The sequence below is a fragment of the Streptomyces sp. NBC_01190 genome (genome assembly GCF_045039895.1).
Classification (GTDB): domain Bacteria; phylum Actinomycetota; class Actinomycetes; order Streptomycetales; family Streptomycetaceae; genus Actinacidiphila.
Genome location: NZ_CP108580.1, coordinates 5,704,437 through 5,935,122, shown reverse-complemented (window position 1 = coordinate 5,935,122; position 230,686 = coordinate 5,704,437). Strand labels below are relative to the sequence as shown.

Annotated in this window: 183 protein-coding genes, 1 tRNA gene, 12 pseudogenes and 2 CRISPR repeat arrays (2 of these 198 only partly in view); of the genes and pseudogenes, 87 read left to right on the top strand and 109 right to left on the bottom strand. The window is 70.1% G+C overall.

Features of this window, described 5'->3' with window-relative positions; all coding sequences use genetic code 11:
* Window positions 1–189, top strand: partial view of an MTH1187 family thiamine-binding protein gene (locus OG519_RS25045; RefSeq protein ID WP_405588102.1) — the 3' portion only. The gene continues 105 nt to the left of window position 1, outside the view; only the last 189 of its 294 coding nucleotides appear in the window; the start codon falls outside the window, past its left edge; it ends in the stop codon at window positions 187–189.
* 9 nt (window positions 190–198) lie between these two features.
* On the opposite strand, the gene OG519_RS25040 is transcribed toward OG519_RS25045, so the two are convergent.
* Window positions 199–1,173, bottom strand: coding sequence for a DUF5937 family protein (locus tag OG519_RS25040; RefSeq protein WP_405588101.1), 975 nt, complete (start codon window positions 1,171–1,173; stop codon window positions 199–201).
* An 82-nt stretch (window positions 1,174–1,255) separates the two neighbouring features.
* On the opposite strand from OG519_RS25040, the gene OG519_RS25035 reads away from it, so the two are divergent.
* Both OG519_RS25035 and OG519_RS25030 read left to right on the top strand, forming a co-directional pair.
* Window positions 1,256–2,596 (top strand): MFS transporter, encoded by a 1,341-nt coding sequence (locus OG519_RS25035; RefSeq protein ID WP_405588098.1) that lies wholly within the window; start codon window positions 1,256–1,258, stop codon window positions 2,594–2,596.
* Window positions 2,597–2,736: 140 nt separating this feature from the next.
* On the top strand, window positions 2,737–3,420 hold the full coding sequence (locus tag OG519_RS25030) for a Tat pathway signal sequence domain protein (protein WP_405588095.1): 684 nt from the start codon (window positions 2,737–2,739) through the stop codon (window positions 3,418–3,420).
* Window positions 3,421–3,525: 105 nt separating this feature from the next.
* On the opposite strand, the gene meaB is transcribed toward OG519_RS25030, so the two are convergent.
* On the bottom strand, window positions 3,526–4,482 hold the full coding sequence (meaB, locus tag OG519_RS25025) for a methylmalonyl Co-A mutase-associated GTPase MeaB (protein ID WP_405588092.1): 957 nt from the start codon (window positions 4,480–4,482) through the stop codon (window positions 3,526–3,528).
* Window positions 4,483–4,585: 103 nt separating this feature from the next.
* Window positions 4,586–5,788, bottom strand: a complete 1,203-nt coding sequence (locus OG519_RS25020; RefSeq protein WP_405588089.1) for an acetyl-CoA C-acetyltransferase — start codon at window positions 5,786–5,788, stop codon at window positions 4,586–4,588.
* Window positions 5,789–6,012: 224 nt separating this feature from the next.
* Here OG519_RS25020 and mce point away from each other — a divergent pair, with 224 nt between their 5' ends.
* From mce to OG519_RS24985, 7 genes are all read left to right on the top strand, one after another.
* Complete coding sequence (gene mce, locus OG519_RS25015) at window positions 6,013–6,462, top strand: methylmalonyl-CoA epimerase (RefSeq protein WP_405588087.1); 450 nt, start codon at window positions 6,013–6,015, stop codon at window positions 6,460–6,462.
* A 163-nt stretch (window positions 6,463–6,625) separates the two neighbouring features.
* Window positions 6,626–10,183, top strand: a complete 3,558-nt coding sequence (gene scy / locus OG519_RS25010) for a polarized growth protein Scy (protein WP_405588084.1) — start codon at window positions 6,626–6,628, stop codon at window positions 10,181–10,183.
* A 111-nt stretch (window positions 10,184–10,294) separates the two neighbouring features.
* Window positions 10,295–11,233, top strand: coding sequence for a cellulose-binding protein (locus OG519_RS25005; RefSeq protein WP_405588081.1), 939 nt, complete (start codon window positions 10,295–10,297; stop codon window positions 11,231–11,233).
* 119 nt (window positions 11,234–11,352) lie between these two features.
* Window positions 11,353–12,402 carry an ABC transporter ATP-binding protein gene (locus OG519_RS25000; RefSeq protein WP_405588078.1) on the top strand — a complete coding sequence of 350 codons (1,050 nt, stop codon included), beginning with the start codon at window positions 11,353–11,355 and terminating at the stop codon, window positions 12,400–12,402.
* Between the two features lies 1 nt (window position 12,403).
* Entirely contained in the window at window positions 12,404–13,177 is a 774-nt protein-coding gene (locus tag OG519_RS24995) for an ABC transporter permease (protein ID WP_405588075.1), read from the top strand.
* A gap of 93 nt (window positions 13,178–13,270) precedes the next feature.
* The gene (locus tag OG519_RS24990; RefSeq protein ID WP_405588072.1) at window positions 13,271–14,536 is read left to right on the top strand and encodes an ABC transporter ATP-binding protein; all 1,266 of its coding nucleotides are present in this window, start codon (window positions 13,271–13,273) and stop codon (window positions 14,534–14,536) included.
* Entirely contained in the window at window positions 14,533–15,435 is a 903-nt protein-coding gene (locus OG519_RS24985) for an ABC transporter permease (protein ID WP_405588069.1), read from the top strand. Before OG519_RS24990 ends, OG519_RS24985 begins: the two co-directional genes overlap by 4 nt.
* Before the next feature lie 80 nt (window positions 15,436–15,515).
* Here the strand turns inward: OG519_RS24985 and OG519_RS24980 are convergent, their stop codons facing one another.
* On the bottom strand, window positions 15,516–15,854 hold the full coding sequence (locus tag OG519_RS24980) for an ATP/GTP-binding protein (RefSeq protein ID WP_405588066.1): 339 nt from the start codon (window positions 15,852–15,854) through the stop codon (window positions 15,516–15,518).
* Window positions 15,855–16,062: 208 nt separating this feature from the next.
* Between OG519_RS24980 and OG519_RS24975 the strand changes: the two genes are divergently transcribed.
* Entirely contained in the window at window positions 16,063–17,085 is a 1,023-nt protein-coding gene (locus OG519_RS24975; protein WP_405588063.1) for an LLM class flavin-dependent oxidoreductase, read from the top strand.
* A 125-nt stretch (window positions 17,086–17,210) separates the two neighbouring features.
* On the opposite strand, the gene OG519_RS24970 is transcribed toward OG519_RS24975, so the two are convergent.
* On the bottom strand, window positions 17,211–17,603 hold the full coding sequence (locus OG519_RS24970; protein WP_405588060.1) for an SCO5389 family protein: 393 nt from the start codon (window positions 17,601–17,603) through the stop codon (window positions 17,211–17,213).
* Between the two features lie 293 nt (window positions 17,604–17,896).
* On the opposite strand from OG519_RS24970, the gene nucS reads away from it, so the two are divergent.
* A complete protein-coding gene (gene nucS, locus OG519_RS24965; RefSeq protein ID WP_405588057.1) occupies window positions 17,897–18,559 on the top strand; it encodes an endonuclease NucS in 663 nt (220 codons plus the stop codon).
* Between the two features lie 73 nt (window positions 18,560–18,632).
* On the opposite strand, the gene OG519_RS24960 is transcribed toward nucS, so the two are convergent.
* The 6 genes from OG519_RS24960 to OG519_RS24935 form a co-directional block, all read right to left on the bottom strand.
* Window positions 18,633–19,319 carry a hypothetical protein gene (locus tag OG519_RS24960; protein ID WP_405588055.1) on the bottom strand — a complete coding sequence of 229 codons (687 nt, stop codon included), beginning with the start codon at window positions 19,317–19,319 and terminating at the stop codon, window positions 18,633–18,635.
* A gap of 67 nt (window positions 19,320–19,386) precedes the next feature.
* Window positions 19,387–19,683, bottom strand: a complete 297-nt coding sequence (locus OG519_RS24955; protein ID WP_405588052.1) for a hypothetical protein — start codon at window positions 19,681–19,683, stop codon at window positions 19,387–19,389.
* Between the two features lie 155 nt (window positions 19,684–19,838).
* Window positions 19,839–21,038, bottom strand: coding sequence for a UDP-N-acetylglucosamine--N-acetylmuramyl-(pentapeptide) pyrophosphoryl-undecaprenol N-acetylglucosamine transferase (locus OG519_RS24950; RefSeq protein ID WP_405588049.1), 1,200 nt, complete (start codon window positions 21,036–21,038; stop codon window positions 19,839–19,841).
* Window positions 21,039–21,623: 585 nt separating this feature from the next.
* A complete protein-coding gene (locus OG519_RS24945; protein ID WP_405588047.1) occupies window positions 21,624–24,911 on the bottom strand; it encodes an ATP-binding protein in 3,288 nt (1,095 codons plus the stop codon).
* Between the two features lie 219 nt (window positions 24,912–25,130).
* Window positions 25,131–25,430 carry an STAS domain-containing protein gene (locus OG519_RS24940; protein WP_405588044.1) on the bottom strand — a complete coding sequence of 100 codons (300 nt, stop codon included), beginning with the start codon at window positions 25,428–25,430 and terminating at the stop codon, window positions 25,131–25,133.
* 225 nt (window positions 25,431–25,655) lie between these two features.
* The gene (locus OG519_RS24935) at window positions 25,656–26,504 is read right to left on the bottom strand and encodes a 3-hydroxyacyl-CoA dehydrogenase family protein (RefSeq protein WP_405588041.1); all 849 of its coding nucleotides are present in this window, start codon (window positions 26,502–26,504) and stop codon (window positions 25,656–25,658) included.
* 164 nt (window positions 26,505–26,668) lie between these two features.
* On the opposite strand from OG519_RS24935, the gene OG519_RS24930 reads away from it, so the two are divergent.
* Entirely contained in the window at window positions 26,669–27,241 is a 573-nt protein-coding gene (locus OG519_RS24930) for a cob(I)yrinic acid a,c-diamide adenosyltransferase (RefSeq protein ID WP_405588038.1), read from the top strand.
* Between the two features lie 230 nt (window positions 27,242–27,471).
* Here OG519_RS24930 and OG519_RS24925 read toward each other — a convergent pair whose 3' ends face one another.
* From OG519_RS24925 to OG519_RS24810, 24 genes are all read right to left on the bottom strand, one after another.
* The gene (locus tag OG519_RS24925; RefSeq protein ID WP_405588035.1) at window positions 27,472–27,939 is read right to left on the bottom strand and encodes a DUF2550 domain-containing protein; all 468 of its coding nucleotides are present in this window, start codon (window positions 27,937–27,939) and stop codon (window positions 27,472–27,474) included.
* A gap of 177 nt (window positions 27,940–28,116) precedes the next feature.
* Window positions 28,117–28,494 (bottom strand): F0F1 ATP synthase subunit epsilon, encoded by a 378-nt coding sequence (locus tag OG519_RS24920; protein ID WP_405588032.1) that lies wholly within the window; start codon window positions 28,492–28,494, stop codon window positions 28,117–28,119.
* Window positions 28,495–28,720: 226 nt separating this feature from the next.
* Window positions 28,721–30,160: a F0F1 ATP synthase subunit beta gene (gene atpD, locus OG519_RS24915; protein ID WP_405588030.1), complete on the bottom strand. Its 1,440-nt coding sequence runs from the start codon at window positions 30,158–30,160 to the stop codon at window positions 28,721–28,723.
* A gap of 5 nt (window positions 30,161–30,165) precedes the next feature.
* On the bottom strand, window positions 30,166–31,095 hold the full coding sequence (locus OG519_RS24910; RefSeq protein WP_405588027.1) for a F0F1 ATP synthase subunit gamma: 930 nt from the start codon (window positions 31,093–31,095) through the stop codon (window positions 30,166–30,168).
* Window positions 31,096–31,097: 2 nt separating this feature from the next.
* Window positions 31,098–32,669, bottom strand: a complete 1,572-nt coding sequence (atpA, locus tag OG519_RS24905; RefSeq protein ID WP_405588025.1) for a F0F1 ATP synthase subunit alpha — start codon at window positions 32,667–32,669, stop codon at window positions 31,098–31,100.
* 180 nt (window positions 32,670–32,849) lie between these two features.
* Complete coding sequence (locus OG519_RS24900) at window positions 32,850–33,665, bottom strand: F0F1 ATP synthase subunit delta (RefSeq protein ID WP_405588022.1); 816 nt, start codon at window positions 33,663–33,665, stop codon at window positions 32,850–32,852.
* Entirely contained in the window at window positions 33,662–34,207 is a 546-nt protein-coding gene (locus OG519_RS24895; RefSeq protein ID WP_405588019.1) for a F0F1 ATP synthase subunit B, read from the bottom strand. Before OG519_RS24895 ends, OG519_RS24900 begins: the two co-directional genes overlap by 4 nt.
* Before the next feature lie 50 nt (window positions 34,208–34,257).
* Window positions 34,258–34,506 carry a F0F1 ATP synthase subunit C gene (locus OG519_RS24890; protein ID WP_405588017.1) on the bottom strand — a complete coding sequence of 83 codons (249 nt, stop codon included), beginning with the start codon at window positions 34,504–34,506 and terminating at the stop codon, window positions 34,258–34,260.
* Between the two features lie 91 nt (window positions 34,507–34,597).
* A complete protein-coding gene (gene atpB, locus OG519_RS24885; RefSeq protein ID WP_405588014.1) occupies window positions 34,598–35,410 on the bottom strand; it encodes a F0F1 ATP synthase subunit A in 813 nt (270 codons plus the stop codon).
* 252 nt (window positions 35,411–35,662) lie between these two features.
* Window positions 35,663–36,076, bottom strand: a complete 414-nt coding sequence (locus OG519_RS24880; protein ID WP_405588011.1) for a hypothetical protein — start codon at window positions 36,074–36,076, stop codon at window positions 35,663–35,665.
* A gap of 314 nt (window positions 36,077–36,390) precedes the next feature.
* Window positions 36,391–37,698 (bottom strand): MraY family glycosyltransferase, encoded by a 1,308-nt coding sequence (locus OG519_RS24875; protein ID WP_405588008.1) that lies wholly within the window; start codon window positions 37,696–37,698, stop codon window positions 36,391–36,393.
* Between the two features lie 265 nt (window positions 37,699–37,963).
* Window positions 37,964–38,611 (bottom strand): protein-tyrosine-phosphatase, encoded by a 648-nt coding sequence (locus tag OG519_RS24870; protein WP_405592965.1) that lies wholly within the window; start codon window positions 38,609–38,611, stop codon window positions 37,964–37,966.
* A 101-nt stretch (window positions 38,612–38,712) separates the two neighbouring features.
* On the bottom strand, window positions 38,713–39,360 hold the full coding sequence (locus OG519_RS24865; RefSeq protein WP_405588006.1) for an L-threonylcarbamoyladenylate synthase: 648 nt from the start codon (window positions 39,358–39,360) through the stop codon (window positions 38,713–38,715).
* 22 nt (window positions 39,361–39,382) lie between these two features.
* Window positions 39,383–40,228 carry a peptide chain release factor N(5)-glutamine methyltransferase gene (prmC, locus tag OG519_RS24860; protein WP_405588003.1) on the bottom strand — a complete coding sequence of 282 codons (846 nt, stop codon included), beginning with the start codon at window positions 40,226–40,228 and terminating at the stop codon, window positions 39,383–39,385.
* Between the two features lie 14 nt (window positions 40,229–40,242).
* Window positions 40,243–41,322 (bottom strand): peptide chain release factor 1, encoded by a 1,080-nt coding sequence (gene prfA / locus OG519_RS24855; RefSeq protein WP_405592963.1) that lies wholly within the window; start codon window positions 41,320–41,322, stop codon window positions 40,243–40,245.
* A 177-nt stretch (window positions 41,323–41,499) separates the two neighbouring features.
* Window positions 41,500–41,727: a 50S ribosomal protein L31 gene (gene rpmE / locus OG519_RS24850; protein ID WP_405588001.1), complete on the bottom strand. Its 228-nt coding sequence runs from the start codon at window positions 41,725–41,727 to the stop codon at window positions 41,500–41,502.
* 175 nt (window positions 41,728–41,902) lie between these two features.
* A complete protein-coding gene (locus OG519_RS24845) occupies window positions 41,903–43,009 on the bottom strand; it encodes an LCP family protein (RefSeq protein ID WP_405587998.1) in 1,107 nt (368 codons plus the stop codon).
* A gap of 368 nt (window positions 43,010–43,377) precedes the next feature.
* The gene (gene rho / locus OG519_RS24840; protein ID WP_405587996.1) at window positions 43,378–45,489 is read right to left on the bottom strand and encodes a transcription termination factor Rho; all 2,112 of its coding nucleotides are present in this window, start codon (window positions 45,487–45,489) and stop codon (window positions 43,378–43,380) included.
* A gap of 382 nt (window positions 45,490–45,871) precedes the next feature.
* Window positions 45,872–46,795 carry a homoserine kinase gene (gene thrB, locus OG519_RS24835; RefSeq protein ID WP_405587994.1) on the bottom strand — a complete coding sequence of 308 codons (924 nt, stop codon included), beginning with the start codon at window positions 46,793–46,795 and terminating at the stop codon, window positions 45,872–45,874.
* Between the two features lie 427 nt (window positions 46,796–47,222).
* Window positions 47,223–48,314: a threonine synthase gene (thrC, locus tag OG519_RS24830; RefSeq protein WP_405587991.1), complete on the bottom strand. Its 1,092-nt coding sequence runs from the start codon at window positions 48,312–48,314 to the stop codon at window positions 47,223–47,225.
* Window positions 48,315–48,321: 7 nt separating this feature from the next.
* Window positions 48,322–49,614, bottom strand: coding sequence for a homoserine dehydrogenase (locus OG519_RS24825; protein ID WP_405587989.1), 1,293 nt, complete (start codon window positions 49,612–49,614; stop codon window positions 48,322–48,324).
* Between the two features lie 435 nt (window positions 49,615–50,049).
* Complete coding sequence (lysA, locus tag OG519_RS24820; RefSeq protein ID WP_405587986.1) at window positions 50,050–51,441, bottom strand: diaminopimelate decarboxylase; 1,392 nt, start codon at window positions 51,439–51,441, stop codon at window positions 50,050–50,052.
* Between the two features lie 237 nt (window positions 51,442–51,678).
* The gene (gene nrtL, locus OG519_RS24815; protein ID WP_405587984.1) at window positions 51,679–52,911 is read right to left on the bottom strand and encodes an ArgS-related anticodon-binding protein NrtL; all 1,233 of its coding nucleotides are present in this window, start codon (window positions 52,909–52,911) and stop codon (window positions 51,679–51,681) included.
* 348 nt (window positions 52,912–53,259) lie between these two features.
* The gene (locus tag OG519_RS24810) at window positions 53,260–53,736 is read right to left on the bottom strand and encodes a response regulator (protein WP_405587982.1); all 477 of its coding nucleotides are present in this window, start codon (window positions 53,734–53,736) and stop codon (window positions 53,260–53,262) included.
* A gap of 252 nt (window positions 53,737–53,988) precedes the next feature.
* Between OG519_RS24810 and OG519_RS24805 the strand changes: the two genes are divergently transcribed.
* The 7 genes from OG519_RS24805 to OG519_RS24775 all read left to right on the top strand — a co-directional run bounded on the left by OG519_RS24805 (window position 53,989) and on the right by OG519_RS24775 (window position 63,030).
* Window positions 53,989–54,060: transfer RNA gene (locus OG519_RS24805), tRNA-Arg, on the top strand.
* A gap of 560 nt (window positions 54,061–54,620) precedes the next feature.
* Window positions 54,621–55,076 (top strand): terpene synthase family protein, encoded by a 456-nt coding sequence (locus OG519_RS24800; RefSeq protein ID WP_405587979.1) that lies wholly within the window; start codon window positions 54,621–54,623, stop codon window positions 55,074–55,076.
* A gap of 53 nt (window positions 55,077–55,129) precedes the next feature.
* Entirely contained in the window at window positions 55,130–56,164 is a 1,035-nt protein-coding gene (locus tag OG519_RS24795; RefSeq protein ID WP_405587976.1) for a hypothetical protein, read from the top strand.
* Between the two features lie 224 nt (window positions 56,165–56,388).
* Window positions 56,389–57,042 carry a hypothetical protein gene (locus OG519_RS24790; protein ID WP_405587973.1) on the top strand — a complete coding sequence of 218 codons (654 nt, stop codon included), beginning with the start codon at window positions 56,389–56,391 and terminating at the stop codon, window positions 57,040–57,042.
* A 746-nt stretch (window positions 57,043–57,788) separates the two neighbouring features.
* Window positions 57,789–60,980 (top strand): hypothetical protein, encoded by a 3,192-nt coding sequence (locus OG519_RS24785; RefSeq protein ID WP_405587971.1) that lies wholly within the window; start codon window positions 57,789–57,791, stop codon window positions 60,978–60,980.
* Window positions 60,981–61,267: 287 nt separating this feature from the next.
* A complete protein-coding gene (locus OG519_RS24780) occupies window positions 61,268–61,816 on the top strand; it encodes a hypothetical protein (RefSeq protein WP_405587968.1) in 549 nt (182 codons plus the stop codon).
* Window positions 61,817–61,839: 23 nt separating this feature from the next.
* Window positions 61,840–63,030: a hypothetical protein gene (locus OG519_RS24775; RefSeq protein ID WP_405587965.1), complete on the top strand. Its 1,191-nt coding sequence runs from the start codon at window positions 61,840–61,842 to the stop codon at window positions 63,028–63,030.
* 286 nt (window positions 63,031–63,316) lie between these two features.
* Here OG519_RS24775 and OG519_RS24770 read toward each other — a convergent pair whose 3' ends face one another.
* Complete coding sequence (locus OG519_RS24770) at window positions 63,317–64,288, bottom strand: DUF6551 family protein (protein ID WP_405587963.1); 972 nt, start codon at window positions 64,286–64,288, stop codon at window positions 63,317–63,319.
* A gap of 380 nt (window positions 64,289–64,668) precedes the next feature.
* Between OG519_RS24770 and OG519_RS24765 the strand changes: the two genes are divergently transcribed.
* Complete coding sequence (locus OG519_RS24765; protein ID WP_405587960.1) at window positions 64,669–66,555, top strand: GIY-YIG nuclease family protein; 1,887 nt, start codon at window positions 64,669–64,671, stop codon at window positions 66,553–66,555.
* A 70-nt stretch (window positions 66,556–66,625) separates the two neighbouring features.
* Here the strand turns inward: OG519_RS24765 and OG519_RS24760 are convergent, their stop codons facing one another.
* The gene (locus tag OG519_RS24760) at window positions 66,626–67,279 is read right to left on the bottom strand and encodes a hypothetical protein (protein ID WP_405587957.1); all 654 of its coding nucleotides are present in this window, start codon (window positions 67,277–67,279) and stop codon (window positions 66,626–66,628) included.
* A 391-nt stretch (window positions 67,280–67,670) separates the two neighbouring features.
* On the opposite strand from OG519_RS24760, the pseudogene OG519_RS24755 reads away from it, so the two are divergent.
* Window positions 67,671–68,763 (top strand): annotated as a pseudogene (locus OG519_RS24755) (integrase core domain-containing protein).
* 65 nt (window positions 68,764–68,828) lie between these two features.
* Here the strand turns inward: OG519_RS24755 and OG519_RS24750 are convergent.
* On the bottom strand, window positions 68,829–69,032 hold the full coding sequence (locus tag OG519_RS24750) for a hypothetical protein (RefSeq protein ID WP_405587955.1): 204 nt from the start codon (window positions 69,030–69,032) through the stop codon (window positions 68,829–68,831).
* Window positions 69,033–69,527: 495 nt separating this feature from the next.
* Window positions 69,528–69,734, bottom strand: a pseudogene (locus OG519_RS24745) (phosphotyrosine protein phosphatase); the annotation flags it as partial.
* A gap of 155 nt (window positions 69,735–69,889) precedes the next feature.
* Here OG519_RS24745 and OG519_RS24740 point away from each other — a divergent pair.
* From OG519_RS24740 to OG519_RS24715, 6 genes are all read left to right on the top strand, one after another.
* On the top strand, window positions 69,890–70,723 hold the full coding sequence (locus tag OG519_RS24740) for a hypothetical protein (protein WP_405587952.1): 834 nt from the start codon (window positions 69,890–69,892) through the stop codon (window positions 70,721–70,723).
* Window positions 70,724–70,749: 26 nt separating this feature from the next.
* A complete protein-coding gene (locus tag OG519_RS24735; protein WP_405587950.1) occupies window positions 70,750–71,430 on the top strand; it encodes a hypothetical protein in 681 nt (226 codons plus the stop codon).
* A 372-nt stretch (window positions 71,431–71,802) separates the two neighbouring features.
* On the top strand, window positions 71,803–72,789 hold the full coding sequence (locus tag OG519_RS24730; RefSeq protein ID WP_405587947.1) for an AAA family ATPase: 987 nt from the start codon (window positions 71,803–71,805) through the stop codon (window positions 72,787–72,789).
* Window positions 72,782–75,430, top strand: coding sequence for a S8 family peptidase (locus OG519_RS24725; RefSeq protein WP_405587944.1), 2,649 nt, complete (start codon window positions 72,782–72,784; stop codon window positions 75,428–75,430). Before OG519_RS24730 ends, OG519_RS24725 begins: the two co-directional genes overlap by 8 nt.
* Window positions 75,427–76,398 (top strand): RimK family alpha-L-glutamate ligase, encoded by a 972-nt coding sequence (locus OG519_RS24720; protein WP_405587942.1) that lies wholly within the window; start codon window positions 75,427–75,429, stop codon window positions 76,396–76,398. Before OG519_RS24725 ends, OG519_RS24720 begins: the two co-directional genes overlap by 4 nt.
* 1 nt (window position 76,399) lies before the next feature.
* Window positions 76,400–77,053, top strand: coding sequence for a hypothetical protein (locus OG519_RS24715; protein ID WP_405587939.1), 654 nt, complete (start codon window positions 76,400–76,402; stop codon window positions 77,051–77,053).
* A 412-nt stretch (window positions 77,054–77,465) separates the two neighbouring features.
* On the opposite strand, the gene OG519_RS24710 is transcribed toward OG519_RS24715, so the two are convergent.
* The 8 genes and pseudogenes from OG519_RS24710 to OG519_RS24675 form a co-directional block, all read right to left on the bottom strand.
* The gene (locus OG519_RS24710) at window positions 77,466–78,857 is read right to left on the bottom strand and encodes a tyrosine-type recombinase/integrase (protein ID WP_405587937.1); all 1,392 of its coding nucleotides are present in this window, start codon (window positions 78,855–78,857) and stop codon (window positions 77,466–77,468) included.
* Window positions 78,803–81,025, bottom strand: coding sequence for a recombinase family protein (locus OG519_RS24705; protein WP_405587934.1), 2,223 nt, complete (start codon window positions 81,023–81,025; stop codon window positions 78,803–78,805). Before OG519_RS24705 ends, OG519_RS24710 begins: the two co-directional genes overlap by 55 nt.
* Before the next feature lie 258 nt (window positions 81,026–81,283).
* Window positions 81,284–81,739: a CRISPR direct-repeat array (repeat unit 29 nt; unit sequence CGGCTTACCTCCGCTCGCGCGGAGACCGG).
* Between the two features lie 90 nt (window positions 81,740–81,829).
* A CRISPR array of direct repeats spans window positions 81,830–82,347; the repeat unit is 29 nt; unit sequence CGGCTTACCTCCGCTCGCGCGGAGACCGG.
* 18 nt (window positions 82,348–82,365) lie between these two features.
* Window positions 82,366–82,533, bottom strand: a pseudogene (locus OG519_RS24700) (type I-E CRISPR-associated endoribonuclease Cas2); the annotation flags it as partial.
* A gap of 39 nt (window positions 82,534–82,572) precedes the next feature.
* The gene (locus tag OG519_RS24695) at window positions 82,573–83,457 is read right to left on the bottom strand and encodes an IS3 family transposase (RefSeq protein ID WP_405587931.1); all 885 of its coding nucleotides are present in this window, start codon (window positions 83,455–83,457) and stop codon (window positions 82,573–82,575) included.
* The gene (locus OG519_RS24690; protein WP_405585552.1) at window positions 83,454–83,759 is read right to left on the bottom strand and encodes a transposase; all 306 of its coding nucleotides are present in this window, start codon (window positions 83,757–83,759) and stop codon (window positions 83,454–83,456) included. The genes OG519_RS24695 and OG519_RS24690 overlap by 4 nt, the downstream gene beginning before the upstream one ends.
* A gap of 1,162 nt (window positions 83,760–84,921) precedes the next feature.
* Window positions 84,922–85,137, bottom strand: a pseudogene (locus tag OG519_RS24685) (helix-turn-helix domain-containing protein); the annotation flags it as partial.
* Between the two features lie 35 nt (window positions 85,138–85,172).
* Entirely contained in the window at window positions 85,173–85,511 is a 339-nt protein-coding gene (locus OG519_RS24680) for a helix-turn-helix transcriptional regulator (protein ID WP_329138616.1), read from the bottom strand.
* Complete coding sequence (locus OG519_RS24675; protein ID WP_405587926.1) at window positions 85,508–85,891, bottom strand: type II toxin-antitoxin system RelE/ParE family toxin; 384 nt, start codon at window positions 85,889–85,891, stop codon at window positions 85,508–85,510. Before OG519_RS24675 ends, OG519_RS24680 begins: the two co-directional genes overlap by 4 nt.
* A gap of 1,137 nt (window positions 85,892–87,028) precedes the next feature.
* Here OG519_RS24675 and ltrA point away from each other — a divergent pair.
* Complete coding sequence (ltrA, locus tag OG519_RS24670) at window positions 87,029–88,753, top strand: group II intron reverse transcriptase/maturase (protein ID WP_405587924.1); 1,725 nt, start codon at window positions 87,029–87,031, stop codon at window positions 88,751–88,753.
* A gap of 342 nt (window positions 88,754–89,095) precedes the next feature.
* On the opposite strand, the gene OG519_RS24665 is transcribed toward ltrA, so the two are convergent.
* Complete coding sequence (locus OG519_RS24665; protein WP_405587921.1) at window positions 89,096–89,524, bottom strand: winged helix-turn-helix domain-containing protein; 429 nt, start codon at window positions 89,522–89,524, stop codon at window positions 89,096–89,098.
* A 302-nt stretch (window positions 89,525–89,826) separates the two neighbouring features.
* On the opposite strand from OG519_RS24665, the gene OG519_RS24660 reads away from it, so the two are divergent.
* Genes OG519_RS24660 through OG519_RS24650 form a run of 3 tightly spaced genes read left to right on the top strand, consistent with a single transcriptional unit; the run spans window position 89,827 to window position 92,998 of the window.
* Window positions 89,827–91,497, top strand: a complete 1,671-nt coding sequence (locus OG519_RS24660; RefSeq protein WP_405587918.1) for a replication initiator — start codon at window positions 89,827–89,829, stop codon at window positions 91,495–91,497.
* Window positions 91,494–91,679, top strand: a complete 186-nt coding sequence (locus OG519_RS24655) for a helix-turn-helix domain-containing protein (protein ID WP_405587915.1) — start codon at window positions 91,494–91,496, stop codon at window positions 91,677–91,679. The genes OG519_RS24660 and OG519_RS24655 overlap by 4 nt, the downstream gene beginning before the upstream one ends.
* A complete protein-coding gene (locus OG519_RS24650) occupies window positions 91,679–92,998 on the top strand; it encodes a tyrosine-type recombinase/integrase (RefSeq protein WP_405587912.1) in 1,320 nt (439 codons plus the stop codon). The genes OG519_RS24655 and OG519_RS24650 overlap by 1 nt, the downstream gene beginning before the upstream one ends.
* 136 nt (window positions 92,999–93,134) lie before the next feature.
* Here OG519_RS24650 and OG519_RS24645 read toward each other — a convergent pair whose 3' ends face one another.
* The 9 genes from OG519_RS24645 to OG519_RS24605 form a co-directional block, all read right to left on the bottom strand.
* Window positions 93,135–93,416, bottom strand: coding sequence for a hypothetical protein (locus tag OG519_RS24645; RefSeq protein ID WP_405587909.1), 282 nt, complete (start codon window positions 93,414–93,416; stop codon window positions 93,135–93,137).
* Window positions 93,413–93,775 (bottom strand): hypothetical protein, encoded by a 363-nt coding sequence (locus OG519_RS24640; protein ID WP_405587906.1) that lies wholly within the window; start codon window positions 93,773–93,775, stop codon window positions 93,413–93,415. Before OG519_RS24640 ends, OG519_RS24645 begins: the two co-directional genes overlap by 4 nt.
* Before the next feature lie 171 nt (window positions 93,776–93,946).
* On the bottom strand, window positions 93,947–94,171 hold the full coding sequence (locus OG519_RS24635; RefSeq protein WP_405587903.1) for a type II toxin-antitoxin system HicA family toxin: 225 nt from the start codon (window positions 94,169–94,171) through the stop codon (window positions 93,947–93,949).
* On the bottom strand, window positions 94,168–94,380 hold the full coding sequence (locus tag OG519_RS24630) for a type II toxin-antitoxin system HicB family antitoxin (RefSeq protein ID WP_405587900.1): 213 nt from the start codon (window positions 94,378–94,380) through the stop codon (window positions 94,168–94,170). The genes OG519_RS24635 and OG519_RS24630 overlap by 4 nt, the downstream gene beginning before the upstream one ends.
* 952 nt (window positions 94,381–95,332) lie before the next feature.
* On the bottom strand, window positions 95,333–95,839 hold the full coding sequence (locus OG519_RS24625; RefSeq protein ID WP_405587897.1) for a hypothetical protein: 507 nt from the start codon (window positions 95,837–95,839) through the stop codon (window positions 95,333–95,335).
* A gap of 162 nt (window positions 95,840–96,001) precedes the next feature.
* Window positions 96,002–96,400, bottom strand: coding sequence for a polymorphic toxin-type HINT domain-containing protein (locus OG519_RS24620; RefSeq protein WP_405587894.1), 399 nt, complete (start codon window positions 96,398–96,400; stop codon window positions 96,002–96,004).
* Window positions 96,397–97,601, bottom strand: a protein-coding gene (locus OG519_RS24615) for an IS3 family transposase (protein WP_405587891.1) whose coding sequence is annotated in 2 segments (ribosomal slippage) — window positions 96,397–97,361 and window positions 97,361–97,601 — 1,206 coding nt in all. Because the reading frame shifts where the segments join, the coding sequence is not laid out codon by codon here. The genes OG519_RS24620 and OG519_RS24615 overlap by 4 nt, the downstream gene beginning before the upstream one ends.
* A 337-nt stretch (window positions 97,602–97,938) precedes the next feature.
* Complete coding sequence (locus tag OG519_RS24610) at window positions 97,939–99,099, bottom strand: IS701 family transposase (RefSeq protein WP_405583131.1); 1,161 nt, start codon at window positions 99,097–99,099, stop codon at window positions 97,939–97,941.
* A 30-nt stretch (window positions 99,100–99,129) separates the two neighbouring features.
* Entirely contained in the window at window positions 99,130–99,849 is a 720-nt protein-coding gene (locus tag OG519_RS24605) for a helix-turn-helix domain-containing protein (RefSeq protein ID WP_405587888.1), read from the bottom strand.
* Between the two features lie 485 nt (window positions 99,850–100,334).
* Here OG519_RS24605 and OG519_RS24600 point away from each other — a divergent pair, with 485 nt between their 5' ends.
* On the top strand, window positions 100,335–100,559 hold the full coding sequence (locus OG519_RS24600; protein ID WP_405587885.1) for a hypothetical protein: 225 nt from the start codon (window positions 100,335–100,337) through the stop codon (window positions 100,557–100,559).
* Between the two features lie 166 nt (window positions 100,560–100,725).
* Here the strand turns inward: OG519_RS24600 and OG519_RS24595 are convergent, their stop codons facing one another.
* On the bottom strand, window positions 100,726–101,145 hold the full coding sequence (locus OG519_RS24595) for a hypothetical protein (RefSeq protein WP_405587883.1): 420 nt from the start codon (window positions 101,143–101,145) through the stop codon (window positions 100,726–100,728).
* 722 nt (window positions 101,146–101,867) lie between these two features.
* Here OG519_RS24595 and OG519_RS24590 point away from each other — a divergent pair.
* A pseudogene (locus OG519_RS24590) lies at window positions 101,868–102,167 on the top strand (tyrosine-type recombinase/integrase); the annotation flags it as partial.
* Window positions 102,168–102,412: 245 nt separating this feature from the next.
* Here OG519_RS24590 and OG519_RS24585 read toward each other — a convergent pair.
* Together OG519_RS24585 and OG519_RS24580 are read right to left on the bottom strand one after the other, a co-directional pair.
* Complete coding sequence (locus tag OG519_RS24585) at window positions 102,413–102,799, bottom strand: hypothetical protein (protein WP_405587880.1); 387 nt, start codon at window positions 102,797–102,799, stop codon at window positions 102,413–102,415.
* 112 nt (window positions 102,800–102,911) lie between these two features.
* The gene (locus OG519_RS24580; protein ID WP_405587877.1) at window positions 102,912–109,535 is read right to left on the bottom strand and encodes a polymorphic toxin-type HINT domain-containing protein; all 6,624 of its coding nucleotides are present in this window, start codon (window positions 109,533–109,535) and stop codon (window positions 102,912–102,914) included.
* Between the two features lie 794 nt (window positions 109,536–110,329).
* Between OG519_RS24580 and OG519_RS24575 the strand changes: the two genes are divergently transcribed.
* Entirely contained in the window at window positions 110,330–114,388 is a 4,059-nt protein-coding gene (locus OG519_RS24575; RefSeq protein ID WP_405587875.1) for a LamG-like jellyroll fold domain-containing protein, read from the top strand.
* A gap of 36 nt (window positions 114,389–114,424) precedes the next feature.
* Here the strand turns inward: OG519_RS24575 and OG519_RS24570 are convergent, their stop codons facing one another.
* Both OG519_RS24570 and OG519_RS24565 read right to left on the bottom strand, forming a co-directional pair.
* Window positions 114,425–114,697 (bottom strand): hypothetical protein, encoded by a 273-nt coding sequence (locus tag OG519_RS24570; protein ID WP_405587872.1) that lies wholly within the window; start codon window positions 114,695–114,697, stop codon window positions 114,425–114,427.
* A gap of 636 nt (window positions 114,698–115,333) precedes the next feature.
* Window positions 115,334–116,038, bottom strand: coding sequence for a hypothetical protein (locus OG519_RS24565; RefSeq protein WP_405587869.1), 705 nt, complete (start codon window positions 116,036–116,038; stop codon window positions 115,334–115,336).
* 129 nt (window positions 116,039–116,167) lie between these two features.
* Here OG519_RS24565 and OG519_RS24560 point away from each other — a divergent pair, with 129 nt between their 5' ends.
* A complete protein-coding gene (locus tag OG519_RS24560) occupies window positions 116,168–117,265 on the top strand; it encodes an integrase core domain-containing protein (RefSeq protein ID WP_405587866.1) in 1,098 nt (365 codons plus the stop codon).
* On the opposite strand, the gene OG519_RS24555 is transcribed toward OG519_RS24560, so the two are convergent.
* The gene (locus OG519_RS24555) at window positions 117,177–117,434 is read right to left on the bottom strand and encodes a transposase (protein ID WP_405587863.1); all 258 of its coding nucleotides are present in this window, start codon (window positions 117,432–117,434) and stop codon (window positions 117,177–117,179) included. The two genes, OG519_RS24560 and OG519_RS24555, sit on opposite strands and share 89 nt — an antisense overlap.
* 413 nt (window positions 117,435–117,847) lie before the next feature.
* Between OG519_RS24555 and OG519_RS24550 the strand changes: the two are divergent.
* Window positions 117,848–118,753: pseudogene (locus tag OG519_RS24550) on the top strand (IS256 family transposase); the annotation flags it as partial.
* A 719-nt stretch (window positions 118,754–119,472) separates the two neighbouring features.
* Here the strand turns inward: OG519_RS24550 and OG519_RS24545 are convergent.
* Both OG519_RS24545 and OG519_RS24540 read right to left on the bottom strand, forming a co-directional pair.
* Window positions 119,473–119,781 (bottom strand): hypothetical protein, encoded by a 309-nt coding sequence (locus OG519_RS24545; RefSeq protein ID WP_405587861.1) that lies wholly within the window; start codon window positions 119,779–119,781, stop codon window positions 119,473–119,475.
* Window positions 119,782–120,099: 318 nt separating this feature from the next.
* The gene (locus OG519_RS24540) at window positions 120,100–120,318 is read right to left on the bottom strand and encodes an IS3 family transposase (protein ID WP_405592961.1); all 219 of its coding nucleotides are present in this window, start codon (window positions 120,316–120,318) and stop codon (window positions 120,100–120,102) included.
* A 1,195-nt stretch (window positions 120,319–121,513) separates the two neighbouring features.
* On the opposite strand from OG519_RS24540, the gene OG519_RS24535 reads away from it, so the two are divergent.
* The gene (locus OG519_RS24535; RefSeq protein WP_405587858.1) at window positions 121,514–123,706 is read left to right on the top strand and encodes a LuxR C-terminal-related transcriptional regulator; all 2,193 of its coding nucleotides are present in this window, start codon (window positions 121,514–121,516) and stop codon (window positions 123,704–123,706) included.
* A gap of 17 nt (window positions 123,707–123,723) precedes the next feature.
* Here the strand turns inward: OG519_RS24535 and OG519_RS24530 are convergent, their stop codons facing one another.
* The 4 genes from OG519_RS24530 to lxmK are packed head-to-tail and all read right to left on the bottom strand — an operon-like array spanning window position 123,724 to window position 128,715.
* Complete coding sequence (locus OG519_RS24530) at window positions 123,724–125,592, bottom strand: ABC transporter ATP-binding protein (RefSeq protein WP_405587855.1); 1,869 nt, start codon at window positions 125,590–125,592, stop codon at window positions 123,724–123,726.
* 3 nt (window positions 125,593–125,595) lie between these two features.
* Window positions 125,596–126,564 carry an LLM class flavin-dependent oxidoreductase gene (locus tag OG519_RS24525; RefSeq protein ID WP_405587852.1) on the bottom strand — a complete coding sequence of 323 codons (969 nt, stop codon included), beginning with the start codon at window positions 126,562–126,564 and terminating at the stop codon, window positions 125,596–125,598.
* A gap of 10 nt (window positions 126,565–126,574) precedes the next feature.
* Window positions 126,575–127,603, bottom strand: coding sequence for a T3SS effector HopA1 family protein (locus OG519_RS24520; protein WP_405587850.1), 1,029 nt, complete (start codon window positions 127,601–127,603; stop codon window positions 126,575–126,577).
* The gene (gene lxmK / locus OG519_RS24515; protein ID WP_405587847.1) at window positions 127,600–128,715 is read right to left on the bottom strand and encodes a class V lanthionine synthetase subunit LxmK; all 1,116 of its coding nucleotides are present in this window, start codon (window positions 128,713–128,715) and stop codon (window positions 127,600–127,602) included. The genes OG519_RS24520 and lxmK overlap by 4 nt, the downstream gene beginning before the upstream one ends.
* 238 nt (window positions 128,716–128,953) lie before the next feature.
* Here lxmK and OG519_RS24510 point away from each other — a divergent pair, with 238 nt between their 5' ends.
* From OG519_RS24510 to OG519_RS24500, 3 genes are all read left to right on the top strand, one after another.
* Window positions 128,954–129,100, top strand: a complete 147-nt coding sequence (locus OG519_RS24510; protein WP_405587844.1) for a hypothetical protein — start codon at window positions 128,954–128,956, stop codon at window positions 129,098–129,100.
* A gap of 13 nt (window positions 129,101–129,113) precedes the next feature.
* Window positions 129,114–129,260: a hypothetical protein gene (locus tag OG519_RS24505; RefSeq protein ID WP_405587841.1), complete on the top strand. Its 147-nt coding sequence runs from the start codon at window positions 129,114–129,116 to the stop codon at window positions 129,258–129,260.
* A 103-nt stretch (window positions 129,261–129,363) separates the two neighbouring features.
* Complete coding sequence (locus OG519_RS24500; RefSeq protein WP_405587838.1) at window positions 129,364–131,355, top strand: RiPP maturation radical SAM C-methyltransferase; 1,992 nt, start codon at window positions 129,364–129,366, stop codon at window positions 131,353–131,355.
* Between the two features lie 329 nt (window positions 131,356–131,684).
* Here the strand turns inward: OG519_RS24500 and OG519_RS24495 are convergent, their stop codons facing one another.
* A complete protein-coding gene (locus OG519_RS24495) occupies window positions 131,685–132,731 on the bottom strand; it encodes an aldo/keto reductase (protein WP_405587836.1) in 1,047 nt (348 codons plus the stop codon).
* A gap of 71 nt (window positions 132,732–132,802) precedes the next feature.
* Between OG519_RS24495 and OG519_RS24490 the strand changes: the two genes are divergently transcribed.
* The 3 genes and pseudogenes from OG519_RS24490 to OG519_RS24480 all read left to right on the top strand — a co-directional run.
* Window positions 132,803–133,339 carry a TetR/AcrR family transcriptional regulator gene (locus OG519_RS24490; protein ID WP_405587834.1) on the top strand — a complete coding sequence of 179 codons (537 nt, stop codon included), beginning with the start codon at window positions 132,803–132,805 and terminating at the stop codon, window positions 133,337–133,339.
* A gap of 279 nt (window positions 133,340–133,618) precedes the next feature.
* A pseudogene (locus tag OG519_RS24485) lies at window positions 133,619–134,077 on the top strand (transposase); the annotation flags it as partial.
* Window positions 134,078–134,294: 217 nt separating this feature from the next.
* Window positions 134,295–135,254 (top strand): annotated as a pseudogene (locus OG519_RS24480) (non-reducing end alpha-L-arabinofuranosidase family hydrolase); the annotation flags it as partial.
* Between the two features lie 930 nt (window positions 135,255–136,184).
* On the opposite strand, the gene OG519_RS24475 reads toward OG519_RS24480, so the two are convergent.
* Window positions 136,185–137,201 (bottom strand): LacI family DNA-binding transcriptional regulator, encoded by a 1,017-nt coding sequence (locus tag OG519_RS24475; RefSeq protein WP_405587832.1) that lies wholly within the window; start codon window positions 137,199–137,201, stop codon window positions 136,185–136,187.
* Between the two features lie 73 nt (window positions 137,202–137,274).
* On the opposite strand from OG519_RS24475, the gene OG519_RS24470 reads away from it, so the two are divergent.
* On the top strand, window positions 137,275–138,474 hold the full coding sequence (locus OG519_RS24470; protein ID WP_405587829.1) for an MFS transporter: 1,200 nt from the start codon (window positions 137,275–137,277) through the stop codon (window positions 138,472–138,474).
* Window positions 138,475–138,838: 364 nt separating this feature from the next.
* Here the strand turns inward: OG519_RS24470 and fumC are convergent, their stop codons facing one another.
* The 3 genes from fumC to OG519_RS24455 all read right to left on the bottom strand — a co-directional run bounded on the left by fumC (window position 138,839) and on the right by OG519_RS24455 (window position 143,710).
* The gene (gene fumC, locus OG519_RS24465; protein ID WP_405587825.1) at window positions 138,839–140,299 is read right to left on the bottom strand and encodes a class II fumarate hydratase; all 1,461 of its coding nucleotides are present in this window, start codon (window positions 140,297–140,299) and stop codon (window positions 138,839–138,841) included.
* Window positions 140,296–141,630, bottom strand: a complete 1,335-nt coding sequence (gene maeA, locus OG519_RS24460; protein WP_405587822.1) for an oxaloacetate-decarboxylating malate dehydrogenase — start codon at window positions 141,628–141,630, stop codon at window positions 140,296–140,298. The genes fumC and maeA overlap by 4 nt, the downstream gene beginning before the upstream one ends.
* Before the next feature lie 574 nt (window positions 141,631–142,204).
* Complete coding sequence (locus tag OG519_RS24455; RefSeq protein ID WP_405592959.1) at window positions 142,205–143,710, bottom strand: purine-cytosine permease family protein; 1,506 nt, start codon at window positions 143,708–143,710, stop codon at window positions 142,205–142,207.
* Between the two features lie 542 nt (window positions 143,711–144,252).
* Between OG519_RS24455 and OG519_RS24450 the strand changes: the two genes are divergently transcribed.
* Window positions 144,253–145,494: a PP2C family protein-serine/threonine phosphatase gene (locus OG519_RS24450; protein ID WP_405587820.1), complete on the top strand. Its 1,242-nt coding sequence runs from the start codon at window positions 144,253–144,255 to the stop codon at window positions 145,492–145,494.
* Between the two features lie 274 nt (window positions 145,495–145,768).
* Here the strand turns inward: OG519_RS24450 and OG519_RS24445 are convergent.
* The 4 genes and pseudogenes from OG519_RS24445 to OG519_RS24430 all read right to left on the bottom strand — a co-directional run.
* Window positions 145,769–146,011: pseudogene (locus OG519_RS24445) on the bottom strand (ATP-binding cassette domain-containing protein); the annotation flags it as partial.
* A 79-nt stretch (window positions 146,012–146,090) separates the two neighbouring features.
* A complete protein-coding gene (locus OG519_RS24440; RefSeq protein WP_405587817.1) occupies window positions 146,091–147,686 on the bottom strand; it encodes a phospholipase D family protein in 1,596 nt (531 codons plus the stop codon).
* A 673-nt stretch (window positions 147,687–148,359) separates the two neighbouring features.
* Window positions 148,360–149,220, bottom strand: coding sequence for an alpha/beta fold hydrolase (locus tag OG519_RS24435; RefSeq protein WP_405587815.1), 861 nt, complete (start codon window positions 149,218–149,220; stop codon window positions 148,360–148,362).
* Between the two features lie 545 nt (window positions 149,221–149,765).
* Complete coding sequence (locus tag OG519_RS24430; protein WP_405592957.1) at window positions 149,766–150,614, bottom strand: GH25 family lysozyme; 849 nt, start codon at window positions 150,612–150,614, stop codon at window positions 149,766–149,768.
* A gap of 560 nt (window positions 150,615–151,174) precedes the next feature.
* Here OG519_RS24430 and OG519_RS24425 point away from each other — a divergent pair.
* The 3 genes from OG519_RS24425 to OG519_RS24415 all read left to right on the top strand — a co-directional run bounded on the left by OG519_RS24425 (window position 151,175) and on the right by OG519_RS24415 (window position 153,681).
* Window positions 151,175–151,858, top strand: coding sequence for a GntR family transcriptional regulator (locus OG519_RS24425; protein ID WP_405587813.1), 684 nt, complete (start codon window positions 151,175–151,177; stop codon window positions 151,856–151,858).
* Window positions 151,859–151,965: 107 nt separating this feature from the next.
* A complete protein-coding gene (locus tag OG519_RS24420) occupies window positions 151,966–152,973 on the top strand; it encodes a 1-aminocyclopropane-1-carboxylate deaminase (RefSeq protein WP_405587810.1) in 1,008 nt (335 codons plus the stop codon).
* Between the two features lie 204 nt (window positions 152,974–153,177).
* Window positions 153,178–153,681, top strand: a complete 504-nt coding sequence (locus OG519_RS24415; protein WP_405587807.1) for a hypothetical protein — start codon at window positions 153,178–153,180, stop codon at window positions 153,679–153,681.
* Between the two features lie 123 nt (window positions 153,682–153,804).
* Here OG519_RS24415 and OG519_RS24410 read toward each other — a convergent pair whose 3' ends face one another.
* Together OG519_RS24410 and OG519_RS24405 are read right to left on the bottom strand one after the other, a co-directional pair.
* On the bottom strand, window positions 153,805–154,671 hold the full coding sequence (locus OG519_RS24410; RefSeq protein WP_405587804.1) for an alpha/beta fold hydrolase: 867 nt from the start codon (window positions 154,669–154,671) through the stop codon (window positions 153,805–153,807).
* Between the two features lie 162 nt (window positions 154,672–154,833).
* Complete coding sequence (locus OG519_RS24405) at window positions 154,834–155,655, bottom strand: alpha/beta hydrolase (protein WP_405587801.1); 822 nt, start codon at window positions 155,653–155,655, stop codon at window positions 154,834–154,836.
* Window positions 155,656–156,201: 546 nt separating this feature from the next.
* Here OG519_RS24405 and OG519_RS24400 point away from each other — a divergent pair.
* Window positions 156,202–157,011, top strand: coding sequence for an SDR family NAD(P)-dependent oxidoreductase (locus OG519_RS24400; protein WP_405587798.1), 810 nt, complete (start codon window positions 156,202–156,204; stop codon window positions 157,009–157,011).
* Window positions 157,012–157,112: 101 nt separating this feature from the next.
* Here the strand turns inward: OG519_RS24400 and OG519_RS24395 are convergent, their stop codons facing one another.
* Window positions 157,113–157,691: a TetR/AcrR family transcriptional regulator gene (locus OG519_RS24395; protein WP_405587795.1), complete on the bottom strand. Its 579-nt coding sequence runs from the start codon at window positions 157,689–157,691 to the stop codon at window positions 157,113–157,115.
* A 140-nt stretch (window positions 157,692–157,831) separates the two neighbouring features.
* Between OG519_RS24395 and OG519_RS24390 the strand changes: the two genes are divergently transcribed.
* Entirely contained in the window at window positions 157,832–158,680 is an 849-nt protein-coding gene (locus OG519_RS24390; protein WP_405587792.1) for an alpha/beta fold hydrolase, read from the top strand.
* A 234-nt stretch (window positions 158,681–158,914) separates the two neighbouring features.
* Here the strand turns inward: OG519_RS24390 and OG519_RS24385 are convergent, their stop codons facing one another.
* Window positions 158,915–159,604 carry a TMEM175 family protein gene (locus OG519_RS24385; RefSeq protein ID WP_405587790.1) on the bottom strand — a complete coding sequence of 230 codons (690 nt, stop codon included), beginning with the start codon at window positions 159,602–159,604 and terminating at the stop codon, window positions 158,915–158,917.
* Window positions 159,605–159,833: 229 nt separating this feature from the next.
* Between OG519_RS24385 and OG519_RS24380 the strand changes: the two genes are divergently transcribed.
* The 5 genes and pseudogenes from OG519_RS24380 (at window position 159,834) to OG519_RS24360 (ending at window position 168,120) form a co-directional block, all read left to right on the top strand.
* Window positions 159,834–160,523, top strand: coding sequence for an RNA polymerase sigma factor (locus tag OG519_RS24380; RefSeq protein WP_405587788.1), 690 nt, complete (start codon window positions 159,834–159,836; stop codon window positions 160,521–160,523).
* Window positions 160,520–160,735, top strand: coding sequence for a hypothetical protein (locus OG519_RS24375; RefSeq protein ID WP_405587786.1), 216 nt, complete (start codon window positions 160,520–160,522; stop codon window positions 160,733–160,735). Before OG519_RS24380 ends, OG519_RS24375 begins: the two co-directional genes overlap by 4 nt.
* Window positions 160,736–160,898: 163 nt before the next feature.
* Window positions 160,899–161,360: pseudogene (locus tag OG519_RS24370) on the top strand (cytochrome P450); the annotation flags it as partial.
* Between the two features lie 542 nt (window positions 161,361–161,902).
* The gene (locus OG519_RS24365) at window positions 161,903–165,145 is read left to right on the top strand and encodes an FtsX-like permease family protein (protein ID WP_405587783.1); all 3,243 of its coding nucleotides are present in this window, start codon (window positions 161,903–161,905) and stop codon (window positions 165,143–165,145) included.
* The gene (locus tag OG519_RS24360) at window positions 165,142–168,120 is read left to right on the top strand and encodes a hypothetical protein (protein ID WP_405587780.1); all 2,979 of its coding nucleotides are present in this window, start codon (window positions 165,142–165,144) and stop codon (window positions 168,118–168,120) included. The genes OG519_RS24365 and OG519_RS24360 overlap by 4 nt, the downstream gene beginning before the upstream one ends.
* 54 nt (window positions 168,121–168,174) lie before the next feature.
* Here the strand turns inward: OG519_RS24360 and OG519_RS24355 are convergent, their stop codons facing one another.
* The gene (locus OG519_RS24355) at window positions 168,175–169,254 is read right to left on the bottom strand and encodes an ABC transporter ATP-binding protein (protein WP_405592955.1); all 1,080 of its coding nucleotides are present in this window, start codon (window positions 169,252–169,254) and stop codon (window positions 168,175–168,177) included.
* 186 nt (window positions 169,255–169,440) lie between these two features.
* Here OG519_RS24355 and OG519_RS24350 point away from each other — a divergent pair, with 186 nt between their 5' ends.
* From OG519_RS24350 to OG519_RS24340, 3 genes are all read left to right on the top strand, one after another.
* On the top strand, window positions 169,441–170,388 hold the full coding sequence (locus OG519_RS24350) for an RNA polymerase sigma factor (protein WP_405587777.1): 948 nt from the start codon (window positions 169,441–169,443) through the stop codon (window positions 170,386–170,388).
* Window positions 170,389–170,493: 105 nt separating this feature from the next.
* Entirely contained in the window at window positions 170,494–171,417 is a 924-nt protein-coding gene (locus OG519_RS24345) for an alpha/beta fold hydrolase (RefSeq protein WP_405587774.1), read from the top strand.
* Window positions 171,414–172,250, top strand: coding sequence for a GNAT family N-acetyltransferase (locus OG519_RS24340; protein WP_405587772.1), 837 nt, complete (start codon window positions 171,414–171,416; stop codon window positions 172,248–172,250). The genes OG519_RS24345 and OG519_RS24340 overlap by 4 nt, the downstream gene beginning before the upstream one ends.
* A 125-nt stretch (window positions 172,251–172,375) precedes the next feature.
* Here OG519_RS24340 and OG519_RS24335 read toward each other — a convergent pair whose 3' ends face one another.
* Window positions 172,376–175,204, bottom strand: a complete 2,829-nt coding sequence (locus OG519_RS24335; protein WP_405587769.1) for an MFS transporter — start codon at window positions 175,202–175,204, stop codon at window positions 172,376–172,378.
* A gap of 51 nt (window positions 175,205–175,255) precedes the next feature.
* Window positions 175,256–176,080: a methyltransferase domain-containing protein gene (locus OG519_RS24330; protein ID WP_405587766.1), complete on the bottom strand. Its 825-nt coding sequence runs from the start codon at window positions 176,078–176,080 to the stop codon at window positions 175,256–175,258.
* 357 nt (window positions 176,081–176,437) lie between these two features.
* Between OG519_RS24330 and OG519_RS24325 the strand changes: the two genes are divergently transcribed.
* Genes OG519_RS24325 through OG519_RS24300 form a run of 6 tightly spaced genes read left to right on the top strand, consistent with a single transcriptional unit; the run spans window position 176,438 to window position 181,764 of the window.
* The gene (locus tag OG519_RS24325; RefSeq protein WP_405587763.1) at window positions 176,438–177,178 is read left to right on the top strand and encodes a TauD/TfdA family dioxygenase; all 741 of its coding nucleotides are present in this window, start codon (window positions 176,438–176,440) and stop codon (window positions 177,176–177,178) included.
* 56 nt (window positions 177,179–177,234) lie between these two features.
* Window positions 177,235–177,672, top strand: coding sequence for an aspartate 1-decarboxylase (panD, locus tag OG519_RS24320; RefSeq protein ID WP_405587760.1), 438 nt, complete (start codon window positions 177,235–177,237; stop codon window positions 177,670–177,672).
* Complete coding sequence (locus OG519_RS24315; protein ID WP_405587757.1) at window positions 177,669–179,042, top strand: DUF6002 family protein; 1,374 nt, start codon at window positions 177,669–177,671, stop codon at window positions 179,040–179,042. The genes panD and OG519_RS24315 overlap by 4 nt, the downstream gene beginning before the upstream one ends.
* An 8-nt stretch (window positions 179,043–179,050) precedes the next feature.
* Window positions 179,051–180,295, top strand: coding sequence for a GNAT family N-acetyltransferase (locus tag OG519_RS24310; RefSeq protein WP_405587754.1), 1,245 nt, complete (start codon window positions 179,051–179,053; stop codon window positions 180,293–180,295).
* Complete coding sequence (locus OG519_RS24305) at window positions 180,292–181,383, top strand: hypothetical protein (RefSeq protein ID WP_405587751.1); 1,092 nt, start codon at window positions 180,292–180,294, stop codon at window positions 181,381–181,383. Before OG519_RS24310 ends, OG519_RS24305 begins: the two co-directional genes overlap by 4 nt.
* A gap of 3 nt (window positions 181,384–181,386) precedes the next feature.
* Window positions 181,387–181,764, top strand: a complete 378-nt coding sequence (locus tag OG519_RS24300) for a hypothetical protein (protein WP_405587748.1) — start codon at window positions 181,387–181,389, stop codon at window positions 181,762–181,764.
* A 29-nt stretch (window positions 181,765–181,793) separates the two neighbouring features.
* On the opposite strand, the gene OG519_RS24295 is transcribed toward OG519_RS24300, so the two are convergent.
* Window positions 181,794–182,723, bottom strand: a complete 930-nt coding sequence (locus OG519_RS24295; protein ID WP_405587746.1) for an aminoglycoside phosphotransferase family protein — start codon at window positions 182,721–182,723, stop codon at window positions 181,794–181,796.
* A 291-nt stretch (window positions 182,724–183,014) separates the two neighbouring features.
* Between OG519_RS24295 and OG519_RS24290 the strand changes: the two genes are divergently transcribed.
* Window positions 183,015–183,176 carry a hypothetical protein gene (locus OG519_RS24290; RefSeq protein WP_405587743.1) on the top strand — a complete coding sequence of 54 codons (162 nt, stop codon included), beginning with the start codon at window positions 183,015–183,017 and terminating at the stop codon, window positions 183,174–183,176.
* 193 nt (window positions 183,177–183,369) lie between these two features.
* On the opposite strand, the gene OG519_RS24285 is transcribed toward OG519_RS24290, so the two are convergent.
* The gene (locus tag OG519_RS24285) at window positions 183,370–183,888 is read right to left on the bottom strand and encodes a hypothetical protein (protein WP_405587740.1); all 519 of its coding nucleotides are present in this window, start codon (window positions 183,886–183,888) and stop codon (window positions 183,370–183,372) included.
* Between the two features lie 281 nt (window positions 183,889–184,169).
* Window positions 184,170–184,937, bottom strand: a complete 768-nt coding sequence (locus tag OG519_RS24280; protein ID WP_405587737.1) for a glutaminyl-peptide cyclotransferase — start codon at window positions 184,935–184,937, stop codon at window positions 184,170–184,172.
* A 289-nt stretch (window positions 184,938–185,226) separates the two neighbouring features.
* On the opposite strand from OG519_RS24280, the gene OG519_RS24275 reads away from it, so the two are divergent.
* Both OG519_RS24275 and OG519_RS24270 read left to right on the top strand, forming a co-directional pair.
* Window positions 185,227–186,318, top strand: a complete 1,092-nt coding sequence (locus OG519_RS24275) for an inositol-3-phosphate synthase (RefSeq protein ID WP_405587734.1) — start codon at window positions 185,227–185,229, stop codon at window positions 186,316–186,318.
* 121 nt (window positions 186,319–186,439) lie between these two features.
* Window positions 186,440–187,246 (top strand): BTAD domain-containing putative transcriptional regulator, encoded by an 807-nt coding sequence (locus tag OG519_RS24270; protein WP_405587731.1) that lies wholly within the window; start codon window positions 186,440–186,442, stop codon window positions 187,244–187,246.
* 254 nt (window positions 187,247–187,500) lie between these two features.
* Here the strand turns inward: OG519_RS24270 and OG519_RS24265 are convergent, their stop codons facing one another.
* Window positions 187,501–188,475: a JmjC domain-containing protein gene (locus tag OG519_RS24265; RefSeq protein WP_405587728.1), complete on the bottom strand. Its 975-nt coding sequence runs from the start codon at window positions 188,473–188,475 to the stop codon at window positions 187,501–187,503.
* A gap of 362 nt (window positions 188,476–188,837) precedes the next feature.
* Between OG519_RS24265 and OG519_RS24260 the strand changes: the two genes are divergently transcribed.
* Window positions 188,838–189,080 carry a response regulator transcription factor gene (locus tag OG519_RS24260; RefSeq protein WP_405587725.1) on the top strand — a complete coding sequence of 81 codons (243 nt, stop codon included), beginning with the start codon at window positions 188,838–188,840 and terminating at the stop codon, window positions 189,078–189,080.
* Between the two features lie 141 nt (window positions 189,081–189,221).
* Here the strand turns inward: OG519_RS24260 and OG519_RS24255 are convergent, their stop codons facing one another.
* The 8 genes from OG519_RS24255 to OG519_RS24220 all read right to left on the bottom strand — a co-directional run bounded on the left by OG519_RS24255 (window position 189,222) and on the right by OG519_RS24220 (window position 198,775).
* On the bottom strand, window positions 189,222–190,433 hold the full coding sequence (locus OG519_RS24255) for a hypothetical protein (protein ID WP_405587722.1): 1,212 nt from the start codon (window positions 190,431–190,433) through the stop codon (window positions 189,222–189,224).
* A gap of 2 nt (window positions 190,434–190,435) precedes the next feature.
* On the bottom strand, window positions 190,436–191,707 hold the full coding sequence (serS, locus tag OG519_RS24250; protein WP_405587719.1) for a serine--tRNA ligase: 1,272 nt from the start codon (window positions 191,705–191,707) through the stop codon (window positions 190,436–190,438).
* Window positions 191,700–192,947: a glycosyltransferase family 4 protein gene (locus OG519_RS24245; protein ID WP_405587717.1), complete on the bottom strand. Its 1,248-nt coding sequence runs from the start codon at window positions 192,945–192,947 to the stop codon at window positions 191,700–191,702. The genes serS and OG519_RS24245 overlap by 8 nt, the downstream gene beginning before the upstream one ends.
* Window positions 192,944–194,482 (bottom strand): GMC oxidoreductase, encoded by a 1,539-nt coding sequence (locus tag OG519_RS24240; RefSeq protein WP_405587714.1) that lies wholly within the window; start codon window positions 194,480–194,482, stop codon window positions 192,944–192,946. Before OG519_RS24240 ends, OG519_RS24245 begins: the two co-directional genes overlap by 4 nt.
* The gene (locus OG519_RS24235) at window positions 194,479–195,084 is read right to left on the bottom strand and encodes a histidine phosphatase family protein (protein ID WP_405587711.1); all 606 of its coding nucleotides are present in this window, start codon (window positions 195,082–195,084) and stop codon (window positions 194,479–194,481) included. Before OG519_RS24235 ends, OG519_RS24240 begins: the two co-directional genes overlap by 4 nt.
* On the bottom strand, window positions 195,081–196,259 hold the full coding sequence (gene wecB, locus OG519_RS24230) for a non-hydrolyzing UDP-N-acetylglucosamine 2-epimerase (RefSeq protein ID WP_405587708.1): 1,179 nt from the start codon (window positions 196,257–196,259) through the stop codon (window positions 195,081–195,083). The genes OG519_RS24235 and wecB overlap by 4 nt, the downstream gene beginning before the upstream one ends.
* Before the next feature lie 162 nt (window positions 196,260–196,421).
* On the bottom strand, window positions 196,422–197,537 hold the full coding sequence (locus tag OG519_RS24225) for a hypothetical protein (RefSeq protein WP_405587705.1): 1,116 nt from the start codon (window positions 197,535–197,537) through the stop codon (window positions 196,422–196,424).
* Between the two features lie 26 nt (window positions 197,538–197,563).
* A complete protein-coding gene (locus OG519_RS24220) occupies window positions 197,564–198,775 on the bottom strand; it encodes a methionine adenosyltransferase (RefSeq protein WP_405587702.1) in 1,212 nt (403 codons plus the stop codon).
* Between the two features lie 185 nt (window positions 198,776–198,960).
* On the opposite strand from OG519_RS24220, the gene OG519_RS24215 reads away from it, so the two are divergent.
* From OG519_RS24215 to OG519_RS24190, 6 genes are all read left to right on the top strand, one after another.
* Window positions 198,961–200,010, top strand: coding sequence for a radical SAM/SPASM domain-containing protein (locus tag OG519_RS24215; protein WP_405587700.1), 1,050 nt, complete (start codon window positions 198,961–198,963; stop codon window positions 200,008–200,010).
* Window positions 200,007–201,314: a cytochrome P450 gene (locus tag OG519_RS24210; protein ID WP_405587697.1), complete on the top strand. Its 1,308-nt coding sequence runs from the start codon at window positions 200,007–200,009 to the stop codon at window positions 201,312–201,314. The genes OG519_RS24215 and OG519_RS24210 overlap by 4 nt, the downstream gene beginning before the upstream one ends.
* Window positions 201,315–201,893: 579 nt before the next feature.
* Window positions 201,894–203,306: a hypothetical protein gene (locus OG519_RS24205; protein WP_405587694.1), complete on the top strand. Its 1,413-nt coding sequence runs from the start codon at window positions 201,894–201,896 to the stop codon at window positions 203,304–203,306.
* Window positions 203,303–204,295, top strand: coding sequence for an ABC transporter ATP-binding protein (locus OG519_RS24200; RefSeq protein WP_405587691.1), 993 nt, complete (start codon window positions 203,303–203,305; stop codon window positions 204,293–204,295). The genes OG519_RS24205 and OG519_RS24200 overlap by 4 nt, the downstream gene beginning before the upstream one ends.
* Window positions 204,288–205,067: an ABC transporter permease gene (locus OG519_RS24195; protein WP_405587688.1), complete on the top strand. Its 780-nt coding sequence runs from the start codon at window positions 204,288–204,290 to the stop codon at window positions 205,065–205,067. The genes OG519_RS24200 and OG519_RS24195 overlap by 8 nt, the downstream gene beginning before the upstream one ends.
* Window positions 205,054–205,851, top strand: a complete 798-nt coding sequence (locus OG519_RS24190; RefSeq protein ID WP_405587685.1) for an ABC transporter permease — start codon at window positions 205,054–205,056, stop codon at window positions 205,849–205,851. Before OG519_RS24195 ends, OG519_RS24190 begins: the two co-directional genes overlap by 14 nt.
* A 130-nt stretch (window positions 205,852–205,981) precedes the next feature.
* Here the strand turns inward: OG519_RS24190 and OG519_RS24185 are convergent, their stop codons facing one another.
* Together OG519_RS24185 and OG519_RS24180 are read right to left on the bottom strand one after the other, a co-directional pair.
* Window positions 205,982–207,052, bottom strand: coding sequence for a LuxR C-terminal-related transcriptional regulator (locus OG519_RS24185; RefSeq protein WP_405587682.1), 1,071 nt, complete (start codon window positions 207,050–207,052; stop codon window positions 205,982–205,984).
* 332 nt (window positions 207,053–207,384) lie between these two features.
* Complete coding sequence (locus tag OG519_RS24180; protein ID WP_405587679.1) at window positions 207,385–207,987, bottom strand: TetR/AcrR family transcriptional regulator; 603 nt, start codon at window positions 207,985–207,987, stop codon at window positions 207,385–207,387.
* A 327-nt stretch (window positions 207,988–208,314) separates the two neighbouring features.
* Here OG519_RS24180 and OG519_RS24175 point away from each other — a divergent pair, with 327 nt between their 5' ends.
* The 3 genes from OG519_RS24175 (at window position 208,315) to OG519_RS24165 (ending at window position 209,513) form a co-directional block, all read left to right on the top strand.
* Window positions 208,315–208,776: a cupin domain-containing protein gene (locus OG519_RS24175; RefSeq protein ID WP_405587676.1), complete on the top strand. Its 462-nt coding sequence runs from the start codon at window positions 208,315–208,317 to the stop codon at window positions 208,774–208,776.
* A gap of 141 nt (window positions 208,777–208,917) precedes the next feature.
* Window positions 208,918–209,202, top strand: a complete 285-nt coding sequence (locus tag OG519_RS24170; protein WP_405587674.1) for a hypothetical protein — start codon at window positions 208,918–208,920, stop codon at window positions 209,200–209,202.
* A gap of 86 nt (window positions 209,203–209,288) precedes the next feature.
* The gene (locus tag OG519_RS24165) at window positions 209,289–209,513 is read left to right on the top strand and encodes a cold-shock protein (RefSeq protein ID WP_405587671.1); all 225 of its coding nucleotides are present in this window, start codon (window positions 209,289–209,291) and stop codon (window positions 209,511–209,513) included.
* A gap of 33 nt (window positions 209,514–209,546) precedes the next feature.
* On the opposite strand, the gene OG519_RS24160 is transcribed toward OG519_RS24165, so the two are convergent.
* Window positions 209,547–209,819: a phosphopantetheine-binding protein gene (locus tag OG519_RS24160; RefSeq protein ID WP_405587668.1), complete on the bottom strand. Its 273-nt coding sequence runs from the start codon at window positions 209,817–209,819 to the stop codon at window positions 209,547–209,549.
* A 14-nt stretch (window positions 209,820–209,833) separates the two neighbouring features.
* Here OG519_RS24160 and OG519_RS24155 point away from each other — a divergent pair.
* Window positions 209,834–210,157 (top strand): annotated as a pseudogene (locus tag OG519_RS24155) (carbamoyltransferase N-terminal domain-containing protein); the annotation flags it as partial.
* A 264-nt stretch (window positions 210,158–210,421) separates the two neighbouring features.
* Window positions 210,422–210,649, top strand: a pseudogene (locus tag OG519_RS24150) (IS30 family transposase); the annotation flags it as partial.
* Window positions 210,650–210,676: 27 nt separating this feature from the next.
* On the opposite strand, the gene OG519_RS24145 reads toward OG519_RS24150, so the two are convergent.
* The 3 genes from OG519_RS24145 to OG519_RS24135 form a co-directional block, all read right to left on the bottom strand.
* Complete coding sequence (locus OG519_RS24145) at window positions 210,677–211,231, bottom strand: hypothetical protein (RefSeq protein ID WP_405587665.1); 555 nt, start codon at window positions 211,229–211,231, stop codon at window positions 210,677–210,679.
* A 206-nt stretch (window positions 211,232–211,437) separates the two neighbouring features.
* Window positions 211,438–211,929, bottom strand: a complete 492-nt coding sequence (locus OG519_RS24140) for an SUKH-3 domain-containing protein (RefSeq protein WP_405587662.1) — start codon at window positions 211,927–211,929, stop codon at window positions 211,438–211,440.
* A gap of 394 nt (window positions 211,930–212,323) precedes the next feature.
* Complete coding sequence (locus OG519_RS24135) at window positions 212,324–213,862, bottom strand: ISL3 family transposase (protein WP_405587660.1); 1,539 nt, start codon at window positions 213,860–213,862, stop codon at window positions 212,324–212,326.
* Window positions 213,863–214,041: 179 nt separating this feature from the next.
* On the opposite strand from OG519_RS24135, the gene OG519_RS24130 reads away from it, so the two are divergent.
* The 3 genes from OG519_RS24130 (at window position 214,042) to OG519_RS24120 (ending at window position 217,925) form a co-directional block, all read left to right on the top strand.
* Window positions 214,042–215,445, top strand: a complete 1,404-nt coding sequence (locus OG519_RS24130; RefSeq protein WP_405587657.1) for an IS1380 family transposase — start codon at window positions 214,042–214,044, stop codon at window positions 215,443–215,445.
* A 454-nt stretch (window positions 215,446–215,899) separates the two neighbouring features.
* Window positions 215,900–216,799 carry a helix-turn-helix domain-containing protein gene (locus OG519_RS24125; RefSeq protein ID WP_405587654.1) on the top strand — a complete coding sequence of 300 codons (900 nt, stop codon included), beginning with the start codon at window positions 215,900–215,902 and terminating at the stop codon, window positions 216,797–216,799.
* 88 nt (window positions 216,800–216,887) lie between these two features.
* A complete protein-coding gene (locus OG519_RS24120) occupies window positions 216,888–217,925 on the top strand; it encodes a hypothetical protein (protein WP_405587651.1) in 1,038 nt (345 codons plus the stop codon).
* Window positions 217,926–218,026: 101 nt separating this feature from the next.
* Here the strand turns inward: OG519_RS24120 and OG519_RS24115 are convergent, their stop codons facing one another.
* Window positions 218,027–220,858, bottom strand: a complete 2,832-nt coding sequence (locus OG519_RS24115; RefSeq protein WP_405587648.1) for an AfsR/SARP family transcriptional regulator — start codon at window positions 220,856–220,858, stop codon at window positions 218,027–218,029.
* 451 nt (window positions 220,859–221,309) lie between these two features.
* On the opposite strand from OG519_RS24115, the gene OG519_RS24110 reads away from it, so the two are divergent.
* From OG519_RS24110 to OG519_RS24100, 3 genes are all read left to right on the top strand, one after another.
* The gene (locus tag OG519_RS24110) at window positions 221,310–221,852 is read left to right on the top strand and encodes a hypothetical protein (RefSeq protein WP_405587646.1); all 543 of its coding nucleotides are present in this window, start codon (window positions 221,310–221,312) and stop codon (window positions 221,850–221,852) included.
* Between the two features lie 139 nt (window positions 221,853–221,991).
* Window positions 221,992–223,230 carry a sensor histidine kinase gene (locus tag OG519_RS24105; RefSeq protein WP_405587643.1) on the top strand — a complete coding sequence of 413 codons (1,239 nt, stop codon included), beginning with the start codon at window positions 221,992–221,994 and terminating at the stop codon, window positions 223,228–223,230.
* Between the two features lie 49 nt (window positions 223,231–223,279).
* Window positions 223,280–223,972, top strand: a complete 693-nt coding sequence (locus OG519_RS24100) for a response regulator (protein ID WP_405587641.1) — start codon at window positions 223,280–223,282, stop codon at window positions 223,970–223,972.
* A gap of 55 nt (window positions 223,973–224,027) precedes the next feature.
* On the opposite strand, the gene OG519_RS24095 is transcribed toward OG519_RS24100, so the two are convergent.
* Window positions 224,028–224,633, bottom strand: a complete 606-nt coding sequence (locus OG519_RS24095; RefSeq protein WP_405587638.1) for a TetR/AcrR family transcriptional regulator — start codon at window positions 224,631–224,633, stop codon at window positions 224,028–224,030.
* 116 nt (window positions 224,634–224,749) lie between these two features.
* Window positions 224,750–227,560, bottom strand: coding sequence for an ATP-binding protein (locus tag OG519_RS24090; protein ID WP_405587635.1), 2,811 nt, complete (start codon window positions 227,558–227,560; stop codon window positions 224,750–224,752).
* A gap of 371 nt (window positions 227,561–227,931) precedes the next feature.
* Between OG519_RS24090 and OG519_RS24085 the strand changes: the two genes are divergently transcribed.
* On the top strand, window positions 227,932–228,627 hold the full coding sequence (locus tag OG519_RS24085) for a type 1 glutamine amidotransferase domain-containing protein (protein WP_405587632.1): 696 nt from the start codon (window positions 227,932–227,934) through the stop codon (window positions 228,625–228,627).
* A 111-nt stretch (window positions 228,628–228,738) separates the two neighbouring features.
* Here OG519_RS24085 and OG519_RS24080 read toward each other — a convergent pair whose 3' ends face one another.
* From OG519_RS24080 to OG519_RS24070, 3 genes are all read right to left on the bottom strand, one after another.
* Complete coding sequence (locus OG519_RS24080) at window positions 228,739–229,599, bottom strand: DUF427 domain-containing protein (RefSeq protein WP_405587629.1); 861 nt, start codon at window positions 229,597–229,599, stop codon at window positions 228,739–228,741.
* Between the two features lie 130 nt (window positions 229,600–229,729).
* Window positions 229,730–230,500 carry an SDR family oxidoreductase gene (locus tag OG519_RS24075; RefSeq protein ID WP_405587626.1) on the bottom strand — a complete coding sequence of 257 codons (771 nt, stop codon included), beginning with the start codon at window positions 230,498–230,500 and terminating at the stop codon, window positions 229,730–229,732.
* 63 nt (window positions 230,501–230,563) lie between these two features.
* Window positions 230,564–230,686, bottom strand: the 3' portion of a protein-coding gene (locus tag OG519_RS24070) for an alpha/beta fold hydrolase (RefSeq protein WP_405587623.1). 732 nt of this gene lie beyond the right edge of the window; only the last 123 of its 855 coding nucleotides appear in the window; its start codon lies beyond the right edge, outside the window; its stop codon occupies window positions 230,564–230,566.

Sequence of the window (230,686 nt, the reverse complement as noted above, 5' to 3'; positions counted from 1 at the left end):
ACGGACGCCATGTTCACCTCCGTCGAAGGCGAGTGGGACGAGGTGATGGACGTGGTCAAGCGGGCCGTCGCCGCCGTCGAGGCGCGTGCCGGACGGGTCTCGCTCGTCCTCAAGGCCGACATCCGCCCGGGCGTGACGGACGGCCTCACCTCGAAGGTGGAGACCGTCGAGCGCTATTTGGCGCAGTAGCGGCGGGTACTACAGCAGCCCGCCGGTCATCATCGCGACACCGAGCGGGGTGCGCTCGTAGAGCACCTGGTGTCCATAGCGCCGGGACGCCAGCAGCCCGGCGTCGCGCAGCACCACGAGATGCGCGGAGACCGACGACATCGCCAGCGCGTGCCGGTGGGCCAGCGCGGTGGTGGTGGTCGGTGAGTCGAGCCCGCTGAGGATCGCGGCGCGGTTGGCGCCCAGCAGCCGGATCAGCGCGGTCGAGGCGGCCGGTCCCGTCTCGGCCCACAGTCCGCCGATGCCGCGCGCCGGATAGACCACCGTCGGCTGCCACGGCGGGTCGAAGGCGCTGCCCGCCTCCGGCCAGAAGAAGACGCTGGGCACCAGCACGATGCCGTGCCCGGCCGGCTCGGGCAGCCGGGGCGCGTGTCCGGCCGCGGTCAGCGCGCCCTCCGACCAGCTCAGCTTCGGGTGCAGCCCGGTGAAGAGCCGCTGCATCCCGCCGTCCGCCAACCGCCGCGCGTGATAGGCCACATCGGCCTCGAGCACGGCGCGCAGCCGGGGCCAGTGCGGCAAGAGCAGCGCCGACCAGACCTGGTCGTAGACGGCGGCCAACTGCCGTACCGCGCCCGCCGGGTCGAGCAGCATCGCCCGGCCGCGCCGCATCCGGTCGGCGCCGGGGGTCTGGGCCAGCGCCGCCGCTATCTGGCGGCGGGCGACCTCGGGCTGGGTGGCCCGGATAGCGGATAGCTCGTCCTCCAAAGTGGCCAACGGGGCATCGGGCAGCGGATGGAGGAAGTCCGGGCCGTAGCCGCTTTCCGGCGAGAGCAGCCGAAGGAGCGTCAGGTCGAGACCGGCCGCCGCGGTCCGCACCTGGCGCAACCATGGCAGGTGGTAGCCGTGCCGGTCGGGCCGGGACAGGGTGCGGATGGCGCCCTGGGTCTCCCGCAGCGGGGAGATCGCGAAGCGGCATCGTAGTAGGTCCTCTGCCGCAAATCGCATACGAAACGACATCACGACCCCCAAGATTCGGCTGAGCACGAAAGACTACGACGGGTGGGGCCAATGCCACCAGTGTGATGTCATGACAACGGACAGCGAGCACTCTCCTCGCGATGGCAAGCACCTTTCGCCGCCCGCATCGCAGGACGCTCCCACCACCCCCGGGAGCGAGACCGGGAGGTCGGGCGGCAGCGGCACCGGGAGTGAGCAGGCCAACCGTGGCAAGTACGGCGCGGTGTTCGCGGTTCGTGAGTTCCGGCCCATTTTCGCCGCCCACGTGCTGTCCGTGCTGGGCAGTGTGTTCGCCGAGGTCTCCCTGGCGGTGCTGGTCTTCCGGGAGACCGGTTCCGCGCTGCTGACCGCGCTCATCTTCGCGCTCGGCTTTCTGCCGTACGCGCTCAGCGGCATCCTGCTCTCCGGCATCGCCGACCGTTATCCCACCCGCAAGGTGCTGGTCACCTGCGACCTGGTGTGCGCGGCCTGCGTCGCGGTGATGGCGGTGCCCGCCACCCCGCTGGCGCTGCTGTTCGTGCTGCGCACCTCGGTCTCGATGGTGACCCCGCTGTTCACCGGCGCCCGGGCGGCGAGCCTGGCGGACATCCTCAAGGGCGACCTGTTCGTGCTGGGCCGCTCGCTGGTGCGGATCGTCTCGCAGAGTTCGCAGATCATCGGCTACGGGGTCGGCGGCCTGGTGCTGGTCTGGCTGTCGCCGCGCGCCGCGCTCTGCGTCACCATCGGTACGTTTCTCAGCTCCGCCGTGCTGCTGCGGCTCGGCACCCGCGCCCACGCGCCCCGGGTGACCGGCGGGGGCGCCATGATGCGGGACTCGATCGCCTCGGCGGGACGGCTCTTCGGCAGCCCGCGGATCAGGGCGCTGCTGCTGATGTGGTGGCTGCCGGCGTCGTTCTGCGTGGTCGCCGAGGGGGTGGCCGCCCCGTTCGCCGACGCGGCCGGCGCCGGCTCGGCCGGATTCGGGGTGCTGCTCGCCGCGATGCCGACCGGCACCGTCATCGGCGAACTCGCGGCCGGCACCCTGCTCGGTCCCGACAGCCGGGAGCGGATCGCCATTCCGCTGGCCGCCGTCTCGATGGTGCCGTTCGTCTGCTTCGTGGTGCACCCGACGCTGCCCTTCGCCATCGCGCTGCTGCTCTGCACGGGGCTCTGCATGGCGTACTCGCTGGGCATCGACAAGTGGTTCGTGCTGGATGTGCCGGAGGACATGCGGGGCCGCGCCATGTCGCTGCTCGCCGCCGGGGCGATGACGCTCCAGGGCGTCGGCATGACGGCGGGCGGCGCGATCGCCGAGTGGGCGCCGCCGTACGGCGTCATCGCGGGCGCGGGCGCGCTCGGCACGCTCTCCATGCTGCCGGTGCTCAAATCGGTCCGGCACACCCGCCGGTTGGGAGCCGTCGGCGTGGTCTGATCGCCCCGGGTCCTCCCCCGGCCAGGCGTGGCATTCCGGCCAATACGTACACAGACCTGTCATGCGCAGGTAAATAGTCTGACACTGTGCTCCCGGACTGCCACGTACGGTCAACCTCTTGAAGCGGAGGAACCCGTCCCATGCGCAAAATCGTTCTCGCGTTAGCCGCGTCGCTCGCGGTGCTGTTCGCCCTCGCCTGGCCGGCGAACGCCGGCACCCCGGCGGCGGCCGCCTCGGCGGTGCTCACCCGTACCGCCCCCGGCGGACCGCCCGCCAACCCCGGCGACCTGCTGACCGCCTCGCTCACGCCCGGGACGCCGCTGAACTTCAGCACCGCGCCCGGTGGTTCCGTGGGGCTCTTCTGCAAGCAGTCGGTCTGGGGCGGTCAGCTCATCGCCAACCCGCCGGCGCCCGGGACCGCCGCGATCAAGCTGCTCAACCCGTTCACCATCTCCTCCTGCTACGACAACTCGCCCACCGTGACCGGCGTGGTCGGGGTCACCGTCGGCAACCTGCCGGCCACCCTCACGGTGAGCGACTCCACCGGCTTCCCGCTCCAGATCCTGCCGTCGTCGACCCCGCTCCAGATCACCGTCACCCTCACCACCACCGGGCCGACCGTCACCTGCGTCTTCCAGTCGCCCGGACCGGTCAACGGCAACACCGGCCCCGGCGGCGCGCCCTGGGTGTTCAACAACCAGCCGTTCAGGCTGCTGAGCGGCTCGCTGCCGGCCTGCGGCACCTCGCCGGTCGCCTATCTGACCGCGCGGTACAGCCCGGTGACCGACACCACGGCGGGCGGCAGCACGATCTTCGTCAACTGAGCCCGGCCCGCCGCCCGGCCTGATTACCGGCCTGATTACCGGCCTGGCACCCCCGACACCTTCCCGGCGCCCGGAGCACCCGTCCCGGGCGCCGGGGCCGGCCCGCTAACCGCCGGTCAGTCCCGCGACCAGTTCGTCCGCCGCGGCGTAGGGATCGAGGGCGCCGTCGGTGACCCGGGCGGCGAGCGCGGACAGCCGGGCGTCGCCGCGGAGGTCGGCGAGGCGGGAGCGGAGCGCGGTGAGCGCGATGGTCTCGATCTCGTGGGCGGCGCGGGAGCGGCGGCGCTCGGTGAGCGTGCCGCGCTCCTCCATCCAGGCGCGGTGCTTGTCCAGGGCTTCGAGGACCTCCTCGACCCCCTCACCCCGAGCCGCGACGGTCTTGACGATGGGGGGCCGCCAGTCGCCCGCGGCCCGGGACTCCCCCAGGCCGAGCATGTGGTTGAGCTCGCGGACGGTGGCGTCGGCGCCGTCCCGGTCGGCCTTGTTGACGACGTAGACATCGCCGATCTCCAGGATGCCGGCCTTGGCCGCCTGGATCCCGTCGCCCATGCCGGGGGCCAGCAGCACCACGGAGGTGTCGGCCTGCGCGGCGATCTCCACCTCGGACTGCCCGACGCCGACCGTCTCCACCAGGATGACCTCGCAGCCGGCCGCGTCCAGCACCCGGATCGCCTGGGGGGCCGCCCAGGCGAGGCCGCCGAGGTGGCCGCGGGTGGCCATGGAACGGATGTAGACGCCGGGATCCGAGGCGTGCTCGGACATCCGGACCCGGTCGCCGAGGAGCGCGCCGCCGGAGAACGGCGAGGAGGGGTCGACGGCGAGCACGCCGATCCGTTTTCCCGCCTTGCGGTAGGCGGTGACCATCGCCGAGGTGGAGGTGGACTTGCCGACACCGGGCGAGCCGGTCAGGCCCACCACATAGGCACCGCCGGTGAGCGGGGCGAGGGCCGCCATCACCTCGCGCAACTGCGGTGACGCCCCCTCGACGAGCGAGATCAGCCGGGCCACCGCCCGCGGTCTGCCCTCGCGCGCCTGCTCGACCAGCGTCGCCACATCGGCCATCAGCACTCCCTCGGTACTCCCTCGGTTCGGTCGGTTGCGTCGGTCAGCCGCCGGTCAGCCGCCGGTCCGGCCGGCGCGCCCGGATCTCCGCCGGCGCCCGTCGTCACCGGACGCCGGGCACCCGGATGATCAGCGCGTCGCCCTGACCCCCGCCGCCGCACAGCGCCGCCGCGCCGACCCCGCCGCCCCGGCGGCCCAGCTCCAGCGCCAGGTGCAGCACGATACGGGCGCCGGACATCCCGATGGGGTGGCCGAGCGCGATCGCGCCACCGTTCACATTCACCTTTTCAGGTGTGACACCCAGATCCTTCATCGACTGCACGGCGACCGCGGCGAACGCCTCGTTGATCTCGATGAGGTCGAGGTCGTCGACGGTCAGACCGGCCTTGCCCAAGGCGTGGTTGATCGCGTTGGACGGCTGGGACTGGAGCGAGTTGTCGGGCCCCGCCACATTGCCGTGGGCGCCGATCTCGGCGATCCACTCCAGGCCGAGCTCGACCGCCTTGGCCCTGCTCATCACGACCACGGCGGCGGCTCCGTCGGAGATCTGCGACGAGGTGCCCGCGGTGATGGTGCCGTCGGCGGCGAAGGCCGGGCGCAGCTTGCCGAGCGACTCCGCCGTGGTCTCCGGGCGGATGCCCTCGTCCTTGCTGACGACCACCGGCTCGCCCTTGCGCTGCGGAATCTCCACCGGGGCGATCTCGGCGTCGAAGAGGCCGTTCTTCTGCGCGGCGGCGGCCCGCTGGTGGGAGAGCGCGCCGAACTCGTCCTGCGGGGCGCGCTCCAGGCCGAGCCGGGTGTTGTGGCGCTCGGTGGACGCGCCCATCGCGATGTTGTCGAAGGAGTCGGTGAGGCCGTCGTACGCCATCGCGTCCAGCATCTCGATGGCGCCGTACTTGTGGCCCTCGCGTGACTTGGGCAGCAGGTGCGGCGCGTTGGTCATCGACTCCTGGCCGCCGGCCACCACGATGTCGAACTCCCCGGCCCTGATGAGCTGGTCGGCGAGCGCGATCGCGTCGAGCCCGGACAGACAGACCTTGTTGACGGTGAGGGCCGGCACGCTCATCGGGATGCCGGCCCTGACCGCCGCCTGGCGGGCCGGGATCTGGCCGGCGCCGGCCTGGAGCACCTGACCCATGATCACGTACTCGACCTGGTCACCGCTGATCCCGGCCCGCTCCAGCGCGGCCTTGATGGCGAACCCGCCGAGCTCCGCGCCGGAGAAGCCGCGCAGGCTGCCCAGCAGCCGGCCCATCGGGGTGCGCGCCCCGGCGACGATCACGGAGGTCTGTGCCTGGCTGTTCATGGTGCGGCCCCTTCGGCTGGTTCGGCTGGTTCGGCTGGTTCGGCTGGTTCGGCTGGTTCGGCTGGTTCGGCTGGCGGGAGTTCCGGCGCTCCAACGTTTCCCACGTGTCCAACGTTAACGGCGGTTATCGTCAATGTACTGACCGGTAGCCTCGGGGTCACCGGGCGGACCGTGTGAGTGCCCGCACGTTGCGTGACCGCGTGGTCATACGATGGACTGTGCGCATGCTCACGCGTATCGACCACATCGGGATCGCCTGCACCGACCTCGAAGCGACCGTCGAGTTCTACCGTGCCACCTACGGGTTCGAGGTCTTCCACACCGAGGTCAACGAGGAACAGGGCGTACGGGAGGCCATGCTCAAGATCAACGAGACCTCCGACGGCGGCGCCTCCTACCTCCAGCTCCTCGAACCGACCAGGGCGGACTCCGCGGTCGGCAAGTGGCTGGCGAAGAACGGCGAGGGGGTCCACCACATCGCCTTCGGCACCGCCGACGTCGACACCGACTCCGAGGCCATCAGGGACAAGGGCGTACGGGTGCTGTACGACGAGCCGCGGGTCGGTTCGATGGGCTCCCGGATCACCTTCCTCCATCCCAAGGACTGCCACGGGGTGCTGACCGAGATCGTGACCTCCGCCGGGGACCGGCGGGACCACCAGCCCGGACGGTAGCCGGGGCCCGCCGGGACGGCCCGCCGGCACCGGGCCGGGACCGGCGGGGCGGCCCGGACCACTGACCCAACCCCCGCGCTGCCCGGTAGAGTGACCGGCGGAAGTACCGAGAATCTCACCCGGTTGGCGGGTGAGGACGCCAGGAGACCGATGGGACCGCGGAGTGCGGGGCAACGACAGCTACCGGGCTGACGACCACCTCTCGCTGCTCGAAGCCGAGATGGAACGGCTTCGGACCGAGCGGGGCAAGGCCGTCGACCACGCCGACGACCTCGGATACCAGGTCGAGGTGCTGCGCGCCAAGCTGCACGAGGCGCGCCGCAATCTGGCGACACGTCCCGCCTACGACAACATCGGCCACCAGGCCGACCAGCTCCTGCGCAACGCCCAGATCCAGGCCGACCAGCTCCGCGCCGACGCCGAGCGCGAGCTGCGCGAGGCCAGGGCCCAGACCCAGCGGCTGCTCCAGGAGCAGGCCGAGCACCAGGCCCGCTTCGAGGCCGAGTGGCACGCCGAGGCGATCGCCCGCCGCCGCCAGCTCGACGAGGAGCTGGCCGAGCGCCGGGCCACCGTCGAGACGCATGTCAACGAGAACGTGGCGTGGGCCGAGCAGCTCAGGGCCCGCAGCGAGTCCCAGGCCCGCCGGCTGCTCGACGAGACCCGGGCCGAGTCCGAGGCGGCCCTCGCCGCCGCCCGCACCGAGGCGACCCGGGTCGCCGAGCAGACCAGCCAGCGGCTCACCGCGGACGCCGAGAGCGCCCGCGCCGACGCCGAGCAACTGCTGCGCCGGGCCCGCGCCGACGCCGAGCGGCTGCTGAACGCCGCCTCGGCCCAGGCCCAGGAGGCCACCAGCGAGGCCGAGCAGCTCAGGACCACCACCCGGAGCGAGTCCGACGAGGCCAGGGCCCGGGCGATCGAGCTGTCCCGGCTCGCCGAGGAGCGGCTGCGCGAGGCTGACGAGGCGCTGCGGACCGCCCGCGCCGAGGCCGAGCGGCTGCGCGACGAGGCGACCGCGGGAGCCGCCAAGCGACTGGCCGCCGCCGAGTCGGAGAACGAGCAGCGCACCCGTACCGCCCGCGCCGAGATCGCCCGGATGGTCAACGAGGCGACCCGGCAGGCCGAGACCGCCAAGGCCGAGGCCGAGCAGACCGTCGCCGACGCCCGCGCCGAGGCCGACCGGATCCGGGTGGAGGCCACCGAGGCGGCCCGCGCGGCCGCCTCCGAGGACGCGGCGGCGCAGCTCGCCCAGGCCGCGCGGTCCGCGGAGGAGATCCTCACCAAGGCGTCCGAGGACGCCCGCTCCACCACCAAGGCCGCCGCCGACGAGGCCGAGCGGATCCGCGGCGAGGCCGAGGCCGAGGGCCAGCGCCTGCGCGCCGAGGCGGAGGCGTCCGCCCAGGAGCTGCGCGGCGCCGCCCAGGACGACACCGAGGAGTACCGGGCCAGGACCGTCGAGCTCCAGGAGGAGGCCAGGCGGCTGCGCGGCGAGGCCGAGCAGCTGAGGGCCGACGCGGTCGCCGAGGGCGAGCGGCTGCGCGGCGAGGCCCGCCGCGAGGCGGTGCAGCAGATCGAGGAGGCCGCGAGCAAGGCCGAGGAGCTGCTCGCCAAGGCCACGGCGGACGGCGAGGAGGTGCGGCAGAGCGCCGCCACCGAGGCCGACCGGATGCGGACCGAGTCCGTCGAGCGGGCCTCCGCGCTGAACGGCAAGGCCGAGGAGGCGCTGCGCGCCGCCCGCGCCGAGGCCGAGGAGCTGCGGGCCGAGGCCGAGCGGCAGGCCGGCGCGGTGCGGGACGACGCCGAGCGGGCCGCCCAGGAGCAGCGCGCCGAGGCCGACACCCTGGTGGCCCGGATGCGGGACGAGGCCGAGGCCGACCTGGTCCGGCTGCGGGACGAGGCCGAGGCGCGGGTCGCCGCCGCCGAGCAGGGCCTGCGCGAGGCCAGCGCCGAGGCGGACCGGGTCCGCGGCGAGGCCGAGCAGGAGGCCGAGCGGCTGCGCGCCGAGACCGCCGAACGCGTCCGCGTCCTCCAGGAGCAGGCCGAGACCGAGGCCGTACGGCTGCGGGACGAGGCCGCGGCGGACGCCGCGCAGCGCCGCGCCGAGGGCGAGTCCATCGCCGTACGGCTCCAGGCGGAGGCCACCGCCGACGCCGAGCGGCTGCGGACCGAGGCACAGGAGACCGCGGACCGGGTGCGCGCGGAGGCCGCGACGGCCGCCGAGCGGATCGGCCTCGAAGCCGACGAGGCGCTGGCCGCCGCCCAGGAGGAGGCGGCCAGGCGCCGCCGCGAGGCCGAGGAGCTGCTCGCCGCCGCCCGCGGCGACGCCGAGCAGGAGCGGGCCCAAGCCGGCCGGGAGAGCGAGGAGTTGCTCGCCGCCGCCCGCCGCCGGGTGGAGGAGGCCGCCGCCGAGGCGGACCGGCTGGTCGTCGAGGCCGAGCAGCGGGCCGCGGAACTGGTGGCCGCCGCCGAGGCCACCGCGCAGCAGGTACGGGACACGGTCGCCCATCTCCACCAGGAGGCCGAGCAGGAGATCGCGGGACTGCGGTCGGCCGCCGAGCACGCCGCGCAGCAACTGCGGACCGACGCCAGGGGCGAGGCGGACCGGCTGCACGCCGACGCCAACTCCGAGCGGGAGCGCGCCTCCGAGGACGCCGCCCGGATCCGCCGGGAGAGCAAGGAGGAGGCGGAGGCGGCCCGTTCGCTCGCCGACCACCAGGTCACCGAGGCGATCGAGGAGTCCGACCGGCTGCGCGCCGAGGCCCGCGACGACGCCAACCGGATGCGTACCGACGCGGCCGGCCAGGCCGACCAGTTGGTCACCAAGGCCCGCGAGGAGGCCGAACGGCTGGGCATCCTCGCCAAGGACGCGCTGGAGAGCGCCGAGCGCGAGGCCGAGCAGGCCAGGGGCGAGTCGCAGCGCGTCCTGGACGAGGCCAGGGAGGCGGCCAACAAGCGCCGCAGCGAAGCCGCCGAGCAGGCCGACGAGTTGATCGGCCAGGCGCAGGCGGAGGCGCGGCGGACCGCGGCCGAGGCCGAGGAGCGGTCCGACGCCATGGTCGCCGCGGCCCGCGGCGAGTCCGAACGGATCGTCACCGACGCGTCGGCGCACGCCAACAGCCTGGTGGAGCACGCCCGTACGGATGCGGATACGCTGCTGCGGGAGGCCCGCCAGGACGCGACAGCCATTCGGGACCGCACCGAGGAACACCGCTCCCGTATCGAGTCGGAGGTCGAGGCACTGCACCAGCGGGCCCGCAAGGAGGCCGCGGAGGCGATGAAGTCGGTGGGCGAGCGGGTGGACAAGCTGGTGGCCGCGGCCACCGAGCAACTCGCCGAAGCGGAGGCGAAAGCCGCCGAGATCAAGTCCACGGCCACCTCGGAGGCGAGCAAGGTACGGATCGCCGCCGTCAAGAAAGTCGAAGGCCTGCTCAAGGAGGCCGACCAGAAGAAGGCCGAAGCCGAGCGTGAGGCGGATCGGGTCAAGAGGGAGGCTCGCGCCGAAGCTGAACGCACGGTGAGCGAAGGAAGAAGAGAATTGGAGATCCTGGTGCGCCGCAGAGAAGACATCAACGCGGAGATCTCCCGAGTCCAGGACGTGCTGGAAGCGTTGGAGTCCTTCGAGGCACCGAGCACCGGAAGTTCCAAGAACACCGTCGCCGCTGGTGCGGGAGCGGGGACAACCCGCGCGAGCGGCAAGCGCATCGATGATGCTCCACTCGATTGAGCGGAGTGGGCGGAGCTTTTTCATACGTGATGCGCAATGGCTCGGTGACACGCCGCCTGGGCCCCTAGGATTCCCTCTATCACCTCACCGGTCTGAATCGACAGGAACCCCATGAGCGACACTTCCTCCCCCTTTGGCTTCGAGCTCGTGCGGCGCGGATACGACCGCGGTCAGGTGGACGACCGCATCACCAAGCTCGTCGCCGACCGTGACAGCGCCCTCACCCGCATCACCGCGCTGGAGAAGCGCATCGAGGAGCTGCACCTCGAAACGCAGAACGCCCAGGCTCAGGTGAACGACTCCGAGCCGTCGTACGCCGGCCTCGGTGCCCGGGTGGAGAAGATCCTCCGGCTCGCCGAGGAGGAGGCCAAGGACCTGCGCGAGGAGGCCCGCCGCGCCGCCGAGCAGCACCGCGAGCTGGCCGAGTCGGCCGCCAACCAGGTGCGCAACGACGCGGAGAGCTTCGCCGCCGACCGCAAGGCGAAGGCCGAGGACGAGGGCGCGCGGATCGTCGACAAGGCGAAGGGCGACGCGACCCAACTGCGCGCCGACGCCACCAAGGACGCCCAGAACAAGCGCGAGGAAGCCGACGCGCTCTTCGAGGAGACCCGCGCCAAGGCCGCCCAGGCCGCCGCGGACTTCGAGACCAACCTGGCCAAGCGGCGCGAGCAGTCCGAGCGCGACCTGGCCTCGCGGCAGGCCAAGGCGGAGAAGCGGCTGGCGGAGATCGAGCACCGCGCCGAGCAGCTCCGCCTCGAGGCCGAGAAGCTGCGCACCGACGCCGAGCGCCGGGCCCGCCAGACGGTGGAGACCGCGCAGCGCCAGTCCGAGGACATCGTGGCCGACGCGAACGCCAAGGCCGACCGGATCCGCAGCGAGTCCGAGCGCGAGCTGGCGGCGCTCACCAACCGTCGCGACAGCATCAACGCACAGCTCACCAATGTCCGCGAGATGCTGGCCACGCTGACCGGTGCCGCGGTGGCCGCCGCCACCTCGCCCGCGGACGACGAGCCGATCTCCCGCGGCGTCCCGGCGCAGCAGTCCCGCTGACGCCCCGCCCCGCCGGGGAGCCGCGACAGGTGACTGGCCGCGAAAGGTGACTCAGGAACCCCCGCTCGGGCCGTGACGGCCGGGGCGGGGGTTCCGCCGTGTCCAGTAGCCTCGACACCATGATTGAGTTGCAGGGGCTCACCAAGCGGTACGGGGACAAGACCGCCGTCGACCACCTCACCTTCAGCGTCCGCCCCGGCGTCGTGACCGGCTTCCTCGGCCCGAACGGTGCGGGGAAGTCCACCACGATGCGGATGCTGCTCGGCCTCGACACCCCGACCAGCGGTGACGTCCGGATCGACGGCAAGCACTACACCCAGCTCAGCGAGCCGCTGAAGTACATCGGCGCGCTGCTCGACGCCCAGTCCATCCATGGCGGGCGGACCGCGTACAACCATCTGCTGTGCCTCGCCCAGTCCAACCGCATTCCGCGGCGCCGGGTGGACGAGGTGCTGGCGACGGTGGGCCTCAGCGCGGTGGCCAAGAAGCGCTCCAAGGGTTTCTCGCTGGGTATGGGGCAGCGGCTCGGTATCGCGGGCGCGCTGCTCGGCGACCCGGAGATCCTGATGTTCGACGAGCCGGTGAACGGTCTCGACCCCGAGGGCATCCACTGGATCCGCAATCTGATGAAGGGGCTGGCCGCCCAGGGCCGCACCGTCTTCGTCTCCAGTCACCTGATGAGCGAGATGGCGCTCACCGCGGACCATCTGATCGTGATCGGCCGCGGCCGGCTGCTCGCCGACACCTCGATGGCCGACTTCATCGAAGAGAACTCCCGCTCCTACGTCCGGGTGCGCACCCCCCAGGTGGAGCGGTTCAAGGACCTGATGAGCCAGGCGGGCCACCCGGTGGTGGAGACCGGCGACGGCTCCTTCGAGATCACCGACGGCGACCCGGCCGATCTGGGTGAGCTGGCCGCCCGGCACCAGTTGGTGCTGCACGAACTCAGCCCGCAGCGAGCTTCGTTGGAGGAGGCGTTCATGCAGTTGACCGCGGGTTCGGTGGAGTATCACGCCGGCGGCTCGCTGGGCTCCGGACCATCGGGGGTCGGCGCGATCCCGCCGGGACCGCCCGGCGAACTGAGCCCCGCCGTACCGGCCGCCGACCAGGCGGCAGCGCCGCAGTGGGGCGCCGACTGGCGCAAGTCCAGCTCACGAAAGGGCCGTTGACATGGCTGCGACCTCCGCCGTCCTCCAGTCGGAGTGGACGAAGATCCGGTCGGTACGTTCCACGGTGTGGACGCTGGCGATGGCGTTCGGGGTGACCGTGGTCCTCGGCGCCGTGATCAGCCTGGTGTTCAACAACACCTTCGACGGGCTGTCCCCCTCCGACAAGCTGACCTTCGACCCCACCAACACCAGCTTCTTCGGTATGTCCCTGGGGCAGTTGGCGCTGATCGTCTTCGGTGTGCTGGTGATCTCCAGCGAGTACAGCACCGGCATGATCCGTACCTCGCTCGCCGCCGTCCCCCAGCGCGGGGACTTCTACTTCTCCAAGGTCACGGTGGCCGGGCTGCTGGCCCTGGTGGTCGGCGAGGCCACCAGCTTCATCACCTTCTTCCTCGGCCAGGCGCTGCTCGGCACCCACAAGGCGCACATCGGTGATCCCGGGGTGCTGCGGGCGGTCTTCGGGGCCGGGCTCTACATGACGCTGCTGGTGCTCTTCTGCGTCGGCGCCGCGACCATGCTGCGCAGCCCGATGCTGGGCCTGGGCGTCCTGATGCCGTTCTTCTTCCTGGTCTCGCCGATCCTGTCGGCGGTCCCGAAGGTGCGGACGGTGGCCCGCTACTTCCCCGACCAGGCCGGACAGAAGATCATGCAGGTGGTGCCTGGCAACGGCGACCACACGTCGTACGGCCCCTGGGGCGGGATCCTGATCATGGCGGCGTGGGTGGTGGTGGCGCTGCTCGCCGGGTACGCGGTGCTGCGCAAGCGCGACGCCTGACCGGACCCCTGACCGGACCGGGGAACCGAACGCCGCCCGCTACGCTTCCTCCTCCACGGGGCGTGTGCCCCCGTGGCACGCGAGGGGCGGAGCATGATCCAGGCAGTCGGCCTGACCAAGCAGTACGGCGCGAAGACCGCCGTGTACGACCTGTCGTTCCAGGTGCGGCCCGGTACGGTGACCGGCTTCCTGGGTCCCAACGGATCCGGGAAGTCGACCACGATGCGGATGATCCTGGGCCTGGACGCGCCCACCTCCGGGCAGGTGACGATCGGCGGCCTGCCGTACCGCCGGCTGCCCAACGCGCCGCGCCGGGTCGGGGCACTGCTGGACGCCAAGGCGGTGCACGGCGGCCGCAGCGCCCGCCAGCACCTGCTGAGCCTGGCGCAGCTCTCCGGCATCCCGGCCGCGCGGGTCGACGAGGTGCTGGGGGTCGTCGGCCTCCAGGACGTGGCGGGCCGCCGCTCCAAGGGGTTCTCGCTCGGCATGGGCCAGCGGCTCGGCATCGCGGGCGCGCTGCTCGGCGACCCCGAGGTGCTGCTCTTCGACGAGCCGGTCAACGGCCTGGACCCCGAGGGCATCCACTGGGTGCGCCATCTGATGCGGAGCCTGGCCGCCGAGGGCCGTACGGTCTTCGTCTCCAGCCACCTGATGAGCGAGATGGCGCTCACCGCGGACCATCTGATCGTGATCGGCCGCGGCCAGTTGCTCGCCGACATGAGTGTGCGGGACTTCATCGCCAGGCACTCCACCGGCTTCGCACTGGTGCGGACGCCGGAGGAGAGCGAGCAGCGGGAGACGCTCACCAAGGCGCTGAGCGCGGCGGGCGCCACCGTACAGCCGCAGCAGGACGGCGCGCTGCGGGTCACCGGGCTCGATCTGCCGAAGATCAGCGATGTCGCCCACGCGGCGGACGTCCGGCTGTGGGAGCTCTCCCCGCACCAGGCGTCGCTGGAGGAGGCGTACATGCGGCTCACCGGCGGCGCGGTGGACTACCGCTCCACGCAGGACCCGCGCCAGGGCCTGCGGGGCGGGGGGCCGCAGGGGTACGGGCAGGGCTGGGGACAGCCGCGGCAGGCTGGTGCGCAGGGCTGGGGTGCGCCGCAGCCGGGCTGGCAGCCGCAGCCGCAGCCGGCGGGGGGCTGGGGGCAGCCGCAGTACGGGCCGCCGCCGCAGGGGCCGGGGGCGCCGCCGGTGCCGCCGGCTCCCGCCGCGCCGGGGGCGGTGCCCGCGGTGCCCGCCGCGCCCGTACCGCCCGTGCCCGCCGCACCCACAGCGCCCCCCGTACCCACCGCTCCGGCCGCGCCCGCCGCCGCGCCGCACGACTCCGCCGCCACTCACCGCCAGGACGTCCGATGACCACCCCGCAGAGCTTCCCGTACCCACCGGCCCCGTCAGCCCCGGCGGCCCCCTCACACTTCGCCTCGCAGATCCCGGTCCAGCAGACCCGGCTGTCGCACGCGCTGCTCTCCGAGTGGACCAAGATCCGGTCGGTGCGGTCCACGGTGTGGACGCTCGGGGTGATGCTGGTCCTGGTGATCGGCATCAACCTGCTGGTCCTGATCCCCATCTCGCGGAGCAGCGACACCGACATCCCGGTGCTGGCGCCCGGTCTCTTCGGCCTGCTGCTCGGCCAGTTGGCGATCATCACCCTCGGCGTCCTGGTGATCACCTCGGAGTACGGCACCGGCATGATCCGTACCACCCTCACCTCGTGCCCGCAGCGCTCCCGGGTGCTGGCCGCGAAGGCGATCGTCTTCTTCGGTGTCTCCTTCGTCACCACCACGGTGGCCTGTGCCATCACCGCGCTGATCAGCTGGAGCACGGTGAGCGGCCGGACGCTGTCGAGCGACGACGACGGCTACCACCCCGGCGTCTACCTCAAGGACGGGCTGACCGCGGCCAGCGGCTCGGAGTGGCTGGGCGCGACCGTCGGCGTGGGACTCTACGTCGCGCTGCTCGGCCTGCTCGCCCTCGCGGTGGGCACCCTGATCCGGCACTCGGCGGGCGCGATCACCACCATGATGGGTGTGGTGCTGCTGCCGCTGCTGGTGGCGCTCTTCCTGCCGAGCAGTCTGACCTCGACCCGCGACAACCTGATCAAGTTCTCGTCGCCCAACGCGCTGGCGTCGCTCTACCGCATCCCGATGATCGGCAGCGACAACGCCAACGGCGTCACGCAGTTGGTGGTCCTGGCGTGCGTCACCGCGGTGGCCGTGCTCGCGGCGTTCGCGGCGCTCAACGCCCGGGACGTCTGACCGGCCCGGGCGGCCGAGCGGCCCAGCGCTTCGGCCCGGCGGCCCAGCGCATCGCTCCGGCGGCCCGGCGGCCCAGCCGCTCAGTACCGGGGACCGTTACGGGACCGCTGCACCTTGCTGGTGCGGCGGTCCTTGGCGTTCCAGCAGGCGCGGTGCCAGTGCCGCCGGTCGTCCACGCCCGCGTACTCGCGCCAGGCCACCACATGGCCGACGCCCGGCGGGATCTCCTGGTCGCAGCCGGGGCAGCGGTAGTGCTTGCCCGACGCGCTGCCGGCGATCGGCCGGACGATCCACTCCTCGCCCCGCCACTCCTCGGCGGCGCCGTAACCGAACCCGCTCTCGCGCTCCCGCTCGTCCTGGCCGCGCCGGCCGTCATCGGGGCGGCCGGGGCCCTGCGGGTGGTTCCGACGCGGCGACATGGGCGGCACCTCGCGCTCTTGTGGACGTGACGACGTCACATACCGGGTTCTGGGCAGTCCCGTCCAGCGTACGGTCCGGCGGCCCGCGGACTGAACACGGCGACTTCCCGACATCTGCGGTAGGACTTCGGAAAATCATGAAAATGCCTCGAAAAGGCCGTGCCTTTGGCACGTGCCAAGCGTTAGGGAAACGAGGAGGGAGTGAGCGATGCGCGTTGGGACATTCGTTCTCGCGGCCCAGTTCCCGGGCCAGGCCCCGGTGGAGGCGCTGCACCGGTCCATAGGCACGGCGGAGGCGGCGGAGCGCGCGGGCCTCGACGCGGTCTGGCTGGCCGAGCACCACTTCGTGCCGTACGGGGTTTGCCCCTCGGCCATCACCCTCGCGGGTGTACTGCTCGGCCGCACCTCGCGGATCGGGGTGGGCACGGCGGTGAGCGTGCTGCCGACCGCGCACCCGGTGGCGCTCGGCGAGCAGGCCGCCCTGCTGCACCTCGTCTCCGGCGGCCGCTTCACCCTCGGTGTCGGCCGCGGCGGCCCCTGGGTGGATCTGAAGGTCTTCGGGAGCGGGATCGCCGCCTTCGAGAGCGGGTTCCCCGAGTCACTCGATCTGCTGCTGCGCTGGCTGCGCGACCCGGCGGTCGGCGCGGCCGGCCCGCGGTACGCCTTTCCGCCCGTACCGGTGGTGCCGCGCCCGGACGGCCTCGACGGCGACGGCCCGCCCGTGGTGGTCGCCTGCACCTCGCCGAACACGGTCCGGCTGGCCGCCGAGCGCGGGCTGCCGATGCTGCTCGGTATGCACTGCGGTGACGAGGACAAGGCGGGCATGGTCGAGTTGTGGCGGGAGACGGCGCTGCGAGCGGGCCACTCCCCCGAGGCGGTGGCCGCCGCGGACCATGTGTCGGCGGGCGTGGTGCAGATCGCCGACACCCGGGCCGACGCCGCCGAGATCCTGCTCAAGACGATGCCCGGCTGGTTCCAGCAGGGCCTGGCCGCCCATCGCACCCACGACGGCCGTCCCCGTACGATGCGCGATCCGCTCGCCTACACCGAACTCCTCTGCGCTCTGCACCCGGTGGGTACGCCCCGGTTCTGCGCCGACCGGCTCGCGGCCACCTCGGCCGCCACCGGCATCACCCGGTTCGCGCTGCTGGCCGAAGGCTCCGGTGACTTCGACATCACGGTGGAGAATGTGCACCGGCTCGGTGGCGACGTACTCCCGGAACTGGCCTGATCAAGCGCGCATTTCCGCGGACGTCCGGTTTCGGGAGCACGCCTGCTTGTGCCGACCGGCTCTGATCCACTACGGCCGGCCTCTCGGGACCGGCCCCTTCGGGGCTGAGTCCCCCGGGGCTGACCTCAGCAGTCCCGGAACTCCGGCGACTGGTTCAGGAGTTGGGCGCGGACCGAGGTGAACTTGGCGTAGCGCTGGTCCACCGCGGGGTCGAGCGGGAAGACCGCGACCCGGTGGCAGTTCTGGAAGGCCAGCCGTACCCCGAAGTGCCGTTGCAGAGCGCCCCGTATCGCGTCGCTCGCCAGCGCGCGCAGCAGCTGACCGCGCTCCTGCTCGCTCGGCGGCGGGACCTGGTTGTCCGCGAAATCTCCTCCGTCAACCTTCAGTTGGGCCACCAGAGAGCTGATCATCTCCCATGCGTACGGGAGGGACGTCCGGACGCAGTCGACGAACTCCTGCTCGTCGACCTCGCCTCGCTCGGCCTGCTCAAGAAGGGCCGGTGAGACGTCGAGCGACATGGGTACTCCTCTCGTGACCCCTCCGGGGGCGGGGTCTGGGCGTACCCTCCAGGCGATAAGGCCGTGGAGGAAGGGGGTTCCCTGGAGCCGGTTCCGGCAACAGCCGCAACCTGTGCCCCCCGGTCCTCAACCGTAGGCGCCCGCGCCACGCCCGCACCAGGCGGCGACACCGACAACCAGCCATTTTTCGGCGCCGGCGCGGGGTTGGCCGGACTCCTCCGGGTCCGCTCGCGCCGGGCGGTCGGTCGGGGCGAATCGCGCCGGGGGCGCGGGGTCGAGTAGCGTTGCCGACCATGCGTCTCGTCATCGCCCGCTGCTCCGTCGACTACGCGGGCCGGCTCTCCGCCCACCTTCCCTCCGCCACCCGGCTGCTGCTGATCAAGGCGGACGGAAGCCTGTCGGTGCACGCCGACGACCGTGCCTACAAGCCGCTCAACTGGATGTCCCCGCCGTGCTCGCTGAAGGAGACCGAGGACAACCTCTGGACGGTCACCAACAAGGCCGGTGAGCAGCTCATCATCACCATCGAGGAGATACTGCACGACTCCTCCCATGAGCTCGGGGTGGACCCCGGCCTGATCAAGGACGGCGTGGAGGCGCACCTCCAGGAGTTGCTCGCCGACCGGATGGAGGTGCTCGGCGAGGGCTGGACCCTGATCCGCCGCGAGTACCCCACCCCGATCGGCCCGGTCGACATCCTCGGCCGCGACGCCCTGGGCACGACCGTCGCCGTCGAACTCAAGCGGCGCGCCACCATCGACGCGGTAGAACAGCTCACCCGCTACCTGGAGTTCCTCAACCGCGACACCACCCTCGCCCCGGTGGACGGCATCCTCGCCGCCCAATCCATCGCCCCCCAGGCCCGCACCCTCGCCCAGGACCGCGGCATCCGCTGCGTCGTCCTCGACTACGACGAACTCCGCGGCATCGACAAGGCGGAGAACCGCCTCTTCTGACCCGGCGGCGCCCCCTGCGGCAGGAACAAGAACACCGGCGTACGGCGCCTGTTCGCTTTTGTTGCGACGCGGCTCAGAGAGGGACCCCGCTTCGGGCCGCGAGGCCGCGCAGTTCGGTCGACGTGGGCGCGGAGACCAGCAGGCTGGAGATGAGCGACTTCGTGGCCGGGCGGGTGTGCGTCTCGTCAGGGGCGCAATGCTCGGCGGCAAGCAGGGTGCGGACGCAGTCGCTGCGGCGGCCGAGCCGGTCGTAGGTGATGGCGATGTCCCCGAGCGCACGGAACCGGCGTTCCACACTGGGCAGTGCCTTCAGCGAGATGGTGCGGGCGGCGGCGAGCGCGGCCAGGGGGTCTCCGGCGTAGTTCTCCGCCGAGATGCGATGGAGTTGGACGGTGAGGGGACTGAGTCCGCCGCCGTGGTCGCGCAACAGGACCCTTTTCTCGCCGAGTTCTTCGGCCACGGCCGCGGCCTCGTCGGTCAGCTCCCGCATCCCGCCCCGGTCCCCCCGCCGGGCCACCGTGTTGGCGGCGGACTGAATGAGCAGCCCGCGTTCGGCGGCGCCGGCCCGTCCGGCGCCACGCAGATCCGGGTGATCGGCTGCGGACAGCGCGATCGACAGCGCCTCTTGATGCCAGCCCGCTTTCCTTGCCAGCACGGCGAGTTGGCGGGCGGCTTCGGCCACCGCGAGCACGTCGCCGCCGGCTTCGGCGAGCTGGCGGGCGCGGTCGGCGGCCATCCAGCCGAGCTGCTGCTCGTCCATCTGGACGAGCATGCGGGTGGCCAGGAGGTAGCTCTTGGCGAGGAGCCCGAAGTGCTCGACCCGATCGTCATTGGTGGTGAGCGCGTGCCCGGCGCGGATCAGGCGGGGCAGGCGTACGGGAAGGGCCGGCGTAGCGGCATGCGTCGAAGTCGGCGAGCGCGCGGGTGAAGTCGGCGTCGAGTGTGCTCGCCGGTGGTAGGACCGGGGCGGTGCCCAGGCCGAGCATCGCATCCCTGAGCCTGGCGACGAGCAGCTCGCCGAGCGGTGCCTCGTCCGCCCGCGCCGCACCGCTGCCCGTCAACGGGGAGCCGGCCGTCGCGGCGGCCGTGGCCGCCAGGCCCGCGATCAACTTCCTTCGCGACACGGAACGGGTGGACTTGGCGCTCGTCCAGTGCGCGCTGGACGCGCTGCGGTCACGGGTGGAAGGAGCCCCGGCGGGATGAGTGGTTGGACAGGGTGCCGGGGGCTCGGCGGGAGGGGGCGGAGTGCTCGGTGGGCCCACCGCCCCCCGGGGAGGTGTTAGCGGGGTTCGGGGATGACGGAGAGGAGGACGTCGACCAGGCGTTCGGCGGCGTCGGGGCGGCCGTACGTGCGGGCGTGGTGGGCGATGGTGGCACGGCGGTGGGGGTCGGCGAGGAGGGGGGCCACGGCGTCGCGGAGGCTGTCGGGGGTGGGGTCGCCGAGGAGGGCGACGGCGGCGCCCGCGTCCTGGAGGTGGCGGGCGTTGTGGGCCTGCTCGTTGCCGGCCGAGGTGGCGAGGGGGACGAAGACCGCCGCCTTGCCCAGCGCGGTGAGCTCGGCGATGGTGCCGGCGCCGCTGCGGGAGATGACCACGTCGGCGAGGGCGAGCACGTCGGGCAGTTCGGGACCCACGTAGCCGGTGAGCAGATAGCGGGCGGCGAAGTCGGCGGGCAGCATGGCGGTGGCCGCGCGGAGTTCGTCGAGGTTGGCCGGGCCGCACTGGTGGATGACGTTGGCCTGGGAGAGCAGCCACGGCAGGATCTCCCGCACCAGGTTGTTGATCTGCTGCGATCCCTGGGCACCGCCGGTCACGTAGACGGTCGGCGCGCGGCGGTCGAAGGAGTGCAGCCGCAGCGCCTCGATCGCCTTGTCCGCCTGCCCGGTGAGCACCTCGGGCCGTACCGGGTTGCCGGTGACCACCGCGGCCGCGCGGGTCGACTCGGGGAGCAGCGGCAGGGTGGACTCCGAGGAGACGGCGATGCGGGTGGCACGGCGGGCCAGGGAGCGGTTGGCGAGGCCGAGACGTACGGTCTGCTCGTGGACGACGAGCGGGCGGTTGCACATCTTGGCCGCCATGCCGACCGGGACGGCGACGTAACCGCCGGTGGCCAGCACCACGTCGGGCTGGAAGGCGGAGACGAGCTTCCTGGCCTGGGCGACGCCCAGCGGCACCCGGCTCATGTCCTTCACGTTGGCCGGGGAGAAGAGCTTCACCGGGTTGCTCGACCGGCGGATCTTCCCGGTGACGACGGCGGCGAACCGTATCCCCTCGGCCGCCGCGACGCGGGACTCCAGGCTGTCGGCCGTGCCGACCCACAGCACGTCGAGCGCCTGCCCGGCTGCCGCGAGCCTCGCCTGGAGGGTACGCACGGCGGTGAGCGCCGGGTAGGTGTGGCCGCCTGTACCACCGCCGGTGACGATCAGGCGCAAGGGTCGCCCGGGGCCGTCCGCCGGCCTACGGTTGACGTCGCTGTTCACAGAGGGCTCCCCATCTCGCCGCGGGCGGACTCGGCCCCGGCGCCTGCTGGTCGGGCGGAAACATCGCGGACGATAGCAGTCGCGGGGCGAGCGGTCGCGAGGAGGCGGTCCGGGCGGGTGGCCCGCCTCGCCCGCTTTGACCAGCCGGTATCCCGCTGCCCACCACCGGCCGGTGGGCCGGACACGACAGCGACAGCCCCTTTCGGCCGGTGACGCCCTGCGGGAGCGTCGCGGCTGATCGCGCAGTTCCTCGCGCCCCTACGGGGCACGACCCCTCCCCCCGGAGCGATGGCCAAGCCCCAAAGGGGCGCGAGGAACTGCGCGAGCAACCACCCACCGGCCGGTGGGCCGGAGACGACAGCAACAGCCCCCTCGGGACGGCGACAACCCGCAGGAGCGCCGTGGCTGAGCGCGCAGTTCCTCGCGCCCCTACGGGCACGGCACCTCCCGCGAAGGCGAAAGGGACGCCCCCAGGGGCGCGAGGAACTGCGCGAGCAACCACCCACCGGCCAGTGGGCCGGAGACGACAGCAACAGCCCCCTCGGGACGGTGACGACCTGCGGGAGCGTCGCGGAGCGGAGCCGCTCAGGACGAGGGGGAAATCCCCGACGTTGCCGTGCTGGTCGGGGTGTCGGACGTGTTCGGCTGGGTGACCGGCGTGCCCACGGGGGCCGACTCGGACTCGCTGGCTGGCGGCGTGCCGGTGGGAGACGTAGGCGGCGGCGTGGTCGTCGGGGGAGGTGTTGTCGACGGAGGCGGCGTCGTCGTTGTCGGAGGCGTGGTGTGCGTCGGCGACGCCGGCGGTGACGTGTGATGCGTCGGGCCCCCGCCCGGCGACGTACTCACCGGCGGCGCCCCCGGCGCACTGCTCGCGCCGCCGGGCGGGGTGGGCGTCGGTGCGCCCGAGGGGGACGTGGGGCCGCCGGGGATCACCGCCGTGCCCGTGGTGGACGCCGAGGCGGAGGGGGACGAGGCGGAAGCCGGGGGCGCCGCCGAGGCACCGGCGTCGGCCGACGCGGGGGACGTGTCGCCCGGCACATCCTGCTCCACCGTCTCGATCGGCTTGACCTGGTCGGGCTTGCCGTCGTTCCCGGCGGTGGCGCCGAGCGTCACGAACGTGCCGAGGACCGCCGCGAGGACGACGCCGGTGCCGGCCGCGATGAGGTTGCGGCGGGAGCCGATGACCGCCAGGCGGCGGACGGTGGGGCTCGCGGCGGCGTGCGCCGGCGAGGTCTTGCTGATGACGGCCGTGTTGGCGTCGGGCAGCGCGAACGCCGCGTCCGAAAGGCCCGGCGGGAGTTCGAGCGGGAAGGGCGAACCGGCCGCCCCCGTACGGTCGTTGACCAGCGCCAGCGTGCGGCGGCCCACGACGGTGCCCTGCCGGTCGGCGAGGGCGCCGCGCAGCGCGATGGACGCCTCCAGCTCCGCGCGGGCCCGGTCCATGCTGCCCGTGCAGAGCGCGAGAACGCCCAACTCGTGGTGGAAGTACGCCTCTTCCGCGACCTCGCCGGACAGCCGCGCGGCCTCCTGGCCGATCCGCAGCGACCGCTCCCACGCACCCCAGTGCAGGGCCGCGGCGAAGACCGGGGAGACCGTACGGGCGAGCAGCACCGCCGCGCTGGCGTGGCCGCCGTCGCGGCAGGCGGTCATCGCCGCCAGGATCGCCTCGGACTCGGCCGCCGCCCGCTCGGCGGTGACCGAGGGGTGCCCGGTCCACCAGGCGTAGTGGAGGGCCGCGGTGTGCGCCTGGACGTCGTTCAGTTCGCCGTCGGCGGCGAGCGCCGGGCCGAGTTGCTGTACGACACCGGCGGCGAGCCGGAAGTGCGAGGCGACCGGCACCGCGAGTCCCACCGCGATCAACTCGCCCAGGGCGGCGTCCCCGTGGGTGTCGCCGACGAGGGCCGGCAGGTGCGAGGGGTGCGGGCACTCGCCGTCGAGCGCCACGGCGAAGGCGAGCGCCTCGCGGGCGGCCTCGCTGAGCCGGGAGGCGAGCAGGTCCGCGGGGGCGGCGCTCTCCGCGAGGGACGGCAGCGGCGCGTCACCGGTCGACAGCCGCATGGATCCGGTGAGCGGCACCGGAACCGGCGCGGGCGGCGGAACCGGGGCCGCCGGGGCGGCAGGCACGCCATGGCCCTGAGCGTCGCCGCCGGGAAGGACACCCGGGTCGTCGAAACCGGTGAGGTCGGGTATCGCCGGCCCGGCCGGCTCCGGCCGGGGCGAGCCGTTGAGCCACACCGAGTCGTCCAGGTCCGGGTCGGGCGGCAACCGCATCGCGTCGCGCTGGCGCAGCAGCGCCCCGGCCTGTACGAACCGCAGCGGCAGCCCCTCGGACTCGAACCACAGGTCGGCGGCCCAGGCCGTCTCGTCCTCCGCCAGCCGCCGCCCGGTGACGAGTTGGAGCAGATCGACGCAGGCGACCCGGGTCAGTCCGGAGAGCAGGACCTCCTCGACCATCGACTCGGCGGCCGGGGCGGGCACGTCGGGGGTCGCGGACATCAGGAACGCGCACTCGGGCGCCGCGTCGAGCAGCTCCTCCAGCGCGGCGCCGCCGATCTCCAGGTCGTCGAGCACCACCACGGCGCCGATCTCCCGCAGCAGCTCGGGGAGTTCGGCGCGGCCGGGACGGTAGCCCCCGCCGGCGTAGACGATGGTGTAGAGGTCGTGCAGCAGGTCGGCGGCGGTCTGGTGATAGCCGGAGAGCCAGATCACGCCGTCGGGGGCGAGGTCGGCGCAGGCGTTGGCGACGGATTCGAGCAGCGCGGTGCGGCCGGCGCCGGACGGTCCGGTGACCCGGACGGAACGGCCGCGGGCCAGCAGCCTGATCAGCCGCTCGCGTTCCTCTTCCCGTTCGAGCAGCGGCACTTCGGGCGCGGGCGGGCCGGGCGGGGGTGTGGGCCGTCCCGCGTTGATCCGGGCGGCGCGCTCCTCGGGGGTGCGGCGGACCGGGGTGCGCCGCTCCTCGGCCGGGGTGGGGACGACCTCGGTGCCGTCGACCGGGTTCCCGGTGAGCAGGTAGTCGGTGGTGACGACGCGCGGCACCCGGGTGTTGGCGCCGCTGGGGGCGCCGAGTTCGGGGGCGAGCGGGTCACGGGCCGGGCGGGTCACCTTCGGCAGCGGCATGGTGCCGTCGAAGAGGGAGGTGCCCTCTTGCAGCGGTACGGCCTCGCCGACGGGCCGGATCACCAGCGAGTTGCCCGGTCCCGCGGGGGCCGGCGGCGGGGGCGGCCCGGGGTCGATCGATTCGGGCGGGGGTATGGACCCCGCGGAGCGCTTGGCCCCGGCCGCGAAGGCGTCGAAGCTCTCGCCCGGGTCGAAGCGGTTGCCGCTGTCGGGCCGGTCGGCGGCGGCGCGCTGGTCGAGGGGCAGGCGCTGGGCGAGCGGGGGGCGCCGCTCCAGTTGCGGGCGCGACTCCGGCTGCGGCCGCTGGACCGGCCCGTCGACGGCGAAGGGGTCGCGCTGGTCGAAGCCACCGGTGAAGCCACCGGTCGAACCGCCGGACGGACCTCCCGTCGAGCCGCCGGACGGACCCCCGCTCGAACCACCGACAGGACGCTCAAGAGCCGCGCCGTACGAGCCCGCGGAGCCGTTCCCGTTGCCGCTCCCGTTCCCACTCCCGCCGAACACATCCGCCTCATCGTTTCCGACGGGCCCCGCTCCCGCCTCGTCCCCGAGGCCCCGCTCACCCTCCGCGGCCCGCTGCGCCCCGAACGCGTCGAAGGAGTCGAAGAACTCGGATCCGACGAACGACTCGCTCCGGGCCGCCCGACCGCTGGACGGCAGAGCGGCACCGGCCGGCTGTCGCGCACCGCCCGGCAGGTCGACCGGACGGTCCTCCGGCCGACCGCCCTGCTGCTCGCCGGTCTGCTGATCCATGTCTTACGCCCCCCGGGTGCATAACGTGCGGGGGCCTGTTCGGACCGGGACGACTTCGCGATCGCCGTACGCTCGCGGCGGCGGCTGCGGGTCCCGGCCCGGTTCCCCTTCTACGGCGTACGGGGTGCACGCCTCCTGGCCACTGATGCGCAAACTCTAAGGGCTGGCGGGGTATCCATGAAGGCCTGGGGGCCCGCGATGCCTGCTATTGACCGAATGTCACGTTTCAGCCTCGATCGCGAGAATCCGGTGCAGCCGGGTGGCCACCAGCAGCCGCTGCATCTGCGGCGGCACCCCGCGCAGGACCAGCCGGCGGTTGGCCCGGCCGGCCCTGCGGTGGGCGCCCATGATCACGCCGAGGCCGGTGGCGTCCCACGAGTCGAGTTCGGTGAGGTCGAGGACGAGGTCGCCGCGGCCCGCGTCGACCGCGGTGTGCAGTGCCTCACGGGCGTCCGCCGCGCTGCGCACGTCGAGGCGCCCCCCGACGACCAGCTCGGCATGGTCGCCCCTGATGTGCATAGTCACTCCCGAAGCGCTGGCTTGGCCCGCGGCCGATCCATATGTCTTCACACAACTGACTGCCCGTCGTATCGAGAAGTTGCCGTCCATGAGCCAACTGATCGCGAATTCACCCTTGTGGGTGAATTGAATGATCCGTGCGCCCTGCGCGCCCTCGGCACCCTTGCCGCCGTCAGCGCTCTTGCCGCCCTTGCCGCCCCTGCCGCCCTCGCCGCCGGCCGGGCTTCAGTACGCGTAGAAGCCCTGGCCGCTCTTCCGCCCGAGATCGCCCGCGTCCACCATCCGCCGCAGGATCTCCGGCGCCGCGAACTTCTCGTCCTGCGACTCGGTGTAGATGTTGCCGAAGGCGTGCAGCAGGACGTCCACCCCCGTGAGGTCGGCGGTGGCGAGCGGTCCCATGGCGTGGCCGAAGCCGAGCTTGCAAGCCAGGTCGATGTCCTCGGCGGAGGCCACCCCGGATTCGTAGAGCTTGACCGCCTCCACCACGAGCGCGGAGATCAGCCGGGTGGTGACGAAGCCGGCCACGTCACGGTTGACGACCACACAGGTCTTGCCGACCGCCTCGGCGAAGGCCCGGGCCCTGGCCAGGGTGTCGTCGCTGGTCTTGTAGCCGCGGACGAGTTCGCAGAGCCCCATCAGCGGCACCGGCGAGAAGAAGTGGGTGCCGACGACCCGCTCGGGCCGCTCGGTGGCGGCGGCGATCTTGGTGATCGGGATGGCGGAGGTGTTGGAGGCGAGCACCGTGTCCTCGCCGACGATACGGTCCAGCGCCCGGAAGATCTCCCGCTTGACCTCGATCTGCTCGAAGACCGCCTCCACCACCAGGTCGGCGCCGGCCGCCGCGTCCAGGTCGGTGGTGGTGGCGATCCGGGCCAGCGCCGCCTCGGCGTCCTCGGCGGCCAGTTGGCCCTTGTCGGTGAACTTCCGGTACGAGGCCCGGATGCCGTCGATGCCGCGGGCCAGCGCCTCGTCCGTGACGTCCCGCAGGATCACCTCGTAGCCGGCCTGGGCCGACACCTGCGCGATGCCGGCGCCCATCAGCCCGGCCCCGATGACGGCGAGTTTCTTCACCACGGCTCACACACCTCTCCGTTGGGGTATGGCCGGACCATAACGCCGGTGCCGCGCCGGGCGCGACAGGATGTAGGCCGCGTCACCGTGTGTCGTTCATCGCACAGTTGAGGATCGCCGTGCTCAGGGGCGCGCCACCAGCACCGGCAGGGCCTACGCTCGGCCCTATGGTCAATCTCACCCGCATCTACACCAGGACCGGCGACGACGGTACGACGGCGCTCGGCGACATGAGCCGCACCGCCAAGACCGATCCGCGGATCGGCGCCTACGCCGACACCAACGAGGCCAACGCGGCGCTCGGGGTGGCGCTCGCGCTCGGCGCGCTGCCCGCCGATGTGGCCGCGGTGCTGACCCGGGTGCAGAACGATCTCTTCGATGTGGGCGCCGACCTGGCCACCCCGGTGGCGCCCGATCCGGCGCATCCGCCGCTGCGGGTCGAGCAGTCCTACGTGGACCGGCTGGAGGCCGACTGCGACACCTATCTGGCCGGTCTGGACAAGCTCCGAAGCTTCATCCTGCCCGGTGGCACGCCGGGCGCGGCCCTGCTGCACCAGGCGTGCACGGTGGTGCGGCGCGCCGAGCGTTCGACCTGGGCGGCGCTGGCTGAACACGCCGGCACCATGAACCCGCTGACGGCCACTTACCTCAACCGGCTCTCCGACCTGTTGTTCATCCTGGCCCGGACGGCCAACACGGAGCGCGGCGACGTGCTGTGGGTGCCGGGCGAGAACCGCTGAGGCGGCATCAGCGGGCCCGAGCGGCCGCCCGATAGGTGGTCCAGACCTCTTGACCGCTGGTCCAGACCTTTCTACGCTCTCCCTGCGAGCGCTCAGTTGATCGGTGCATGCCAAAAAGATGTGACGCGTCCCCGGCGACCCCGCCGACCCCGCCGACCCCGGCGATCCCCCCACACGACCGGGAGCCGACCACGCCGCCTGTCGGCTCCCGGTCCCGCCGCGCGGCGCCCTCAGGCGACGTTGACCCGCTGTCCGGGCGGCGCCGCCTCCAGCCAGGCGAGAAAGCCGGTCAGCGCGTCATCGCTCATCGCCAGCTCAAGCCTGGTCCCCCGGTGGCGACAGGACAGCACCACCGCGTCCGAGAGCAGCGCGAGCTCCTCGGAGCCCTGCGGGTCCCGCCGGCCGAGCACCTCGATCGCCGGCCGGTCGAGCACCCGGCGCGGGCGGGGCGCGTAGGAGAAGACCCGGAACCACTCCACCCGGTCACCGTTGTAGCGGGAAACCCCGTAGACCCAGCCCTTGCCACCGGGGGCGGCGCCGGCGGCGGGCGGCTCGGCGTCCTCGGGCGGGGCGAGCCGCATGCTGCAGTCGAAGGTGCCGCCGGGGCGCTGGATGAGCCGCCGGCGGAGCCCGAAGACGAAGAGTCCCAGCAGCGCCGCCGCGATGACCGAGAAGCCCACCTGCAAAGCGAGGATCACGCTCGTCGACCTCCTCGCCTGGAAATGGTTGCCGCCCTTGCTGTGCCGGAGCCGCGGACCGCCCGGTGGGGGGCAGTCCGCGGCGCCTGGGTCCCGCGATTACGCCTGGTGGTGGTGCTGGTGTCGCCCGTGACACCGGTGTTCATCGGTGCCATACGGCTGGCAGCGGTCCCGCGTTCAGCGGCTGCCCGTCGCCGCCGCGAGCCGCACCTCGGCGCGGCGCTCGGCGCCCGCGTCGGCGTCGGACTTGGAGCGCTCGAGGGCCCGCTCGGCGCGGGCCACGTCGATCTCGTCGGCCAACTCGGCGATCTCGGCGAGAATCGACAGCTTGTTGTCGGCGATCGAGAGGAACCCGCCGTGCACGGCGGCCACCACGGTGCCGCCCTCACCGGTGGTGCGGATGGTCACCGGACCGGATTCGAGCACCCCGAGCAGCGGCTCGTGGCCCGGCATGACGCCGATGTCACCCGATGTGGTCCGGGCGATGACCAAGGTGGCCTCGCCGGACCAGATACTGCGGTCCGCGGCCACCAGCTCGACATGAAGATCGGCCAAGACGGCTCCTCGGGTCGGCACCCACCGCCCGCGGCGGATGCGCTGAGACAAAAAGCTAAGACGACTACTAGAACAACTGCTGCAACAACGGGTGAAGCAACTGCTGACACAAACACTGGGGCAAAGACTGAGCGAACGACGTACGACAAAGAATAGGGGGTGCGAGAGGGGGGCGGTCACCTGGGCTGAGCTCGACCGCCCCCCTCTCCCCCGCGCCCGCCTCGCGTCAGTTGACGCCGAGGTTGGCGGCGTTGGCCTTGAGGTCCTCCAGGCCACCGCACATGAAGAACGCCTGCTCCGGGAAGTGGTCGTACTCACCGTCGGCGATGGCGTTGAACGCGGTGATGGACTCGTCCAGCGACACGTCGGAACCGTCGACACCGGTGAACTGCTTCGCCGCGTGGGTGTTCTGCGACAGGAAGCGCTCGATCCGGCGGGCCCGGAAGACGGTGAGCTTGTCCTCCTCGCCCAGTTCGTCGATGCCGAGGATCGAGATGATGTCCTGGAGGTCCTTGTACTTCTGCAGGATGCCCTTGACCCGCATGGCGGTGTCGTAGTGGTCCTGCGAGATGTAGCGCGGGTCCAGGATGCGGGAGGTGGAGTCCAGCGGGTCCACCGCGGGGTAGATGCCCTTCTCCGAGATCGGCCGGGAGAGCACCGTCGTCGCGTCGAGGTGCGCGAAGGTGGTCGCCGGGGCCGGGTCGGTCAGGTCGTCCGCGGGGACGTAGATCGCCTGCATCGAGGTGATGGAGTGGCCCCGGGTGGAGGTGATGCGCTCCTGGAGCTGGCCCATCTCGTCGGCCAGGTTCGGCTGGTACCCCACCGCGGACGGCATCCGGCCGAGCAGTGTGGAGACCTCGGAGCCGGCCTGGGTGAAGCGGAAGATGTTGTCGATGAAGAACAGCACGTCCTGGTTCTGCACATCGCGGAAGTACTCCGCCATGGTCAGACCGGCCAGCGCGACCCGCAGCCGGGTGCCCGGCGGCTCGTCCATCTGGCCGAAGACCAGCGCGGTCTGCGGCAGCACACCGGACTCGGTCATCTCCGCGATCAGGTCGTTGCCCTCACGGGTGCGCTCACCGACGCCGGCGAAGACCGAGACGCCCTCGTGCAGCTTGGCGACTCGCATGATCATTTCCTGGATGAGCACCGTCTTGCCGACGCCCGCGCCGCCGAAGAGGCCGATCTTGCCGCCCTTGACGTAAGGGGTCAGCAGGTCGACGACCTTCAGGCCGGTCTCGAACATCTCGGTCTTCGACTCGAGCTGGTCGAAGGCCGGGGCCTTGCGGTGGATCGGCCAGCGTTCGGTGATCTCCGACTCGGCTTCCGGGTCGTTCAGGATCCGGCCGAGGGTGTCGAACACCCGGCCCTTGGTGACGTCGCCGACCGGCACCGTGATGCCTTCGCCGGTGTCGGTCACCGGGGCCTGGCGGACCAGGCCGTCGGTGGGCTGCATGGAGATGGCGCGGACCAGGCCGTCGCCGAGGTGCTGCGCGACCTCGAGGGTCAGCGTCTTCTTGCCCGTCTCCGAGGTGTCGGCCACGTCGACGTGGAGGGCGTTGTAGATCTCCGGCATCGCGTCGACGGGGAACTCCACGTCGACGACCGGGCCGATGACCCGAGCGACGCGGCCGGTAGCCGTGGCCGTTTCAACAGTGGTGGTCATAGTGGTCAGTCACTCCCCGCGCTGGCGTCGGCGAGGGCGCTGGCGCCACCGACGATCTCGCTGATTTCCTGGGTGATGTCGGCCTGTCGGGCCGCATTGGCAAGCCGCGTCAGCGACTTGATGAGGTCTTCCGCGTTGTCGGTCGCCGACTTCATCGCCCGGCGGCGGGCCGCGTGCTCGGAAGCGGCGGACTGGAGCAGCGCGTTGAAGACCCGGCTCTCGACGTACCGCGGCAGCAGCGCGTCGAGCACGCCCTCGGCGGACGGCTCGAACTCGTACAGCGGCAGGATGCCGGACGAACCGCCCCGCTCCTCGACCGCCGCGGCCCGCGCCTCCTCGTCGAGCGACAGCGGCAGCAGCCGCCGGTCGACCGGCGTCTGCGTCATCATCGACACGAACTCCGTGAAGACGATGTGCAGCTCGTCGACGCCGCCCTCGGCGGTCTCCCGCTCGAGCGACTCGATGAGCGGCGCCGCGACCTCTTTGGCGTTGCCGTACTGCGGACTGTCGCTGAAGCCGGTCCAGGACGCCGCCACCTGGCGCTCACGGAAGGTGTAGTACGCCAGACCCTTGCGGCCGACGACGTACGACTCGATCTCCTTGCCCTCCGCGCGCAGCCGCTCGGTGAGCCGCTCGGCCGCCTTGATCGCGTTGGAGGAGTAGCCGCCGGCCAGGCCGCGGTCGCTCGTGACGAGCAGCACCGCGGCGCGGGTCGGGTTCTCCACCTCGGTGGTCAGCGGGTGCCTGGTGTTGGAGCCGGTCGCCACCGCCGTCACCGCGCGGGTCAGCTCGTCCGCGTACGGAGAGGAGGCCTGCACCTTCCGCTGCGCTTTGACGATGCGCGCGGCGGCGATCATCTCCATCGCCTTGGTGATCTTCTTGGTGGCGGTGATGGACCTGATCCGGCGCTTGTAGACGCGAATCTGTGCGCCCATGATCAGCCCTCGACCAGCAGCGCGCCGGAGGACGTCTCGAACTGCCGCTTGAACGCGTCCACCGCGTCGGTGAGCACCTCGATGGTGTCGTCCGACAGCTTGCCGGTCTCGACGATCGACGTGAGCAGCGACTTGTGCTCGCGGTGCAGGTAGTCGAGGAGCTCCCGCTCGAAGCGGCGTACGTCCTCGACCGGTACGTCGTCCAGCTTGCCGGTGGTGCCGGCCCAGATGGAGACGACCTGGTCCTCGATCGGGTACGGGGCGTACTGGCCCTGCTTGAGCAGTTCCACCATCCGCTGACCGCGCTCGAGCTGCGCCTTGGAGGCCGCGTCCAGGTCGGAGCCGAAGGCGGCGAACGCCTCCAGCTCGCGGTACTGGGCGAGGTCCACCCGGAGCCGTCCGGAAACGCCCTTCATGGCCTTGATCTGCGCCGAGCCGCCGACCCGGGAGACCGAGATACCGACGTTCAGCGCTGGGCGCTGGCCGGCGTTGAAGAGGTCGGACTCCAGGAAGCACTGGCCGTCGGTGATCGAGATGACGTTGGTCGGGATGAACGCCGACACGTCGTTGGCCTTGGTCTCGACGATCGGCAGACCGGTCATGGAGCCGGCGCCCAGGTCGTCGGAGAGCTTGGCACAGCGCTCGAGCAGCCGGGAGTGCAGGTAGAAGACGTCACCGGGGTAGGCCTCGCGCCCCGGCGGGCGGCGCAGCAGCAGGGACACGGCGCGATAGGCGTCGGCCTGCTTGCTCAGGTCGTCGAAGACGATCAGGACGTGCTTGCCCTGGTACATCCAGTGCTGGCCGATGGCGGAACCGGTGTACGGCGCCAGGTACTTGAAGCCGGCCGGGTCGGACGCCGGGGCGGCGACGATGGTGGTGTACTCCAGCGCGCCGGCCTCCTCCAGCGCGGCGCGCACGCCGGCGATGGTGGAACCCTTCTGGCCGATGGCGACGTAGATGCAGCGGACCTGCTTCTTCGGGTCGCCGGAGCGCCAGTTGTCGCGCTGGTTGATGATCGTGTCGATCGCCAGGGCTGACTTGCCGGTCTGCCGGTCGCCGATGATGAGCTGGCGCTGGCCGCGGCCGATCGGGGTCATCGAGTCGACGGCCTTGAGGCCGGTCTGCATCGGCTCGTGCACCGACTTGCGCTGCATGACCGTGGGGGCCTGCAGCTCAAGGGCGCGGCGGCCGTCGGTCTCGATCTCGCCGAGGCCGTCGATCGGGGTGCCCAGCGGGTCGACGACCCGGCCGAGGTAGCCCTCGCCGACCGCCACCGAGAGCACCTCACCGGTGCGCTGCACCGGCTGGCCCTCCTCGATGCCGTTGAATTCACCGAGGACGATCGCACCGATCTCGCGCTCCTCGAGGTTGAGGGCGAGACCGAGGGTGCCGTCCTCGAAGCGCAGCAGTTCGTTCGCCATGGCCGAGGGCAGTCCCTCGACCTTCGCGATGCCGTCTCCGGCAACGCTGACCGTGCCGACCTCCTCGCGCGAGGCGGCGTCCGGCTGGTACGACTGGACAAAAGTCTCCAGCGCGTCCCGGATCTCCTCCGGCCGGATCGTGAGCTCCGCCATCTGGGTTCCCTGCTCTCCTTGTTGGGCCCGAAGTTTCTGGGGCTCTGGGGGGCTACCCCAGAGGACACTGTCGGCCCAACTCGGGCCGCGTTCATGCTTGTTGAGTTGGTATCTGGGGTGGTGCGCCCGGTTGCCGCCCGACGGGTGCCGGAGTCGCCGACCGGGTGGTGGCCTCGGCCGTCAGCCGGCCAGCCGCCGGGCCGCCTCGTCGAGACGGTCGGCGATGGCGCCGTTGATGACCTCGTCGCCGATGCGGACCCGAACCCCGCCGAGGACCGCCGGGTCCACGTCCAGGTTCAGATGCACCTGCCGGCCGTAGATCCTGGCCAGCGAGGCACCGAGGCGCCGCTTCTGCTGATCACTCAGCGGAGTCGCGGAGGTCACTTCCGCGACCATCCTGTCGCGACGGGCGGCGGCCAGCTTCGACAGGTACTCGATCCCGCCTTCAAGGCTACGTCCTCGGGGCGCGGTGACCAGCCTGGTGACCAGCCTTTCGGTCACCGGATGCGCACGGCCGCCGAGCAGCGAGTGGAGCAGCCCGGTCTTGGCCCGGGCGTCGGCCACCTGGTTGGCGAGCGCGGCCCGCAGTTCACTGCTCGCGGACAGGATCCGGCCGAACCGGAAGAGCTCGTCCTCCACGTCGTCCAGCGCGCCGCGGCGCTGGGCGTCGATCAGATCGGCGCTGTCGGCCAGCTCCTCGACCGCGTCCACCAGGTCGCGAGGCTGCGACCAGCGGGACCGGACCAGGCCCGCCAGCAGGTCGACGCTGTCGGCGCCGAGCTGGCCGCCGAGGAGCCGCCGCAGCAGCTCCGCCTTGGCCTCGCCGGACTTCGCCGGGTCGCTGAGCGCCCGGCGCAGCGTCCCCTCGCGGTTGAGGAGCGCGGTGACGGAGGCCAGGTCGTCGGCGAGCTTCGCCGGGGCGACCGAGGTGTTGTCGGTCAGCGCGTCGAGCTGCTCACGCGCGGTGGCCAGGGCCTCACGACTCGCACCGTTCATCGTGATGCCTCGGCCGTCGGCGCCGACTCGTCGAGTCCGTCGAGGAAGCGGTCGATGGTCCGGCTCTGCCGGGCGTTGTCCTCCAGGGACTCGCCGACGAGCTTGCCGGCCAGCTCGGCGGCGAGCCTGCCGACGTCCCGGCGCAGCGCGGCGGCGGCCGCCTTGCGGTCGGCCTCGATCTGCGCGTGACCGGCGGCGACGATCTCCTCACGCTGACGCTGGCCCTCGGCCCGCATCTCCGCGATGAGCGCGGCGCCCTGCTCCTGCGCCTCCTGGCGCAGCCGCGCGGCCTCGTGTCGTGCCTCGGCGAGCTGGGCGCGGTACTTCTCCAGCGCGTCCTGCGCGTCGGCCTGGGCGGCCTCGGCCTTCTCCATGCCGCCTTCGATGGCCTCCCGTCGCTCGTCCAGAACCTTGTTGATGTTCGGAAGGAGCTTCTTGGCGAGGAAGAAGAAGACGATGGCGAAGGCGATCAGGCCGATGATGAGCTCGGGGATCGGCGGGATGAGCGGGTTCTCCGCCGCCAGCGGTACCTGGGCGATCACATCAGTGCCTTCCGTCTAATGATTCCGGTTGTTCCGGCCGTAGGCCGTGATCAGGAGGGGTAGACGAACGGCATGACCAGACCGATCAGGGCGAGCGCCTCACAGAAGGCGAAGCCGAGGATCTGGTTGGCGCGGATCAGGCCGGCCGCTTCGGGCTGGCGGGCGAGGGCCTGGGTGCCGTTGCCGAAGATGAGACCGATGCCGACGCCGGGGCCGACGGCGGCCAGGCCGTAGCCGATCGAGCCGAGGTTGCCCTTGATCTGGACAGCGGCGAGCGTCGCGTGCGCGATTGCGGACATGCCGGGTTCTTCCTTCTCTTTCACGGACCGGTGGGGGTTGGCCACCGGAACATCTCTCTAGGGTTTCTCTACGGTGTGGAAGCGGGGGTGCTCAGTGGCCCTCGGCAAGGGCGCCCTGCACGTAGTTGCAGGCCAGGAGCACGAACACATAAGCCTGGACGGCCTCGATGAACAGCTCGAAGGCGACCAGCACGATGGTCATGACGAACGACACACTCGCGTACAGGACGCCGATGCCGTTGAGCAGGTAGTAGCTCGCGATGGTGAAGAGCAGCAGCAGGGTGTGGCCGGCGAACATGTTCGCGAAGAGCCGGACGGCGTGGGTGAACGGCCGGACCAGCAGGTTGGAGAACACCTCGATGGGCATCGACAGGAAGAGCACCGGGCCGAGCGCCTTGTCATAGCCGGAGATGTTCTTCCAGGCGCCGGTCCAGCCGTGCTTCTTGAAGGTGAGGATCAGCCACGTGAGGTAGACGATGATCGCGAGCGCGGCGGGGAACGAGATGATCGACGTCACCGGGAACTGCGCGAGCGGGATGATCGCCCAGAGGTTCATCACCCAGACCGTGAAGAAGAGCGCGACCATGAACGGCACGTACTTCTCGCCGTCCTTCTTGCCCATCGTCTCGTAGACGATCCCGCGGCGGACGAAGTCGTACCCGGCCTCGCCGATCATCTGGAGCTTGTTCGGCACCACCTTGGGCCTGCTGAAGGCGGCCCAGAAGAAGCCGACGATCACCACGGTGCTGAGCAGCGCCAGCAGGATCGGCTTGTCGAAGTGGAACCTGCCGATGGAGAAGATCGGGTCGAACTGGAACGAGTGCAGGCCGGGGGCAGGGAAGCCGCACCCTTCGAAGATGTGGCAGTTCGCCTCGGAGGTGGCGAGAACCTGGTCAGCACTCACCGAGAGCTCCTTCTGCGTGACGCATGGGTACGGCAACCTCGAGGTGTCGGCGCGGCGCGGGGCCGCGGAACGGCACTGGACGGGGAATTCGGGTGTGGGGGCGGCGGCCCGGCGCCGAACCGAACGGCGCGGTGCACGGAATCGCCGCTCGCAGCGGTTCCGCCGCAGTTGAGTGGGGACGATAGCAAATGAGCGGAGAGCCCTTTACCCCGGCCCTACCTCCGGCCCTGGGGCCGACGCGGCCGGCGGGGTTCATGACGGCGTTCCCGCCGACCCGGGCTCCACGTAGAGGATCTTGGTCTTCATGTGCGCCCTGGCCTGCGCGCCGATCCAGACGAGCGCCGCGGCCAGCAGGGAGAAGGCGAAGGCCCTGGTGTTGAAGAGCGAGGTGTGCTTGAACACGGCGAGCACGATCGCGAGCAGCAGGATCTGCACCGTGTAGAGCACCAGACCCATCATCTGGAACAGCGTCGGGTACGACTTCGCGGTGCGTTGCAGCACCACCATGCCGATCGCCATGAAGGCGATCACGACCAACGTGCCGGCCGCGGCGCCGATCGCTCCCTTGCCGCCTGCCAACGCACCGCTGATCACGGTGGCGATGGCACCGGCCGCGACAGTGGGAGCGGTGCAGTTGAGGAGAGTTCGGACGTCGTTGGACTGCATGGGGGCAGCTCCTCCGGCGGGAGTTGGGAGAATGCGGGTGTCGTCGGAGACGAGCGTAGCCGGGCCAAGTCGAGGCGGAGGACGTGCCTCACGCCGGAAGACCGTCGCACTGAGGTCTTTCGGCTTGCTTCCCGGGTTTCGTGAACGGTATCACAAAGTATTTGATCCGGTCTTTACCATGGAGGTGTGCTGCCCGTCACACGCACGAGCTAACGACACGCCGCCCAATGATATTCAGACAAAGGCGACTTCACTGGCTTCACTGGCTTAAGAACCTTCTGCGCCGAATGTCCGAATGACCGCCGAGATACTCACTAGTGGTGACTGTCCACCGGCCGCCGCCGGTCCGGCAGCCGGGACCGGTCACCGATCGCGGTCGAGCCGTTGAGGGCCGGCCGGTCCTCCGCCCGCATCTCCAGTTCGGCCGCGGCCGCCGCGGCGGCCAGCCGGCGACGGCGCCGGCGATAGCGCGGCGGCACCACGGACTCGGCCCAGTGCGGCGCCCGCGGCCGGAACCGCGGCAGCAGCAGCACGACCAGGCCCACCGCGCTCAGCGAGACGATCACCAGCACGATCCACAGGCTGGAGGAGTTCACCGAGAACGCCACCGCGGCGAAGGCGATCAGCGCCGACCAGAAGTACATGATCAGCACCGCCCGGCTGTGCGAGTGCCCGATCTCCAGCAGCCGGTGGTGCAGGTGGCCCCGGTCGGCGGCGAACGGCGACTGGCCCTTCCAGGTCCTGCGGACCACCGCGAGCACCAGGTCGGCCGCGGGAATGGCGATCATCGTCAGCGGCAGCAGCAGCGGCATGTAGACCGGGACCATGAAGTGCACGGTCTCCCGGGTCGAGCCGGTGAGGCCGGTGATCGCGTCCGGGTCCACCTGGCCGGTGATGGAGATGGCGCCCGAGGCCAGCACCAGGCCGATCAGCATCGAGCCGGAGTCGCCCATGAAGATCCGCGCCGGGTGGATGTTGTGCGGCAGGAAGCCCAGGCACATGCCGATCAGGATGGCGCTGAAGAGCGTCGCGGGCGCGGCGGCCTCGACGCCGTAGCCGTACCACATGCGGTAGGCGTAGGTGAAGAACGCGATGGCGGCGATGCAGACCATGCCGGCCGCCAGACCGTCCAGGCCGTCCACGAAGTTGACCGCGTTGATGGTGATCACGACCAGGGCCACGGTGAGCAGCGTGGACTGGACCGGGGTGAGGGCGACCGGGCCGATGCCGGGGACCGGCAGCCAGAGGATGGTGAGGCCCTGAAGGACCATCACGCCGGCCGCGATCATCTGCACACCGAGCTTGATCAGCGCGTCGATGCCCCACTTGTCGTCCAGCACGCCCAGCAGCCAGATCAGCCCGGCGCCGGACAGCAGCGCGCGTGGCTCGCTGGAGAGGGTGAAGACGTCCCCGATGTTGCTGAGGTGCGCGGCGACCAGCAGACCGGCGCACAGACCGCCGAACATGGCGATGCCGCCGAGCCGTGGCGTGGGCTCGCGGTGCACGTCGCGGGCGCGGATCTCCGGCATGGCGCCGGCCGCGATGGCGAACGTGCGCACCGGTCCGGTCAGCAGATACGTGACGGCGGCGGCCACGAACAGGGTCAGCAGATACTCGCGCACGGGCAGCCTCCGACGTATCCGGGGGCGCAGCCGGGATACGCGCGCGTCCGGGGGTTCCTCACAGCGTCACACCCTAGTGGTGGCCGGGCCGCGACGGCGAACATCTACCGAGACTCACAGGGAGCCCGGACGGTTGCACCATCCCGAAACGGGGTATCGCGGGGATCTTCTCCGCCGGCCCGTGCGGGGGCGGGGAGCCGCTCACGGGCGCCCGGGACGGCGCCGCGGGGCGCCGCGGACAGGCCGCCGCGGACAGGGCGCCGGGTCATACGGTCGCCGGGGCGGGGATCCCGGTCAGCGCGGTGACCATCGGGTCGAGCGCGGTCTGGATCTCCTCCCCGATGCTGCGGAAGTACGACACGGGCGCGCCGTACGGATCGTGCACCTCGTCGGCGTCCGGGCTGGGCGCGAGCAGCCAGCCCCGCAGCGCCGCGGCGGCCCGCACCAGCGCCCGGGCCCGCTCGGTGACCGAGCCGTCCGGCAGGGTGGTCTCGTCTATCGCCCGGACCAGCCGGGTGAACTCCTTGAGCGTGAAGGTCCGCAGACCCGCCGCGTGGCCCATGGAGATCACCTGGGAGCGGTGGTCGCGGGTGGCGGTGAGCACCAGGTCGGCGTTGATCACATGATCGTCGAGCAGCTCCCGGCCGGTGAAGCCGGCCGGGTCGGCGCCGAACTCGCCCAGCACCGCGGCGGCGTGCGCCTCCATCGGGGCGCCCTCGTGCCCCCAGGTGCCCGCCGACTCCACCAGGATGCCCGCCGCGCCGTCGCCGAGCCGCCGCTCCAGGCCGTGCCGCATCAGCCGCTCGGCCATGGGCGAGCGGCACACGTTGCCGGTGCAGACGTGGAGCACCCGGAAGAGGTCGCCACCCGCCCCGGCGCCGGGTCCTGGCCCGCCGGGGCCGGTGCCGGGCACCGCGGGCAGGCCGCCCGGCACATACCCGTGCACGTACCCGGGCACATAACCGGTGACCTGCCCGGGAACGGTGAAACCCCGTATGCCACGCCCCTCGGGCGTCAACTGCGCTCCTGCAAGTCGGGGACGACCTTGCGCAGCTCCTCCGCGCTGATCGCCCCGGCCCGCAGCAGCACCGGAACCTTGCCGGTCACGTCCACGATGGAGGAGGGCACCGCGGCGGGCGTGGGCCCGCCGTCCAGATAGACGGCCACCGAGTCGCCCAGCATGGCCTGGGCCGCGTCGCAGTCCTGCGGCGAGGGGTGGCCGGTCAGATTGGCACTGGAGACGGCCATCGGCCCGGTGCCGGTCAGCAGCTCGATCGCGACCGGGTGCAGCGGCATCCGGACCGCGACGGTGCCGCGGGTGTCACCGAGGTCCCAGCGCAGCGACGGCTGGTGCTTGGTGACCAGGGTGAGCGCGCCGGGCCAGAAGGCGTCGACCAGCTCCCATGCCTGCTCGGAGAAGTCGGTGACGATGCCGTGCAGCGTGTTCGGCGAGCCGACCAGCACCGGCGAGGGCATGTTGCGGCCGCGCCCCTTGGCCTCCAGCAGGTCGCCCACCGCCTCGGCGTCGAAGGCGTCCGCGCCGATCCCGTAGACGGTGTCGGTGGGCAGCACGACCAGATCGCCGCGCTTGATCGCCGAGTTGGCCTCCCGCAGCCCGGTGACCCGCTCGGTCGCGTCGGAGCAGTCGTATCGCCGTGCCATTAGCTGACCTCCAAAGACGTACTCACGGCCGCGCCTTCCGCGCTGTCGTGAACCGCGGGCGGTTGTTGAGATCGGGATGGTCGGCCGCGTCCGCCCAGCCCGCGTCCTCCTTGAAGATCCAGGGGACCTGGCCGCCCTGGGAGTCCGCGTGCTCGATGACGACGACGCCGCCGGGCCGCAGCAGCCGCTGGGCGGTCCGTTCGATGCCGCGGATGGTGTCGAGGCCGTCCTCGCCGGAGAACAGCGCCAGTTCGGGGTCGTGGTCGCGGGCTTCCGGCGCCACGTACTCCCACTCGGTGAGCGGGATGTAGGGGGGGTTGGAGATCACCAGGTCCACCTGGCCGTTGAGGTCGGGAAAGGCGCTCAGCGCGTTGCCCTGGCGCAGGTCGACCTTGCTGCCCGCGATGTTCTTGCGGGCCCATTCCAGCGCCTGCTCCGAGAGTTCCACAGCGTGCACCCGCGAGCGCGGCACCTCCTGGGCCAGCGCGAGCGCGATGGCGCCGGAACCGGTGCACAGATCGACGATCAGCGGTTCCGCGACGTCCATCGCGCGGACCGCGTCTATCGCCCAGCCGACCACCGACTCGGTCTCCGGCCGGGGCACGAACACCCCCGGCCCGACCTGGAGTTCCAGATAGCGGAAGAAGGCCCGTCCGGTGATGTGCTGGAGCGGTTCGCGCGCCTCGCGGCGGGCCACCGCCTCCCAGTAGCGCGCGTCGAACTCCGTGTCGGCCACGCTGTGCAGCTCGCCGCGCTTGACGCCGTGGATGTACGCGGCCAGCTCCTCGGCGTCGAAGCGCGGCGACGGCACGCCCGCGTCGGCGAGTCGCTGCGCGGCCTGCGCCACCTCGGCGAGCAGCAGGTTCACTGTCGCTTCCCCTCTCAGTGACCGTCGCCGGCCGCGGCCAGCTTGGCGGCCGAGTCGGCGTCCACACAGGCCTGGATCATCGCGTCGAGGTCTCCGTCGAGCACTTGGTCGAGGTTGTACGCCTTGAAGCCGACGCGGTGGTCCGAGATGCGGTTCTCCGGGAAGTTGTAGGTACGGATGCGCTCGGACCGGTCGACGGTGCGCACCTGGCTGCGGCGGGCGTCGGACGCCTCCCGCTCGGCCTCCTCCTGCGCGGCGGCCAGCAGCCGGGAGCGCAGGATGCGCATCGCCGACTCCTTGTTCTGCAACTGGCTCTTCTCGTTCTGGCAGGAGACGACGAGACCGGACGGCAGGTGGGTGATCCGGACCGCCGAGTCGGTGGTGTTGACCGACTGGCCGCCGGGGCCCGAGGAGCGGTAGACGTCGATCCGCAGGTCGTTGGGGCCGATCTCGACCTCGACGTCCTCGGCCTCCGGGGTGACCAGCACACCGGCCGCCGAGGTGTGGATACGGCCCTGGGACTCGGTGGCGGGCACCCGCTGCACCCGGTGCACCCCGCCCTCGTACTTCAGCCGCGCCCAGACGCCCTGGCCCGGCTCATGGCTCGCCTTCGCCTTCACCGCGACCTGGACGTCCTTGTAGCCGCCGAGGTCGGAGGCGTTGGCGTCGAGGATCTCGGTCTTCCAGCCGACCCGCTCGGCGTAGCGCAGATACATCCGCAGCAGGTCGCCGGCGAAGAGCGCCGACTCCTCGCCGCCCTCACCCGCCTTGACCTCCAGGATGACGTCCTTGTCGTCGTTGGGGTCACGGGGGACCAGCAGCAGCCGCAGCCGCTCGGTCAACTCCTCGCGCTCCTTCTCCAGCTCCTTCACCTCGGCGGCGAAGTCCGGGTCGTCCTGGCCGAGTTCGCGGGCGGTGCCGATGTCGTCGCCGGTCTGCCGCCAGGAGCGGTAGGCGCTGACGATGGGGGTCAGTTCCGCGTAGCGCTTGTTGAGCTTGCGGGCGTTGGCCTGGTCGGCGTGGACCGCGGGGTCGGCAAGCTGCTTCTCGAGGTCGGCGTGCTCGCCGATCAGTTCCTCGACCGCCTCGAACATCATGGAGTCCCTGCTGAGAAACTAGGAAACGAGAGAAAAACGAGAGAAAAACTAGAGAAAACTGGAACGAGCTGGAACGAGCCGCAAAGAGCCCGAAAAAGAGCAGCCGGCTGCGGACGACAAAGCGCCGGTCCGGTCACCCTCGGCGGGCGACCGGAGACCGGCGCTTTCGGGTCGCTACTTCTTGGCGGACCCGACGGCCGCCTTGCCGAAGCGGGCCTCGAAGCGGGCCACGCGGCCACCGGTGTCGAGGATCTTCTGCTTGCCCGTGTAGAACGGGTGGCACTCGGAGCACACGTCCGCGCGGATCTGGCCGCTGGTCTCGGTGCTGCGGGTGGTGAACGAGGCGCCACAGGTACAGGTGACCTGGGTCTCGACGTACTCGGGGTGGATCTCGCGCTTCAAGGGATGCTCCTAAGTTCGGGAGGGCGCCGGGTCGAACCCGCGGGTTTGCGGGCACGTGAACCGGGGCCAGCGGTCCAGTCTGCCAGGACCGGCCGCATCTCCCAAAACGAGGGGCGGGCCCGGCGCATTCCCGTGTGCTCCGGTCGGCTCGTGTCAGGTCCCGCCGGGTCCCGTTTCAGTGCCGGCCGGGTCCCACCACCGTGCCGGCGCCCTCCTGGTCGGCGATCGAGCCCTTCGTCGCGTCGGGCGGGATCGGCCGGTCGGTCCGGAGCGCGGTCCACACCACGGCGGCCTGCCGGCCGATCGGCTCGACCCGGTTGGGATCACTGACCGCGTACCGTACCGGCAGCGTGACCATCTGCACATGCCCGGACCGTACGTGCTGGACGCTGGTGGCCAGGCCCATCAGTTTGTTGACCGAGCCGAGCCCGGTGTCGGTGGTGACCGCCTTGGTGGCCGTGTCGGCGACCGAGAACAGCTTGGTGGGGCTCGACAGCACGCCGACCCCGGCGATCCGGTCGATCAGCGCCTTCATGAACGCCTGCTGGAGCTGGATACGGCCCAGGTCGCTGCCGTCGCCGACGCCGTGCCGGGTGCGGACCAGGCCGAGCGCCTGCTCGCCGTTGAGAGTGTGGGTGCCGGCCGCGAGCCGGAGATGGCTCTGCGGATCGGCTATCGCCCGACTGGTGGTCAGCGGCACCCCGCCCAGCGAGTCGACCAGGTTCTTGAAGCCGGTGAAATCGACCTCGATGTAATGGTCCATCCGGAGGCCGGTGAGCTGCTCCACCGTCTTGACCGCGCAGACCGGGCCGCCGACCTGGTACGCGGTGTTGAACATCACCGACCGGGCGGGCGGCTGCGTCTTGCCGCCGGGCTTCGCGCAGGCGGGGCGGGCGATCAGCGTGTCGCGCGGGATGCTGACGACACTGGCGGATCTGCGGCCCTTGTTGACGTGCACGATCATCGCGGTGTCGGAGCGGGCGCCCGCGTCGTGGCCGTATGCGGCGTTGGCGCCGGAGCGCGAGTCGGAGCCGAGCACCAGGATGTCGGTGGCGCCGCCGACCGGCGGCGCGGGCCGGTGGCGGCCGAGCGCGCCGTTGATGTCCACGCTGTGGATGTTGCCGTTCAGCCGGTGGTACACATAGCCCGCCCCGGCGCCGCCGGCCAGCACCAGACCCGCCGCGGTCCACGCCACGATCCGCAGGCCCCGGTGGCGCCGCCCGCGCCCCGCTGAGGCCCCCAGGGGGCTGGAGCCGACCGGGGCCGGCTGCTCGTCCCGCATGCGTACCTCGGCTTTCTCTCCGCCCCTCGGCCTGCGGCTACCCGATATGGCCCCTTTCAGGGTATGCGCGGCGTATCAACTGGATGATCAGTCTTTCGACCGGTACCTCAGTACATCAGCCATTGGCCCGGCCTTCCATCGTCTCCCGGGCCGCCGCCTTCCACCATTCGGGCGACGGACAGCGACGGACACCGACGGACAGCGGCGGAACCCGACGGAGAGCGCTGGGGCGCGACGGAGGACGACGGAGCGCGACGCACGAAGGGCGCCCGCCCACCCCCTGCGGGATGTGCGGGCGCCCTCTCGGTGCCGGGTGACGCTCTCGGTGCGCCGGTGACCTGGATCAGCCGGCGCGCGATACGGGGCCGCTAGTCGTTGTTCTGGCCCGGCGTCGTCTTGGCGATCTGCATCAGGAACTCGGCGTTCGACTTGGTCTGCTTCATCTTGTCCAGCAGCAGCTCGATGGCCTGCTGCGAGTCGAGCGCGTGCAGCACCCGGCGCAGCTTCCAGACGATCGCCAGCTCGTCGCGGTCGAGCAGGATCTCTTCCTTACGGGTGCCGGACGGGTCGACGTCCACCGCGGGGAAGATCCGCTTGTCGGCGAGCTTGCGGTCAAGCTTGAGCTCCATGTTGCCGGTGCCCTTGAACTCCTCGAAGATCACCTCGTCCATCCGCGAGCCGGTCTCGACCAGCGCGGTGGCCAGGATGGTCAGCGAACCGCCGTCCTCGATGTTGCGCGCCGCGCCGAAGAACCGCTTCGGCGGGTAGAGCGCGGTCGAGTCGACACCACCGGACAGGATGCGGCCGGAGGCCGGCGCCGCCAGGTTGTAGGCACGGCCGAGGCGGGTGATCGAGTCCAGCAGGACCACCACGTCGTGTCCCAGCTCCACCAGCCGCTTGGCCCGCTCGATGGCGAGCTCGGCGACGGTGGTGTGGTCCTCGGCGGGCCGGTCGAAGGTCGAGGAGATGACCTCGCCCTTCACCGACCGCTGCATGTCGGTGACCTCTTCCGGCCGCTCGTCCACCAGGACGACCATCAGGTGGCACTCGGGGTTGTTGGTGGTGATCGCGTTGGCGATCGCCTGCATGATCATGGTCTTACCGGTCTTCGGCGGGGCCACGATCAGACCGCGCTGGCCCTTGCCGATCGGCGACACCAGATCGATGATCCGGGTGGTCAGCACCCCGGGGTCGGTCTCCAGCCGGAGCCGGTCCTGCGGGTAGAGCGGGGTGAGCTTGTTGAACTCCGGACGGCCGCGGCCCGAGTCGGCGCCCATGCCGTTGGCGGAGTCCAGCCGGACCAGCGCGTTGAACTTCTCGCGGCGCTCGCCGTCCTTGGGCTGCCGTACGGCGCCGGTGACGTGGTCGCCCTTGCGCAGGCCGTTCTTGCGGACCTGGGCGAGCGAGACGTAGACGTCGTTGGGCCCCGGCAGGTAGCCGGAGGTCCGGATGAAGGCGTAGTTGTCGAGGATGTCGAGGATGCCGGCCACCGGGATCAGCACATCGTCGTCGGCGACCTGCGGTTCGCCGCCGCCGCCGAACTCTTCCCGGCGGTTGCTGCCGCGGCCCCTGCGGTCGCGGTAACGGCCCCGGCGGCGGCCGCGGCCATCACCGAACTCGTCGTCGTCCTGAGCGCCGCCCTGACCGCCCTGGCCGCCCTGCTGCTGGCTCTGGCCGCCCTGCTGACCGCCGCCGCCCTGCTGCTGGGAGCCGCCGCCCTGCTGTTGGGAGCCGACGCCCGCGCCCTGCTGCTGACGGTCCCGGTCGCGGTCGCCACGGCTCTGCCGGTTGCCGCTCTCGCCGCCGTCCTCGCCGCGGTTGCGCTGGCGGTCGCGCTGCCGCTCACGGCGGTCCCCGCGCTGACCGCGCTGGCGGTCCTGACGGTCGTCGCCGAAGGCGCCGCCGCCCTGCTGCTTGGCGTCGCCGCCCTTGGTGTCCCGGCCCTCGGCGGTGTCGGTGGCCGCCTCGGCGGCGCGCTCGGCGGTCCGGTCGGCCCGCTCGGTACGGTCGGCCCGCTCGGCGCGCTCGGTCTTGGCCGCGGTCGCCACCGGGGCGGCGACCTTGGCCGTCTCACCCGCGGGCTGGCCGGGAATCTCGATCTGCTGCGGCTCCGCCGGCGCGATGACCGCGACCGGCTCCACGGCGGCCTGCTCGATGCGGGTCCGCGAGGTGGCGCGGCGCTTCGGCTTCTCGACCACGGCGGTGTCGGCGACGGCCTGCGGCGCGGTGACGGCGCCCCCGGCCTGCCGTTCCTTGATGGTGTCGATGAGCTGGCTCTTGCGCATCCGCGCGGTGCCCTTGATACCGAGGCCCGAGGCGAGCTGCTGCAGTTCGGCCAGCACCATGCCGTCCAAACCGGTCCCAGACCGGCGTCGCCGTGCGGCAGTGGCCGTGGCAGCACCGGTTGCAGGCGCGGCGGCATCGGACGCGGCGACAGTGTTGTCTGCGCGCACGCCCATCAGATCGGTGGTGTCGCTCACGAAGGGTCCTTCCCTGGAGCGGACGTCGGCCTGTCTGGCTCGGCGACCGGTCGTGCTGTCCGGATCTGGGCGTTTCCGCTGCTCAGAGCCGGGGCGGTGGTCCGCCTGATGGCGGCAGAAAAAACGTGCTGAACGTGCTTCGGCACTGGAGAGAGCTACGGAGAGACCTCGTACCGAAATCCGGAGCGTGCTCGACACTGCGCGGGCGGGGTGTCCGAATTCCCCGGTCAGGCTGCCTGTGCGGTGTGGGAGGCTCCCGGAAGAAGTGTCGTCCCATGGCGGGGACACAGCGCATCGCGCCCACTGGGCGGCGAATGCTGGCTTGAGATTAACACTACCGGATCCAACAGATATTCCCCCTCTCTATGGCCGGCAATCGTGTTCACTGCCCCCCTGCGAGCGGCAGCACACTGGCCCCTACGGTGTCGAGCGCCAGGCGATGGGCCGCCCAGCCCTCCCCCGCGAACCGGGAGACCTTGTCGGCGGCGCCCTCGTCGGTCAGGGCGAGTACGGTCGGCCCGGCGCCCGACACGACGGCGGGGACGCCTTCCGCGCGCAGCCCGTTGACCAGCGCGAGCGTCTCCGGCATGGCGGGCGCGCGGTAGTCCTGGTGGAGCCGGTCCTCGGTGGCGGGCAGCAGCAACTCCGGGCGCCTGGTGAGGGCTTCCACCAGCAGCGCGGCCCGCCCGGCGTTGGCCGCGGCGTCCACATGGGGGACGGTACGCGGCAGCAGTCCGCGGGCGGTCTCGGTGAGCAGCGGCGTGGCGGGCACGAAGACCACCGGAACCAGCGACGCCACGGGGTCCATCCGGACCGCCCGCGCGGCGCCGCCATCGGTCCAGGCCAGGGTGAATCCGCCGAGCAGACACGCGGCGACGTTGTCGGGATGGCCCTCGATCTCGGTGGCCAGCTCCAGCAGCGCGGTGTCGTCGAGCACGGCGGGCCCGCCTATCGTCACCGCCCGGGCGGCGATGATGCCGGCGCAGATCGCGGCGGAGGAGGAGCCGAGCCCGCGGCCGTGCGGCACGCGGTTGGCGCACACCACCTCCAGGCCGCGCGGCTGACCGCCCAGCAGGTCGAACGCGGTCCGCAGCGAGCGTACGACCAGGTGTTTCTCGTCGCGCGGCAGGGTGTCCGCGCCCTCACCCGCGATGTCCACGTGCAGGCCGGAGTCGGCGACGCGGACCACCACGTCGTCGTACAGCCCCAAGGCCAGGCCGAAGGCATCGAACCCGGGGCCCAGGTTGGCGCTGGTCGCGGGGACGCGCACTCGTACTGCCGCTGCGCGGAACGCGGGACCGGCCATCGTTCGACGAATCTCCTTGTGCGGAAGTGCGGTTCGCCCTTCGGGCACGGCTTCATTGCCGAGTGGCGGGGCGGGGGTGGCGATGCGGGGGCATCCGCCGGGATTCGGGGCACACTGCGGTGCCGCTGAGGCCAAGCCTATCGAAGGAAGGTTCTTCTGCGACATAGGGCGCACGCACCGCGCGCGATGCGTGTCGCCCCCACCCCGTGCGCCCCGCCCCGACCCCCGCCCCGCCAGCGACTTCCCTGCCGGGGTCCACCCGGCCGGGGCGCCGGGCCGAGGCCGGGTGGACCCCCGGTGGCCGGGGGTAGACCCCCGGTGGCCGGCCGGAGCCGCAGACCGGCCGCGCCGGATGGTTCCCGGTGTGGGTGGGAGGGAGGAACCATCCGGCGATCGAGGCAGGGGCGGGTGGGCGGGGAAGGCCGCCTCAGCCCAAACCGAGCTGCTCGGCCGCCGCGTCCGCGTCCACCCCCACCGTGATCGGCCGCGGCGCCCCCGCCACCGCCCAGTCCGGATCCTTGAGCCCGTTCCCGGTCACCGTGCAGACGATCCGCTGCCCCGGATCCACCCGCCCCTCCGCCGCCGCCTTCAGCAGCCCCGCCACCGACGCCGCGGAGGCAGGCTCGACGAAGACCCCCTCCTTCGCGGCCAGCAGCCGGTAGGCGGAAAGGATCTGGCGGTCCGTCACCGCTTCGATGAGCCCACCGGACTCGTCCCGCGCGGCGACCGCGTACTGCCAGGACGCCGGATTCCCGATCCGGATCGCCGTCGCGATGGTCTGCGGCTCCCGCACCGGCGCGCCGTTGACGATCGGCGCCGACCCGGATGCCTGGAAGCCCCACATCCGCGGCGTACGGGTCGCCATCCCGTCGGCCGCGTACTCCCGATACCCGCGCCAGTACGCGGTGATGTTCCCCGCGTTGCCCACCGGCAGGACATGCACGTCCGGCGCGTCCCCGAGCGCGTCCACGATCTCGAAGGCGGCGGTCTTCTGCCCCTCGATCCGGACCGGGTTCACCGAGTTGACCAGCGCCACCGGATACTTCTCGCTCAGCGCCCTGGCCAGCTCCAGGCAGTCGTCGAAGTTGCCGTCGACCTGGAGGATGCGGCTGCCGTGGACGAGCGCCTGCCCCATCTTGCCGAGCGCGATCTTGCCCTGCGGCACCAGCACCGCGCAGACCATCCCGGCGCGTACCGCGTAGGCCGCCGCCGAGGCCGAGGTGTTGCCGGTCGAGGCGCAGATGACGGCCTGGGCGCCCTCCTCCTTGGCCTTGGAGATGGCCATGGTCATGCCGCGGTCCTTGAAGGAGCCGGTGGGGTTGGCCCCCTCGACCTTCAGATAGACGTCACAGCCGGTCCGCTCGGAGAGCAGCTGGGCCGGTACCAGCGGGGTGCCGCCCTCCAGCAGGGAGACCACCGGGGTGCCGGCGGTGACCGGCAGCCGGTCGCGGTACTCCTCGATGATCCCGCGCCACTGGTGGGTGCCGGACATCCGGGGCTGATCGATCGTTCGGTTCATAGCGGGTCTACTCCCCTTCCACACGCATGATGCTGGCGACGCCGCGTACGGTGTCGAGTTCCCGCAGGCTGGACACCGTCGCGGAGAGCGCGGCGTCCGGCGCGCGGTGGGTGACGACGACGAGCGATGCCTCGCCGTCCTTGCCCTGCTGCCGCACCGTGTCGATCGACACATCGTGCTCGGCGAACACCGTGGCGACCTGTGCCAGGACGCCCGGTTTGTCCGCCACATCGAGGCTGATGTGGTAACGGGTGACCACATCCCCCATGGGGCTGACCGGAAGTCGCGTATACGCGGACTCGCCGGCTCCGGTGGTGCCCGCCAGCTTGTTGCGGCAGGCGGCCACCAGGTCGCCGAGAACGGCGGAGGCGGTGGGTGCACCGCCGGCGCCGGGACCGTAGAACATCAGCCGCCCAGCCGCCTCCGCCTCGACGAAGACGGCGTTGTACGCCTCGCGCACGGAGGCGAGCGGGTGGGTGAGCGGGATCATCGCGGGGTGCACCCGGGCCGTCACCGAGCGGCCGTCGAGGGCGCGCTCGCAGATGGCGAGGAGCTTGACCGTACAGCCCATCTTCCGGGCCGAGGCGATGTCCGCCGCGGTGACCTCGGTCAGGCCCTCGCGGTGCACGTCGTCGATGGTCACCCGGGTGTGGAAGGCGATCCCGGCCAGGATCGCGGCCTTCGCGGCGGCGTCGAAGCCCTCCACGTCGGCGGTCGGGTCGGCCTCGGCGTAACCGAGGGCGGTGGCCTCGTCCAGCGCCTCGCTGTAGCCGGCGCCGCTGGAGTCCATCTTGTCCAGGATGAAGTTGGTGGTGCCGTTGACGATGCCGAGCACCCGGTTCACCTTGTCGCCCGCGAGTGACTCGCGCAGCGGCCTGATCAGCGGGATCGCCCCGGCGACCGCGGCCTCGTAATAGAGGTCGACGCCGTGCTCGGCGGCCTTGGCGTGCAGACCGGCGCCGTCGGCGGCGAGCAGCGCCTTGTTGGCGGAGACGACCGACGCGCCGTGCTCGAAGGCGGTGGTGATCAGCGTACGGACCGGTTCGATGCCGCCGATCACCTCGACCACCACATCGAGGTCGCCCCGCTTGACCAGGGCGGTGGCGTCGGTGGTGAGCAGCTCGGGGGGAACGCCGTCGCGGACCCGGTTGGGGCGGCGGACCGCGATCCCGGCGAGCTCGATGGGCGCGCCGATCCGGGCGGCGAGGTCGGCTGCCTGCGTCGTCATGATGCGCGTGACCTCGGAGCCGACCACACCGCAGCCAAGCAGCGCCACCTTCAGCGGACGCGTACGCATCATCCGACCTCGTCTCTCGTACAGGTTCTTCGTGCCAAGCGGGCTTGGTGCCGGGCAGGCTCTTTGCGCCAGGTCTTCCGGCGCGGTTTCGAGTGCGGCTTCGGGTGCGGGAGCACGACGACGGCGGCGCCGTACCCGATTCTGGTGCATCCTCGGGTGCGTCCGGTACGTCCGGTCTCGTTCGTACTGACGGGCGAGTTGTGTCGCCGGGCTGACTGGTGCCCGTTCTCCCCCGCGTGCTCGAAGCTCCCGCGGCCGTGCTGCTCCGGTCCCGTCCGCAGGTTCCTCACGCGATTCCTCGCGCTCGCGCGCGGCGGGGGCCGGTGCCGGACCAGTCTCACGCACCGGAAGGGAGATGCCACCCGCTGTCCGGATCGCGAGACCGGTGGTCCGGCCGTGGATTCTCCCGCGGGTCCGGTGATCTCCCGGCGTTTACGGTCAGCCGACGTCCAGCCGCAGCAGATCGTCCTCCGTCTCCCGGCGGACGATCACCCGGGCCCGCCCGTCGGCGACGGCGACCACCGGCGGGCGCAGCGCGTGGTTGTAGTTGCTCGCCATCGCCCGGCAGTACGCCCCGGTGGCGGGCACGGCGAGCAGGTCGCCGGGCGCCACATCGGCCGGCAGGAAGGCGTCCTTCACCACGATGTCGCCGCTCTCGCAGTGCTTGCCGACCACCCGGCTGAGCATCGGCGGCGCGTCGCTGCGGCGCGAGACCAGCGCGACGCTGTACTCCGCGTCGTAGAGCGCGGTGCGGATGTTGTCGGACATGCCGCCGTCCACGCTGACGTACGTCCGCAGGGACTCCAGCGGCTTGACGGTGCCGACCTCGTAGAGGGTGAACGCGGTCGGTCCGACGATCGCCCGTCCCGGCTCGACGGACAGCCGCGGCGGGGTGAGGTGCGCCGCTTCGCACTCCCGGGCGACGATCTCGCCGAGCGCCTTGGCGATCTCCTGCGGCTCGCGCGGGTCGTCGTCCGGTGTGTACGCGATGCCGAGGCCGCCGCCGAGGTCGATCTCCGGCAGCTCCACCCCGTGCTCGTCGCGTACGGCGGCGAGCAGCGACACCACCCGGCGCGCCGCCACCTCGAAGCCGGCCATGTCGAAGATCTGCGAGCCGATGTGGCTGTGGATGCCGACGAGTTCCAGGCTGTCGAGGTTCAGCACCCGGCGGACCGCCTCCGCGGCCTGGCCGTCGGCGAGCGCGATGCCGAACTTCTGGTCCTCGTGCGCGGTCGCGATGAACTCATGGGTGTGCGCCTCGACCCCGACCGTCACCCGGATCTGCACCCGCTGCCGCTTGCCCTGCCGGGTCGCCTCCGCCGCGACCCGGACGATCTCCTGGAAGGAGTCGAGCACGATCCGGCCGACGCCCGTCTCGACGGCCCGCTCGATCTCGGCGGCGCTCTTGTTGTTGCCGTGCAGCGCGATGCGGTCGGCGGGCATGCCCGCGCCGAGCGCGACGGCCAGCTCGGTGCCGGAGCAGACGTCGAGGTTGAGCCCCTCCTCGTGGAGCCACTTCACGACGGCGCGGGAGAGGAACGCCTTGCCCGCGTAGAAGACGTCGGCGTTGTCCCCGAAGGCGGCGCGCCAGGCGCGGCAGCGGGCCCGGAAGTCGGCCTCGTCGAGGAAGTAGGCGGGGGTGCCGTACTCGGCGGCGAGCGTACGGACGTCGAGACCGGCCACCTCGGCGGCGCCGTCATCATTTCGGGTGACGGTGCGCGACCAGACGCGGGGGTCGAGGTGGTTGAGGTCGGCGGGCGGGGCGGCGTAGTGCCCTTCGGACAGGACGTCGGCGTGGCGGGGGCCTGCGGGGTGTGCGGAGCGGCTCACGGGTCGGGGCGCTTTCTTTTTGATGCGGGGTGGGGTGGTGGGGGCGGGTGGTTCTGGGGCGGGCTGTTCTGTTCTGGGCCGGGCTGGGCTGTGCTGTTGTGGGCTGTGCTGTTGTGGGCGCCGGGGTCAGGCGCGGGGTCGGGCCTTGGCGGGTGGCTGCTGCTTGGGTGGAGGCGGGTGGCTGCTGCTTGGGTGGAGTGGGCGGCGAGGTGGGCGGGCAAGGCGGGCGGGTGAGCGTCACATCAGGTCGGGCGCGGTGATGCCGAGCAGGCGCAGGCCTCCGGCGAGTACGACCCCCGTCGCGTCGGCGAGACGGGTGCGGGCGGCGTGCACGGACGAGGGTTGCTCGTCCCCTTTCGGCAGCGGCGGACACTCGTCGTGGAACCGGAAGAACGCGTCGGCCACCCGTTCCATGTGCCGCGCCACCCGGTCGGGGCCGCGCCGGCGGGCCGCCGACTCGATCACCCGGGGAAAGTCGGCGATCAGCCCGAGCAGCTCGGTCTCGGCGGGGTGGTGGTGCGGGACGGCTCCCGCGCTTCCGGTTCCCCCGCTCGTGGTTCCTGCTGCCTGCTTCGTCTGGGCCGTCCGGGCCGTCCGGTCAGGCCCCCCGGCCTCGTCCGTCTCCGGCGCCGTCTCCGCCGCCGCTTCGATCTCGACGCCGAGTTCGCGTCCGTTCCGCACCACGGCCAGCGCGCGGGCGTGGGCGTAACGGACCCGGAAGAGCGGATTGCTCTCCCGCTGTTCCAGCAGCTCGGCGGTGAGGCGCGGGAGGTCTTCCAGGGGCGGCCGAAGCAGGGCCCAGCGGGTGGCGTCGGGGCCGAGAGTGTGGGCGCCGGGGGTATTGGCGCCGGGGTTGGTGTGGCCCGGGGAGCTGGAGCCGGGGGGGCCGGCGCCGAGGTCGTCGGTGCCGGGGCTGTGGGCGCCGACGGTCGGGCCGGCGTCCCCCGCCCCAGGGTACGGGCCGGCCGGCTCCTGGACGATGAGCGTCTCGGCGGGCGTACCCGGAGCGGCGGGTCGTACCCCGGCCGCCCTGAGCAGCCGGTTGACGACCTCCGCCACGAGCTCGCCGCGCGGCGCCCCCGGTTCGGCCGGCGCGACGGTCACAGGTTCGTCCGCCGCGAGCCCGTCACCGTAGCCGTACGCCGCCCGCTGCTCCCGCACCTCCCGTACGACATCGCCGTATGCCCGCGCGCTGAGCGTGATGTTCAGAAACCCGGCGCCGGCGATCTCCACCTGGGCGATGCCCGGCTCCTTCTCCAGCCGCCGGGCCAGGATCTCCGCCACCGCGTACGGCGAGCGGCCGGCCGGACCCGCGAGCTGGAGGGCCACCCCGGTGGCGAAATCCCCGCACCCGGGCCGGGGTGGGCGGCGTACGACCACCGTCTCCGGCACCTCGACCCGCAGCTCGTCCGCGGCGACAGCACGACGCACCGCACTGACGACGGCGCGGGACAGCTCGGCGGGAGTCACGACCAGAAGCCTAGGCGAGCACGGGGGATCGTAGGCGAGCGGGTTTTTCCCCTGCCCCGGGCCCCCTTCACCGGTGGGCGCCCCCGCCCACGCCGTGACCCCGGGCCGGGCGGAGGCCCGGGCCCACTTGCCGGAGGCGCAACCCACCCACGCCCTGGACCCCGCGCCGGGGGGAGGCCCGGACGCCCCTTTCGGGCACGCGCAGCCCAGCCACGCCGTGGGCCTCGGGCCGGGGGAGGCCCGGGCCGCACCCCCGCTGAGAACCGACCGAGAACCTGGACCGCACCGGCCGCAAGCTCTGGCGCCCCGCCCTTGACCGAACCTGCCGAACCTGACTGGAGGGGACGGTCAGGCGCCACCCTGGGTGAAAGCGGTTTGCCCCCGGGGCTGCTCCGGCGGTGGGGGCGCCTGCGTGGGGCCGACCGCCGGCGGCCCACCCTGCGGAGGTACGGTCCCCCGTCGTATCAACCGCCGTACCGTCTCGACGAGATGGCCCGGCTCGAAGGGCTTGCCCACATAGGCGTCCACACCGCCGGGCCCGCCGACACCTTCGGGCAGCGACCCCGCGCTGACCATGACGATCCCGATCCCCCGGGTCCGCGGATCCGCCCGCAACCGGGCCGCCGTCCGCACCCCGTCCAGCCGCGGCATGACCACGTCGAGGGTGATCACATCGGGCGCCACGCTGTGCACGATCTCCAGGCACTCGGCACCATCAGCCGCGGTCACGACCTCGAAGCCCTCCAGCTCGAGGTTGACCCTGATCAGTTGCCGGATCACCTTGTTGTCGTCCACAACAAGCACCCGGCCGGACGCGCCCGCCACACCAGAAAGCCTAGGCGCGCCTCTCTCAATGCGTCCGCGTTTTGCCCATTTCTTCCCCGCCCCAAGTGAACCCCCTGTCCCCCACACCCTCCCCCCAACCCCTCGACCCCACCCCGCCCCACCCGCCTCACCAGCTCACCCCCTCCCCCCAGAACCACCCCGCCCACCCCCGCCACCCCCCAAAACCCCGTACACGCCCACCCCCCGCTAGCTGGTAGTGTTCTTCCCGTCGCCCCACCAGGGACAACACCAGCCCCCGTAGCTCAGGGGATAGAGCAACGGCCTCCGGAGCCGTGTGCGCAGGTTCGAATCCTGCCGGGGGCACTCCGGAAACAAGGCTCTGACCAGCAGCAATGCCGGTCAGAGCCTTTCTTGTACCTGCCAAAACGCACACGGTCTTCTGACCTTTGCTCTTTTCAGCGCGAGAACCCTACAAACGGGCAACGAGCGAACTTGATGTAGCCAATCCCGCAGGTCAGCAGCCAGCCATCGAGCGACGGCCTGTCTTCTATCTCACCCAGGGCATTCTGCTGACCACATTCGCCCGCCGGACGCGTTCCTCGCGAGCCGTCCCGTGACCTGCGCGGGATGTCGCAAACGCACACGGTCACGAGGGTCGTTGCTCCTGGACAACGGGCTCTGTGCCGGCCCGATTTTTGTAGGGTCCCGACAGGCGCTCGCTGCATCCTCCCCTGGCACGTAGAGGCCTTTGGGACGGGTAGATCCGCATCCAAACGAGTCGCGTATGCCAGCGATGAGGATAGCCACTCGTCACTCTGGGTACTGTCCGTGCGGATTGAAAAGGCCGGGTTCCGGCCCAGGCCAGGTCGTGGCCCAGCCGGTCGGCCAGCCTGCCGGGTCAGGCGGCGTTCAGGACTGGGCTGATGATCCCCTGGTCCGTCATCGAGCAGCGGGCGTACCCAATTCGGATAGGCGCCGCCGTCGTCGCCGAGCTCTACCGCGTACTCGACTGCCACCGTCCCGAGTCGTCGAGCCCGGTCCTGCGAGCCTTCGCCGAACCGTGGGACCAGACCCGGCGACGGCTGACCCAGCCGTGGACCGCAGCGTTCACCGCGAACTTGAAACGGTGGCTGTTGACCTACCAGGAGGAAGCAGTGCTCCGAGCAGCCGGCATCGTGCCCGACCTCGCCACCTACCTCCAGCGGCGCGAGTACTCCGTGGGCATGCCCTGGCTCTACGACCTCGCCACCCTCGGCCTGCACCCACCCCCTCCTGCTGGCCACCTGCTCGCCAGCCCCTCCATGCGCACCCCGCACCACCCGGCACGCTCTCATCGAGGCCACGCGCCTGCGATAGCGGTTGAAGCCCAATCCGGCTGAGCACATTGAGTAATTGGGGTGCTACCAGAGCCGGGGCCCGGCAGAGTGGGCGCGTGGATTCCCTCGCACGCGCCCTCGTGATGAACATGGTGCGCGGCATTCTCCCCTACCCCGAGCCGTTCCGCCGCCGCCGTGTACGCGCCGCGGCCCGCTCTCTTGTCACCTGCGAGAACTGGCCCGACGACGACGAGACGACGGCTGCCGACGTTGCCCAGCTGGCGATGCTTCGGCTGCTGTGGCTCCAGCGGGAGACCCGGCGAGCGGCGAGCGGCCGACACCGGGAAGCGTCCGTGCTGCTGGCCCGCGCCGCCGTGGAAGGGTGCCTTCTCGGGCTGTACTGCCTGCACAAGCCGGACGTGGTCTCACGGTTGAAGGCAGCGAACATCAAGGCGATGGGCGACGTCGTCGGCTACTTCGTCGATGACGGTTTCATCTCGAAGGGCGCCGTCGACGAGTCGCTCGCCAGTTTCGGGGCCACGGGCCAGCCGTTGAACGTCCGCCAAATGGCCGAACTGGTCGACACCACGCTAGACGGTGCCGGCGCGCTGAGCCTGTACCGCCGCTTCTACGTGCCCACCTCGACATTCTTCGTGCACGCCAACGCCGCATCCCTGCTCCGGCATGTCGGACCGGACAACACCCTCAATGGCAGGCCCTTCGTCCCATGGACACGCCGGTCCGCGGTCCGGATCAGCGACGCCAGCGTGGGGCTCTTGGCCGGCGCCCTCGCGCGCCAGGCGGACGCGGATACGGCGGTATTCGCGCAGTACGCGCAGGCACACGCTGCGCGGGCGATAACCCCACTGGCCGTTGTGGCAGGCCGCGGTCTGCGGAAATCGGTGAACTTCGCACAACTGCCAGCCGCATGGAAGCGGATGCTCCAGCTGCGCGCGTACGCAGACTCCGAGCAGGCGTGGCTGGACGGCCCGGCCATACGCGAGGCCCGGGTGCGGCAGGAGTTCCCCCTGATCCTTAGCGTCCTTGACCTGGATCTCGACGACGGAGCGACCACACCGATCTACGAGCACTTCGTCACCGTGCTCCTGGAGAGGATCGCCGAGCACGGGGCATCGACGTACGGCCCCTAAGGATCGCGGGTGCCGCCGTCCGGCGGCGGCCTCCAGCGGAGCTGCGTCAGTGCTCTCTTACACCGTCCTGAACAGCCTGGGGCGTACTTGCAGCCGCAGCCGGAGCCTGCGGCCTCGCACAGGAACAGCAATCAGCCCACAGCGAGCAACGCACGACCCAGCCGGAGTAGGAGATGAGACAAAAGCGGTCGTGGGAGGGAGGGAGCGGCTGCCATGCTGATCGAGTGGATGAAGCAGAAGACCGATTGAGCCTCCCCCGGCCCCGTTGGTCGAATCATGAGATCGCCGTCTGGGGCGGGGCCCGCGAAGATGATCTGGCCATTGCGCATGGCTACCTGAAGGTTGCCGAGATCGCTGCACGGCACTGGATCGCCCGCGGGCCGAACGACTATCTGCCCATCCCGATCCTCTACAACTATCGGCACAGCATTGAGCTGTCGCTGAAGTGGCTAATTCGGACGGCGGCGCGCTGCGCGCTTCGGGATGGCTACTGCGGTGCCGAAGAAATAAGCCCGACAAAACTGGATGAGCGACTGCGTACGCACAACATCAGGAAGTTGGCGGACTGCCTCAATCGCTACCTTGCGCTGCTGGATCTACCCACGTCTGAGCAGCGGATCGACCCGGAGTCATGGAAGCAGCTGAACTGGCTGGACAGCGAGGATGCGACCGGAGAGACCTTCCGTTATGCGGTGGTCGGTCACGGCCCGAAGAGTGCGCCGGCCCGTCCCATGCAACAGAACGTGAATTTCTACGAGCAGGTAAACGAACTGCATAAACTGGCCCACTTGCTGTGCGGCGGCTACACCTCACACCTGAGCGTCTACGAGGACTATCAGATGGAGTTCATCGAGGAGATGCGCGCTGCGGGGTACTGAAACGCTCCTGACTATCGCGTCGAGGATCGTTGCCCAACCTCGTCCTTCTTCGGGGGTTTTCGCCCGCGCACGACGTGATCTCGACTCTTCGCGGACCCGCCGACGATCTCATCGTCGGTTGACGTCTGCCGCCTCGCCCGGCGCGACGGTGGGACCTCAGTGGGCTACGGACGAATTGACGCCTGTCCTCGCTGTCTTGTTCGGTTTCGGGGCAGCCGAGATCGGCTGGCGCCTGGCCGGTCCATCTGCGCCTGCTTCTCCGCGTTGCTATGCGACGGCGTTCGGCCGAAAGGCTCCTCGACATACTGCGAGGTTCGCCCCTGCCCTGGGTGGCTACAACAGGGGGAGCCGATGGGGCGAGCGGTTGCGGCTACCGCGGCGGTCGATCCCGAGCGTGGGGGATGGCGTGAGACGAGACGGTCGGCCTGTCAACCGACGTGTCGAGCATGCGTCGTTCGACGTGATTGGGGGTCGCGGGGTCAGCTCGCCTGAGCTGGGAGGAATCGGTCTCCAGAAGCAACTGACTGTCGCACGGGTGATGGAGGACAATCCCTGGTGGATTCCAGGTGTGCGATTGAAGCGGGGGCTCGGTGGCCAGCAGCACTGGTGACGGCGAAGACTCCGTCCTTCAGGCCGTTGTAACAGGTGCCAGCTCCACGCCGCCCCTTCCGGCGCCGTTGACCGTTACTGCACCCCTGCTGCTTCGTACACATGAACTGTCCTGGGAGGCGCTGGAACATCTCGTGGTGGCGCTGGCAGTCCGTGCCGACCACGCCGTGGAGGCCAGGCCTTTTGGCCGTGGCGGTCAGGCCCAGGACGGGGTAGACGTGGTGGCGTTCTCAACCTCGGGGCCGGCTTCGGTGTATCAGGCGAAGAGATACGAGAAGTTCACCGCAGCTGATCTTCGCAAGGCTGTGGCTGGCTATGTCGGCGGGAGCCGACCGTTCGGAGCGCATCGATTGGTCGTCGTGACCACGGCGGACGTCCGTGACACCCGTGTCGACCTGGAACTGATGCGGCTACGCGAGCAGCACCAGGACATGGTGATCGACCTTTGGGGCCGGCAGCAACTCTCGGACAGGCTGTTCGATCTCCCGGATCTGGTCCGGCGGTTCTTCGGCGAGGACACTATGCGGACGTTCTGCAGACCGTTGCCCGCCCCAGATGCCGAACCCGAGATCGGCGGTGCAGCCGGCGCTGGGGTGGCGGAAGAGTACCTGGCGCAACTGGGCGCCTACCTCAGTAAGGACCTTCACGAGTTGATCCCTCTACCCTTGCTGGACGAGCAGGGGGCGGAGCGGATGTCGTCGGCGGAGCTGGCGGCACGCCTGAGGCCTGGGCAGCATATCCATCTGGCGGGCGGCTCGGGTACCGGCAAAAGCCATACTCTCGCCCATACGGTCCTTGGACTGATCACGACAGGCTGGGTACCGATCCTGCTGCGCGCGGCAATCTACGAAGGCCGACTTGAGGGCAGCCTCGACGAGTGCGTGACCCCTTTCAGCCCAGCCAACGCACAGGACCTCGTCGAGGCGGCCAGGGTGCGGCAGATCCCTCTTGCGCTGGTGGTGGATGCGCTCAACGAATGTCCCGCCCCGCTGCAGGATCGGCTGGTACAGCAGATCAGTTCCTGGTGCCGCCGCACCGGGGCAACGGTGGTGGCCAGCAGTCAGGAGTTCGTGCGCGTGCCCGCAGTATTGGACGGCACCCGGCTCAGGACAGCTGATCCCGATCCCAGCCAGCGAGCGGCGCTGCTGAGCTCCCACGGAGCGGATCTGGAGGCAGACGGGCTCGTAGAGGACCGCTGTGCGGCATACGACACTGCCTTCGAGCTCTCCCTGGCGGCCGGCCTGACCCGGAAACTGCCCCCGCGCTCGGGTAGAGGCGCACTGTTGGAGGCAGATGTCAGCGAGCAATTGCAGCAGACTTCGTGGCCGACAGCCGTGCGGCAGGTACTGCACCACTGGGCGCTGCTGATGGACGACCGGCTGACCGGATGGCTCCCGCTTGCGGAGGCCCAGCGCAGCGCGGCCACGTCGTTGGCCAGTAGTGGGGGCGTTAGAGGCGCGGTGGACGAGGCGTTGAGATGCCGTCTGGTGCGCGTACAAAACCAGCGGCTGGAATTCCGGCATGAGTGGTACAGCCACTCGCTGACGGCCCAAGCGCTCGTGTGGCGCTGCGGAAACGCGCCGGAACTGGCGCGAGAGCTGATACAGCCACACCGTCTCGGCCTGGCAATCTGGGCGGTGGAGCAGCACAGCGACCCGGGAGAAATACGCAGTCTGCTGCGGGAGCTGTCCGACGGCGATGTGCTCACCGAGGCGCTACGCGGACGACTGGGACCGGTAGCCGATCAGATAACACTGTCCGAGGCCCGCTGCAGCTTGGAAACTGCGATCGAGGTGATGGCCGCCAGCGGAGTTGTGTGCAGCGACGACCTAACCTACGAGGTCGAACCGCGCCACTCGTGGAGTGCCTACGAGCAAGCAGTATTCGCTGCCGCCGGGGCTACGGCACGCGACGGGCGTCTGCTGGAGCCGATGGCCCGTCTTCTGCGGCAGACCGACAGTGCATTCTGGCGCGGCAACGGGGATGCTCCCGTGCGCTCCCCCACCATGGTGCCGTCACTGATCGCCGCGACCCTGGACGGGACGATAGTCCGTACAGGCAGGATGCAACTTCCCGCAGAGACGATCGCTAGCGCGGCCCGCTTTGCCCGGATGCAATCAGGACGCGGTCTCCATCACGCGGCGGACGCGGCAGAAATGGGGCGATGGGTTGCTTCGCTCAACGCGGACGATGTCGGGTTGCCACAGCTGCTGTGCACGCTGCTCCGCAACACGGACTCTGCCGAAACGGCAGCCCTCGCGCCGGACCTGTTCGCCCGGTCCTGGGCGACCGGGGCCGGCCATCTCCAGTTCGCCGCGCTCGACCTGGCAACCAGCATCCGTGCCACTGCCGACGAAGACACCGTGTCCCAGCTCACTGACCTCCTCAACGGCCTGCGCACCGACAACATATGGGTCTCCACCATGCTCGTCGATGCCCTGCACATATACGACCAGGTCGGCTCCCCCTACGACGTCAACGACATCACAGAGGACATCTCCGCGCTTCTCACCGACCCGAACCAGACCGATGGGCCCTCACGCGCAAAGAGAATCCTGGAAAGCCAGTTCGAGGACGTCATCGCCCCACCGTTCACCGAGGCGATCGACGCACTGGATCAGCCAGCGCGCCACGCTCTGATGGTGCTCGCAGTACGCGACGGCGAAGCCAGTTTCTTCACCGATGTCTTCCTCAAGGACCTCATACGCGCCGAGGAGCCCTCCGCGCTTCCAGCCTTTCGCTACTGGGCCAGCCACCTGGACACACGCGGCGGCTTCCGACAGAACTCCGTGAGTTGCCACCTGCTCGGCATCGAGGGCTGCGCCGTGCACCTGGCCTCGCCTCCCCCGCTCTTGGACGGCGTCGAGGGCAACGACGCGGACGCATGGCGCTGCTACGGCCAAATACTGTTCTGGCTCCACCGTCCAGGCATCGGCATGCCCGAGCAGCAAGCACTCTGCGCTCCGCTGTGGGAACAGCTCACCGGTCCCTTCGTGGACGCCGCAGCCGATCCCCTGCACCAGTTCCACTACGCAGATTGGTTCGACAGGGACTTCTCCACCAGCGCGCTCGCACGGATCATCGACGCCTTCCCCACCGAAGCCCGTGCTGTCCTCCACAACAGTCTGACCGCCCCTGACCGCCTCACTTCGATCTTCCCTCACCCCATGCCCCGCGAGTGCGCCACCACCGCGATACGGCTGCTCGCCCGAATCGGCGATCTCTCCTCTCTACCCCTCCTAGCCGCCTACCGCGGCCATCCCGATCAGGGCAGCGCTGCAGCTGACACCATCCGCCGCATCAACAACCGTGTGGCTCCTGGAACCTGAATGACACCGGTTGACGAGGGAGTGGCGGTCGTAGAGGAGTTTGGCGTACGGGAAAAACCGGTTGAATGCTGGTACCGGCGTTGAGGAAACCCGCCGGCGGTCTGGCGCAGCGGAGGCCGCCCGAACGTGGTCCGTATCAAACCGGAGGGTCCTGCCCTTGGTCGTCCCCGCTCAGCCGAGCCCGCCGCGTTCGTCACCGACCCCCGCGTCCCCTACACCACCGCCGACAACCTCGCCCAAGTCCTCACCGCGCCGGATGACCCCGCACCAGACTGGATCCCGCCACTGTGCCGGTCCTGACCCGGCAGCCCCGCCGCGAGCCGCGATGGAACGACTCGTCGCAGGCCGTCCCTCCCCGCACCGACGGGCGGCTGACCAAGGAGAACCTCTACCGGGAAGCCGACGTCAGCCGGGCCACCATGAACCGGGGCCACGCCATCCTGGACGAATGGGACTGCCGCACAGCCGCCGCCGGCGCCCGAACCCGCGGTGAAGCCCGGCACGATGACGAAGTCAGGGAACGGCGATCCGAGTTGAGGGCGATCAAACGCGAGCGGACCCAGCTGCAAGGTCGACTCGACCCCTCCGCCCCGGTCATCGCCGCCCTGATCCACGATAACGCCGCCCCACGGGACCAACTCGCCGGCCAGGGAGCAGTTGTCGCCCTCGTCGGACACCGGCCCCCACTCGTCCCGAGACCACCGGATCGCGCTGACCATCTGAAACGCCCGCTGCGAAAAGCGTTCTGTTACACCGGAAAGCTGAGCCTACAATCGGCCCCATGGCTTCGGATGCTGTTCAGCCCTGCCCAGTTGCTGACGCTCACAGACGACTGATGGATTGCCACGCTCAATGGCATATGCTGCATGACTCCTATCTTGATCCGGATGGATTCAGACTCAACCTGAACGCCCTGGTTCCCAACCTCAGGAACGTCACCTGGCTGCTTCAGAAGCAGAAAGCCGTGATCCCTGATTTCGCCACCTGGTATCCGGAGTTCCAGGAGGCTTGCAAAAAAAGCGAGATCATGGGGTGGGTTGTCAAATCCCGCAACCGGATCACGAAGGAATCGGACCTGGAGCTCCTGAGTAGCTGCCAGGTGATCTGGACCCGGAACTGGCTTGAGCGTGTCGAGGGAACCACTACATTTCCGCCCAGGATGTCCACGGCTGAGATCATTCACGCGCTGGGTCACTCCAACACCCCACCCGTCGGCCTGATGACGGTTCGGCGGAAATGGATCGACAAAGCGCTCCCTTCATGGGAACTCCTGGCCGCCACCGCTGAGGCTTATTCTTGGCTCAGCCAGATTTTGTGGAGAGCTCACGAGGCGTTCGGCGTCGAGAACTGTGACCTCGCGGACCGGTCCATAGAGTGCGTCACTTCAGCACTTCACAGCACGCTGGCGCGGCTCCCCTGCATGCACCTGGCCCAGTCGGAACTCCAGGCGCACTTCACCATGTCAGGCGGCGTTGTCGAGGAAGAGTACGAGCCTTTCGATCCGGACCCTACGACCCTGGAAGCCGCCGGAGAGCGATACGGAGAACTCAAGTTTCCCACGTCCGGCCCCATCGAGAACGTTCCCGGGTTTATGGCGATAGCTCGCACCCTGACGGAGAAGGACGGCCATCACAGCATGATCGCTTTCCTCTATGACGGAGAGAGCGTGGTCGCGACCCAAGAACTGCGGTTCGACAACCAGGATACCAAGATGCTTTCGTTCGAAGGCCTCGCTGACCTGGTTGAATCCACACGAGCCGACGGGATCGTGATCATTGCCGAGAGCTGGCTCGCGCTTCCCACAGAGAAGGAGAAGGAGTTGAAGACCATCTTCTTCCCGGCGCGGGACCGTCTCGACCGAATGGAAGGCCTCACGGTCTATGCCGCGACGCGGGAAGGCCGGCAAGCGGAACTACTCTCCATGATCGAGCGCGGCCCCAACGACGAAGCAAGCTGCGGAGAACCAGTAGACGTTACGTCTCCGTGGGGGGCGAACACACTCACGCCTATCAGGCGGAGGTGGGACGACATGGAGAAGCGCGGGCTCTGATCCACGTCTCGGTCGCTCTCACCGGATAGCCCGCGGCCACGACTCACACAGGCATCAGGGCAGGCCATCACCACCCCGGATTTCTCATGAGCCATCGAAACCGTGAAGAACAGGTGTACTACCGGCTCGTCTCCGAGGGGTGATCCCGCACACACCATCGGCCTGTCGGCGCCTGTCCGCGCAGCTCGCCCAGGCCCGCCGCATCAATGTCGACGGACGGGAACCGTTGAAAGGCGCAGGCGAAGGGGCCCCCACGCTGCCAGCACGGGGGCCCGGTGATGGTGGCTCAGGCCTTGTCGGGCCGGCCGGGGTGGATCAGGAACTCCGTATTCTCGGGCAACCCGTCGTTGTACTCGTTGACGATGAGCTTTGCGAGGGGGGCAGAGCGGGAGGAGGAGCCGCCGCCGCCAACGGTGTTCGAGATGGACGACTCCTTCCACTGGGCGACCGTGATCGGGTTGCGCTTGCCGTGACCGGCAAGCTTCCTGCTGAGGCGGTCGAGCCGAGCGCCGGGGTTGCGGTCGAGGACCATCGCGAGGGCGCGCAACATGATCCCCTCCCACGTCGCGGGGTTGCGGCCCCACGCGTCCTGGACGACCCGCAGCACCTGCGGGATCAGCGGGGAGCGCCCCTCGGCGAGGACGAGGGGGTAGATCAGGCTCCCGCTCTCGTCACGGGCTGCGTGCTTCTCGTCCATCACCGCGAGGGCGGTGAGCGCCTGCACCGCGCCGATCTTGTTCGCCGAGGTGCTGCCCGAGATGCCTAGACCGCAGTTCTCGACCTCGGCGAGGATCCGGGTGTTGCGCGGGTCACCGGCGGTGATCGAGACGCGGAAGATGTCGAACGGCTTCACGGCCTTGCGGTCGCGGTTCGCTGCGAGGAACAACTTCGCCTCCTGCTCCGGGGAGAGCCCCTCGTAGACCATGCAGTCCCGGAGGAAGTCTGGACCCTCCTTCTCGACTGCCACCTCCGTGGAGTGCTGGCCGTCGAGAAGGTAGTACCGGCCGTCCTCCCGGAGGGAGACGATCGCCGGGAGTAGCGCGAAGGGATCCCACATCTTCGTGAGCCGCGCCGTCCACGCGGCATCCTTCTTCCGCTGGGTGGCCGGACCGGCGTCCTCTGCGGTGTTAGTGCCGAACAGGCGGGCAGAGTCGAGGGTCTGATCGACGTGCAGGTCCCCGACGCGGATCTCGTCGTGAAACTTTCGGATGGTCTTCGTCGCTCCGGCCTGTGCCGGGACGGTAGCGGTCCGTGCCACGTATCCCCCTTTGGTAGTGGTCAGGTGACACGCAGTCAACCAGGGGAATTTCTCGCGCGTCAAATTGTCTGACGCTTCTAGATTCCTCGCGCCTCCATGATGCTGCGACGGGCTGTACCGAAGGCGCGACGGCACCACGGGAGGACCAACCCAACGACCCTTCGAAATCGCATGGTTAGCGTCGCGAGTCGGGCGGGAGGTCTGGTCGTGGCCGCCTCCGGCCAGGAACACATCGGCGGACAACTCCGACAGGTCGCGGTCACCCCGAGCAGATCGCCACCTACAACCCACCGATCGCCCCGCCGAAGCCGACCGGCCGACACTCATGCGCCGGCACCGCCGTCACCCAGGTCGAGGCCCTGCCGCCCGACCTTCTGGCCGTGACCGTGCGCGAGGCATCGACTCACGCCGCGACATGGCCATCCGCCAGCAGGTGGTCCGAGCGGGAGCCGGCCGACAGGCAGGTCAACATCGACCGGCTGAACGGCCTGCGATGGGCTCTCGTCATCCATTTCTCGGCGGCAGCAGCTGGCATCAACCAGGCGACTGCGATGTCAGTGGCTGATGGGATCCTCTCGCTGGGCGTAGATGTGCTGATGGGAGATCAGGTGGCTGCTGGACGTCCGCGGAAGGATCCGCGCGATCCGGCCGTGATCATGCAAGCGGCGGGATTCGAGCCGCTGGAGCCCTACCCCGGTTCGGGCACCCCGTGGCGCTGCCGGCACGATGTGTGCGGGCGGGAGGTGACGCCGCGGCTGGGCAACATCTCCTCGGGCCGGCAGGGCGGCTGCCGGTACTGCGCAGGGAAGGCACCCATCCCGCCCGAGGAAGCGGCGGCCCTGATGCGCGCTGCCGGCCTGGAGCCGCTGGACCCGTACCCCGGGGCGATGAGCCACTGGCGGTGCCGCCACCAGGCCTGCGGGCGAGAAGTGAAGGCCCGCTACTCCAATGTCAAGCGCGGCGTCGGCATCTGCCGCTGGTGCGCTCCGAACGCCCCAGTCGAGCCCGAGGAAGCGGCGGCCCTGATGCGCTCGGCCGGCCTGGAGCCGCTGAAGCCCTATTGCGGCACCGACATCCCGTGGCCGTGTCGCTGCACGGCCTGCGGCGCCACCGTGACGCCGACCCACAGCTCAATCAAGCAGGGCCAGGGCGGCTGCTGGCCTTGCTCCCGCAAGAAGGCTGGGGTGGGTATCAGCCAGGCATGGGCCCGCCGCAGGGATTTGCCCCGCGCCGACGGCGGCCCCGCCGCGGCCGAACTCCAGACCTACGATCTGACGCCACTGGAGCCCTACCCGGGCCCGGCCGGGGTCTGGCGCTGCCGCCATAGTGCGTGCGGCCGGGATGTCGAGATCCGGATGAGGAACCTGCGCATTGGGCTGCGGGCGTGCCCGTACTGCCCGCCCGCACCGGGCGGGCGCCGTCGCTGGCCGACGGACGAGGCCGAGGCCGTCATGCGGGCCGTCGGTCTGGGGCCGCTGGAGCCGTACTCCGGCCGCCGCCAGCAGGCATGGCGCTGCCGCTGCACCGCCTGCGGACGCGAGACTTCCCCATCGCTCGGCGGTATTCTGGCAGGTCAGGGCGGATGCCGGCACTGCGCCGACGTGAAGGCAGCCGAGGCCAAGAAGGCGGACCCCGAGGCCGCGGCCGCCGATATGCGGGCGGCCGGCCTGGAGCCGCTGGAGCCGTATGCCACCTCGGTGACTCCGTGGCGGTGCCGCTGTACGACCTGCGGCAGCGAGGTCTCTCCGACACTCATGAAGGTCCGCACGGGAGGGGGGTGTCGGTTCTGCGCCAGCCACGGCTTCGACCTCACCGCTCCGGCCCGCGTCTACGTCATGCAGCACCACCGGCACAACGCCGTCAAAGTCGGAATCGGCGGCACCGCCGGCCGCAACGAGCGGGTCGCGCATCACCGCCGGTCCGGCTGGGTACTCGTCCAGGACTGGCACTTCGTCACCGGCGTCGAGGCCCACGCCGTTGAGCAAGCCGTCCTCCAGCACCTACGCGAAGCTGGCCACGGTCCGTACCTCAGCCGGGACATCATGCCGAACGGCTGGACCGAGACCTTCGATACCGACCTCGTCACACCCGCCGCGCTCGCCGCGATCGTCGAGACCAACATCACCGACCTGGCCGGCACGGTGAAACCCGTACCGGGCGGGACCATCCTGCGGCCCGAACGCTGGAGCGTTCGCTCAGACACCGCCACCTCCGGGCGGCGGCCGGTGGTCGGCAAGGCCGGGCGCGGCCAGCTGCAGCTCTTCTGAATTCGAGCGGTTGCCACGGCGAAGGGCCGCGCCGTGATCGGCACCGCCCTCGCGGCTCCCGCCTGACGGCTTACTGCCCCTGATCGTCGGTGGGGCGGTAGACAGCTCGATCGGTGTCGATGCGGTGGAGGATGCCGTCCGCAGCGAGGTCGCGCAGGATCTGCCGGGCGCGCTTCTCGTCGACGGCGTGACCGATCTCGTGAAGCGCGGCGACGGAACGCTGGGCGTCCCACTCCCCACCCTCGGCGCTGATCGTCTCGGCGAGGCAGTCTTTCTGGCTGGCGAGCTCACCTTGCTGGTGGGTGGTGACGGCGGACTGGAACGCTGGAAGGGCTTCGCTGCGGATGCGGTAACCGGCGACCTTCCCGAAGCCGGGCCCCTCGGCAAGGACCGGGGGGACTTGGTCGGCGATCCACCAGTCGCGGCGGACACCGCGCTTCAGCGCCGCCTTGAACGCACCGCTGCTACCGGTGAGCTTGCCTTCGCCGCCCGGGCCGCGAAGGACATCGGCCGGAACATAGCCGTCCTCGCGGGTGGCGGCCTCGCGCAGGATGCGTTGAGCGGTGGCCGGCAGGGAGAGGTAGTAGCGAGAGGCCGTTTCCGGGTCGGCCCAGTCGGTGGCCGGGCCGACGGTCTTCAGGCTGCTGGCGTGTTCGGCGAGCAGAGCCAGCAGGGCCGTTTGGAAGGAGGGATCGGGGTCCTCGATGATCAGGTGGAGCTTCACGTCATCCCTTTGCTAGAAGAAGCGAGTAAGAGCGCACCTTGCGAGTAGAACCGTAGCGGGCAGCCGCACGTGATACAAGCATTTAGTCTCGTTATTCTCGCATGGAAAGACGTGTGGCTGAATCTGCGCCACGCGCAGGTCGGTACGTCATGACATGACAACGTGCACCACAGGTGTCGCACCCGTTACGGTCGCCTCGACCGCTTCTGAGCTGCGTGAAGTCGAAGTTCGACGGGGCGGGCTTGTCGTCGAGCCGCAGGAACCCTGCCCTTGCCGATAACCTCATCCACCCTGGTCAGAACCGGTATGCCGGGATCTCCGTGTTGTCGGATAGGGAGGCTGCTGTAGTGCTCTGGCGGGGATAACGATCGCCTCGGCATGATGATCACTCGTGCTGTTGAAACTCGCCTACCTGAGCGTCGAGCGTGTTCGCGATGCTGCGCCTGCTGCCGATGAGCGACCGGGACAAGGACGTCGAGATCCTGGCGCTACGCCATCAGACCACCGTGCTGGAACAGCAACTGAGCAGGCAGCAAATCCAGTTCGATCCGGGGGACCGGGTTTTCCTGGCGGCGTTGCTGCACCACCTCCCGAAGGAGGCGCTGCGCCGCGTGCGGTTGCTGGTGCGGCCGGACACGGTCCTTCGCTGGCACCGGGACCTGGTCGCCCGCCGGCACGCCACCCGATCCCGACCCCGCGGAGGCTGGCCGCGCACCGTCCGCTCCATCCTGGCCCTCGTACTGCGCCTGGCCCGAGAGAACCCCAGCTGGGGGTACCGGCGCGTGCACGGCGAACTGCTTGTACTCGGAGTGAACGTAGCCGCATCCACCGTCTGGGAAATCCTGAAGGACGCCGGCATCCCACCAGCGCCCGAACGGGCATCGAGCACCTGGGCCGACTTCCTGCACTCCCAAGCCGACGCTCTGCTGGCATGCGACTTCTCCGAGACCACCACCCTGTCCGGGGCGCGGTTGTACGTGTTCGCGGTGGCCGAGCACTCGAGCCGGCGCATCCGGGTCCTGGGCGCGACCGCGCAGCCCAAGGCAGCCTGGATGACCCAGGCGGCAAGGAACCTCGTCATGGACCTCGAAGACGCGGACTGCCGGGCACGGTTCCTGATCCGCGATCGCGACGGGAAGTTCCCCGCCCTCTTCGACACCATCCTCGCCGACGCGGGCATCGAGGTGGTCATCAGCGGCGTGCGCATCCCACGCATGAACTCGATCATGGAACGGTGGGTGCAGACCTGCCGCCGCGAACTCCTCGACCGCACCCTCATATGGAACCACCGCCACCTGCCACACGCCTTACGGGCGTTCGAGCAGTTCTACAACGGGCATCGCCCGCACCATGGCATCGCCAACGCCCGCCCCCTTCACCCGTTGCCGCCGCCCATCACCGACCCGGAGCAGATCGCCCGCCTCGACATACGAAAACGCGACCGACTCGGCGGCATTCTCCACGAATACCAACATGCAGCCTGACCTGCACGGACGAAGTTTTCGGCAGGCGCAGCCGCGTGCGGCCTTTCGCGGACGGCCGGGGAGTCCTAGAACGCCCCCAACGCGGTCAACACTGCCAGGCACAGGAGCATGCTCGCGGCGAACGTGCTTCCGCCTTTGAGGACGGCTTCGGGTTTGGTCGCACCGGTCGCACACACGACGATCCCGGCTACAACGGCGACCAGCGCGGAAAAGAGCACGGCCACGACAATCCACAAGACCTTATCCAGCGATGAGCTTCCGGCGCCCATGGTTCGATCCCATTCATTCCGAGTGGTCGAACGGCGCGCGCGGGCAGGCTCAGTTCGGCCACGAGACAACGTGGTCAGAACTGAGGCCCTGCCCGGCAGTCAAGGTCTCAGAAGGTGGATGAGCGAAGCTTGTTCAGCGATAACGCATCTGGATGGGCGGTAAACCTGATGTGAAAATCCGCTCAGAGTTGGCCTGTAGAGGCCGCCTCACAACCTTGGCGGTGGCGGATTCGTTGACGGGTTCTGAAGTCCTACCGGGGGATCTCAGTGCCCGCCACACCAGTCCTGACTTGTTCAGCGTTGCGCCGAACTCCTTCAGGTAGGCAAGTCCGTGCCAGCGTTGCGCCGGACGCCGGACTCACCAGCCAGTGTACGCGGTGACCAGCCGACGGGAACAGCGGAGCGGACGAAGGGCTCGGCGAGAGCGAACCCATGGGCAGAATCGCGGGGTTGCCTGCAGAGAGCAGCCCGAGCGCTTGCTGAGGGGTGCTCCGATCAATTGTCGCGGCCGTCGATCTCGGCGATCAGTGCCGTGACGCGCTGCTCGATCTCGTCGCGGATGGGACGCACCGCCGCGACGCCCTGGCCCGTGGGATCGTCGAGCTGCCAGTCCAGCTACTGCTTGCCGGGGAAGACCGGATAGGCGTCGCCGCAGCCTATGGTGATCACGTAGTCCGGGGCCGTCACGGCCTCGGTGGTCAGCCTCGACGTCCCGGCAACAAGCGGTGAGCTTGTCGCGGGACGGCACCCGCAGCCGTCGAGACGACCACGCAGCTTCGGGGGGCACGGTCCTCTTGGCCACTACGCAGCGCCGAAGTTGGCGCAAACTGTCAGATGGGCACGGCAGACTGGAATCCGTGACGACACCCGACATCCGGGGACTGGAGCGCCTCGAACACGCAGTCCTAGACGACGCCGCGTCCCTGGCTACTGCCCTTCGGCTGTGCTTGATGCTGGCTGGGTACGCGCAGCATCGACAACTGCGAGGCTGGGCATTGAAGGAACTGGAAGGGTATCCGGCAGCCGATGAGCTTCCCTCCTACCGCCAGGTGCCGGCCGCGCTAGAAATCGTGGCTGACCTCTACCTGCCAGGTCAGATCGTGCGGGGCAACACTCAACGGATCAGCTCGGGACAACTCCCTCGCCCCGCCCGCGACCGCGGAATCGGAGAGAGCGCACCGATCCGGCAGGGGGTAAAGGAACTTGAGGCGCTGGTGGCCCTCGGCAATAGGACGCTGCGCCTTAGCCCGCCCGGCTCGGCTGAGTACGTCCTGCTGATGACCCAGGAACAGCACCAGCTAGGAAACGATGCCTCCACCATCACGTCGCTGCACTGGGACGTCTCCGTGGCCAGCATCGCCGGCGTCCTCGATCACATCAGAACCCACCTGACGCAGTTTGTTGCAGAAGTGAGAGCGTCCATGCCCGCCGGTCAGCAGAATCCGAATCCGAGCCAGATCGAGTCGGCCGCACAACAGGCCCTCAACATCACCGGAGGTGACGGCTCCACGTTCCACATCGTCGCCCCGACCGCGAAGGCGGACCGCGGAGCCACCGCTAGCGCCAGCGTCAATGAACCCGCGCCACCGGCTCCGCAGCCTTGGTGGCACCGCACCTCGGTCATCTGGAGCGCTGTTGCAGCAGTCGCGGCCGTCGCTGCCGTGATTGCCACGTTGGTCGTGGCAAAGTGAGATTCCGCCGAGGCCGCCTCGACCGGATGGAGGACGATGTCCTCGATGAGAACCGCAGGTTGGCTCCTATCCTGCGCCAGGTCATCGCCTTGGGAGGCCAGGCCCACTCCCAGCCGCTGAGGACGTGGGCATTGCGGGAGCTGCAGGGCTACGAAGACACGGATGTGCCGATTCCCGACTACCGGAGGATCCCGGCACCTCTGGTGATGGACGGTCTCACCGCCAGGTTCAAGTTTCGGGAACAACCGGTCAGTTCCTTCGACCTGCCTGACTTCGCCCGCGACAGCCTGGGCGACGGGATCCGGTTCGGGAAGAGCGTGGGCCAAATTGAGTCGCTGATCGCCGGACAACCAGGCGACAGCGTGCGGATCGCCCCGCCCATGGCTGCCGAACTTGCCGTGTTCATGAGCCAGAACTCCCACCGGCAGGTTCTCAGGTTGTACTGGACGGTGGACCCCTCAGCCCTGGAAGGCATCCTGGATCAGGTCCGGACCCGCCTGGTCCAACTGGTCGGAGAGCTACGGGCCGCTATGCCGCACGGCCAGAAGGACCCGACACCAGACCAGGTCGCGCAGGCCGTACAGAGCATCAACATCACTACAGGTGACAATTCCTCTGTCACCGTCACAGCACCGATAGCAGTCGCCCGTCGCCGCGGCGTAGCGCGTGCCGAGGCCAGCAGCGAGCAGACAGCTACCGATCGTTAGCAACGGGTGACAGCGGCCTTTATGGTCGCAGGGCACCCGGCGGCGAGCTTTCCTGCGCACCGCGGTGCTCACCCCGCAGAGTCGGCTGATCCGCAACCACGACCACGCGGATCGTCACCTCCTCCGCTGGCGCAGCGTTCCACGGCCGCACGGGATGAGCCGCCCGGGTCCCTCTCGGGCGTTGCAGTCCGACCAAGATCGCAGCCTTCCGACAGCGTCCGCATAGGCGCCGCAACCCTTCCGACTGCTCGCGTACGGGCGGCGGCACAGAGCGGCGGGCCGTACGATGCGGACGGGGTTCTCCCGAGATCCCGGGTATGAATCCAGCAGGGCGACATTTCGACAGCCGAGGCGCGGAAGGGTGACAGGCGTATGACAGCGAACGCCGAGCACCTGAAGGCTCTGGTGAGCGCCCACGCCGAGGCTGACGACGATCGCTTCTACAGCGTGGCCCTGCAGGTGGCGGCGAAGTCCGCCCGGCAGGGGCAGGGCAAGTTCGCCGTGGAGTTGCGTGAGCTGGTCGAGGCAGCGCGTCAGAACCAGAGCCGCGCGGGCGCTGGCCGGGGCGCGACGCCCGTGGTCCAGCCGCGTGGTGAGTTGTCCAATCTGCTGACGGCCGGGTATCCGGACGCGCGGCTGGACGACATGACGCTGGATAGCGAGCTGCGGGCGTCCCTCGATCGGGTGCTGCACGAGCAGCGGCAGCGTGCCCGGCTGGAGCGGTTCGGTTTCACCCCGGTTCATCGCATCCTGCTGTCGGGCCCCCCGGGCACAGGTAAGAGCATGACTGCCGCGGCATTGGCCGGTGAGCTGAAGCTGCCGTTGTTCACCATCCGCCTGGATGGGCTGATCAGCCGGTTCATGGGTGAGACGGCAACGAAGCTCCGCCTGGTATTCGACGCCGTGGCCCAGACGCGGGCCGTGTATCTGTTCGATGAGTTTGATGCCCTGGGGGCCGAGCGAACTGCGGGCAACGATGTCGGTGAGGCCCGCCGGATTTTGAACTCGTTTCTTCTGTTCCTCGACGAGGCACCGTCGGAGAGCCTGGTCGTGGCCGGTACCAATCACCACCAGCTCCTGGACCGGGCACTGTTCCGCCGGTTCGACATGATCGCCACCTACGGTCCCCCCACACCGGAACAAGCGGTGCATGTTATGCGCAGACGGCTGGCCGGAATGGACACCGGCACACTACGGTGGGACGCCGTGACAGAAAGTGCATCCGGGCTGAGTCATGCCGAGCTGGTCAAGGCGGCAGAATCCGCAGCCAAACGCGCCATTCTCGCCGGGCGGGACACCGTGGACGAAGCGCTCCTGCTGGAAGCGCTGGCCGAGCGGCACGCGTCCCACCATGCCTGAGTCGGCAGCCTCGGGTAGCCCGACCCCTCACCTGGTTGTCCCGTGGCAGGCCCGCACCCTCACTCCGCGGCCCGAGCCGTCCGGCGGGAGCGGACCCGCCCTGCTGGGCCGCGCGGACCGGGCCGGTCACGCTGCCGGACTCGTCAACGGCCTGGAGACCGCCGGGCAGGAAGCTGCCCAACTCGCCCGGGCAACACCGGACGCCTACCAGCCAGACGGTTTCGCCATCCGTGTGGAGGCCGCACGGGACCAGTCGCTGATGCTGGACAGGTTCGACAGCTCTGGTTTGACGCTGCTCAGCAGTCATCCCCAGACCGAGGATGCTCCCCAGGACGTGTTGGTCTGGGTGCCCTTCGACAAAGTGGCCTCGTTCACGGAGCGGATCACCGCATTCGCCGAGGACACCGACGGCGGCAATCCGCAGCAGGCCGCCCTGGTGGCCAACATGGAGCAGATCCACCGGGCGCTCCTGGGGAACCTGTGGCAGGAAAAACAGGAGCTTCCTTCCCTGGACGGGACGAGGTGGTGGGAGCTGTGGTTCGATCCACGGATCTCGCCCACCGACCCGGTGGCCACCCTGCGCGCCCTGGCCGAGGAGCGGCACTGGCAGGTCAGCGACCGGGCCATCCAGGTCGGTGAACGGCTCGTCGCCCATGTCGCCACGACCGGAGAGCAGCTGACGGCGCTGCTGGCGACAAACGCCTGTCCGGCCGAGATCCGCACACCGACGTTCGCCGAGGGCCTCTACTACGTCGACCGAAACTTCCGTGCCGCTCTCGTCGCCGATCTCACCGAGCGAGTCGAACCTGCCGACCCGCATGCGCCGGCCGTCTGCGTCCTGGACACCGGGATCGCCCAGGAGCACACCCTCCTCAAGCCTTCGCTTCACGAGCGCGCCTACTCCGTCGTGCCCGGAGCGACGCCGGCCGACCGCGCCGGGCACGGTACCCAGATGGCCGGCCTGGCACTGTTCGGCGACCTTGCCGCAGCCCTGGAATCCCAGGGCCCGGTGGTGCTCGGACACGGCCTGGAGTCAGTGAAGATCCTGCACGACAACCACGCCCCGGCCGCGCTTCCCCGCACGTTCGCCGAGACGACAGCCAACGCGGTAGCGACGGCTGAGATCGGAAACGGCGGGCCAGCACCGTCCAGCCGGGTCTTCTCGATGGCCGTCACACGGCAATCCGGCGACGGTCTGAACGGCACCGACGGCACACCAACCCTGTGGTCGGCGACCCTCGACGCCCTGGCCGCAGGAACGGACGTTGCCGTACGCGATGACCGCATCGACCTGATCGGCGCCCCCGACCCCGCCGCGTCACGGCTGATCATCGTGAGCGCCGGCAACATCCGCGGGCCCCTGCCCCAGGACATGCGCTCCGAGACCGGCGAACTGGACCCGCTCCAGATATCCGACCTCTCCCGCATCGAAGAGCCCGCCCACGCGCACAATGTGCTGACCGTCGGCGCCTACACCGAGCTCGACACCGTCCCTGACCGACCCGATTTCAAGGGGTTCCGTCCCCTGGTCGCACCCGGTGGCCTATCACCGTTCAGCAGAACCTCAGTAGCGCTGACCGACGCAGCCGTGACCAAGCCCGATATCGTCCTGGAAGGCGGCAATCTGCTCGTCGCCCCGGACGAAAGTCTGTTGGACGAACACGAACTGCTGAGTGTCGCCACCACCCATCACGACCCCGCTCGCCAGCTGACCTGGACCAACGCCACCAGTGCCGCCACCGCCCAAGCTGCGGCCCTCGCCGCCCTGGCCATGCGCACCTACCCCGGCCTTCGGCCTGAGACGATCCGAGCCCTGCTCGTCCACGAGGCCCAGTGGACACCCGCCATGGTCGACCATGGCCTGTTCAAGACCACCGGTACTCCCAAGCTCGCCAAGGGCACCCTGATGCGGCAGGTGATCCGCCGCTACGGCTGGGGCGTGCCCACCGCCGAGCGAATCATCAACAGCGCCTCCAACGCCGTCACGATGATCGTCGAGAACTCCCTGGTGCCGTTCAAGCGTGCCCCGGGCAGCCAGGTCAAGCTGGCGGAACTCATGCTCCACGAACTGCCCTGGCCGCTGGAGCAGCTCCGCGACCTGGCCGAGACCACTGTCGACCTCCGCGTCACGCTCGCCTACATGATCGAACCCAACCCCGGACGGCGGGGCATGCTCGGCCGATACAGCTACGCATCCCATGGCCTGAAATTCGCGGTCAAGGGCCCCACCGAATCCAGGGACGCCTTCCGGAGCCGACTCGCCGAACAAGCCGAGCACGAATCCGACGGAACCGGCAACCCCAAGGCGTTCGAGTCCAGTCCCCGCTGGCTGGTCGGTCCCAAATTCCGGAACCTCGGATCACTGCACGCCGACATCTGGCGCGGGTCAGCTGCCGAACTCGCAGACTGCGGCATGCTCGCGGTCTACCCCGTAGGCGGCTGGTGGAAGGCGAACAAACGCGCCGACCGCATCGGTCTACCAGTCCACTACGCACTCCTGATCTCCTTGCGGACCCCGGACACCACCACCGACCTCTACACCCCTATCGCCACTCAGCTCGGCGTACCGGTGGCAGTCACACCCTCGGCACAGACCGACATCACCGACGGCATCCCCATCCAGATGGACTTCGGCTGGTGACACCGCAGGAAGCAGAAGGTCCCGCCCAACCATCGGTCAAGGCACTGATCATCGGGGACAGCGACGACCCGCACGTACAAGCCGTCCTCGAGCAGCTGCCTGCACGTGGCACCGTCGTCGTCGACGCTGCCACGCTCCCGGAGGTACTCCAGGTCCTCGGCCTCGGGCGCTGCCTCCTGATCGACAGGGCCGGACGGCCGGTCGACCTCACCGGTGCATCACCCGCCGCCCGCGGTTGGATCAGACGCCTCGCCCCAGCTGGCTGGGACGCTGGCCCGAGATTGGGGAGCCACGCAGCGGCACGCCTGGCGTCGCGCATGACGCTTCTGGCCGCCCTACTGCGGGACGCCAGCATCAGCTGGCTGTGTAACGTCGATTCCCTGTTCGCAGCGGAGAACAAGATCGTCCAGTACAAGGCCGCTCGCGCCGCCGGAATACGGGTACCGGAAACCCTGGTCAGCGCGGGCACAGCCGAACTCACGGCCGCCTTCGGGGAACGCTTTATCGTCAAGCCTCTGGGACCGGGAAATTTCACGGACGACCAAGGAAACAATCGCATCGTGCACACCCAGGTCGTCACTGCCGACGATCTCGCCGGAGCCGATTTGCTCGGCGCACCGTTCCTTGCCCAGCAGTTGCTCACCGCTCAGGCGCACCTGCGGGTCGTGACCGTTCGCGAACACGCCTGGACAGCGGAACTGGACGCCAACGGCCTTCCCTTGGACTGGCGCCAGGCCGCGTCAGCCCATCACTCCTTCACGCAGTCCCCCGACTGGCCGACAGTGGAGCGCCAGGCACTTCGTCTAGCCAAGACGCTGGGAACAGGATTCAGCTGCCAGGACTGGATCGTCGATTCCGATGGACCAGCGTTCATCGATCTCAACCCCGGTGGGCAATGGCTCTTCCTGCCTGACAGCCTGACACAGCCCGTCGCAGAGCACCTTGCCCAATGGCTGCGAGGCAACTGACTTGGCCGTTATCGCTGGCAGATTCGCAGAGGCACGCCTCTACCTGCTCTACTGTGCAACGCTTCTCCATCCCGGCCGCAACCTGCCCACCTTTGCGGAACCTGCACCCTATACCGGGAACCTCGACCACTTCCAAGAATCCGATCACGTTCACCTGGTGGAGGAGGGGCGCCGACAGGTCGACCGCCAGAGCGCAGATCTGGAACGCATCCGGAACCGCGCCGGCGCCTTGGCCACAGTCTCTCTCGGGCTAACGGCCGCTGCAGTCGCGAAATCCGCTGATGTGTTCACACATCACTGGCCGATTATCGCCGTGTGGGCGGCGTCGTGCCTCCTCGCCTCCCTTGCCGTGGCAGGGGCCGCCGCAGTCCTCGCAGGGCAGGCAGTCCTCGGACGTACCGACGCCCGCCTCGCAGGACAAAGCCCTCGCCCGACGGTCAAACACCTGGCCGCCGCATACGTGCACCAGGTCAGCATTGGCGAGGAAACCGTCAGAACGTTCCTGACCGTCTTCCGAGACGCGGTCACCCTGGCGGTGATCTCCGCGCTCATGTTCGTGTCAGTGCTGGCATCTACACTCAACGTTCACAAGCCCTCAAGAACGGACCCCGCATGCCAGATCTCTACCAATTGCTCGCAGATCTCCCAACCATGACACCACCCGCAGGGCCTGCGCCGACGCCTCCGCCTCCGAACCCCGGGACGCACTACACGGCGTCCGTCGAGACGATCGACAACGACCGCAGCGGAGTGCTTCTGGGGGCCCTCAACATCTGACGGTTACTCATCGGCGCTGGATCCGAGAACCGGACCAGCGCGGGGTCAGCCATCACACGGCCTCACTCGAAGTGGCCGAGAACGCCCCTCACCCTCGTCATCTTTGTCAGCGCTTCCGCTGGAGGTTCCACGGCGTTGCCGACGAACCCGACTCAGTACGCAGTCGTGGGTCTCTACTGACTTCGGCTGGGGTCACCATCCGTTTCGTAGGCGTCGAGGAGGTGTTCGATTAATTGATCAAGACTCGGACAGGCCCTTCATGAAAGCCCGAGGCTAGGTCGGCCCGACGGTCACCCTTCGCCGGGCGCCGAAGGGGAGCCATAGGCGTCGAGGAGGTGTTCGATGCGATTGTTGGTGACGGATTGGCGGTCGTAGAGGCATTTGGCGTAGCGGGTGAGGAGGACTTCGACGCTGTTGCCGGCGCGTTGGGCGACTTCGGCGGGGTCGGCGCCTGCTGCGAGCCAGGTCGACAGGGCGGAGTGGCGCAGGTCGTAGGGGCGTTTGCCGAGCGGGGTGGCGGCGAGTTCGGGTGGCAGGGCGAGGGCGCGGGCGTCTTTCCAGGCGCGGTGGATGGTGGTGTAGCCCAGGACGGTCCCGCGTTCGGTGAAGAACAGCCTCCCGTCGGGTGCGGTGCCGAACGTCCGGACGCTGTCGCGCCAAATGGCCACCAGGTGGGGTGGGAGGGGGACGATGCGGACCTCTCCGGGCGGGCGGCTCTTCAGGCCGCGGTCGTCGTGCATCTCGCCGCTGTCGGTCCACCTCTTGCCCGCCTGCGGACGGGTACGGTGCAGAACCAGACGGCCCCAGCCGCTGACGGGCAGCGTGCAGTCAGCCAAGGTCACCGCGACGGCCTCCTCCGGTCGCAGCCCCGCGTAGTACATGCCGGCGAACAGTCCGACCAGCCGGCGCCCCCGGGCCCGCTTGAACCCGCCGACGTAGGACAGCGCGGCCAGCAGATCCCGGGCCTGCTGGGGATTGACCACCACCCGAGGGTCGACCGCACTGGCCTGCTTCGGTACCCGCCAGCGGATCCGGGCCAGCGGGTTGCTGCCCAGCTCCCCCTGCTCGATCGCGTGATACAGGGCGTTCACCAGGATCCGGCGCTTGCGGCTCACCGTGTCCGGCGCCGCGGGACCTCCGTCACACTTCAGCGACAAAGCCTCCAGCACACCGCGGGCGACAGCCGGGTCATACAGGTCGATCAGCGGCCGGGACGCCTTCGCCACCCACGCCAGCACCAGCCGGTCCTGCGCCGGTATCTCCCGCGCCTCCGCCCCCGGCACCACGAACGCCCACGAGCGCAGCGCACGGTGAAGCACCGTCTCGCCCGGCCGACCGGGTATGTCCCACAGCATCGACCGGGTCACCAGCGTCAACGCCTCGCTCGTGCTGTTCCGCGTGGTCGCCGCCCGCCCCACCCACCGGTCCCGGGCGTAGGCGGTGGCGAACGCGTACCACGTCATCTCCGACGGCCCCCGCAACCCATACACGCCCTGCCCGGCCGGCAACAGGCTCGCCCGCAGCGCCCGCGCCAGCTCCGCACCGAACGCCCCCGCAACCGAAGCCACACCCCGGCCCCGCTCCACCGGGGCGTCATGCCGGAACTCCCGCCCCCGCTGCCGGCCGATCACCAGACCGCCGCCCGTCGCCGACATCCCACCCTGCACCAGCTGCTGCACCATGCCAGTCCCCTCACGTCGAGAAGAAAGAACTGCCCACCTACGCCCCCGCTCGTTCCGGCGCGCGGAAGCGCATACCAGCGCGAAAGCACCAACCGCACTCCCCTTACGAGGGCCGCCGTCCTGTACCAGCCCAGGTAGATCCCCTGCGGGAGACCAAGAACGTCACACAGTGTGATTACCCTTTTGTGGGCCGCTGCGCGCTGCCCCACATCGGGTCCATAGTCGGGACTTCCAGGGCGCGGGCTGGGTATACATGAACGGAGATCAACCGGAAGGCCCCCAACCTGACAGAAGATCAGATTCGACGTCGGAGCGCGTGGCGTATTTGTGGCGCGGAGCGCCTGATAAGTCGTCAGATAGTCCTCTGACCTGCGGAAACTCGTGAAAAAGCCACGGCCTCCGGAGCCGTGTGCGCAGGTTCGAATCCTGCCGGGGGCACCCACAACATGGGAACGGGCATGTCGGTTTTGCCGCGTTCGTCCATGCTGGGTGTCATGATCGGGCGCGCTCACCTCGGTGAGTGCGTCCGATTTTTTGTTCCACGGCGCTAGCTCACGGGTGACGGACGTCAGTTCGTCAAGCTGATGTCCGGGGATGGTCACCCTTAGGGTCACTTCTTCGCGTGGCCGGCTGTAGCGGACTTCTAGTCCGAATGCGGTGTAGAGCCGTCGTTGGATTTCTTCCGGGACCAGGGCGAGGTCCACGTCGAGGAGCGGGAGTGCCTCCAGCAGTGCCGCGTTGTCGGAGTGGCGAGCGGCCGGTTTCGGTGTTTTCAGGCGGGCGAGTTGTTCGGCGAGTTGTGTGCGCTGGGCGCCGAGCGTGGCGTGCTCCCGGCGGATCGCGTCGCGGAACTGCTTTTCCTGGTCCGGGTCAAGATCTCCCGGGTCGTCGTCGGCGCCGAAGCCGTCGGCGAGGGTGCGGATGAGTCGTGCCTGACGCCGGCCGATGGCGCTGATGGCCTGTTCCAGGGCTGCCTGTTCCGTGGCGGTGCGGTCGCCGGTGTCCTGTGTGGTGTGGGCGGTTTGGAGTGCGGTGGTGAGGTGGCCGCGCCGGTCGGGCCCGAAGATTCTGGTGGCGAAGAACCGGGAAATACAGGTGATCAGGATTTCCTCGCGGATCCACAGACTCTTCGGGTGCTCAGGGAACCAGGGCAGATCACGGTGTTCGTTCGCATCGGGCTGGCAGGCGAAATACGGAATCCGGTGGCGGGTCTTGCCGAACATGCGGCGCCCGCAGATGTCACAGCGCACGTAGGACCGCAGGACATAGGAGCGCCTGGTGGCAGCATGCGTGTTGGCTCCACAAGCGGTGCGGGATCCCTGGCGCTTGCTGCCCACGCTGGAGGCGACATCGAACAGTTCCTTGGTGACCAGAGGCTCGTGGGTGGGGCGCTGGGACCAGATCCACTCCTTCGCATCGTTGTTGCGTCCCCCCTTCTTCGTCGCGCGGCGGTTCCAGACCTGATAGCCCGTGTATTTGGGATTGCGGAGAATCTCCCGCACGGCGGATCCGGTCCAGCGCCCGAGGGCCGCGTCGGGGCGGGTCGGCTCAGGCGGCGGGTAGGTGGTGAGGTCCCGGTTCAGCCGGCCGGCGATGGCGTCGTAGCCGAGCTTGTCCAGCCCGCGGAGCTGGAAGATGCAGGTGACCGCCGGGGCCCGTGGCGGGTCGGGGATGAGCCGGTGCTTGGTACGGCCCTCGGCGCGGCGGGCCGGGACGGGGTGGGGCACCTTCTCGGCCAGATAGCCGTAGGGCGGCTTGCCCACGTTCCAGCCCTGGGAGATGTGCTCGACGAAGCCGTCCCAGGACAGCTCCAGCATCTGCAGTACGTACCACTCCGAGACCGCCTGCTTGACGCGCCGGGTGAGGGTCGGTGTGGCGCGCTTGGCCCTGGGGCCGGTGACGATGGGCTCGTCGGCAGCGCACAGCGCGACCCCGGCCTGCTCCAGTTCGTACTCGATCTTGGTGCCGAAGTAGGTCCGGCGGGCGACGCGTTCGATCGACTCGCAGATCACCGCGGCGAAGCGGCGGTCGGGGCGCTGGGCCTCTTCGAGGAGATCGGAGATGCTGCCGTCGCGCGGGATGGGGATGCTGAACTGCCGGTGGGCGAGGGAATGGCCCCGCTGGTCCAGTTCCTTCCGGCCGGACTCCACGTCGTAGAAGTGGGCCACGATCACCCACCCGGGCGGCAACGCCGCCCGGGCATCGCGGAGCTGACGCGGCAGGGACAGCGTCGGTCAGCACCACGTCAGGCTCCAGCTCCGCCGGGCGATCGGCGTCCAGGGTATACAGGGAGGGGCCCTGGCGCGCGGCCCCGCCCATCGCCTGCGAGATCTCCCGGCTGGTCAACGCGTCGGCATCGAACCCGGCCGCCGTCACCACCGGCACCGGGGCGAACCACCTCCGGCGGCCAGCGGATGGGCCTGCGGCGGCTTACCTCCACTCGCGCGGAGACCGGTTCGTGGTGAGCACCACGACATCCACGGCGCACGGCTTACCTCCGCTCGCGCGGAGACCGGGCACCCAGCAGTCCTCATAGATCTCCATGAGGCGACTTACCTCCGCACGCGCTGAGACCGGCGGAGCCCAGCGGTTCCGCGTGGTATCCGAGGCGGCTTACCTCCGCTCGCGCGGAGACCGGGAAGCGGCGACCTCGGACAGCCCGTCGACGGTCGGCTTACCTCCGCCCGCGCGGAGACCGGGCTCGATCGCCACGAGCCTGCGGGCCTCATGCCGGCTTACCTCCGCTCGCGCGGAGACCGGCTCCCCCCAGACCAACGACTGACGTCGGGTTCCGGCTTACCTCCGCTCGCGCGGAGACCGGTGGCAGCCCGGCACGCTCGGCCGCCACTACGTCGGCTTACCTCCGCTCGCGCGGAGACCGGCACTCCCGCCCGCGTCCGCCGCGACTTTCGGCAGGCTTTCCTCCGCTCGCGCGGACCGGGGCCCGCGGCAGCGGGGACACGGCGCGAGACGCGGCTTACCTCCGCTCGCTCGGAGACCGGTGGGGCTGGGCCGGCTTGGGCAGGGGCTTGTGCAGCTTACCTCCGCTCGCGCGGAGACCGGGGTGTCGAATCCGGCGTAGGTGCCGGGGACCGCGGCTTACCTCCGCTCGCGCGGAGACCGGTCAGCGGCCTGCGTAGCCCAGACCTTCGTCGCCGGCTTACCTCCGCTCGCGCGGAGACCGGTTCACCGATCCCTGCGATGTGCTGATGCTGATCGGCTTACCTCCGCTCGCGCGGAGACCGGATGCGGCGCGGCTCGCCCGTCAGGTAGGCCGACGGCTTACCTCCGCTCGCGCGGAGACCGGGCCGGGGAGCCGAAGAGCTGCACCACGGCCGACGGCTTACCTCCGCTCGCGCGGAGACCGGGCCCGCTCCAGTTCCGGGCTCAGCGGGCTGGTCGGCTTACCTCCGCTCGCGCGGAGACCGGGAAGCGGCGACCTCGGACAGCCCGTCGACGGTCGGCTTACCTCCGCCCGCGCGGAGACCGGGCTTCCTGACCTGCGCTTCTAGAGGGCCTTTGCCGTTTCTTGACTCTCTCTCCGGAAGGCGATGAGGGTCAGGCCGTCGAAGTCGAGAGGTTCTCGACGGTGGGTTCCGGCAGTGCGGAGGGTGAAGCCCTGTTCGTTGTCCGCGGGGTAGGCGAGAACGGCGGTGCCCTCGGCGGTGGAGGCGGCGACGGATGAAGTGACCCCTCGGGTCCCGACACTTCCGTTTTATGCCGCGAGGTCCAGCCGTTGATGGCAGCGGAGCCTTGCCTGGTACGGCGTGATGTAGCCGATCGTCGAGTGGATCCGCTCCCTGGTGTAATGTTCCGCGATCCACCGGAAAACGTCCTGCCGAGCCATCGCCCTGCTCTCCCAGACTGTCGTGCCGATCTCCGCTTTCAGGACCGCGAAGAAGCTCTCCGCGGCGGCGTTGTCGAAACATGAGCCGGTCCGGCCGGTGCTCTGCCTCATGTCCAACTCCGTCAACAACTCACGGAATTGATGAGACGTGTATTGAGAGCCACGGTCCGAGTGGAAGATCCCGTTGCCGGCCGTATGCCCGCCCGCATGGGCCATCCGGATGGCGTCCGCGACCAGCTCACTACGCATGTGATCGGCCATCGACCAGCCCACGACCTCCCGCGTGCACAGATCGATCACGGTCGCCAGATACAGCCAGCCCTCCGAAGTCGGCAGACAGCTGATGTCTCCGACGAATTTCAGGCCCGGCAGCGGCGCGGTGAAGTCCCGCTGGATGAGGTCCGGTGCTGGAGGCGCTGTGCGATCCTGCTTCGTCAGCGACCGCGATTTTCGTCGTGTTATCCCGGCGATCTCACGCTCGCGCATGATCCGCGCGACGCGTTTGCGGTTCACGACGCGCCCAAGACTGCGTAGCTTCTCGGTGATCCGCCGGGCACCGTAGGCACCCCGCGAATCAGTGTGGATCTCCCGGATGCGGCGGACCAGATCCTCTTCCTCGTCGGCCTTCTCCTGCCGCGCCTCCTTGTTCTGGTGCCATGTGTAGTAGCCGGAGCGGTCCCAGCCGAGGACATCGCACATCCGCTTCACCCTGTGGGCGTTCCGGTGCTCATCGACGAAACGGAAGCGGATCACCGTGTCGTCTCCCGCGCGAAATAGGCGGCGGCTTTCCGGAGGATCTCGTTGTCCTCCTTCAGCCGGGCGTTCTCCCGCCGCAAGCGCTTGAGTTCTTCCTTCTCATCAGGGGTCATGCCGGACTCATCCCCACCATCCGCCGCTCGGACCCGAGCTTTGTCATCGCGGACCCAGTTGCGCAGGGTCTCCAGATGGATACCCAAGCTGTGGGCGATGTCGGTGAGGGTCCGGTCCTTCGAGGAGCGCACCAGATCCACCGCGTCCCGCTTGAACTCTTCGGGGTAGTTCTTCCGCTTTGCCACCTTGGATCACTTCCCCTGGATGACCAATCATCCAGTGCCCAGGTGTCGGAATTTCGGGGTCACTCCAGCCGTCAGACACCCCAGTGGCCCCACCGGAACAAATCCGGTGGGGCCACTGTCATCTTCTTGGCTTAGGCCAGTAAATGCCTAAGCCAAGAATCGGTAGATGCCCTTTAGAGGCGCCCCGAGATCTCTTCGGTCAATTCCCGCCGCCTCTAGATGGATGAGGATTGTCGAATTCTCCTCACACCCTGGAAAGCATTTCAAGAATTCAGCCACACACGCGCTGAGGACGTGAACTACATGTCTCTCAATCTCGGAGTCACTACCAGTATTCTCCGAGGTTAGAGCGGGACCTGGCGGAGTAGCCAGAATTACGCCCGGGGCGCCATCTCCTCGTGTATTTTCTAGGACCTGCGCAACCCCTATCTGCGGAGTTCCGCCATAGCGTTCATGGGCAAGTGGGAAGCTCAAAATCGCAGCGTCACAGTCTGCACCAGCCTCAGGTACCGATCCGACCCGAAACCCAACTCCTGGCAGCTCTCCCAAGACCTCTCTGCATGCCTCCACGATTCGTTCGCTGGATGCCGCTACTATGTATCTCATCCGCAACCCACGCCAGTGCTCATACCGGTCATGATTGAAGGCCTTCCAAGAATCTTCAATTCATCGTTGTTGAGAGCGACCCCACCATCAACCACATCCGCAGTGTACGCCATACGGGCACCCTCTGGCAGATCCGCAACGTTGACCGTAGTGCGAATCATGGTATACGGACCTTCCTTAGGATAGGCCGCGTAGGCCCTACGGGAATATTCGGCAGCACCCTTTTCCGTAAAGGAGAAATACTTGACGCCCTGTGGGCTGTTCCAAGTCCGATTTGCCGATATGTCCGCCAGCTCTTTAGCCGTAACGCCGCGCCACAGATACGTCTGCCCAGGGCCCGGTCCACCGCTATTGTGAACCAGAATCGGCGTGGTCCCGGCGAGTACATAGTACGTGTGCAGGCGGGGTCGCCGTCAGCTGCAACTTCGCTGGTCAGGCCTCGATTTGACAGCCGTTCCACGTCCGTGCATGCGCACTGAAGTCCGCCGGTGTTGCCGTCACTACTGCCGTCAACGGTCTAGACCACTCAGCGGATTCTCGGGATTTGAGATCTACGTCAAGCGGCTTCGTCGTGCGGAGTGAGACTGATGGTCAAGTCGGCGCCAAGGGCACGGGCCAGACGGCGCAGCATCGGAAGGGTGGGCACCGTTCCGCCGGCTTCGAAGCGGGAGATCTGCGGCTGTTTCATCCCGCACCGCTCAGCCAGCTCGGCCTGGGACAGCCCGAGCGCGATGCGCCGGTCGTGGACGAGTCGGCCCAACTCGCGGGCGAGTGCTGTGGGGGCGTCATGCATGGCTCCTCCCGGGTTCACGCGGCCGGGGTGACGATGGTGACGGTGGGCTCATCCCCAGGGGCGAGGTGCACGTCGACGGTGAGGTCCAGGGCTCGGGCCAGGCGCATGATGACGGCGATGGGCGGCAGTTCGGTGGCGGTCTCGATGCCTTCGATCTCGTCGGTGGTGGCATGCAGGCGCTCGGCCAGGTCAGCCTCGCTCAGCCCGAGTTGCTTGCGCCGGTCGTAGACGGCCTTGCCCAGCGTCATGGCCAGTCTGGCTTCTTCGTAGACGCGGTCGTACTCGGGGTCGGCGTCGAGGTGTTCGCCGATCAGTTGGCGATGGCGGCGGGTCCTCCATTCGCTGTGGTTCATCGGTTCTCCTTCAGGTCGCGGCTGTAGAGGTCGTGTTCGGCGGCTGCCTGGTGCTCGGCTTCGCACAGCCGTTGAGCGGCGTGCGCGCGGTCCACTTCGGCCTGCTCGCGCATCTTGGTCTTGCGGAACACGGTGAGCAGCACGACGCGACGGTCGGGTGCGAGCCAGTAGGTGATGCGCTGGTGAGCATCGCCGAGGCGGAAGCGCAGTTCGCGGAGCTTGCCGCCCAGGTGGCGGGAGTGCGGTTCGTCGAGCGTGGTGGGCTGCTCGACAAGCAGGTCGGCGACGCGTTCGGCCTGCTTGTAGTGATGGGCGGGAATGTTCTCCAGCCACAGCCGCACCTCCGGCTCGATCTCGATCGAGTACCGCCCGCTGTCCATAGCGCCGATGATATACGGCACGGGGTGCGAGAGCGCGACTTCGCAGCTCAGGTAGTGTGCCGTCGCCACAACCGCAGCCACTCCAGCGTCGCGCACCCCCATATCCCCCCATCATCCTGATGCCACGGCGCGGCCGTAAACCAGCAGCAATCGGCCGAGGCGGCGCAGGGCCGACTTCTTTCGGCAGGATCGGGCCCGAGTGGGAGAGGCAGCGTGCGGCCGAGCTGGTGCGTCTCGCCCAGTCTGGCGACGCGGGGGGGCGGGAGAGGCTGGACCACGGCGAGCCGGCCGGGAACTCCGCTCCCCGCCGGAGGCAACGCCAGCCACCGCCCTCGGTGAGCCCAGCGACGGACGTGAAGGGCCGGCCCCCTGGTCGCCCCTGTGCCTGCGATCCGGCCGAAGGACGGTCGTAGGCGACAACTTGCTGTGCGACGTGAGGCCGCACGTTCTGAAGTGAGGTCCGTCTTGTGGAGAGGTTCAGGCATGACAATTCCTCCGGATTAGTGTCCCGATTCCGTCCCCGCGCTCACGTGCGTTGCTGGCAACGGCAGGGTGTGGAGCTGAGCGTTCAAGCCCAAGGGTTTCTCGGCCGTCGAGGAGCCACAGGCGAGGGGAAGGCTGGACGGGCGAACTCGTGTGAACCCCCGGTCAATGTCTCGTTATGTGAACCCTGTAGATGGCGTGTTGTCGGCAGGGATTGGCCCGCGTTGAGAGGCGCAGACGGCTTCCGGTGCAAGCAACATCGGTTGTGGGACACCGTCGGCCACGGGACAGAGGGGGCGCCCACCCCAGCCGCATCTTCAGCGTGCGGAACACGGAAACCCTGTCGAGGTCCGGGGAAACCCGGTAAGCCGACCGTAAGGGGAGCCCAACTCCCCGGCAGGAACAGGATGGTCCAAGAAGCCAATGCCGGTAGGCCGAAAGGCCCGGGGAAAACCGCGAGGTGGCCGTCTCCACGCGCCACGCGGCATAACCCGCCGGATACGGGCCCTGGTGGCCCGGCCCGAAAGGGAGCCCACGTGGACCAGGTGAGCCTTTGAAGCACCAATGCAAAGACACCGGAACCGAAGGACAAGTTAGACACCGGAGGCGTGCTTGAGTATCACAGCGGCAGAAGCGACTGCCCGCGCGTCCGAGGTGAACGGACCGGAGGACGGGAAACTCGACTGGCACAGCATCGACTGGGCCAGATGCGAGGACAACGTACGGCGGCTGAGGCAGCGGATCTTCAAGGCGTCGAAGGACGGGGACCTGAAAAGGGTCCGCAATTTGCAGAAGCCCATGCTGAGGAGCCGCAGTAACACGCTGGTCAGTGTGAAGCGGGTGACGCAGCAGAGCAGTGGCCGCAAGACCGCTGGCATCGACGGGGTACGGGTCCTGACCCCTGCGGGCAGGGCCAGGCTGGCGACCGAGATCCATCGGCCGCCGGTGCCGTGGACGGCCAGGCCGGTCAAGCGGGTGTACATCCCGAAAGCGAACGGGAAGCAGCGCCCGCTCGGCATCCCGGTCATCCGTGACCGGGTGCTCCAGGCCCGCGTGAAGAACGCCCTGGAGCCCGAGTGGGAAGCGCGGTTCGAGCCGAGGTCCTATGGATTTCGGCCCGGCCGCTCCTGTCAGGACGCGATAGCGGCGATCCGGGTCACGGCCCGGGGACCGCTGGCCAAGCGCCGCTGGGCGCTGGACGCGGACCTGGAAGGGGCGTTCGACCGCATCAGTCATGACCACCTGACCGCCATGATCGGACAGTTCCCCGCCAGGGAGCTGATCCGGGGATGGCTGCGGGCCGGCGTGATGGAACGCGGGCGCTTCGCGCCGACCGAGCAGGGAACTCCCCAGGGCGGCGTGATCAGTCCGCTGCTGCTGAACATCGCGCTGCACGGGATGGAACAGGCCGCGGGATTCCGCTTCGAAGGACGGAGAGGCCGTGAAGGCCATACCGCCATCGGGGCGCCCGTGCTGATCCGCTATGCCGACGACTTCGTGGCCCTGTGCCACAGCAAGGAAGAGGCGTACCGGGTCAAGGAGAAACTGGTGACCTGGCTGGCGCCCAGGGGTCTTCGCTTCAACGAGGCGAAGACCCGTGTCGTGCACCTCGACGAGGGGTTCGACTTCCTGGGATTCACCGTGCAGCGGCACGGTGGAATGCTGGTCATCAGGCCGAGCAGGGAAGCATGCAGCAAGCTCCGGAAGCGGCTGAAGGAGGAGATGCTCCGCTTGCGGGGTGCGAACTCCATGGCCGTGGTGGCGAAGTTCACCCCGATCGTTCGGGGCTGGACGGCGTACTACCGGGGTGTGGCGTCCTATCAGGCATTTCGCTCGATGGACCACTACATGTTCACGCTTCTCTACAAGTGGGCGAAACGCGGTCACGACAATCGTTCGGGACTGTGGATCAAGAACCACTATTTCGGCAGGTTCAACAAGTCCAGGCAGGACTACTGGGTGTTCGGTGTCCGGCATACCGGCGCCTACCTCCCTAAATTCGCCTGGACCCGTTATGCCAGACACACCATGGTCAAAGGGGCCTCGTCGCCAGACGATCCGGCCCTGACCGGTTACTGGCATGGCCGTCGCCGCCAGAAAACGCCGCCGCCGATGGACAGGACCAGCTTGTACCTGGCAGCCGTACAGAAAGGGCTGTGCCCTCTATGCGGTCTGGCGCTGATCGACGGAGCCGAATACGAACCGGACAGCCCACGCGAGTGGATCAACTGGTTCGCGGCGTCGAAGAAGATGCTCAACAAGCACCACTTCGTTTACCGGAGAGACGGCGGCACCGACCAACGGACCAACCTCCGCCTGGTACACACAGAATGCCACCGCCAGCACCATGCGGGTGACAGCAAGCGGACACACGGGTAGCCCGTCCGGGTGACGCCCTCGCGGCTTGCTTGAGCCGGATGCGGTGAAAGTCGCACGTCCGGTTCTGAGGGGGCCGGGACACAGCAATGTGTCCCGGCTACCCGACCCGCCAGGAGCCCAGTTCCGGTCAGCCAGGCAGCCTCGTCGGTCGCCGCTCCCGTAGCCCTGGATCAGGCCCAGGTCGCCTGAGCAGCTCACTGCCCGCGACGCGGCCGACCTCCCGGACGAACGACGGGTTCGTCGGCGACGGCGGCCAGCTCCGGCGGGCGGGGCCCGCCTTGAACCTCGTAGAGAAAATCTGGACGCACGACTCCAGCCCCTGGGCCACCCAAGGGCGGCAGGTCAGTGGATAGGCCCGACAACGCCCGCTTCCAGTGCTTCGACGCGGGCCCGCAGGGCGATGAGCTGGTCGAGCGTCTGGGCGAGTGCCAGCTCCAGCGCCTCGACGCGGGCCGCTGTCCCGCCGACGGGCGCGTTCCCCACATCCGGGCTGCCAGGGTCTTCGTCGGTGTCGACGTCGAGCTGGGCGACGAAGGCGCCCTTGCTGGGACGGGAGATCGCGTAGCCGTCCCGCTTCAGCAGGGCCATGGCCTTCTGCACCGACAGGCTGGAGGCCCCGAACTCCGCCATCAGCACCGCCTGCGTCGGCAACGCATCCCCCGGCTTCAGCCTGCCGGAACGGATCCGCTCCCGCAGGGATTCGGCGATGACCTCGAACGTCAGCAGCACCGTGCCGCCCACCGGCCTGCGTCCCCGCCGCCCGACTGTCACCGCAGGCCACCTGCCCTCTCCGCGCCACTATCACCGAAATCCGGCCCGTCCAAAACGGGAAACCCAGGGCACAGTACCCCCACCAGGCCACTGAAACAGATGAGGAGGGATGCACTTGAATGCGCCGTTGAAGCGATGCTACCTTCACGCACCGCTGGTGAACACCACCGCTGACCAGGCCAGACGTCCCCGGCCCACCACCCGTGCCCGACGTCACGCGCACTGTTCCCTCGCGCGCCGACCGCTCGGGTCACCCCTCTCGCCTCTCCCCTTCTCCCGACTCCTGCCGGAGGTCTGTCCCCATGCCTGCACAGCTCCAACTCCCCTCCCCCGCAATCACCTCCACTCCCACGAACGCAACGTTCGCCACCCCTGCGCACAGCGGGAAGGCCGACGCTTCCGCAAACAGGGACTCCGCCCTGGAACGCCGTGCGCGGCTGACCGCCAGGCTGGCCAAGCTCGCCGCCGCTGGTCACCTCGCGCCCCTGGCCCGGCAGGTCGGCTCGCTGGGCGGCTGCGCCCGCCCCATCCGGATGACCGGGCACCGCACCCGCCTGGACACCGCCACCGGCCAGATCCTGGACCACCTCGACACCCGCGACCTCCCGGCCGGCGAACTCCTGGTGCGCTGCGGCAACCGCCGCGCCACCCGCTGCCCGTCCTGCTCGAACGTCTACCGCTACGACACCTACCAACTCATCGCCGCCGGACTGCGCGGCGGCAAGACGGTTCCGACCCGCGTCTCCACCCACCCGCGCGTCTTCGCCACCCTCACCGCCCCCGGCTTCGGCCCCGTCCACAACCAACCCGGCGCCGCCCCCTGTATCTGCGGCACCCGGCATGACGACGGCAACCCGCTCCTCGGCACGCCGCTGAACCCGCAGCGGTACGACTACAACGGCGCGGTGCTGTGGAATGCCCACGCCCCCGCCCTGTGGGCCCGCTTCACCGGCCACCTGCGCCGCGAGATCGCGCATGCGGCCGGTCTGACGCAGCGCGCCCTGCACCACCACGCGACCCTGTCCTACGCCAAGGTCGCCGAATACCAGAAGCGCGGCCAGATCCACTTCCACACTGTCATCCGCATCGACGGACCCACCGGCCCCAGCAGCACCCCGCCCGCCTGGGCCACTACCGGACTCCTCGACCACGCCGTTCGCGCCGCCGCGAAGCGCACCCACGTTCGGCACCAGCACCGCTCCGGGGCCAGGGAAACCGAGCCCGGCCAGCCGCCGGAGTCCATGGTGTTCCGGTTCGGGCGGCAGATCGACGTCCGCGCGATCCGCAGCACCGAGTTCACCGGCGATGCCCCGGTCACCGACCGGCACGTTGCCGCCTACATCGCCAAGTACGCCACCAAGGGAGCCGAGACCACCACCCGCACCCTCGACCGCCGACTGCGCTTCCTGGCTGAACTCGCCCAGCACGACCTCACCGACCACGCCCGCCGCCTGATCCACACCGCCTGGCACCTCGGCGTTCGACCCGAACACGCCCACCTGCGCCTTCGGCAGCGGGCCCACATGCTCGGCTTCCGAGGCCACTTCTCCACCCGCACCCGCCACTACTCCACCACCCTCACCCAACTCCGAGCCGAACGCACCGCCTGGCGAGGCCGCCAAGACGACGCCCAGCAGCGGTCTGATCAGGGCCAGCCGGTCACTGACCAGCACAGTGACCGCGCTGACCTGACCGCCGGTCACACCGATCCCGACGCCGGTCATCGCACCGGTCACCGCGCGGGGAGCGAGCGGCACGTCGATACGGGCACCACCCTGGTGATCTCCCACTGGCAGTACACCGGATCCGGCCTCCTGCCCGAACTCGCCCACCTCGCAGCCCTCCTGGCCGCCGCACCAAAGCCTCAACCCGAGCAGCCAGCCCGCCCCCGACAGGCGCGGCGCGCCAGTGACCGGGCCGGTCACTCCACCGACCCGCTGACCGCACCCGTCCAGACGGAGGTCAGCGCGTGACCGCCGACGCCGAACTCCTGACCGTCCCTGAGGTCATGGCCCGCCTCAAGATCAGCCGCTCTACCGTCTACGACCTCATCCGCACCCGACAGCTCGCCTCGATCACCATCGGCCGCGCCCGCCGCATCCCCGCCCACGCCCTGACCGCCCTCATCCACCACCACCTCGAAGAGGCAGCCTGATGAACAACCCCCACACCAACCCCACCCCCAACACCGGCTCGCGCAGGGTCCGCGCCAACGGCGACGGCACCATCTACCAGCGCAAGGACGGCCGCTGGGAAGCCGCCGGATACGTCCTGACCGTCGGCGACATCCGCAAGCGCATCCGCGTCTACGGCACCACTCGAAAGGAGGCGCTGACGCTACTGACCGAGAAGGTCGCCACCAGCAATCGCGGCGTCCCCGCACCCTCCGCGCAGGGCAGCGTCGCCGCGTTCCTGACCTACTGGTTGGAGAGCGTCGCCGTCCACCGGCTCCGTGAGAACACCCACACCCGCTACACCGCCTGCGTCCGCCTCTACCTCAACCCCGGCCTCGGCAAGAAGAAGCTCGCCAAGCTCACCGCCAAGGATGTCCGCACCTGGCTCGACCAGCTCCGCACCACCTGCCAGTGCTGCGCACGCGGCCTGGACACCGCCCGCGACCAGCCCCAGTGCTGCGCGGCTGGGACATGCTGCCGCAGGCGGCTGTCGCCGCTGACGCTGGCCTACGTGCACTCGGTGCTGAAGTCCGCCCTGGAACACGCCGTCCGCGAAGAGGAGATCCCCCGCAACGTGGCCAGGAACGTCCGCATGGGCACACCCCGCCCCCGCCGCTTCGAACCCCTCACCGCCGAGGAGGCGCGCACGTTCCTGGCCGCCACGGACAGCCACCGGCTGAGCGCGCTGTTCGAACTCGCCCTGCGCACCGGGCTCCGCAAGGGAGAACTCCTCGGCCTGCGCTGGGAAGACCTCGACCTGGCCGGCGGATCCGCCAGCATCCGCCGCACCCTCCAACGCACCAACTCCGGCGGCCTTGTCGCCCTGCCGACCAAGACCCAAAGCTCGGAACGGCGCATCGCCCTGCCCACCGAGTGCCTGCGCTCCCTCGAACAGCACCGCGACCGGCAGCGGCTGGAGCGCGAGGCGGCGGGGACGGGCTGGAAGGCGAGCGGCTACGTCTTTACCCGGCCCGACGGGTCCCCGATCGAGGGAGCCACCCTCACGCGGCACTTCAACACCCTGCTCCGCCGGGCCACCCTGCGACGCATCAGGTTTCATGATCTTCGGCACTCGGCGGCGACCCTCCTCCTGGAACAGGGCGTCGAACTCGTCGTCATCAAGGAACTCCTCGGCCATGCCCACATCGGCGTGACCGCGACGGTGTACGCCCACGTCCGACTCCGCCTCCAGCGCGACGCCATCGACCTCCTCGGCAACGCCCTCCGAAGCCCTGCCGAGACCATCGAGCAGCCCGACGGCGGCGACGAACCACCACTTCGCGCGGCACCCGTCCGCTGACGTTGCCGTCAACTACTGCCGTCAGACACCCCAGAGGCCCCACCGGAAGAAAATCCGGTGGGGCCTCTGGACTTCCCCAGCAAGTCAGCAGGCTTGCTTCTCAGGAGGCTGCGCGGACCTGGTTGAAAAATTCCAACTATTGATCCCTTGCCCGCCTCAGCCGCTCAACCAGTGGGATTTGATTAGGTGGCCTCAAGATGAACTTATCCTTCTGCTCGTCAAAACAATCCAGATAGCCACTGACCCGATCGCCAACTTGGTAATTATCCCCAGCGTCAATGTATAGGGCGTCGATGAGCCCAACACGGGATAGCCCCAGGTCCACGATGATTCCCCAGCGAAAGACCGCCTCAATCTCACCATCGACCATCTCGCCAATGAGACGTTGCTCATGTTCGCTGAGCTGCTCGTTTGTCACTGCCCCACCAAACTTCGCGGATACTGGTTGAGCTTTCCGAACACCGTGTTCGGAATAGCAACCTCCACACCAGGAACGCCATTATGCGAGCCTATGTACTGACTGAAGTGCTGCTCAAAATCAGCTTTCGGTATCCTGATTTCAACGACACCGCCGTCGTAACCCCCACGACCGGCATAGTCGAGCGCAATAGTCTTCCCTTCGTCGGCGAGCCCGAAGTATGCCCGTCCATCCGGATACCCATTTCCAGATCCCGGGAAGTCGCTCTCGTGGAAGCCGTCCTTAAGCAGCCTATCCGTCATTCCAGTACCAGGCGCCTTGTAAATGGATACATCCGGGCAGCCATTGTTGTTATGCACAAGAACCGGGGTACGGCCTGCAAGTACATAGTACGTGTGGCACTCGACCCTGCTCTACCTGCGTTTTCGCAGGTGAGCGGGGTTTTGACGGTCCGTCGGGGTCCGTGGTTGTGCGCCGATGTGCGTGGTTGTTGCCGTCGCTACTGCCGTCAGCGGTCTAGACCTGTATGGCTACTTGAGGTGCTCGGCGAGGTCGTCCACGGTCCAGCCGGCCTGGCGGAGGATGGAGCGCAGGGTTCCGGGCGCGAGGGAGCGATGCAGGGGCGCGATGACGGTGCGGTCGTCCTTGCGGTACTTGGCGTGGCTGCCTCGGGTCGAGACGTGGCCGAAGCCCGCGCGCTCCAGCGCCTTGGCGATCTCGGCGCCGGACAGACCGTTGGGGACAGCGGGGCTCATGCGACGCGGACCTCGACCGGTGCGGTGATCACGTCGGTGACTTCGGGAGCGGGGGCGTCCTCGAAGTACAGCTCCAGCGCCTCGCGGAGGTTGGACAGTGCCTCCTCGATGGTCTCTCCCTGGCTGGTGACCTCGGCCTGGAGGCAGCGGGCCACGTACCACTCGCCCTCGTGGGTGACCGCGGCGGTCAAATGCAGTGCGTGCGTCATGGGCAAAGTCTGGCACGCCGGGCGAAGCCTGCTGCGGTATTCCGGCCGCCTGGTACGGCCCGCTCCGTGTGCGGATGCAGCCGAGGCCGATGCCCCGGCGGGCCGCGGGCCTGAGCGGGAGGGGGTCCCTCGTCGGTCGGGCAGCTTCGCCGGACCAGGGTTCCCCGGGGGCCGCCAAGGCTCACACTATGACGCTCGCGCCCCGGCCTTGGCGGCCCCCGGGGGTTCCTGGTACGCCTCCGGTGACCGGGCGACGAGGGACCCCCTCCCGCGACTTCGACCCCTCACCACGACGGAGCCGCACCCGCACACGGTCCCGCCGCCCCTCGGAGAGAGGGCCGGGGTCTGGGGCGGAGCCTCAGGTGGTTCGCTGTGCTGGCTGTTGCGCGCCCGGACCGGCGGGGCCGTCGCCAGCGGGGCGGAGACAGGAGCGGGCGGCGGCCCCGACTGGCCGGAGCGCGCGGGCCGCGCCAGCGGGTCGCCTTGATCAAGTAAAGAAACTCTGAACAGCTCGGCAGCTCGTCCCGTTTCAGTTCCCCGTGCCCGCGCCCCCTCTGCGACTGGCCCATAGGGCTGTAGACCCTTGCGGGCACCGCACAGCTTCGGTCATGACCCGAACGTCAGCCGACGGCCCAAGGCACTCGACTACAGGCCCTCCCTCTGGAACAGTCGCGCTCGCCGTTCAAGGAACTCCTCGGCCACCCCCACACCGGCGTCCCCGTCTACGCCCACATCCGGCTCCGCCTGCCAAAGGCAGGCCGTCGCCATCCACGGCGACGCCCTCCGCCATCCCGCCGAGAGCGCCACCGAGCCCGACGACGGCGACGAGCAGCCGCTTCGTGCAGCACCCGTCCGCTGGCGTTGCCGTCAACTACTGCCGTCGGACCGAAGTTCTGACGCTGGCATCTGCTGATACCTCGTCCCCATCGGCCTCAACCGCATACCCACCCTCCTACGCGCGATCCTCGCCATCACCAGATCCAATCTTGACTCGCCAAAGCGCCGATCGGAAGCGCTCATCGCTTTGCGCCCAATAGCAGCGAGCCATTTCGACGATCGAAGCGTATTCGACACATCCTATAACGGAGATCAGCGCAGGCCCCGCCAAGGATCCGTCCTCGTATGGTCGAGCCAACATAGCGACGCTTCCCTCGTAGCAATACCCCTGAATGAGCCAGTGATCCAGTGACTCCGAGAGAGACAGCGTTGCAGGATCGTGGAGTTCCTCTTCGGAAAGCAACGCCGCCAAGACGGTATCTGGATCTTCGGAAAGCAGGCTAAGTCTCTTATCCGAAAATCGCGGAAGGTTTCCCATTTCCTCGAAGGCTCCGTAGGCAAAGCTCGGATCAGCGCCACCGATCAATCGACCCCCGACGACCAACTGGAACCGGGACTCACCTGAAGTGACCACCGGGGCGACGAGAAGGCCGAATCGACCGTCGTTGGTCAAAAATCTCAAAACCTATCTCCTTCTGACTGAAATCGGAATATCGTCGTGAGGGATGGCAACCGGAGTACCGGACTTCGTTACCCCATTACTACTTCCACTGAAGTGCCACACATCGTCGGTGTGCTGGGAGTAACGGTAATACACGGCCTTTTTCCCAGATCCAATCTTGGTTCATCGCACCTTGCCGACCTGGACACTGTTGGCAAACTGCTCCTCCGCGTCAGCTGGCAGCACGCCTTTCGCAGGGTTATAGGGGTTCGGGCCGCCCGTCGGGTCGTGATGTCCTGGATTCTCGTAAGTGGGCCCACAGGTATTCGAGTTATGAACGAGTACCGGGACACTGCCCGCCAGCACATAGTACGTGTGCAGTTGTGCGACGGTGAGGTTCCACCGGTTGGCAGCGCCAGGGGTAGTGCGGAGTGACAGAACCTTGGCGTGGAGATTCTTGTCGGTGTTGAGGGCGTGCCCGGGCTTCAGCTTGCCCGCGGGTACCCACTGGTGAGTGGTGTCGTCCCAGAAGGGGTGCTTCGAGGTTGAGGTGACCCCCGGAGTGTGGACACAGGAGTTCATGCTGCGAGTGAGAGTTTAGCTGTCTTGTGGTGCTGCTGTTCGAACTCTGCCGGGGAGAGGTAGCCCAGCGCGCTGTGGCGCCGTCGGGCGTTGTAGTAGGTGAGCCACTGGAAGATCTCCAGCCTTGCCTGTCGCATCGTCATGAACAGTCTCCCGTACGTCGTTTCTCGCTTCAGTCCCTGCCAGAAACTCTCGACCAGGGCGTTGTCATAGCTCGAGCCGACCTTGCCCATGCTCCTGCGGACGCCGTGCCGGTGGCAGACCTGGGCGAACGCGGCCGATGTGTACTGGGATCCGCGGTCCGCGTGGAAGATCACCCCGGTGACGTCGCCGCCGCGGGCGTCGACGGCGGCCTGGAGTGCGTCGATGACGAGTTCGGCGCGCATGTGTGAGGCCATCGAGTGGCCGAGCACCCGGCGCGAGCGGATATCGATGACGCAGGCGAGGTAGAGCCACGCGGCTCCGACCTGTACGTATGTGATGTCGCCGCACCACTTCTCGTCCAGGGCACCAGCGGTGAAGTCCCGCTGCACCAGGTCCGGCGCCGGTGGCGAGAGCCGGTCCGGGACCGTGGTGCGCTTCTTCTTCCGCAGGTGGCGGCCGACGATGCCGTGCTTGCGCATCAGCCTGGCGACCCGCTTGCGGTTCACCGTGTGGCCGAACCCGCGCAGCTCGGCGTGGACTCGCAGGGCGCCGTAGGTCTCGCGGTGTTCGGTGTAGATCTCGCGGATCTCGTCGACCAGGGCGTCCTCCTGCGCCTGACGCCCGGCCCGCGCGTCGGCGCCGGCGATCCACCGGTAGTAGCCCGAGCGGGAGACTTCCAGCACCCGGCATATCCGCTTGACGCCGAAGATCCCGGCATGGCCGGAGATGAAGTCCCAAGCGGCGGTCTTCACTTCATCTCCCGGGCAAAATAGGCGGCTGCCCGGCGCAGGATCTCCCGCTCCAGCTGCCATTCCTTCTCGTTCTTCAGCAGCCGGGCGTTCTCCGCCCGCAGCCGGGCCAGCTCACCCTCCGCGTCGCCGGACGCGCCAGCGGCGGCCGACGGTGCGTCCGCATCGCGCACCCAGGTCCGCAGCGTCTCCGGGTTGACGTTCAGATCGTCCGCGACGTCCTTGAACGTCCGCCTGCCGGCCGAGGCCCGCCACAACGCGATCGCGTCGGACCGGAACTCCGCACTGTACTTCGAGGGCCGTGCCACAGAGATCTACACCTTCCAGGATCAACAAGATCCATTGTCAGGTGTGTCCACGCCGCGGGGGCCATCTCAGTTCGTCAGATCCCCCCGACCCATGCCCGAACCAACGAGCGACCGGTCAGAAGGTCACATGATCCGCCGGACACTCCCTAGTACTGCAACGGTCTTTGTTCTGATGTGTGGGCAGTTTCTGGTGGTGTGTGGCCGCGTCGTTTGTAGTGGCTGATGCGGGCTTGGAATTGTCGTCGGCGGCGCCAGCGTGACCAGTGCAGGACGTGGTCGATGAGGTTGGCGCGGGGCCGGGTCAGGCGGGTGGTCAGTCGCCGGATTTCGGGGAGGGTCAGGCCGATGAGCTGGGAGGATCCGTTTCTGCTTTCTCCGTGTCGAGCGCGCGGGCCCGCAGGACGGTCAGGCAGGCGTGGGCTGCCATGGCGAGGGTGATGTGGCGGTGCCAGCCGGGGTAGCGGCGGACCTGGTAATCGTCCAGGCCGCATTCCTGCTTGGCGGTTTGGAAGCATTCCTCGACGGCCCACCGGCTGCCGGCGACGCGGATCAGCTCATCGAGCGTGGTCTCGGCGGGGCAGTAGGCGATGTAGTAGGAGATCTCCTGCGGCCTGGCGATGCTGCGGCGGGCGATGACCCAGTGCCGGCGGTCCTCGCGGTGCCAGGGACGGACCTCGACCCTGGCCCAGTCGTAGACGCGTGGGCCGTGGGCGCCGTTGCCGCAGGAGCGGCGTTTCCACTTCTGCCGGGGCAGGTGGGGAAACAGGTCGTGGACCGGGTGGTCCATGGCCCAGCGGGTGACGACGGTGTCGTGGCGGGTGGTGGCCATGACGTGGAAGACATCAGCCTGCTCGAGTTCGGTCCGCCAGCCTTTGGAGAAGCCGTAGGCGGCGTCCGCGGTCACCCACCGGAACGGGATCTTCTCGGTGATCGCGCGTCGGACCATCGCTTTGGCGATGACGACTTTGGTCTCGAAGGCGACGTCGTCGCCGACGCCGGCAGCCTGGCAGCGTTCGCGGTCGTCCGTCCATGACGTGGGCAGATACAGGCGGCGGTCGATCAAGGTGCGGCCGCGTTCTCCGGCATAGGCGAGGAAGACACCGACCTGACAATTTTCTGTCCGCCCCGCGGTGCCCGAATATTGGCGTTGGACGCCGGCCGAGCGGACGCCCTTCTTCAGGAATCCGGTGTCGTCCACGATCAGCACCGCGTCCGGGTCGCCGAGGTGCTCCACGACGTAATCGCGGACGTCGTCGAGGACCTCATCGGCGTCCCAGTCGCACCGGTTCAGCAGCCGGTGCATGCGGTCGGGAGCCGCGTGGCCGGCCTCCTCCGCGAGCGTCCAGCCGTTTTTCCGCTCCAACGGAGCGATCAGCCCCTGCATGTAGGCCAGTGCCGACTCCCGCGGCTCCGACCGAGCGAATCGGTGCACGAACCGCTCGTGCAACTCGCCCAGACCCGCTGCCCACGTCCTGACCTCACCGAGTTCCCCACCCATAATCGGATCAACGACTGTCCTGGCCACCAGTCACACCAAACGCCGTTGCAGTACTAGGGGGGCTGCGGGCACCAGAACGCGGGAGGTCACGTAGGTTGCCTCCCGCTCCGCCACAGAGGCCCGCTCCTGCGGTCGGCACACCGGCACCGTCCGGCTGTCATGTGCGATCAACTGGTGTGCTACGCCGTGGGCGCTCCAGAGTCTCTGGGCCATCTGGCTGTCGCCAGCAACCGCAGGTATCCGGTAGGACTCGCCGTCGTTGGCGAACCCTGCCTCTGAACGGCACGACGCCATCAGGGCAAGTCCTAGCTGCTTCGCGGCCAACCGCACGTCTACCGGGCGACCGGCACCCAGGCCCGCAGAGAACTCGGAAGCCAGCTCCCGCAAATGCACCTGCCGCAGGGCTCTCACCGCACCCGGGCTGAGCCGCAGCCCTGATAGAGCGCGCTTCAGTCCCGGGTCTGCCAGTTCGGCGGAGCCTGGAGGCGCCAACCATCCTGCCAATCGCAGCGCTTCCCGTTCGTCCAACCCAACATTGCGAGCAACAGCCACAGCGGTATCGAATGAGGGCATGGCGAGGAGGCCGTTCTCGATTCGCGACAGCGTCGAATACGAAATCCCGGTCCCCGCCGCTGCGGCTCGAAGACTGAGGCCGGCCCGTTCGCGCGCCTTCCGGAGCGACGCTCCGAGTGGGCCATGGCTCGCTCTTCCTCTCACCCCAGAAGACTTCCACTCAACTTGAGCAGCCATCAAGCGGTTTGTATGTTGCGCAACAGCAACAAGCGGCCTTCGAGCGAAGGATCAGCGTTGCCACAGGTCACAAGCTTTTCAGCAGTATGACGGCCTCACACTTTGCTGCAACAAGCCCTGCACGTGTTGGCCATGAATTTTCTGCTGGACGGGATGCTGACGTGGTCAGAGCAGAGGGAGGGGACGGCTGGCGATCGACCGGAGTTGGTTGGAGCCGTCCATCGGGAAGTCGTTACGACCTTCACCGTTCTCTTGGGCGAGGTGGTCGGTGCACCTACTTTTCAGTGCTCGATCGTGCCTGGCAGTCACCCATCGCCAACGCCGCGGGCAGCACGAGGCTCAGCCAGAGCCTGAGGTAGAACAGTGTTTCCACGCGAGCGGGGGTGAGCCGGCCAGGGTCACGGTGTGCCGTCGCGAGGCGCGCCGGTCTCCGCGCCAGCGGAGGTGAATCGCCATCAATTTAGCCTTCGAGATGGAAAGCTTCGGTGATCTCCAACTTACTCGCCGACTTTCCCCGTTCCCATGTTCCTGGCCACCTGCCGGTGATCTCCTGCAAAGGAGGCCGCGAAGATCAACGCCCAGGCTGCACCGCCGATATTGCGTGCGGATCTCCCAACCTTCTCGAAGAATCCAGCAACCGCAGCCTCTACGACCGCAAAGTGCTCCAGCACGCTGACCAGCGATCCGGACCGTCGGTGTTCGGCTGGTGAACTCCAGACGGTCCGGTAGCGCACAGGCCAGCCCCCCTTGCACCGGCCGACAGAAAAAAGTCCCGGTACGCGCGGCAGAGTTTCTCCTCTCAGCCAGCTCTGATAGCACGTCTCGGCGAGACACCGGTTGCCAACTGGTCGATGCCGAATCGAGGGAGCGGGACCCTCAGGGGAGTTTGGAGACTTGCGCCTTGACGACTTCGATGGGGATGGAAGCTTCCTGGCCTGGGAAAGCCATCGCCTGGAACCAGGAAATCACGGAACCCTTCCGCACGACTGTATAGGCGAAAGGGGCTCGGACAGGATCCGTTCCGTTGTCGGTGACAACTTGGGTAATCCGGTACGCGATCGCATCATCGCCAAGCTTGGGAGCGGGCAGAACCTCGGGCTTCTCGAAGCTGATATCTGGGTCACCCGCGGACTTGTACGCAGAGCAGGCACGCAGGCCGGCTTCCAGATCCGGGAGCACCTTGGAAGCATCGGCACGCGAATAGGAGACCAGTGCCATCGACATCGTGCCGCCCTCTTGGGAGACTTTCTGAATAGACTCTTCCATAAGGGCTTGCTGTTGATAGTTACTGGCCATGTTGTCATTGTCCGCGAGGGGCTGACACACAGCCGGAGTGACCCGCGGCCGAGTCCGCACGTCTCGAAGGGAGACCTTGACCTCCAAGCCATCCGCGCCACGACCTAGTATCGTGCCGACCCTATACCCCGGAAGATCCTGCGGTCCGACAGCGGATCCCTCCAGATCACCCTGCCCCAATTCCTTAGATTCACCGGATGGGATGGTATTCACGGCCAACGGGGCATCCGCCGAGGCCGTTGCCGGCATAGACACCTTCGGCAATACATGTGCCTGACCGCTGGTTCCACTATCACCACACCCTGCGACCGCCACTACTGCGAACGCCGTGCATAGGCTAGCCCGCAATACTTGAACGCCCATAGCTCCCATTCTCAATTAAAACTCGCGCCCGCGACACATCATCACGCCGCAAGCGCGACAACCGAAGTTAAGACGGAACGGCTGTTTACTCGGACCACGACGAACTCTTAGGGCGAAAATCCTCCTCTTCTCCGATCCGAGCTTATCGAATTCATCCCGAGGCCAGATGAGCAAGAAAAGCACCCTTCCAAGCCTACCTGCTTGACGTCAGTGGTCAATTTTCCCGGCAAACTTCGGCGCGAGCACGTAGACGGGTTGAATATTCCGGCTGCTAAACCTGTGCGACTTGCTCACCCTCACGCTGAACCATTCCTGACAGGCGAAGCGGCGGGACCGGGCTGGAAGGCGAGGGCGCCACCCTCGCTCGGGACTTCAACACCCTGCTCCGCCGGGCCGCACTCTGCCGCATCCGGTTCCATGATCTGCGGCACTCGGCGACGACCCTCCTCCTCGAACAGGGAGTCGAACTCGTCGTCATCAAAGGGCTCCTCGGACACGCCCACATCGGCGTCACCGCCACCGTCTACACCCACGTCCGACTCCGTCTCCAACGAGAGGCCATAGACCTCCTCGGCAACACCCTCCGCAACCCCGACCAGCCCGCCACCCCGCCCGACGACGGCGACGAACCACCACTTCGTGCGGCACCCTTCCGCTGATGTTGCCGTCAACTACTGCCGTCACGGCGCCCAGAAGCCCCGCCAGTCAAGGCTGCCGCGGCATCGCCAACGTCGTGGGGCTGGCCCTTCCCAACGCTGTCGATGATCCATGTCCCAGAAACCTCGTCGGTGATTGAAAACAACACCACCGCAAATCCGAAGGGGGGGTCGCCTCGCGATAGATCGAGGTTAGCGAGTTTTCTCAGCGAGCGATCTCGCGCTTGCTCACCTGAAGGGCATACGACTTAGTCCGTGTGCACGTCGGTGGACCTCCAGTCCGTCTCCAGGATACTCCCCGGATATCTGTCCGGTTTCCAGCCGTCCGCCGCACAAAGATCCAGAAGGGCGTCGGTCACGCTCTCGGGCTTGATTCCTGTCCGCGCCTCCATATATTCCAGGAGCCTGTCCGGGTTGTCGACGAAGAGCGCGTGCTGGTCGACGACGGAAACCCAGAGCCGTCCATGGGCGTGGCTACTGGCCTCTTTGCCTGCTGCCTCTTCCGGTACTCCATTACCGTCGGGGCTCGGTTGCTGAATCCCGAGTAGCGGATTCGACCACCCCGAACCTTCAAAGAGCACGTCACCGTATACCTGCACCAGACTTCGGATCTTTTCGATCAGCGGGACAATCATCGGTGCATTCTCCGGCTCACTCGTACACAAATCCGCGTGCTCGGTGATCGCGGCACACAAATCACGTGCGGCGTCTCTCATTGAAGCTGGGCTCATGATCCCGTCAATTCTTCTACCGATGCCACTGGTAATGCCACGTCTCTAGGACTTCGCCACGATTGTTGTATACGTCCACATGCACGTGACAAGCGGTTGGGCTGCACTCCTCCCGAAACCTTGAGGAGGTGTTCTCGTTAACCTTCTCTCGAGCCTTCGCCACCGCCGCGTCCCGATCCTTGTAAATTCCCCCATCCAGATTTCGCTTGCTTGCCGCTTGTGGAGCCTTAGCACCACCGTTTCCATAGGGAACGCCGCATGTGTCTCCGGTGTTGTGAACGAGTACCGGCGTGGTCCCGGCCAGCACATAGTACGTGTGGAGCTGGTCGACGGTGAGGTTGTACATGCCCTCGGCGGGGCTGGCCAAGTGTCGGACCGCGACGACGCGGACTCGCTGATCGGTTGACGTGATCAGTGTGTGGCCGGGGATCAGTGCGCCCGCGCGCACCCAGGTGTGGGTGGTGTCGTCCCAGAAGGGGTGCTTGTTCGTGGTGTGGGTCGTGCTGGTCGCCCCGGACTGTTCGCGGATGACGACGTCAACGAGGTCGGAGTCGAGATGTAGATAAGTAGCTGTGACCAGCCGCGGGCCGACGTGCTGTCCGTCGTCGGGGTTGGCGGCCTCGACCTTGTCGCCGGGTTTGATGTCCTTGATCTGCTCCGGCTTGCCGTTCTCCATGAGGACTTGCGTTTCGGGACTGAAACTGCAGGGCCCGGCCGCGTCGCCGCCGCCTTGATTGAAACCGCCGAACTCACCTGGGACTTCGACGCCCATGGCCAACGCCTGGACGAAGTCCTTGGCGGCCTTTGCCACTTCTTCCTGCGCCTGGGCGTCGGATGCACACGTTGAGTGGTTGGTCAGGCAGTAGGTGGCCGCAATCGCCTTCGCTCCGGCGACATCGTGCATGTGGTGCAGGAGATACTTGTACGCCCTGCTGCATGCGGTTCGGCCGAAGCAGACGTTGTGCAGCTTGTTGTCCGGGAGGCCGCCGTGGACGGGGTCCCAATAGGACTCCCCGCTACCCCAGTTGCCGTTACTGCCGGACCAGAACCATCCCAGCAGCGTCTGAGCGTCCTTGACCGGCGGCGTCCAGGCGTTGGTCCATGTCGTGTCCTGATCTTGGCTGGCGTCTCCGGTGCTGCCCCCGCCGCCACCCCCGGTGCCACCGCCGGTGGACGGTTTGCTCGTGCCGCAGGAGTCGGTGTCGCCGCAGTGGTAGTTGTCCGCGCTGCCGCCGCCGGCCGGGCTGGCATCGCTGCTGCACGCCGAGTCGCCATTCTGTCCGCACTCGGAACGCAGTCCGGTGGGGTCGGAGTGACTGACCGGGTTGTCGCCTGCATAGTCATAGCCGTTGAGCTGTTCCGGGTCACCGGCTTCGAACTCGGGGTCAAGGCTGATGAACGCGCCGGTGTTGGCGTCGTACTCGCGAGCTCCGAGGGTGGTGAGTCCGGTAGTGGTGTCGGATGGCTGATTGAGGAAGCCGCGGTCGTCGAGCCACTGTGTGGTGGTACCGCGAGATGCGCCGTAGGGGGTGAACTGGCGCCAGGTCGGTGTCTGAGCCGTGGAGTCGAGGTAGAGATCGGAAGTGCCGTGGGGATCGGTTATCTCGAATGAATAGTTGGTGCCGGTTCCGGTGCGGACGACGGTGCCACCGCCGGGGAGTGGAAGGTAGCGGACACCGGTGGTGGTGTTGGGGGTTACCGCGGTATTGAGGGTGATCTCTTCGCCGGGGAGGTAGAGCGTTTTGGAGGTGGGGTCGACTTTGAGGAGGAGAGCGCCGTCGGCGTCGTAGATGTACGAGACCGTGGCCGTTCCCGTGGTGACCGACGTGAGCTGACCCGCGGAATCCCACGCAAGGGTCTGATCCCCCGCGGCCGGCGTGTCGCGCGTGGTCATGTTTCCGACGGCGTCGTACCCGTAACTGTCGCTCGTGACGGCTGCGCCGGTGGTGCTGTCGCCGGTCAGGGTGTGCGGCTGGTGGTCGCCGTTTCCGTCGTGGGCGTAGCTGGTGGTGGTGTCGATGCCGCCGGGGGTGGTGGCGTGCTGGTCCTGGGTATCGCGTTGCCCGGCGGCGGTGAAGGTCCAACTGGTCCAGTAAGCGCTGGAGGCGCCCAGGGGGTCACCGACGGTGGAGGAGTCGGCGCTGGTGGGAGCGGTCGAGCAGTCGTCCGCGACGCTTCCGGTCGTCCAGGCGGTGCTGAGCCGGTCCAGAGTGTCGTACCGGTAGCACTGGTTCTCGGCGGAGGCGGCGGAGCCGAGGCGGGTGGATGTCTGACGGGTAGTGTTGCCTGCCTTGTCGTAGTAGTACGCCTGCTCATCGACGAACGTGGTCGGGACGGCAGTGGTCCGGGTGACCAGTTGGTCGTTGAGGGCGCCAGTGTGGACGTCAAAGGCGTTGTTGACCGAGGCCTCGTTGTTCCCCATCCCGAGGACTTCCTGAATGGGGCGGCCATAGGCGTCGTAGGTGGTGCCGTCTGAGTAACCGTAGCTGGTATCGGACAGCCCCCTGGGCAGGTCGAGGTCCGTAGCGTAGGTGTGCAATACGGTTTCCGCAGGCAGACCGCCAGCTGCGGGATACACGTCGGTGTAGAGCAGACCGGTGTTGGTGGTGTAGGTGTGCTTGAAGGTGTACGCCTTGCCCAGCGTGGATCCTTGGTCCGCGGAGGGGATGGTGACGGTCTCGCCCATGGACTCGCCGAAGACGTTGAAGCCCAGTGACTGAGTGGTGTAGGCGTAGCCACCGTGGTAGCTGGTTGCGGTGGTGACCTTACCGACGGGGTCGGGCACGTTCGTAACAGCGTTGTCATTGTCGTAGATCCAGGAGGCGAGTTCGTTGCTCGGCGCCTGCTCTGCGGTGGTGGCCTTGTACTGGGCGGTCTTGCGGTTCAGTGAGTCGTAGGTGGTCGAGATGCTTTGGCCGAGAGCGTCGGTGCTCTGAGCAAGGTTGCCGTTGTCGTCGTAGACGTAACTGTGGCTTCCGGCATCCGGGTCGGTCGATGAGACCGCCTGGCCGAGCAGGTTGTTGACAGTGGTCCAGGTAGTGCCGGCGTGGGTGACGGTGGATTGCAGGCCGTGGCCGTCGTAACCGTAGTTCGTGGTGGAGGCGGTACCGCCGGTGGTGTACCAGATGCCGGTGAAGGTGTTCGCCGGCGTCACGACGGTCGGCCGTGACGTGTACTCCTTCAGTGCGGTGGTACGTCCGAGCGGGTCGGTGGTGGTGGCCTGGATGACGCCGCCGTCCGGTGGGATGACGGTAGTGGTATCTCCGTTGTAGACCGTGGTGGCGGTCTCCTGGGTGACGGAGTACTTCTCGGACTCGTCTACGACTACGCGGCCGAGTCCGTCGTAGGTGTAGACGTCCTGACTGGGGATCTTTGAGTCCTGGTCCGAGACGATGGCCAGAGCGGGCGGGTTTTTCGGGTCCCAGTACGCGTTGTTCTTCTTGCGGACCGTGCCCCGCGAGTCGAAGAATGACTCCGTGATCAGGCGTCCGCCCTGCGCGGTAGGCGCCTGGGTCTCCCGGACCCGGCCGAGTGAGTCGTAGAGGGTGACCGAGGTGGCGTAGCCGAGGCTGTTGTTCAGGGTGCTGGTGGTGGTGCCGGACCAACTGCTGGCCGAAACGGCGTAGACGTTGAGGGTGTTGGCGGGTGCGCTGGTGGGCCGCGAGTACAACCAGACGGCGGTGCCCCTGCCCAGAGCGTCATAGTGCGTGGTGGTGGTGATGTTGTTGACGTCAGTGGCCGAGGTCACCAGGCCGCGGGTCGTTGCGAAGACCACTGAGGACTGCTGCAACTTGGCGTTCTTGACCGTCTGCCCGGTGGTCAGCCCGACTGAGTTGACGGTGTAGCCGGTGGTGGTCTTGTTGCTGTTGCCGTCGTAGACATCGACGGGTCGGCCGTAGCTGTCGTAGGTCTGCCGCTGGATGGTCTGCCAGGTGAAGGCGCCCCCTGCGTAGTCCGACGCCTGACGGACCATGGTTATGTTGCCGGCCGTGGGTGCGGTGGCCTGGGGAAAGGTGGTCGCGAAGCTGAAGTCGTCGTAGAAGTTCTGGGTCAGCGACACGACCCGGTCCGGTCGGGACACGGCTGCGGGGACGGTGAGGGTGTTGTATCCGGTGGGGACGGAGGCTGGGCTGCCCTCGGTGAAGCCACCGCATGCGACCGAGTCGGCTTCCTCCTGAGCCACCAGTCCGACAAGATTCCGGGACGTGTTCGGAGGTGCGTAACTGGTGGTCGCGCACTCGTCGTACGTGGCATTCACAGGCACCGTGTGGGTATAGCTGCGCAACCGCAGACCGAAGGTGGGGCTGGCGTCGTCGGAATCGTAGGTGTCGTCGCGTTCGGTGGTCTGCCAGTGGGTGGTACCGCCGTCGGTCAGGGCCTGGCGAGTGAAGGTCTCCACCGGCACGGAGAAGTTCGCGGTCAGGGCCGACATACCGGTGCGGGTGCGTGTCGCCACCGGTGGCGACACCCAATAAGAGGTGATGGTGGAGTGGTCGACGGGGCCACCGTCGCCGTTGTAGACCGTGGTCTCCAGAGCGTTGCCGGCGAGTTGGTCGCTGTCGGTGTGGGAGCCGCCTTGGGAGTCCGTCAGCGTCACGTTGCGGGTGGAGGTGGCCGACAGCCAGTCGTCGTCCATACCCCGGTAGTAGCTGGTGACGGTCTTGGTCTGCGGATCGTTGGCGACGTCCCCGACGAGGGTCTGGACCGTTCCGTATCCGCGGAATTGGCCGTAGGTACGGTACTTGGCCTTGACGACCTCATTGTCGTCGTGGTGCCAAGCCGCTCCTCCGGTATAGGTGTAGTTGGTTGACTTCACCTGGGCGCCACCGGTTGTGTCGGTTTCCAGGATCTGCTTGACGGAGTACTTCTCGAACCAGTCGAGGGTTTCTGAGGTGTAGTCCTTGGGGGTCCAGTACACCGGGTAGCAGGACTTGGTATTCGTGGACGGAGTCGCGGTGGCGACATAAGCCGGTGTACAAGGGTAGGGCGTGTCGTAGGTGATGCTGGTGTCGCCACCCATTTCGGAGGTAATGCCGGTGATCCGCCAGCGGTACAGGGCGGGGAAGTTGGAGATGTCGACCCGGTTGGGCAGGTCGGTACCCTCGAACTGAACCGTCTGTGCGCCGGTGGGCGCGGTCGGATCACCCGCGGTCGTGTCGTTGCCGGTGTGGGTGATCGACTGGAGCCACAGTGTGGGTGAGGTGCCATCGCCTGTGGGCGGCTCGCTCTCGGCGAGCTTGTACGTATCGACCGGTTGGTAGTTGGAAGGGGCGCCGGCCAGGTACTGCTCAGTGACGATGGAGTCCAGCCGCACCGTGGAGAAGAACGACGGGCCCTTGTTCGTGCACGTCACGCCCTGTGCGCAGTTCAGGTCGTACGGCACGTCCGGGTACTGGGTGGCGGCGGTTGTCTGCGACAAGGCGGCGCACGTGGTCAGGACGCACCGGGGTACGGCTTTGAGGACCACCTTGTCCGGGATGGTGCCGTAAGCGCCCCCATCACGGTACCCGTAGTCGATGTGGTCCAGGTAGGAGTCGCGAGTATAGGCGGTGTTCTTGGCTCCGTTGTCCTGGCCGTAGTAGTTGGTGGCCTGGGTGTAGTAATAAGACATTGCGTCGCCGTGTGAGTCGACGACGTAGTCCAGGTGCCATCTCGAGGCCATCGTGCACGCCGACGAGGTGAAACCGGCGGCGGAATAGCAGGGGTCTCCGGAGTGGGCGGAGTAAACCGGTTCATGATCTACGGAGTTGGTGGTGGGCTTTCCGCTGGTCCAGCCGGGAAGCTCGTTACGGCCGAACATGTACGTGGTGCCGTCGCGGTCAGCGACGGTCCAGTAGTCGGTGTTGTAGGTACCAGATCCGTTGCCGGAGTCGGTGAAATGCGTGACTTTCTCGCCGGAGTCGTCGGCGGCGACGAACGTCTTCGCGGCGGTGTCGTACACCAGCGACGTCGATCTTCCGTTCAACGACAGTGTCAGGATGTCGCCCGCGTAGCACGCGTCGGCAGTGGAGTCCGGGGACGCGGTGCTTCCCGCTGAGTCGCTGCAGGTCTCGAAGGTCCGCTCGATATATGAGTCGTTGGTCTGCCAGCCGTCACCGGCCCAGGACGCCTGAGCCTGGGTTGAGGAGGTCTGCCCGTCCACTGAGCCGGAGTCGTAGGAGAGAGCGACCGGAGGTTCCAGGGATGAGGACGCTCCCGGCAGCGTGATCGGGTAGTTGTACGTGAACGATCCGTTCGAACTCCCCGCGGTCCATGATCCCGATGGTTTGAGGTCATCCGCACCGTAGGTCCCCGCGTTGCCGCCGTCCCCAGTGGGTGATCCGGTGGCGATAGCCAGCACCATTGCGGTTCCGGTATGTGCCGGTGATGACGTTGCCGCGGCGGGTGCCGTCATCGCGGGCAAGGTGACCACGGCGGAGATGTTCTTACCGCCCGTGTCCTGACGGGTGACAAGGGAAGACTGGGTCCGGCAAGTGGCGAGCTGGGGTGTTGTCAGCGCGCAGGCCGGGAGTGCAACCAGGTGCAGCCGGTCGGCGTAGTTTCCGCCATAGGCCTGGGCGAAGTTGGCGTAGTCGAGTCCGACCCGCACACCGCCCGCGCTGGCGCCGGCGTTGGCGACGGTGAACAGGACACCGGACACACCGGCAGCAGAAGCCGCTTTGTGATCCATTACCCGTACGTCGAGTTGTCGCAGCGCGCTTCCGGGGTCGTTCAGCCTGGTCGCCTGGGCCCATACCGGGGTGCCCGAGATTCCGGTCCGAGTTCCCGCGGCCTGTCCGGCAGCCGGTGCCGGCAGTGTCGCGGCTCCCGATGCGGCAGAAGGCCACGACACGGCGTCCGCATGGAAGGGGCGGTTTGCGGCCTCCGAGGGGCGCAATCGTTTGGGGGTCAGGGTTTTGACGCCGAGCACCGGCGTTGCCCCGTGCGGCGCCGGCAGCGGCGCACGTCCGCTGGCCTCGGCGGCGGTGATCCCCGGCCCTGCCAGCAGTGAGATCGCGAAGGCCGCCGCGATCAGTACGCGAGCCCACCGTCCCTTCCACCAGGCCCGGTTACCTGGTGTACCGGCACGCAAAATGCCACGACTGAACCACATGACTCGGCTCACGCCGAACCCCCCACCCAAGAGCAACATCGGTCGATGACGCATCAGTTCGGCGACCGGCCTGATCATCAGCACGGCACGGCGACGACTATGACAGAGCGTTCACGAGAGACAACAGTAAGTTCAAGTAAAGAATTTTCCTTATAAACCCCATGTAATGATCAAATCTTGGTGGGTGAAATGAAGGAAATACCTCCAAGAGTGATCAACCAGGACCAGCACACCCTGCTGAGGCCTTGCGTCCTGGCCAGGGCGTGCGAGTCTCGTCCGGGCGCCGAGCAGGCCGCCACCACCAGCCGGTCAACGACCGCGGAAGTGCCAGGGGGGCACCTGTGTCAGGTTCCACACAAAAGAAATTCAGACGCGCGCTGCGGGTCGCGCTCGCGGGCACACTGACCGCCATCACCCTGAGCGCGACTCCACTGGCGCAGGCAGCCACGACGCACGCCACCTCGAAGAGCACGGGCACCGGATCAACGGGGCAGGCTGGGCAACCGCTGACCGACGCCGCAGCTTCGGCCAAAGCCCAGTCCACCGGCAACGCTGTGCCGATCGACGCCGACACCACACCGACACAGACGCTGACCGCCAACCCCGACGGGTCGTTCACGCTCGACCAGAGCGTCGAGCCGATCCGCAAGCGGGTCGCCGGAGAGTGGAAACCGCTCAACGCGACCCTCGTCCGCAACAGCGACGGCTCCATCTCTCCGGCAGTGACCACCAGCCAGCTCACACTGTCCGGCGGAGGAGGCGGTCCACTGGCGGTGATGAAGGCCCTCGGCAAGTCGCTGGACCTGACTTTGCCGGTCACGCTGCCCGCTCCGGCGCTCTCCGGTGCCACCGCCACCTATGCCAATGTGATCCCCGATGTCGACCTGAAGGTCACTGCCGACGCCCAGGGAGGCTTCTCCGATGTCCTGGTCGTCAAGACCGCCGCCGCAGCGGCCAGTCCGGACCTGACCAGCCTGAACACGCTGGCTGCCCAGGTCAGCGGTGTCACCCTCGCAACCGACAGCGCGGGCAACATCACCGCTGATGACTCCACCGGGGCGACCGTCTTCTCCGCGCCCGCCCCTCTGATGTGGGACTCCGCCACCCCGCCGCCCGCCGCGCCCGCCCGGGCGCAGGCCGCTGGCGCCACGACCGAACCGGCCGACGGCAGCGGGGAACCGGTCAACTCCACACCCTCCGCACCCGGTATAGCCGCGCACACCGCGCAGGTCGATTCCAACTACAGCCATGGCGCTATCACCCTGACCCCGGACTCTTCGCTGCTCACCGGCTCCGCGACGGTCTACCCGGTGTACATCGATCCCTCCTACGGCGCCGGCGGAACCCTGCAGGCCTGGACGTACATCGACTCCTACCGCTCCGACACCAGTTTCTGGAAGACCAGCGACACCGTCGGCCTGCGAGTGGGACGCCAGGGCTGGGACGCCCCCTACTACACCGGCCGGGCCTTCGCGCAACTGTCGGTCGACAGCCGCCTCAAAGGGGCGACGATCCAGGAGTCACATTTCTACGCCACCGAGACGTACTCCGCGTCCTGCACCCGCGAGCCCGTCGAACTGTGGACCACCGGGGGCATCTCCTCAGCCACCACCTGGGACCACCAGCCCGCGTGGCTCACCAAACTGGACGCGCCCGACGTGGCGTACGGCTGGTCGTCGGACTGCCCGGCCGCCTCGGTCGGTTTCGACACCTCCGACGCGATGAAAACGATCGCCAAGGCGTCGAGTCCACCGTCCTCGATCACTCTGGGGCTGAGAGCGTCTGACGAGGCGGACAGGCTTGGGTGGAAGAAGTTCGACCACGCCACCATGAGCATGTCCACCAGCTTCGACCGGCCACCCAGCATCCCCTCTAAGCCGCACACCTCTCCTGCCACCAACTGCACCGGTGTCGTCACCACTGTCGGAAACGGCGATGTCGCCCTCTACGCGACCGTCTCCGACCCCGACGGGGGAACGCTGCCCAAGGTCTTTTTCCAGACGTGGAAGACCGGCACGGGAACCACCGTCGCGTCGGGCACGGTGGCCGCCGCGTCCGGAACCGCCCCATCGCTGTACATCCGCAAGGCCGTGCTGGACAGCGCGGCCGGCGGCTCGGTGATGGCGCTGTCGTGGAATGTGACCGCCAATGACGGATCGATAAGCGCCGCCTCGGCCTCGACAACCTGCCGGTTCAACTTCGATCCCACCGTTCCCGGCGCGCCGGACGTCACCGACTCCACCGGCGCTTCCTGCGGAGATTCAGCGAGCACCGCCGCCTACACAGTAGGCACCGCTGCCACCTTCACCATCCACCCCACCACCGGCTCAGCGCCGAGCAGCTACCTGTACCAACTCAACGGTGCTGCGCCGGTGTCCACCACCAAGACCACCTTCTCCATCAAGCCCACCCGCGGAACCGACACCCTCACCGTCACCGCGCTGTCGGCCGGCGGGAACATCGGCGACACCGCGGCATGCACCATTAGCGCAGCAGCACCAGCCACCGCTGTCGACGGCGACCTCACCGGCGACGGCATCGCCGACCTCATCACCGTCGGACACCAGAACACCCTTCCCCCGGGACTGTGGCTCGCGCGTGGCCAAGCCGGCACCGGCCACAACCAGGGGAACGGCCAGGTTCTGGCCGCCGCGACGAACATCGGCGCCGCCGGCACCGGCCTCGACACCTACGGGACGGCCAGCGACTGGAACGGCACCCAAGCCATCACTGGCCACTTCGCCACCGGAGCAGGCTTCAACGACGTTCTGGACTACAACCCCGCCAACGGCGTCGGCAGCATCTTGTTCGGGAGCGGCGACGGCTCGCCCCTCTCACCCACCAGCGGCGACCAGGTGAACGTCCCCAGTGACGCTTTTACGGTCGGCGGTGTCCACGCCTCCAGCGTCGCCAATGCCGGAAATCTGTTCAACACGGCCAACGGCTACGACATCACCGGCTTCCCCGACCTCATCCTCCGAGTCAGCGGCAGCCTTTACCTCCAGCCGGCCTTTCCCACCGCCGGCGCCTACAACAGCGGGGACGGCGCACAGGACCTGAGCGACACCAACCCCACCGGGACCGGCGACTGGACCGGCTGGACCATCACCACCAGCCTCGTCGGCGGACTGCCCGCAATGTTCGCCAGTTCCGCGGACGGCGACCACATGTACTACTACACCCCGGGCAACATGCAGGATCTTGCCCTCGGCAACACCCCGACACCTGTCGACACCCAGTCAGGGTGGGGCACAGCCCCATCGCTGCAAGCAGCCGACATCAACACCGACGGCATACCCGACATCTGGCTGATGGACAGCGATGAAGGCTCGGCGTTCGCCACCTACTTCGACGGGCACGCGTTCCACAACGGCAGCCAGCCGGGGCAGACCATCATCGCGGACACACACAACTGGAACCTTGACGACGCCGACAACGGCAGTGCCACCACCTCCGCCGACAACGCCGCCACTCCCCTGTCACTGACCGGTGCCGGAACCGGTTCACGCTGGGACGACGGCGACCTGTTCGACCCGCACCTGAACCTCGACGGCACCAGCAGCGCCACGATGACCGCCAACGCCGCGCTGAGCACATCCGCCAGCTTCAGCGTCTCGGTATGGGCCAAACCCAAAGCGCTCGGCGGAGTGGTCCTGTCCCAGGACGGCGCCCACACCTCGGGCTTCCTGCTCGGCGCCGACACCACCACCAAGACCTGGAACTTCTGCATGTCCCAGGCCGACACCACCACCACGGCCCGGGACTGTGCTCACGGCGGAGCCGTCCACCTCAACGCGTGGAGCCACATCACCGCCACCTACAACACCAGCACCAAACGGATGGCCCTATACACCGACGGCATCGAAACCGGCGAGTTCACCCACACTCCCGTCGCCGGCTTCACCGGCCACTTCACCGTCGGACGCCAGTTCAACCAGGGCGTCTACCAGTCCTTCTTCAACGGCGCGGTCGCCAACGCCGAAGTCTGGGCCGGCACCGCCCTGACCCCCGACCAGGCCGCAGTCCTGTCCGGCACCCCCGGCTACGTACTGTTCCCCTCCGACGACACCAACTACGCCAGCGGCACCGCCTGGACCACCGCAGCCGGCAAAATGACTTTCACCGCCGGCCAGCTCACCATCACCAAGACCGGCACCTGCACCACCAACTGCACCTGGAGCGTCGGCTCCGCGGGCCACACCGGCGCCGTCCTCACCCTGCAAGAAGACAACAACCTGGTCATCTACACGGGTCAGGCCCATACCCTGGGCACCTCCCTATGGGCTAGCAACACCCTCTCCACCCTTGGCAGCACCACCCTGTTCTTCCAGCCCGACGGCAACCTCGTCCTCTACGACGCCGACGGAACTGCCCTCTGGGCATCGAACACAGCCAACTGAGCACCTGAATAAGTCCTTACTCTGGGTGGGCTCCGTTCAAAGGGGCCCACCCAGCAGAGGAACACCGTGCGGCGGTAGGCACACCGCGGGATTGGGGGCATCCGGCGGACGAGCGTGCCGGGCATCAACACCGCGGGGGAGCAGCGGCAGGCAGACCATGATGATCCGGCAGCCGAGGACGGTGGAGGTGGCGATGCCGATCGGGGAGCCGGCGCTCACGAGGGCGACGACGAGCGCCGCGTCCACGGAGCCGAGACCGCCCGGGCTCGGTACGCCCGCGGCCGCCGACGAGCCACGCGATGGCGACACGGATCGAGGCCACCGGCATGTCGAGCGCCAGCGCGATCACCGCCAGTTCGGTTGCCTGCAGGGCCGGGTACGCCAGCGTGCCGCCCCACAGGGCGAAGGCCCGTGCCAAGCGGGCGTGCGGCCCCGGAGTTGCAAGGCTCGCCTTCGCTCGAGCGGAGGCGAATCGCCAGCAATTTACCGTCCAAGACGGTAACTCTCGGCGATCTCCAATTTACCGCCGCTGAGAGAATCCGCCCGTTCCCATGTTCCGGGTCCCCCGCCGGGGGCACTCCGGAAAAGCCCGTTGACCTGCGGAAACGCAAGTCTGACGGGCTTTTATTTTTGCCAAGACACACGGCCACCGAGCCGTTGCACTTTTCGCCACGCACCATCGGCCAGGCCGCTGACCAGGCACTTTCAGACGCGAGTGGTTCATCGACCACCCAAGCGAGGGGCACTTTCGGCAGCCTGTGGCGTATTCGTGACGCGGAAGGAAGACCGCCGGGCAGGACAAGCCGGACGCCCAGGACATATACGAGCGAGGCGTGCCGCCGGTAGACCCTGCTGGAGCGCCTTGAAATCCCGGCTCTCTTGCTGCGGAAACGGAGCCTGCATCGTCACGGAGTGCGACGGTGTCAGCCGCGGCGAAGCGTCGCGCTACTCGTATTCGCCCAGAAGTTTGTCGATGCGATCATTTGCGACCGTCTGGCGCCCGTAGAGGCACTTCGCATAGGTGCGCAGCAGCGTCTCGACGGTGTTGCCGGCCCGCTCTGCGACCTCGGTGGGATCCACTCCAGCGTTCAACCACGTCGACAGCGCCGAGTGCCGCAGGTCGTACGCCCGGGCAACAAGAGGCGATTCCACCAGATCCGGCGGGAGCGCCAAGACGCGCGCGTCCCGCAAGGTCGTGCAATAGCCGCTGGAACCCAGCACCCGCCCCCGCTCGGTGAAGAACATTCTTCCGTCGGCCGCCGTACCGAACGTGTCGACGCTCTGCCTCCAGATCGTCACCAATTGTGGCGGCAGTGGCACCACACGAACCGCTCCGCTCCTCCGGCTCTTCAGGCCGCGCTCGTCGTGGTTACGGCCGCTGTCCGTGTACTTCTTACCGGCTTGCGGACGAGTCTCGTGCAGCACGCACCGGCCCCAGCCGTGAGCTGGCAGGACGCAGTCCTGGTACTTCACGGCAACGGCTTCCTCGGGCCGCAGACCGGCGTAGTACATCCCCGCGAAGAACCCCACCAGCCGCCTTCCCCGAGCCCTACCGTACAGCCCTACGTACGACAGGGCGTCCAGCAGAGAGCGTGCCTGGCCCGGATTCACCAGAACTCGCGGATCGACCTCCTCGTCGTCCGCCGGCACCTTGCCCCTGCCGAAAAGTTCATCCGCCCTGGTGGGAGCCGGTGTGCAGGGTACTCAGGGGGTCTGGGGTGCGGGCGCTCGGAAGGGTGCTCTCGCCCAGTTGGTGGCCGCCCGGGATGATGGTCAACCGTGCTGATGCGACTGGCTTATCTGACCGTGGCGAACGCTCTCGCGATGCTGCGTCTGCTGCCGATGAGCGACCGGGACAAGGACGCGGAGATCCTCGCGTTGCGCCATCAGATCACCGTGCTGGAGCGCCATCTCGGACACCGGAGAGCGCGGTTCACCCCAGGTGATCGCGCGTTCCTGGCGGCCCTGCTGCACCGACTGCCGCCCGACGTGCTGCGCAAGATACGGCTGCTGGTGCGGCCGGACACGGTCCTGCGCTGGCACCGCGATCTGGTCGCACGCCGCCACGCGGCTCGTTCCCGGCCCAAGAGCTCGGGAAGGCCGCGGACCATGCGCTCCATCCGCGCCCTGGTCCTTCGGCTTGCGCGGGAGAATCCCAACTGGGGGTATCGCCGAATCCACGGTGAACTGCTCGTTCTCGGGATCAAGGTGGCCGCTTCCACCGTCTGGGAGATCTTGAAGGAGGCCGGGATCGACCCGGCGCCGGAACGGGCTTCCAGTACGTGGGCCGACTTCCTGCACTCCCAGGCCGACGCCCTGCTGGCGTGCGACTTCCTGGAGACGGTCACCTTGTCCGGGGCGCGGCTGCATGTGTTCGCGGTGATCGAGCACGCCAGTCGGCGAATCCGGATTCTCGGGGCCACCGCGCACCCGACCGCGCCCTGGGTGACACAGGCCGCGAGGAACCTCGTCATGGACCTCGAAGACGCCGGCTGCCGGGCCAGGTTCCTGATCCGGGACCGGGACGGGAAGTTCCCCGCCCTGTTCGACGCGGTCCTCGCCGATGCGGGGATCGAAGTAGTGCTCAGCGGCGTACGGATGCCCCGCATGAACTCGATCATGGAGCGGTGGGTGCAGACCTGCCGGCACGAACTTCTAAACCGCACCTTGATCTGGAACGAACGGCACCTGCTGAACGCACTACGGGAATTCGAAGAGCACTACAACGCCCATCGGCCACACCAGGGCATCGCCAACGCCCGCCCGCTGCACCCGCTGCCCGTTCCGGTCACCGATCCGGAGCAAATCGCCTGCCTCGACGTACGACGACGCGAACGACTCGGCGGCATCCTCCACGAATACCATCATGCCGCGTGAACTGCACGGATGAGGTTTTCGGCAGGGGCAGGGCCAGCAGCTCCAGCAGGGCGTGGAAGCCGGCGGCGTCGTCACTGATCCGCATCTTGGCCAGCGGATCGCCGTCCTGGTCGACCAGGGCTATGTCGTGGTGGCTCTCCGCCCAGTCGATACCACAGAAGACTCGCATTGATGTTGTTCTCCTTGCCGTTCCTCGGTGCGTATACGCAGGTCAGCTCCGTGCGGAGCACGCGGCGCTCTAATAGAAGTGCTCTGGGCACGCCATCTCATGAGCCGTTCGTGTCTCCAGCGACCGGCAGGGACCTCGGTCTACTGGAGAGCTCTGGGCTCGCGAAAGTCTGAGAGGTCGGCCCCTGCCGGCGGGCTGAGGACATGAAAGCTGGTGGGGCTGGTGGCGCTGGAGGGGGCCCGTCTCGTCTTGGGGATCACGTCCCGGATGGTCCTTAGGCCTCCGTCCAGCAGCACCGCGGTGAGGGAGCCGGTCTGACCAAGGGATCAAGTCCCGGAAGGGCGGAAGACTTCCATTTCACCAGCCGAAGGGCGCTTGCGTCTGTGTGCTCGCGCCCACCGGTGACCTATTAGATGGTGCTGTCGCTGTCGGCGAAAGGGCTCACGCATGGGGAGATCTCCGCACATCTGGCCGAGGTGTACGGCGCGGAGATCTCCAAGTCCACGATCTCCACGATCACCGACAGCGTGATGGCCGGCATGACCGAATGGCAGAACCGTCCGCTGGACAGCGTCTACCCGGTCGTCTTCATCGACTGCGTGAACGTGAAGGTCAGGGACGGGCACGTCGCCAACCGGCCGGTCTACATGGCGGTGGCAGTCACCTCCGAGGGACACCGGGACATCCTGGGCCTGTGGATCGGCGACGGCGGGGAGGGCGCGAAGTACTGGCTCCAGGCCCTGACCGAGATCAAGAACCGCGGTGCGGCCGATGTCCTGATGCTGGTCTGTGACGGCCTGACCGGTCTCCCGGACGCCGTGAACACGGTCTGGCCTGCGACGATCGTTCAGACTTGCGTCGTTCACCTGCTGCGGAACAGCTTCCGTTACGCGGCCCGGCAGGACTGGGAGAAGATCGCGAAGGCGCTGCGGCCCGTCTACACCGCGCCGACCGAGGACGCCGCGCTGGAGCGGTTCGTGGAGTTCACCGACGCCTGGGGCAGGAAATATCCGGCGATCGTCCGTCTCTGGGAGGCGGCCTGGGCGGAGTTCGTGCCCTTCCTCCAGTTCGACGTGGAGATCCGCAAGATCGTCTGCACCACCAACGCGATCGAGAGCATCAACGCACGGATCCGCAAAGCCGTCCGGGCCCGGGGGCACTTCCCCACTGACCAGGCCGCCCTCAAATGCGTCTACCTGGCCGTCATGAGCCTGGATCCCGCCGGCACCGGACGCAAACGCTGGACCATGCGCTGGAAGGCCGCCCTCCAAGCCTTCGACATCACCTTCGACGGCCGACTCACCGCCGGACGCCGCTGAACAAAACCAACCGAGTTCCACCGTTCGCTACACAGACCCGAACGACAACAGCGACTCAGCCGCCGACCGTCAGCCACGACGGCGGGTGCGCCGGACAGTCACCCGTCACGTGTGTCTCGCGCAGCCCCCACCGGCACCAGCCACGCTGTCCATGCCGTCACGGCCTGAGCCAGCGCCGGGCCCTGGCGTACGGGACGGTGGTCCGGCTCGCCAGGGGTTCGCCGCTCTGCCGACCGGATCTCGATCCGCTGGGCGTGCGCGCCGAGTGGCCGGTGGGCGTCGCCAGCGGGGCGGCAGACAGGAGCGGGCGGCGGTCACCGGCCGCCGGCGCCGCGGCGGCCCGCGTCAGCGGGGCGCCCTTGATCAAGTAAAGAAACTCTGAACAGCTCGACACTCAAGCGCCCCGTGCGCTGCCGTTGTGCTCGGCAGGCTTCAGAGTGGACGCTTACCTTCGGCCACCCGGTCGCGCAGGCGTTGGGCCTTGGCGGCGTTCTCCTCGGGCGTGACCACAATCGTCTACGCCCACGTCCGACTCCGCCTCCAACGAGACGCCATCGACCTCCTGGGCAACGCCCTCCGCAACCCGACCCAGCCCCCACCCGACCCGACGACGGCGACGAACCGCTCCCTTGTGCGGCACCCGTCCACGGACGTTGCCGTCAACTACTGCCGTCAGAGACCCAGACGCCCCACCGGACATGCATCCGGTGGGGCGTCTTTCATACTTCGGGAATGGTCCAGAATTCCGAGCCTCGGGGTGGCGCCGATTTCACGCTCCACGATGACCGATCCGCTCCTGGATTCCAATTAGGAACGTCGCCATCATAGTAAATAAAGAGCGACCAATAATAACTATCCTCATGGAGGATAATGTCGCTTCGTTCCAGAAACTCCTGACCTTCCCACTGCGCATTGATACGTGCGACCGCCTCGGCTTTACTGATGCCGAACATGGCCGTCATCTCGTCCACGGTATCCCGAAGGAGTTCGACTACTTCGGTGGATATCTGGGCAATGAACTCGGTCATATCAATTCACCTCACTGCAATCCCGCATCGAGCATGGGGCCGGTGTCACCAAAGAAAACTACCTGGTTTCCACCCCACGTAGGCCTACCCCCACGCGCGAACTTGGCTCGAGAACTCATCAGCATCAACCCCTCAGCCATGTCGTACGGCTGATCCAGCCCGCCGCCAGCATAATATCTCACAAAGTCTGCGAGGTCGCCGCTTGGACCTTCAAAGGCAACCGAGTTCAAAGCATCCAGCCGAGATTGTGGAATTTGAAAATGAAGAACTTCAGCATTCTTTCCATACTTGGCTGCCCAATTCGCGGCCTGAACGGGGTCACGGGATGAGGTCCGGTGCTGGAGGGGCTGTGCGGTCCTGCTTCGTCAGTGACCACGATTTTCGTCGTGTTATCCCGGTGATCTCACGCTCGCGCATGATCCGCGCGACGCGTTTGCGGTTCACGACGCGCCCAAGACTGCGTAGCTTCTCGGTGGTCCGCCGGGCACCGTAGGCACCCCGCGAATCAGTGTGGATCTCCCGGATGCGGCGGACCAGATCCTCTTCCTCGTCGGCCTTCTCCTGCCGCGCCTCCTTGTTCTGGTGCCATGTGTAGTAGCCGGAGCGGTCCCAGCAGGCCGGGCACGCGCGACTGGATGGGCTCGGTGTCCGTGTTCCGGCGATCCGTCTCCTCGACCGCGACGGCGCTTACTGCCGTGCGGACCTTGCGATCGTCGAGGACCTTCCGGGGGAGAGCCTTGAGGAGTTGCTCGCGCGTGACCCGGGCGCGACGTCGTTCGCCGTGCTTGCCCCGCCCGCTCCGATCGATGCTCGGATGCCCATGCGCCATGCCTGGTAGGGAGTCGAAAACCGGGTGCCCGGGCTGTCCGCAGGGACCTGCGCAGTCGACGTAGACATGATCAACACCTACGATCACCCCGACGTGAAATCTCTCCCGGAGTCCGTCCACAAGTTCCTGCCGCGGTGAGCACCGCCATCGAATCGGCCCGCGCCGCGAACGCCGACGTCATCGACGCCGGCGCTCCAGCGCCCGAAGAATACAGTTGCGCCACTCCGGATCGCTCCCAACGGGTCTCATTGCGGATGGGTGCCAGTAGGGGTTGACGTACGGCACGAGGACGTCGAAGAAGAGTTGCGCTCCGGGATTTACACTGCACCGGGCGAGGAAAAGGACTTCGGGACTCGCCGGGTGAATTCCCGGGAGAGCGCGACATCCTTCGTCTCCGTTCGTCCAGTGCCTGCGCAATCCGCCGAGGGGTAGGGCGGGTTCGGAATCGGCCTCATGTGACATATTCTGGCAAAGACAGGTAATAGAGGCGGCCCGGCGGGGAATTCGGATCTCGCCTGCGCCGATAGGGAGCTTCACCAGGGGGATCTGGCTCGAAGGAAAAGGTTCCCGGCTGCGGCCCGCGGCTCGGTTCCGCGCTAACAGCCGATCCCCGCGACACCGTTGCCAGACGGATCACCGGACCCGCGACAACTCAGGCGTCTCCCTATTCCCATGATAGAACTGGCGCAACACGCGGCAGAAGGGCACCTTCCGTGCCATGCAGAACCCGTCATTCCGGCCCCGTTGACATGCCCGGAGCAGCGCTACACACTGATGCGGCATGAGCTGGAATGAATGCACGGAGAATTGCTCTTCAGATCAGCGGTTAACATGACAGGATCGGGGGAAAGGCCCGGTCTCGAGTCCATACTCGAATCCCTCAATCACGAAGACACCCGTAGGGTGGCCGTGTTCGGCCCCGCGGGAGCGGGCAAGAGTTGGCTCGTGTGGGCCGCCGCCCGCGCTTCCGACCGCCTAGCGGTGGTCGTGAACTGCGCCCGTACCCCCGACCCCGCGGCCGCGTTACAGCGGCTGGGCCCGGCGGCCGGAGACGTCCTGCTCGTCCTGGACGATCTGGAGCACCTCGACCGGAAGCGGCGCCGCTGGCTCTGGCGGGCCGTCGAGGATGTCGGTGCCGCCTTCCCGGCTGTGAAGCTGCTGGCGACCGACTCCCGGGCCGACCGGTTGCCGTGGGCCGTGTCGGTGCCCGTCGGCCGGCTGGCGGTGCCGGTCGACCACACGGTCACCGGCCTGGAAGAGCTCGCTCGGACCCCCTCAGTCAGCGCGTTCACCGCCGCGATGCGGCAGTCGCGGCCCGAGTTCGCACTCGACGCGCACAACCGCGCGGATGTCGCCGACATCTGCGCCGCCGTCCACGGGGTGCCGGGCCACCTCGCGCTCGCCGCCCGCCTGGCCGATACGGAGGGCCTGGACGTGATCGCGCGGACCCTGGCCCGCGGGGGCTGGGACGACGGCCTCGCCGACCAGGTGACCAGGCACGCGGAGAGATCCGGCCGCCCCGGGATCGACAGGCGTGGGCGCGTCGTCATGACCGCCGCCTCCCTGTGCCCCGACGGGTTCGGCGCCGACGCGATGCGCCACATCACCGGCCTGTCCGACGCGGAGGACATCCTCGAACGCCTCGCGGGGGACGGCCTGTTGGAAGTCCTGGAGGCGGGCTCGGGAACCACGGCCTCGGCCGCGGCCCGCCGCTACCACCTCCCGCTCCCCGCGCTCGCGGCCGTGCGTCCTGATGCCGCCGACGGACGGGCGCTGGGCGGCGCCCACAGCGAGTACTACCTGCGGCTGGCGGAGGTGCAAGCCGCCGAGGTGTGGACGCCGCAGCAATCCGGCGCCCTGCTCAGCCTGCGGCAGGAGCGGCGTAACATCTCGGCGGCGCTGCGCTGGGCGGTCGAGAACGGCCGGGAGGGCCGCGCGGTCGCGCTGGTCGCCTCGCTCGCGCCCTACTGGCGGTGGCTGGCCGAACTGCCCACCCTGCGCTTCTGGGTACTGGAGCTGATCGGCCGCCAGTCGTCGCTGTCGGCCGGCGACGCGCACCGGCTTAACGTGCTCGCCGCCGAGGTGTTCGCCCGGTTGGGCGAGCACGAGGCGGCACTCGACGCGATCGAGGTGGCCGCCGGGGTGGCGACGGCGACGCGGGTCGGCGAGGCCGCGGTCGCGGACCGGATGTTCGCCACCGGGCTCGCGCTGCACGCGACCGTCAGAACCCGTGCCGCCGAGCAACTGCGGCGCGCGGCCGAGCGCTACCGGGCGATCGGGGACGAGGCGGGCGCGGTCGCCGTCGAATTCGACCTGTGCGCAGTGGAGTTCCTGCTGGGCCGCCGGCGGGAGGCCGACCGGACGGCCCGCGCCGCGCTGTCGAGCGCGACCCGCCGCGGCGACGAACTCACCTGTGGGGCCCTGCTGTTGCGGCTCGGCGCCTTCGCGGCGGCAGGCGAGGACCCGCGGCCGTTGTCGGCGTCCTCGACTTCGTCGTCTCCCTCAGCGGCACCGCCCTCGGCATCCGCCGCCCCCTCGGTGTCCTCGGCGTCCGCCGCTTACGTCGAGCGCGCGATGGCCAAGCTGCGCGGTCTGGGCGCCGCGGCGGCGGTCGGCGTGCTGGCCTGCCAGGTCGACACCTACCTCGAGCCGAGCGTCGTACGCCGCGCCACCGATCTCGCCCGGGTGCTCGGCTCGTTCTCCGCGCACCACCGGGCGGACTTCGGCGACACGTCCCCCGACTTCGTGGTCGGCCATCGGGAGCGGCGGCTGGCGGACCAGCTCGGCCAACGCGCGCTCGCCGAGGCCGCCGCGAACGGCGCCCGCATTCCGCTGCCCGAGCTTTTCGCCGAGATCGCCATGCACACGCTCGGAGCGGACACGGCCGAGCACGCGGCGTCGCCCCGACCGACCCCGCTCACTCGCCGGGAGACCGACGTGGCCGTACTCGTCGGCGAGGGCCTGACCAACCGGGAGGTGGCCCGTCGGCTGGCGATCTCCGAGTGGACCGTCGTCAATCACATGCGGCACATCATGCGCAAGCTCGACTGCACCTCGCGGGTGCAGATCGCCCGGTGGGTGAGCGCCACCCTCTGACCGGCGCTGACCGGCGCTCACCGGCCCGCGGTCACGCTCACGTCGGCGCGGTCGGCCGGCCCAGCACCGCCGTCCACCCCGGCGGCGTCGTGCCCCCCGGCGGCGCCGCCGTACTGCCCGCGCACCAGCGCCCGGTAACCTGTGCAGCGCTCCACGAGCTCCGCGTGCGTGCCCGTGTCCACCGCGACACCACCGTCGAGGAAGACGATCCGCCCGGCGTCGCGGATCGTCGAGAGCCGGTGCGCGACCACGACCACGGCCCGCTCGCGCGCTGCCTCTTCGATGATCGCCAACAGCAACTCCTCGTTGGGGCCGTCGAGTTGGGAGCTGGGCTCGTCCAGCATCAGCACATCGGTGTCGGCCAGCAACGCCCTCACGAGTGCGAGGCGTTGCCGCTGGCCGCCGGACAGTTCGTGCGCGCCGCCCAGGCGGGTGTCGAGCCCGTGCGGCATCTCCTCGACCATCTCGGCCAGGCCGACGCGGCGCAGGGCGTCGAGGATCGCGGCGTCCTTCGGCGCCGTTCGGCAGCCGAGCGTGGCATTCTCCCGGACGGTCCCGTCCACCAGGGCGGAGGACTGGTCCAGGTAGGCGATACGGCCGCGCAGCGCGGCCAGCGGCCACTTCGTCACGTCGACGCCGTGCAGCGCGACGCTGCCGGAGCGGGCGTCGAGGAACCGCTCGACGAGGCTGAGCACCGTGGTCTTGCCGACGCCCGAGACGCCGACCAGCGCGGTGACACCGCGCGTCGGCACGGTCAGGTCCAGGCCGCGCAGGACGTCCGCGGCGCCCGGATAGCCGGCGGTCACGGAGCTGAACCGGAGCGCGGGCGCGTCCGGCACCGGTTCGGGTTCGACGGCGGGGCCGGTCGCCTCGGTCCGCAGCCGGAGCACGGCCAGCACCCGGCCGACGGATGCGAGTCCCTGCTGGACGCGTGCGAAGCCGGTGGCGACCGTCATCAGCGGGTTGACCATCTGGAAGAGGTACATCAGGAACGCCACGTAGTGGGCGGGGGTGAGATGCCCGGAGGCGACCCGGGCGCCGCCGACCGCGAGCACCCCGATGATCGCGATCTGCTGCCCCATGCCGGCCAGCGGGGTGATGAACGCCTGCGAGCGGTCGGACGCCACGGAGTTGTGCGCTACCCGGTCGACCTGCTCCAGGATCGGCCCGCTGACCCGCTCCTCGGCGCGGTACGCCTTGATGGTCGGCAGCGCGGTCAGCGCGGACGACAAGCGCTCGGCGAGCACGCCGAGGGCCTCCTGCCTGGCCTGACCGCTGCGGCGCATCCCGCGCAGGAAGGCCCTGACCGCCAGTCCCGCCATCGCGAAGGTGCCGATCACGATGAGTAGCAGGACCCAGTCGAGGCAGCCCATCAGGATCAGCGACGCCACTACCATCACCGCGGAGACCGGCATCGCGGTGACCGTCACGTCGCTGACCGAGCGCAGATACGCCACGTCTGAGGTGGTCCTGGTGACGAGGTCGCCGACGCCGCGCTTGCGTACCTCGCCCGGGCGCATCGCGAGCAGACGCCGGATCATCCGCGACCTGATCCCTGCGACGCCGTACTCCCCGACCCGGCCGAGAAGGAACGACGACCAGCCGGAGGCGACGGCGCCGGCCAGCACCAGCCCCGCGAGCTGCAGCCCCTTCCACACCGGGGTCCGCCCCTGCGCGACCCCCTCGACCATCCCGCTCACGACGAGCGGCACCAGGAGCGACAGCGCCGCCGATCCCAGTGCGAGCGCGAGGGCCAGCGCCACCACGCCGGGACTGCGGCGCAGGATGCCCCGCAGCAGTTCGCCCGGCGTGCCCTGGCCGGCATCCGTGGCGCCGTCCGTGGCGCCGCCCCGGCTCCCCTTCTTCACCGCGAGCACCGTGACCACCCCTCAATCCAGCTCGGCGGCAAGCGCGTGCAGGTCGTCCAGGAGCGCCGCGTCGCCGTGCAGGTTGACCACCCCCGTGACGTTGAGGACCACTTCGTCGACACCGACCTCGTGGTAGCGGCGGATCTCCCTGGCCAGGTCGCCCGGCTTGCCGTAGATGAAGACCCCCTCGTCGACCAGCTCGCGTGCGCCCGCGATGGGGTCGGAGCGGTCCACGTCGAGCCCGGCACGGCGCAGCATGTCGGTGTAGTGCACCTTGCGCATGTGGTTCATGACCGTGTTCTGCGCCAGCAGCATCGGGTTGCGGCCCGGCCCGGCGAACGCGGCCGGCACCATCGCCACCAGCCGTGGCGGCCGCGGTCTGCCTGCCTGCTCCGCGCCGGCCGCGAGCGCGGGGACGACGGTGTCGCGCAGGTAGTGCGGGGGCGTCAGCCAGGTCATGGCGACCTCGGCGGCGCGCCCCGCGGCCCGGGCCATCACGGGCCGCAGCACGCCCGCGCCGACCTCCACCGGCGCGTGCTCCATCTCCGGTAGTACGTAGTCGATGTCGTACAGCGCGCCCTTGTGCCGTACCCGGCCGCCACGCAGCAGGGCCCGCACCGCCGTCACGTACTCCTCGACCGCCGCTGCCGGCTTGGCGTAGGGCGCGCCGGTCAGGCCGGTGACGAACGCCGGGTCGGCCGCGCCGTACCCGACCGACACCGGCCGCTCCATCAGAGCGGCCAGCGAACGGGCCTGGAGCGCCGCGTCGTACGGATTGCGCAGCGCCGTCAGCGCCACCGAGATGCCCACCGGGATCTGGCAGCCCGCGCCGGCGAGGTAGGCGAGCGCCGGATGGCTCTCGATGCGCACGGACTGCCCCACCCACAGGGCGCGGAACGGCGAGTCACGCACCAGCCGGCCGTAGGGCAGGATCGCCCGCGGGTCGGTGGGCTGCTGCGGGAACAGGAAAGAGACGCGTCCGTCGGTCATGATGCACTCCTCACGCGGGGACGGCGGCGAGGCCGGCCGGGTCGTGCGCGGCAGGGGCGCCCGGGTCGGGGAACGCGGACGAGTCGAGGTTCCGCGCCGGGTCCTCGGGGTCGACACCCGCCGCAGTCAGCTCCTCGGCGACCGCGGAGTGCAGCGGGACGCCGTCGCTCATGTGCCGGAAGATGCCGCGGGTGACCGCCATCGCCCGGTGCTGGCCGAAGCTCACCCGCCGCCAGCCCGGCCGCTCGTCCGCGGGTTCCCACGCCATGGCCAGGCCCGGCCGGACGGCACGCGCCAACACCGGGGTGGCCGCGCCGAGGCCGGGCAGGCCCTCCACCGCGCGCACGAGGTCCGGCACGTGGGGCCGCGACTCCTCCGGCAGGTAGAGCACGACCGCGTCGCGGCGCGGATAGCTCGTCCGCCGGCTGAGCACCTTCGCGCGGTAGCGCGCGCCGTGGCCCTCCAGCACCTCAAGGAGCGCCCGCCACACGGCCGGTGCGTGCTCCGACGTCGACAGGTGGACGTACATCCGCAGCACCTCCTTGCCGCGGTTGCCGCCCGCCGAGCCGCCGGCGAAGAGGAAGCCGGGCGAGAGCATGGGGCGTACGGCGGGCAGGTTCAGGACGAGCGCGTCGCCGGGCGTGCTTCCGGCGACCATGCCGGCCGGCACCCGCACGCGCACCCGGTTCACCTCGACGACGGCCTGCCCGGAGACGGCGTCGTCCGGCAGGGCGCGGAGCGTGGCCGGGGTGGCGGCGGCGCTGTGCGGCGTGGCGGCGGCGAGTTCGCGTTCGAACGCCGTGTCCCGGTGATGCGCGGGCGCCGCCTCGCGGCCTGCGGTGCCCGCGTGCCAGTGCTCGTACAGCGCGGTGGTGAGCTGCGCGCGGAAGGCGATCGGGTCGGGCGCCTCGACCCGCTGTCCGCCGACCTCGACCCGGTACTCCTCGGCGTCGATCCTCAGTTCGGCGAGGTGCGCCGCCAGCGCGCCGTGGAGCGCCGCCTCGCCGGTCTGCGCCCCGCCGGTCTCCACGATGCTCACGCGTCCTCCAGTCCGATGGTCTCGACGAACTCCGGCCCGCCGATCAGCGCGTTCCTGCCGATGCCCGCGATGCCTCGCTCCAGCGCGCCCAGATGCGTGGCGTACCTGGCACGGGCGAGCATCCGGTCGAAGAGGTGCCAGCCCGCGTAGGCGGCCGCGCGGGCGGCCAGCCCGTCGTCCGGCGGATACTCCTGCCGGTAGCCGGACCAGAAAGCCATGACCAGCGGGCGGACCACCTCCAGTTCGCGCGCGCCGCGGCGTACCAGCGCCGCGTGGGCGTCGGCCGAGGCGCCGTCCTGCTCGCCGGCGTCGGCGAACATCGCGGACGCGGCGCGGTGCAGCCACTCGCCGACGAACGACCCCACGTCCACCGCCGGGTCGGCCGGACCGTACTCCTCCCAGTCGATGAGGTGGATCCGGTCGCCCGCCAGCAGGATTTGGTCCAGCCGCAGGTCGCGGTGGCTGGGGACCTGGGGTGCGGCCTGGGACTGGCGGGCCAGCGCGGCCAGCGCCCGGTTGAGCTGCTTGTCGTGCTGCAGCAGGGCCCACGCGTCGAGTTCCGCGCCGCTGCACTGCGCGTACTGCTCCAGGGTGAGTGCGGCGAGCCGGTTCGCCAGCCGGGGCGACGGCGGCTCGGCGGCGGGCGGTGCCGCCGGCGCCATCGAGTGCAGTTCGCCGACCGCGCGGCCGATCCGGCGGGCCAGTCCGACGTCGAGGTCGTCGGCCAGCTCACCGGCCGACACCGAGTCGGGCACCTGCTCGAAGACGAGCACCCGGGCGTCGGTGTCGGAGCCGAGTAAATCGGCGGCGTGCCAGTGCCGTGGGGGTGCGGCGCCGACCAGCGCGGCGAAGGCGACGGCGCGGGCGAGCCGTACCGATGTCTCCTGTGCGGGCCCGGTCAGCCGCTTGACGAACACGCTTCGCCCGCCGGACACCGTCAGCCCCCAGTTGTCGTTCCGGCCGACGTAGCCCACGACCTGCGCGGTGGGGGCCGGCTCGAACGAGAGTCTGGTGAGCGCCTGGACGACCTCCGGGGCGGTCTCCAGCGGGACCGCCACAACCGCACGGGCGGATTCGCGGGACTGTTCAACCACTTCAACCACTGCCGTCATGCCACCGGACGCTACGGGCGGCCGGTCCAGCGGTGACAGCCGCAGGAAGCTGCTCTGCCGAGACGCCGAACGCCGCAGAGTCCTGCTGTTCATGGCAGATCCCTGTCAGGTGCCGCCTTCGCACCCGCCGTTAGCTGTCATGGCGGGGAGGCGCCCCGGCGGGGTCTGATCGACGCGGGGCCGGGGCGGTCCCGGCTCGACGGCGCGCGCCGGCACCTCAACGCAACGAAGGAGAAATATGGCCGCGGATCTCATGGCCGGGTACGTCGCGTACACCAACGCACCCGACATCCTCGCCGAAGCCCAGAGCGGCTCCGCCGAGTCGCAGGAGAAGTCCATCAGCATCACCGTCTCGGTGACCGTGAGCCTGACGGCCACGGCCTGACAGGGAGGGACACATGGCTGCGGATCTCATGGCCGGGTACGTCGCGTACACCAACGCACCCGACATCCTCGCCGAAGCCCAGAGCGGCTCCGCCGAGTCGCAGGAGAAGTCCATCAGCGTGACCGTCTCGGTGACCTATAGCTGGACGGCCACCTACTGAGGAGACCTCGCCACGTGGTGAGGCCATCACTCGGTGCCCCGGCTCGTCCGCGAGCCGGGGCACCATCCACCGCCACAGACCACCGAGACTCCGGAGGGGAACAGTGACTGAGACCGATGGTGCCGCACCGGACGTGTGCTTCGTGTCGATGCCGTACGTGGAGATACAGCGGCCTTCCCTGGCGCTGAGCCTGTTGCAGGGCATCCTCGAACGCGACGGCATCAGTTCACGGGTGGTGCACGCGAGCATGTGGTTCGTGGAGAAGGTGGGGGCGCGGGCCTATGCGGCCGCGATGACCACGCCTCCGACGTTCCTCGCCGACGAGTGGACGTTCGCCGCCGCGGCGTTCCCCGGGCCGCGTGAACGCGACGAGGAGTACCTGCGCCTGCTCGCCGACGGGCTGCGGGATCCCTTCGTCGGTGCCGTCGACCCGGACCGGCGCATCGCGATGTTCCGCGAACTGCGCGAGGCCGCCACGGAGTTCGTCGACGAGGCCGCCCGCCGGGTGCTGGCTCTCGGCGCGCGGGTGGTCGGCTGCACCTCCACGTTCGAACAGCACACCGCCTCCCTCGCGTTGCTGCGGCGCATCCGCGAACTCGACCCCGACGTCGTCACGATGATGGGTGGCGCCAACTGCGAGACGGTGATGGGCGAGACCACCCACCGCTGCTTCCCCTGGGTCGACTACGTCGTCTCCGGCGAGGCCGACGGGGTCATCTCCGGTCTGTGCCGCCGCATCCTCGACCAGGGCCGCGACATCCCGCTCGACGAGCTGCCGCCGGGCGTGATCGGTCCCCGGCACCGCAACGTGCTCCCGCTGGCCGGCGGCAAGCCGACCCCGCGGGCGCTGTTCGGCGACCTCGACAGCCTGCCGACGCCCCGGTTCGACGACTACTTCGAAACGCTCGACAAGTCGCCGCTCAAGACCAGGATCGTGCCTTCCATCCCGCTGGAGACCTCACGCGGCTGCTGGTGGGGCGACAAGCACCAGTGCACCTTCTGCGGCCTGAACGGGAGCAGCCTGGCATACCGGTCGAAGTCCGCCGACCGGGTGCTGGAGGAGATCGAGGCGCACCGCGACCGGCACGGCATCACCAACTTCGAGGTCGTCGACAACATCCTCGACATGCGGTACTTCAAGACGTTGCTGCCCCGACTGGCCGAGCAGGACGAGTCCTGGCGGTTCTTCTACGAGGTCAAGGCGAACCTCAGCCGCCAGCAACTGGAGCTGATGGCCAAGTCGGGCATCCGTTGGGTGCAGCCGGGCATCGAGAGCCTGCACAGCGAGGTCCTGCGGCTAATGGACAAGGGCGTAGCGGGCTGGCAGAACATCCAACTCCTGCGATGGAGCGCGGAGTTGGGGATACGTCTGTCGTGGTCGGTGCTCTGGGGCTTCCCCGGCGAGAAGGACGACTACTACGACGAGATGGCCGAGTGGATACCGCTCCTGGAGCACCTGCAGGCGCCGTTCGGGCTCAACCCCCTCGCCTACCACCGCTACAGCGTCTACCACGCGCAGGCCAAGCGGCTCGGCCTGATCCTCTTCCCGGTGACCGCGATGTCGTACGTCTACCCGCTGCAGGACAGCGACCTGGACCAGCTCGCGTACTTCTTCAGCGCCGACCCGAGCCGCGACAAGCTGGACCCGTTCGGCCGGAACCCCGACGGCTCGCTGCTGCCGGGCGTACAGGCCAGCCTCGAAGCGATCGAGCACTGGATCGCGGCGTCGCACTCGCGGCGCCCACCGGTGCTGTCGATGACCGACAGCGACGGCGTGCTGGACGTCGTCGACACCCGGGCGTGCGCCACGAAGGCGTTCCGCAGTCTCACCGGGCCTGCCCGTGCCGTGCTGCTGGCCTGCGACGCCTCGCCGCGGCCGGACAAGCTCGGCCAGACCGTCCGACAGGAGGACGGCGTCACCGCCTCGGACGAAGAAGTGGCCGCCATCGTGGACCAGTTCGTCCGCGACCGGCTGATCCTGCCGATCGACGGGCGCCTCGTCGGACTGGCCGTCAGGGGCGTCGGCACCGCGATGCCGGGCACCCGCGAGTTCCCCGGGGGGCAGCTGCGGCTGCCGGAGATCCAGCGGGCGTGAACGCAGCCGCCGGGGCGGGCGAGCCGCCGGACGGTAGGCGGTGACGTGCCCGCCCGAGGTCATACCGGTCTTGACCCGACCTGGCGGTCTGCCGGACGAAGGACCCCACCACCGCTCCGGTGGTGGGGCCCTTCGGCGTTGACCGTTCAGGCGCCGTCCCGGCTTTCACCCCGGCGCCGGATCGCGCGGCGCGCGGTCAGCCGAAGCGGGTGACCGCAGTCCCGGTTTTGCGGAATACCGCACCCCCTCCGCGGAGGACGGGCCTTGACCCAAGGCCGGGTCGTTCCCCGTGATGCTGTCTGGACAACGGTGAATTATGAGCGGTGCGGTCAGATGACGGCAACGGCGGGAGGGTCGAGTAGCGTGCGGTCGCCGTCGAAGCCGTGGTTCAGGGCAGCCGCGACGTCCTCGTGCGGGGTTCCCATCCGGACTGCACTGACCTGGTCCAGAAGCTGGTAGTGCTGGTCGCTGAGTTCGAGGTGGAGAGACGTGAGGTATTCCTCCAGGTGTGCCAGGGAGCGGGGGCCAGCGATCGGGATCAGGGCGGTGCGGGCCAAGGCGGCCCGGCGGCGCAGCCAGGCCAGGGAGACCTGGATCGCGCCGGCGCCGACCTCCTCGGCGATCGCCAGTACGGCGTCGATGACGGCGGTGCGCTGTGCGGTGCTCTCGATTGCGTCGCCGCGAGCAGTCAACCGGCCTTGTTCGCCCTGCCGGTACTTGCCGGTGAGCAGTCCTCCGGCCAGCGGGGAGTAAAGGAACGCGCCCAGGCCGTGGGCCTGCGCCATCGGCAGCAGTTCCCGCTCGGCGGATCGTTCGGCCAGGCTGTATTCGGTCTGGATACCGACCAGCGGGGCCAGATGACGCAGGTCCGCCCGGACCGCGGCGCCGGAGACGCGCCAGGCTGGGAAGTTGGAGAGTCCGCCGTGGAGGATCTTGCCGGAGCGGATGAGGTCGTCGAATCCGGCCAGGATCTCCTCGACGGGGGTGGTTCCGTCGGGGAAGTGCGGCATGAAGACGTCTACGTAGTCGGTGTTCAGGCGGCGCAGACTCGCCTCCAGGGAGCGGATCATGGTCTTGCGGCTGTTTCCGGTCGTGCCGGGGCGGGGCTGGTCCTGGCGTGTCCCGCTGTACTTGGTGATCACCACGAAGTCGTCCCGTTGGCGGCCGAGCAGCTCACCGAGCACGGTTTCGGCCTGTCCGTCCTGGTAGAGGTTGGACGTGTCGAACGTGGTGCCGCCGGCGGTGACGAAGGCCTCGAAGATCTGTCGCGAGCCCTCAGGGCCGGCACTGGCTTCCGAGGTGCCGAAGTTCGCCGTCCCGAGCGCGTACTCCGACACTCGCAGTCCGGTGAGTCGGCCGAACGTCTGGTAGCGCATGGCAGCTCCTGGATGTCGGTGGTGCGGTAGGCTCCCCTACCGTACCAAGTAAAACGAGGGGTCACTCTTTTATGCCCAGGGTCAGCCAAGCGCACCTTGACGCCCGCCGTCAGCAGATCGTGGACGCCGCCCGCGCCCGATTCGCCAGCCACGGCTTCGCCCGCACCTCCATGGCCGACATCGTCACCGAGTCCGGGCTCTCCAACGGGGCCATCTACCGGTACTTCGCCAGCAAGGACGAGATCGTCGTCGCCGTCTGCGAGCAGGGGACCGACGCCCTGCCGGAGGCGCTCACCGCCGAGGCCGTCGAGGGTTTCCTGGAACACGTACGCGCCCTGGCGCGTGACACCGACCATGCTCGACTGGTCGCCCAGATCTACGCCGAAGCCGCAGTTTCGCCGCCACTGGCGGCCGTTGTTCAACAACAGCTCGCCGCCATGCGGGCCGCGGTCGCCGAGTTGGTACCCGACCGCCGACGTCAGCAGGCCGGACAGATCGCCGAAGGGTTCGTCGCCCTCTGCATCAGCTACAACCAGCAACTGGCCATCCGTGGCGACCTGGACCCCGCACCCTTCACCGCAGCACTGATGTCGATCATCCACGGATAGCCAAGGACCCGAATGGACCCAACAGAGACAAGGCAGCCCCCGCCACGATCTGCAAGGGCAGCCCCCGGACCAGGTCAACCGAGACAGCGGCTGGCATTCACGGGCAGGGGACCAGAACATCCGAGATCTTCCACAGGCCCGCGTCTCAGATAATCTGGTCGGCGCAGATCGCCGCCCTGGACTCAGAGGTCACGTTCCTCTCGGTTCGGGATCGCTCGTTTGTGGTAGCGAGCCGTCGTTGAGGGCAGATGTACGGCATGTACATGCTGGGATGCACGCATGGAGCGAAGACCGCATCCGAGCGACTTATCGGACAAGCGGTGGGCGTTGATCGAGCCGATGATCACGGGCTGGAAGCAGGACCGGGTGAGCCGGTCGGCGACCGGGGATCCCGGGGCCTGTGATCTGAGGGAGGTCGTGAACGCGATCTTCTACCAGAACCGGACGGGCTGTCAGTGGCGTTACCTGCCTCATGATCCGCCGGCTTGGTCGGCGGTGTTCTACTACTTCACGCTGTGGCGCCAGGACGGGCTGGACCAGCGGATCCAGGAACTCCTGCGCTGCCAGGTGCGGGAGAGGGCCCGCCGATGAGAGGACCCGTCCCTGGTGGTCATCGACACCCAGTCCGTGCGCGCGGCCGCGGGTGTCCCGAAGACCACGACAGGACCGGACGCGAACAAGAAGGCACCGGGGCGTAAGCGGGGACTGGCCGTGGACGTCCTGGGGCCGATCATCGGCTGGAGTGACTCCCGGATTTCCGACACCTGGACGTTGGATGTTTGGTCATCCAGGGGAAGTGATCCATGGTGGCAAAGCGGAAGAAGTATCCCGAAGAGTTCAAGCGGGACGCGGTGGACCTGGCGCCGGAGCCACGACCGGCGGCACGACTACCGGTGGCTCGACCACCGGCGGCTCGACCACGGGTGGCACCACGACGGGCGGTACCACCACCGGCGGTACTACAGGTGGCACTGGCGGTACGTGCACCCTTCCGTCGTCGTATCACTGGTCGTCGACGGGTCCGCTGGCGCAGCCGGCGAACGGATGGGTCTCGCTGAAGGACTTCGACACCGTGGTCTACAACGGCAAGCATCTGGTCTACGGCTCGACCGTCAACCAGTCCGGGTCGTACGGCTCGATGGCGTTCGCGCCCTTCACGAACTGGTCGGACATGGCGTCGGCCCAGCAGATCGGAATGAACTCGGGCACGGTGGCGCCCACGCTGTTCTACTTCGCGCCCAAGAACATCTGGGTGCTGGCGTCCCAGTGGAGCCAGTGGCCCTTCTTCTACCGGACGACGAGCGACCCGACCAACCCCAACAGCTGGTCCTCGCAGCAGGCGCTGTTCACCGGCAGCATCTCCCCGTCCAACCCGATCGACCAGACCCTCATCGGTGACGGACAGAACATGTACCTGTTCTTCGCCGGCGACAACGGCAAGATCTACCGGTCGAGCATGCCGTACGGGAACTTCCCCGGTAACTTCGGCTCCTCCTACACCACCGTCATGAGCGACTCGCAGGCCAACCTCTTCGAGGCGGTGCAGGTCTACAAGGTCCAGGGCCAGAACCAGTACCTGATGATCGTCGAGGCGATGGGCGCGCACGGGCGCTACTTCCGCTCGTTCACCGCCTCCAGCCTCGGCGGATCCTGGACCCCGCAGGCCACCAGCGAGTCCAGCCCCTTCGCGGGCAAGGCCAACAGCGGCGCCACCTGGACCAACGACATCAGCCACGGCGACCTGATCCGCAACAACCCCGAATCTCCCGCACGGCGGATCCGGTCCAGCGCCCGAGGGCCGCGTCGGGGCGGGTCGGCTCAGGCGCAGGGTAAGCGTCCAGGTCCTGGTTCAGCCGGTCGGCGATGGCGTCGTAGCCGAGCTTGTCCAGCCCGCGGAGCTGGAAGACGCAGGTGACCGCCGGGGCCCGCGGCGGGGCGGGGATGAGCCGGTGCTTGGTACGACCCTCGGCACGGCGGGCCGGGACGGGGCACCTTCTCCGCCAGATAGCCGTACGGCGGCTTGCCCACGTTCCAGCCCTGCGAGATGTGCTCGACGAAGCCGCCCCAGGACAGCTCCAGCATCTGCAGTACGTACCACTCCGAGACCGCCTGCTTGACGCGCCGGGTGAGGGTCGGTGTGGCCCGCTTGGCCCTGGGACCGGTGACGATCGGCTCGTCGGCAGCGCACAGCGCGACCCCGGCCTGCTCCAGTTCGTACTCGATCTTCGTGCCGAAGTACGTCCGGCGGGCGACGATGACCCACCCCCGGGTGGCAACGCGGCCCGGGCATCGCGGAGCTGGCGCGGGAGGGACAGCGTGGGGTCCTGGGCGTCCTCGGTGGACGTGCGCCCAGCCAGGCCACCGGCACACTCACCGGGACGGCGGTCGCGTCCGGGATGCTCGCCCGGTCGGCCCGCCCAACCCATCTGGAACGAGCGGAGGTCGAGCAGGGGGCCCTGGCCGCCGTCGCCAGGACCCCGCGCACGGTAGACCTGGGGGCGCGGCGGCTGGATCGTGAGCTGTTCAGCGCGGCCGATCGGGCCGTGCACCGGCTGCTGTACGCCGCCCGGACACCGGCTTCGCAAGGCTGTCGTACGGGGCAGGCTCGCGCCCAGTTGGAGCAGCACACCGCCGAGCACGGGCCCGACACCTACTGGGAACTGCACGATAACCGCCGCTCCTCGCTGACCTACCTCGGCGAGCAGGACGCCTCCTTGCTGATCCCAATGGCCAGGTCCCGGCGCAGGAAACCGGAGAACCCGAGCCGCCTCTTCAAGCCTTTCTCGGAGGACATCGCGGAGCTGACCAACTGCTCGCGCCGGGACACGCCGGGCGCTGAGCCCGTTCACGCTCCTTTGGGCGGGGCGGGTGGACTGGTAGTACCGCGCGGTACGAGGCGGGGAGGGATCACGAGCTCGCGGAGGGCAACAGGTGTGCCGTCGATGCGCTCCACCGCGCGGGTCAGAGCGAGGGTCGTCATGGTCTCCACGTCCTGGGCGACGGTCGTGAGGTCTACGTGGGCGAGTCGGCTCAAGGCGCTGTCGTCGTGCCCGACCACGCTGATGTCGCCGGGAACGTTCACGCCGTGCCGGCGCAGCACGTCCAGGAGTCCGGCCGCGTTGAGGTCGTTGAACGCGGTCACAGCGGTGGGCGGGTCCTCCAGGAGCTCCCGGGCGGCGTGGGCGCCGTCCTCTTCGCCGGAGCCTCCGTTGACGACCCGGGCATAGGCATCGAGGCCATGTCGGCCCATCGCTTCGAGGTAGCCGCGCCGCCGCTCGGCTGAGGCCACCATCCGGCGGCCGCCGTCGACGTGCGCGATCCGCTGGTGGCCGAGTTCCACCAGGTGGTCCACCGCCAGCCGCTGTCCGAGGGTCTCGTCCGAGCGAACCACGTCCACGCCCCGTCCGCGCACTTTGCGTAGCATCGCGACCACCGGCATACGGGCAGCCAGGGCGGCCAGTTCGGCAGCCGGCACCTGCGGGCCGAGCAGCACCAGCGCCGCGCAGCGGTCCTGGGTCAGGGCAGCGATCGCAGCGCGTTCATCGCGGTGCGCGGTGACCGCGCTGAGCGTCAACTCGTAGCCGACCCGGTCAGCGGCCTCGTAGAGCCCGGTGACCACGTCCCCGTGGAAGGCGTGCCGGACGTCGAAGACGACTCCGAGCAGTCGGCTGCTCCCGCTGCGCAGTAGTCGGGCCCTGCTGTCGGGCTGGTACTCCAGCCGCCGGGCGACCGCGAGCACCCGCTCCCTGGTGGCGGCGCTCGCGCCCGGGGCGTCCCGCATGACGATGGAGACCAGCGCGACCGAGACGCCCGCCTGCGCGGCGACATCGGCGAGCGTGGTCCTGCGCCCTTCTGATGGCATGCGCACATCCTACTGCTGATCTTTCTAGAACGTTCTATCGACCGTGTGGGCTAGAACGTTCTAGGATGAGTCAATGGACACGTTCAGCTCGGGACGCCGCTTCGCCGCCTTGCTCACACTTGCCCTGGGCGGGTTCGGGCTCGGGCTCACCGAGTTCTTCGCCCTGGGCCTACTGCCTGATCTGGCCCGGGACCTGTTGCCAGCGGAGTACGCGCACTCCCCTTCGCGAGCGCTCGCCGAGGCCGGCTGGGTCATCACTGTCTACGGGCTGGGCGTCGTGGTCGGCGCACCGACGGTCGCGGCGCTCACGGCCCGCCTGCCACGGCGCCGGATCCTGCTCGGTCTCCTATGCCTGTCCCTGGCCGGGAACCTCGCCTGTGCGCTGGCTCCGACCTTCGCTCTCGTCCTGGTCGCCCGCTTCGTCACCGCGCTGGCACATGGGGCCTACTTCGGGGCAGCGGGCCTGGTCGCCGCCACCCTGCTGAGCCGGGGCGGGGGAAGTCAGGCCAAAGGCTTCGCGGTGGTTCTGAGCGGGCTCACGACGGCGAACGTCGTCGGCGTGCCTGCGGTCACCTGGCTCGGGCAGGTGGCAGGTTGGCGCTCCGCGTGCCTCGCGATCGCGGGCGTTTTCGGGCTCACGCTATTGGCAGTGCTCGTCGCTGTGCCACCGGTGGATGCCAACCCCGGTGGCTCACCACGCGCAGAACTCCGAGCCTTTCGCTCGCGCCAGGTCTGGCTCGCTGCCCTGACCGGGGCAATCGGTTTCGCCGGGTTCTTCGCCGTGAACAGCTACATCTCCCCTGTCACCACACACGTCACCGGGCTGCCCCCATCAGCCGTCCCCTGGGTGCTCGCGGCGGTGGGCCTGGGCATGACCGTGGGCAACGCGGTGGGCGGTCCTGCCGCCGACCGCCATCTGCGCGGCAGTGTTCTGTTCGGGTTCGCAGGGGTCGACGTCGCGATCATCCTCTTCGTTCTGTTCGCCCACTGGCCTGTCGGCCTGTTCGCCTCCGTGTTCCTGGTGGGCGCGTCCTGTCTGTTCATCGCACCTGCCCTCCAGAGCTGGCTGATCGGAGCGGCGCCGGGAGCGCAGCTCATGGGGGCTGCGGTCAACCAGTCGGCGACCAACACCGCCAACAGCATCGGGGCCGCTGTCGGCGGCACGGCCGTCGCGGCCGGATGGGGCTACCTGGCACCTGCCTGGACAGGCATCGTGCTCGCGACCCTCGGACTCGTCCTGGCAACCTTGAGCTTCCACCTGCGCAGCGCATAGAGCGACATGGCGGGGCAACCTTCTGACGACGGGAATGTCTCATGAACGGCGGATCTGTTGATCATGGAGACGCCAAGTGCGTGGGATGACGATCGAGGCACGAGTCCGTGGCTGATCCGGCCGCGTTGGACGGGCGGTTGATCGAGATGCGGGTCGAGGCGGCCCGAAGCGAGGGCCCGCGGTTGACGGGTGAGGGCGGGCTGCTGCAGCAGTCGACAAGGGGTGCTGGGGGTCCGCCCAGGAAGGGGAGAGCACCGACCACCTCGGCTATGGCGAGCACGACGCGGCCGGTCGGAACACCGGCAACAGCCGTAACGGCAGCCGCCGGGCCGGGACGGTGGTCTTCTACGTTCGTGAGCGCAGGTCAGGCGCCGGAAACCCCGTTGCCGACCATGGAGAGTGGATCTACCACGGAGTCAAAGGTTTTTTCGTCGACGTGGCCGCTCGCCAAGGCGGCTTCTTTGAGAGTCTGGTTGTTGGCCAGCGCGGACTCGGCGATGTGTGCGGCGTTCTGGTAGCCGATGACGGGGCTCAGCGCCGTGACCAGCATCAGGCTCTCGTTGACGTATTGCGCGATCTTGCTCGTGTTGAGTTCGGTGCCCTCGACAGAGAAGGTCCGGAACTTCTGCATGCCGTCTGCCAGGATGCGCGCCGAATAGAGGAAATTGTTGATGATCACCGGGCGCATCGCGTTGAGTTCGAAGTTTCCCTGACTGCCGGCGAAGGCCACGGCGGAGTCGTTGCCGAGGACCTGGATCGCGATCATCACGATGGCTTCGCACTGGGTCGGATTGACTTTGCCGGGCATGATCGAAGAGCCGGGTTCGTTCTGGGGAAGCAGCAGTTCGGCGAAGCCGGTGCGGGGGCCCGAAGCCAGCCACCGCATGTCGTTGGCGATTTTCATGAGGCTGATGGCCAGTCCGCGCAGCGCCCCGTGCGCTCGAACCATCGGGTCCAGCGATCCTTGCGCCATGAATTTGTTCTCTGCTGTGACGAACGGTTTCCCTGTCAGTTCAGCAATCTGCCTTGCCACGTCGCGGCTGAAGTTCTTCGGCGCGTTGAGTCCGGTCCCGACGGCTGTGCCGCCCAGCGCCAGCGGGAGCAGCCCCCTACGGGCATGCTCGATCTCCTCGATGCAGGCGCGCAGTTGGGCGGCGTAGCCCGACCACTCCTGTCCTACGGTGAGCGGGACGGCGTCCTCGAGGTGAGTACGGCCGATTTTGACGACGTTGTTCCATTGTTTGGCCTTTTTTTCGACAGTGGCAGCGAGGTCTCGAGCCTGGGGCAAGAGATGGTCGTCGATCTCCTGCACAGAGGCGATGTGCATGGCGGTCGGGAAGCTGTCGTTGCTGGACTGCCCCATGTTGACGTCGTCGTTCGGAGCAACCGGCTTCTGGGTCCCGAGCGTGCCGCCCAGCAACTGTGACGCGCGGTTGGCGATGACCTCGTTGACGTTCATGTTGGTCTGGGTGCCCGACCCTGTCTGCCAGACAAAGAGGGGGAAGTGGTCGTCCAGCTCACCTTCGATGGTCTCCTGCGCCGCCTGGAGGATCGTCTGCTTCTTCCAATCGGGCAGCCGGCCGGCTGCGGCGTTCACGAGTGCAGCCGCCTTCTTCACGTAGCCGTAGGCGTGGTAGATCTCCTTGGGCATCCGATCCGCGCCGATGGAGAAGTGGATCAGCGAACGTTGTGTCTGCGCACCCCAGTAGCGGTCGGCCGGCACCTCGATGACGCCCATGCTGTCGAACTCTTGGCGCTGCCCGTCGGCCTGGATCCCAATCGGCACGTTCCGCATCTCAGGAACAGACTGGGCGTCCCGGCTCATTTCTCGTTCTCCACGGGATTGGTGGGGTAGACCGGCTGCCACATGGCGTCTTGGACGGCTTGGATGAGATTTTCGTGCTTCTTCGTTGCGACTCCGTCCCGTTCCGCGGCGCGGGCAACGGCGACCGCCACCGTCGCCGAGGACGCCCTCAAGTTCGAGACCGGCGGCAGGAGGGATGCTCCTGGCTGTGACACGTCGACCTGGCCGGCCACAGCTTCCGCCGCGGCGAGCAGCATGTTGTCGGTCACGTGGCGGGCACCTGAGACGATCGCGCCGAGGCCGAGTCCGGGATAGAGGAGTGCGTTGTTGGCCTGCCCGATCTCGTAGGAGGTCCCGTTGTAGCTCACCGGTTCGACGGGGATACCGACCGCGATCAGTGCCCTGCCCTCGGCCCAGCCCACCGCGTCCGACGGCATGACCTCGATGCGACTGGTCGGGTTGGACAGCGGCAGAAGGATCGGGCGCTCGGTCCCCTCGGCCAGGGCACGCACGATGTCCTCAGTGAACGCGTTGGGTTGGGTCGACGTGCCGATGAGGATGGTGGGCTTGACGTGCCTGACGGTGGTCAGCAGGTCGATCTCGCCGTCTGCCCACGCGCTCACCTCGGATCTCGGCCTCGCGTATACCTGCTGATAGTCAGGCAGGTCAGCCATGTCATCGGTCACCAGGCCGTGGATGTCGACGAGCCAGATGTTGCTCTTCGCCTGTGCGGGTGTGGCCCCGTCACGCACCATCGCGGCGTGGATCTGATCGGCCATACCGGTGCCGGCGGTTCCGGCTCCGAAGACCACGAGGCGCTGTTCCGACCAGCGGCCCCCCGTCACCTTCCGGCTCGCCGCGCTGTTCGAACTCGCGCTGCGCAGGGGGCTGCGCACGGGCGAACTCCTCGGCCTGCGCTGGGAAGACCTCAACCTCGACGGCGCCAATGCCAGCATCCACCGCACTCTCCGGCGCAGCCGAACCGGCGGGCTCACCACCTGCCCTCCAAGACCAGCAGCTCCGAGCGCCGTATCGCCCTGCCGGCCTCCTGCACCGCCTCCCTGCGGGCGCACCGTCAGCGGCAAGCCGAGGACAAGCAGGGCGCCAGGCCGGACTGGGCAAACAGCGGCGGCCTCATCTTCACCCGGCCCGACGGGCACCCAATTGAGCCCGCCACGCTCACCCGGCACTTCAACGCCCCGCTCCGCGACACCCATCTGCGGCCAACCCGGTTCCACGAACTCGTCGTCATCAGGGAACTCCTGGGGCACGCCCACATCGGTATCACCGCGACCGTGTACGCCCACGTCCGGCTCCGCCTCCAACGCGACGCCATCGACCTCCTCGGCCACGCCCTGCGCAAACCTCGGACAGACCCCGGCGAACCCGACGACAGCGACGACCCACCGCTTTGGGCAGTCCCCGTCCGCTGACGCTGACGTCAGCTACTGCCGTCAGGCGCCCCGGAGGCCCCACCGGATGCAAGTACGGTGGGGGCCTCTGCATTCGGAGGGAATCGCGACGCCACATTCCCATCGCGTCCACAAAAGGGGATATCAGGAGTCAGCGGCGATGGCACTCACATCGTCGACACTCATTCCCGTCTCGATATTTCCGCCGAAGTTGTAACCATCATCGCAGAACACCAAGTCAATATCCTCCGGTACCAAGCCGCGGAACCAGAGCGCAAACCTCGCAGCCAAGCCAAGAGGTGAATCAAGGTAGCTGCAAGTCCCATCTACGTGGGAGTACCCCCGTCCGTCAGCCGCCGCGGGGGCGCGTCCGGCGGGCGCGGTGCCAACGCCCACCGGGCGTAGGGGGCCCGCCATACCCCGGTGGGCTCGGCCAGGGCCGGGAAACGGGTGAAGGTGCTCCGGTCGGCGAAGACGCGCTGTATGTCGACGGCTAGGTGGCCGGGCGTACCGGTCAGGCGGGCAGTTTCTGCTCGGCCGGCGTCTCCTGGCCGCGCACCCGGTGCCGGCTCAGGACGAGCGTGCCGACGAAGCCGAGGGCCAGGGCCGCGAGGACGCCGAGGTTGGCGAAGGCCCAGGAGCCGCCCTTGCCGCCGAGGCCGAAGGGGCCGAGCAGATAGCCCTGCCAGGTCAGCCAGTCGGCGGAGGCGTTGGTGACCAGTCCCCAGCCGAGGGCGGTGGCCGCCAGGGTGAGCAGCAGCGGCAGGGCGGGGACGTCGCCGTAGCGGCCCCGGGGCCGGTAGAGATCGGCTTCGTCGTAGTCGCGGCGGCGCAGGAGGAGATCGGCGAGGACGATGCCGGACCAGCCGGCGATGGGCACGCCGAGGGTGGTCAGGAAGCCCATGAACGTGCCGAGGAAGTTGTCGGCGATGAACACGATGTACACGGACCCGGCGATCATCAGCACGCCGTCGACGAGCGCGGCGACCGGGCGCGGGACACGCAGCCCCGCGGAGAGCAGGGCGAGGCCCGAGGAGTAGATGTCGAGCACCGCGCCGCCGACCAGACCGAGGACGGCGACCACGGCGAACGGCACCAGGAACCAGGTCGGCAGGATCGTCGTGAGGGCGCCGATCGGATCGGCGGCGACGGCGTCGGAGAGCTGCTTGGAGGAGCCGGCGAGCAGCAGGCCGAAGACCGTCAGCAGCAGGGGGGCGACGCTGGCGCCGAAGGTGGTCCAGCCGATCACGCCGGTGCCGGAGGAGGAGCGCGGCAGGTAACGGGAGTAGTCGGCGGCCGCGTTGACCCAGCCGAGGCCGAAGCCGGTCATCATGAACACCAGCGCGCCGATGAACTTCTGGGTGGAGCCGTCGGGTATCGCGGTGACCGCGTGGGTGTGGATGTGGTCGGCGACGAGGGCGACGTAGACGAGCGTCAGCACGCCGGTGACCACGGTGATGAGGGTCTGCAGGCGCATGATCAGGTCGAAGCCCATCACCCCGCCGACGACGGTGAGCGCGGCGACCAGGATCAGGGCGACGACCTTGGTGCCGGTGCCGCCGCCCCAGCCGAGCCGGTCGAACACGGTGGCCGTGGCGAGCGAGGCGAGCGCGACGAGGACGGTCTCCCAGCCGACGGTGAGCATCCAGGAGATCGCCGAGGGCAGCCGATTGCCGCGCACGCCGTAGGCGGCGCGGCTGAGGACCATCGTCGGCGCCGAGCCGCGCTTGCCGGCGACCGCGACGAAGCCGCAGAGCAGGAACGAGAAGACGATGCCGATCACGGAGGCGACCAGGGCCTGCCAGAAGGAGATGCCGAAGCCCAGCGCGAACGCTCCGTAACTGAGCCCGAACACCGAGACGTTCGCCCCGAACCAGGGCCAGAACAGGGTACGCGGGCTGCCCTTGCGCTCGCTCTCGGTGATGACGTCGAGGCCGTGCGTCTCCACCTGGAACGGCCGGTCCTGCGGCGCGGGGCCGGTGCCGGCTGACACCGGAGGCCTGTCGTGCGGGTCCGTCATCGTCATCGTCGTCCGCCTGTCCTGTCCTGTCCGGGGTGAGTACCGGGGCGCTCGTGGTTGACCAGGACACTCGGGCCGACTCCTCGCGACCCGTTCCCCGGTGATCCCCGGTGAGGATCGCACGGCCCAAGAAGACAGGAGTGTGCCATGGTGCGCAGGGCGACGGAAGGCGAACTGGCGGACCCGGTGACGCGGGGAACGCGGCCAGTGACGCGGGGCTGTGGACACATCGTCCGCTTCCCGGCGGTTACCGGGCGCTCCGGCACGCGCACCTCGTCCGCACCGAAGGCTCCGGCCTGCGGCTGGGTGGGGCCAGATCGACGTGAGAGGCTGATGACGATCGCCGCCCGGCTGCCCATGGAAGGGGTCGGGAAGGGTGGGGTCGCGCGGGTGTCGTCCTTCCGGGCGGACGGCCGGTGGGCCCCGATGGCATGTGCTGGCCGATACGCGGACCCCGGTGGTCTTGCGCTTGCAAGGAGTGGGTTCATGGCAGAGGAGTTCGGCACTGGCGCGATGAGTTCAGGGCCGCGGCGGTGGGCATGATGGCGCGGCACCTTGCGCGGGCCCTGACCGGGCTGCTGGAGGCCAGCCACACCGCACCGTTCGAACGGCTGCCCCGCCTGCTGGACACCGCGGCGAAAGAAGCCGGCGCGGGAGGTGCCCGGCTGTTCGTCGCGGATCTGCAGGAGGAAGTGCTGCGCGAGGTGACCGGGATCGGCCTGAGCGCCGGCGGAGGGGGTGGCGAGTACCGGATCGAGGGCACTCTGCCCGGCCGCGCCTACCAACTCACCGAGGTCACCGCGCCGGCGAGCGGCGGGGCCTGCTGGGTGCCGGTGCGCGACGGCACCGAACGCCTGGGGGTCCTGCACGTCGAACCGGGCCCGGGGCGCGGGGACGGGCCGGACGAGAAGGTGGTACGGGCGCTGGCGTCGGTGGCCGGGCTGCTGCTGGTCTCCAAGCGGGCCAACAGCGACTCCCACGCCCGGCTGACCCGCACCCGGCCGATGGGGGTGCCGGCGGAGTTGCAGTGGTCGATGATGCCGCCGCGGACGTTTTCCGACCGGCGGGCCACGGTGAGCGCGTTCATGGAACCGGCCTACCAGGTGGCCGGGGACGCCTTCGAGTACGCGCTGGCCGGCGACATACTGCACCTCGCGGTCTTCGACGCCATGGGCCACGACACCTCGGCCGGCCTGACCTCCGCACTGGCGATGGCCACGTGCCGCAGCCACCGCCGCGCCGGCGCGACCATTCCCGACGCCAGCAAGGCCATCGAGGACACCCTGGTCGGACAGTTCGGGCACAGCCGCTACGCCACCGGCATCCTCGCCGACCTGGAGCTCGACACCGGAAAGTTCAGCTGGGTCAACCGCGGCCACCCGCTGCCCGTCCTCATCCGCGGCGGCCGCTGGGCCAGCACCCTGCACTGCCCGCCCGCCGGCCCGATGGGCAGCGGGTTCAACCTGCCGGTCCAGCAGAGCACCGAGCAGCTGGAACCCGGCGACCGGCTGCTGCTCTTCACCGACGGCATCACCGAAGCCCGCGACACCGACGGCCGCGAGTTCGGCGTGGAGCGGTTCACCGACTTCATCATCCGCCACCACGCCGACAACCTCCCCGTCGACGAAACCCTGCGCCGCCTCATGCACGCCGTCATGGACCACCACCAGGACCGCCTGGACGACGACGCCACCGTCGTGTTCTGCGAATGGCACGGTCCCGGTGGCGCGGGAGGTGAACGCGACCGGCACGGGACCGGCCCACACCACTCGTCAAAGACCTGAGCAGACCGCCGGCGGGCGTTACGGCCGGGTCGCGCCCCGCCGGCCGGGCGGTGCGGGCCGGCGGGGGCGGTGCTCAGGAGGTGGCCCGGACGAACCCGCGGGTGCCGAAGGTCAGCGACAGCGCCACCAGGACGACGGCCACGGCGATCCCCTCGTAGACGGCGGCACCGGTGTGGTGGCCGAGGAAGAGGGACCGCATGCCGTTCACCACGTAGCGGAACGGGCTGATGTGCGACAGCGCCTGGAGCCAGCCGGGCGCGAAGGTCAGCGGCAGCAGTTCGCCGGCCCGACGCACCGCTTCGGCCTGCGGCATCTGGTAGAGCCGTCCCTGTAGGACGAGTTCGCCGCGTACGGACGCGGTCGGCGAGGTGCCGCCGGACTGCGCCACGAGGCCGATCCGGCGCCGTACGCCGCCCGGGTCCGAGGTCAGGTCGAGGCCGGCGACGGTGGCCGAGCCGGACGTGGGTTTGAGCAGCGTGGTGAGCATCCGCAGCGTCGTGGTCTTGCCCGCGCTGTTCCGTCGACTGCCTGGCTGCCCGCCACCGGCGCCGCCCGCTGGCATCCTGCGTGGGTTCGCCCGTTTCCCTGGTGGGAGGTCAGTACTGTGCGCGCCGTCGTAGGGGGCGGGGGCGGCCGTCCGGGTCGGCCACGAGGCGCTGGAGGGGGCGGCTGGTGATGGCTGCCGTGCGGGAGAGGGTCGGGGTGGTGTACGTCCGCAGCCGGCCCGGCGGGCGGGGGCCGGTTCGGCCGCCGCGGTGCCAGGCGTCCAGCGCCGCGGCCGACTCCGCGAAGGCGCGGAACGCCGCGGCCGGTTCGAGAAGGGTGTCGGTGTCCTCGCGGTCGAGGTGCTCCGCGCTGAGTTCGAGGCGCAGGTCGCGGGCGAAGGGGCGGGCGCCGTCGCCGAGACCGCCGGGGTCGCGCGGTTCCCGGGGGTCGCGGGTCTCGTCGACGACCGAGCAGCCGAGTTCCGAGTCGTGGGTCCATGAGCGGCGGTTGACGTTGTCGGAGCCCACGGCGGCCCACACGTCGTCGACCACGCACACTTTGGCGTGGACGTAGACCGGTGTGCCGGCCTGGTTCTCGACGCTGTAGACGGCGAAGCGTTCCCCGCCGGCCCGGCGCAGCGCCCGGAGCGCCTCGATCCTGCCGAGCAGGTTCATCGGCGCGGTGAAGCGCCCGTCCTGGTCGGGGTGGGCGGGGATGACCGCCGTCATCAGCAGGTCCGGGCGGCTGCTGAGGGCGTGGGCGAAGGACGCGACCACTTCGGCGGACCAGAGGTACTGGTCTTCCAGGTAGATCAGCGATCTGGCGCGGTCCAGCGCCTTGCGGTAGCCGCGGGCGACGCTGCGTTCGCCGTCGGGGGCGAACGGGTAGCCGTGGCGCCTGGCCGGGTAGGTGCGCAGCAGTTGGACGGCGTGTGAGCCGCACGGTCGCGGGTCGGGCGGCTGCGGTGGCAGCGGATCGGCCCGGGTGTCCTCGTGGTGGACCAGTTGGCGCAGTCGGCTGAGCGGGCTGCGGCTGAGCGGCGACGGGTCCTCCCAGCGTTCCCGGAAGGTCGCCTCGACGGCTCCTACGGCCGGGCCCCGGATGGCGAGTTGGACGTCGTGCCAGGGCGGGCGGGGGCCGTAGGCGGCGGCCAGCCGGAGCGCGCGGGGATCACCGCCGTGCGCGGCGTCGTCGCGGCGGCTGTGGCACAGATCGATGCCGCCGACGAAGGCCACGTCCCGTTCGGCGCGTCCCGGATGGCGCAGGACGACGAACTTCTGGTGGTGCGCGCCGCCCGGGCGGACCCGCATGTCCAGCAGGCACTCGCCGCCGGCCGCCTCGATCTCGTCGCCCAGGTGCCGGTTCTCCTGCTCGCTGAACTGCAGACGGTCCAGGTGGGAGCGCCAGATCAGGCCCTTGACCACCACGCCGCGCCGCGCGGCGTCGCACAGCACCTCGCCGATCTCGCTGCCCGGGCCGTCCAGCGGTTCGTCGGGGTCCCCGCGCCAGTCGGTGAAGAAGAGGAGGTCGCCCTCGCGCTGGCCGCGTATCGCGGTCAGCAGTGCGGCGAAGTAGGCGGCGCCGTGCACCAGCGGTCGCACCGCGTTGCCGCGGGACCAGGCGGCCGGTTCCGGCCCGCGCAGATCCAGCCGCGTGGCGGGGTTCCCCCGCTCGTCGGGGGTGAGCAGCCAGTTCTCAAACCTCATGTGCGTCCGCCTCCGGTGGCTTCCATGCCTCCTACCCGGGCCCGGCGGAGTCATCCGCCACGGCGGGTGCCCGCGGCGGGATCACCCGGTCGACGAGCCGGGCGAGGAGCGGCAGGGTCGGTGCCGGCCAGGCGGCGCGGTTCATCCCGGCTCGGCGCACCGCCTCCCCGCGGCTTCCACGGCAGGACCGGCCGCGGAAGGGAATTCGGGCGCTGCTGCGGCTGCCCAACTTCGGCGGGGCGGCGATGGGCATGGCGGGGGTCGTCAAGCCGCCGGTCCGGCAGTTCTCCCGCTACCTCAACGAGTCCGCGCTGCGGCGCGGCATCTTCGACCGGTTCAACAGCCCGGTCGATGGCGGGACGCGCGTCGTCATCGCCCACTCGTCGGCTGCGTCGTCGCCATCGTCGCCGCGCGCGGCGACCTTACCCGGCGGTTCCCCGACGCCCATCCGCACGACCCGTCGCGCAGGGTCGAGATGACGCACGAGCCGGTCACGGTCGACAACGGCTCGTTGTCGCACGCCTGCGTGAGGCGCTGACCGGCCACTGACCGGCACGGGGTGAGACCGTCGTCCCCAAGGTGGCCGACGGCCGGGCCGTCCCGGCAAGCAGCCGATGGCCCCTGCCGCGGTCGCCGGCCGGGCCCGGCTCGTCGCCTCGCGTGTGCTCGGGCTTCAGCCGATGCTCTGGACGGCGCGGATCACGACGTCGGTGACGGCCGCGGGGTTGGACACCATCGACAGGTGCGGTGCGTTGACACTGACGGTGTTGGAGCCGGCCCGTGCGGTCATGACCTGCTGCTCGGCCGGCGGGATCACCTTGTCCGCGGTACCGATCAGGGCAAACGACGGAATGGTCTTCCAGGCCGGTACTCCGGAGGGCTCGGTCAGAGCGCTCGCGGCGAAGGGCCGTTGGCCCGCCGCCAGTACCGCGGATTTGTTGAGGGGGACGCCCCCGGCGAAGAACCCGGGAAACAGGTTCGGCTTCACATAGAGGTCGACATCTCCGCCACCGTTGGGGATGGGCACGGAGTTGAAGACGGTACTGGGATCGGAAACGGCCAGCACCGAACCTGGCTTCGCGGCGGACAGCTGCCCCACCGTTTCCCCTGTGTCGGGGATAAAGGCGTCGATGTAGACGAGGGCCTTGATGTTCTTGAGGCCCGTCGCGGCGTTAGAGATCACGAATCCGCCGTACGAGTGGCCCGCCAATACCACCGGGCCGGTGAGCGTCTGGAGGAACGCCCGCAGATTGGCGGTGTCGGTCGCGACTCCGCGCAGCGTGTCCGGGGGAGCCAGGACGGTGAATCCGCGCTTCTGGAGCCGCTCGGTGACTTCGGCCCAGCTTGACGCGTCCGCCCACGCCCCGTGCACCAGGACGATCGTGGGCGTGGCGGTGTGCGACGGCCCGTCGGCGGGCGCGTGACGGCCGCTGGCGGCCGTTCGACCGCTGTCGGCGGGCGCGCAGCTCGCCGCCAGCGTGATGGCCGCGGTTGTCGCCAGCACGGCCAGACCGAGTTTCCGCTTGTGCTTCACGTGAGTCTCTCCCCTTCGTGGAATTCATGTGTGGAACTCGGCGAGCGCATAATTCACCCGAGCGGTCATTACCGCGATGAACTCGGACGTGTCGGACCGGACGCCCATGGCCCGAGGCCGGCGACGAGACGAGGACGACTGCCCGCAGGACGCGGAGGGAAGTCTCCCCGGATTCCGGCCTGCCTCCATCGGGAAAGCGCGGAAACGACCTGGCGGAACTCATGCGCGATGAGGCCGAATTTACGTCGGCGCTCCATGGCCCGCATGTCGAGCGGGCTCGCCGGAAAGGGATTCATCAGCGTGGAGTAGTCAAGCGTTGAGGGGCCGAGTGGACGTCGGCGGGTGAGCGGTGCGGCCGATCCCGGGCCGGGCGGTGCGGTCCGCACCTGGCTGCCCTGTCGGCGGCGGCACGGCACGGCGCGGCAGGCGAGCGGGCCGCCCAGGACCAGGATCAGGACCCGGGCGGCCGTGCGGCTCCGGCGGGCAGGCCGGCCCGCGAACCGGGCGCCTCTCGAAAGGCACCCTCGGTGTTTTGCCCTACGAGGTCAGGGGGTGTTGTTGGCCAGGGCCAGCAGCCGGGAGCTGTCCGCGCTGAATCGGTCGCGGTCCACGGCGCCGGAGACGCCGCTCACCGATCCGGAGTCGGTGTACTGCCAGAACGTCCAGTAGGGGAAGCCGCTCGGGATGGACGGGCTGGCCGCGGTGGTCCAATTCGCGTCGACCAGCGGGCTCTTGGAGTACATCCCGCTCCAGCCGCCGGTGCAGGAGTTCCACCAGCTCGGGCTGGTGTAGATGAGGATGTCGCGGCCCGTCCTCGCCTTGTAGGTGGTGTAGAAGTCAAGGATCCACGACTGCATCGCGGACGTGGACTTGCCGTAGCAGCCGCCCTCGAGATCGAGCATCCCGGGCAGGGTCAGGCTGTCGGCCGACCAGGCGCCGCCGTTCGCGGCGAAGTACGTGGCCTGCGCCGCGCCGCCGGAGAGGTCGGGGCGGGCGAAGTGGTAAGCCCCGCGGATCACCTTGGCGTTGTACGCGTTCAGGTAGTTCGCGCTGAAATTGGGGTCCTTGTACGTGGTGCTTTCGGTCGCCTTGATGAAGGCGAACTGTATGCCCGCGGATTTCACCGACGTCCAGGTGATCGCCCCCTGGTAGTGCGAGACGTCGATCCCCGCCGGAGCGGTGGCGTTGGGGGACACGACGGCCCCGGCCCCGGCGTCGAGCCGGAGGTGGCGCGTGTCCGGCGCGAAGCTCGCGCTGTCGTGGAGATAACCGGCGCCCATGTACCCCTGCCCGAGGGGGATGGCGCTGTCCCGCGCCGTCGGCCGGGCGGAGGCGGTGCCCGCGGAGACCGTCGCCGCGAGCGCCAGGCTCGCGCCGAGGACTCCGGCCGTCATCAGTTTCCGCGGTACGGCCTCGGTGGTGCGGATTCGGCAGAACAAGGCTTTCCTCCTGGCGCGTGGTGGCGGGGGGTGCGCGTGCGGGACGGGGAACGGCGTACGGGAAGGCGGGGAAGGCTCTTCGGGCCGGTGCTCTACTCGCGTAGCCCGGGTGCGGCCGGTCGCCCGTGGCGGGGGGGTGGGTTCCGCTCGGGCGCGCCGGGCGGTTCAGTATCGCGCGGTGGCACTGGTGCGGACGAGGTACTTGATGTGCACGCGCCACGAGTGACGCATGAACGAGCCCTGAACGTAAAGGGGTTGTGTACACCCCCTGTGGTCCAGACCACTTCTGAGCCGGTGGAGCTGGGCCGATGCCCGGCCTCCGCTAGAACTTTCACCGACGTGAAACCGCGCGCCGGACCCTCGCGACCGGCCAGCCGGCGCACCCGCCGCCGCACACCCCCGCTCCCCCGGTCGACCACTCCCCCGACCCGAGGCCGGACTTCGGGTGGATCGCCTGCGACGGCGTGGTCGCTGGGCTCTTGACACCGAGGTCCGTCGAGCATGCAATATATTGCATGCCAGTACCCGAAGGCAGTGGCCTCGCCCCCCGGTCCCTTCTGCGCGATGACGCGTACCGCGCCATCCGGGACCTCATCGTCAAAGGCACGCTCGCGCCCGGTGAGCGGTTCAACGACCGTGACCTGGCGCAGTGGCTCGGCATGAGCAGGACGCCGGTCCGCGAGGCCCTGACCCGTCTTGAGCAGGCCGGCCTCACCCAGACGAAGCCCGGCCGTCACACCATGGTCAGCCCGCTGGACCTGCGCGCGGCCCGCGCGGCCCAGTCGGTGACGGCCGCCATGCACGAACTCGCCGTCCGGGAGGCACTGCCCCACCTGTCCGCCGCCGAGGTGGACGCGATGCGCGACGCCAACGCCCGCTTCGCCGACGCGCTGAGCCGCGACGACGTGGACGCGGCGATCGCCGCCGATGACGCCTTCCACGACATCCCGGTCACCGCGAGCACCAACGGGGCGGTCCGCTCCGTCCTTGAGCAGTTCACCCCGCTGCTGCGCCGGCTGGAGCGGCTGCGATTCTCCTCGCTGAAGGGCCGGGAGTCGGTCGCCCAGCACGAAGAGATCATCTCGCGGTGCGCCGAGGGAGACGCCGAAGGCGCCGCGGCGGCGACCCGCGCCAACTGGCAGACCCTGGCGCCGCTGCTCGACGTCGCCTACCCGGGAGCCGGCCCGGCGGACGGCTGACCCGGCCATCCCCCTCGCGCGCCCGCCCCCTCACACCCCCGCCCCGCCCTCTCACCCCACCCACCCTTTCGGGCCCACCCCTGTCGGGCCCACCACAGGAGCGCCGCATGTCCCTCGACGCCTTCGCCCGCTACCGACTGCTCTTCGGCCCCAGCCCCGTCCATCCGCTGGACCGGCTCAGCGACCACCTCGGCGGGGCCCGCGTCTGGGCCAAGCGGGAGGACTGCAACAGCGGACTCGCCTTCGGCGGCAACAAGACCCGCAAACTGGAGTACCTGATCCCCGACGCCCTGGCCCAGGGTGCGGACACCCTGGTCAGCATCGGCGGGGTGCAGTCGAACCACACCCGGCAGGTCGCCGCGGTCGCCGCCTCCGTCGGCCTCAAAGCCGTCCTGGTGCAGGAGAAATGGGTGGACTGGCCCGACGCGGTCAACGACAAGGTCGGCAACATCCTGCTCTCCCGCGTCCTGGGCGCGGACCTGCGCATGGCCCAGGCGGGCTTCGGGATCGGCGTCAAAGACAGCTGGCAGCAGGCCCTGCGGGACGTCCGGGAGGCCGGCGGCACCCCGTACCCCATCCCCGCCGGAGCCTCCGACCATCCCCTGGGCGGTCTCGGCTTCGCCAACTGGGCCCGCGAGGTGGCCCAGCAGGAGCGCGAACTCGGCGTCTTCTTCGACACCATCGTGGTGTGCAGCGTCACCGGCAGCACGCAGGCCGGCATGATCGCGGGCTTCGCCGCCCAGGACCGACCGCGCCGCGTCATCGGCATCGACGCGTCGGCGGAAGTGTCCGCGACCCGCGCCCAGGTGGCGAAGATCGCCCACGCCACCGCCGAACTCATAGAGGTCGGCCGCGCGTTGCGGGACGACGAGATCACCGTCCTCGACGGCTGGGCAGGCGACCGCTACGGCATCCCCGTCCAGTCCACGCTGGACGCCATCCGGCTCGCCGGGCGCCTTGAGGGGATGATCACCGACCCGGTGTACGAGGGCAAGTCCATGGCCGGGCTGATCGACCTCGTGCGCCAGGGGGACATCCCGAAGGATTCCACCGTCCTGTACGCCCACTTGGGCGGCCAACCCGCCCTCAACGCCTACAGCGGCCTCTTCACGTAAAGGCTGCCCGGTGACCGCGAGCCGGGCCGCCCCCGGTCGGTGCGACGACCGCCGGTCCCCGGGGCGTCCGGCACGCAAACGCGGCCGGAATACGCCGGTGGCCTTCACCGGTCCCGCACGTACGCTTCTGCTGCTCTCGTACAGCTCACTCCCATCATGCCCGGACCGGCCGACGGCCGGGACCGCCCGGTTACGGAGGAAGACATGCGCAGCAGACACGCCCGTTCCGCGCTGTACGGCACGATCACCGCGCTGGCGCTGGCCGGCGGGGCGGCGGGGCTGCCCTCAGCGGCGGCCGCGGTCGTCGACCCGGCTCCGATCGCCCCGCACCAGTACTTCATCGGCCAGGTCAATGGGACATCGGTAGACGCCGCGATCAAGGTGGGCTGCTTCGGACCGGTGATCCCCGGCGAGACCGGACACCCCCTCGCGGGACAGTACGTGAACGTCCTGCCCGTCACCCCGCCCACCAGCTCCCAGACCGGCTACACCGGCGAGTCCGCCGACCGCGTCCAGGTCGCGTTCGGCGCCGCCTCATCGGTGACGACAGCCGTCACCCTGCGCAGCACGGTCGTCAGGGCCGCCATCCCCACGACCCTCTCCCTGCCCTGCTCCGGCACCGGTCAGGTCGCCTTCGTCCCCCTCCCGACCAGCTCCACCGCCCGTACCTCGTTCATCAAGGTGACCTACGTGAACGTCGGCGCCTGACACACCCGGGATCGGAGCGCCGGTACCCGACGTACCCGGTCACCGGCAGGACGGCGCGGGGCCCGCCCGGAGGGAACGGACCTGGTCCGTGACTCCGTGCGGGCCCCGCGCCGGCCGCGGCGGTCAGTCGGTCGCCTGCGCGGCCTGCTCGACGAGCCGGGTGACGGTGCCGGGGTTGGTGACCTGCGCGGCGTGCGGGGTGTTGGCGACGGTGATGTGCCCGTGGGCGCGGGTGGCCATGAACTGCTCGGTCGCCGCGGGGATGAGGTGATCGTCCTTGGACACCAGGAACCACGAGGGAATGGTCTTCCAGGCCGGGTCGCCGGAGGTGTCCTGAAGGGCCTGAAGGGTGATCGGGTGCTGCTCGGCGGCGAGCGCGGCCGCTTCCTTCTTGCCCACGCGGTCGCTCAGGAAGAGGTCGCGGTAATGGTCGGGCTTGGTGTAGAGGTCGATGCCGGTGGTGCTCTTTCCGGTGGTGCTGTCGGTTGAGGTGAAGGGGACGGCGCTGAGGGCGGTCGGCAGGGCCGCGTTGGGGTCGTCGGTGATGTGGGTGCCGGGGAACTTCGCGGTCAGCTCCATCGCGCTCTCACCCTTGTCGGGGGCGAAGGCCGAGACGTAGACGAGCGCCTTGACATTGGTGTTTCCGGTGGCCGCGTTGGTGATGACGGATCCGCCGTAGGACTGGCCGACCAGGACGATGGGTCCCTGGATGGTCTTGAGGTAGGCGCTCAGATAGGTGGAGTCGCCGGACAGGCTGCGCAGGGCGGTGGGCGGGGCGACGACGGGGTACCCGTCGTTCTGGAGCTTCTTGATCACGCCGTCGAAGCTGCCCGGCTCGGACCAGGCTCCGTTGACGAGGACGACGGTGGGCTTCGGGGCCGAACCGCCGGAGTGGGACGGTGCGGCGGAGGCCAAAGTGGTCGCGCCGGCGGCGAGGGCGACGCTGACCGCGCTTAGGACGGCGATGCGGAACGCGCGGGGTTTGAACATGTGTGTCTCCTTGACTGACGGTGTGGTGATCGTCGGTAGGGGTCGGTGCGGAAAGAGGCGTTCCGTAGCGCTGACGCGGAACGACGGTTCGGGGTACGGCGGGTCGGCTGCCGGCCGGCGGCCTGTGGCCGGGTGTGGAGCGGGACCTCGGCGACGCCGTGGTCACACACGGGACGTGCTGTGTTCCTCCGCCCAGTCCAGGGCGTAGTCGGCGACTTCCTCCCAGCCCTGCTGGCCGACGATGAAGTGCGAGCGCCCGGCGAACTCCCGGTAGTCGGTGACTGCGGGCGACTTCCGGTAAAGGCGCCAGTTGGCCTTGTTCACCTTGGGCGGGACGATGTGGTCGGCCTCCCCGGCGATGAACAGGAGCGGGGCCCGCCGGCCGTTGCGGAAGTTGATCCTGCTGGCCGCCTTGGGGTTGAAGTTGGCGAACGCTCCCTGGAAGAGGACGCGGGCCGGTCCCGGGGCGGCGTACCGCTCGTAGTGGGCGGCCGACTCGGTCTCGCTGAGGGTGTTGGTGACGGCGTAGTGGAACTGCTCCGCCGTCAGTTGGACCGCCTTGTTCCTGTTGGCGGGGTTGCCCAGCACCGGCCAGGTCGACTTGAGCGTGGACAGCGGCAGCGGCAGGACACCCTTGACGGCTGCCGAGTCGATGACGACCCCGGCGCGGCCGAGGCCGCGGTCGAGCAGCATCTGTGTGACGGTGCCGCCGAAGGAGTGGCCCATGATGATGGGCGCGTGACCCAGTCCGCGGATGATCGTCTCGTAGTGGTCGGTCACCTCTCGGAGGCCGACCCCGGCGATGCCGGACGGGTCGCGCCGCAGGTCCTCGACCTCGCGGTCGAGGCCGGGCCAGGCCGGGGCAAGGACCCGGTAGCCACGGGTCTCGTAGTGGTGTCTCCACCCCTCCCAACTTCGTGGCGTGACCCACAGGCCGTGAATGAGCACGATCGTGCCCGCCGGGTCGCTGTCTGTGTCGCTCATGCGGATCTCCGTGCGTGTAGAGGTCGCGTTCGTTCCGGTGGCCGGCCGGCCGGTCCAGAACCGCGACCTCAGAATTCCCCGGCAGGCCCGGCGCCCGCATCTGTCGATTGACCACCGCGTCGCCGGATGCTCGGCAGCCGTTCGTCCAGCCACCGAGCGCACGCGAACTCCCGCCATGGCGGTACGGACCGGTCGCACCGTCCCCGCCGGGGGGATCGGACCGTGGCAGGCGCTTCCCTGGCGGTCCGACCGGGGAGGAACCGCGAGAAGCACGTCCCGCGGAGGGCTCTCCGCGTCGCCGCGGCCCCCGATCGGCGCCGCGTCCGCTCCCCGGAACCGGTGTCCCCGGACCCGTCCGCGGCGGGGAGACGGGAAGCACAGTCACGAGCACCGTCATTCGACCTAGGCGGTCGGACACCGCCCGCCCCGATAGTGGCGGGGTGGTCGGTTGCGTCCACACGGGCGGAGTGGGCCCGGTCCCGCCGTTCCCCGGTCGAGGGAACGGCGTGGGCGCCGCACCGTTCGCGTCATCCGCTGAGGAGTCTGATGTCGAAGATCGTTCTTGTCACCGCGGCATCCACCGGACTCGGGGCGATGACGGCGTTCGCGTTGGCGCGCGCCGGTCACACCGTCTACGCCGGATTCGGGCCCGCTGACGACGTGTTGCCCGACGACCTCACCGCGGTGGGGGATCAGGTGCTGTCACCGGACGCGCGGCTCCATCCCCTCGCGCTCGACACCGCCGATCAGCGCTCGGTCTCCGCGGCGATCGGCGAGGTCACGCGGCGCTCCGGCCGCGTCGACGCGGTGATCCACGCGCTGGGTCCCGTACCGCGCGGACCGGTGGAATCCTTCACCCCCTATCAGTTGGCGCAGATCTACGACGCGCACGTGCTGTCCAGCCAGCGGGTGAACCGTGCCGTACTGCCCGCCATGCGCGAGCGCCGGGACGGGCTGCTCATCTGGGTGGTGCCCGCCCGGGACGGCGCCGACGCGACCCCGTACCTCGCGCTGCACGCGGAGGCGGTCACGGTGATCGACCACTTGGCGGCGAGTTACGCGAAGGAGCTGGCCGGCTTCGGCATCGAGGTCTCCACCGTCACCTGCGGATCGCTCGCGGCCGGCGTCGGCCGGCACCCGGGTCTGATCCATCCCGACGACACCGAGACGTTCGCCGCCTACGACGTCCGCCATCCCGGTCTGGTGGAGAGCGTGGACACGGCCCTCGCGCGTCAGGCCGCCGACGCGGCGGACATCGCCGAGACGGCCGGCGCGATCGTGGGGCTGGTGAACGATCCGAAGGGACGGCGGGGGCGCCGCGTCACCACGGGCACACCCCCCGGGCCGGGGCATTGACGCGCCTGTGCCTCGGTGACTACTCGGCGACTACTCGGCGACTACGTGAGTGGGCGCCGCTGAACGTGGCGCTCAGGACCGGGCGGTCGGTGCTCGCACCGTCACCCGGGATTGATGGCCCGCAGGGCGGTTTCCAGGGTCGCGTCGAGGGCGGCGCGGGGTTCGTCGCCCGCGGGAAGTGCCCGGGCTATGGTGACCGCGCCGACGATGGCGGCGATCATGGCCCAGGCCTGCTTGGTCTGCTCCTCCGGCGTGCCGTGCATGGCGGGCGCCAGGATCTCGACCAGGTCGACCATCTGACGGCGGTAGGTCTCGCGGACGGAATCGCCCGCTCGTGCGACGTCGGCGCTCAGGGACGGCATCACGCAGCCGCCGGCGACATCGGTGCGGTGGTGGTCGCTGAGGTAGATGTTCAGCAGGTCGGCGAGTTGGCGGCGCCGTCCGGCGGGGTCAGGGTCGGTGATGCCGGCGAACTGCCGGCCCAGTTCGGCGCCGACGACCTCTTCGAGCAGTCCTTCCTTGCCGGCGAAGTTGGAGTAGAGCGCCCCTGAGGTGACGTTGGCCGCGGCGGCCAGTGTGTCGACCCCGACGGCGTGGAAGCCCTTCTCCTTCAGCGTGCCGGAGGCTTCCCGCAGGATCTCCGCCTTGGCGTGCACCTTGTGGTCTTTGGAGTACCTCATCCCGGTCCCTTCCGTGGCTGGCGTGCGCGTCCCGAAGACTTCCTCAGTTATAGGGTAGCGGTCGTTATATAACGAGCGCTATTCTATGGGTGTTCGGCAGTCCCGCCGGCACCACCGGGTACGAGGAAAAGGACCGCACCATGTCCGCAGTAACCGCAACATCCGCTCCCACCCAGACCGTGGACGTCGCGGGGACCCCCTTCGCCTACCGCGAGGTGGGCCCGGCCGAGGGTGTTCCGCTGGTGTTCCTGCACCACGTCACCGCGATGCTGGACGACTGGGACCCCGCCGTGGTCGACGGCCTCGCGGCCGAGCGGCGCGTCATCCTGGTCGACCTGCGCGGCGTCGGCCGCTCCGGCGGGACCACCCCCGACAACTTCGAGGCGATGGCCGCTGACACGGTCGCCTTCCTGGACGCCCTCGGCCTGGACACGGTCGACCTGCTCGGCTACTCGCTGGGCGGGATCGTCGCCCAGATCGTCGCCCAGCAGTACCCCGACCGCCTGCGCCGGATCATCCTGGCCGGCACCGCCCCGGCCGGCGCCCAGGGCCCCGCGGCTACCGGCGCGACACTTCAGGCCGCCATCCAGAAGGCGACCGAGCAGGGCAAGCACCCCAAGCACTTCCTGTTCTTCGAACCTTCACAGTCCAGCCAGGACGCCGCGAACGCCTTCCTCGGCCGGCTGGACGAGCGCGCCGCCGACGACCGCGACACGCCGGTCTCCAACGAGACCATCGGCGCCCAGTTGACCGCGCTCAGCACCTGGGAGCAGAAGACGTCACCGGCCGGCCTGGCGGAGGTGAAGCACCCCGTCCTCGTCGTCAACGGCGACAACGACACCATGTGGCCCACCGAGACCGGCACCATCCGCCTCGCCGAGTTGCTGCCCAATGCCAAGCTGGCGATCTACCCCGACGCCGGCCACGGCGGCATCTTCCAGTACCACGAGGTGTTCGTGCGGCAGGCGCTGGACTTCCTCCGCGGCTGAATCGCCCCGGCCCCCCGAACCGCCCTTGAGGCGAGGGGGCTCGCGCCCCGCCACCAATAAGGCCGATATGCCGATATGCCGATATGCCGATAGGTGGTCGAACCAGCCGCGCCCCGGCGGTCCGGCCACCGGCGGCTCCCCGCCGGTGCGAACGGGAGTCGGTGCCAGGACGGCACCCTGCCAACGGGCCCTCAACACTCAGGTAGCCCTGGACCGAGCCGCCGGCATGGGCGCTCACGTCCGGTGGCCGCGGTGGCGCCGGCGCCTCGCCGCGGAGATCTCGCCGGCGACGGGGAGCCAGTAGTAGACGATGAAAGCGCCGATCATGGCCACGCCGAGCACCGGAATCAGGGCGCCGAGCAGGGTTCCGGCGGCGAGCCAGACCAGGGCGAGCCGGAAGCGCCGGCTGACGGCTCGCACACCGGCCGCGTCGATGGTGTCGGTGAGCAGCCAGCGATCGCGGCGGACCCACCACCAGATGGCGTTGAACAGCACGGCCAGGAGTTCGAAGGCGGCGCCGTGCAGGACGACCGCCGTGCGCCGCCCTTGTCCGTCCCGGAACGCCTCGGCCAGCACGGAGGCGGCGAACGGCAGGAACGCGATGTCCATCAGCACCAGGGTGTTGAGGAAGAGCACCACGCGGTCGGCGCTGCGGATGTGGTCGAACATGATGTGGTGGTTGGCCCACACCTGCCCGATCAGCAGGAAGGTGAGGACGTAGGCCAGGTAGGACGGCCAGAGCTTGCCGAGGCCGTCCAGCAGGTGGCGGGTGTCATGCGGCGGCCGGATCTCCAGGACGAGCAGGGTGATGGAGATGGCGATCACCCCGTCGCTGAACGCGACCACCCGGGAGGGGTCGCGCTGCGCGCCGAACGACGTCGCCCTGCCCGCCGGCCCGCCCGGTTCATGAACAGGTTCTGTCATCGCCCCAGCCTCAGGCACCGCATGCTCCCGCCCGCGCAACCGGGCAGCGTTTCCCCGCAGACCGTCGCGGGCGGTCCCGTACGGGTTTGCCGGGCGGCCGGCGCTGCCCACGGATCGCGGCGGGCGCACGGAGCCGCGCGCGGCGCGGACCGACGGAGCGGGCCGAGCGGCAGACGGGACGCGGCTCCGCCGGGAAAGTCCCGACGGGCCCGCTGTTACGGTGGCTTGCATGGAACAGCGGGACGCCGCAGGCGGCGGTATCACCACCGCGACGTCGGACCTCGACCCGAAGCCGGGCCTCGACCCGGAGTCCGCCGCGTGGGTGGCGGCGCTGAGCGACGCCTCCGCCCGGACCCGCGAGGAGGCGTACGGGCGCCTGCACGCCGTACTGCTGCGCATCGCCAGGAGCGAGCTGCGCCGCCGGGGCTCCGACCCGCGGATCACCGGCCCGGAGGTGGATGACCTGGCCCACCAGGCGGCCGCCGACGCGCTGCTCGCCGTCACCCGCAAGCTGACGGACTTCCGGGGGGACAGCCGCTTCACCACCTGGGCCTACCGCTTCGTGATCCTGGAGGTCTCGGCCAAGCTGGGCCGCCACTTCTGGCGCGGACCGACCCAGGCGCTGGCCGCCGAGGACTGGGACCGGCTGCCCGACCGCCTCGGCCTGGACCCGGCCCACGAGTCGCAGTGGCGCGAGCTGGTCCACGCCTTCCGGCAGGCGGTGGACGACGTGCTCACCGAGCACCAGCGCAAGGTCTTCGTCGCCGTGGTGCTCGACGGGATCCCGCTGGACGCCCTGGTGGTGCGGTGGAACACCAACCGCAACGCGATCTACAAAACCGTCTTCGACGCGCGGCGTAAGGTGCGGGCCCGACTCGTCGCCAATGGACACCTGGACCGGAAGGCAGCGGACACGTGAACGAGTCAACGGCACGGATCGAGCAGTTCCTGCACACCGATCCCCGCGATGTGGGCTGCGACCGGGCCATGGAGATGCTGCACATCTACGTCGACCTGGTCGCGGCCGACGACGGCGCACCGGCACGCTACCCCGGCATGGCGGCCCACCTGCGCGCCTGCGGCCCCTGCGCGCAGGACTTCGAGGGCCTGCTGGCCGCGGTGACCGGCTGAGGCGTCGCGGGCCCGTGACACCAGGTTGGACATATGTCGCATCCGGCTTCGCACCCCCCCTCCCCCCTGACCGAGCCGAACTCTCGACCGATCCGTACGCCCTCTGCACCCGGCTGCGCGACGCGGGCCCGGTGCACCGCGTCAACGGGACCGACGGGTCGCCGGCAACGCCGCCCTCGCCCTCCTCGGCCACCCCGATCAGCTCAGCGCCTTGCGGGCGGATCCCGCCCTGCTGAGCGATGCCGTCGAGGAACTCGCCCGCTACGACGGACCCGTGACGCTCGCCATCCGCCGCTTCCCCATCGAGGACCTGGTCATCGGAGGGGTCACCATCCCCGCGGGCGATACGGTCCTGCTGTCGCTGGCGGCGGCGCACCGGGACCCGTCCCGGCTACCCGACCCCGACCGGCTCGACATCGCCCGCGACGCGAGCGGGCACCTGGCGCTCGGCCACGGCATCCACTACTGCCTGGGCGCACCGCTGGCCCGCGTGGAGACCCGCATCGCACGGGCCGCCCTGCTGGACCGCTTCCCTCGACTCGCCCTCGACCAGGCCCCCGACACCCTGCGATGGCGGCCGTCGATGCGCTCCCGGGATCTGCTGAGTCTCCCGGTGCGCTACTGACCGGTGCGCTACTGACCGGCTCGCGTGGGCCGGCCGGGACGCCTCCGAGGACCTCGGAAACGGGCGGGGCCCGTCCGCGCTGTTCGCGCGGACGGGCCCCTTTCGAGCGCTGGGCAGGCCTTGCACCTGCATCTCCCCGCAGGAAGCGGGGTATCTTTCCTTGGACGACCAACGCACCGCCGTACAGGCCGAGTTGGCCCGAGCGGCTCAAGATCCACTGTACCGCATGAGCGCCCAGGAAGCCGACCGGCACACAGCCCCTCGCCGACGCGGGAGCACGCCGGGCCGCGCGATGACCGCTCCCGCCGTCACAAACAGTGCCCGGTGCCCGCTCCGGTGCCGGAAAGAACCGATGATTGTTGCCGCGTTGGGGAATGCCTGGTAGGACTGTTGCGCGCCGTCACCGTCACATGTTCGATACCGCGGGGGTTCATGTGGTCGCCACGGCCGTCACCTCTTCGCCGCGGCGACGCCCGGGTGCTCCGGGCCCCGCCAGGCGGCGGCTTCCCACCATTGCCAGGCGGGCCGGCCAGCACGGGCTGGTGCTGGCCGCTGTCGCCGTGACCGTCCTGCTGTGTGCGACCGCGCTGGCCGCGCTCGCGGCGCTCGCGGGCAGTTCGGTGCAGGCCGGGGCCGTACGGCGGCTGGCCGCCGACCCCGACGCGCAGGTGACCGTCAGCGCGTCCTTCCGGGCCGGCGGGATGGCCGACGCCGACCGGGCGGTACGGGCGGCCGGCGACCGGGTGTTCGCCGCGGTGCCGCACCGGACCTCCGTGGGGCTGCTGGGCACCTCGCCGGTCTCGGTGACGGGGATCGACGGGGCCGCGGGGCCGCCGCGCGGTCCCGGGGGCAGCGGGCTGCACCCGGTCGCGGTGCAGGAGGCGGGCCGGTTCGGGCGGTTGGTCGCCGGGCGGTGGCCCGCCGGCACGGCCGACGCCCCGCCCGGCGCGTTCACCGCGCTGCCCGACGTCCGGGTCGCCACCGGGTCCACCGCCCCGGTCGACGCGGCGGTGCCCGACGCGCTGGCCAAGCGCCTGGGCGTCACCGCCGGTGCCAGTCTCCAAGTGAAGGACGCCTTCAGCCGACCCATGACCCTGCGGATCACCGGCGTCTTCCGGGCGACCGGTGCCACCGGCTTCTGGCCCGCGATGGCCGCCGAACCGGCCCAGGGGGAGAACGCCGGACAGGACCTGCTGGTGGTCCCGCCGTCGGCGCTCAACGGCAGCGCCGTCCTGAACGGGAATCTGACCGCCCACTGGAGCGTGCGGCCCGACCTCTCCCGGCTCGACGCGGGCAGCCTCGCCGGGCTGCGCGACCGGCTGCGTGCTTTCTCCGGCAGCGAGAGCCGCGTGTCGGTGTTCCGCGGGCGGCAGCCGTCACTCGACGACGTGACGGTGGTCTCCGGTCTGCCGGGCGCGATCGACGACCTGACGGTGCCGATGGTGGCGGCCCGCTCCTCGCTGTACCTGCCGAGCGTGATGCTGGCGGTCCTCGCGCTGGCCACTTTGGTGCTGGCCGCGCGCCAGTTGACCCTTCGCCGGCGCGATGAGCTGGCCCTCCAGCAGGCCAGGGGCGCCGGCACCCCGCGGCTGCTGCGTGGCGCGGCGGCCGAGTGGGCGCTCACCGGTGTCCCGGCCGCCGTCGTCGCGCCCTTCCTGGCCGGGCTGCTGCACCCCGGCAGCCGGGGGGTCGGCGCGTGGGCGGCGGTGGGTCTGACCCTGCTGGTGCACGCGGCGGCGGTGCTGCTGCCGGTACTGCCGTCCGCCCGGTCGCGGCCGGGCCGCGGCGCGCGGACCGCCGCCGCGGGGCGGCTGGGCGCCGACCTGGCGCTGCTGGCCGTCGCGGTGCTGGGATATCTGGAACTTCGGCGGCACCACTCACTGATCGGCGCGGTGGGCGACGGCGGCGCGGCCGTGGACCCGGTGCTGGTGCTGGTGCCGGCCCTGGTGGCCGGCGCCGCCGCGCTCCTGCTGCTGCGGCTGCTGCCGCTGACCTCGCTGCTGCTGGACGCGTCCGGCCGGCGCGGCCGGGGGCTGGTCCTGGCGCTGGCCGGCTGGCAGTTGAGCCGGCGGGCCGCGCGCGACGCCGGACCGGTGGTGCTGATGTGCCTGGCCGTGTCGGTGAGCGCCTTCGCCACCACCGCGCTGGCCTGCCTGGGCGGACTGGCCTCAGAACAGGCCGCGTTCACCGTCGGCGCGGACGCGCGGATCTACCCGTCCGCGGACGACGGCTACCCCTCCTCCGTACTGGAGGGCGCCTATCGCGCGCTGCCCGCGGTGACCGCCGTGGCACCGGTGACGCAGTCGACGGTGAACCTGCCGGGCGGCGCCACCGAAGGCATGGTCGGCACGATCGGCGGGCCCGCCCCCCGTACCCCGTCACCGGTCGTCTTCGGGATACCGCTCCCCGGCCGTCCGACCGCGCTGCTGCTGGACGAGCGGCTGCGGAGCGACGGCGGCGGCGCGGCGCCGAGCCTGGAACTGACCGTGCAGGACGCGGCCGGTCTGGACAGCACCGTGGCGGCCCCGCTGCCCGCCGCGGACGGAGCCAGGCACACCGTGGTGGTCCCGCTCGACGTGGCGCTGAGCGGCGGCCACCCGCGGGCGTATCCGCTGACGGTGACCGCCGTGGAGGTCCTGCCGCAGCCGAACGTGCGTCCCGCGCGGCTCGACCTGGAACTGCTCCGGGTCGGCGCGCGCGGCGCCGCGGACACCTGGGTCGCCCCGCTGCCCGCCGGGCAGGCCTGGGCCGACGGTACGGTGCACGCCGCCGACGCCACCGCGGGCGCATGTGCGGGAAGGCTGGCCGGCACCTACCGGCCCGGCGTGCCCGGGGTGTGCTCGATCCAGCCCGGCGGCTCCGAGGTGCTCCGGACCACCATCAGCACCGGTGCCCGGGCCGCCCAGAGCGCCGGAAGCATCCTCGCGGGCCTGCCCGCCGACGACTTCGTCACCGAGTCCGGCACCCGCGTGCGGCTGGTGGCGGGCCCGGCCGGCGCGCCGGCGCCGCTTCCGGTGCGCGCCGACGCCGCGGCGCTGCGCGACGCCCGGCTGAGCGTGGGCGGCACCACCACCCTGGATCTGGGCGGCGGCCGCCGGGTCACCGCCAAGGTCGTGGGCCGCGTCGACGCGCTGCCCGGACTGGGGCGCGGACAGGGGCATCTGATCGCCGATCAGCGTCAACTCGCCACCGCGATGACGCTAGCCGGCGCCGACCGGAAGGATCCCGCGTTCTGGTGGCTGAGCAGCGGCGACAGCGCGCGCACGGCCGCCGCCGTCGAGGCGCGGCCCGCGCTGGGCCGCGTCACCACGACGGCGGGCACCGCCGCGTCGCTGCGGGCCGATCCGTTCCGCGCCGGGCTGCGCCGGGCGCTGGAACTGGTCCGGTATCTGGCCCCCGGTTTCGCGGTCATCGCCTTCACCGTGCACGCGGTGGTCTCCACCCGGCAGCGCCGCACGGAGTTCGCCCTGCTGCGGGCGATCGGCGTCCGTAGTGAGAGCCTGTCCGCGCTGCTGGGCGCCGAGCAGCTTAGTCTGGCGCTGTTCGCGGTGGTCCCGGGCGCGCTGATGGGCATGGCCCTGGCCTCGGCGGTGCTGCCGCTGGTCACCGTGGACGACAGCGGACACGCCCCCTATCCGCCACTGCCGCTGGTCATGCCCTGGGGCACGGTGGCGCTGACCGCGGTGGCGACCGCGCTGGCCATCAGCGCGGTCGTCCTGGCGCTGGCCCGGCTGCTGGCCCGGGTGGATCTGGTACGGGTGCTGCGAGCGGGGGAAGACCGTTGAGCCGGAGGACCGGACACGACCGGAAAGCGCGGGCCGGCGGCGGATCGCCGCGACCCGTCCGCACGGGCGCGGCGCTGACGGCGCGGCTGATCCGCAAGGAGACCCGCGGCGACCTGCCGCTGCTGGCCTGCCTGGCGGCGCTGGTCCTGGCGCTGACGGCGCTGTGCGCCTGGGCGCCCGCCCTCGCGGGCCGCCAGGAGGACCGGGCCCTGCGGCAGCGCGTCGACGCCGCGCAGGCCCAGGCGCCGCTGATCAGCGTGAGCACCACATCGGAGGTCTTCGACACCGATCCGCCCGCCGTGGACATGGCCACCCTGCTCGGCGCCGGCCGCGCCCTCACCGGCCGGCTCGGCAGCCCGGCCGCGCGGCGCCTGGTCTCCGCCGGCGGCGGCAGCTACGACTACAACCAGGCGGCCGTGACCGCGCCGCCGCCACCAGGGCCCGCGAACACCATCCCCAAGCTGGCGATCAGCTATCTGCCCGCCGCGCGGGCCCATCTGCGCTACGTCAGCGGCCACGCGCCCGCCGACCGCACACCGCCGGGCAGCGCGCCCCAGATCGGGTTGTCGCGGGCCACCGCGAGGGCGCTGGGCGTTCGGGCCGGCAGCCGGCTGACCCTCGAGTTCGCCAGGACGCCCGAGGTGCAGAGCCAGCCGCCGCACGCCGGGCTGCTGGTCAGCGGGATCTACCGCACCACGGCCGCGGCCGACGACTTCTGGGTCGGCCGGGAGACGTTGGATCAGCCGTCGCGCTACCCGCAGGAGCGCTCGGCCGGCACGGTGCTCGCCGTCCGCGGGCTGGTCGGCCTCGACGCCGCGGACGTGCTGGCCGGCGCCGGGGTGAGCGGCCCGCGGGTGACCTGGCAGTTGCGCGCCGAGCTGCCCGGGGCGTCGCTCGACCAGGCCCGCGCGCTGACCGGGCCGCTGTCCCATTACAGCGCGGACCTCAGCGCCGCTCTGTGCCAGGGGAGCGACTACGTCACCGGCGACGTCGCCTGCCAGGTCGGCGGCCAGGCCACCGGGTCACTGCTGCTGGCCGACTCCCTGACGCCGCTGCTCACCGCGTTCACCGCTCAGGACCATCAGGCCAGGGCGCTGGCGGCGTTCGCCGTCGACGCGCTGGCCGCGGTCGCGCTGGCCACCACCGCCGTCGCGGTACGGCTGCTGCTGCGCCGGCGGCAGGCGCACCTGCGGTTGCAGCGGGCGCGGGGCGCGTCCACCGCGCGGCTGGTGCTGCTGCGCTGCGCCGTGGCCTGGCCGGTGGTGCTGGTCGCCGCCGTGCTCGGCTGGGCGGCGGGACGGGCCCTCGCCCCCACCGGCACGTCCGGCTCGCCGCGGCCGGTGCCCGCCGCCGGCGCCACCGCGGTGGTGGCGCTGACGGTGGTGCTGATGACCTGGCTCGCGGTCCGCGAACCGCGCCGGCCCGGCCGGCCGCGACGCTCGCGCCGGAACACCGCCGTCGGCCGGCGCGTGGTCCTGGAGGTGACGGTGCTGCTCGCGGCGGCGGGGGGCGTGGCCGCGCTGCGCTCGCAGGGCCCCGACGGGATTCTGGGCGCGGTGCCGGTGCTGGTGGCGCTGGCCGTCGTCCTGGTCCTGCTGCGGATCTACCCGCTGGCGCTGCGCCTGGTGCTGCGGCGGACCCGGCGCGGCCGGGGGGCGGTGGCCTTCATCGGGGCGGCCCGGGCCGCCCACGACGCCCCGGCGACCGGGCTGGCCCTCTTCGTCCTGGTGCTGACCCTGGGCACGGCGGTGTTCGGCGGCCTTGTGCAGCGGACGATCGACGAAGGCCTCGCGGCGGGGGCGGCCTGGACCGCGGGCGCCGACGCGAGCGCGACCGTGGCCGGGACGGTGAGCGTGCCCGGGACAGGGACGGCCGACGGGACCTCCGGCGGTACGGGCGCCGCCGGCGGTACGGGTGCCACCGGTTCGGGCGCCGCCGCCGGGAGCGATACCGCCGCCCCCGGGATACGGACCGCCCTCCAGCATCTGCGCGCCCTCGACCTGGTGGGACAGACCGACGGCGCGGTGATCTCCTCGGTCGCGGTGATCACCCTGGATCCCCGGCAACTGGCCGCCATCGCCCCGAAGTCGCCGCTGGCCGGCGCCCTGCTGTCCGGGCTGGCCACCCCGCCGGGGGCCCGGGTCGACGCGAGCGTCCCGCTGCCCTCCTTCCTCTCCCCCGGCCTGCGGGCGAGCGAGCGCACCGGCGGCTTCACCGCCACCGTTCTGACCCACGGCCGGCCGCCGGTGGACCTGACCCTCAAGCCGGTCCGCACCCTCACCACCGCCGAACTGCACGACCCCCTCCTCGGGCCGGTCACCGCGCGGATCGCCGCCGGGACGCCGATGCTGATCACCACCGCGGCCGCCGAGCACCTGCTGCCCCAGCAGTCCTCGGGAAGCACCGTGCTGCTCCTCAAGGGCGATGCCTCCCGGGGAGCCGTCGGCGCCGGGCCCGCGGCCCTGCGGTCGGCGGCGGCCGGGGCGCTCGGGCCGCTGGCCCGGATCCGCGTCCGCTCACAAACGCTGAGCGCCCTGCGCGCGGACGGCCTGACGCGGGGAGTCGGCACGATCTACACCGCCGGCTCGATCGTGGCCGCGCTGTCCGGCCTGCTCGCGCTCGCCCTGGAGCTGACCCTCACCTCCCACGAGCGCGGCCGCACCACCTCGTTCCTGCGCACGCTCGGGCTCGGCGGCAAGGAAGCGGGGGCGGTGCACTTCCTGCAACTGCTGCCGCTCGCGGTGGCCTCGGCGGCGGGCGGCACACTGCTCGGGCTGCTCGAACCGCGGCTCATGGCGCGGACACTGGGCCTGCGGCAGTTCACCGGCGGTCCGGCCGAACCGGCGCTGCGGACCGACTACTCGCTGACGCTCGCCCTCGTCGCCGGCGTGACCGCGCTGATCCTGGCCGCCGCGGCCACCGAGACGGTCCTCGCCCGCCGGCGCCGGCTGGGGGCCGTCCTGCGGCTGGACTGAACGGCCGGTGACGCGGCGGCTGCCCGGGCCTGCGGCGGCGACCGGACGGACCGCTTACCGTGTGCCCTCGCCCTGCCCGCCGCCGCTCACCGCGTCACCGGCATCCGCGGGGGTTTCGGCACTCGCGGGATTGTCGGCACCGTCATCGCTGTCAGGGTTGTCAGCGCTGTCAGCGTGCGCGGGGTGCTCGGCATCGTCAGCGGCGGACTTCGCCCGGCGCGCCGCCTCGTCGGGCCATACGCCGATGTGGTCGGTCTCCAGGGCCAGCCGCACCCGTTTGCGCAGGTGCAGGCGCTCGGTGAACTCGGACGGCAGTTGCAGCCGGCCGCTGGCGTCCAGTACGGCGTACTCCTCGGCGGTGAGCACGTCGACGCCGTCCTCGCCGGTGGCGACCCGGCGCAGCACCTCGGTCGAGGTGCGGCCGTTGCGGATCCGTACGGTCCGCTGGACCTGCTCGGACACCAGCGCGTCGTGGGTGACCACGATCACGGTGACGCCCAGGTCCTCGTTGGCCCGGCGCAGGGCGGCGAAGACCTCGTCGCTGGTGGCGGTGTCGAGTTCGCCGGTGGGCTCGTCGGCGAACAGCACCCGGGGCTCGTTGGCGTTGGCGACGGCGACGGCGACCCGCTGCTGCTCACCGCCGGAGAGGGTGTCGGGGGTGCGGTCCCGGCAGTGGCCGACGGACAGCAGGTCGAGCAGTTCCTCGGCCCGGGCCCGGCGCTGGGAGCGCCTGATCCCGGTGTACGTCATCGGAAGCATCACGTTCTCGGCCGCCGAGAGGTAGGGCAGCAGGTTGCGTGAGGTCTGCTGCCAGACGAAGCCCACAGTCGCGCGCCGGTAGCCGAGCCGCTCGCGGCGCTTCATCGTGAGCAGGTCGTGGCCGGCCACCTCGGCGGCGCCCGCGGTCGGCACGTCCTGGCCGGAGAGGATGCCCAGCAGGGTGGACTTGCCGGAGCCGGAGGCCCCGATCACCGCGATCATCTCGCCCTGCGCCACGGTCAGGTCGAGGCCCTGGAGGGCCTGCACCTCCACGCCCTCGGTCTGGTAGATCCGCACCAGGTTCTCGCAGACGACCAGCCCGTCCTCCCGTCGCGGCGCGGCGGCCGCCACGGCCCGCCGGCGCAGCTCCGCCAGGTCCGGTCCCCCGCCCCCCGGCTCATCGTGCGCTGCCACGCGGTCCCCCCGGAAGGCTGAAGTCTGCGGATCACCCGCTCGGCCAGCCGCCAGCGTAATGCGGAAGCCCGTCCGGGGAACAGGATCCGCCCGGCAGCCGCCGCCCGGGCCCGCCGGCTTGGTAGGGACTGTGGGTATTCTCCAGGTATGGATGGTCTTCTGGTGGGCGGGGCGCCTCCGGACTCCGAGCTGGTGCGGGCCGCGCACGCGGGCGACGCCGACTGTCTCGGGCTGCTCCTCGCCAGGCACCGGGCGGGTATGCACGCGGTGGCGCTGGCGCTGCTGGGGCAGAGCCAGGACGCCGAGGACGCGGTGCAGGAGGCGGTGCTCATCGCCCTGCGCCGGATCGGGGACGTACGGGATCCGCACGCGGTCGGTCCGTGGCTGCGGATGGTGGTGCGCAATGTGTGCCGGGCCCAGTTGCGCAAGATGTCGGCGGTTCCGCTGGCCGAACCCGCGACGGCCGGCGCGGTGGACCGGGCGGGCGGTCCGCCGGACCCGGCGGAGGTCGTCGAGCGGCACGCGTTGCGGGACTGGGTCTGGAGCGCGCTGGAGGACCTCTCCCCTGGCCTGCGACTGGTGACGATGCTGCGGTACTTCACCGACGTCACGGCCTACGAGGACATCGCGGCGCTGTGCGGCACCCCGGTCGGCACCGTGCGCAGCCGGCTCAGCCAGGCGCGGGCGAAGCTGGCCGGCGCGCTGCTGGACTCGGCCGACCGGGTGCACGACGACGCCGCCGCGCTGAACGCGCTGCACCGCGGGGTGGCCGAGGAGACCCTGGTGTCCGCGCGCCGCGGCGAACTCGCCGCCGCGCTGTCCGACCGGTGGTCACCGCGGGCGGAGGTGACTTGGCCGACCGGCAAACGCACCGGCATCGACTACCTTCCCGGCGCGTTCGACCGTGACATGTCCGCCGGTGTACGCCACGAACTGCTGAACGTGGTGGCCGGCCGCGAGGTGGTCATCTGGGAGGCCGCCCTGCTCAGCCCGCCGGAGAACCCGTTCCACTGCCCGCCCGGCGTCGTATGGGTGCATTTCCTGGACCAGGGCCGGGTCAGCAGGCTGCGCCTCCACCACCCGCGCCGCCGCTGAACCGGGTCCGGCGGACCGATCAGGCGGACCGACCGGGGGGCGCGACCGGGGAGAGCGACCGGGGGCGCGATCGAACTTTCCCGGCTCCCATCGCATCTTGCGGGTATGAAACCAACAACCGCGGTCCCTGGCGCCGGGTGGCCCCCCGGCGCCGCCCCGGGCGAGGCGCGGACCGTCGTCGTCGACGGCGTACGGCAGGTCTACCGCCTCGCGGGTGCGGGACCGGTGTGTCTCGTGCACTCCGGCGGCCCCGGCGTGCACCCGCGCTACCTGCGGATACCCGGGCTGGAGGACGGGCTGACGCTGGTGTACCTGGACCCGGTCGGTACCGGCGACAGCGACCCGCTGCCGGACGGGGACTACTCCGTGGCCCGGTACGCGCGCTTCGCGGCGGCGGTGCTCGACGACCTCGGCGCCTCCACCGGGTACTTCCTCGGCCACTCGCACGGCGGCTTCGTCGCCCTCCAGTTCGGCCTCGACCATCCCGACCGGCTCGACGGGCTGATCCTCTACGACACCGCGCCCGCGCACGGGCGGGCCGAGCGGGAGGCCGCGAGCGACGCGATGGCGTCCTTCGTACGGCGCTGGGCGGACCGGCCCGAAGCGGTCGAGGCCGGCCGGATGTGGGACGCGGTCAATCTGTCCCGGACGATGGAGATCACCGACGACGCGTCGTTCCGGCGCTACCTCAACGGCATCCTGCCCGCCTACTTCGCCGACTACCGCACAACGGTGGAACGGGTGGGCGAGCTCTCCTTGGATGTCACCCGCGACCCGAACAGGCGCCCGGCCGACTGGGACGTACGGGATCGGCTCGGCGCGATCGACGTGCCGGCGCTGCTGATCGTCGGGACCCACGACTTCATCTGCCCGCCCCGGCTGGCGTACGAGATGCACGCCGGACTGCCGGACGCGCGCCTGTGCGAGCTGCGGGACAGCGGCCACTTCGGGCACATCGAGCAGCCGGACGAGTTCGTGGCCGCCGTGCTGGACCTCATCCACAACCGCGAGAAAGGGAACCCGGAATGAAGACCACCGTGCCGGTCGGCCTGGCCGAGCAGACCGAGATCAGGGCGTACGCCGACTTCGTGACCGGCGCGCCCGCGCCCGTACGGGAGGAGCTGGGGGTCGGCTCGCGCCAGGTCGGCTCCGCGCTCGCGCTGGCGATCCGCGCGGACCCCAGCCACTTCTTCAACCGGGCCGGCGGGTTCGGCGCGGGCGAGCCGATCACCGCGGACGCCCTGGCGGAGGTCTGCGACTTCTACCGCGAGCGGGGTGTGCCGCAGGGCGCGTTCATGGTCGCGCCGCCGCTGCTGCCGCCGGACTGGGCCTCGATCGCCGCGAAGCTGAACCTGACCGGCGGTGGCCGTTACGCCAAACTGGGCTGCGCGACAGAGACCGTGCTGTCGGCGGCCGACGGCGTCGCGGCGCTCGGCCCCGGGCTGCGCGTCGGTCCGGTCGAGCGGGACCAGGCGACCAAGTGGGCCACCGTCATGATGACCACCTTCGGTTTCGCCCTGCCCGGCATGATCGACATGGCCGCGTCGTCCGTGGGCAGGCCGAACTGGCGGCAGTACGCCGTCTGGGAGGAGAACCGGATCATCGCGGTCGGGAGCGTCTTCCTCAACGGGGACTGCGCCGACATGTTCGGCGGCGCGACGCTCCCGGAGAGCCGCGGCCGCGGCGCCCAGTCGGCGCTGCTCACCGCCCGGGCCAGGGCGGCCCGAGCCGCCGGCTGCCGATGGCTCGTCGCCGAGACCGGCGCGGAAGGCCCCGGCGACCACAACACCTCCCTGCACAACATGATGCGCGCCGGCTTCGAGCCGCTGTACGAGCGGACCTCCTGGCTCTGGCGCGGGTAGCGGGGCGGGAAATCGCGGCTCCCGCACCGGCGCGGGCCGTCGGCGGACGGCCGGGAGCGGACCGGGACGGCCCTGCCCGCCGACGGGCCCAAGGGCCCGGGGCGGGCCCGCGCCCCGGCCCGGGGCTACCCGTGGGGTGTGTCCGTGGTGATGGTGACGGATTTGGCGGCGCGCTGGGTGAATTCCGCGAGATCTTCCGGGAGCGGGGCGTCGGTGACGACCGAGACGGATCTGCCCATGGAGTCGGTCGCTTCGCCGAGGAGGTCGCCGCGGCGGCGGGTGACGACCACGGCGCAGGTCCGCGCCGCGGCGTCGGGGCCGGCCGGCTGAACGGACGGCCAGTTCGCGTCGTCTTCCACCCACGACACGGGCACCCCGGGCGCTTCGACGTCGCCAAGCACGCCGTGGGTGTGGTCGAGGTAGAGCTGTTCGGCGCGCCGTACCGGCCGGCCCACGGTCGGGCGGCGGCCGAGGGCGAGGTCGACCACGGCGGGTTCCAGCGGAGTGCCGAGCGCGAGGTGCCACAGGCGGGTGATGGCGTCCCCCGGGAGCCGGGCGGCGATCTCCATCAGGACGACGCGGTCGCCGGCGAGCCGGTATTCGGCGTGGGTGATGCCGGAGCCGAAGCCGACCGCCGCCAGCAGGTCGGTGTTCGCGGACAGCAGGGCCCGCTCGTCACGGGGGTCGAGATCGGCGGCGGGTGACATGTGCCCGGTCTCGGTGAAGAAGCGTGTGTCGTGCTCGTTGGTACGTTTCGCGGTGATCCCGGCCCAGACGATCCGGCCCTCGTGGACCAGTGACTCCACCGAGAACTCGGGGCCGGAGATCCGTTCCTCCAGCAGAAGCGCCTCGTCGGCGGGGTAGTCGGGCAGATGGCGCCGCAGGGCGGACAGGTCCGCGATGTGCTGGACACCGGAACTGCACATCCGGCCGGTCGGTTTGAGTACCGCCGGAAAGGTGTGCCAGAACTCCTCGTCCGGCGCGGTGTCGGCGGTCAGCTCCGTCCAGCGGGGCGCGAGAAAGGGCGCGGCCCGCCGTTGCCGGTTCTTGTCCCGGCAGATCCGGGCCGCCTCGGCTCCCGGCCCCGGCAGCCCGAAGCGCTCGGCGAGCACACCGGCCGTCTCGACGAAGGACTCACCGCAGGCGAGGACGCCCCGGAGCGCGTATCGGTCGAGCAGCGGGCCGAGGGCCGCGAGCGTGGCGTCCACCCCGTAGTCGTCGATGTGCGCCGCGTCCGGGGCGGCCGCCGCGGGATGTCCGGCGCGGCGGTGGTGGGCGAGTTCGTCCGGGGGTGTCGCGGGTCCGAACACCAGCAGCGGAGCGAGGTGTCGCCGCCGGGCCTCCTCCACCAGGCCCATGTGCCGGGCGACGGCGGCGAGATCGGTGAGGATGAGCAGGGCGGGGGCGCGCTGCGGCTCCCCGGTCGGGTCGGGTCGCGCTGCGGGGATCACGTCATTGGCTGCGGGCGGCATCTTCGGTTCGCTCCCGGTCGTCGGTCGAGGGGGTGATTGGGGTGAGCGGGGTGAGCGGGGTGATGGGGGGGACGGCTGGGGGGACGGGGATACGTGTGCCGGGCCGGTCCGCGTCCGCGCCCGGCTCCGGGTCCTGCGGTCCAGCAGGAAGTAGCCGAGGGCGGTCACGACGCCCGCGGCCCCGCAGCCGGTCCAGAGCACGGTGGCGCCGGCCCGGCCGAGGACCAGGCTGCCCAGGGCGGGACCGGCGAAGGCGGCGGTGGAGAAGGACAACGTGTAGAGGCCGAGGTATCGGCCCCGGGCCTGGGGCGGCGACAGTTCGGTGGCCAGCGCCATCGCCGCCGGAGCGCAGAGGATCTCGCCGACCGTCCAGACCGCGACGGTGGCGGCGTACACGACGACCGTGCCGGCCACGCCCGCCAGCGCGAAGCCGCCCCCGGTGAGCAGGGCGCCGACGGCGAGCAGCACGGCCCGGTCACGGCCGCCGAACCAGCGGGTGAGCGGCAGTTGGAGCAGCACGATCACGGCGCCGTTGACGCCGATGACCCAGCCGTACTGCTGGGCGGAGAATCCGGCGCGGTTCATGGTCAGCGGCAGCGTGCTGGTCGCCTGCTGGTACACGAGGTAGAGGAGAACGGTCAGGGCGACCAGTACGGCGAAGACGCCGCGGCCTCCTCGGCCGCGGACCGGTGTGCGGTCGGACCGGCCGACGGGTGCGGCGGGCTCGGCTGGCTCGGCTGGCTGGGCAGGTCCGGCGCGGCCGGCGCGCTCAGCCGGATCGGCGCGCTCAGCCGGTTCGCCGGGTTCGGCGCCCGAGTACCCCCCGCCGCCGTCGGACTTGTCAGCGCCGACGGCCGGCCGGGCCGCACCGGGCCGGCTCTCGGGGATCCGGTACCAGACGACGGCCGCGCAGGCCGCCGTGGTCGCCGCGTCCCCGACGAACAGCGCCAGATAGCCGTGCCGGGCCATCGCGCCGGCCACGACGGCCGACAGCGCGAAGCCGATGTTGATGGCCCAGTAGTTCAGCGCGAACGCGCGGGCACGCGATGCCTCGGGGACGGTGTCGGCGAGCAGCGCGGCGACCGCGGGCCTGGCGAGGTTGCCGGTGAGCCCGACCATGAAGGTCAGCACGGCGATCGGGACGGAGCCGTCGGCCAGCCCGAGCGCCACCGTGCAGACCGCCGCCGCGAGGTTGCCCCACAGGAGGGTGGGCCGGCGCCCGATCCTGTCGGCCGACTGGCCGCCGAGCAGATCGGCCCCCATGGCGCCCAGTCCGTACAGCGAGACCACCAGGCCGACGTATGAGGTCGAGTGGCCGCGGTCCGAGGTGAGATAGAGCGCGAGGAACGGCGCGACGAAACCGCCGCACCGGTTCACCAGGGTGACCGTCCACAGCCACCAGAAGACGGGCGGCAGCGGCGGGTTGACCGGTGGCGACGGCCGGGCCGGCGCTCCGCCCGGCCGTGGGCGTAATGACTTCATGTCTGGGTCGGGGCCTTTCCGCGAGGCACACATGCGGACCGCGGGTGCCGGTCAGGCCGCCGGGCGCCTTCCCCACGCCTGGAAGAGCGTGGCGTGCACGACGTTCGTCCCCGGGTCGTCGAGGTGCTCGCGCAACCGCGCGATCAGGTCGGTCAGTTCGCCGTCCGAGACCATCCCCTGGCCGACCAGCGCGGCGCGGCACTGCTCGGCGCGGTCGGCCATCAGCATCTGATAGGGGTCGCCCTGGCCGAACACCTTGGTGTGCGCGCGGACCTGGACGTCCGTGAAGCCGGACGCCCGCAGCATGGCCGGCAGTTTGCGCCCGATGCGGACGTCCATACCGTTGCGCCGCCACAACTCCTCGACCAGGGCCACGACCCGGTCCCAGGCCGGATGGGCGGGAGCGCAGACGCGGGTCATCCAGTCCACGTCCTGGAGTAACAGCGCCCCGCCGGGCCGCACCAGGGCGGCCATCTCGGCCAGGACGCTTCCGCTGTCCGGAACGTTCATCAGCACCATACGGGTGTGCACCACGTCGAACGAGGCACGCGGAAGCCCGGTGGCGGCGGCGTCGGCGACCGTCAACTCGACGTTTCCGAGGCCCCGTTCGGCGACGGTCCGGCGGGCCATCTCCACCATCCGGGGCTCGGCGTCCAGCCCGGCGACGCCGCCCTCCGGGCCGACCGCGGCGGAGAGCAGGTCCAGGACCCCCAGCGGTCCGCAGCCGATGTCCAGGGCGCGTCCGCCCACCGGGGGGCGGACGTCCGCGATCAGCGCGGCGGCCTCCGGGCGGAACATCTCGCCCTGGAAGAGCAGCCGTTCGCGCTCCTGGTCCTCGGCCCCCAAAAGATATGCGGAATTTGCACCACTGGTCATGTCATTCCTTTCGGGAAGCGCGAGGGCGTGCCGGGAGAGCGGCCGGACCGGCCGGCGGATCGTCCCCGGCAGCAGAGATATACCAGGGCGCCCGCCGGTCCGGGCAGCAATTGTGCGATCGGCTACCCGCGACTTCGCCCGTCAAACAGGGCTCGACCGTGACTACTTTCCGCAAGATTCTTTGCCGACCGATCTTATTTACGGCCTGCGACCATCACCCTGCGCTTGAGCTGTGGCCCAGGCTTCTTCTGACCCAAAGTAAGCGATGGCACAGGGTTGACATGCACCGGATGGTGGCCGTTATTTTGAATTGCATCACCCCTCTCCCGGCAGCCGGGCTCATCGCAAGGATGGGTAATGTCGCATTCTCCGATCAGTATTCTCTCCCAGCTCGACTTCAACGGTCACCCGCTCACCGACGAGCTCCTCGGAAAGACCTTCCAGCAATTAATGTACGAGCACGGCTATGTGCTGATGGTCAATGTGCCCGACACCTTCGACCCGGTGCGCTTCTGCCGCGAGCTGGGCGACTTCGTGCCGAACTACACCGGGGCCGTGGTCGGCGACGTCCGCCCCGAGCCGGGCATGGACGACGTCTACCACGCCGGGAACACCCGGCCCCTGACCCCGCACACCGAGGGGTACGACTTCGCGTTACTGCCGCCCCGCTACATCGCGCTGTGGTGCGTCACTCCCGCCGAAGGCCCCGGCGGCGAGACCACGCTGGCCGACACCCGCCCCTGGCTCGAGGCCATGACCGAAGCGGAGAGCCGGCACCTGCACACCACCGAGTACGACTGGAAGACCACCGAGGGAGTGCAGCGGCTCGGCCTCGACCTCCACACCCGCCACCCGGTCCTCGAAGAGCGCGGCGAGGACACGATCGTCCGCTTCAGCTGCAACAACCTGCTGCGCGCCGAGGACGATCCGGCCGTCGGCCTGCAACGGCGCTGGCAGGAGGCCTTCGGCCGGGACCACATCGCCGTCGACTACCGGGCCGGCGACATGCTCGTCTGGGACAACTGGCGGCTGCTGCACGCCCGCAACGCCTTCACCGACCGCAACCGGCACCTGCGCCGCATCCAGATCGCCGGCTGACAGCCCGCGGCGTCCCTGGACACGACACGACACAACGGAGCGGAAGGGAAAGGCAGATGCACCGCACCATGCTGCACAGCAAGATCCACCGGGCCACCGTGACGCAGGCGGACCTGCACTACGTGGGTTCGGTGACGCTCGACCGCGACCTGATCGACGCGGCGGGGCTGCTGCCCGGCGAGCGCGTCGACATCGTGGACATCAACAACGGCTCGCGGCTGACGACTTACGTCCTGGAGGGCGAACGCGGCAGCGGCGTCGTCGGGATCAACGGCGCCGCCGCCCGACTCATCTCCCCGGGCGACCTGGTGATCATCATCGGCTATGCGACCGTCACCCAGGAGGAGGCCGACAGCTTAAGTCCGCACATCGTCTTCGTCGACCAGGCGAACCGGGTGGTGACAACCGGCGCCGACCCGGGGGCGGTTCCCGACGCGCCCGCTGCCGAGGGGCTCGTCCCGGGCGGTCAGATCCTCCAGGGAGCCGCCTCATGACCTCGCCCGTGACCACGCAGGCCGGCCCCGGCCCGGCGGCCGGCCCCGGCGGAGCGCTGTCCCGCTACCGGGACGAGCTGCGGTCCGTCATGGACGAGGCCGCACGGACGCCGTCGCCGCAGGCCGGATTCGAGCCGGCGTGGACCCTGCCGCCGGCCTCCCCCGCACTCGACGCGTTCTTCGCGCCCAGCACCATCGCCGCGCACCGGCTGAGCCCCCACGCCGGCACCCGCCTCGGCCTGCTGCACCTGATGGGCAACCCCCGCACCCGCACGACGAAGACCTACGCGTCCCTGCTGATCGTCGCGCGAGCCGTCGACCACATCCGCCGTACCGGCGAACGCGTCGTCATCGTGACACCGTCCAGCGCCAACAAGGCCACCGCGTTGCGCGACGCCGTACTGCGCGCCTACGAGACCGGCCTCGCGGATCCCGAGCACCTGCGGATCCTGTGTGTGGTCCCGGCGGTCGCGGCGCCGAAGCTCTGGCACAGCGGCCTCACCGCCGATCCCGCGCTGCGGCACGCCAACCCGCTGATCGTGGCCGACACCCGTGAGCCGGGAGACGTCAAACACCTGGCCCGCTCACTGGTCGACAACGAGGCGGAACCGCTGTTCTCCCGGCACGGGGTGCGGCTGTGGCACACCCTGGACCTGCGCAACTACGCGGTCGCCGACGCCGTACGAGCCCTGTTCGAGCGGGACGAACTGCCCGCCGCACCACGGGTGCACGCCCACTCCGTCTCCAGTGCCTTCGGGCTGCTCGGCCACCACCACGGACGGCGATGGGCGACCGGACAGGAGTACGCCGCCGCCGGCACCGGCTACCTTCTGGTCCAGCACCTGGGCACGCCCGACATGGTGTCGAGCCTCTACCACGACCGCTTCGACTACCGGCCGCGATGGACCCGCCAGGACGGGATGTTCGTACAGCGGGACGATCCGCACTTCCCGCAGCGCACCTACGACCCCGCCGAAGAGCTGGACTCCACCTTCTACACCAGGACGCCGGTGACCTCGGAGCGGATGAACGCGATCATCCGGCGCCAGGGCGGCGGCGGCATCGTGGTCTCGCTGGCCGAGTGCCTGGACCGCTACCCGTACATCCGCGACCTGCTGGCGCCCACCGGGACCGCGCTGCCCGCGGACCCGCGCCGCCTGCGCGAATGGTCCCTGGTGATGGCGGTCACCGGCGTGCTCAACGCGCTCGACCGTTCGGTGGTCGACACCGAGGAGGTGCTCATCCACGCCTCCGGCTCGTACGGCACGGACGACTACCGGCCCGTCGCCCCGGCCGACCTGGTGTTCCTTCGGGATCCGGCTCACCTGCGCGAGGTCCTGCACACCATGGCCGCCGGCCGCGGCGCGTGAGGACGGCCATGCCCGCGCCCTTCCACTCCCTCACCGGGGCATGCACCGGGCCCACCACCGGGCCCACCACCGCGTCCCGCACCGCGCCCGGCCGTCCGTTCGGCGCTGTGCGCGCCGAATTCGCCTACGGCTGGAACAACAGCCCGCGGCGCCTGATGCGCGTCACCCGCAGCGCGCTGGACGGACGCGACACCCCGGGCGAGGTGACCGTCTCGTACAGTCCGGCGGGCGGGCCGAGCCTGGCCTACGTCGGTCTGCCCGCCGGCCGGACCAACATCCTCCAACTGCTCGAACACCAGCGGGATCCAGCAGGCCCGGAGCCGGTCAGGCACACCGGCGGCGGACGGCTGCGCGACCTCGCCGAGGGCCGCTGGCCGGACGCCGACATCGTCCTGGTGGGCGCCGAGGCCCACCGGCTCAGGGAACTGCCCAGCGCGCGCAGCGTCACCGCGCCCTTCCGCGTCCACCTGGTCGTGGATGTGCCCGCCGATCCCGCCGAGCTGCGGGCCCGTATCTCCCGGCGGGAACGCGAGGTGTTCCGGCGGGGCACGCGCCGGCACGGCTGGGGATGGCAGGAAGACCCCTCCGCCGAGGCGTTCGACGAGTTCTACCGGCGGCTCCACCTGCCGACGATGGTCCGCAGGCACGGCGAACGGCTGCGCAGCGAGTCCCGGGCCGTCGCCCGCCACGCCATCCTCCGGCACGGCACCCTCTTCTTCGTCACCCAGGACGGTGTCCGCGTCGCCGGTGTCCTGTGCCACTGGTCACCGGACCACCGCACGCTGACCACGCGGCTGCTCGGCGTCCGCGACGGCGACCCGGAGCACTACGCCTCCGGCGCCTTCAAAGCGGCCTACCACCTGCTGCTGGCCTGGGCCTGCGAACACGGCGTGCCGCACGTCGACTTCTTCGGCACCGAGGCCTTCGTCAGCAAGGGCATCTTCCAGTGGAAGCGGCGCTTCGGACCGAGAGTGGAGCTGCCGCCCAATCACTTCGCCAGCAAACGGCTGCGCCTGTACGTACGCCGTGACACCCCGGCGGTCCGCGACTTCCTCGTCGCCAACCCGCTGCTCACCGTGGCCGCCCCCGGCACGTCCGGGCTCCTGGCACCGGTCTACTTCGCCGACCGGGACCGGCCCGCGCGGCTCGACCTGAGCAGCCGTTGCGCCGGGCTGCCGGAACCCCGGGTGCTCGATCTCGACGACTTCCTGACGTCCGCCCCCCGGGCATCGCCGATCACCGGCGCGTCATGAGCGGACAGCGGCACCCAGCCGGCCGCCGGATCGCGGTCCTCGGCACCGGCGCCTTCGCCGGGGCCCTGACCGCGTCCTTCGGCAGCCTGCCGGTGGCGCCCGCGGACCTTCATGTGATCGGACGGAACACCGCGGCGGCCGAGGCGGTGGCGGGGATCGGAGCGGTGCGCGCCGCCGCCGCCGGCACCCGCCACACCTTCACCGCCCACACCGGTGCCCTGTCCGAGGACGAGGATCCGCGTCCGCTGCTCGACCGGATCCGCCCCGACCTGCTGGTGGTCTGTGCCTCCGAGCAGTCGCCCGCGGAGGTGCGGCAGCGTCCCTCGGCCTGGACCGCGCTGCTGCGGCAGGCGGGCTTCGGCGTGACGCTGCCGCTCCAGGCGTCCCTGGCCCTGCGGGTCACCTCGGCGCTCACCGAGGTCCGCCCGGCCGCGGGGGTGGTGAACGCCTGCTTCCCCGACGCCGTCAACGCCCTCCTGCACGCCGCCGGGCTCCCCGTCCTGTGCGGCCTCGGCAATGTCCATTCGCTCGCGACGGCGCTGCGGACACGGCTGGGCATGCCCCATGAGTCCCGGCTCCATCTGCTGGCCCACCACGCCCACTTGTCCGCCCCGCCGGACCCGTCGCAGGAGGCGCTGGCCTGGTTCGACGGCCGACCGCTCAGCGAACTCCCCGCCCATCTGGCCGCCTTGCGGACGTGGCCGCGGACCCGGATCAACGAGATCGGCGCCGCAGCCGGCGCCACCGTACTGCACGCGCTCACCGATCCCGACGAAGCGCCGTACGCCACCCATCTGCCCGGCCCACTGGGCCTGCCCGGCGGATATCCGGTCACCATCGCCGGCCGCGGCATCCGTCTGCGGCTGCCACCCGGGACCGGCGCGGCGCGGGCGGTCGCCTGGAACGGCGGCATCGCCCGGCTCGACGGCGTCACCGTCACCATGGACGGCGCCGCGCACTTCACCCCCGGCACCCTGGCCGCCCTCCGCGACCACTGCCCGACGGCACCGGCCTCCTTCCGCCCGGGCGCCGTCCCCGAACTCAGCGGCCGACTCCGCGCTCTGCGGGAACACCTGCGCCCGCGCTGAGCAGTGCGACGGACGTTGTCAAGCAACGGAAACCCGTCGCTTTCGCGATCCGCGGGTCGGATCCACAGGTATCCCTGGCCGGTCTGGCGCGGACCCGGCAGACGGCACCTGCGTCGTACCGCGCGAAGCCCGACCGGGGCGCGCACGGTGCTCGACGTGGCGGACATGCACAGCGCCACGTCCCAGGGTTGGGCGGCACTGTGGCGCTTCCTGGCAGGGATCGACCTCGTCGACGAGGTACGGGCGCCGGCCCGCCCGGTGGACGAACCCGTGGAGATGCTCTTCGCCGATCCCCGGGCCTGCCGCACGGTCCGGGTACGGGACGAGGTGTGGCCGCGCTTGAACGACGTGGCGACGGCGTCGCGGCTGCGCGCGCTGTAGCGCGCGGCGCGTGCGCTCATGACGGATTGTCAGCGCAGCAGTTCGGCTGAGGCGAGCAGCTCGCGGCCTTCGTCCTGGTGGCCGTGGCTCATCAGGAACAGGCCCGAGGTCACGCGTTCGACGAAGGCCCACTCCCAGACCGTCTCCTCGTCCACACCGGTCGCCGCCGCCAGGCGCCGCGACCAGCCGCGGACCAGCGCGACCGGCTGGTCGGCGCGCAGCACCAGCTCCTGCCAGCCGCTCATGGCGACACCGAGGTCGTAACCGGGGTCGCAGAGCAGTCCGTCCGGGTCCACGAACACGTACCCCGTCTCGGCCCCGGGCCTGGGTGCCCCGACGGCGAGCAGGTTGCCGGGGTGGGGGTCGCCGTGGCAGGCGACCTGCTCCGTCCCGGCGGCCGGCGCGGCCCGGCGCTCGGCGAAACCGCGGGCCTTGGCTATCAGTTGGGGCGAGCAGGGCTTGCCCGTGGCCGGCCAGAGGTCGTCCAGCAGGCCGATCAGCCCGACGGCCTTGTCGTTCGCCGCGGCGACGGTGTGGCCCGGCACGCAGGGTGCCCGCCATGCCTGCCGGAGCGTCGCGGCCAGCACGTCCAGCATGCCGTCCACCGGCAGCCCGGTGGCGGCCAGCGGGGCACCGAGCGGCTCCATCAGCAGCGCGCACCGGGAGGCGTCCTGGGCCAGCAGGCGGACGTAGCCGCGGCCGTCGGCCGCGGCCATCAGCCGGGCCGGCGTGTGGAACTCGGCGTCGGGGGGCGAGACCTTGAGCACCGCGCCGCTGCCGTCCGCGGTGGTCACGTGCGCGACGTACGCCCACTTCCCGCCGCTGATCGGCGCTCCCGGTCGGAGCGACCACCGCGCGCACAGCTCGGCGACGATCCCGGGCAGCGCCGCCATCCACTGTCGCCCGCTCTCGCCGCGGCTCTCCGCGCTGCGCTGGGCTTCCGCCGAAAGTTCGGTCACATCGGCACTGTACCGGCGCCGTGCTGAGCCGCGGATCCGCCGTCGATCACGCCATCCGGCGGCCCGGCGGGGGCGGTTCGAGGCCCCGTCCGGCCGGCCGCCGCGCCTTTGGGGGTTTTTTTCCGGCTTGCTGCCCTTGGCGCGTTTTATAACCCCAGCTCTTTGGTGTCGGGCACTTTGGTGAGGGGGTTTCGCTCTGGAACGCCGCCCGAGGGCCTGTCAATCTAATGGAGGCGGAAATCACCGGCAGTTACGGGAAATCAGTTCTTAGGAGGAAAAACAATGACTCGCATGATCGGATTCATTACGTCCGTCCTGCTTCTCGTGGCCGTCGGTTTCGGCCTGGCGGGTGCTCAGCAGGCATCCGCTCACCAGACGACGGTTTCCGCCGACGGGGGCACCTCCGTATCGGTGAATCAGCCGGGCACCGACGACACCGGCTGGGGCGGCTGAGCAGCAGGACGACCGGAATCCGCGCCCCGCGAGGCGCCACGCCGCAACCCGCCGGCCGAGGGCGGGTGGGCGAAACAGCCAGCAGCGGTCACCGTGCCGATCCGCTCCGACGACGACTCGATCGCCGGGCGGGTTCGGCCGGTGGCCGCTTTCTGGTTGCCACCCCCCGCTTCCCGCGTCCTCGGCGCGCGGGTCAGAACTCCAGCTTCAGAATGCCGCACCGGGAGTGGGCCTCGGCGACCGAGAAGCCGAGCTTCTCCGGTATGTAGAGAATCTCACCGAAGCGCACCCGGAGGTGGATGGACGAATCCTCCCGGGCGGCGTCCGGCGCCCCGTCAGCGGATTCGATCCGGCACTCGAAACCGCCTTCGAGCGGCAGGAGAAGCACGTCCCGGTGCCCCTTGGTGTCGTCCATCTTCTGCCCGACACCCAGGAACCAGTGCTCCGCGCTGATCTCCACCACCTCCAGGGTGGCGCGAAGCCGCCGTATCAGCCTTTCGTGGGCCGGCCTGGCCCGGGGGGAAACTCCGCCATCGGGAGCCGAGCGGTCGGCCTGGTCCCGCGTGTATTCGGCGGATATATCCTCCAGCACGAGGTTGGCCCCCCGGGGCCATACGAGAGCCGCGCCCTTCCCGCGATGTGCGGACAGACTCAGTCCGATGTCTGTATAAAATGCTTCCTCACTCTCCTCTCCTGCCTCGTACGCGAACACGGATCCTCCCTATCCTGCTGGCGCGGACAGATCGTCGGCATGGTGACTGTGCGGCTGTGCAACTGCACCAGGTCGAGGATGACCTCCGGGTATGAACACATCTCAGCGGTGGCTTTGCCGCCCGGGCCGTCTTCCGGAGACACCCACGACAGCGGCGCGGCCGCCCGCGGTCCTCGATTATGGACCCGTCTCGCACCTATTCAGAAGTCCCGGGTCCCCGGTACCGGGGATCCGGGACTCGCTCTGCACTAAGAGGCATCCTTGCCACCCCTCGCACCGCTCTAACGGCGGTCTTCGAAGCGCGTCTCGAACATCTTCGGCCACAGCTTTCCGGTCACCCAGAAACTCCGATTGGCCCGGTCATAGGCGATCCCGTTGAGCACCGCGTCGGCGTTGACCCGCCCGGAAGGGAACGGAAGGAGGCCCGACAGGTCGACGGTGGCGGTGACCGCGCCGGTCGCCGGATCGATCTCGAAGACCAGTTCCGACTTCCAGACATTGGCGTAGATCCGGTCGCCGACCGCCTCGATGTCGTTGATGCCGGTCACCGGGGCCCCCTCATGGGTGACGGCGCACAGCGGCGTCTGGCGCGGGGAGCCTTCCGGGTCGAGTGTGTAGAGCTCGCTCGACCCGTCGCTCATGACGAGATCGCCCTGATAGCAGGTCAGGCCCCACCCCTCCGTCGCGTAGTCGAAACGCCCCACCTCTTCGAAGGTGTCGCTCCGGTAGACGAATCCCTGTCGCTCCCGCCAGGTCAACTGGTAAAGGAATCCGCCGCGTTCGGCTATCCCTTCGCCGAAGAAGTCCCTCGGCAAGCGGCCGCGCTCGATGCTCGCGCCGGTGTCGCGGGAAATGGTCCTCAGCTCAGAGCCGCCGTAGAGCCCGGTCCCCTCGATCAGCCGGCCGCCGGCGATGACGAGACCCTGGGTGAAAGCCTCCGGGTCGTGGGGCAGTTCACGCAGGACACGGCAGGAGTATTGGGCCACGCGATCGGCCGGTTCGCTCAGCGGTTCATGCTCCGACGGCTTCCGCGGAGCCGCGTTCTTCATTGGTGATCTCCCCGGTCGGCATGCGAATGACGGACCCTTTCATCCTGGCAGACCGTGTCCTCCGGAAGTCAAGTCACGTCCTCCCGGTACCTGGTATGAGCTGCCCAGACAGGTCGCGTCCCGATTTCGACCGGCCTTCCGGAACCGATTTCCCGTGACTTAAGTTCCGCCCCGGACGGCTCTACTGTCGATGAGGTAAGGAGGACGATCCGCCGATACCTGGCTCCGGCCGGGATCCGTTGGCCGCCCGCCATTCCGCGAGTTCTCTCGATCATGATGGAGCATGCCAATGTCGGCAAAGAAACGCAGCATAAGGGTGGCTCTGGTCGGGGTCGGAAACTGCGCCGCCTCCCTCGTGCAGGGGGTGCGCTACTACCGCGACGCCGCCCCGGACGAGCGGGTCCCCGGGCTGATGCACGTGATGTTCGGCGACTACCACGTACGGGACATCGAATTCGTCGCCGCGTTCGACGTGGACGCGAAGAAGGTCGGTCAGGATCTGGCCGAGGCCATCGTGGCGAGCGAGAACAACACCATCCGGATCTGCGACGTCCCGCCGACGGGTGTCACCGTGCGGCGCGGTCCCACGTACGACGGGCTGGGCGAGTTCTACCGGGAGGCCATCACCGAGTCCGACGAACCGCCCGTCGACGTCGTCTCCGCGCTGCGGGCGGCCGAGGCCGATGTGCTGGTGTGCTACCTGCCGGTGGGCTCCGAGGCGGCCGTCCGCTGCTACGCCCAGGCGGCGATCGACGCCGGGGTGGCCTTCGTCAACGCGCTGCCGGTCTTCATCGCCTCCGATCCGGAATGGGCCGACCGGTTCCGCGCGGCCGGGGTGCCGATCGTCGGGGACGACATCAAGTCCCAGGTGGGCGCCACGATCACGCACCGCGTGCTGGCCAAACTCTTCGAGGACCGCGGCGTCCGCCTGCTGCGCACCTCGCAGCTCAACGTCGGCGGCAACATGGACTTCAGGAACATGCTGGAGCGCACCCGCCTGCGCTCGAAGAAGATCTCCAAGACGCAGTCGGTGCTGTCCCAGATACCCCGGGAGATGTCGGGTTCCTCGGTGCACATCGGTCCGTCGGACTACGTGCCCTGGCTGGACGACCGGAAGTGGGCCTATGTCCGGCTGGAGGGCGAGACGTTCGGCGGGGTGCCGCTGAACCTGGAGTACAAGCTGGAGGTCTGGGACTCCCCCAACTCCGCGGGCGTGATCATCGACGCCGTACGCGCCGCGAAGATCGCGCTGGACCGCGGCATCGGCGGGCCGGTGGACTCCGCCTCGGCCTACTTCATGAAGTCGCCCCCGCGGCAGTTGTCGGACGCCGAGGCCCACGCGGCGGTCGAGGAGTTCATCAACGGCGCGCCGACGGAATGACGGCGCGGACGACCGCGCGTCTCACGCGTTCTGGCGGGTGCTCCCCGGGGCGCCGCCCTCATGACGACGTGGGAACGACATGTGAAGACATGGGAACGACATGGGAAGAGGTCGTGTCGCAGTGTTGTACTTCACCCTTCTTGGCCCGCTGGGAGTCACCCGGGACGGTGCGCCGGTTCCGCTGGGAACCGCCAAGCAGCAGACGGTCCTCGCCCACCTGCTGCTCAACGCCAACCGGCCGGTGACCGTCGCGGGCCTGCTCGAAGCCGTGTGGGCGGATGAACCGCCCGCGTCCGCGGTCAAGAACCTCCAGCTCTACGTGGGCAGGCTGCGGCGGCTGCTGTCCGCCGCCGGCGGGGAGCAGCGGCTGCACACGGTGCACAAGGGCTACCGGCTGGACGTCGGCCCCGGGGAGCTTGACCTCATCTCCTTCCGGGAGTTCGCCGAGCGGGGGGTGACCGCCAGTCGCGAGGGGGACCACGAGCGGGCCGAGACGCTGCTGACGAGGGCGCTGCGGCTGTGGCGCGGCCGGCCGCTGGAATCGCTCGCCATCACCGCCCCCATGGAGGCGGAGGTCCATTTCCTCACCGAGCTCCAACTCATGCTCTGGGAGGAGTACGCCGGTCTGCTGCTGGAGACCGGCAGGTATCACGAGGCCGTGCCGGAACTGACCCGGCTCACCCTCGCCCATCCGCACCGGGAGCGGTTCAGCTACCAGTTGATGCTGGCGCTGGCGCTCGGCGGCGACCGGTCGGGCGCGCTGAACACCTACCGCAGGTGCTACCACCTGCTGGTGGACGAGCTGGGCATCGAGCCCTGCCGTGAACTCAGCGAACTGCACGACTCGGTTCTCACTGACTCGGTGTCCGCGCCGGGCCGGCCGTCCGGCCGGGTCGGGCGCGTTCCCTTCCTCTCCTCCGCGCACTGAGGCGGTTCTCCCCCAGCAGCACTCCGGTTCCTGCCCTGTGGTGGTCAACAGGGCAGGAACCGGAGTGCTGCTGTCGTCGCGTCCGCCGCCACCGCCGGTCCTGGCGTCCCGCTCCGGCGGGTGGGCGGGCCGACCAGCCGGACGCGGCGCCGCGCGCACGCCGACGGACCGCCGGGCACGGTCTTCCGTGCCCGGCGGTCCGCCGGCGGGGATCAGCGCGGGGGCGGCCTCACGGCCGGTGTGTCACCGCGTGCTCAGCGCGCGGCCGGTTCGGCCGCCGCGGGTGTGCCATCGTGCTCGGCCTCCTGACGCTGCTCCCACGCGGCGGCCACCGCCGCCAGCGAGAGCGACGGCTGCGCCTGCGGCATCTGCGCCACCAGGTTGCGGCGGGCCAGCTCCAGCAGGCCGCCGGGCGTCAGGTCGGCGAGGCGGGCCAGCGCGTGGTCGAGCAGCTCGGCCGCCGTCTTGTCGAGGGCTTCGTCGCCGAGCGGCCGCGGCGGCAGTTCGACGCCCTGGACTGCGAAGTCGAGCAGACTGCTCTCCAGGTGCTCGGTGCCCGCCTCGCGGATGGTCAGCGAGAGGTGCGCCGAGAGTCCGCCGTCCCCGGTCGCGCGGTGCGCGAACGCCCTCGGGATGTAGAGGACCTCGCCGGCCCGCAGGGTCGTCCGGAAGATCTCGGCGGGCTCGTCCCCGCGCACCTTCCCCAGGTCCCAGTTGCCGTCGGCGGGTCCCTCGTGCACGTGCCAGCTCTTGCTGCCGGCCACCTGGATCACCAGGACGTCGGCGTCGTCCCGGTGCAGCGGGAGCCCCTGGTGGCCCTCGGGCGTGACGAAGTAGAACGCCTCGACCGGCAGGCCCAGTTCCGTCGCCAGCTCCTGGAGCATGTCGCGGGTCGCCCGGTGCCAGTGGTCGATACGGCGCAGCAGCAGGGTCGCGCCGTCGTCCAGCAGCGCCCCCACCTTCGCCAGGTCGGCGAAGCCGCCGAACTTCGCGTGGTAGATCCGCCGGACGGCCGTGTACGCCTCCCGCGTCAGCGGCTGCTCGGCGCGGGTCATCTCCAGATACGGCTCGCGCAGGAACCCGCTGGCCAGCGCGGCGTCCGCGTCGGCCAGCGAGAAGGAGCTGTACGCCCCGCCCTCGGGGCGGAACACTCCGGGCCTGCGCCGCCAGTACTCGGAGAGGAACGTCTCGGGTTCACCGACCCACTGTGCCAACGTTGGAGCGCGCATCGAATCTCCTGTGAGAGGGGCGCCCGGTCCCGCCGGGCGGTGCTGAACGGTCGGCCGTTCTACCGACCGATGTTTCCGCGCCCTCTGACACTCCGACAGTCACGGGAAGAAGGGACCGGGCCGGCGCGGCACCGGCCCCCAACCGGCGACGGACGGCTGACGACGACACATCACCCGCTATGGCCCTTTTGGCGCCGCTTCGTCCCCTGCGGTCTTTGCTGCCATTCAGGTTGGTGATGGGGGCGGGGAACGCTCCCCGGCCGAAACCGCGGCCACCATGGAAGTGCGCACACGGTGGCGGCCCGCCCGGCGGTCCCCCGGACGCCGCCCACTTCGCACAACCGACAACAAAGGAAATGCACATGAGTGGTGCACTCCAGAGTCCCGAGGCGAATCTCAGCACCCGCGAGGCGGAAGTGCTCAGGCACATGGCCCTCGGCCGGACCTACACGGCGATCGCCCGCAGCATGAACATCTCCCCGCACACGGTCGACACCTACCTGCGCCGTATCCGGCTGAAGACGGGCGCGACCAACAGGGTCCAGCTCCTGCTGCTGGCCCTCACCCTGGACGGCGTGGGCGCGAACACGTCCGCGGAAGCCTGACGTCGCCGCGGGGACGGCAACGGCTGTCCCCGGCGGCGGCCGGCGCCGGCCGCGGTATCGACCGGGACGACGAACGCGGCTCCCCGCGGTCCGGGCTGTTCAGGCCAGGGACCGCCCGTGGGAGCCGCGTTCGGCTGCCGCTCAGGCCACCAGCGTCTCCACCGCGCGGGAGACCGCGCCGCGACCGCCGGACCGGCCGGCCAGGAAGTCGGCGGCCTCGCTGAAGGCGAGGTGGTCCGGCGGCACCGCCTGCCGCAGGGCTCCCGCCAGCCGGGCCACCGCCTGCCGCTCGATCGCCTCACTCGCGATGCCCACCGCGTCCTGACCGGAACCGGCGGGCGCCACGAACTGCCGCCAGTAGAGGGTCGCGTGCTCCAGGAAGCCGCGGGTACTGGCGCCGCGCAGGAACGGCACCGCCAGTTCGCCGGCGAGCTGGCGGGCGTACCGGCGGGCCCCCCGGCTGCCCGGACGTATCCCGGACAAGGACAGCAGGGCGAGCGTACGGGCCCGGTCGTTGACGACCGCCCCCTCCTCGACCCGGCCGGGGAAATCGAGGTAGTAGGGCGACAGCACGCGGTGGTACGGCTCGGGGCGCGCCGCGCTCCAGGCGATCCGCTCGAAGGCGAAACCGCAGTCGATGACGGTGAGCCGGCGACCGGCCACATCGGCCACGTCGTGGTACCAGTTGATCTCGCCGAGTTCGACGCCGCCGCAGTTCACATCGGCGCGGCGCCCCCGGTACGGCCCGTAGTCGCACGTCTCGTCGGTGAGCGCGACGGTGATGTGGCGGGCGTGCAGCCCCACCGCGGACAGGACGTCGAGCCAGCAGTCCAGGTGCTCGGAGACCCGGTCGATCAGATCGGTGCCGCCCACCTCCAGCGAGGACAGGTTGATGAAGGACGAGGAGACCCCCTCCTCCCGTCCGGCGGCCGGCAGATAGCGCCAGCGCACACACGGCTGGGCCAGGATCCGGATGCCGTCGGGGGCGGGCGCGCCCTGGTGCACCACGGCGTCGAGCGACTGGAGGGCCGAGACGACGAGGTCGGTGTCCCGGGCCGCGCCGCTCAGGTCGGCGACGGCGGAGGGGGCCAGGCCCCGCCGTGCCAGTGCGGCGCGGATGCGCTGCCACTGGGCGGGCAGCGGCCGGCGCACCGGCTCCTGGCCGTCCGCGCCGGCCGGCGCCGCCGTACGGGAGCCGGGACACCACGGGCTTCCGCAGCCGCCCGCCCCCTTGCCGAAGTAGCCTCGGCCGCAGTCGCCGCACCGGTCGCGGCGCCAGCCGCGGGCCAGCAGGTAGGTGGCGAGGGCCGATTCGAATGCCGACTCGAACGGGCTCGCGGGGCTGTCGCTCACGGTCACCGCACCTTGGGTCGCTGCTGTTGGGGGGGCCGCACGGCGATGACGTCCTTGCCCAGGTAGGGCACGAGGAGTTCCGGCACCTTGACCGAGCCGTCGGGCTGCTGGAAGTTCTCCAGGATGGCCAGGAGCAGCCGGTCGCAGAAGCCGGTGGCCGAGATGGTGTGCGGGAAGCCCTTCTCGCCGTCGATCTTGTACCGGATACGGCCGCGCCGGGCCTGGAAGTCACCCATGTTGGTGTTGGAGGTCATCTCCCGGTAGCGGCCCTGCGCCGGCAGCCACGCCTCGGTGTCGTACTTCATCCGGCCGGGCGCGCCGAGGTCCTTGGACCCGGTCAGCACCACCTGGTAGGGCACGCCGAGCTCCCGCATCAGCCATTCCTCGTTCTCCAGGCACACCTGGTGCCAGTGCTCGCTGTCCTGCGGCGCGCAGAAGACGAACTGCTCCAGCTTGTAGAACTGGTGGACCCGCAGGATCCCCGCGGTGTCCCGGCCGTAGCTGCCGGCCTCGGTGCGGAAGCACATCGAGTCGCCGAGGTAGAGCACCGGGAGCTGGGTGAGCGTCTCACCGATGTGCATGCCGAGCAGCGCCTGCTCGCTGGTGCCGATCAGCGACAGGTCGGTGTCGCTGACGGTGTAGTTGTCCTTGTCCTGGAACGGCAGATAGCCCGAGGCGAACAGGGTCTCGCGCTGCGCCATGTAGGGCGGGGAGACCAGCTCGAACCCCTGCTCCCGCGCGCGCTTGGTGAACAGGTCGGTGAGGGCGTAGCGGATCTGCACGGCCTCGTTCATCAGCAGATAGAAACGCGAACCCGCGACGTTCACCCCGTGCGGGATGTCGATGGTCGCGGTGAGGCGGCCGATCTCCTCGTGCGAGCGCGGTTCGAAAGCCTGCTCGGGCGGTTCGCCCACGGTGCGCAGGACCACGTTGTCCTCCTCACCGCCGACCGGAACGCGCTCGTCGAGCATGTTGGGCAGCCAGGCGAGCTGGTCCGCGAGCCGGGCCTCGACCTCCTCGACCTCGGTCTCCAGCTTCGCCCGCTCCTCCTTGAGCTTGGCGGCCTGGCGACGGTGCTCGTCGGGGTCGGTGGCGTCCTTCCACTGCCGTCCGAGCAACGTGATCTCGTGCCGGGTCTCGTCAAGCCGGTGGACGGCGTCACGTCGTTCGCGATCGAGCCTGACGATCTGCTGGATGTCGATTTCATAACCGCGCCGGGCACAGTTCTCGACGACCTCGTCCTGATGCCGCAGGATGAAATTCAGGTCAAGCACGGTGGCTCCTTACGAGACTCGTCACAGGGGGTATGCCGGCGGCGGAGGGCAGCCCGTCCAGGAAAGCCCTGTAGGCGGAGATCTCCGCTTCGCCCACGGCGCTCCAGGAAGCGTAGCGGCTGGCGAACCGGGCCGCGGCGGCCTGTTTACCCACCCAGGCACGCTCGTTGAGCAGTGCGTCCAGCGCCGCGGCCATCGCGCGCGCCGATCCGAAGGGGACCCGGCGCACGGCGGGTGTGTCGCCGTACACACATCGGGCGAAGGGCGCGTCATAGCAGACGGCGGGCAGCCGATGGGCGAGGGCTTCCAGCAGGCACAGGGAGAAGGTATCCGCGGAGCGTGAGGGATAGCAAAAGGTCCGCGCCGAGGCCAGCACACGCTGTTTCTGCTGGCCGGTCAGCCAGCCGGCCAGCTCGACCGCGTCGGTCAGCCCCAGCCGCCGGCGGGCCGCCAGGAACTGCCTCTCCACCCGCTTCCCCTCGAAGGAGCCGATCACCACCATGCGGGCGCCGGGGCGTGAGCGGCGCAGGTGCCGCATCACCTCAAGAGTGTCGAACAGCCCCTTGCCGCGGGTCAGTTTGGCCATGAAGGCCACGTCGTAGGTCTTGCCTCCCGGTCCGGTCAGCGCGGGGTCCGGCGGCTCCACCGCGTAGCCCGGGATGGCCGCGACCGACGGGGCGGTCGGGAAGTAGCGCGCCAGGTAGAAGTCCACCGTCTCGTTGATCACCACGCGCGGCAGGGTGCGCATCAGGCGGGCCTGGTGGAGGTGGGTGAGCAGGTAGGCCCAGGCGTGGGCGCGGCGTTCGCCGGGCAGCCGGCGGACGAGGTCCCAGGCGAAGGAGCGGCTGGGGCGGGGCACCGCGTCCAGGAAGGGCACCGAGTGCGGCATGACGAGGAAGGGGGTGCCGAGGCGGCGCAGGACGGGCGGCAGCGCGTGCATCAGGTCCCAGATCTCGCGGTAGAGCACCACGAGGTCGGGCCGCTCCTCCTCGACCACGGCGGCGATCTCGCCCACCAGCTCGCCGAGCCGGTCCACCCGCCAGCCGCGCAGCGCGAAGGCCAGCGTCCGGGTGCGCACCCCGGATGCCTCGATCGCCTGCCGGCAGGTGTCGTCGGGGTGGCCCAGCGCGACCAGGAAGACGTCGGCCCGCCGGGTCAGTTCGGGCAGCACGTGCGCCAGGCGGGTCACCGGGCCGCGTCCGCTCTCCACGTCGACGTCGCTGATGATCAGGACTTTCATACCGGTTCTCCGCTCCGCGCGGTCCGGGCGAGCAGCTCGCAGGCCCGGGCGGCCAGGGCCATGATGGTGAGCGTCGGGTTCTGCCAGCCGCCGGTGGTGAAGCAGGAGCCGTCGGCGACCAGGACGTTGGGGAGCTGCCAGACCCTGTTGCGGCCGTCCACCACCGAGGTCAGCGGGCTGTCGCCCATGGCCGCGCCGCCCATCTCGTGTACGGCGGTGCCGGGGGTGTCCGGCTTGTCGGTGACTTCTCGGATGTCGAAGCCGGCCGCGCGTGCCATGCCGGTCATCTCCTCGGCCTGATAAGCCGTCATCGCGTGCTCGTCGGGGCCGTAGGACAGCCGGATCCGCGCTTGCGGTATGCCCCAGGCGTCGGTGCCGGCCGCGAGGGTGATCCGGTTGTCGGCGCGCGGAAGCACCTCGCCGCTGGCCCACAGGCGGAACGGTATGGAGCCGGACGCCGACGCCCACGCGGCGCTCGGTCCGTTCATGGGCAGCACCTCGGGGGCGAACAGGGTGATGCCGTAGCCGCCGCTGAACTCCCCGCGGGCTTCTGGGCTGTCGGGGATGTGACACACCGGTACGAGTCCCGGCCGGCCGAGCGGCGCGGGCGCGGTGTCCGTACCGGGCACGAGGCCGCTGACGGTGGCGCCCACGACGTGGTCGAACACATGGCGGCCGAGCAGGTCGGCGTCGCCGCCAAGAGCGGCGCCGGAACGGGCCGCGGCCCGGGTGTTGAGCAGGATCCGGACCGACTCGATGGCCGAGGCGCACAGGATGACGGTCGCGGCGCGCTCGCGGTGCAGCACGCCGGTGACACGGTCGGCGAAGACGACGCCTTCGGCCCGCCGTCCGGCGCGGTCCAGCTCCAGGTGCGACACCACGGCGTCGGGTCGCAGGGTCGCCCGCCCGGTGGTGAGGGCCGCGGTGAGGGCGGCGCCGGCCTCCGCGCGGGCCACCCTGCCGCTGACCACCTGCCGGCCCGGCCACCGGCGGCGCACCGCGTCCGCCAGCAACCTCTCACCGCGGGTCAGCGGCTGTCGCACGGCGGCGGCGGGCGCGGGCGCGGCCGGTGACGGCTCGCTGCCGCCGGTGACCCGCATGAACGTCTCGACGCGGCGGTAGTAGGGCTCCACGTCGCGGTAGCGGATGGGCCAGCCGCGGGCGGCCGGTCCTTCGCGGTCCTGGTCCCGGCCGCCGAACTCCCGGTCGGACATGCGCAGGCTCACCCCGGCCCACACGTGCAGCCGGCCGCCGACCTGGCGGCCGCGGAACCAGTGGAAGGGCGCGTCGTCGTCGGTGGCGTAGGCGTTGTCGACGTCGTCGACGAACAGGTGGCTGTTGGGCGGTTCGTAGGCGGAGCACAGCGACTGGACGGGCTGCCGGCCGGAGTCGTGCGCGGCGCGGTCCACCCGGTGGTCGCCGGGAAACAGCGGGCCCGCCTCCAGGACCAGGGTCCTGATACCGCGCTCCGCCAGCGTCTTGGCGGCCCAGCTTCCCGCCGCCCCGGAACCCACCACGATGGCGTCGTAGGTCACGACGGCACCGCCTGGGGCCGGCCGTTCAGGATCCTGGCGCCCTTGGCCACCAGTTCCCGCAGCGCCTCGTCGCTCAGGACGAGCGGCTCCAGGTAAGGGGCCTCGGGGAACACCGGCGCGTCCAGGTGCTGCTCGGGCAGTTGGAGCCAGCGCGCCACCGAGCCGAGCAGGCCGTGGCCGACGACCAGGCGCGGTCCGGGCAGGTCGAGGCAGGCCAGCAGTCCTTCGAGCATCCGCCGGACGCAGTCGCGCCAGGATTCCTGGCCGCCGGGCGGCACGGCGTCCAGCCCGCAGGCGACCAGCCAGGCGCCGTAGTCGGTCCAGGGACCGCCCTCGAAGCGCCCGTAGTCCACTTCGTCGAGGCGGTGGTCGGCCGTCCGCGGCACCGGCCGGCCGGCCAGCAGCAGCTCCGCGGTCTGCTGGGTGCGCCGGAAGCCGCTGGTGCGGCAGGAGCGGACGCCGGCCGCCCAGGGGGCGGTGAAGTCCCGGCAGGCGGCGGCCCCTTGCGGGTCCAGCCGGACGTCCACGTCCAGCGAGCCGTTGACCAGGTAGCGCGAACTGTAGGAGGTCTGTGCGTGTCTGACGAGATAGGTGACGCTCATTGCACCGCTTCCCCGATCCTCAAGTCCGGTTCGTATGGTTGGACGGCCGCGTCGGTGAGGCCGAGCATCCGGGCGACCGCGGCGACGCACCGGCCGGCCGCCCGGCCGTCGCCGTACGGGCTGATGGCCTCGGACATGCGCGCGTGGCGCCCCGGATCGCTCCACAGCTCGGTGATGGCGGCGCGCACCGCTTCCTTGTCGGTGCCGATCAGCCGGACGCCGCCGGCGCGTACGCCCTCCTGCCGCTCGGTCACCTCCCGCAGGACCAGGACGGGCCGGCCGAGGCCCGTGCTCTCCTCCTGCACCCCGCCGGAGTCGGTGACCACGGCGTGCGCGCGCCGGATCAGCCGGAGGAAGGAGCGGTAGGGCTGCGGATCGGTCACGATCACGTTGTGCCGGCCGCGCAGCGCGGGCAGCAGCGCCGCCCGCACCGCCGGATTGGGGTGCACGCAGGCGACCACGACCATGTCCGGGTGGGCGTCGGCGGCCTCGACGACGCCCTGCGCGATCCGGGTCATGGACGAGCCCCACGCCTCGCGGCGGTGCAGGGTGAAGAGCAGCATCCGCCGCGGGTCGCCGGCCAGCGCGGCCGGCCCGGGATCGCCGTGGTCGGCGGGGGACGAGTCGAGCATGGCCCGCATGGCGTCGATGACGGTGTTGCCCGTGACCACCACGCTCTGCTCGTTCACCCCCTCGGCCAGCAGGTTCTGCCGGGCCTGCGGGGTCGGTGCCAGGTGCAGGTCGGTCACCAGCGAGGTGATCCGCCGGTTGACCTCCTCGGGGAAGGGCGCCCACCGGTTGCCGGACCGCAGTCCGGCCTCGACGTGGACCAGCGGCACCGTCCGGTAGTACGACGCCAGGCTGGCGCCGAGTGTGGTGGTGGTGTCCCCGTGGACCAGCACGGCGTGCGGGCGGTGCTCCTCCAGCATCGTGTCGACACCGCTGATGACGCCCGCGGTCAGCTCGGCGAGGGTCTGCCGGGTGCGCTTGACCCGGAGTTCGACGTCGGGGCGTACGCCGAACTCGTGCAGGACCTGGTCGAGCAGGTCGCTGTGCTGACCGGTCGACACCACGAGCGGCTCGAAGTCGCCGTGTGCGCCGAACTCCCGGATCAGGGGAGCCATCTTGATCGCTTCGGGCCGGGTGCCGAAGACCAGTGCGACCCGCCGCTGCATGTGCTCGCTCCTTACAGGACGTGACGTGCGGGACGTCGCGGCACCTCGGGTGCGGCGCGACGGAGTTGAAGGGGCCCGGAGTTACGGGGCAGCAGATTTACGGGGCCGTGGGGTTCGGGGCCGCGGGGTTCGGGGCCGCGGGGTTCGGGGCCGCTGGAGTGCTCAGACCAGCAACCGGACCCACTGGTCGGGGACGGGCTCGCCGCCCGCGACGCGGTCGAAGAAGACCAGCGCCTGGTGGGCGAACATGGCACACCAGGTGTTGGCCTGGAGCGCCGTGCCCGACGCCGCGGCGGTGTCGAAGGGCAGGCTTCCGTCCGGGGCGACCCGTTCGGCCAGCAGCCCCGCCAGGAGCGGTAGTTGCGCCGCGGCCGCCGCGTCAAGCTCGCCGCGGCCGGCCAGCACGCTGCCGGCGCGGAGCAGTTGGGCGATGACGTCGCTGCGCACGCGGCTGCCGGGCCGGCCCGCGTACTCGTGCGGGACACCGTCGACCAGCGCCCCGGCCAGCCGGTGGTAGGCGGAGGTCAACTCCTCGTGGTATTCGGTGTGTCCGGCGGATTCGGCCTGGAGCAGACCCTCGACCGCGTACAGGGCGGGGTGGCTCATCGCCGGCAGGTCCCGCTTGAGCGGCGGGGCGTGCCGGGCGAGGGTCGCCACGGCCGCCTGCCGGAGCCGCGGGTCGTCGTCCCCGTCGTGCAGGGCGAGTACGCCGCCGGCCGCCTTCAGCAGGTGGGGTCCTGGCAGGGTGGACCAGCGCTCGGGCAGCGGCGGGGCGCTGGGGAACGGGCGGGCGGCGAGCCAGGAGCCGTCCGTGTCGCGCAGATCCGCCAGCAGCGCGGCCACCCGGTCGCGTACCGGCCCCGGATCGTGGGCCGGCCGTGCGCGCCGACCGCCGTCCGTCGGACGTCCGGGCGCCGCGATCCCCCGGAACACCATGCCGAGGTCGAAGGCGAACAGCGCGTCGTTGCGCCAGTCGTCGGCCGCGGGCGGTCCCGGGGCCAGGTAGGTACGGGTGGGCGGGCCTCCCGCGGTGTCCGACTGCCCGGCCAGCCAGGCCACGGTGAGGTCCCGGCGCTCGCCGGTGGTCCGGCTCGCCGCCGGGTCCAGCAGGTCGGCGAAGGCCAGCCAGGTGAGGTAGTAGCCGGCGATCTCCGGATAGACATAACTCTCGGCGGCGGCGCCGCCGCTGACTCCCAGGACTCCGCCGGTGTGCGGGCCGGTCCTGAGCTGCGGGTGGTCGAGCAGCCAGCGGCGGAGCGCGTTGACGGTGGTGGCCACGTCTGCTCCCTCGGCGGTCGGCACGGTCAGTAGAGCTGGACGGAGCCGGCCAGGATGGCGTCGGTGATCGAGTGGACGCCGGCCATGGAGGTCTTGACCGCGGCCTCCACCAGGGCGGTGTCGACCGGACCCTCGTGGGCGACCATCACCTGCCAGGGGTTGCTCAGTTCGCGTCCCGCCTGGCCCACGACCCAGACCCGGAAGGCCGTACCGAAGGCGGCGGCCAGGTCGTCGGCGATGCGCTGCGCGGCGACGGTGTAGATCTTGCCGGTGTGGTAGACGGGGTTCTTCCCGCAGGCGCCCTCCATCGTGTATGGACGCGCGGTGGCGATCAGGCCGTTGGTGCGGTTGCCGCGGCCCACCAGACCCTCGTCGCCGCTCTCGATCGAAGAGCCGGTCGCGGTGAGGTACAGCTCGGGTATGTCGAGGTTGTCGCGGGTGTTGGTGAACAGGCTGATCTCGTGGCCGGGCAGCAGCTTCTCGGCGAGCCGGGTGATCAGCTCGCGGGCGGTGGCGATGTTGGCGGTGTAGGCGGCCAGGTCGGGGACCTCGTCGGCGATCTGCGGCAGGCACATCGTGATGTCGACCGTCCGGCCGCCGCGTACCGCGAGGACCTTGATGTCGGTGCCGAGCCACGGGAGGTCGTGCCGCTGGTGCAGCTCGGTCTCGACCTCCAGCACGAAGTTCTCCAGCGGGCTGAGGGGGGCGTAGGCGCAGCCGATCGAGGTGTCGTTGCACGCCAGGTGGTCGAGTTCGCGCAGGTCGGACAGGTCGCGCGGCGCGAACCAGTGCCGGCGGTAGGACTCCTTGTCGCTGCTCGCGTCGACCTGGCCCGGGCTGCTCCCGCTGCTCAGGTTCCACAGGAAGGTCAGGTCCTGCTCCGGGTCGATCTTCGGCAGCCGGGCTCCGAGGAACTCCCGGGTGGTACGGACGATGATGTCCTCGACGGGGATCTCGGTGCCGCCGAAGCTGTTGGAGGTGCGGCCGTTGATCAGCACCCGGATCGGTGAGGTCATCCGGCCGCGGCCGAAGTTCACCTCGCTGCGTCCGCCGAGCAGGCCGACCTTGTCGAAGTTGTGGTGCAGCACCGCCCCGAAATTCTCCAGGGTGTAATTCGAGTACGCCGCCGAGAGCGCCTCGGCCAGTCCGTCGGACAGGGAGTCGGGGTGTCCGACGCCCTTGCGCTCGATGACCTCGAAGTCGGCCGCCGGCTCGGCCTCGACAATATTGACGCGCATGGGATTCTCCCTGGGAGCGAGGAATGGAATGCGGCGCGATGGGCGCCGACGAAGTTCCCCAATGTTGACCCGGCCCGCTCGGGAGCGTCAAGGGATTCATGCCGCACCGGGCGTCTCGATATACTTCCCGTATACCCGGACAACGGTGTACCGCAAATATACCGGGCCACCCTAGAGTCGTTGGCATGACGGATCCCATGGCTGCTGAAGTGCGGCGACTGCGTACGGCGGGACAGGCTCGCCCCGTCCCCCGGCGCATGAGCCTGCAAATCACCAATCTGTGCAATTCGCGGTGCACGATGTGCTCGATCTGGGAGATCTACCGAAAGGACAAGGGCCTGCTGACGCAGGAACTGACCGGTCCTGAATGGCTGAAGCTGACGGATCGCGCGATCAGCCAGGGCGTCATGTCCGTCGACATCACCGGCGGGGAGCCCTTTATGAAAGAGGGCGTCGCGGAGCTGCTGAAACTGCTGCTGCGGCGGACCGGGTTCGCGGCGGTCACGACCAACGGCCTTCAGCCGCCGCGCATCCTCGAAACGGTCGAGGACATCCTGAAGGACGCGCCGGCCGACTCGCTGTTCGTGGTGAGCGTCTCGATGGACGGTTTCTCCGACACCTACGCCAAGATCCGCGGCATCCGGACCGGGTACGCCCGCGCCGAGCGGCTGCTGCGCGGGCTGGTCGAACTGCGCGAACGGTATCCGCAGCTCAGCCAGCAGATGAGTTTCACCATCATGGACGAGAACGTGGACGAGCTGCCCGGACTCATGGCGCACGCGCTGGAGACCGGCCTGGTCCGCGAGCCGGACGACTTCGGCTTCCGCCCGGTCGCCTCTGGGCACTACTACGCCCAGGAGAACGGCCTGGAACGCCGGGACAAGGTGATCCGTACGGTCAAGGAGCTCAACGCGACCTACCGGTTCCGCCGCACCCTGCCCTTCATCGAGAAGATCCCCGAGGCGCTCGCCGACCCGGGCCGGATGATCCTGCCCTGCTACGCGATGTTCGCCTCGGTCTGGATCGATCCCTACGGCGGCGTCGCCCCGTGCGTGACGATGACCGAGGACGTGATCGGCAACGTCCGCGACTTCGACCTCGACCTGCTGCCGGTGTGGACCGGCCATCTCGCCCAGCAGACCCGCGAGCGCATCAAACGGAACGAGTGCGCGGTCTGCTGGACCGACTGCCAGGCGATGGAGAGCCTGGAGTACGAGTCCGCCGGTGCGTCATGACGGCCGGCGCCCGTGAAGCTCCCGAGCTGCCCCCGGTGGTCGACGAGGACAGCGAACGCGACCCGTATCCGCTCTACGAACGGCTCCGGCGCGAGGCTCCCCTGCACTGGGACGAGCCGACCCGGCGGTGGTACGTGAGCCGGCGGGCGGATGTGGAGAAGCTGCTGCTCGACCGGCGGCTCGGCGCCCACGACTACCCGGAGTGGATCCGCGACCTGCCGCCGGACCAGGCGGCGGCCGTGGTGCCGGTGGAGGACCACCTCGCCCGCTGGCCGGTCTTCTCCGACCGCCCGGCCCAGGTCCTCCTGCGGCGGTTGCTGCAACCGGCGCTGAGCCGCCGGGCGGCGGCCGAACTGGCGGACTGGATCGGGCGGATGACCCGGTCGCAGGCCGAGGCGCTGCCCGACGCGGCGGCGGATCTGCTGGCGGACTTCGCCCGGCCGGCCGCCCTGCGGACCGTGTGCCGGCTCCTCGGGGTGCCGGCCGACGACGCCGGCCGGCGCCTGGTCGACTGGTCGGACGCGCTCATCGCCTACCTGGGCGGCAGCGGGATCGACATCGACCGGGCCCGCCGGGCGCGGCCGGCGGTCGAGGGCCTGGAACGGTTCGTGCGGGAGGAGTTGCTGCCGGACGCGCGCACCCCGGTCGCGCGGCTGCTGGCGGACGCCCTCCGGCACGAGCGGGTGGAGCTCGCCGACATCGCGGCGATGGTGGCCCAACTCGTGACCGGCGGCATCGAGCCGACGGCCACGGCGACCTGCACGATGATGCTGCACGCCGCCCGCGCGCCCGATCCGGCCGGGACGGCCCTCATCGTAGGCGGGGCGGACGGGACGGACGGGACGGAAGGGACTGCCCTGTTGGAGTCAGAAGCCGTCGTGGAGGCGGCGCTGCGCGCCGACCCGCCCTTCCACATCGCCCCGCGCGAGGCGAAGTGCGACTTCGACTACCGCGGGCAACGGATCGCCCGCGGGCAGCGGGTCGCCCTGCTCCTGGCCTCCGCCGGCCACGACCGGGAAGCCGCCGGCCCCGCGGCCTGCCCGGTGTCGGCGGCGAGGGACCCCGGCGCCGCGTCCCACCCGGACTCCCACCTCGGCTCCAACGGGGGCTCCCACCTGGCCTTCGGCCAGGGCCGGCACTACTGCCTGGGCGCCCCGCTGGCCAGAGCGCACCTCCAGGCGGCCTGGCGCGCGCTCAGCCGGGCCGGCGTGCCCCGGCGGATCGACCTCGGCGCCGTCGAGCGCGGCGCCGAGTTCGGACTGACGACCTTCCTGCGGGTCCCCCTGCGCGCTCAGCGGCCCTGAGCGCGCCCCCAAGCTCCGCCGACCGTTGATATCCAGGCGGCATATCAGTGTGCCCGATATGACGCCGAATGTTTTTCAGTCCCGCCATATGCGAATAACTGGATCTGGAAAATATACCGATTGACAGAGCCGGCGGAAATTTGATTTACTTCTTCCAACGCAAAGGGAGGTGAATTCAAAATGATGAAGGAACTGGTTGAGCTGCTCCTCGACGACGAGCCCGTCAACTTCCAGGAGATCTGATCCGTGCCAAAGGTGCGGAACGGACCCGCCGAGACAGGGAAGGAGGTGCCATCGCAATGGTGAAGGAACTGGTCGAGCTGCTCCTCGACGACGAGCCCGTGAACTTCCAGGAGATCTGATCGCGGCTTGGTCCGCGCAACGGACCAAAGAAAGGAACGGAGGTGAATTCGAAATGGTGAAGGAACTGGTCGAGCTGCTCCTCGACGACGAGCCGGTCAACTTCCAGGAGATCTGACCCGGTCTGGGGGCGGCCGCGCACGAAAGTGCCGGCCGCCCCCGTGCCTGATTCCGGGCCCGCGTCCGGCCGCTCGGCGCGATACAAGGTGAGGATTCGTTATGACATCCGTAGGTGCACCCGCTTTTCGCAGCAGGCTGCTCCCGCACACTCTACGTCACGGAAGTCAGATATCTTTCTATCGTGACCACTGGAAGGTAAGGGACGACGCGCTGCCCGACCGTATCGACCAGGTGCCCAGTGTCTCCAAGGCGGAGCACGGCGCCGACCTGGAGAAGATGCGCCACCCCGGACTGCGGACGGCGCTGCTGACCCACACCTCGGGCACGACGGGGCGCCCCTTCCGCCGGGTGCGCAGCGGCGAGGAACTGGCCGCCTACCGCGAGTACATCGTCGCCCTGATGGACAAGCGGGCCCGTACGACGGCGGTCCGCCCGCTGCTCGCCTTCAACGCGGTGCCCCGCTCGATCCACGGCGGAGCGCTCGAACGGCCGGGCGTCAGCCAGCAGATCGCCATCGACACGTTCTCCAAGCGCGGTCTGGCCGCCGCGATCGACGTCCTCGCCGACGTCTCGCTCTTCGCCGGGGAGGACGGGCGGCGACCGCGCCGGGCCGTCGTCGGATCACCGGGCATGCTGACCGCCCTGACCGCGGCCGTCACCGCCCGCGGCCTGGATCCGGCCACCCTCGCGATGGACGAGATCAACAGCGTCAGCGACGTGCTCACCGCCGCCACCCGCGGCTATCTGACCGGGAACTGGCCGGGAACCGCGGTGCGGAACACCTTCAGCTGCTCGGAGACCATCGGCGGCGCGCGGCAGTGCGAGAACTGCGCGGGCTTCTTCTTCGAACCGACGCTCGTCGCGGAGATCCTCGACCTCGACGGCGACGAATCCGCCGCCGGGATCGGTGAGTTGACGCTGACCGAGCTGTACCCCTTTTCCCAGTTGCAGCCCATGCTGCGCTACCGGACGGGTGACGTGGTGGTCCGCCAGGAGTGCGGGAGCCGCCCCGGGGAGATCTGTTTCGGCTACCTGGGCCGCCGGCAGGCCTGCCCGACCACGCGCACGGACGGCCGTTCCCGGGTGCTGGTCGGGGCGGTGGAGCTGCGCGAGATCCTGGAGGACGAACCGGGCGTGGCGCGGGAGACGCTGGTCGGCGTGACCGACCCGGTGGTCGGCGACATGCCGCTCGGCCCGCCCAGGGCGCAGTGGACGCTGCACGGCGGCGACACCGGGACCGGCACCGGGATCGGGACCGGCACCATCACCGGCACCGCGGCCCAGCCGCGCCTTCGGGTGCGCGTGCAGACGTCGTTCAGCCCCGGCCTCTTCCCCGCCGAGGCCGGCGCGCTGCACCGCCGGCTGACCGACCGGCTGACCCGCCGGGTCGAGACCGCCCCGGGCCCGCAGGTCGCCGTGGAGGTGTCCCTGACGGACGGCGGCATCGACGGCCTCGACGTCCGCCCGCTTTCGGCCGCCATCCCGGCGCCCGGTGCGGAGGGCGCCGCGTGAGCGCCCCCGCCATCGAACTGGACGGCCTGGGCCGCACCTACGACCTGCGCACGCGCCGGGTGACCGCCCTGCGGGACGTCTCGCTCCGCGTCGAGGAGGGCCAGATCGTCGGACTGCTCGGCCACAACGGGGCCGGGAAGACCACCCTGACCAAGATCCTCTCGACGCTGCTGCTCCCCACCAGCGGGACCGCCAAGGTCTTCGGCCACGACGTCGTCGGCGACGTACGGAAGGTGCGCCGGCTCACCGGCGTGGTCTTCGGCGGCGACCAGGGCCTGTACGGCCGGCTCTCCGGCCGGGACAACGTACGGTTCTTCGCGATGCTCAACGGCCTGCCGCGGCGCAGCGCCAAGCGGCGGGTCGAGGAGGTCCTCGCCGAGGTCGGTATGACCGACGCGGCCGGACGCCTGGTCAACACCTACTCCAAGGGGATGCGCCAGCGGCTGCACATCGCCATCGGCATGGCGACCAGTCCCCGGCTGCTGCTGCTGGACGAGCCGTCCATCGGGCTCGATCCGGTCGAGGCCGACCGGCTGCGTACGGCGGTGATGCGGCTGCGCGAGGAGTCGGACACCACCGTGGTGCTGACCACGCACAACCTGCTGGACGTGGAACGCCTCGCCGACCGCGTGGTGCTGCTGTCGGGCGGGCGCGTCGTGCGGGACACCGACGTACGGACCTTCGCCCGGGCGGTCGGATACGTCGCCGTGGTGACCGTCAGGGGGCAGGGCCCCCGGCCCGACGTCGCCGCCGACATGGAGCTGCCGGAGACCGGCACCCCGGAGGCGCGGCCCGGCGGCAACGCCGACCGCTGGACGGTGACCTGGCGGGTCCCCGAATGGAACTCCGCGTCCTTCGCGCACATCAGCGAGGTGCTGACCCGCGGCTCGGCCGACACCCGCATCCTGGCGGTCGACGTGGCGCCGGTCCGGCTGGAGGACGCCTACATCGACGCGGGGAAGGCCGTCGCCGGAGTCGGCCGTGGTTGACGCGCTGCGCGGCTCCCTGAACATGGTGCGGGTCGCGGCCTGGACCCAGGCCAAGGCGAGCCGGGGCAGCGCCGCCCCGCTGGTCAACGGCGTGGTCCAGCCCATCGTCCTCACCGTCATCACCATCGCCTCGACGCCGGCCGGGAACCGGCCGGGACCGGGTCTCGCCATCGGTATCGCCCTGCTGTCCATCTGGGGCGGCACCCTGTGGACGACCGGCGCCATCCTCCAGCACGAGCTGTGGGGCGGCACCCTGGCCGCCAACCTGACCGGCGTGTACTCGCCCTGGGCCGTCCTGGTGGGCAAGGCCACCGGCGCCACCCTCATCAACGGCGTCGCCGTGACGGCCAGCACCGGCGTCACCAGCTACGCCCTCGGCTCACCGGTCACCGTGGACCACCCCTGGTGGTTCGCCGCCGGGGTGCTGGCCACGCTGGCCTCAGGCGTCACCCTCGGCCTGCTGCTGGCCTGCATCCTGCTGGTGACCCGGCACGCCGACTCGGTGGCCAGCGCCCTGACCTACGTCATCTTCCTGCTCTGCGGGGCCGTGGTGCCGCTCGGCTACCTGCCCGTGGTGCTGCGCTGGCCGTCGGCGGTGATGAGCCTGCGCTGGGCGAAGGAGTTCCTGAGCGCGGCGGCGGCCGGCCGGCCCGCCGCCGGGGATCTGGGCGCGCTGCTCGCCCTGACCGCCGCGTACGCCGTGTGCGCTGTCGTATTCCTCAACCGGCTCGTCGACCGGGAACGGCGAAGGGGGACCCTTGAAATCGCCTGACACCCGCCCGCGGGACGTCCTGTGGGTGATGGGCGGCATCGCCGCCTTCGGCTGGCGTTCCTTCCGCAGCCTGCATCCGCCGCTCGTGCTGGCCCTGACCATCCTGCCGCGCGCGGTGCTCCAGTCCTGCTTCTTCGTCCTGCTGGGCCGCTGGATCGGCAGTACGCAGCAGGCCGGATTCGCCCTGACCGGGGCCGCGGTGATCACCATGCCCGTCATGTGCACATCCTGCGTGGCCGATGTGGTCACCGCGGACAAGTGGTCGGGGACGCTGTGGCGGCTGCGTTCGGCGCGCGTCTCCCCCACGACCGTCATGGCCCTGCGCGCGTGGCCCTACGCCGTGTCGGGCTGGTCGCTGTCGTTGGCCGCGGCCCTGATCGCGGCGCCGCTGACCGGCCACGCGGGGCTGACGCGGCAACTCCTGGAAGTGGCGCCCCTGTACGCGGTGATCGCGGTGACCATGACGGTGGCCGGTCTCGCGGTGACGGCGGTGGCGCTCGGCAAACGCGCGGACGTGGTGCTGGGCAATCTGCTGGCGTATCTGATCATCCTGGCCACCGGCACGTTCCTGCCGTCCTCCCGGCTCGGCTTTCTGCGGCCGCTGGGCTGGGTGCTGCCCGGCACCCACGGGCTGGCGGCGGCGCGGGCCCTGGAGGCGGGCGGGCCGTGGTTCGGCCAGGTGGCCGCCGAGGCCGGGGTGGGGGCGGGCTGGTGCCTGGTCGCCTGGGTGGTCATCACCGGCCAGCTGTCCCGGATCAGACGGTCGGGACACGACTTCTCCTGAGTTCTGCCGGGGTCCGCCGGGGTGTGCTGGGTTCTCCCGAATCCCGCTGAGCCCGGCCGAGTTCACCTGAGTCCCGCTGAACTCGGCTGGGTTCTCCCGAGTCCCGCTGGGACCCGGCCGCGACCCGCGGTCAGGTGTGCGGCGGCCCGCCCGCGGCGGGGGGATCGTCGTCCCGCCGCCGCCCGGGCGGGCCGAGCAGCCCGCGGGTGGCCATCAGCACCCCGGCCTGGAAGCGGCTCTCCGCCCCCACCGACTCCATGATGTCGGCGATGTGACGCCGCGTCGTCCGCAGCGACATGCCGAGCCTCCTGGCGATCGTCTCGTCCTTCAGGCCGGCCGCGAGCAGCCGGGCGATCGTCCGGTCGATGTCCCGGGACACCACCTCAAGGCCGTCGGCGGCCGCGTCCGAGTAGGGCTCGGCCTTCGTCCACGTCTGCTCGAAGATGTCGCACAGGAAGTGCACGATGGACGGCTCCCTGATCAGCACGCCGCCCCACGGCGGCGCGTCCCCCGCCTCGGGGATGAACGCCACCTTGCGGTCGAAGACGATGAGCCGGCCGAACAGCTCGTGCGCGGTGCGGTATTCGGCGCCGAGCCCCGACAGTGCGGCGACATAGGACTGGCTCGGCCCGTTGAAGCGGGCGGTGTGGTGATAGAGCGTTCTCATCCGCACGCCCCTTTCCAGGATGTCCCGGTCCCGCGCGAGCGCCTCCTCGAGAACCCGCGGATTCCGGCTTCCGCCGGGCTGGCTGCTCAATATCTCCTCGGTGCACTCCGCCGACGCCCGGTTCAGCGCCGCCCGCACCTCCTCGACGCGCGGGATCAGCTCCGCCGGCAGCATCTTCGGGCGCTGTCCGTCCAGGTACCGCTCCCGGAGCGCGGCGAACTGGGCGCGTACCGATTGCAGGCGCGCCGTCTCGTCCCGGATGACCCGCTCGATCGGATCGGTGATGACCGCCGCGACGAGTGCCGGGTCGACCACCCGTATCCGCCCGGAATCCCCCTGGACCGGGTGCAGCAGACCGCGCTGCTCCAAGGCCACGAGCGCTTCCTTGACCTGCTCCGCCGACAGTTCCATACTCGCCGCGGCGGCCACGGCGGCCCCCGCGTCCGTGGTCTCCTGCGACACGATCCAGTCGTATACGGTGGTTTCCTCCGGGGACGGCTGCGAAGTGGGGTCAGGCAGGTCGTACTCGCCCATCGCTTGCCCTTTCGCTTGCTCGAATCGACTCGCCGCTGGTGACTCGCGGACAGCCGGCCGCGCCAGGACACACCGGACGTCGGAGGAGATCCGGGCTGACACAGCTTTTCCGGGCGCACGAAACGGAACTCCGCATACGCCATACGTATGCCCGCGCCATAAGGTTCAACAGGATCATGTGCGGTACTGCCAAGGGCACTTGCCCTCGTCCAGTCCCCGGACCACACAGTAGAGCCTTCATCGTACACATGGTAGGTTCCGCCGCCCGGCTTTCCGGCGGTGACCTGGGCGCATGATGCTGTCACTGTGCGGAGCGCGTCGATCCGACGGGGTCAGTTCCTGAGCGGCCGGGTCGTCGGGGCCAGACCGGCGAGGTAGATGTCCGCCAGGCGGCGCGCGGTCTGCCGCCAGTCGGGGACGTGCGGGAGCCGCTGCGCCAGCAGGGCGCCGAAGATGACGAGATCGGCGGTGCGCACGTCGGGCCGGATCGTGCCGTCCCGCCGGCCTCTGGACAGCAGCGAGCCGAGCTTCCGGTGCACGTCGGCCTGGACGGCGAGGGTGTCCTGGTCGACCAGCAGCGGGCCGCCGTGCAGGGGCAGTACGAGGTCGGGCCCGTGCTCGACGGTCTGGTCGAGGAAGTCGCGGACGGCTTCGATGCCGGTCCGATCGGTCTCGGCGGCCTGGCCGGCCGCGGCCAGTACGAGCTGGAAGGAGCGGCGCGTCAGGGCGCCGAGCAGGGCCTCGCGCGAGGGGAAGTGACGGTAGACGGTGCCCACGCCGACGCCCGCGTCCGCCGCGACGGTGGCCATCGGCACCGCGGCGCCCTCGCGTCTGACCGCGGCGGCGGCCGCCGCCAGCACCCGCTCCCGGTTGTCGGCCGCGTCGCGCCGCAACTCCCGTCGGCCGGCGCCTTCGTTCGGCTGTGCTTTTGTCACACCTTCGATGATGGCCCACGCGGGGGCGGTCCGGCATCCCGCGCGCATCCGGTCCCGTATGCGGTACCCCCTGTGACCCCGTACCCCTTACTCCCCACGCGTCCTGCCCGGCACCCCGTCCCACCCCCCGGGCCACGTCGTTGACAGCCCACCAAGCGGACGATAACGTCCGTTTAGTGGGTGCGGTCGCGGCGCGGGTGCGTACAGCGCCGAGGAGAGCCGGGGTCGTCCCGGGCCGGCCCCGCGCGTCGCATCGCGCCCTTCGGCGCTCCGCGCGCATGATTCTCCCTAGCCTCCTCAGCCTCCCGCACCTGATCGGAGCCCCTTATGAGCATGGCCTACATCGCGCAACCCGAGCAGCAGCAGCAACTCGAATGGCTTGACGGCGGAACGCTGGCGATGCTGCTCGACGGCAAGGCCACCGACGGCCAGTTGATGATCGGGCGCTTCGACGTCGCCGAGGGCGAGGCGCCGCCCTACCACAAGCACACCCGGGAGGACGAGGTCTTCCTGCTGCTCAAGGGCACCGCCCTGGTCTGGTGCGACGACCAGGAGTACGAGCTCGCCGAGGGCGGTGTGGTGTTCCTGCCGAAGCTGATTCCGCACGGCTACCGCATCACCTCCAAGAAGGCCGATCTGCTGATGATCAACACACCGGCCGGCATCGAGGGGATGTTCCGTGCCACCGGTCGCGACAAGTCCACACCGCGTCCGCCCGACTTCGAGGTGAAGCCCGATCCCACGCTCGCCGACCAGTACGGCAACGTCATCGTGGGCCCGCCGCGCTGACCCGGCGGCAGCACCAGCCGCCCGACGACCCGCCGCCCACCACGACGTCCCCGCGGGGCTCCAGGTCTCGATCCCCGACGAGGCCGACCAGGCCGACCTGCCGCTGAACGCGGCGGCGGGGTGGCATCGCGGTCTCGGGTCATGGTCGACGGGGGCCTGTCGATGGCGGACGGGGAGCGGGACCTGGCCGACAGCGGGGTGCCGCTGCCGCCGCGCTACCGGGCCTTCCTCCAGGCCGCGTTGAACCTCTCCCCCGCCACCTGGGCACGAGAGGACGAGGCGCTCGACCGGCTCGACCTCTTCCACGCCAACGCCCAGGCCGGCCCGGCCACCCTCACCCCGACCGCGCCCCCACCCCCTGACCACGTTTGGCGTCCCGCCACCTTCGAGCGCCAGCGTCGCCATCTGCGTGAGGTCCCAAGCTGACCGGGCCCGCAGCACACCGGCGGGGGTCGCGCGTAACCCCAGCGCGGAGAGGACTCGTCCCGCCCTGGACTCGTAAGGTTTCGGTCATGGTGACTGCGACTGTTCGATGGTGGAGCGAAGAGGAGGGGTGGGGGGTGCTCGACTCGCCCGAGACTCCCGGCGGGTGTTTCGGGCATTACTCCGCTCTTCAGATGGCCGGCTTCCGCACTTTGTCGCTCGGGCAGCAGGTGAACCTCACGTGGGAAGCTCCCGGCTTCAAGCAGGACGGTTACGACTACCGTGCGGTGAGTATCGTGCCGCTGCCTGTCTGAGCGGCTGAGGCCGCCGCCTTGCGGACGATCGGCTCAGCCCGCGGGTCGGGCGGCGACGCGCCGGACCAGAGCGGGCTTCCCACGCGCTTGCCGTCCACGAGGACCCGGTAGGGGCACCGAGTCGGCGGTCAGCAGGTCCTGGAGGCGGACCTGCGTCGCGTACTGCTGGCTCAGCGCGCTGACCAGCCGGGCGGCGTCCGGGGAGGAGCCGCCCAGGGCGAACCAGCCGCCGTCCAAGTCGTCCCGGCCGAGGTATTCCTGGGCCAGGCCCTTGGCCTTCGCCAGGGCTTCGTCATCGGTTGCCACGAGCAGCTCTCCTTGTGTCTCACGTCGGTCGACAGGGGGAACATCAGGCCGGGGCCGGCGGGCGCGACCCGCGGCTGGAGTTCGTCCCGCACCACATGGCACACGCCGCCAGCGCGTACCACTTCTCCGGCCGGGAGCGGGGCGCGGTGCTGGTGCTCGACGGGCAGGGCGAGTGCGAGAGCGCCACGCCGGCCTCCGCGGCGGCCGGCGAGGTCAAGGTGCCGCGCTCGGCGCCGCCCGGCTGGTCGCTCGGCTACTTCTACGCCGCGGTCTGCGAGTACGCCGGCCTGGGCGCCGACGCCGCGGGCAAGGCGATGGGCCTGGCCCCCTTCGGCACGGCCCGCGACCTGACGTTCGGCGGCGGCCTCAGCTTCTCGGGCGACGGCTACGCGATGGACGCCGTGCCCAGGGACCTGCTGTCCACCGGCCGCACCGACGAGGAGGACGACACGCTGCGGCTGTGGCCGGCCCGGCTGGAACAGAGCGCGCAGCTCCCGCCGAACCGGGTCACCCGCCGCTGGGACCCGGAGGCGGGGCGGTACGTACGGCACACCGAGCGCGATCCGCTCGAGTACCGGGACCTGGCCGCCACCGCCCAAGAGGCGCTGGAGCGATCGGTCTACTCCTGCGACCCGGCCAGCCCATGGCAGCGCGGCTCGAACGAAAACACCAACGGCCCGCTCCGTCAGTACTTCCCGAAGGGCACTGACCTGTCCATCCACACCCGCGAGCACCTCGACGCCGTCGCCGCCCAGCTCAACGGCCGACCACGCAAAACGCTCGACTGGGACACCCCAGCCGAGCGTCTGCACAAACTACTCGCCAGCTGATCAGACCAGCCGTGTTCCGCGGGATCGCTAAAGACCGCGATTCTTCTCCCTGCGAGGCTTGCGCGGTGCCCTTCCCCAGGAGCCGGCAGGCCGTTCTTGCCGGATCCTCGATACGAATTCTGCGCGAGTCAGGACAGCTCGTGGCTGGGGGCGCAGGATCGGGTCTGCGTCCCAGGGGTCCACATGCGTCCATCCGAACCCCCGGAGCACCTCGTCGAAGACCGGCGCGAAGTCCGCACCGACCAGGTCCGGCATCTGATGGCGGAACTGGCGGACACGGGCGACGAAGTCTGCGGGCAACGCCACGTGGTACGCCTCCAAATAGTGTGCAAAGTCCGCGCGCCATACCCACAAGCCGTCGGTGACCAGGGACGAACAGCCGGATGTGTGCCGGTGAACCTCACCCGTGAGGACGTCCACCCCTGCCTCCATGAAGTACGTGAGGGGATGACCAACGTCCAAATACTCCACAATTTGCGCTTCGTCCGGTTCGCCAGACGCTTGCACCTGGGCCCCTAGCGGTCCCGCAGCCAGCTCACCGTAGTGACCGAAGTCATCGAAGAAGCCGAGCAACTTCAGCACGCCCACCCCCTCAGCCCCACCAGTCGAGGCGAGCATACGCAGGACCGATGTCTATCGGCCTCACCACGGCGTAGCTACAGTCGCCCGGCCGCGCGAGCGCGACCGTCGACTGATTAACTGCCAGTGCAACACATCCGAGATCACGTGTTACGACGACCACTGGAATCTGCCACGCGCCTGGCGGGGCTTCGATCACCGTCGCGAAATCACTGGGGCCACGGCTTTAGTCCCGGGTCGGAGTGCAGGCATACCAGGGGCCGATCTGCACATACCGCCAACTCCAAAGCATCTTCGATGGTGGAACCCATTCCCCAAATCCATCCAAGACCAGCGGAAACCACCTTCCCACTGACCTCCACGAAGACGCTCGAATAGCTGAGCCATTCGCCGATAGGAAAATATATCCCACCTAGAGCTTCTTGAATTTCCAATGCCAGACCCCGTTGGCCCGCCCCAGCCGAAATGGGGTCGAAATTGAAAGGCTCATCGTTGCTGAAGTTCGGGCCGGAGTTATTTACCGGCTCAACAATCAACCCCCCTAGTGCGACAAGAATTTCTTCGGCCTTCGAATTCAGTTGATATCCTTCCTGCTGCAAGGAGTCGAGCCAAGGGCTGGCATCCACTGCCCTCTGGGAATGCCAACCGGCGTCACGAAGAGCCTGCAGCAGATCGGGGCGCAGCGAGTCAAATCTGATCATGATCGCTAGCCGATACCAAGGTTTCCTAGTAGTCGCTCGCAGCGACCACATGGAGTGGCTGGTTCGCCATGTCCAGTCGTATTCGACGTCGGCATAGAGTTGTTTCTCGACTTCACCGTACGCATCGTACCTCCTCTGATCGCGTCGGGGCCTTCAGCCTTCTGAGCCTGAATGAGGCAACCCACCTCGGCACAGCCTCCATGATGACCAGCCTCTTCCAGGGCATCCGCCAGGTCGCCCTCCGCCTGCTGACCGTGCTTGTTACGGCCGTAATATTTCGCCCCTGAGGGAGACTCGTACTCGGAAGCAAATTTCGTCCCTGGTTCATTACGCACAGAGTGGGAGTGTCTAATAAACGGATCTGGCTCACTTTTCGTGGTGGCGGAGGGTTACGTCATCCCAGCAGGATGCGGTGGCGGAGGAGCGGGAAGCCTGCCCGGCCGTACATTTGACGCTTGATCAGCTTGGTTTTGTTGTTGACGCCTTCGGTGCCACCGTTGTGGTAAGGGAGGGTAAGAGCGGCGATGACGGCGTCGTGGTCGCGGTCCAGGCCCCGGGTGAAGGCGTGAAGGTGGGGCAATTCCACTGTCCGGACCTGGGTGATCCAGTCCTCAAGGGCGCGGGCATTTCGTTGGTCGGGTACCAGGAGCTGGGCGAAGGCCCGGATATGGGACGCCAGCCGGGTCATCTCGCGGCAGGCGGCAGTGAGCTGGTCGAGGAGTTCGCGATGTCCGGCGGCCAGGTCGTCGGGCCGGGTGAGGAGCATCCTGGCGAGTCTGCGCGGGGAGATGTGGCTGCGGTCGGCGTCCGCGCGGCCCTGGTTGATGTATTTGTGCAGGAGGTTGAGGCAGCCGGTGAAGCCGGGGGTCTTGATCTCTTCGAAGAGGTGGAGGACGGGGACGCCGGGGTCCTCGGCCCGGCGTTGGCGGAGATGTTCGCGGTAGGGGTCGACGAGGCTGGAGCGGTACTTGGGGACGCGGAGCATGCGTTCGGGCTGGTCAGCCCGGGCATAGCGCTTGACGGTGTTCAGTGCCAGTTGCAGACGACGGGCGCATTCCAGCAGGCCCACACCCTTGTCAAGCAGGTCGTGGACCTGGTGCCAGCGCTCGAGGGTGGATTGGGCACGGGGCCCGTCGTAGAGGGGCGCGTTCAGCACGGTGGCCCAGCAGGTGCTGTGTGCCCTGACTTCGCTCAGGGCGGCTTCGCACAGGTTGTGCCACAGATGCCAGCGGTCGGCGACCTGCACAGCATCGGGCAGCGCACGACGGATAGCCTCGGCATAGACGGCCGACCCGTCGCGGCACACGACCTGGATACCCGGATATTGACGCAGCCAGGCTTCCAAGGTGGTGGCCTCACGATCGGGCAGCACCTCGATGCGGTCCCGGGTGCGTGCATCGATCACGATCGTGCCGTAGCGATGGCGGCGGCGCAGGGCGAAGTCGTCCACCCCCACCACCTTTGGCACCTGCCGGGCCGGTGAGGGGACACGCATCAGGATGCGCAGTGCTGTGTGCCGCGACAACTCCGCAGCCGGCACGGGCAGCACCCGCACCGCGGCTCTGCCGGCCAACTCCTTGACCAGAACGCTGATCTGCCTGGTCAGACGCAGCGTGCGCCGCTGGTAAGGCTCCAGCAGACCGGGCAACCGCTCGTGGAACGTCCGCCGTGGGCACCGCGGGGACGCACAGAGCAAACGGCGCACCCGGACCTCCAGGACTACGCGCCGCGCGTCGACCGGAACGTCGGCCAGGCGCCGCATGTAGTAGCCGTGAACCCTTGCTGTCAGCAGACCACACCCCGGACACGCCACCGGCCGATCAGGCGTGCAGGCCCGCACCACGATGTCGCCGCCCCGGTCTGCGACATCCCCGACAACCAGCGGGGACAGCCCGGAAAAGACTGTCCTGACAAGGAAGTTGATGTTGAGCACAGCCATGCATCATGCCGGTCACCCTCCGCCACCACGGAAAGTGAGCCAGATCCGTTAACCTCAGCGTTTCGTTTGCGGTGGCGTCCGGATCTTGAGCGGGAACGCGAAAGTGCCTTCTGAGCTGGGATGATGAGGCTTGTCTAGGGCTTCCGTCACCACAGCGAGAAGGCACTTTCTGCGTGCACACTACCGGGTCACGCCCCCAGCTCATCGTGTCAGCCGAGGGCCGCGGGGTGGTCAGCCACGCTGGGTCCCGGCTGCTGGCCGACCTTGCCGATGCCACCGGCCTGACAGCGGCATTCACTGACACGCTGCGCCGGCTGCGGCCACGTGGCACCGGGCACGACCCGGGCAGGATCGCAGTAGATGTGGCGGTCATGCTCGCCGACGGCGGCCAGGCCATCTCAGATCTGGCACTGCTGCGCGACCAGGCGGACGTGTTCGGCCCGGTCGCCTCCACCCCGACCGCCTGGCGGATGCTGGCCGGCCTCGACCCGGCTGCACTCGCCGGGCTGCGCTCGGCCAGGGCCGCCGCACGCGAAGTCGCCTGGCTCCAGGCCGCCGAGACCAGGACCGGCATACCGGCGGCCCGCGCAGGTGGACGCGACCTGCCGGGCCTGGTCCTGGACATCGACGCCACCCTGGTCACCTGTCACTCCGACAAGGAACAGGCGGCACCCACATACAAACGCGGCTTCGGCTACCACCCGCTGCTGTGCTTCCTGGACAACACCGGCGAGGCCCTGGCCGGACTGCTGCGGCCGGGCAACGCAGGCGCCAACACCGCCAGCGACCACATCACCGTCCTCGACCACGCCCTGGCCCAGGTCCCCGACACCCACCGCCACGGCACCCCGATCCTGGTCCGCACGGACAGCGCAGGCGGCGCGAAACCCTTCCTCACCCACCTGCGCGCCCTGCGGAACCGGGGCATCCACACATCCTTCTCCGTGGGATACCCGGTTACCGAACCGGTCCGCCGGGCGATCCGGGCCCTGCCCGACCGGTTCTGGCACCCCGCCCTCGAACAGGACGGCACCCTGCGGACAGGCGCCGGGGTCGCCGAACTGACCGGCATGATCGACCTGACTGGACACCCCGACGGCACCCGGATCATCGTCCGGCGCGAACGCCCGCACCCCGGCGCACAGCTGTCCCTGTTCGACCTCGACGCCGGCATGCGCCACCAGGCATTCCTCACCGACACCCCCGTCGGCGAAGGCTCCCTGCAGTATCTGGAGGTCCGCCACCGCGGCCATGCCCGCGTCGAGGACCGCATCCGCTGCGGCAAGACCACCGGCTTCGGGCGCTTCCCCTCCCGCCACTTCGCCATCAACACCGCGTGGCTGGAGCTGGCCCTGACCGCCATCGACCTGCTCGCCTGGGCCCAGACCCTCCTGCTGGACGGCGAACTGGCCGCGTGCGAGCCGAAGAAACTCCGCTACCGCCTGCTGCACGCAGCCGCCCGCCTCACCCGTGGCGGGCGACGTCTCCACCTACGGATCGCCTCCACCTGGCCCTGGCGCCACGAGCTGACCAGGGCATTCACCCGCCTTGCGGCCCTGCCCAGGCCAGCCACCTGAACGATGACACCGCCCTGACCACCACGACCCGAGGACCCCCGGAGCACCCGACCCAGCGTCGGGCCAAAACCATGCCCACCCAGCCACAAACGGCGCCGACCACCGAAAAGAGACATCAGCCCAACTCAGCCGACCCCAAACGAAACAGCGAGGTTAACTGGACACACCCGGCGCCGGCATCTTCCTCCACGACCTCGGCCCCCAAGCCGGCCCCACCGGCGGCTGCGTCGCCGTCCCCGCCACCTTCCTCACCCAGATCATGAAATGGATCAACCCCGCCAACCACCCCGTCATCGCCATCGGCTGACCCGAGCGAGCCGCACGATCGGCCGGCCCCGTGCCGTAGGCGACGGCCTGGGACTTGGCGGCACGGGGCACGGGTGTGGCAGGCGCCGCGGATACCCACCCCAGCGGGGTCAGGCGGGGAACGGGCGCGGTGCGCATACTCGGGTTCATGAACAAGAACGGGCACCTCGCCGACTTTCTCCAGGCGCGCCGGGGTCAACTGCGACCCGGCGACGTGGGGTTGCGGACCTACGGGGAGCGGCGCCGGGTGCCGGGGCTGCGCCGCGAGGAGTTGGCGATGCTCGCGGGCATCAGCGTGCCGTACTACACCCGCCTGGAGCAGGGCCAGTCGCGCAACGCCTCACGCGAGGTGCTCGACGCCATCGCGAACGCCCTGCGCCTGGACGACTCCGAGCGGGCGCATCTGCACCTTCTGGCCCGTACCCGGGAAAGGAGCAGAACCGCCGGCCGGCCGCGGGCCGAACGGATCACCCCGGCGACCACCGCGCTGCTCGCGGCCTTGGAGAACACACCCGCCATCGTCATCGGCCGCCGCAGCGACGTATTGGCCTGGAACCGCCCGGGCCACGGCCTGTTCGCCGGCCATCTCGACCCGGCCGGCCCCGAAGAACCGGGCCGGCGGCCGAACATGGCCCGGCTGGTGTTCCTGGACGCGCACACCCGCGAGCTGTACGCCGACTGGCCCGCCAAAGCCCGGGCCGTGGTGGGCAATCTGCGGCTGACGGCCGGCCGGCACCCCGATGATCCGCTGCTGGCCGGGCTGATCGGTGAACTGACCATGCGGAGCGCCGAGTTCGCCACGATGTGGGCCGATCACCGGATCCGGGCGTGCGATGTCGCCGACTACGGCATGCGCCATCCCCTGGTCGGGACGCTGACCGTCACCCAGCAGACGCTCCAGAGCCCGCAGGGCGACGGACCGGCCCTGGTGGTCGCCACCGCCGCCCCCGGCTCCCCCTCCGCCGCGGCCCTGACCCTGCTGGCCCACGCCACCGCACCGCGGCAAGCGACCGCGCCGCGCCAGGGCGCGCAAACCCCCGCCTCCTGACCCTTCCCTCTCCCGCACCACCTCCCGCACCACCTCCCGCACGGCGCCGCGCCGCGGCTGCCGCCTGCCCGAAAACACCGAAGGAACCATGTCCAAGCGACGCGTCACGATCACCATGTCCGCCTTCCTGGTGGCCGCGGCCACCCTCGCCGCGGCCGCGCCGGCCGACGCGAGGCCGGGCAACACACACCCGGCCCACACACACCCGGCCGGCGCCCGACCGGCCAAGGCACACCGGGCCGGCGCCCAGCCCGCCGAGGGCCTGTTGACCAACGTGCGGATCGCCACCCAGTTCGACCTCTCGGCAGGTCAGCTGCCGGAGAACATCACCCTGCTGCCCGACGGCACCGCCGACATCACCTTCGCCGCCGCCCGCCAGATCGCCCAGCTCACCCCCTCAGGCGCGACACATATCCTCGCCACGCTGCCCGCCCCCGCCGACGGCGGCGTCCACACACCGGCCCTCGGCTTCCCGCTGACCACCGGCATCGTCCACACCCCGGACGGCACGACGTACGTGCTGTACGCGACCGGCACGCCCGACCTGACCGGGCTGTGGCGGCTGCGCCCCGGCACGGCCCCGCGGCGCATCGCCGCACTGCCCGCGGGCGGCCTGCCCAACGGGCTCGCGCTGGACGGGCGCGGCGGGCAGCTCTACATCACCGACTCAGTCCTCGGCACCGTATGGACCGTCCCGCTGGCCGGCGGCACACCCACCGCCTGGTCCACCGCGCCCGAACTCGCCTCGACCGGCTTCCTCGGTGCCAACGGCGCGAAAATCCACGACGGCGCCCTGTGGGTGACCAACCTCGACCGCGGCACTCTGCTGCGGATTCCGATCCGCGCCGGAAACCGCGCCGGAGCGCCGCAGGTCAAGGCGTCGGGCCTGGCCGGTATCGACGACTTCGCCTTCACCGGCAACGGCGACGAGATCCTCGCCGCGCTCAACGGCCCCAACGCGGTGGTGCGTATCGAGCCCGACGGCACCAGCACCACCGTCCTGAACGCCGGCGACGGGCTCCAGAACCCCACGTCCATCGCCCTGCGCGGCGACGACGTCTACGTGCTCAGTGCCGCGTACACCACGGCCACCGACCCCAACCTGCTGCGGGCCCGCCTGCGATAGGCCCACCCGGGGGCGCCGCTGTTCCACGCCGCCGAACTCGGTGTCCCCGGGGATCCGACCGGTGACGGCGGCCCGACCTGGCCGGGCGATCCGCGGCCGGCTCAGGGGTCGTTGGCCCGCTTCAGCCGGAACGCGGCCGAGATCGTACGGGCTTCGGACCGTGCCGTCGCCGCGTCGTGCTCCTTGCCCTGGCGGGCGAGGACGTGCCCGAGGGTGGTCAGCGCCTCCGCCTCCAGCGGGCGCTGGCCGATCCGGCGCACCCGGTCAAGACACAGGTGCAGCGTCTCGGCGGCGAGGTCCAGCCGGCCCTGTCCGGCGTACGCCTTGCCCAAGTCAGACAGCACCTTGCCCTCCTGGTGCCGGCTGTCGGCCCGCCGGGCCAGTTCCAGACCCTCCAGGAGCTTGACGACCGCCGCGTCGAGGTCGCCGAGATCCAGCAGCGCGGCTCCCATGTCCGCCACCGCTCGCGCCTCGCCGCGCCGGCTCCCGGCCTTCCGGTAGAGGTCGAGCGACCGGTCCACATGGTCGATCGAGAGGTCCTGACGGCCCATCTTGTTGTAGACCGAGCCGAATCCCGAGTGGATGTAGGCCTGGTCGACCGCCTCGCCGACCTCGGCGTACAGCTCCTGGGCCCGCGCCAGATACCGCAGCGCCTCTTCGTAACGGCCCGTGCAGCAGAGGGCGCCGGCCACGCTGCGCAGCAGATGTGCCTGCCCGACCCGGTCCTGGTCGCGTTCCGCGGCGCGCAGGGCGGTACTCATCGTGTACTGCCAGTCGTGGTACAGGCCGCGCCAGTGGAAGAACTGCTGCTGGGTCAGAGCCAGTTGCCAGGCCGGTATGAAGGAACCCACCTCGGCGGCGAGGGAGACCGCGGCGGACAGGACGTGCCGCTCGGCGTCGAACCACTCCATGGCGGACTCGTAGTCCTCGAAGCGTTCCACCACCACCCCGGGCCCGGCCGGCGCCGGATCGATCGCCGGGCGGAACGGCCGCAGCCGCACCTGCGCCTGATAGCTCGACTGGAGGTAGTGGTCGAGCAGCCTCCCGAGGGCTTCGCCCCGCGCCTCGTCACTGTCCCGGGCCTGGGAGAGCTCCCACGCGTAGGACCGGAGCAGATCGTGGCAGGAGTACCGGCCCGGGGCGTGCTCGACGACGAGGGCGGTGTCCCGCAACTCGGTGATCAGGGATTCCGCGTCCCGGCGCGGCACACCCAGCAGGCTGGCGATCGCGCTGCCCGTCACATCGGCGCCTGGGTGCGGGGCGAGCAGGCGGAAGAGCGTGGCGGCCCGCTCGCCGAGCCGGCTGTACGACCAGGAGAAGACGGTCCGGGCGTCGGAGGTCACCCCCGCCACCTGGAAGGCGTCGAGCCGGCCGTGGGTCCGCCGCAGCTCACGGGCGATCGAGGCGAGCCGGAACTCGGGGTGGGCGGCGGCGCGGGCCGAGACGATGGCCAGCACGAGCGGGAGCGAGCCGCACAGCTCGATGATCTCCTCGACCGCCGCGGGCTCCGCGTCCACCCGTGCCGCGCCGATGCGCGCCCGCAGCGCCTCCCGGGCGGTCGGGGTGCTCAGCAGGCCGAGGCCGAACAGATGGGCGCCTTCGGTCACCGCGAGTCCGGAGAGCGGATTCCGGCTGGTCACGATCACCAGACAGCCCGGGGCGGCCGGCAGCAGCGGCCGGACCTGCTCGGCGTCCCGCGCGTTGTCCAGCAGGATGAGCATCCTTTTGCCGGCCAGCAGACTGCGGTACAGGCCGGCCCGCGCGTCGAGCGGCTCCGGGATGGACGGGGCGGACGCGCCCACCGCGTACAGCAGGGTTCGCAGCGCCTCGGCCGGCGGCACCACGTCGTGGGAACGGTCGAAGCCCCGCAGATTGAGGTAGAGCTGGCCGTCGGGAAAGTGCTCGGCGACGCCATGGGCCCAGTGCACCGCGAAGGTGGTCTTGCCGACGCCCGCCGTCCCGCTCACCGCCGCGACCACCGTGGCTCCACCACGCGCCCCACCGGCCCGTACCAGCTCGTAGGCCCGCGCCATCTCGGCTTCCCTGCCGACGAACGCGCTGATGTCGGCGGGCAGTTGGGCCGGCCGGACCGGGGCGGGGTCGTCCTCGGGCACGGCGGTCCCGGCTTCGGCGGCGTCATACGGTGAAGGTGTCCGGCGGAGGTGCGCGCCGGCCGCCGGGACGTCCTGTCGCAGGATCCGCCGGTGCGCCCGGCGGATCTCCTCACCCGGATCGATACCGAGTTCGGCGCGCAGCCGGTCGCGGACGGTGTCGTAGTGCGCCAGCGCCAGCGCCTGCTGCCCCGACGCCGCGAGCGCCAGCATGAGCTGGGCTTGCAGCGACTCGTCCAGCGGGTGCAGGAGCGCCGCCCTTTCCAGGAAGCCGATGACGCGTTCGGACCGCCCGCACCCGAGCGCCGCCCGCGCGGCCTCGGTGACCAGCGAGGTGTACTCCCGGGCCAGAGCGACGAACGGCACGCAGTTCCGGGTGTCGACGCGGAGGCCGTCCGACGGGAGACCCCGCCACATGCCGAGCGCGTCGGCCAGCCGCTCCAACGCCTCGTCCGGCCTGCCCTCCTCCCCCGCCCGGACGGCGACGGCGACCATCCGGCGGAACTCCAGCAGGTCAAGTGCGCCCGGCTCGACGGCGAGACGGTATCCGCCGCCGCGCCGGACCAGCCACTCGCCCTCGTCCCGGGCCGCCAGATCGGGCTCCAGCATCCTGCGGATCCGGCCGATCTGCCGGTGCACGACATTGACCGCGCTGGTCGGCGGGTCCTCCGGCCAGAGGAGGTCGGTCAGCTCTTCGAGGGGCACCACGTGGTTCGCCCGCACCAGCAGCAGGGTGAGGACGGCGCGCTGCTGCTGGGGGCCGGGGTCGACATCGACGGGTCCCCTCCGGACGCGCAGCGGCCCGAGCACGCTGAAGGTCAAATCGGCGGTGGTTACTGCTCGGTCGGCTCGGTCGGCTCGGTCAGCTCGGTCGGCGCTCACGGCGGACCACCGGCCGATTCGACCGGCGAACGCCCCGCGGGGCCGATTCGGGCGGGCATAGGAAGAACTCCACGGCTTGGGGAGGTTGGCAGGTCAGCGCGGTGGTACGGATCGAGGTTCGCATCGGGGTACGGATCCGCCCCCGCCCCTCCATCATCCGCCAACGGCATCCGTGGCGGACGACCCGCCTCCGGCTTCTCCCGCCGGGCCCGCCTCGGGCTTCCTTCCGGGCGTTCAGACGGGCCCGCGCGCGGGCCTCCTCGCGGGCCTCCTCACGGGCAGCGGCTCGGTGGGCGCGGTGCCGGTCCGGCCCCCGGTGGCGGCGGACTTCCACCCGCGTTCCACCCGTGGGTTGAAGTCCGGGGAGCGGCGCAAGCGGATGCTCGATGACATGACCACCACCGACTGGATCATCGACATCGCCCTCGTCCTCATCGTCTTCCGCCAGATGCGCGAGGAGCGGCTGACCGCCCGCACGATCCTGCTGCCGCTGGGCATCATCGGGTGGGCGGCAGGCAACTATCTGCACCACATCCCGACGGCCGGCAACGACCTGCCCCTGGCGGCGGCGTTCGCGGGGGCCGGCGTCGTCTTCGGCCTCTTCGGCGGCCTGCTCACCCGTGTCCGGGTCGCCGACGGGCACGTCAGGATCAGGGCCTCCGTCGGCGCGGCCGCGCTGTGGGTGATCAGCATGGGCTTCCGGCTGGGCTTCGCCGTCTGGTCCTCCCACCCCTCCGGCGCCTCCCGCATCGCCCACTTCTCCGCCGCCCACTCCATCACCAGCGCCCAGGCATGGGTGGTGGCCCTCATCCTCATGGCCTTCGCCGAGGTGGTCCTCCGCCTGGCCACGATCGTCGTCCGCGGCCAACTCCAGCTCTCCCGCTCCCAGGCCGCCACCGCGACCCCGACCACCCGCGACGGCGCCTACGTCTGAGGCGGCACGTCCCCCGCCGGCCCCGGCGGGGCCGACCGTCCATCCGCACCGGTCCGGGGCTGGCACCCTGGTAGGCGGGAGGGCAGGCGTTCGGCGGGCGGGGCCCGGCCGGCGGACGACGAGAAAAGAGAGGCACAGCATGGCGAGCACCTGGCTCGATGCCGGACCGGCGCGCCGGTGGACGGCCGGATCGCGAAGGCTCGTCGGCGCGCTGACCATGGTCGCGTGCGTGGCGGTCTCCGTCCTCGCGGCCCCCGGGACGACGCCGAAGGCGGCCGTGGCGGTGCTCGGGGCCGGCGCCGAGCTGGGCGCGCTGATGGGCCGCCGCTTCCTGCCGGAGCGCTGGGCCGCGCTCGGCCCGGCGCTGACCATCACCACCGGCTTCGCCATCATCGTCCTGGCGCCGAACGGGCTCGGCGAGGTCCCGGTACTGGCCGGCGCCGCCGCCCTGGCGACGCGCGTGCCGGCCGGGCCGGTACGCGGCGGGCTGGTCGCGACGGTCGCGGTCGCCTTCGGCGTCACCATCATGGCGATCACCGGCAGCCCGATCGGCCTGCTGGCGGGCGTCGGCGCCTGGCTCACCGCCGACCGCTCGGTGGAGCGCGCGGCGCTGCAAACCGAAAGGGACCGGGCGGTGGCCCTGCTGGCCGAGGTGGAAGCCTCCCGGCAGGCCCGGCAGGAAGCGGCGGCCGTCGAGGAACGCGGCCGTATCGCCCGCGAGATGCACGACGTACTGGCGCACAGCCTGGCCGGCCTGTCCGTACAGCTCCAGGCGGTCCGGGCGATCGCCGCCCGGGAGGGCGCCCCGGCGGCGCTGACCGGGCCGATCGACCGGGCCGCCGAACTCGCCCGCGACGGGGTGCAGGAGGCGCGTGCGGCGGTGGGCGCGCTGCGGGTCGCGCCGCTGCGGGGTGTGGACGACCTCGGCGGGCTGGTCGGCGGCTTCCCCGGGGAGGCCCGGCTGCGGGTCAGCGGCCGGGCCGGCCGGCTCGCCCCCGAGGCGGGCCACGCGGTGTACCGGGCGGTGCAGGAGGGGCTGACGAACGCGGCGCGCTACGCCACCGGCAGCCCCATCGATGTCAACGTGGTGTGGGACGACCACGAGGTCCGGGTGGCCGTACGGGACCAGGGGGTGCCGGCCGGCCGCGGCCCCTCCGGTGTGCGGGGCGGCGGTACCGGTCTGCGCGGGATGGCCGAGCGGATCGAGGCCGTCGGGGGTTCGCTGACCGCCGGCCCGGCGCCGGACGGAACGGGCTGGCGCATCGTGCTCCGCGTACCGGTCGTGGCAGCGGCCGGCCGGGACGCCGGTGCCGCCACCGCGGGAACCGTGACCGGTGGCGTGGTGGCCGCCGGCGGTGACGGGAAGATGGGAGCGTGACCGTATCGGCCGCCGTCGGGGCGCCGGGCACGGGCGGGGAGGCGGACGCGTGACGATTCGGGTGCTGGTCGCCGACGACCAGGCGGTGGTACGCGACGGGGTGGTACTGCTGCTGGCGTCGGCCGACGACATCGAGGTGGTCGGCCAGGCCGGCGACGGCGACGAGGCGGTACGGCTGACCGCGCAGACACGGCCCGACGTCGCCCTGGTCGATCTGCGGATGCCGGGCCTGGACGGCGCCCAGGTGACGGCGGAGGTACTGGCCGGGGACGTCCGCACCCGCGTGCTGATCCTGACCACCTACGCCGACGACGACGCGGTGATACCCGCGCTGCGGGCCGGCGCGGCCGGTTACCTGACCAAGGACGCCACCGGTGAGGCGCTGCTGACCGCGGTCCGCGAGGTCGCCGCCGGCCGTACGGTGCTGGACCCCGCGGTACAGCGCCGGCTCGTCCAACTGGTCGTCAGCGAACCCGCTCCGGCGGCACCCGCACCGTCGGCCCCGCACGCCGCGCCCTCCCCGCCGCCCGAGGCCGAGGGACTGACCCGGCGGGAGATCGACGTCGTCCGCCTGGTGGCCGAGGGCCTCAACAACCAGCAGGTGGCCCGCGAGATGGTCGTCAGCCAGGCGACGGTCAAGACCCACCTCAACCACGTCCTGGCCAAACTCGCCCTGGAGGACCGCGGCGCCCTCATCGCCTGGGCCTGGCGCCACGGCCTGGTCAAGCCCGCCGGCCGGTAGCCCGGGGACCCGCCCTCGCCGCCTCCGCCGCTCCCGCCGCCCCGCCGTCCTTCGCTTACGGCTGGAGGCCCACCGCGAGCCTGATCTGCGACAGCAGGACCCGGCGGAATCCCTCGGCCGTCGGCGTGGGGTGCTGCAGAACCTGGGGGATCATAAAGCCGACAAGCGACACCAAAAGGAAATCAACAATTTCGTCAGGGCTGTGGACAAGCGTGAAGAAACCCTGATCGCGGCCATCGGCCACCGCACGCACAAAGGGTTCCCGATAACGGTGCTGCACTTCGAGGCTGTATTCACGCAACTCCTCGTCGCGCATGCCCGCCCGCCAGAATTCGATCAGCACCTGCCGCGTGCTGCCGGAGTTACCGAGGCTTCGGTCGATCAGCGCGACGAGACGCCCCCACGGGTCCTGGCCGGTCGTGACGGCGGCATCGAGCGCCACGATTTCCTGATCGGTATAACGCCGCATGGCCTCGATCATCATGTCCTCGCGGGACCCGAAGTAATTCTGGAGGGTGCTGATCGCCACCCCGGTCGCCGCTGATACATCCGCGAATCTCGTGTTCTCGTATCCCCGTTCCGCGAGCACGGGACCAACCGCGTCAAGGACCGCGATCCGCTTGGCACCGCCGGCCCGGCGCGTACGATGTGCTGGAGGCATCCACGTACCTTACGGCCGTACCGGAAGATGGTCAATCAAGGGCTGTTCACCGCGCCTCCGCAATGAGATGACCGGCATTCCACGCTACGCGAAAGAGCCGGCCGGCTTTGGGAGCCTCATTCCTCCAGGGCTTCGAGCGCGTCACGAAGAGCGGCCCGGGAGCCGACGCCGAGCTTCGGAAAGATCTGGTAGAGGTGCGCTCCGACGGTCCGGTGCGAGAGATAGAGCCGCTCGGCGATCTGCTTGTTGCTCAGGCCGGAGGCCGCCAGTTCCGCGATCTCCCGCTCCTGCGGCGTGAGCACGCTTCTCCCCGCCGCCCCCTCCGCCCCGGCCGGCGGCCCGATCCGCGGCGCGACCCATCCGGTGGCACGCAGCTCCTTGGCCGCGCGCTCAGCCCAGGGGCGGGCGCCGAGCCGGGTGAAGGTGTCGTGCGCCTGGCTGAGCACTCCTCTGGCGTCCACGTTCGCGCGCGCCCGTCTGAGCCGTTCCCCATGGGCCAGCCGCACCCGGGCCAGATCGAACGGCCACCGCTCGACGCCCGGCAGGGCCGCCGCGGTGTCGAAGAGCCGCGCCGCCTCGTCGTCGTCGGTGGCGCACCATGCCTCCGCGGCGCCGGCGAGCAGCGCCAGCCGTGGCGAGAGCGCCGCGATGTCCGCCTGCCGTGTCGCGCGCACATGTGCGGCCGCCTCCGCGGGGCGGCCGGTGCGGACCGCGGCTTCGACGAGGTCCATCGACACCCACAGGGCGTGCGGGACATGGGAGGCGTAGGTGCCCGCGGGGCTGATGGCCGTCGCGTGCTGGTAGGCCCCTTCGAAATCGCCGCGTCCGAGTCCCATCAGGGTGCGCACGTGGCTGGCGTAGTGCAGCGCCGTACCCACACCCCGGGGGGTCGCCCAGCGGATGATCTGGCCGCTGTAGAGGTCGGCCGTCTCGTCGTCCCCGCGGGACGCCGCGACGACAGCCCGGCAGTACCAGAAGTACCAGGTGAAGAAGTGGTAGCCGGAGCCCTCGCACAACTGGATTCCCTCGTCGGCCAGTTCGACGCACTCGTCCCACCTGCCGGAAAGGAAGTCGTCCAGGCACACATGCATCAGCGCGCCGATGTGTCTGCGGACCGGGCCCCCGTCGCGCCCCTGGAGGATGACCTTCCACGAGGGCTCGCGGACGTCCGCCAGCCGGTCGGCGTAGAGGGACGCGGTGCCGAGCCGGACGATCCGTCCTGGGTCGGTCTCCTCGGCGGCTCCGCCGAGGACCGACTCCAGCGTTTCCAGCGCGCCGACCCCCGATCGGGCGGGGTCGGAGAAGGTCTTGCCGATCACGGACAGCAGTGCGGGCGGCCCGGGTCGCAGGCGCGCCATCGCCGCGTAGAAAGGCGGCCAGAGCTCCGCGCGGCCGCCGAAGAAGCACAGCAGCAGCAGCAGATGCATCGCGTCGACGAGGGCGTTGTCCTTCGCGTCGTACCGGTGTGTGCCGGACTCGATGGCGCCGACCAGAAGGCGGTGAGCCGTATCGACGTCTCCGTCACCGTTGATGATCAGATACACGGCGGCGGCGGCGGAGCGCAGTGACCCCACCAGGTCGGGATCGGCGCGTCGGGCGTTGTCGAGCAGTTCCGAGGCACCGCGCAGCTCGCCGGTGGCGTCGGCGCCGATGTAGGCCGCCTCCGCCAGCCGCCGGGCCCGGTCGGCACCGCGGGGGCTCAGATCCGCCGCCCTGACCAGCGCCGCCACCGCGCCGAACGCGTCGCCGCGCGCGGTGATGCGGTGCGCGGCCTGTTCCAGCAGGACGGCCACCTGCTCGTCCGGCTCGATGGACGCCTCGCCGAGGTGCCAGGCGCGGCGTTCCGGCTGGTCCACCAGCACCTCGGCCAGGGCGCGGTGCGCGGCGCGGCGCTCGGCGCCGGTGCAGGCGTCCACGACCGACGAACGGATCAGGGGGTGGCGGAAGACGAGCCGCCGGGCGCCCTCGTCGAAGTGCACCAGCCGGTCCTGCTCGGCGGGGGCGAGATCTTCCAGCTCGGTGCGGTGGCCGGTCTGCCGCGCCGATGCCCGCAGGATCCCGAGATCGCCGGTTCCGTCCATCGTGGCCAGCAGCAGGAGCCGTCGCGCGGCCGGCGGCAGCTCGGCGACCCGGGACACGAAGAGTGCCTGGAGACGCTGGCTGAGCGGCAGTACGACGGGCAGGTTCTCCAGGGCCGCGCGCTGCTGCCCGCTCAGCACCGTGGGCAGTTCCAGGAGCGCCAGCGGGTTTCCTTCGGACACGGCCAGCAGCCGCTGCCGTACCCGCTCGGCGAGGTTGGGGAATCGTGCGTCGAGCAGGGTCCGCGCCGACTTCTCGTCCAGCGGCGGCACCTCGTACTCGGGCAGGCCGCCGCGCTGGAAGAAGGTCTCGCTCCCCGAACGCATGGCGCCGAGGAAACTGACGCGGCCGCCGGCCAGCCGCCGGGCGACGAATCCCAGTACGGCGGCGCTGGCCCGGTCGACCCACGGCAGGTCGTCGACCACGAGGAGCAGCGGGTGGGCGGCGGACACCTGGCGCAGCAGCATCAGGGTCGCACTCGATACGACGAGCCGGTCGGGCGGCGGCCCGGTGCCGAAGCCGAGCGCGACCCGCAGGGCGTCGCGGTGCGCGCTCTCCAGCTCGCCGAACGCGTCCGCCAGCGGAAAGAGGACCTGGTTCAGCCCGGAGTAGCTCACGTCGGCCTCGAATTCGACGCCGGCCGCGCGCAGGACTCTCGTCCCGTTCGCGGCCGCGAGGTCGGCCACGGCGCTGAGCAGGACCGTCTTGCCCACGCCGGCCTGACCGGACAGGAGCAGCGCGCCGCCGCGGTCGGGGGCGGCGAGGAACTCGCAGATACGGTCCAGCTCCGCGGTCCGCCCCACCAGGGCGTCGGCGGCGCCGTATTCGAAGAGGCCGCTGTAGCCCATCCCGTCACGCTCCCGTCCGCGCCCAGCCGGGGTTCCAGCGACGCCACGCAATGCTTGAACTCTAAACTTGCTGTTCGGACGGTCATTGTACACACGATTGGGCTGACCGTACCGTACGAGCGAACGGTATCTTGATCCGGTACGGCCAAGCCGATTTTTGCGGGCCGCACGCTTGCGCCGTCGATGGTTACCCGGTCCCGCCGGCCAGGGGCCGACGGCCGCCCGCCATCGCCGACACCCCAGCCGCCGCCGAAGCCCGGTTTCCTGATCCCGCCGCTGCCCCTGCGCGGCCGGACCGGTCGCTGTTTTACCCTGGGCCAAAGGACATATCGCACCAAATCTCTCGACGGGGGATGAGGAGGCGGACGGTAATGGCGAAAATACTCTTCGTGGTGAGCGGCGCGACGTACTGGGTGCTCAAGGACGGCACCCGCTACGCGACCGGTTACTGGGCCGAGGAGTTCGCGGCTCCGTACAAGGCGCTCACGGAGGCCGGCCACGAGATCGTGGTGGCGACACCCGGCGGGGTGACGCCGAACGTCGACATGATGAGCCTGCGCCCGGCGATGGCGGGCGGCGAGCAGGGCGCCCTCGAACTGGAGGGGATCATCCGCGAGGCGGAGGTGATGCGGCGGCCGCTCAAGCTGTCGGACGTGCGCCCCGAGGACTACGACGCGGTCTATCTGCCCGGCGGGCACGGTCCGATGGCCGACCTGTCGCTCGACGCCGACGTGGGCAGGCTGCTGACGGGCCAGCTCGCGTCCGGCAGGCCGCTGGCGATCGTCTGCCACGCCCCCGCCTCGATGCTGGCCACCAGGATCCACGGCGAGTCGCCCTTCAAGGGCTACCAGGTCACCGGCTTCACCAATGACGAGGAAGAGGAAGTGGGGCTCGCCTCCAGGGCTCCCTGGCTGCTGGAGGACGAGCTGAAGGACAAGGTCGGCGTCGACTTCAGCCGCGGCCCCGTCTGGGAGCCGTACATGGTCGAGGACCGCAACCTCGTCACCGGCCAGAACCCGCACTCCGCGGCCATCCTGGCCGAGCGCCTGGAAAAGATCCTCGTCTGACCACCCCCACCACGCGCCGCGCCCACCCCGGCTCGGCCGGCCGGGCCTGATGGCCCGCACGACGCACCGGCAAGGGACGACCCCCTGCCGGTGTCGCCCGGTCGGGCCGGCTCAGCGGTGGTGGGTTTCGTCCGGGTCGAGGCCGCGGTCGAGGCCGTGGGAGACGACTCCCTGGCCGGGTTCGAGGGCGAGGCGCTTGCCGTCGAGGAAGACGGCAACCATGTCGGGTTCGAAGGAGATCATGTCGGAGATGGCGGACACCTCGGGGTAGGCGTCGGGATATGACCAGGCCGCCTTCGCCGCGGCGCCGATGTCGTAATAGCCGGCCAGGCCCTTGAAGGGGCAGAAGGTCTGCGTGTCGACCGGGGTGAGCGCGCTCATGTCGATGTCCTCGCGCGGCACGTACCAGCGCGGCGCGAATCCGGACTCGTAGAGCACGGTCGGGCGCGACGAACGCGCCACCACCCGTTCGCCGTCGCGGACCTCCAGGTCGCGGGAGGTGGGCCGGATGTCGATGCGGTGGTACGCGTCGGCGGCGTGGCCGAGGACGCGCTGGTCCTCCTCGTAGAAGCCGTCCATGGCCCGCCAGGCGAACGCCACCCGCCCCTGGAGTTCGCGGGCGTGGTCGGCCAGGGCGGTGTGCTGCCAGGCGGCCCGGTCGCGGTGCTGCTGCCCCTGGCGCGCGGCGTACCACGAGGTGTCCCCCAGGTCACGGTGCCGGGTGACATGCCCGCTCGGTTCGAGCGTGCCCGGCGTCACGTCCTCCATCGGGAAGTACGCCACCGGGTAACGGTCCGGCTCGTGCAGGATCACGACGTCCTCGCTGTCGGCGATCCACTCGCCGCCGAACTTGACCCGCAGCCTGCGGCGCAGCGGTTCGGCGAACAACAGCCGCTCGGGGAGCGGCTGCGGTGTCAGAAACCTGCCGACCGCGCCGTGCGCGAGCGGACCCTGCTGCCATGCAAGACCCATGGTCTCTTCTCCCTCTCGTGCGGGTCCCCCTGTGCGAGCCGCCCCGGGGCCGGACGTGGCCGGGGTCGGCCACCTCGGCCGGATGGGCCGGCCCGGCCGGATACGGCCGGATGGATCACGTCGACCGCGGTCAGACGGACTTGATCTCCCCGCCGTCCATCCGCAGCACGGACCCGGTCATCCAGCGGGCCGCGGGCGAGACGACGAACGCCATCAGTTCGGCGATCTCCTCCGGCTGGCCGAAGCGGGTGATCTCGGCCTTCGCGGGGAAGTTGGCGATCGCCTCGTCAACGGTCATGTCGTGGGCGGGTGCCCAGTGTTCGAGGTACGAGCGGCGGCGGCCCGTCATGACCGCGCCGGGCATGACGCTGTTGACCTGGACGCCGTCCATGATGCCGCGGTCGGAGAAGGCCTTCGCCAAGGCGGCGATCGCGGCGTTGATCGTGGCGACGGCCCCGGTGGCGGCCCTCGGAGAGATGGCCGAGTTGCCCGACATCAGCACGACCGAACCCTTGCTCTCCATCAGGGCCGGCCAGGCCGCGACGGTCAGCCGCCGGGCGCCGTGCAGCTTGAGGGCGAGCCCCGCGTCCCACTGTTCGTCGGTCATGTCGAGCACATCGATCTGCGGTACCGCGCCGGCGATGTTGACCAGCGCGTCGATGCGCCCGAACCGCTCAAGGGTCGTGTCGACGACGGTCCTGGCCGCCGAGGGCCGGGCCAGGTCCAGGTCGACGACGAGGGGTTCGGCCCCGGCCGCCCGCACCTGCGCGGCCGTGTCGTCCAGGTTGGCGCGGTTGCGGGCGACGAGCACCACCGAGGGAAAGTCCCGCGCCAGCCGGATCGCCGTCGAGCGGCCGATCCCCTGGCTGGCCCCGGTGACGATCGCTACGGAGTCGGGCATGCCATTTCTCCTTCGCTGCTTGGCTGTTGGCGGCTGCGCCGGGGCGGGTGCCCGGCAGGGATGTCAGCCGGCGAGGAACTCCCGGATCGCGTCGGCGATCTCTTCGACATGTGTCTCCAGGGCGAAGTGGCCGGTGTCCAGGAACCGCACCTCTACGTCGGGCAGGTCCCGCTTGAAGGCCTCGGC

Bases quoted from the DNA above. Each gene is read 5' to 3' on its own strand.
- OG519_RS24470 (WP_405587829.1), top strand. From the start codon at position 137,275: ATGGACACGTTCAGCTCGGGACGCCGCTTCGCCGCCTTGCTCACACTT.
- OG519_RS24990 (WP_405588072.1), top strand. From the start codon at position 13,271: ATGATCCAGGCAGTCGGCCTGACCAAGCAGTACGGCGCGAAGACCGCC.
- OG519_RS24090 (WP_405587635.1), bottom strand. From the start codon at position 227,560: ATGGGCTACAGCGGCCTCTTCGAATACGGCGCCGCCGACGCCCTGGTG.
- OG519_RS24800 (WP_405587979.1), top strand. From the start codon at position 54,621: ATGATCCCCTGGTCCGTCATCGAGCAGCGGGCGTACCCAATTCGGATA.
- OG519_RS24125 (WP_405587654.1), top strand. From the start codon at position 215,900: ATGAACAAGAACGGGCACCTCGCCGACTTTCTCCAGGCGCGCCGGGGT.
- atpD (WP_405588030.1), bottom strand. From the start codon at position 30,160: ATGACCACCACTGTTGAAACGGCCACGGCTACCGGCCGCGTCGCTCGG.
- OG519_RS24680 (WP_329138616.1), bottom strand. From the start codon at position 85,511: ATGAACCACAGCGAATGGAGGACCCGCCGCCATCGCCAACTGATCGGC.
- OG519_RS24525 (WP_405587852.1), bottom strand. From the start codon at position 126,564: ATGACCGACGGACGCGTCTCTTTCCTGTTCCCGCAGCAGCCCACCGAC.
- OG519_RS25000 (WP_405588078.1), top strand. From the start codon at position 11,353: ATGATTGAGTTGCAGGGGCTCACCAAGCGGTACGGGGACAAGACCGCC.
- OG519_RS24970 (WP_405588060.1), bottom strand. From the start codon at position 17,603: ATGTCGCTCGACGTCTCACCGGCCCTTCTTGAGCAGGCCGAGCGAGGC.
- OG519_RS24265 (WP_405587728.1), bottom strand. From the start codon at position 188,475: ATGCGCGCTCCAACGTTGGCACAGTGGGTCGGTGAACCCGAGACGTTC.
- OG519_RS24675 (WP_405587926.1), bottom strand. From the start codon at position 85,891: ATGGACAGCGGGCGGTACTCGATCGAGATCGAGCCGGAGGTGCGGCTG.
- OG519_RS24940 (WP_405588044.1), bottom strand. From the start codon at position 25,430: ATGCACATCAGGGGCGACCATGCCGAGCTGGTCGTCGGGGGGCGCCTC.
- meaB (WP_405588092.1), bottom strand. From the start codon at position 4,482: ATGGCCGATGTGGCGACGCTGGTCGAGCAGGCGCGCGAGGGCAGACCG.
- OG519_RS24350 (WP_405587777.1), top strand. From the start codon at position 169,441: ATGGATGGTCTTCTGGTGGGCGGGGCGCCTCCGGACTCCGAGCTGGTG.
- OG519_RS24980 (WP_405588066.1), bottom strand. From the start codon at position 15,854: ATGTCGCCGCGTCGGAACCACCCGCAGGGCCCCGGCCGCCCCGATGAC.
- OG519_RS24890 (WP_405588017.1), bottom strand. From the start codon at position 34,506: ATGTCCGCAATCGCGCACGCGACGCTCGCCGCTGTCCAGATCAAGGGC.
- panD (WP_405587760.1), top strand. From the start codon at position 177,235: ATGCACCGCACCATGCTGCACAGCAAGATCCACCGGGCCACCGTGACG.
- OG519_RS24340 (WP_405587772.1), top strand. From the start codon at position 171,414: ATGAAGACCACCGTGCCGGTCGGCCTGGCCGAGCAGACCGAGATCAGG.
- OG519_RS24120 (WP_405587651.1), top strand. From the start codon at position 216,888: ATGTCCAAGCGACGCGTCACGATCACCATGTCCGCCTTCCTGGTGGCC.
- lxmK (WP_405587847.1), bottom strand. From the start codon at position 128,715: ATGACGGCAGTGGTTGAAGTGGTTGAACAGTCCCGCGAATCCGCCCGT.
- OG519_RS24410 (WP_405587804.1), bottom strand. From the start codon at position 154,671: ATGTTCAAACCCCGCGCGTTCCGCATCGCCGTCCTAAGCGCGGTCAGC.
- OG519_RS24430 (WP_405592957.1), bottom strand. From the start codon at position 150,614: ATGACGGCCGGAGTCCTCGGCGCGAGCCTGGCGCTCGCGGCGACGGTC.
- OG519_RS24275 (WP_405587734.1), top strand. From the start codon at position 185,227: ATGTCGGCAAAGAAACGCAGCATAAGGGTGGCTCTGGTCGGGGTCGGA.
- OG519_RS24280 (WP_405587737.1), bottom strand. From the start codon at position 184,937: ATGAAGAACGCGGCTCCGCGGAAGCCGTCGGAGCATGAACCGCTGAGC.
- OG519_RS24165 (WP_405587671.1), top strand. From the start codon at position 209,289: ATGGTGACTGCGACTGTTCGATGGTGGAGCGAAGAGGAGGGGTGGGGG.
- OG519_RS24335 (WP_405587769.1), bottom strand. From the start codon at position 175,204: ATGAAGTCATTACGCCCACGGCCGGGCGGAGCGCCGGCCCGGCCGTCG.
- OG519_RS24930 (WP_405588038.1), top strand. From the start codon at position 26,669: ATGGTCAATCTCACCCGCATCTACACCAGGACCGGCGACGACGGTACG.
- OG519_RS24210 (WP_405587697.1), top strand. From the start codon at position 200,007: ATGACGGCCGGCGCCCGTGAAGCTCCCGAGCTGCCCCCGGTGGTCGAC.
- OG519_RS24400 (WP_405587798.1), top strand. From the start codon at position 156,202: ATGTCGAAGATCGTTCTTGTCACCGCGGCATCCACCGGACTCGGGGCG.
- OG519_RS24315 (WP_405587757.1), top strand. From the start codon at position 177,669: ATGACCTCGCCCGTGACCACGCAGGCCGGCCCCGGCCCGGCGGCCGGC.
- OG519_RS24960 (WP_405588055.1), bottom strand. From the start codon at position 19,319: ATGGACGAGCAGCAGCTCGGCTGGATGGCCGCCGACCGCGCCCGCCAG.
- OG519_RS24605 (WP_405587888.1), bottom strand. From the start codon at position 99,849: ATGGCTGCTCAAGTTGAGTGGAAGTCTTCTGGGGTGAGAGGAAGAGCG.
- OG519_RS24985 (WP_405588069.1), top strand. From the start codon at position 14,533: ATGACCACCCCGCAGAGCTTCCCGTACCCACCGGCCCCGTCAGCCCCG.
- OG519_RS24585 (WP_405587880.1), bottom strand. From the start codon at position 102,799: ATGATTGTCCCGCTGATCGAAAAGATCCGAAGTCTGGTGCAGGTATAC.
- OG519_RS24730 (WP_405587947.1), top strand. From the start codon at position 71,803: ATGACAGCGAACGCCGAGCACCTGAAGGCTCTGGTGAGCGCCCACGCC.
- OG519_RS24105 (WP_405587643.1), top strand. From the start codon at position 221,992: ATGGCGAGCACCTGGCTCGATGCCGGACCGGCGCGCCGGTGGACGGCC.
- OG519_RS24260 (WP_405587725.1), top strand. From the start codon at position 188,838: ATGAGTGGTGCACTCCAGAGTCCCGAGGCGAATCTCAGCACCCGCGAG.
- OG519_RS24630 (WP_405587900.1), bottom strand. From the start codon at position 94,380: ATGACGCACGCACTGCATTTGACCGCCGCGGTCACCCACGAGGGCGAG.
- nucS (WP_405588057.1), top strand. From the start codon at position 17,897: ATGCGTCTCGTCATCGCCCGCTGCTCCGTCGACTACGCGGGCCGGCTC.
- OG519_RS24610 (WP_405583131.1), bottom strand. From the start codon at position 99,099: ATGGGTGGGGAACTCGGTGAGGTCAGGACGTGGGCAGCGGGTCTGGGC.
- OG519_RS24075 (WP_405587626.1), bottom strand. From the start codon at position 230,500: ATGCCCGACTCCGTAGCGATCGTCACCGGGGCCAGCCAGGGGATCGGC.
- OG519_RS24205 (WP_405587694.1), top strand. From the start codon at position 201,894: ATGACATCCGTAGGTGCACCCGCTTTTCGCAGCAGGCTGCTCCCGCAC.
- OG519_RS24380 (WP_405587788.1), top strand. From the start codon at position 159,834: ATGGAACAGCGGGACGCCGCAGGCGGCGGTATCACCACCGCGACGTCG.
- OG519_RS24220 (WP_405587702.1), bottom strand. From the start codon at position 198,775: ATGCGCGTCAATATTGTCGAGGCCGAGCCGGCGGCCGACTTCGAGGTC.
- OG519_RS24420 (WP_405587810.1), top strand. From the start codon at position 151,966: ATGTCCCTCGACGCCTTCGCCCGCTACCGACTGCTCTTCGGCCCCAGC.
- fumC (WP_405587825.1), bottom strand. From the start codon at position 140,299: ATGAGCCGGGACGCCCAGTCTGTTCCTGAGATGCGGAACGTGCCGATT.
- OG519_RS24330 (WP_405587766.1), bottom strand. From the start codon at position 176,080: ATGACCAGTGGTGCAAATTCCGCATATCTTTTGGGGGCCGAGGACCAG.
- OG519_RS24440 (WP_405587817.1), bottom strand. From the start codon at position 147,686: ATGAGGTTTGAGAACTGGCTGCTCACCCCCGACGAGCGGGGGAACCCC.
- OG519_RS24110 (WP_405587646.1), top strand. From the start codon at position 221,310: ATGACCACCACCGACTGGATCATCGACATCGCCCTCGTCCTCATCGTC.
- OG519_RS24215 (WP_405587700.1), top strand. From the start codon at position 198,961: ATGACGGATCCCATGGCTGCTGAAGTGCGGCGACTGCGTACGGCGGGA.
- OG519_RS24775 (WP_405587965.1), top strand. From the start codon at position 61,840: ATGCTGCATGACTCCTATCTTGATCCGGATGGATTCAGACTCAACCTG.
- OG519_RS24975 (WP_405588063.1), top strand. From the start codon at position 16,063: ATGCGCGTTGGGACATTCGTTCTCGCGGCCCAGTTCCCGGGCCAGGCC.
- OG519_RS24475 (WP_405587832.1), bottom strand. From the start codon at position 137,201: ATGCCATCAGAAGGGCGCAGGACCACGCTCGCCGATGTCGCCGCGCAG.
- OG519_RS24725 (WP_405587944.1), top strand. From the start codon at position 72,782: ATGCCTGAGTCGGCAGCCTCGGGTAGCCCGACCCCTCACCTGGTTGTC.
- OG519_RS24170 (WP_405587674.1), top strand. From the start codon at position 208,918: ATGGTCGACGGGGGCCTGTCGATGGCGGACGGGGAGCGGGACCTGGCC.
- OG519_RS24415 (WP_405587807.1), top strand. From the start codon at position 153,178: ATGCGCAGCAGACACGCCCGTTCCGCGCTGTACGGCACGATCACCGCG.
- OG519_RS24620 (WP_405587894.1), bottom strand. From the start codon at position 96,400: ATGAACTCCTGTGTCCACACTCCGGGGGTCACCTCAACCTCGAAGCAC.
- OG519_RS24450 (WP_405587820.1), top strand. From the start codon at position 144,253: ATGGCGCGGCACCTTGCGCGGGCCCTGACCGGGCTGCTGGAGGCCAGC.
- OG519_RS24235 (WP_405587711.1), bottom strand. From the start codon at position 195,084: ATGAGCGTCACCTATCTCGTCAGACACGCACAGACCTCCTACAGTTCG.
- OG519_RS24910 (WP_405588027.1), bottom strand. From the start codon at position 31,095: ATGGGCGCACAGATTCGCGTCTACAAGCGCCGGATCAGGTCCATCACC.
- OG519_RS24710 (WP_405587937.1), bottom strand. From the start codon at position 78,857: ATGGTGCAGCAGCTGGTGCAGGGTGGGATGTCGGCGACGGGCGGCGGT.
- OG519_RS24080 (WP_405587629.1), bottom strand. From the start codon at position 229,599: ATGGGTCTTGCATGGCAGCAGGGTCCGCTCGCGCACGGCGCGGTCGGC.
- atpA (WP_405588025.1), bottom strand. From the start codon at position 32,669: ATGGCGGAGCTCACGATCCGGCCGGAGGAGATCCGGGACGCGCTGGAG.
- OG519_RS24425 (WP_405587813.1), top strand. From the start codon at position 151,175: ATGCCAGTACCCGAAGGCAGTGGCCTCGCCCCCCGGTCCCTTCTGCGC.
- OG519_RS25030 (WP_405588095.1), top strand. From the start codon at position 2,737: ATGCGCAAAATCGTTCTCGCGTTAGCCGCGTCGCTCGCGGTGCTGTTC.
- OG519_RS24495 (WP_405587836.1), bottom strand. From the start codon at position 132,731: ATGCGCTACCAGACGTTCGGCCGACTCACCGGACTGCGAGTGTCGGAG.
- OG519_RS24290 (WP_405587743.1), top strand. From the start codon at position 183,015: ATGATCGGATTCATTACGTCCGTCCTGCTTCTCGTGGCCGTCGGTTTC.
- OG519_RS25035 (WP_405588098.1), top strand. From the start codon at position 1,256: ATGACAACGGACAGCGAGCACTCTCCTCGCGATGGCAAGCACCTTTCG.
- OG519_RS24490 (WP_405587834.1), top strand. From the start codon at position 132,803: ATGCCCAGGGTCAGCCAAGCGCACCTTGACGCCCGCCGTCAGCAGATC.
- OG519_RS24880 (WP_405588011.1), bottom strand. From the start codon at position 36,076: ATGCAGTCCAACGACGTCCGAACTCTCCTCAACTGCACCGCTCCCACT.
- OG519_RS24175 (WP_405587676.1), top strand. From the start codon at position 208,315: ATGAGCATGGCCTACATCGCGCAACCCGAGCAGCAGCAGCAACTCGAA.
- OG519_RS24095 (WP_405587638.1), bottom strand. From the start codon at position 224,633: ATGCCTCCAGCACATCGTACGCGCCGGGCCGGCGGTGCCAAGCGGATC.
- OG519_RS24185 (WP_405587682.1), bottom strand. From the start codon at position 207,052: ATGGGCGAGTACGACCTGCCTGACCCCACTTCGCAGCCGTCCCCGGAG.
- OG519_RS24505 (WP_405587841.1), top strand. From the start codon at position 129,114: ATGGCTGCGGATCTCATGGCCGGGTACGTCGCGTACACCAACGCACCC.
- OG519_RS24650 (WP_405587912.1), top strand. From the start codon at position 91,679: ATGAACAACCCCCACACCAACCCCACCCCCAACACCGGCTCGCGCAGG.
- thrC (WP_405587991.1), bottom strand. From the start codon at position 48,314: ATGAACCGAACGATCGATCAGCCCCGGATGTCCGGCACCCACCAGTGG.
- OG519_RS24390 (WP_405587792.1), top strand. From the start codon at position 157,832: ATGTCCGCAGTAACCGCAACATCCGCTCCCACCCAGACCGTGGACGTC.
- thrB (WP_405587994.1), bottom strand. From the start codon at position 46,795: ATGGCCGGTCCCGCGTTCCGCGCAGCGGCAGTACGAGTGCGCGTCCCC.
- OG519_RS24545 (WP_405587861.1), bottom strand. From the start codon at position 119,781: ATGACCGAGTTCATTGCCCAGATATCCACCGAAGTAGTCGAACTCCTT.
- OG519_RS25040 (WP_405588101.1), bottom strand. From the start codon at position 1,173: ATGCGATTTGCGGCAGAGGACCTACTACGATGCCGCTTCGCGATCTCC.
- OG519_RS24595 (WP_405587883.1), bottom strand. From the start codon at position 101,145: ATGGCCAGTAACTATCAACAGCAAGCCCTTATGGAAGAGTCTATTCAG.
- OG519_RS24510 (WP_405587844.1), top strand. From the start codon at position 128,954: ATGGCCGCGGATCTCATGGCCGGGTACGTCGCGTACACCAACGCACCC.
- OG519_RS25005 (WP_405588081.1), top strand. From the start codon at position 10,295: ATGAGCGACACTTCCTCCCCCTTTGGCTTCGAGCTCGTGCGGCGCGGA.
- OG519_RS24385 (WP_405587790.1), bottom strand. From the start codon at position 159,604: ATGACAGAACCTGTTCATGAACCGGGCGGGCCGGCGGGCAGGGCGACG.
- OG519_RS24405 (WP_405587801.1), bottom strand. From the start codon at position 155,655: ATGAGCGACACAGACAGCGACCCGGCGGGCACGATCGTGCTCATTCAC.
- OG519_RS25020 (WP_405588089.1), bottom strand. From the start codon at position 5,788: ATGAACAGCCAGGCACAGACCTCCGTGATCGTCGCCGGGGCGCGCACC.
- OG519_RS24995 (WP_405588075.1), top strand. From the start codon at position 12,404: ATGGCTGCGACCTCCGCCGTCCTCCAGTCGGAGTGGACGAAGATCCGG.
- OG519_RS24750 (WP_405587955.1), bottom strand. From the start codon at position 69,032: ATGGGCGCCGGAAGCTCATCGCTGGATAAGGTCTTGTGGATTGTCGTG.
- OG519_RS24845 (WP_405587998.1), bottom strand. From the start codon at position 43,009: ATGCGGGACGAGCAGCCGGCCCCGGTCGGCTCCAGCCCCCTGGGGGCC.
- OG519_RS24825 (WP_405587989.1), bottom strand. From the start codon at position 49,614: ATGATGCGTACGCGTCCGCTGAAGGTGGCGCTGCTTGGCTGCGGTGTG.
- OG519_RS24945 (WP_405588047.1), bottom strand. From the start codon at position 24,911: ATGGATCAGCAGACCGGCGAGCAGCAGGGCGGTCGGCCGGAGGACCGT.
- OG519_RS24635 (WP_405587903.1), bottom strand. From the start codon at position 94,171: ATGAGCCCCGCTGTCCCCAACGGTCTGTCCGGCGCCGAGATCGCCAAG.
- OG519_RS24455 (WP_405592959.1), bottom strand. From the start codon at position 143,710: ATGACGGACCCGCACGACAGGCCTCCGGTGTCAGCCGGCACCGGCCCC.
- OG519_RS24085 (WP_405587632.1), top strand. From the start codon at position 227,932: ATGGCGAAAATACTCTTCGTGGTGAGCGGCGCGACGTACTGGGTGCTC.
- OG519_RS24140 (WP_405587662.1), bottom strand. From the start codon at position 211,929: ATGATCAGATTTGACTCGCTGCGCCCCGATCTGCTGCAGGCTCTTCGT.
- OG519_RS24325 (WP_405587763.1), top strand. From the start codon at position 176,438: ATGTCGCATTCTCCGATCAGTATTCTCTCCCAGCTCGACTTCAACGGT.
- OG519_RS24305 (WP_405587751.1), top strand. From the start codon at position 180,292: ATGAGCGGACAGCGGCACCCAGCCGGCCGCCGGATCGCGGTCCTCGGC.
- OG519_RS24345 (WP_405587774.1), top strand. From the start codon at position 170,494: ATGAAACCAACAACCGCGGTCCCTGGCGCCGGGTGGCCCCCCGGCGCC.
- wecB (WP_405587708.1), bottom strand. From the start codon at position 196,259: ATGCAGCGGCGGGTCGCACTGGTCTTCGGCACCCGGCCCGAAGCGATC.
- OG519_RS24310 (WP_405587754.1), top strand. From the start codon at position 179,051: ATGCCCGCGCCCTTCCACTCCCTCACCGGGGCATGCACCGGGCCCACC.
- OG519_RS24900 (WP_405588022.1), bottom strand. From the start codon at position 33,665: ATGAACGGTGCGAGTCGTGAGGCCCTGGCCACCGCGCGTGAGCAGCTC.
- OG519_RS24660 (WP_405587918.1), top strand. From the start codon at position 89,827: ATGCCTGCACAGCTCCAACTCCCCTCCCCCGCAATCACCTCCACTCCC.
- OG519_RS24735 (WP_405587950.1), top strand. From the start codon at position 70,750: ATGGAGGACGATGTCCTCGATGAGAACCGCAGGTTGGCTCCTATCCTG.
- prfA (WP_405592963.1), bottom strand. From the start codon at position 41,322: ATGTTCGAGGCGGTCGAGGAACTGATCGGCGAGCACGCCGACCTCGAG.
- mce (WP_405588087.1), top strand. From the start codon at position 6,013: ATGCTCACGCGTATCGACCACATCGGGATCGCCTGCACCGACCTCGAA.
- OG519_RS24555 (WP_405587863.1), bottom strand. From the start codon at position 117,434: ATGCGAGTCTTCTGTGGTATCGACTGGGCGGAGAGCCACCACGACATA.
- OG519_RS24395 (WP_405587795.1), bottom strand. From the start codon at position 157,691: ATGAGGTACTCCAAAGACCACAAGGTGCACGCCAAGGCGGAGATCCTG.
- OG519_RS24245 (WP_405587717.1), bottom strand. From the start codon at position 192,947: ATGAAAGTCCTGATCATCAGCGACGTCGACGTGGAGAGCGGACGCGGC.
- OG519_RS24865 (WP_405588006.1), bottom strand. From the start codon at position 39,360: ATGGCACGGCGATACGACTGCTCCGACGCGACCGAGCGGGTCACCGGG.